Annotated in this window: 168 protein-coding genes and 1 tRNA gene; 94 read left to right on the top strand and 75 right to left on the bottom strand. The window is 67.3% G+C overall.

The window, feature by feature from the left end; all coding sequences use genetic code 11:
* Positions 1-313: 313 nt before the first annotated feature.
* Genes moaC through AC0CH8_RS14425 form a run of 4 tightly spaced genes read right to left on the bottom strand, consistent with a single transcriptional unit; the run spans position 314 to position 3,139 of the window.
* Positions 314-784 (bottom strand): cyclic pyranopterin monophosphate synthase MoaC, encoded by a 471-nt coding sequence (gene moaC, locus AC0CH8_RS14410; protein WP_465240500.1) that lies wholly within the window; start codon positions 782-784, stop codon positions 314-316.
* Positions 781-1,566, bottom strand: coding sequence for an indole-3-glycerol phosphate synthase TrpC (trpC, locus tag AC0CH8_RS14415; RefSeq protein WP_465240501.1), 786 nt, complete (start codon positions 1,564-1,566; stop codon positions 781-783). Before trpC ends, moaC begins: the two co-directional genes overlap by 4 nt.
* Positions 1,563-2,558, bottom strand: a complete 996-nt coding sequence (trpD, locus tag AC0CH8_RS14420; RefSeq protein ID WP_465240502.1) for an anthranilate phosphoribosyltransferase — start codon at positions 2,556-2,558, stop codon at positions 1,563-1,565. The genes trpC and trpD overlap by 4 nt, the downstream gene beginning before the upstream one ends.
* Entirely contained in the window at positions 2,555-3,139 is a 585-nt protein-coding gene (locus tag AC0CH8_RS14425) for an anthranilate synthase component II (protein ID WP_465240503.1), read from the bottom strand. Before AC0CH8_RS14425 ends, trpD begins: the two co-directional genes overlap by 4 nt.
* A gap of 143 nt (positions 3,140-3,282) precedes the next feature.
* Here AC0CH8_RS14425 and AC0CH8_RS14430 point away from each other — a divergent pair, with 143 nt between their 5' ends.
* Positions 3,283-3,690 (top strand): hypothetical protein, encoded by a 408-nt coding sequence (locus tag AC0CH8_RS14430; protein WP_465240504.1) that lies wholly within the window; start codon positions 3,283-3,285, stop codon positions 3,688-3,690.
* Between the two features lie 238 nt (positions 3,691-3,928).
* On the opposite strand, the gene AC0CH8_RS14435 is transcribed toward AC0CH8_RS14430, so the two are convergent.
* Together AC0CH8_RS14435 and AC0CH8_RS14440 are read right to left on the bottom strand one after the other, a co-directional pair.
* Positions 3,929-5,422 (bottom strand): anthranilate synthase component I family protein, encoded by a 1,494-nt coding sequence (locus AC0CH8_RS14435; RefSeq protein ID WP_465240505.1) that lies wholly within the window; start codon positions 5,420-5,422, stop codon positions 3,929-3,931.
* 7 nt (positions 5,423-5,429) lie between these two features.
* On the bottom strand, positions 5,430-7,361 hold the full coding sequence (locus AC0CH8_RS14440; protein WP_465240506.1) for a peptidylprolyl isomerase: 1,932 nt from the start codon (positions 7,359-7,361) through the stop codon (positions 5,430-5,432).
* A 116-nt stretch (positions 7,362-7,477) separates the two neighbouring features.
* Here AC0CH8_RS14440 and tpiA point away from each other — a divergent pair, with 116 nt between their 5' ends.
* The 3 genes from tpiA to AC0CH8_RS14455 all read left to right on the top strand — a co-directional run bounded on the left by tpiA (position 7,478) and on the right by AC0CH8_RS14455 (position 9,359).
* The gene (gene tpiA, locus AC0CH8_RS14445; RefSeq protein ID WP_465240507.1) at positions 7,478-8,227 is read left to right on the top strand and encodes a triose-phosphate isomerase; all 750 of its coding nucleotides are present in this window, start codon (positions 7,478-7,480) and stop codon (positions 8,225-8,227) included.
* Positions 8,220-8,786, top strand: coding sequence for a sugar O-acetyltransferase (locus AC0CH8_RS14450; RefSeq protein ID WP_465240508.1), 567 nt, complete (start codon positions 8,220-8,222; stop codon positions 8,784-8,786). The genes tpiA and AC0CH8_RS14450 overlap by 8 nt, the downstream gene beginning before the upstream one ends.
* Positions 8,787-8,891: 105 nt before the next feature.
* Positions 8,892-9,359: a hypothetical protein gene (locus tag AC0CH8_RS14455; protein ID WP_465240509.1), complete on the top strand. Its 468-nt coding sequence runs from the start codon at positions 8,892-8,894 to the stop codon at positions 9,357-9,359.
* Here the strand turns inward: AC0CH8_RS14455 and AC0CH8_RS14460 are convergent.
* Together AC0CH8_RS14460 and AC0CH8_RS14465 are read right to left on the bottom strand one after the other, a co-directional pair.
* Positions 9,314-10,717, bottom strand: coding sequence for a leucyl aminopeptidase family protein (locus AC0CH8_RS14460; protein ID WP_465240510.1), 1,404 nt, complete (start codon positions 10,715-10,717; stop codon positions 9,314-9,316). The two genes, AC0CH8_RS14455 and AC0CH8_RS14460, sit on opposite strands and share 46 nt — an antisense overlap.
* 1 nt (position 10,718) lies before the next feature.
* Positions 10,719-12,116, bottom strand: a complete 1,398-nt coding sequence (locus tag AC0CH8_RS14465; RefSeq protein WP_465240511.1) for a serine hydrolase domain-containing protein — start codon at positions 12,114-12,116, stop codon at positions 10,719-10,721.
* A gap of 148 nt (positions 12,117-12,264) precedes the next feature.
* Between AC0CH8_RS14465 and AC0CH8_RS14470 the strand changes: the two genes are divergently transcribed.
* Both AC0CH8_RS14470 and AC0CH8_RS14475 read left to right on the top strand, forming a co-directional pair.
* Positions 12,265-12,408, top strand: coding sequence for a lmo0937 family membrane protein (locus AC0CH8_RS14470; RefSeq protein ID WP_204193820.1), 144 nt, complete (start codon positions 12,265-12,267; stop codon positions 12,406-12,408).
* 53 nt (positions 12,409-12,461) lie between these two features.
* Positions 12,462-14,564, top strand: coding sequence for a prolyl oligopeptidase family serine peptidase (locus tag AC0CH8_RS14475; protein WP_465240512.1), 2,103 nt, complete (start codon positions 12,462-12,464; stop codon positions 14,562-14,564).
* 134 nt (positions 14,565-14,698) lie between these two features.
* Here AC0CH8_RS14475 and AC0CH8_RS14480 read toward each other — a convergent pair whose 3' ends face one another.
* Entirely contained in the window at positions 14,699-15,193 is a 495-nt protein-coding gene (locus AC0CH8_RS14480; RefSeq protein ID WP_465240513.1) for a hypothetical protein, read from the bottom strand.
* 140 nt (positions 15,194-15,333) lie between these two features.
* Here AC0CH8_RS14480 and AC0CH8_RS14485 point away from each other — a divergent pair, with 140 nt between their 5' ends.
* Entirely contained in the window at positions 15,334-15,675 is a 342-nt protein-coding gene (locus tag AC0CH8_RS14485; protein WP_465240514.1) for a hypothetical protein, read from the top strand.
* Between the two features lie 43 nt (positions 15,676-15,718).
* Here AC0CH8_RS14485 and AC0CH8_RS14490 read toward each other — a convergent pair whose 3' ends face one another.
* On the bottom strand, positions 15,719-16,249 hold the full coding sequence (locus AC0CH8_RS14490) for a glycine zipper 2TM domain-containing protein (RefSeq protein ID WP_465240515.1): 531 nt from the start codon (positions 16,247-16,249) through the stop codon (positions 15,719-15,721).
* A gap of 201 nt (positions 16,250-16,450) precedes the next feature.
* On the opposite strand from AC0CH8_RS14490, the gene AC0CH8_RS14495 reads away from it, so the two are divergent.
* Together AC0CH8_RS14495 and AC0CH8_RS14500 are read left to right on the top strand one after the other, a co-directional pair.
* On the top strand, positions 16,451-17,518 hold the full coding sequence (locus AC0CH8_RS14495) for a PAS domain-containing sensor histidine kinase (protein WP_465240516.1): 1,068 nt from the start codon (positions 16,451-16,453) through the stop codon (positions 17,516-17,518).
* 21 nt (positions 17,519-17,539) lie between these two features.
* The gene (locus AC0CH8_RS14500; RefSeq protein ID WP_465240517.1) at positions 17,540-17,905 is read left to right on the top strand and encodes a response regulator; all 366 of its coding nucleotides are present in this window, start codon (positions 17,540-17,542) and stop codon (positions 17,903-17,905) included.
* Positions 17,906-17,913: 8 nt separating this feature from the next.
* On the opposite strand, the gene AC0CH8_RS14505 is transcribed toward AC0CH8_RS14500, so the two are convergent.
* The gene (locus tag AC0CH8_RS14505; RefSeq protein WP_465240518.1) at positions 17,914-20,193 is read right to left on the bottom strand and encodes an ATP-dependent helicase; all 2,280 of its coding nucleotides are present in this window, start codon (positions 20,191-20,193) and stop codon (positions 17,914-17,916) included.
* A 129-nt stretch (positions 20,194-20,322) separates the two neighbouring features.
* On the opposite strand from AC0CH8_RS14505, the gene AC0CH8_RS14510 reads away from it, so the two are divergent.
* From AC0CH8_RS14510 to AC0CH8_RS14525, 4 genes are all read left to right on the top strand, one after another.
* The gene (locus AC0CH8_RS14510; RefSeq protein ID WP_465240519.1) at positions 20,323-21,501 is read left to right on the top strand and encodes a pepsin/retropepsin-like aspartic protease family protein; all 1,179 of its coding nucleotides are present in this window, start codon (positions 20,323-20,325) and stop codon (positions 21,499-21,501) included.
* A gap of 20 nt (positions 21,502-21,521) precedes the next feature.
* Positions 21,522-21,926 carry a GFA family protein gene (locus AC0CH8_RS14515; RefSeq protein ID WP_465240520.1) on the top strand — a complete coding sequence of 135 codons (405 nt, stop codon included), beginning with the start codon at positions 21,522-21,524 and terminating at the stop codon, positions 21,924-21,926.
* A 72-nt stretch (positions 21,927-21,998) separates the two neighbouring features.
* The gene (locus AC0CH8_RS14520; protein WP_465240521.1) at positions 21,999-23,633 is read left to right on the top strand and encodes an inorganic phosphate transporter; all 1,635 of its coding nucleotides are present in this window, start codon (positions 21,999-22,001) and stop codon (positions 23,631-23,633) included.
* A gap of 56 nt (positions 23,634-23,689) precedes the next feature.
* Complete coding sequence (locus AC0CH8_RS14525; RefSeq protein ID WP_465240522.1) at positions 23,690-24,952, top strand: MFS transporter; 1,263 nt, start codon at positions 23,690-23,692, stop codon at positions 24,950-24,952.
* Here the strand turns inward: AC0CH8_RS14525 and AC0CH8_RS14530 are convergent.
* The 5 genes from AC0CH8_RS14530 to AC0CH8_RS14550 all read right to left on the bottom strand — a co-directional run bounded on the left by AC0CH8_RS14530 (position 24,936) and on the right by AC0CH8_RS14550 (position 29,646).
* A complete protein-coding gene (locus tag AC0CH8_RS14530) occupies positions 24,936-26,291 on the bottom strand; it encodes a sensor histidine kinase (RefSeq protein WP_465240523.1) in 1,356 nt (451 codons plus the stop codon). The two genes, AC0CH8_RS14525 and AC0CH8_RS14530, sit on opposite strands and share 17 nt — an antisense overlap.
* The gene (locus AC0CH8_RS14535) at positions 26,288-27,007 is read right to left on the bottom strand and encodes a response regulator (protein WP_204196095.1); all 720 of its coding nucleotides are present in this window, start codon (positions 27,005-27,007) and stop codon (positions 26,288-26,290) included. The genes AC0CH8_RS14530 and AC0CH8_RS14535 overlap by 4 nt, the downstream gene beginning before the upstream one ends.
* A 44-nt stretch (positions 27,008-27,051) precedes the next feature.
* On the bottom strand, positions 27,052-27,552 hold the full coding sequence (locus tag AC0CH8_RS14540; RefSeq protein ID WP_465240524.1) for a hypothetical protein: 501 nt from the start codon (positions 27,550-27,552) through the stop codon (positions 27,052-27,054).
* A gap of 112 nt (positions 27,553-27,664) precedes the next feature.
* The gene (locus AC0CH8_RS14545; RefSeq protein WP_465240525.1) at positions 27,665-28,435 is read right to left on the bottom strand and encodes a thioesterase family protein; all 771 of its coding nucleotides are present in this window, start codon (positions 28,433-28,435) and stop codon (positions 27,665-27,667) included.
* Positions 28,432-29,646, bottom strand: a complete 1,215-nt coding sequence (locus AC0CH8_RS14550) for an MFS transporter (protein ID WP_465240526.1) — start codon at positions 29,644-29,646, stop codon at positions 28,432-28,434. Before AC0CH8_RS14550 ends, AC0CH8_RS14545 begins: the two co-directional genes overlap by 4 nt.
* A 211-nt stretch (positions 29,647-29,857) precedes the next feature.
* Here AC0CH8_RS14550 and AC0CH8_RS14555 point away from each other — a divergent pair, with 211 nt between their 5' ends.
* Entirely contained in the window at positions 29,858-30,550 is a 693-nt protein-coding gene (locus AC0CH8_RS14555; protein ID WP_465240527.1) for a PEPxxWA-CTERM sorting domain-containing protein, read from the top strand.
* 38 nt (positions 30,551-30,588) lie between these two features.
* Here AC0CH8_RS14555 and AC0CH8_RS14560 read toward each other — a convergent pair whose 3' ends face one another.
* The gene (locus AC0CH8_RS14560) at positions 30,589-31,377 is read right to left on the bottom strand and encodes a tryptophan 2,3-dioxygenase (protein WP_465240528.1); all 789 of its coding nucleotides are present in this window, start codon (positions 31,375-31,377) and stop codon (positions 30,589-30,591) included.
* Positions 31,378-31,386: 9 nt separating this feature from the next.
* Positions 31,387-32,628 (bottom strand): TetR/AcrR family transcriptional regulator, encoded by a 1,242-nt coding sequence (locus tag AC0CH8_RS14565; protein WP_465240529.1) that lies wholly within the window; start codon positions 32,626-32,628, stop codon positions 31,387-31,389.
* 147 nt (positions 32,629-32,775) lie between these two features.
* On the opposite strand from AC0CH8_RS14565, the gene AC0CH8_RS14570 reads away from it, so the two are divergent.
* The 6 genes from AC0CH8_RS14570 (at position 32,776) to AC0CH8_RS14595 (ending at position 39,028) form a co-directional block, all read left to right on the top strand.
* Complete coding sequence (locus tag AC0CH8_RS14570; protein ID WP_465240530.1) at positions 32,776-34,038, top strand: acyl-CoA dehydrogenase family protein; 1,263 nt, start codon at positions 32,776-32,778, stop codon at positions 34,036-34,038.
* A gap of 204 nt (positions 34,039-34,242) precedes the next feature.
* Complete coding sequence (locus AC0CH8_RS14575; RefSeq protein WP_465240531.1) at positions 34,243-35,325, top strand: Zn-dependent alcohol dehydrogenase; 1,083 nt, start codon at positions 34,243-34,245, stop codon at positions 35,323-35,325.
* A 5-nt stretch (positions 35,326-35,330) separates the two neighbouring features.
* Entirely contained in the window at positions 35,331-36,389 is a 1,059-nt protein-coding gene (locus AC0CH8_RS14580) for a phosphotransferase family protein (RefSeq protein WP_465240635.1), read from the top strand.
* Positions 36,386-37,153, top strand: coding sequence for an SDR family NAD(P)-dependent oxidoreductase (locus AC0CH8_RS14585; protein ID WP_204193780.1), 768 nt, complete (start codon positions 36,386-36,388; stop codon positions 37,151-37,153). The genes AC0CH8_RS14580 and AC0CH8_RS14585 overlap by 4 nt, the downstream gene beginning before the upstream one ends.
* On the top strand, positions 37,150-37,941 hold the full coding sequence (locus tag AC0CH8_RS14590) for an SDR family NAD(P)-dependent oxidoreductase (protein ID WP_465240532.1): 792 nt from the start codon (positions 37,150-37,152) through the stop codon (positions 37,939-37,941). The genes AC0CH8_RS14585 and AC0CH8_RS14590 overlap by 4 nt, the downstream gene beginning before the upstream one ends.
* A 40-nt stretch (positions 37,942-37,981) precedes the next feature.
* A complete protein-coding gene (locus AC0CH8_RS14595; RefSeq protein WP_465240533.1) occupies positions 37,982-39,028 on the top strand; it encodes a methyl-accepting chemotaxis protein in 1,047 nt (348 codons plus the stop codon).
* A gap of 27 nt (positions 39,029-39,055) precedes the next feature.
* On the opposite strand, the gene AC0CH8_RS14600 is transcribed toward AC0CH8_RS14595, so the two are convergent.
* The 4 genes from AC0CH8_RS14600 to AC0CH8_RS14615 form a co-directional block, all read right to left on the bottom strand.
* The gene (locus AC0CH8_RS14600) at positions 39,056-39,946 is read right to left on the bottom strand and encodes an acyl-CoA thioesterase (RefSeq protein ID WP_465240534.1); all 891 of its coding nucleotides are present in this window, start codon (positions 39,944-39,946) and stop codon (positions 39,056-39,058) included.
* Between the two features lie 31 nt (positions 39,947-39,977).
* Positions 39,978-41,105, bottom strand: coding sequence for an acyl-CoA dehydrogenase family protein (locus tag AC0CH8_RS14605; protein WP_465240535.1), 1,128 nt, complete (start codon positions 41,103-41,105; stop codon positions 39,978-39,980).
* A 132-nt stretch (positions 41,106-41,237) separates the two neighbouring features.
* Complete coding sequence (locus AC0CH8_RS14610; RefSeq protein ID WP_465240636.1) at positions 41,238-42,419, bottom strand: acyl-CoA dehydrogenase family protein; 1,182 nt, start codon at positions 42,417-42,419, stop codon at positions 41,238-41,240.
* Between the two features lie 135 nt (positions 42,420-42,554).
* The gene (locus AC0CH8_RS14615) at positions 42,555-44,582 is read right to left on the bottom strand and encodes a 3-hydroxyacyl-CoA dehydrogenase NAD-binding domain-containing protein (protein WP_465240536.1); all 2,028 of its coding nucleotides are present in this window, start codon (positions 44,580-44,582) and stop codon (positions 42,555-42,557) included.
* A gap of 147 nt (positions 44,583-44,729) precedes the next feature.
* Here AC0CH8_RS14615 and AC0CH8_RS14620 point away from each other — a divergent pair, with 147 nt between their 5' ends.
* The 4 genes from AC0CH8_RS14620 to AC0CH8_RS14635 all read left to right on the top strand — a co-directional run bounded on the left by AC0CH8_RS14620 (position 44,730) and on the right by AC0CH8_RS14635 (position 49,385).
* Positions 44,730-46,463 carry a class I adenylate-forming enzyme family protein gene (locus tag AC0CH8_RS14620; protein ID WP_465240537.1) on the top strand — a complete coding sequence of 578 codons (1,734 nt, stop codon included), beginning with the start codon at positions 44,730-44,732 and terminating at the stop codon, positions 46,461-46,463.
* Positions 46,464-46,597: 134 nt separating this feature from the next.
* Positions 46,598-48,010: a hypothetical protein gene (locus AC0CH8_RS14625; RefSeq protein WP_465240538.1), complete on the top strand. Its 1,413-nt coding sequence runs from the start codon at positions 46,598-46,600 to the stop codon at positions 48,008-48,010.
* 51 nt (positions 48,011-48,061) lie between these two features.
* Positions 48,062-49,240 (top strand): AI-2E family transporter, encoded by a 1,179-nt coding sequence (locus AC0CH8_RS14630; protein WP_465240637.1) that lies wholly within the window; start codon positions 48,062-48,064, stop codon positions 49,238-49,240.
* Between the two features lie 68 nt (positions 49,241-49,308).
* Positions 49,309-49,385: transfer RNA gene (locus tag AC0CH8_RS14635), tRNA-Asp, on the top strand.
* 150 nt (positions 49,386-49,535) lie between these two features.
* Here AC0CH8_RS14635 and AC0CH8_RS14640 read toward each other — a convergent pair.
* The 4 genes from AC0CH8_RS14640 to AC0CH8_RS14655 all read right to left on the bottom strand — a co-directional run bounded on the left by AC0CH8_RS14640 (position 49,536) and on the right by AC0CH8_RS14655 (position 51,224).
* Entirely contained in the window at positions 49,536-49,742 is a 207-nt protein-coding gene (locus AC0CH8_RS14640; RefSeq protein ID WP_465240539.1) for a DUF2842 domain-containing protein, read from the bottom strand.
* Positions 49,739-50,278: a 5-formyltetrahydrofolate cyclo-ligase gene (locus AC0CH8_RS14645; RefSeq protein WP_204193761.1), complete on the bottom strand. Its 540-nt coding sequence runs from the start codon at positions 50,276-50,278 to the stop codon at positions 49,739-49,741. Before AC0CH8_RS14645 ends, AC0CH8_RS14640 begins: the two co-directional genes overlap by 4 nt.
* A 450-nt stretch (positions 50,279-50,728) precedes the next feature.
* Positions 50,729-51,034 (bottom strand): cell division protein ZapA, encoded by a 306-nt coding sequence (locus tag AC0CH8_RS14650; RefSeq protein WP_204193760.1) that lies wholly within the window; start codon positions 51,032-51,034, stop codon positions 50,729-50,731.
* 1 nt (position 51,035) lies between these two features.
* Entirely contained in the window at positions 51,036-51,224 is a 189-nt protein-coding gene (locus AC0CH8_RS14655; protein ID WP_204193758.1) for a hypothetical protein, read from the bottom strand.
* Positions 51,225-51,447: 223 nt separating this feature from the next.
* On the opposite strand from AC0CH8_RS14655, the gene gap reads away from it, so the two are divergent.
* The 8 genes from gap to thiE all read left to right on the top strand — a co-directional run bounded on the left by gap (position 51,448) and on the right by thiE (position 56,851).
* Positions 51,448-52,458: a type I glyceraldehyde-3-phosphate dehydrogenase gene (gene gap / locus AC0CH8_RS14660; protein WP_204193756.1), complete on the top strand. Its 1,011-nt coding sequence runs from the start codon at positions 51,448-51,450 to the stop codon at positions 52,456-52,458.
* A gap of 52 nt (positions 52,459-52,510) precedes the next feature.
* Positions 52,511-52,921 (top strand): MOSC domain-containing protein, encoded by a 411-nt coding sequence (locus AC0CH8_RS14665; RefSeq protein WP_465240540.1) that lies wholly within the window; start codon positions 52,511-52,513, stop codon positions 52,919-52,921.
* Complete coding sequence (locus AC0CH8_RS14670; RefSeq protein WP_465240541.1) at positions 52,918-54,108, top strand: phosphoglycerate kinase; 1,191 nt, start codon at positions 52,918-52,920, stop codon at positions 54,106-54,108. Before AC0CH8_RS14665 ends, AC0CH8_RS14670 begins: the two co-directional genes overlap by 4 nt.
* Before the next feature lie 89 nt (positions 54,109-54,197).
* Positions 54,198-54,434 (top strand): type II toxin-antitoxin system RelB family antitoxin, encoded by a 237-nt coding sequence (relB, locus tag AC0CH8_RS14675; RefSeq protein ID WP_204193748.1) that lies wholly within the window; start codon positions 54,198-54,200, stop codon positions 54,432-54,434.
* Positions 54,425-54,754, top strand: coding sequence for a type II toxin-antitoxin system PemK/MazF family toxin (locus AC0CH8_RS14680; RefSeq protein WP_465240542.1), 330 nt, complete (start codon positions 54,425-54,427; stop codon positions 54,752-54,754). The genes relB and AC0CH8_RS14680 overlap by 10 nt, the downstream gene beginning before the upstream one ends.
* 23 nt (positions 54,755-54,777) lie before the next feature.
* On the top strand, positions 54,778-55,689 hold the full coding sequence (locus AC0CH8_RS14685; RefSeq protein ID WP_204193745.1) for a class I fructose-bisphosphate aldolase: 912 nt from the start codon (positions 54,778-54,780) through the stop codon (positions 55,687-55,689).
* A complete protein-coding gene (locus tag AC0CH8_RS14690) occupies positions 55,690-56,178 on the top strand; it encodes a hypothetical protein (RefSeq protein WP_465240543.1) in 489 nt (162 codons plus the stop codon).
* Complete coding sequence (gene thiE, locus AC0CH8_RS14695) at positions 56,171-56,851, top strand: thiamine phosphate synthase (protein WP_465240544.1); 681 nt, start codon at positions 56,171-56,173, stop codon at positions 56,849-56,851. The genes AC0CH8_RS14690 and thiE overlap by 8 nt, the downstream gene beginning before the upstream one ends.
* 111 nt (positions 56,852-56,962) lie before the next feature.
* Here the strand turns inward: thiE and AC0CH8_RS14700 are convergent, their stop codons facing one another.
* On the bottom strand, positions 56,963-57,559 hold the full coding sequence (locus AC0CH8_RS14700) for a PEPxxWA-CTERM sorting domain-containing protein (RefSeq protein ID WP_465240545.1): 597 nt from the start codon (positions 57,557-57,559) through the stop codon (positions 56,963-56,965).
* 262 nt (positions 57,560-57,821) lie between these two features.
* Here AC0CH8_RS14700 and AC0CH8_RS14705 point away from each other — a divergent pair, with 262 nt between their 5' ends.
* The 22 genes from AC0CH8_RS14705 to AC0CH8_RS14810 all read left to right on the top strand — a co-directional run bounded on the left by AC0CH8_RS14705 (position 57,822) and on the right by AC0CH8_RS14810 (position 79,470).
* On the top strand, positions 57,822-58,838 hold the full coding sequence (locus tag AC0CH8_RS14705) for a L,D-transpeptidase family protein (protein ID WP_465240638.1): 1,017 nt from the start codon (positions 57,822-57,824) through the stop codon (positions 58,836-58,838).
* Between the two features lie 6 nt (positions 58,839-58,844).
* A complete protein-coding gene (locus AC0CH8_RS14710) occupies positions 58,845-59,432 on the top strand; it encodes a M23 family metallopeptidase (protein ID WP_204193736.1) in 588 nt (195 codons plus the stop codon).
* Between the two features lie 52 nt (positions 59,433-59,484).
* The gene (gene efp / locus AC0CH8_RS14715; RefSeq protein WP_204193734.1) at positions 59,485-60,048 is read left to right on the top strand and encodes an elongation factor P; all 564 of its coding nucleotides are present in this window, start codon (positions 59,485-59,487) and stop codon (positions 60,046-60,048) included.
* 175 nt (positions 60,049-60,223) lie between these two features.
* Complete coding sequence (locus AC0CH8_RS14720; protein WP_055844002.1) at positions 60,224-61,036, top strand: inositol monophosphatase family protein; 813 nt, start codon at positions 60,224-60,226, stop codon at positions 61,034-61,036.
* A 177-nt stretch (positions 61,037-61,213) separates the two neighbouring features.
* On the top strand, positions 61,214-61,588 hold the full coding sequence (locus AC0CH8_RS14725) for an NADH-quinone oxidoreductase subunit A (protein WP_239473850.1): 375 nt from the start codon (positions 61,214-61,216) through the stop codon (positions 61,586-61,588).
* Positions 61,558-62,148 carry a NuoB/complex I 20 kDa subunit family protein gene (locus AC0CH8_RS14730; protein ID WP_204193730.1) on the top strand — a complete coding sequence of 197 codons (591 nt, stop codon included), beginning with the start codon at positions 61,558-61,560 and terminating at the stop codon, positions 62,146-62,148. The genes AC0CH8_RS14725 and AC0CH8_RS14730 overlap by 31 nt, the downstream gene beginning before the upstream one ends.
* Complete coding sequence (locus AC0CH8_RS14735; protein WP_465240546.1) at positions 62,145-63,005, top strand: NADH-quinone oxidoreductase subunit C; 861 nt, start codon at positions 62,145-62,147, stop codon at positions 63,003-63,005. The genes AC0CH8_RS14730 and AC0CH8_RS14735 overlap by 4 nt, the downstream gene beginning before the upstream one ends.
* On the top strand, positions 63,002-64,294 hold the full coding sequence (locus AC0CH8_RS14740) for an NADH-quinone oxidoreductase subunit D (RefSeq protein ID WP_465240547.1): 1,293 nt from the start codon (positions 63,002-63,004) through the stop codon (positions 64,292-64,294). The genes AC0CH8_RS14735 and AC0CH8_RS14740 overlap by 4 nt, the downstream gene beginning before the upstream one ends.
* A complete protein-coding gene (locus AC0CH8_RS14745) occupies positions 64,294-64,962 on the top strand; it encodes a complex I 24 kDa subunit family protein (protein WP_465240548.1) in 669 nt (222 codons plus the stop codon). Before AC0CH8_RS14740 ends, AC0CH8_RS14745 begins: the two co-directional genes overlap by 1 nt.
* On the top strand, positions 64,962-66,263 hold the full coding sequence (nuoF, locus tag AC0CH8_RS14750; RefSeq protein WP_465240549.1) for an NADH-quinone oxidoreductase subunit NuoF: 1,302 nt from the start codon (positions 64,962-64,964) through the stop codon (positions 66,261-66,263). The genes AC0CH8_RS14745 and nuoF overlap by 1 nt, the downstream gene beginning before the upstream one ends.
* Complete coding sequence (gene nuoG, locus AC0CH8_RS14755; RefSeq protein ID WP_465240550.1) at positions 66,263-68,257, top strand: NADH-quinone oxidoreductase subunit NuoG; 1,995 nt, start codon at positions 66,263-66,265, stop codon at positions 68,255-68,257. The genes nuoF and nuoG overlap by 1 nt, the downstream gene beginning before the upstream one ends.
* Before the next feature lie 26 nt (positions 68,258-68,283).
* Positions 68,284-69,306, top strand: a complete 1,023-nt coding sequence (nuoH, locus tag AC0CH8_RS14760) for an NADH-quinone oxidoreductase subunit NuoH (protein ID WP_204196086.1) — start codon at positions 68,284-68,286, stop codon at positions 69,304-69,306.
* Positions 69,307-69,308: 2 nt separating this feature from the next.
* Complete coding sequence (gene nuoI, locus AC0CH8_RS14765; protein ID WP_055843617.1) at positions 69,309-69,794, top strand: NADH-quinone oxidoreductase subunit NuoI; 486 nt, start codon at positions 69,309-69,311, stop codon at positions 69,792-69,794.
* A 43-nt stretch (positions 69,795-69,837) separates the two neighbouring features.
* Positions 69,838-70,449 (top strand): NADH-quinone oxidoreductase subunit J, encoded by a 612-nt coding sequence (locus AC0CH8_RS14770; RefSeq protein ID WP_465240551.1) that lies wholly within the window; start codon positions 69,838-69,840, stop codon positions 70,447-70,449.
* A 46-nt stretch (positions 70,450-70,495) separates the two neighbouring features.
* Positions 70,496-70,801: an NADH-quinone oxidoreductase subunit NuoK gene (gene nuoK / locus AC0CH8_RS14775; RefSeq protein WP_055843615.1), complete on the top strand. Its 306-nt coding sequence runs from the start codon at positions 70,496-70,498 to the stop codon at positions 70,799-70,801.
* 4 nt (positions 70,802-70,805) lie between these two features.
* Positions 70,806-72,938: an NADH-quinone oxidoreductase subunit L gene (gene nuoL / locus AC0CH8_RS14780; protein WP_465240552.1), complete on the top strand. Its 2,133-nt coding sequence runs from the start codon at positions 70,806-70,808 to the stop codon at positions 72,936-72,938.
* A gap of 7 nt (positions 72,939-72,945) precedes the next feature.
* On the top strand, positions 72,946-74,526 hold the full coding sequence (locus AC0CH8_RS14785; protein WP_465240553.1) for an NADH-quinone oxidoreductase subunit M: 1,581 nt from the start codon (positions 72,946-72,948) through the stop codon (positions 74,524-74,526).
* Positions 74,526-75,974: an NADH-quinone oxidoreductase subunit NuoN gene (gene nuoN / locus AC0CH8_RS14790; RefSeq protein ID WP_465240554.1), complete on the top strand. Its 1,449-nt coding sequence runs from the start codon at positions 74,526-74,528 to the stop codon at positions 75,972-75,974. Before AC0CH8_RS14785 ends, nuoN begins: the two co-directional genes overlap by 1 nt.
* Positions 75,971-76,702 (top strand): biotin--[acetyl-CoA-carboxylase] ligase, encoded by a 732-nt coding sequence (locus AC0CH8_RS14795; RefSeq protein WP_465240639.1) that lies wholly within the window; start codon positions 75,971-75,973, stop codon positions 76,700-76,702. Before nuoN ends, AC0CH8_RS14795 begins: the two co-directional genes overlap by 4 nt.
* Before the next feature lie 9 nt (positions 76,703-76,711).
* Positions 76,712-77,491: a type III pantothenate kinase gene (locus AC0CH8_RS14800; RefSeq protein ID WP_465240555.1), complete on the top strand. Its 780-nt coding sequence runs from the start codon at positions 76,712-76,714 to the stop codon at positions 77,489-77,491.
* 52 nt (positions 77,492-77,543) lie between these two features.
* Positions 77,544-79,181, top strand: a complete 1,638-nt coding sequence (locus AC0CH8_RS14805; RefSeq protein WP_465240556.1) for a ribonuclease J — start codon at positions 77,544-77,546, stop codon at positions 79,179-79,181.
* A 4-nt stretch (positions 79,182-79,185) separates the two neighbouring features.
* Positions 79,186-79,470, top strand: coding sequence for a DUF1467 family protein (locus AC0CH8_RS14810; RefSeq protein ID WP_204193705.1), 285 nt, complete (start codon positions 79,186-79,188; stop codon positions 79,468-79,470).
* Between the two features lie 107 nt (positions 79,471-79,577).
* Here the strand turns inward: AC0CH8_RS14810 and AC0CH8_RS14815 are convergent, their stop codons facing one another.
* On the bottom strand, positions 79,578-80,432 hold the full coding sequence (locus AC0CH8_RS14815) for a manganese catalase family protein (protein ID WP_204193703.1): 855 nt from the start codon (positions 80,430-80,432) through the stop codon (positions 79,578-79,580).
* 113 nt (positions 80,433-80,545) lie between these two features.
* Between AC0CH8_RS14815 and AC0CH8_RS14820 the strand changes: the two genes are divergently transcribed.
* The gene (locus AC0CH8_RS14820) at positions 80,546-80,785 is read left to right on the top strand and encodes a hypothetical protein (protein WP_465240557.1); all 240 of its coding nucleotides are present in this window, start codon (positions 80,546-80,548) and stop codon (positions 80,783-80,785) included.
* A complete protein-coding gene (locus AC0CH8_RS14825; protein WP_465240558.1) occupies positions 80,782-81,630 on the top strand; it encodes an MBL fold metallo-hydrolase in 849 nt (282 codons plus the stop codon). Before AC0CH8_RS14820 ends, AC0CH8_RS14825 begins: the two co-directional genes overlap by 4 nt.
* A 48-nt stretch (positions 81,631-81,678) precedes the next feature.
* Here AC0CH8_RS14825 and AC0CH8_RS14830 read toward each other — a convergent pair whose 3' ends face one another.
* Complete coding sequence (locus AC0CH8_RS14830; RefSeq protein WP_465240559.1) at positions 81,679-83,115, bottom strand: NAD-dependent succinate-semialdehyde dehydrogenase; 1,437 nt, start codon at positions 83,113-83,115, stop codon at positions 81,679-81,681.
* A gap of 128 nt (positions 83,116-83,243) precedes the next feature.
* Here AC0CH8_RS14830 and epsC point away from each other — a divergent pair, with 128 nt between their 5' ends.
* Positions 83,244-84,173, top strand: coding sequence for a serine O-acetyltransferase EpsC (gene epsC / locus AC0CH8_RS14835; RefSeq protein WP_465240560.1), 930 nt, complete (start codon positions 83,244-83,246; stop codon positions 84,171-84,173).
* On the opposite strand, the gene AC0CH8_RS14840 is transcribed toward epsC, so the two are convergent.
* From AC0CH8_RS14840 to AC0CH8_RS14860, 5 genes are all read right to left on the bottom strand, one after another.
* Positions 84,154-84,894, bottom strand: a complete 741-nt coding sequence (locus AC0CH8_RS14840; RefSeq protein ID WP_465240561.1) for an AcvB/VirJ family lysyl-phosphatidylglycerol hydrolase — start codon at positions 84,892-84,894, stop codon at positions 84,154-84,156. The genes epsC and AC0CH8_RS14840 overlap by 20 nt on opposite strands.
* A 76-nt stretch (positions 84,895-84,970) precedes the next feature.
* Positions 84,971-86,320 carry a sensor histidine kinase gene (locus AC0CH8_RS14845; protein WP_465240562.1) on the bottom strand — a complete coding sequence of 450 codons (1,350 nt, stop codon included), beginning with the start codon at positions 86,318-86,320 and terminating at the stop codon, positions 84,971-84,973.
* A 5-nt stretch (positions 86,321-86,325) separates the two neighbouring features.
* A complete protein-coding gene (locus AC0CH8_RS14850) occupies positions 86,326-87,012 on the bottom strand; it encodes a response regulator (RefSeq protein ID WP_465240563.1) in 687 nt (228 codons plus the stop codon).
* A complete protein-coding gene (locus AC0CH8_RS14855) occupies positions 87,009-87,383 on the bottom strand; it encodes a PDZ domain-containing protein (RefSeq protein ID WP_465240564.1) in 375 nt (124 codons plus the stop codon). Before AC0CH8_RS14855 ends, AC0CH8_RS14850 begins: the two co-directional genes overlap by 4 nt.
* A complete protein-coding gene (locus AC0CH8_RS14860) occupies positions 87,380-87,895 on the bottom strand; it encodes a DUF1003 domain-containing protein (protein WP_465240565.1) in 516 nt (171 codons plus the stop codon). The genes AC0CH8_RS14855 and AC0CH8_RS14860 overlap by 4 nt, the downstream gene beginning before the upstream one ends.
* 268 nt (positions 87,896-88,163) lie before the next feature.
* Between AC0CH8_RS14860 and AC0CH8_RS14865 the strand changes: the two genes are divergently transcribed.
* The 3 genes from AC0CH8_RS14865 (at position 88,164) to mprF (ending at position 92,113) form a co-directional block, all read left to right on the top strand.
* Positions 88,164-89,021, top strand: coding sequence for a MipA/OmpV family protein (locus tag AC0CH8_RS14865; protein ID WP_465240566.1), 858 nt, complete (start codon positions 88,164-88,166; stop codon positions 89,019-89,021).
* Between the two features lie 85 nt (positions 89,022-89,106).
* On the top strand, positions 89,107-89,529 hold the full coding sequence (locus AC0CH8_RS14870) for a DUF2147 domain-containing protein (protein WP_465240567.1): 423 nt from the start codon (positions 89,107-89,109) through the stop codon (positions 89,527-89,529).
* Entirely contained in the window at positions 89,522-92,113 is a 2,592-nt protein-coding gene (mprF, locus tag AC0CH8_RS14875) for a bifunctional lysylphosphatidylglycerol flippase/synthetase MprF (RefSeq protein ID WP_465240568.1), read from the top strand. Before AC0CH8_RS14870 ends, mprF begins: the two co-directional genes overlap by 8 nt.
* Here the strand turns inward: mprF and AC0CH8_RS14880 are convergent.
* Together AC0CH8_RS14880 and AC0CH8_RS14885 are read right to left on the bottom strand one after the other, a co-directional pair.
* Positions 92,082-92,795 carry a PP2C family protein-serine/threonine phosphatase gene (locus tag AC0CH8_RS14880; RefSeq protein ID WP_465240569.1) on the bottom strand — a complete coding sequence of 238 codons (714 nt, stop codon included), beginning with the start codon at positions 92,793-92,795 and terminating at the stop codon, positions 92,082-92,084. The two genes, mprF and AC0CH8_RS14880, sit on opposite strands and share 32 nt — an antisense overlap.
* A 10-nt stretch (positions 92,796-92,805) precedes the next feature.
* A complete protein-coding gene (locus AC0CH8_RS14885) occupies positions 92,806-93,099 on the bottom strand; it encodes a PAAR domain-containing protein (RefSeq protein ID WP_204193681.1) in 294 nt (97 codons plus the stop codon).
* 140 nt (positions 93,100-93,239) lie between these two features.
* On the opposite strand from AC0CH8_RS14885, the gene AC0CH8_RS14890 reads away from it, so the two are divergent.
* The 16 genes from AC0CH8_RS14890 (at position 93,240) to AC0CH8_RS14965 (ending at position 116,208) form a co-directional block, all read left to right on the top strand.
* Positions 93,240-94,382, top strand: a complete 1,143-nt coding sequence (locus AC0CH8_RS14890; RefSeq protein WP_465240570.1) for a type VI secretion system protein TssA — start codon at positions 93,240-93,242, stop codon at positions 94,380-94,382.
* A gap of 68 nt (positions 94,383-94,450) precedes the next feature.
* Positions 94,451-94,963 (top strand): type VI secretion system contractile sheath small subunit, encoded by a 513-nt coding sequence (tssB, locus tag AC0CH8_RS14895; RefSeq protein ID WP_204193677.1) that lies wholly within the window; start codon positions 94,451-94,453, stop codon positions 94,961-94,963.
* Positions 94,964-94,969: 6 nt separating this feature from the next.
* Positions 94,970-96,472, top strand: coding sequence for a type VI secretion system contractile sheath large subunit (tssC, locus tag AC0CH8_RS14900; RefSeq protein WP_465240571.1), 1,503 nt, complete (start codon positions 94,970-94,972; stop codon positions 96,470-96,472).
* Between the two features lie 23 nt (positions 96,473-96,495).
* Positions 96,496-97,956, top strand: a complete 1,461-nt coding sequence (gene tssC / locus AC0CH8_RS14905; RefSeq protein ID WP_465240572.1) for a type VI secretion system contractile sheath large subunit — start codon at positions 96,496-96,498, stop codon at positions 97,954-97,956.
* Positions 97,953-98,429: a type VI secretion system baseplate subunit TssE gene (gene tssE / locus AC0CH8_RS14910; RefSeq protein WP_465240573.1), complete on the top strand. Its 477-nt coding sequence runs from the start codon at positions 97,953-97,955 to the stop codon at positions 98,427-98,429. Before tssC (AC0CH8_RS14905) ends, tssE begins: the two co-directional genes overlap by 4 nt.
* 3 nt (positions 98,430-98,432) lie before the next feature.
* On the top strand, positions 98,433-100,244 hold the full coding sequence (gene tssF / locus AC0CH8_RS14915) for a type VI secretion system baseplate subunit TssF (protein WP_465240574.1): 1,812 nt from the start codon (positions 98,433-98,435) through the stop codon (positions 100,242-100,244).
* A complete protein-coding gene (tssG, locus tag AC0CH8_RS14920; RefSeq protein WP_465240575.1) occupies positions 100,241-101,314 on the top strand; it encodes a type VI secretion system baseplate subunit TssG in 1,074 nt (357 codons plus the stop codon). The genes tssF and tssG overlap by 4 nt, the downstream gene beginning before the upstream one ends.
* Before the next feature lie 230 nt (positions 101,315-101,544).
* Complete coding sequence (tssH, locus tag AC0CH8_RS14925) at positions 101,545-104,181, top strand: type VI secretion system ATPase TssH (protein WP_465240576.1); 2,637 nt, start codon at positions 101,545-101,547, stop codon at positions 104,179-104,181.
* Positions 104,182-104,260: 79 nt separating this feature from the next.
* Positions 104,261-104,731, top strand: coding sequence for an Hcp family type VI secretion system effector (locus tag AC0CH8_RS14930; protein WP_465240577.1), 471 nt, complete (start codon positions 104,261-104,263; stop codon positions 104,729-104,731).
* Between the two features lie 54 nt (positions 104,732-104,785).
* Positions 104,786-106,702, top strand: a complete 1,917-nt coding sequence (locus AC0CH8_RS14935; RefSeq protein ID WP_465240578.1) for a type VI secretion system Vgr family protein — start codon at positions 104,786-104,788, stop codon at positions 106,700-106,702.
* Entirely contained in the window at positions 106,702-107,334 is a 633-nt protein-coding gene (locus AC0CH8_RS14940; protein ID WP_465240579.1) for a DUF6931 family protein, read from the top strand. Before AC0CH8_RS14935 ends, AC0CH8_RS14940 begins: the two co-directional genes overlap by 1 nt.
* Positions 107,335-107,358: 24 nt before the next feature.
* On the top strand, positions 107,359-109,209 hold the full coding sequence (tagH, locus tag AC0CH8_RS14945; RefSeq protein ID WP_465240580.1) for a type VI secretion system-associated FHA domain protein TagH: 1,851 nt from the start codon (positions 107,359-107,361) through the stop codon (positions 109,207-109,209).
* Between the two features lie 37 nt (positions 109,210-109,246).
* Positions 109,247-110,590, top strand: a complete 1,344-nt coding sequence (tssK, locus tag AC0CH8_RS14950) for a type VI secretion system baseplate subunit TssK (RefSeq protein WP_465240581.1) — start codon at positions 109,247-109,249, stop codon at positions 110,588-110,590.
* Between the two features lie 40 nt (positions 110,591-110,630).
* Positions 110,631-112,145 (top strand): type IVB secretion system protein IcmH/DotU, encoded by a 1,515-nt coding sequence (gene icmH / locus AC0CH8_RS14955; RefSeq protein WP_465240582.1) that lies wholly within the window; start codon positions 110,631-110,633, stop codon positions 112,143-112,145.
* Positions 112,146-112,158: 13 nt separating this feature from the next.
* Positions 112,159-115,596 (top strand): type VI secretion system membrane subunit TssM, encoded by a 3,438-nt coding sequence (gene tssM / locus AC0CH8_RS14960; protein WP_465240583.1) that lies wholly within the window; start codon positions 112,159-112,161, stop codon positions 115,594-115,596.
* 126 nt (positions 115,597-115,722) lie between these two features.
* Entirely contained in the window at positions 115,723-116,208 is a 486-nt protein-coding gene (locus AC0CH8_RS14965) for a hypothetical protein (RefSeq protein ID WP_465240584.1), read from the top strand.
* A gap of 503 nt (positions 116,209-116,711) precedes the next feature.
* Here the strand turns inward: AC0CH8_RS14965 and AC0CH8_RS14970 are convergent.
* The 3 genes from AC0CH8_RS14970 to AC0CH8_RS14980 form a co-directional block, all read right to left on the bottom strand.
* On the bottom strand, positions 116,712-117,362 hold the full coding sequence (locus tag AC0CH8_RS14970) for an inner membrane-spanning protein YciB (RefSeq protein WP_465240640.1): 651 nt from the start codon (positions 117,360-117,362) through the stop codon (positions 116,712-116,714).
* A gap of 68 nt (positions 117,363-117,430) precedes the next feature.
* A complete protein-coding gene (gene ftsY, locus AC0CH8_RS14975) occupies positions 117,431-118,357 on the bottom strand; it encodes a signal recognition particle-docking protein FtsY (RefSeq protein ID WP_465240585.1) in 927 nt (308 codons plus the stop codon).
* Positions 118,354-119,547, bottom strand: coding sequence for a MiaB/RimO family radical SAM methylthiotransferase (locus AC0CH8_RS14980; protein ID WP_465240586.1), 1,194 nt, complete (start codon positions 119,545-119,547; stop codon positions 118,354-118,356). Before AC0CH8_RS14980 ends, ftsY begins: the two co-directional genes overlap by 4 nt.
* Between AC0CH8_RS14980 and AC0CH8_RS14985 the strand changes: the two genes are divergently transcribed.
* The 5 genes from AC0CH8_RS14985 to rimM all read left to right on the top strand — a co-directional run bounded on the left by AC0CH8_RS14985 (position 119,546) and on the right by rimM (position 123,046).
* Positions 119,546-120,121 carry a DUF924 family protein gene (locus AC0CH8_RS14985; RefSeq protein ID WP_465240587.1) on the top strand — a complete coding sequence of 192 codons (576 nt, stop codon included), beginning with the start codon at positions 119,546-119,548 and terminating at the stop codon, positions 120,119-120,121. The two genes, AC0CH8_RS14980 and AC0CH8_RS14985, sit on opposite strands and share 2 nt — an antisense overlap.
* 220 nt (positions 120,122-120,341) lie before the next feature.
* A complete protein-coding gene (ffh, locus tag AC0CH8_RS14990) occupies positions 120,342-121,847 on the top strand; it encodes a signal recognition particle protein (protein WP_204193610.1) in 1,506 nt (501 codons plus the stop codon).
* 91 nt (positions 121,848-121,938) lie between these two features.
* Positions 121,939-122,382 (top strand): 30S ribosomal protein S16, encoded by a 444-nt coding sequence (gene rpsP, locus AC0CH8_RS14995; RefSeq protein ID WP_465240588.1) that lies wholly within the window; start codon positions 121,939-121,941, stop codon positions 122,380-122,382.
* Positions 122,383-122,436: 54 nt separating this feature from the next.
* Complete coding sequence (locus AC0CH8_RS15000) at positions 122,437-122,580, top strand: hypothetical protein (protein WP_204193600.1); 144 nt, start codon at positions 122,437-122,439, stop codon at positions 122,578-122,580.
* Positions 122,558-123,046 (top strand): ribosome maturation factor RimM, encoded by a 489-nt coding sequence (gene rimM / locus AC0CH8_RS15005; RefSeq protein ID WP_465240589.1) that lies wholly within the window; start codon positions 122,558-122,560, stop codon positions 123,044-123,046. The genes AC0CH8_RS15000 and rimM overlap by 23 nt, the downstream gene beginning before the upstream one ends.
* 38 nt (positions 123,047-123,084) lie before the next feature.
* On the opposite strand, the gene AC0CH8_RS15010 is transcribed toward rimM, so the two are convergent.
* Together AC0CH8_RS15010 and gntA are read right to left on the bottom strand one after the other, a co-directional pair.
* Positions 123,085-123,666 carry a DUF1989 domain-containing protein gene (locus AC0CH8_RS15010; RefSeq protein ID WP_465240590.1) on the bottom strand — a complete coding sequence of 194 codons (582 nt, stop codon included), beginning with the start codon at positions 123,664-123,666 and terminating at the stop codon, positions 123,085-123,087.
* Positions 123,659-124,357 (bottom strand): guanitoxin biosynthesis heme-dependent pre-guanitoxin N-hydroxylase GntA, encoded by a 699-nt coding sequence (gene gntA / locus AC0CH8_RS15015; protein WP_465240591.1) that lies wholly within the window; start codon positions 124,355-124,357, stop codon positions 123,659-123,661. Before gntA ends, AC0CH8_RS15010 begins: the two co-directional genes overlap by 8 nt.
* An 86-nt stretch (positions 124,358-124,443) precedes the next feature.
* Between gntA and AC0CH8_RS15020 the strand changes: the two genes are divergently transcribed.
* From AC0CH8_RS15020 to AC0CH8_RS15040, 5 genes are all read left to right on the top strand, one after another.
* Complete coding sequence (locus AC0CH8_RS15020; RefSeq protein ID WP_465240592.1) at positions 124,444-125,190, top strand: Crp/Fnr family transcriptional regulator; 747 nt, start codon at positions 124,444-124,446, stop codon at positions 125,188-125,190.
* 3 nt (positions 125,191-125,193) lie between these two features.
* Entirely contained in the window at positions 125,194-125,379 is a 186-nt protein-coding gene (locus AC0CH8_RS15025; RefSeq protein WP_465240593.1) for a hypothetical protein, read from the top strand.
* 102 nt (positions 125,380-125,481) lie between these two features.
* Complete coding sequence (locus AC0CH8_RS15030) at positions 125,482-127,614, top strand: M3 family metallopeptidase (RefSeq protein WP_465240594.1); 2,133 nt, start codon at positions 125,482-125,484, stop codon at positions 127,612-127,614.
* Entirely contained in the window at positions 127,611-128,897 is a 1,287-nt protein-coding gene (locus AC0CH8_RS15035) for an MFS transporter (protein WP_465240595.1), read from the top strand. Before AC0CH8_RS15030 ends, AC0CH8_RS15035 begins: the two co-directional genes overlap by 4 nt.
* A gap of 45 nt (positions 128,898-128,942) precedes the next feature.
* A complete protein-coding gene (locus AC0CH8_RS15040) occupies positions 128,943-130,301 on the top strand; it encodes a chloride channel protein (protein WP_465240596.1) in 1,359 nt (452 codons plus the stop codon).
* On the opposite strand, the gene virB11 is transcribed toward AC0CH8_RS15040, so the two are convergent.
* From virB11 to AC0CH8_RS15105, 13 genes are all read right to left on the bottom strand, one after another.
* Positions 130,298-131,332, bottom strand: coding sequence for a P-type DNA transfer ATPase VirB11 (gene virB11 / locus AC0CH8_RS15045; RefSeq protein WP_465240597.1), 1,035 nt, complete (start codon positions 131,330-131,332; stop codon positions 130,298-130,300). The genes AC0CH8_RS15040 and virB11 overlap by 4 nt on opposite strands.
* A complete protein-coding gene (locus tag AC0CH8_RS15050) occupies positions 131,329-132,483 on the bottom strand; it encodes a TrbI/VirB10 family protein (protein ID WP_465240598.1) in 1,155 nt (384 codons plus the stop codon). Before AC0CH8_RS15050 ends, virB11 begins: the two co-directional genes overlap by 4 nt.
* Positions 132,480-133,145 (bottom strand): TrbG/VirB9 family P-type conjugative transfer protein, encoded by a 666-nt coding sequence (locus tag AC0CH8_RS15055; RefSeq protein WP_465240599.1) that lies wholly within the window; start codon positions 133,143-133,145, stop codon positions 132,480-132,482. The genes AC0CH8_RS15050 and AC0CH8_RS15055 overlap by 4 nt, the downstream gene beginning before the upstream one ends.
* Positions 133,142-133,834, bottom strand: coding sequence for a VirB8 family type IV secretion system protein (locus AC0CH8_RS15060; RefSeq protein WP_465240600.1), 693 nt, complete (start codon positions 133,832-133,834; stop codon positions 133,142-133,144). Before AC0CH8_RS15060 ends, AC0CH8_RS15055 begins: the two co-directional genes overlap by 4 nt.
* Complete coding sequence (locus AC0CH8_RS15065; RefSeq protein ID WP_465240601.1) at positions 133,831-135,036, bottom strand: type IV secretion system protein; 1,206 nt, start codon at positions 135,034-135,036, stop codon at positions 133,831-133,833. The genes AC0CH8_RS15060 and AC0CH8_RS15065 overlap by 4 nt, the downstream gene beginning before the upstream one ends.
* Positions 135,033-137,429: a VirB4 family type IV secretion/conjugal transfer ATPase gene (locus AC0CH8_RS15070; RefSeq protein ID WP_465240602.1), complete on the bottom strand. Its 2,397-nt coding sequence runs from the start codon at positions 137,427-137,429 to the stop codon at positions 135,033-135,035. The genes AC0CH8_RS15065 and AC0CH8_RS15070 overlap by 4 nt, the downstream gene beginning before the upstream one ends.
* On the bottom strand, positions 137,408-137,692 hold the full coding sequence (locus AC0CH8_RS15075) for a VirB3 family type IV secretion system protein (RefSeq protein ID WP_465240603.1): 285 nt from the start codon (positions 137,690-137,692) through the stop codon (positions 137,408-137,410). Before AC0CH8_RS15075 ends, AC0CH8_RS15070 begins: the two co-directional genes overlap by 22 nt.
* A 25-nt stretch (positions 137,693-137,717) precedes the next feature.
* Entirely contained in the window at positions 137,718-138,035 is a 318-nt protein-coding gene (locus tag AC0CH8_RS15080; RefSeq protein ID WP_204193567.1) for a TrbC/VirB2 family type IV secretion system protein, read from the bottom strand.
* 93 nt (positions 138,036-138,128) lie between these two features.
* Positions 138,129-138,758, bottom strand: a complete 630-nt coding sequence (locus AC0CH8_RS15085) for an SCO family protein (protein ID WP_465240604.1) — start codon at positions 138,756-138,758, stop codon at positions 138,129-138,131.
* A complete protein-coding gene (locus tag AC0CH8_RS15090; RefSeq protein ID WP_465240605.1) occupies positions 138,758-141,376 on the bottom strand; it encodes a galactose oxidase-like domain-containing protein in 2,619 nt (872 codons plus the stop codon). Before AC0CH8_RS15090 ends, AC0CH8_RS15085 begins: the two co-directional genes overlap by 1 nt.
* A 13-nt stretch (positions 141,377-141,389) precedes the next feature.
* Positions 141,390-142,010: a hypothetical protein gene (locus AC0CH8_RS15095; RefSeq protein ID WP_465240606.1), complete on the bottom strand. Its 621-nt coding sequence runs from the start codon at positions 142,008-142,010 to the stop codon at positions 141,390-141,392.
* 562 nt (positions 142,011-142,572) lie between these two features.
* Positions 142,573-144,369, bottom strand: coding sequence for an alpha-amylase family glycosyl hydrolase (locus tag AC0CH8_RS15100; RefSeq protein WP_465240607.1), 1,797 nt, complete (start codon positions 144,367-144,369; stop codon positions 142,573-142,575).
* A gap of 100 nt (positions 144,370-144,469) precedes the next feature.
* Positions 144,470-147,355: a TonB-dependent receptor gene (locus AC0CH8_RS15105; RefSeq protein ID WP_465240608.1), complete on the bottom strand. Its 2,886-nt coding sequence runs from the start codon at positions 147,353-147,355 to the stop codon at positions 144,470-144,472.
* Between the two features lie 287 nt (positions 147,356-147,642).
* On the opposite strand from AC0CH8_RS15105, the gene AC0CH8_RS15110 reads away from it, so the two are divergent.
* Positions 147,643-148,686 carry a LacI family DNA-binding transcriptional regulator gene (locus AC0CH8_RS15110; protein ID WP_465240609.1) on the top strand — a complete coding sequence of 348 codons (1,044 nt, stop codon included), beginning with the start codon at positions 147,643-147,645 and terminating at the stop codon, positions 148,684-148,686.
* Positions 148,683-150,176, top strand: a complete 1,494-nt coding sequence (locus AC0CH8_RS15115) for an MFS transporter (protein WP_465240610.1) — start codon at positions 148,683-148,685, stop codon at positions 150,174-150,176. The genes AC0CH8_RS15110 and AC0CH8_RS15115 overlap by 4 nt, the downstream gene beginning before the upstream one ends.
* 125 nt (positions 150,177-150,301) lie before the next feature.
* On the opposite strand, the gene rsmD is transcribed toward AC0CH8_RS15115, so the two are convergent.
* Entirely contained in the window at positions 150,302-150,841 is a 540-nt protein-coding gene (gene rsmD, locus AC0CH8_RS15120) for a 16S rRNA (guanine(966)-N(2))-methyltransferase RsmD (RefSeq protein ID WP_465240611.1), read from the bottom strand.
* Complete coding sequence (locus AC0CH8_RS15125) at positions 150,841-152,598, bottom strand: pseudouridine synthase (RefSeq protein WP_465240612.1); 1,758 nt, start codon at positions 152,596-152,598, stop codon at positions 150,841-150,843. The genes rsmD and AC0CH8_RS15125 overlap by 1 nt, the downstream gene beginning before the upstream one ends.
* 104 nt (positions 152,599-152,702) lie before the next feature.
* Between AC0CH8_RS15125 and AC0CH8_RS15130 the strand changes: the two genes are divergently transcribed.
* On the top strand, positions 152,703-153,146 hold the full coding sequence (locus AC0CH8_RS15130) for a response regulator (RefSeq protein WP_343283951.1): 444 nt from the start codon (positions 152,703-152,705) through the stop codon (positions 153,144-153,146).
* 52 nt (positions 153,147-153,198) lie between these two features.
* Positions 153,199-154,512, top strand: coding sequence for an AmpG family muropeptide MFS transporter (locus AC0CH8_RS15135; protein ID WP_465240613.1), 1,314 nt, complete (start codon positions 153,199-153,201; stop codon positions 154,510-154,512).
* A 4-nt stretch (positions 154,513-154,516) separates the two neighbouring features.
* Here the strand turns inward: AC0CH8_RS15135 and AC0CH8_RS15140 are convergent, their stop codons facing one another.
* The 11 genes from AC0CH8_RS15140 to AC0CH8_RS15190 all read right to left on the bottom strand — a co-directional run bounded on the left by AC0CH8_RS15140 (position 154,517) and on the right by AC0CH8_RS15190 (position 164,575).
* Positions 154,517-154,936 carry a DUF6628 family protein gene (locus AC0CH8_RS15140; RefSeq protein WP_465240614.1) on the bottom strand — a complete coding sequence of 140 codons (420 nt, stop codon included), beginning with the start codon at positions 154,934-154,936 and terminating at the stop codon, positions 154,517-154,519.
* A gap of 60 nt (positions 154,937-154,996) precedes the next feature.
* Complete coding sequence (locus AC0CH8_RS15145) at positions 154,997-156,304, bottom strand: bifunctional folylpolyglutamate synthase/dihydrofolate synthase (RefSeq protein WP_465240615.1); 1,308 nt, start codon at positions 156,302-156,304, stop codon at positions 154,997-154,999.
* Between the two features lie 134 nt (positions 156,305-156,438).
* Positions 156,439-157,299, bottom strand: coding sequence for an acetyl-CoA carboxylase, carboxyltransferase subunit beta (gene accD / locus AC0CH8_RS15150; RefSeq protein ID WP_465240616.1), 861 nt, complete (start codon positions 157,297-157,299; stop codon positions 156,439-156,441).
* Positions 157,296-158,102 (bottom strand): tryptophan synthase subunit alpha, encoded by an 807-nt coding sequence (gene trpA, locus AC0CH8_RS15155; protein WP_465240617.1) that lies wholly within the window; start codon positions 158,100-158,102, stop codon positions 157,296-157,298. The genes accD and trpA overlap by 4 nt, the downstream gene beginning before the upstream one ends.
* Positions 158,099-159,328, bottom strand: coding sequence for a tryptophan synthase subunit beta (trpB, locus tag AC0CH8_RS15160; protein WP_465240618.1), 1,230 nt, complete (start codon positions 159,326-159,328; stop codon positions 158,099-158,101). Before trpB ends, trpA begins: the two co-directional genes overlap by 4 nt.
* Positions 159,325-159,954 carry a phosphoribosylanthranilate isomerase gene (locus AC0CH8_RS15165; protein ID WP_465240619.1) on the bottom strand — a complete coding sequence of 210 codons (630 nt, stop codon included), beginning with the start codon at positions 159,952-159,954 and terminating at the stop codon, positions 159,325-159,327. Before AC0CH8_RS15165 ends, trpB begins: the two co-directional genes overlap by 4 nt.
* The gene (locus AC0CH8_RS15170; protein ID WP_465240620.1) at positions 159,930-160,394 is read right to left on the bottom strand and encodes a hypothetical protein; all 465 of its coding nucleotides are present in this window, start codon (positions 160,392-160,394) and stop codon (positions 159,930-159,932) included. The genes AC0CH8_RS15165 and AC0CH8_RS15170 overlap by 25 nt, the downstream gene beginning before the upstream one ends.
* A complete protein-coding gene (gene pyrF / locus AC0CH8_RS15175) occupies positions 160,391-161,065 on the bottom strand; it encodes an orotidine-5'-phosphate decarboxylase (protein ID WP_204193535.1) in 675 nt (224 codons plus the stop codon). Before pyrF ends, AC0CH8_RS15170 begins: the two co-directional genes overlap by 4 nt.
* On the bottom strand, positions 161,062-161,409 hold the full coding sequence (locus tag AC0CH8_RS15180; RefSeq protein ID WP_465240621.1) for a hypothetical protein: 348 nt from the start codon (positions 161,407-161,409) through the stop codon (positions 161,062-161,064). The genes pyrF and AC0CH8_RS15180 overlap by 4 nt, the downstream gene beginning before the upstream one ends.
* A gap of 200 nt (positions 161,410-161,609) precedes the next feature.
* Positions 161,610-163,877, bottom strand: coding sequence for a patatin-like protein (locus tag AC0CH8_RS15185; protein WP_465240622.1), 2,268 nt, complete (start codon positions 163,875-163,877; stop codon positions 161,610-161,612).
* A complete protein-coding gene (locus AC0CH8_RS15190; RefSeq protein WP_465240623.1) occupies positions 163,877-164,575 on the bottom strand; it encodes an endonuclease/exonuclease/phosphatase family protein in 699 nt (232 codons plus the stop codon). Before AC0CH8_RS15190 ends, AC0CH8_RS15185 begins: the two co-directional genes overlap by 1 nt.
* A gap of 89 nt (positions 164,576-164,664) precedes the next feature.
* Here AC0CH8_RS15190 and AC0CH8_RS15195 point away from each other — a divergent pair, with 89 nt between their 5' ends.
* Positions 164,665-165,036, top strand: coding sequence for a hypothetical protein (locus AC0CH8_RS15195; RefSeq protein ID WP_465240624.1), 372 nt, complete (start codon positions 164,665-164,667; stop codon positions 165,034-165,036).
* 59 nt (positions 165,037-165,095) lie between these two features.
* A complete protein-coding gene (locus AC0CH8_RS15200; protein ID WP_204193526.1) occupies positions 165,096-165,467 on the top strand; it encodes a hypothetical protein in 372 nt (123 codons plus the stop codon).
* A 34-nt stretch (positions 165,468-165,501) separates the two neighbouring features.
* Here the strand turns inward: AC0CH8_RS15200 and AC0CH8_RS15205 are convergent, their stop codons facing one another.
* From AC0CH8_RS15205 to AC0CH8_RS15215, 3 genes are all read right to left on the bottom strand, one after another.
* A complete protein-coding gene (locus tag AC0CH8_RS15205; RefSeq protein ID WP_465240625.1) occupies positions 165,502-166,305 on the bottom strand; it encodes an NIPSNAP family protein in 804 nt (267 codons plus the stop codon).
* Between the two features lie 59 nt (positions 166,306-166,364).
* Entirely contained in the window at positions 166,365-166,664 is a 300-nt protein-coding gene (locus tag AC0CH8_RS15210; RefSeq protein ID WP_465240626.1) for a putative quinol monooxygenase, read from the bottom strand.
* Between the two features lie 73 nt (positions 166,665-166,737).
* Positions 166,738-167,286, bottom strand: a complete 549-nt coding sequence (locus AC0CH8_RS15215) for a hypothetical protein (protein ID WP_465240627.1) — start codon at positions 167,284-167,286, stop codon at positions 166,738-166,740.
* 162 nt (positions 167,287-167,448) lie between these two features.
* Here AC0CH8_RS15215 and AC0CH8_RS15220 point away from each other — a divergent pair, with 162 nt between their 5' ends.
* Complete coding sequence (locus AC0CH8_RS15220; protein WP_465240628.1) at positions 167,449-168,192, top strand: dienelactone hydrolase family protein; 744 nt, start codon at positions 167,449-167,451, stop codon at positions 168,190-168,192.
* Between the two features lie 202 nt (positions 168,193-168,394).
* Here the strand turns inward: AC0CH8_RS15220 and AC0CH8_RS15225 are convergent, their stop codons facing one another.
* Positions 168,395-168,997, bottom strand: coding sequence for a PEPxxWA-CTERM sorting domain-containing protein (locus AC0CH8_RS15225; protein WP_465240629.1), 603 nt, complete (start codon positions 168,995-168,997; stop codon positions 168,395-168,397).
* Between the two features lie 383 nt (positions 168,998-169,380).
* Positions 169,381-170,169 carry a tyrosine-type recombinase/integrase gene (locus tag AC0CH8_RS15230; RefSeq protein ID WP_465240630.1) on the bottom strand — a complete coding sequence of 263 codons (789 nt, stop codon included), beginning with the start codon at positions 170,167-170,169 and terminating at the stop codon, positions 169,381-169,383.
* A gap of 284 nt (positions 170,170-170,453) precedes the next feature.
* Here AC0CH8_RS15230 and AC0CH8_RS15235 point away from each other — a divergent pair, with 284 nt between their 5' ends.
* Positions 170,454-170,600 (top strand): hypothetical protein, encoded by a 147-nt coding sequence (locus tag AC0CH8_RS15235; protein ID WP_465240631.1) that lies wholly within the window; start codon positions 170,454-170,456, stop codon positions 170,598-170,600.
* Positions 170,601-170,811: 211 nt separating this feature from the next.
* Here AC0CH8_RS15235 and AC0CH8_RS15240 read toward each other — a convergent pair whose 3' ends face one another.
* From AC0CH8_RS15240 to AC0CH8_RS15250, 3 genes are all read right to left on the bottom strand, one after another.
* Complete coding sequence (locus tag AC0CH8_RS15240; RefSeq protein ID WP_465240632.1) at positions 170,812-171,177, bottom strand: hypothetical protein; 366 nt, start codon at positions 171,175-171,177, stop codon at positions 170,812-170,814.
* Between the two features lie 101 nt (positions 171,178-171,278).
* On the bottom strand, positions 171,279-172,274 hold the full coding sequence (locus AC0CH8_RS15245) for a hypothetical protein (RefSeq protein ID WP_465240633.1): 996 nt from the start codon (positions 172,272-172,274) through the stop codon (positions 171,279-171,281).
* Positions 172,275-172,901: 627 nt separating this feature from the next.
* A complete protein-coding gene (locus AC0CH8_RS15250; protein ID WP_465240634.1) occupies positions 172,902-173,288 on the bottom strand; it encodes a hypothetical protein in 387 nt (128 codons plus the stop codon).
* Positions 173,289-173,318 lie beyond the last annotated feature (30 nt).

Raw genomic sequence — 173,318 nt, forward strand, 5'->3', positions numbered from 1 at the left:
GGGGCGGGGCAAGGGGTGGGTGCAAGAGGCTGGTGCGTGTCCCTTCCCGCCTTGTCGCTAACCTTTTTCGGCATCATCGCGAAATAGCTCCGCTACCGGCTACCAAGCCACCACCCCGGCGCCGGCCGGGGTCCAGTTGGGTGATGTTCGCAGGAGATTACCGCAGACATCGCAACTGGGCGCGGCCTTCCGGGGTGATAGAAGATGGTTCTGCGACGATCCCGTCCAGGGACTGCTGGGGGGAGGCCTTGGCCGTGCCGCTCGTGGAGAAACCCTCCGCCAGCCCCTCCCAAGGGGGGGGAGTCAGAAGGGCTTACTCCGCCGCCCAGTCGCCCGACTTGCCGCCCGTTTTCGTCAGCAGGCGGACACCGTCGATGGTCATGGCTTTGTCGACGGCCTTGACCATGTCGTAGACCGTCAGCAGCGCGACCGTCGCGGCGGTGAGGGCTTCCATCTCGACGCCGGTCTGGCCGGTCGTGGCGCAGGTGGCGGTAAGGGTGACGCCGGTGTCCGTCGCGTCGAGGTCGATCGTGACCTTCGACAACGGGAGTGGGTGGCAGAGCGGGATCAATTCCGCGGTGCGCTTGGCGGCCATGATCCCGGCGACGCGCGCGACGGCGAGGACATCGCCCTTGTTCGCGGACGCGTCCCGGACCAGTGCCAGCGCTTCGGCCGACATTGCGATGCGACCGGTCGCCACCGCCTGACGCTTCGTTCGCTCCTTGTCGCCGACATCGACCATGCGCGCCGCGCCGGTCTCGTCGAGATGGGTCAGGCCGGTCATCCGTTCAGCAGCGTCCGTGTCGCTGCCTCGACATCGGCGTGCCGCATCAGCGCCTCGCCGACGAGGAAGCAGCGGACGCCGTGCTCGGCGATCGCCTCCAGATCGGCATGCGTTGTCAGGCCGCTCTCGGCGACGAAGGTGCAGTCGGGCGGGGCGAGTGCCTTGAGCTTCCACGAGCGCGAGGTGTCGACCGAGAAGTCGCGCAGATCGCGGTTGTTGACGCCGATCAGGCGCGAGCGGAGCTTCAGCGCGCGGTCCAATTCGTGTTCGTCGTGGACCTCGACCAGCACGTCGAGACCGTGCTCGATCGCGGCGGCTTCGAGTTCGGCGAGCGTGACGTCATCGAGCGCGGCGACGATCAGCAGGATCGCGTCCGCGCCCAGGCTGCGCGCCTCGACCACCTGATAGGGGTCGACGGTGAAGTCCTTGCGCAGGACGGGCAGCGACACGGCGTCGCGGGCGGCGATCAGATACGCGTCGGAGCCTTGGAAATACTGCTCGTCGGTCAGCACCGACAGGCAGGCCGCGCCGCCGGCTTCGTAGGCGCGGGCGTGGGCGGGGGGATCGAAGTCGGGACGGATCAGGCCCTTGCTGGGACTTGCCTTCTTGACCTCGGCGATCAGCGCGTGGCCCGGTTTGGCGTCGAGCGCGGCGCGGAAGCCGCGGGGCGGGGCCGGGGTGCGCGCGGCGAGGTCGGCATAGGAGGCCGCGGCCTTGCGGATGGCGACTTCCTCTCGCTTGGTGGCGAGGATCCGGTCGAGCATGTTGGCGTAACTGGTCATGCGTAAGCGATCCAGCGATCGAGCAGCGCGTTGGCGTCGCCGCGATCGATCGTCTCGGCGGCGAGCATTGCGCCGTCCGTCAGGGTGGTCGCCTTGCCCGCCAGCAGCAGCGCGGCGGCGGCGTTGAGCAGCACGGCGTCGCGGTAGGCGCTGTGTTCGCCGGCGAGCAGGCGGCGGAGCGCGAGGGCGTTGTGCGCGGCGTCGCCACCGCGGATCGCCTCGACGGGAGAGCGGGGGAGGCCGGCGTCCTCGGGCACGACGCTGGAGGGGAGCGATGCGCTGCCGACCGAAACGACCACACTGGGGCCGGCGCCGGACAGCTCGTCCAGCCCCTCCTCGCCGGAGACGACGAAGGATGCTTCGGTGCCGAGCTGCTCCAGCACGTCGGCGTAGAGCGTGGCGTAGTCGGGGCGGGCGATGCCGATCAACTGGCGCGTCACGTGCGCCGGATTGGCGAGCGGTCCCATGAGGTTGAAGATCGTGCGCCGGCCGATCGCGCGGCGGATCGGAGTGATGCGGCGCATCGCCGGGTGGTGGTTCGCGGCGAACAGGAAGCAGATGCCGATGTCGCGCAGGCTCGCGTCCGCCGACGCTCCGGCCGCGGCCATGTCGAGGCCCAGCGCCTCCAGCGTGTCCGCCGCGCCCGCTTTTGACGAGGCGGCGCGGTTGCCGTTCTTGGCGACGGGCACGCCGGTGGCGGCGACGATCAGCGCGACGGCGGTGGAGACGTTGAGCGTGTGGTGGCCGTCGCCGCCGGTGCCGCAGACGTCGATCGCGCCCGCGGGGGCTTCGATCGGGATCAGGCGGGCACGCAGCGCGCGGGCGGCCTCGGCGATCTCGATCGAGGTTTCGCCGCGCTCGGTCAGGCCGATCAGGAAGGCGGCGATCGCCTCGTCCGACGCACGGCCGTCGAGCACGGCGGCGAAGGCGGCGGCGGCGCTCTCGCGCGAGAGCGGACTGTCGGTCGACGGCAGCAGCGCGAGCGTCGTCATGCGCGCTCCGTCACTTGGATGCCGGCGTCGCGCAGGAAGTTGGCGAGCATTGCGTGGCCGTGTTCGGTGGCGATGCTTTCGGGGTGGAACTGGACGCCGTGGATCGGCAGCATCGCGTGTCGGAAGCCCATGACGGTGCCGTCCTCCGCGCGGGCGTTGACGAGCAGCGTGTCGGGTACGTCGTTGACGATCAGCGAGTGATAGCGGGTGGCGGTGAACGGCGACGGCAGGCCGGCGAACATGCCGCTGCCGTCGTGCAGGACGGGCGAGGTCTTGCCATGCATCAGGCCGCCCCGTTCCACCTTGCCGCCGAAATGCTGGCCGATCGCCTGATGGCCGAGACAGACGCCGAGCAGAGGCCGGCCAGCATCGGCGGCGGCGGCAACGAGGTCGAGACTGACACCCGCCTGCGTCGGCGTGCAGGGACCGGGCGAGATCAGGAACGCCTCCGCCCCCGACGACAGCGCCTGTCCCGCCGAGATGGCGTCGTTGCGCACGACCTCCACTTCGGCACCCAATTCCATCAGATAGTGGACGAGGTTCCAGGTGAAGCTGTCGTAATTGTCGATTACGAGGATCATGCCCGCCGCCATAGCCGATGCGGACCCGCACGCAACATCGCTCTGGGCAGCGAAACATCGCGGCAACATGCCCGCGCCAGTCGGGCGTTCAGCGCGGAGCCATGCGGCGTCCGCGACGTTGTATCGTCCGAAGGAGTATGATCATGAAGTCCAGCCTGTTCGTCGCCGCGATGCTGTTGGCCATGCCGGGTGTCGGGTTCGCGCAGCAGGCCGAGACGGGTCAGCCGCCGCAGCGCATCCGCAGCGTGCAACTGGCCGATGGCCAGCAATGTCCGCAATCGACCGGCGACGAGGTGATCGTCTGCTCGCGGGCGGGTGAGCCGTATCGTATTCCGCCAGCGCTGCGGGATACGGGGCCGGTGTCGGTGCCGAATTCGAGCTGGGCGGCACGGGCCGCCGACGGGGAGCAGACCCAGCGGGTGGCATCTGGCTTGCCCAACACCTGTTCGCCGAACGGGGTTGCGGCGCAATCCGGATGTTCGCTGCAGGCGAACCGTCGCTGGGCGGCGGAGCAGCGGGCGAAGCAGGCGGCGGAGCGGGTGGTTCCGTGATCGGCGGAGCAGGGCTTTAGGCGGATGGCGCTTTGATCTTCTGCCCTCCCCTTGAGGGGGCATCGCGGTAGGGCTCCGCTCCTGTCACCAAGCCGCCGCCCCGGCGCAGGCCGGGGTCCAGTTAGGCAACGGTTCGAGTAGATTACCGCTGACATTCCAGACTGGGCCCCGGCCTTCGCCGGGGTGGCAGGAGGAAGTTCGCGACCCTGACCCCCTAAAAGGGCAGCGAGAGTTGAGGCTATTGTCCGAATCTGCCCTCACCGGCTCGCGACACCGCTTCCCGTGCGGCGGCAAGGATGGCGCCGGCCTTGGCTTCGCATTCGCGTTGCTCGTACTCGGGGATGGAGTCCGCGACGATGCCGGCTCCGGCCTGGACGTGGATCGTGCCGTCCTTGACGACGGCCGTTCGCAGGACGATGCAGCTGTCGAGCGAGCCGTCGGGCGAGAAATAACCGACGCCGCCGGCGTAGGCACCGCGGCGTTCGGGCTCCAGTTCGGCGATGATCTGGCAGGCGCGGACCTTGGGGGCGCCGCTGACGGTGCCGGCGGGGAAGCCGGCGAACATCGCACCCAGCGCGTCGCGATCGTCGGCCAATCTGGCGGTGACATTCGAGACGATGTGCATGACGTGGCTGTACAGCTCGACCGTGTAGCTGTCGGTGACGCGCACGCTGCCGGGCGATGCGGCGCGGCCGGCGTCGTTGCGGCCGAGATCGAGCAGCATCAGATGCTCCGCGCGCTCCTTCGGGTCGGCGAGCAGCGAGGTGCGGTTCGCCTCGTCTTCCGCCGCGGTCTTGCCGCGCGGGCGGGTGCCGGCGATCGGGCGGACGGTGATCTCCCCATCGCGGACGCGGACCAGGATTTCCGGGCTGGACCCGATCAGCGCGAAGCCGGGCAGGTCGAGATGGTAGAGAAACGGCGACGGGTTGATCCGGCGCAGCGAGCGGTACAGCTCAAACGGCGGCAACGCGAAGGGTGCGGAGAAACGCTGCGCCAGCACGACCTGAAAGATGTCGCCTGCCGCGATATATTCCTTCGCGGCGGCCACCATCTCACCGTAGCGGCCGGGCGCGAGGGCGGGCGTGTAGGACGGTTCCGGCGCGTCGGCGCGGACGGGGGCGGGCAGGTGCGTGGCGGCGAGGCGCGCGGCGACGGCATCGAGCCGCGCCTCCGCCTCGGCGACGATCGCCGAGGGATCGCGCGCGAGGTCGGGCCATGCGGGCGCGATCAGGTACAGCGTGTCGGCGAGACGGTCGAACACCAGCAGCACGGTGGGCCGTACGAACATCATGTCCGGCAGGCCGAGCGGGTCGGCGGAAGGCTGCGCCAAGTCTTCGACCAGCCCCACCGTCTCATATCCGAAATAGCCGACCAGACAGGTGAGCGCGCGCGGTAGCTCCGGATCGACCTCCGCGCGGCACGCGGCAACGAGCGCACGTAGCGCGGACAGTGTCGGTTGCGGGCAGGGTTCGAAGGCGTCGCGATCATGCGGCCAGCGGCGGTTGATCGCCGCGTGTTGCCCGTGCGCGCGGAAGACGAGATCGGGGGCGAGGCCGATGATGCTGTGGCGACCACGGATCGCGCCGCCCTCGACCGACTCCAGCAGGAAGTCGCCGCGCCCCGGCTCGATCAGCTTCAGCGCGGCGGCGACCGGGGTCTCGGTATCCGCCACCTGCCGCCGCCAGATCATCGCCGGCCGGCCGGCGGCCAGCGTGTCGAGTGCCGCCGTCATGACCCGGTCAGTTGCCGGTGCCGGACAGGTCCTTGCGGACGCGGGCGAGCGCGTTGCTGTCGGTCTTGACGCCGAGTTCACTGCGCGCGGCGCGGGCGAACTGCTCCGCCAGCTCGCGACCGATCAGGCGCGAGATGTCGCCGCGGGCCCCGGCGATGGCGGCCGGGTTGCGGCTGGCGTCGGCGCGCTCGACCTGGTTGAGCTTCACGATCAGCCAGCCGGCGCCCTGCGGCGCCTCCAGCAGCTTCGCCGAACCCTGCGCCATGCTGAACATCAGCGCGAGTGCGGGTTCGGCCCCGCCCTGCGCCTGCGCGAGTTGTGCGCGGGTCGCGCTGATCGGGCGGGCCGCCGGGGCACCGGCGGCGGCGAGCGCCTGCGGCAAGGCGGTGCCGCCATTGACCTTGGCGAGGACCTGACCGGCGAGGCGGCGCGCGGCCTGACGGCGGCGATCGGCGGTGAAGTCCGCGACGACGCGGTCCCGGATCTGCGCCAACGGACGCGGCGCGGCGGGGCTGATCGCGCCGACGGCGACGACGGCGAAGCTGCCGTCCGGGTTGGTCTGCACGAGCTGCGGCGGGTCGCCGTCGGCGGCGGTGAAGGCGGCGGTGACGACGGCGGTCAGCGCCGGGTCGATCTTCGCTCCGTTGAGCGGATCGACGCCCTGTGCCGTAACCGCGGGCGTGGTCTGCGGCTGGAGCGACTGATCCTTCACGACCTCGTCGAAGGTGGCGTCGGCGACCAGCGCATCGTCCATCTTGTCGTGGATGGTCGACAGCGCGTCCGCGCCCTTCTGCTTGGACAGGGTGGCGACGATGTCGTCGCGCGCCTGCGCCAGCGTGCGGCCGGGGACCTGCTGGATCGATTCGACGCGTGCGACGACGAAGCCCAGCGGGCCCTTGACCGGACCGACCACGGCGTTCGCGGCCGCGGCGAAGACCTGATCGGCGATCGCGGCGTCGGCCTGCTTCGCATAATCGGTCTTGGTCGTGCCCTCTATCAGTGCGGCCTCCAGCCCTGCCTGCGTCGCGGCGGCGGCGATCGGCGTGCCGGCACGGACCTTGGCGGCGAGTGCCGTGGCGCCCGCCTGATCGAGGACGATGACCTGGCGGATCGTGCGCTTCTCGGTCGGCTGATACTGCGCCTTGTTCTGGTTGTACGCCTGCGCGATCTCCGCGTCGGTCGGCTTGGCGCGGGCGGCGACCATCGCGGGCGTGACGACGGCGTAGCGTATCGTACGGCGCTCCGGCACCGAATAGCGGTTGAGGTTGCGGCCGTAGAAGGTCTGCAACTCGGCATCGGTCGGGGCTGGACCGGCGGGAACGATCGCGGCCGGTACGAAGCCGATCAGCCCTGCGCGCTTCTCCAGCAACAGGCTGGCATAGGGGATCGCGACCTGTTGCGGCACCTGCGCCGCGCCGATCGTCGGGCCGGTCAACTGCGCGACCAGCGTGTCGCGGACGATGTCGGCCCGCACCTGCTTGTCGGTCAGCTTACGCTCGGCGAGGATGCGCCGGTACAGCGTCTCGTCGAACTGGCCGTTGGGGCCTTGCAGCGCGGGGATACTGGCGATCTGGCCATCGACGGCGCGCTTGCTGACGACCATGCCCTGGTCGTGGCCGAACTGCTGCAACGCGGTCGTGGTGATAAGCCGCTGCAACGTGCCGTCGAGGCCCCCGGCCGCGACGAAGCCCGCCATGTCGAGCGTCGGCTGCTGCTGTCGCGCGACCTGAAGCTCGTCATTGGCGCGGGCGGTCAGGTCGGCGACGGTGATGTCCTTGCCGCCGACTTTCGCGACATCGTTGCCGGTCAATCCGCCCGAACCGGTCGACAGGTTCGTGACGTCGCCCGCCGCGAAAGCGAGGGCGATGACGCCGAGCACCACGAAGGTGACGATGAACCCCACCCTGGAATTGATGATGCGGCGAAAGAAGCTGAGCATGGACGACCGATCTGAAGGAATGTCGGCCGCTTTAGCAGGTGACGGGGCGGCTTCAAGCTTGTGCGCGGACGCCGGACCGTTAGGGCCGTCGGGAACTGAAACAGGGAGAGCGGTGGATGCGGCGCAAGCTGGTGGCGGGGAACTGGAAAATGAACGGGACGCGGGCGTCGCTGGCGGAGCTGGACGGCATTGCCGCCGCCGCTGCCGCCGCGCCGAACGTCGATGTCGCGGTCGCGGTGCCGTTCACGCTGATCGATGCCGCCGCCGCGCGCGTGCCGGCATTGGCGATCGGCGCGGAGGATGTGCACGAGGCCGATTCGGGCGCGCACACGGGCTGCGTCTCCGCCGCGATGGTCAGGGAAGCCGGCGCACGCTTCACGATCGCCGGCCATTCGGAACGTCGCGCCGACCAGCATGAAACGAGCCACGATGCCTGGGCCAAGGCGGCGGCGGCGCACCGCAACGGGCTGGACGTGATCCTGTGCTGCGGCGAGACGGAGGCCGAACGCGACGCGGGCCGCGCCGAGCGGGTGGTGCAGGCGCAGATCGAGAAATCCGTGCCCGACAATGCCACCGGCGACTGGTTCACGCTGGCCTATGAACCACGCTGGGCGATCGGCACGGGGCGGACGCCGACGCTGGACGAGATCGCGGCGATCCACGCGATCGCGCGGGCCAAGCTGCGGCATATGGTCGGCGATGCGGCGGACGGTATCCGCATCCTGTACGGCGGCTCCGTCGTCGGGAGCAACGCGGGCGCGATCCTGCGTTGCGAGAACGTCGATGGGGCGTTGGTCGGCGGCGCGAGCCTGACCGCGGCGAAGTTCGTGCCGATCATCGAGGCGGCAGCGGCGATCGATGACTGATCCGCGCAGCCAGAAGCAGCGGATGCTGACGGGCGACCTCTACATCGCCGACGATCCGGAATTGCAGGCGGATGCGCGCGCGGCGGCGGAGTGGATGGTGCGTTACAACGCAGCGTTGGCCGATCCGGCGGAGCGCGCAGCGTTGCTGCGGGCGATGTTCGCCAGCGTCGGGCGTGGCGTGACGATCCGGCCGCCGTTCCACTGCGACTATGGGTACAATATCGCGGTCGGTGACGGCGTATTCCTGAACTTCGGCTGCGTCATCCTCGACGTGGTGCGGGTCGCAATCGGTGCGATGACGCAGATCGGGCCGGGCGTGCAGATCCTGACGGCCGATCACCCGCGCGATCCGGAGCAGCGGCGGCAGATGCTGGAGCTGGGACGACCGGTGACGATCGGCGCGAACGTGTGGATCGGGGGCGGCGCGATCATCCTGCCGGGCGTCACGATCGGCGACGACGCGATCATCGGTGCGGGCAGCGTCGTGACGCGCGACGTGCCGGCCGGCACGACGGTGGTCGGCAATCCGGCACGGGTGCGGGCAACGGGAGCTATCTGACACGCATCAGGATCGAAGCCGCCGCTTGCGAGTTGGGCTGTCCGCGGGCAAGGGAAAGATGACAACAAGTTCATCTAGCACCGATGACAGGGAGCTCATCACACGATGCGGATTTTGGCTATGGTCGCCGTGCTGGCGGCGCTCGGCGCGTGCAATACGGCGGAAGCACCGGGCAACGAGCAGGATAACGGGACGGTGGTGCTGCGCAATCTGGTCGAAACCGACGTGGCGGGGCAGGCGCCGTCCGATCTGCGGGTGAAGGGGACTCGTATTCCGACACCGTCCGACACCGCCTCGCGCTACTTCCTGCTGCGCGAGCGCAAGACCGTGACGGGCACGATCATCGCCATCATCCGTCAGGAGCGCGGCGACCGCGTCGCCTACGCCCGGACCGAGGTGGATTGCGGCAAGCGGCTGTTCCACGTGCTGGGCGTTGGCGACCGGCGTGACCGGGTGGAGGTCGACCACGCGCATGACGGGCCGCTGCGCCCGGTCGCCAGCCTGCCGCTTCGCGAGGAGATGGCGCGTTATGTGTGCGAGCGTTCGGGTACGCCGCTCGCGCCGGCGGCGTAGCGCTTCTTCAGGACGGCGAAGGCGGCGCGCAGGGCGTAGGCGTCGCCGCCCTTGGGTCGGCCGGGCTTCGCGCCCGGTCGCCACGCGAATACGTCCAAGTGCGCCCAGGCGGCGTCAGCGGGTGCGAAGCGGCGGAGGAACAACGCCGCGGTGATCGCACCCGCGAAGCCGCCGTCGGGCGCGTTGACCATGTCGGCGACGTCCGACTTCAGCATCTCGTCATAGGCGTCCCACAGCGGCAGCCGCCAGACCGGGTCCGATTGAGCCGTGCCGGCGGCGATCAGGTCGGCGGCGAGCGCCTCGTCGTCGGTGAACAGTGGCGGCAGGTCGGGGCCGAGCGCGACGCGCGCCGCACCGGTCAGCGTCGCGAAGTCGAGGACGAGTTCGGGCTTCTCCTCGCCCGCGCGGGTCAGCGCGTCGCCGAGCACCAGCCGACCCTCCGCGTCCGTGTTGGTGTTCTCGACCGTCAGCCCGGCGCGCGTACGCAGAATGTCGCCTGGGCGGAAGGCATCGCCCGCAATCGCGTTCTCGACGGCCGGGATCAGCAGGTGGAGGCGGACGGGGAGGCGTGCGGCCATGACGAGGTCGGCGAGTGCCAGCGCATGCGCCGCGCCGCCCATGTCCTTCTTCATCAGGCGCATACCTGCGGACGGCTTGATGTCGAGGCCACCGGTGTCGAAGCACACGCCCTTGCCGACGAGGGCGATGCGGGGTGCCTGCGGATCGCCCCAGTGGAGCTCGATCAGGCGCGGAGCGCGGTCGCGGGCGGCGGCTTTGCCGACCGCGTGGATCATCGGATAGCCCTGTTCCAACTCGTCGCCGCGGCGGACGACGACGTGCGCATTGTGCCGCTTCGCGAGCGCCTCGGTAGCAGCTTCGAGGTCGGCGGGGCCGCAATCGGAAGCGGGCGTGTTGACGAGGTCGCGAACCCACGCCGTCGCCTCCGCCAGCCGCAGCGTTTCCGGCAGGCCCGCGGCGTCGGCAGTGACGAGGATACGGGGCTCCACGTCCTCCGCCTTGCGGTAGCGGTCGAAACGATACTGGCCGAGCAGCCATCCGAGCTCGCCGCCCCTGTCGGAGGCGCGGTACGTGCCGGCGGGGAGCGCGGCGGGCAGGGCGGCGAGGGACCAGGGGGCGCCGAGGTCGACGGTGACGGCGACGACGCTCCACGCCTCTCCCTCTCCGGGGACGATCGCGTGGGTGCCGGGCTTGCCGGTGAAACGATGCGCGGCGAGCATGGCGCGGGTGCGCGCCGGCTGTGCGCCGAGCCATGCGTCGAACTCGGCGGGTGCGATGAGCTCGATTGCGTGGGCGGGCTGGCCGCGGTCGGCGACGAGGTGCTGGTCGAAACGTGTCATGTCATTCGCCCGGCGTTACAAGGAATTGTTCGAAGCGACCGTCCGGACCGGGTTCGGCGAAGGTGCTGATCCACAGCGACTGTTTGGGATAGGTCACGCGGAAGCCGCGCTGCACGAAGCCGCCGCGCAGGCTGGGCTTGCCGGTCGCGACGAAGCCGGTGGGTTCCCCCAGCGGCGCGAGGCTGGTCCGGTAATCCGCCTGCGCCGCCGGTGTGAAGTAGAAGTTCGCGTCGGTCGTGAGCGCCGCGCGGTCGAGGCCGCCGCGACGCAACTGGTCGTAGACGCGACGTGCCTTGGTGACGGCGGCAGCGTCCTCCGACGTGGCGGCCGCCGCCTTGGGCAGGACGATCTCCGCCAGCCCACGCGTGATACGGCCATAGGCGTCGGAGAACCACGAGTTGGTCAGGACGACGATCGCCGCCTTCTCGTCCGGGAAGACGATGTTCTGCGACAGGAAGCCGACCGCTTCGCCGCTATGTTCCAGCGTGCGGTGATCGAGCCGCCGGCCGTTGCCGATGCCGAGACCATAGCCGTTGGTGGTGCCGTCGGTCAGCTTCACCGCCGTCTCCTGCTCCGCCCAGTCGTCTGCGGGCAGCAGCGTGCGGTTCATGCGTGCGATGTCCCATTTGGCGAGGTCGGCCGCGGACATCGACAGCTCGCCGGCGGCATACAGCCAGCCGCGCGCCGCCGGCGTTTCGACGCGCACGGGGCCGAGCGCGAACCGCTTGTAACCCTGCGGGTAGCGCGGTCCGGTTGCGAGGTCCTGATCCATCGCCGCCATGCCGAGCGGGCGGAACACGCGCGCTTGCAGGAAGTCGATCAGCGGCATTCCCGCGACCTTCTCCACGATCATGCCCGCGACGACATAGCCGGTGTTCGAATATTGCCACTTCGTGCCCGGTTCGAAGTCGAGCGGCTTCTTCGCCCAGCGGTCGACGATCTGCTGCGGCGTGACGGGCGTCGCCATTGCCGCGAAGCTGTAATCCTGCGGCCAGTAATCCTGAAGCCCGGAGGTGTGGCTGAGCAATTGGCGCAGCGTGATGCTATCGCCCCCGGTGATGCCGGGGATATAGGTGGCGACGGTGTCGTCCAGCTTCAGCTTGCCGTCATCCTCCAGCAACTGCATCGCCGTGGCGGTGAACTGCTTGGAGATCGATGCGATCTGGTACGGCAGGTCGGCGCGGGCGACCGGGATCGCCTCCGACGCCTTACCGTAAGCTTTGGCCAGGACAAGCCTGCCGCCGCGCACGACCGCGATCGAGGCGGATGGTACGCCGGTATCGGCCAGCGTGCTGCGGACCAGCGTGTCGATCTTTGCCGTTTCGGCGGGCGTGAGGTCCTGTGCGAGCAGGGGAGCGGGCGTCAGCAGCGCGGCGAACGCGATCAGGCGGAGGGTCATCGCGCTACAGAACCAGAAGCGCTCCGGTCGCGCAATGGCGGCGCAGCGGACGAAGCGTCAGCGCCTTGCGGCGGCGAGCAAACCTTCAGGGAACGCGCGCGGGGAACCATCGTTGACGGGGTTCGGGAGCAGTACAGGAGCCAAGCGCATGTTGTGGACCATCGTCGTCATCCTCGTGATCCTCTGGTTGCTGGGCTTCTCCCTCCACATCGGCGCGGGCCTAATTCACATCCTGCTGGTGATCGCGCTGATCGTCGGGCTCGTCCAGTTGTTCACCGGCCGCCGGGTGTAGCTTCCCCGTCGCGTCGCGCTACAAGGGCGCGACGCGACGACAAGGGAGCGACAATGCGGGCGATGTTGATGACGGCAGTGGCAATCATGGGATTTGTTGCCACGGATGGTGCGATTGCGCAGAGCGGCACGATGACCAACGACCCGTATATCTGGCTGGAAGACAAGGACGGCGCAAAGCCGTTGGCGTGGGTGGAGGCGGAGAACGCCCGCACCCTGCCGCGATTGCAGAACGATCCGCGCTACAAGGGCTTTTACGCCGACGCGCTGGCGATCGCATCGTCCAAGGATCGCATCCCGATGCCGGAGCAGACCGGCGGACGTATCCTGAACTTCTGGCGCGATGCAGAGCATCCGCGCGGCATCTGGCGCTGGACCACGCCCGCCAGCTACGCGACCGCGACCCCGCAATGGACGACGCTGATCGACATGGACGCGCTCGGCAAGGCGGAGGGGAAGGAGTGGGTCTGGAAGGGCTCGACCTGCCTTCAGCCGGACGAGCGCCTGTGCCTCGTCGCGCTGTCGGAGGGCGGCGAAGACGCGATTTCCTATCGCGAGTTCGATCTGGCCGCGGGGCAGTTCGTTGAAGGCGGCTTCGACCTACCCAAATCCAAACAGGGCGCGACGTGGGTCGACAAGGATACGTTGCTCGTCAGCCGCGACTGGGGTGCGGGCACGCTGACCGCGTCGAGCTATCCGTTCGTCGTCAAGCTGTTGAAGCGCGGGCAGCCGCTGGCGTCCGCGACCGAGGTGTTCCGCGGCGAGCCGGGCGACCAGCTCGGCACCTATGCACAGACGATCACCGATGCGGCCGGCCACCGGCTGGTGACGATCCAGCGGCGGACGACGTTCTTCGGTGGCGACACGCTGGTGTGGACGCCGAACGGCACGCGCAAGCTCGACATGCCGGCGCGGGCGCAGCCGACGGGCATGGTCGACGGACAGGTGATCTTCACCACCAGCGAGCCGTGGGGCGACATCCCCACCGGCGCGATCGCGTCTGCGCCGCTGGGCGAGGTCGAGCGTGGCGTGCTGAACCCGCGCGTGGTGTTCGCGCCGACGCCGCGGCAGGCGGTGAACGGGGTCACCACGACCAAGTCGCGGCTGATCGTGACGTATCTGGACAATGTCCGTGGCCGGGCGGCGGTCTACGCACCGGGCGCGTCGGGCTGGACCCGCACCGAGGTGCCGGTGCCCGACAACATGGCGATCAACCTGGCGAGCGCGGACGATCGCGGCGACCTGGCGTATCTGTCGGTGACCGGCTTCCTGACGCCGACCCAATTGGTGACGATCGACGCAGCGCACCCGGCCGCGCCAAAGACCGTCAAGACGCTGCCGGCGCAGTTCGATGCGACCGGGCTGGTCGTCGAGCAGTTCGAGGCACCGTCGAGCGACGGGACCGAAATCCCGTACTTCGTCGTGCATCGGAAGGATGTGCCGCTGGACGGAACGACGCCGACGCTGATGACGGCGTATGGCGGGTTCGAGTTGCCGCGCTTGCCGAGCTATGCCGGGGTGACGGGCAAGCTGTGGCTGGAGCGCGGCGGCAGCTTCGTGCTGGCGAACATCCGGGGTGGCGGCGAGTTCGGGCCGGCGTGGCACGATGCCGGACGCAAGACCAAGCGGCAGGTGATCTACGACGATTTCGCCGGCATCGCGAAGGACCTGTTCAAGCGGCGGCTGACCAGCGCGGAGAAGCTGGGCATCTATGGCGGTTCGAACGGCGGGCTGCTGATGGGCGTGGAGATGACGCAGCATCCGGAGTTGTGGAAGGCGGTGACGATCCAGGTGCCGCTGCTCGACATGGTCCGTTACGAACAGATCGCGGCAGGCGCGTCGTGGGTGGACGAATACGGGTCGGTGAAGAACCCGGACGAGGCGGCGTTCCTGGAGAAGATCTCGCCCTATGCGCAGTTGAGGAAGGGCGTGAAGTATCCGGAGCCGTATATCTGGACGACGACCAAGGACGACCGCGTCGGGCCGCAGCATGCGCGCAAGTTCGCCGCGCGGATGAAGGAATACGGGCTGCCGTACCTCTTCTACGAGGACACCGCGGGCGGCCATTCGGGCGATGCCGATATCGAGCAGGGTGCGCGACTGGCGGCGTTGCAGACGACGTATTTCGCGCAGGCGTTGATGGGGTCGGGGAAGTAGTTCCGGCGATATCCCTTCCTGCAAAGGGATCGTTGTAAAATCCTGTCCTGCCACCCCCGCGAGGGCCGGGGTGGCGACCGGTGGCAGGCAGCGGAGCTGTTTCGCAGCGGTCCCCTCGCAGGGGAGGAGCGGTTTCAGGTGGACAGCGCCTTGGCCAGGTCTTCCTTTGTCATCGTCGATCGGCCCGCGATGTTGCGCTTCTTCGCCTCCGCGTAGAGGTCCGCCTTCGTGCGGTGGTCGCGGTACGGGGCGGTCTTCTCAGCCACGTCGGCGGGTTGAGCGGAGTGCTGGTGGCCCTTCTTCGTGTCGGCGCGCTTCTTGGCGGTGGTGCGGCGGTATTCTTCGTCGCTGAGCGCGTCGCGCGCGGCTTTCGGCAGGTAGCGTTCGTGCGTGTCGCCGCTCTTCTTGCCCGACTTGGTGCCCCAATCCTCCTCGGACCATTCGTGCAGGCTGTTATGCGGGTCCTTGTCGCCGACATAGCCGCCGCCGCGCTTCTTGTATTCGGCGACCGCCATCTGCGCCTTGCGCGCGGACCATTCACCGGGCTCGCCGCCCTTCGCGCCGGCGGTGACCGCCCGCTTTACCTCATCCCATAAATCGGGGTCGCTGCGATCCGCGGTTTCGCTCATGCTGCTGCAACCGGCGAGGCCGCCACCCGTTCCCGAAAACGAGACGTGGTCGTACCGGCGTGGGACGATCGACTGCATACGAATGTACGCTCTTGCTGCGCTGCGGCAAAAAGCGCATCACGAGGGACGTGAGTACACAGATGACCATCGAGCGCCCCGCCGCCGACGCCGGTCCGCCGCCGTCGCCCGCCACCATCTTCGAGGCGATCGTGAAGCGCCAGTGCGTCGCCGCGATCTACAATCGCGGGGAGGTGACGCTGGCGCCGCATATGATCTATACGCGCCACGACGAGCTCTACGTCGACGCGACCACGCTGGAGCGCGACGGCAAGCCGCCGAAGGAAGAGAAGATGGGCACGTTCAAGCTCGCGGGCCTCGCCTCGCTTCGCCTGACGCCGCGTCGCTTCACGCCCAGCGCGTTGTTCGTCCCCGCCGATCCCAAATATCGCGACGTCGCGCTGATGGGGGTCGAGGTCGACTGAGCGCAGTTCGTGACCCCGGCGTCGGCCGGGGTCACGGATCGGATCAGCGGCAGCGGACCTGCTGCTGGTTCTGTTCGACCGCACGACCGGCCAGCGCACCCGCCGCCGCTCCGAGCAGGGTGCCGACGGTGCGCGAGCGACCGCCGTCGATGACGTTGCCGAGCACGCCGCCAGCCGCACCGCCGACGATCAGGCCGGTGGTGCCGTCCGAACGGCGGCAGTAGTAACGGCCGTCGTAACCGGCGTAGACACGGTCGTCGCTCGACAACACGCGCTCCCGGTAGTTCGGACCGGTGCGGTAATCGCGGGCGGGATCGTACGCGCCGTCATCGCCGTCGTCATCGCCGTACGTGTCCGGCGCACGCCGATATCCGTCATTTCCTTGCGGGTACGCAGGCTGGCGATAGCCGCCACGGCTGCGGGCGGCCTGATACACGTCCACCTCCTGCCGATAGAGCTGGTATTCGCGATCGAACCGCGACTGCGCCTGTGCGAAGCGCGCGTCGTCGGCACCGGACTGGGCGAGGACGGGGCTGGCAACGGCGAGCGTCATGCCGGCAAGGGCAACGCTCATGACACGGGAAAGCATGACACTGGACCTCCTGCCCGCGAATCGGGCTCGGCACGCTCTACGAGCCGCTACCCGGACGGTTCCTGAACCGCGCAAGCAAGAGATCGCGGAACGTTGATCTGGTTTATCGAGCGGAGAACAAGTTTACGCCATAAACAATGGCAAGTGTTTGCAAGGAAACGACATTTGCAGGGTCATGGGTCTTTGTCGTTCCTGATCGAGGGAGATCGCACCTGCGGTCCCGCCGTCGCGGCCGTTATCGACCACGACTGGTCCGGCACGCCGCTGGGTCCGATCGCGGCGTGGTCGCCGCACCTGAAATGCGCCGCGACCTGGGTGCTGGAGGCGAAGCTGCCGGCCGCGCTGATCTGGGGCGCGGAGCAGATCGCAATCGTCAACGATGCGCTGCGTCCGATCCTTCGCTGCGACCGCCAAGGCGTGCGCCTGTCGGAGGCGTTCGCGCATGCCGAATGCGATGTGGGCCAGTTCGCGAAGAAAGCGATGCAGGGCCGCGCTACGCTGGTGCACGATTGCCAGCTGGCGGTGACGCGCGCAGGGTTTCGCGACGAGGCGTGGATGACCTTCTCGTGCAGTCCTGTTCGTGCGGCGGACGGCACGGTCGAGGGCGCGATCCTGACCGGCACCGAAACCACCGCAGGCGTGGAGGCGAAGCGCCGGGCCGACGTGGTTGCGTCCGAGCTGAGCCACAGGCTGAAGAACAGCATGGCAATGGTGCAGGCGATCGCGACGCAATCGCTGCGCAACGTAAAGGAACGACCGCTGGTGCGGGCGTTCACCGACCGCATCGTCGCGCTGGGCCGCGCACAGGATGTGCTGCTGCGCGACAACTGGGATCATTCTTCGATGGAGACGATCGTCCGCGAAACGCTGTCTGTGCACGCCAAATTCGCGGAAGGCGATGGCGACGGCGAGCGGATCGACACCAGCGGGCCGGAGCTGATGCTGGCACCGCGCGCGGTGCTGTCGATCGCGATGCTGATGCACGAGCTGGCGACGAATGCGATGAAATATGGGTCGCTGTCGGTGGAGGGCGGCCGTATCGCGGTGGACTGGCGGGTCGAGGGCGAGGAACTGGTGCTGCACTGGCGGGAGTCAGGCGGACCGCCGGCACGGCCACCGACACGCGAGGGGTTTGGTTCACGCCTTATCAACATGGGTCTGGTAGGAACGGGCCATGTCGAGAAACTCTATACGGCAGAAGGGTTTGCGGCGGACTTTCGGGCTCCGCTCCACCAGTTGCTGGATCCCTGACCTGGCCGGCGGGCGGCGGTCGTGAGTGCGGGACATGTGGCGACCGTGCTGGTCGTCGAGGATCAGCCGCTGCTGTTGCTGGACGCCATCGATCGGGTCGAGGCGGCAGGTCTCGGCGTGATCGGCGTCGGCGAGGCCGAAGCGGCCGTCGCGATCCTGAGCGAAAACGCGAACATTCGGGTCGTGCTGACGGGGATCGACATGGCGGGATCGGTCGACGGGCTGGCGCTGGCAGCGATCGTGCGGGACCGCTGGCCGGCGGTGAACGTGATCGTGACGTCGGGGCACTTGCCGCCGGTGCTCGACGGATTGCCGGGCACGCGGTTCCTGTCCCGTCCCTTCGGCGAGACGGAGTTGCGCGAGGCGCTGGGTGAACTTGTCTCCTGACGCGGCGCTCAGCCGATCGTGACGAAGCTGTCCATCACCCGCTTGCGGCCGGCGGCTTCGAAGTCGATCTCCAGCTTGTTGCCTTCGATCTCGGCGATCGCGCCGTAACCGAATTTCTGGTGGAAGACGCGCAGGCCGATCGACAGATCGTCGCGGCCCTTGTTGCCGAGGCTGACCGCGCTCGACCGCGCCTCGACGATGCGCTTCGGGGCGGTGGTGAAGCTGGACGTGCCCATCTGGCCCGCCGCGCGCTGCCAGCCGGGACCACGACCCGCGCCGCGCGCCACGTCCGCGAACGGATCGGCATGTTCCGACCAGTTGGCGCGCCATAGCGATTCGCCGCCCGACATGCTGGTTTCCGCATCGACATGCTCGGGCGGCAGTTCGCCGACGAAGCGGCTGGGGATCGACGAGGTCCACTGGCCGTAGATGCGGCGGTTGGCGGCGTGGAGGATGAAGGCGCGGCGGCGCGCGCGGGTGATCGCCACGTAGGCGAGGCGGCGTTCCTCCTCCAGCGACTTGGTGCCTCCCTCGTCGATCGCGCGCTGCGACGGGAACAACCCCTCCTCCCAGCCGGCGAGGAAAACCGTGTCGAACTCCAAGCCCTTGGCGGCGTGGATGGTCATGATCGTGACCTTCGGGTCGTCGCGGCTGCCCTCGTTATCCATGACCAGCGACACGTGTTCGAGGAATGCGCCGAGCGAGTCGTATTCCTCCATTGCGCGGACGAGTTCGGTCAGGTTCTCCAGCCGACCCGCGGCTTCGGCCGACTTCTCGGCCTGGAGCATCGCGGTGTAGCCGCTCTCGTCCAGCAATTGGCGCGCGAGTTCGGGGTGGGGCAGGGTGGTCGCCATCTCCCGCCAGCGGGCGATGTCGCCGACCAGACGCCCCAGCGACTTGCGCGCCTGCGCGGTCAGTTCGTCGCTGTCGAGAATACGGGCGGCGGCGGTGGTCAGCGGCACGTTCAGCGCGCGCGCGAGCTGGTGGACCTTCGCCACCGCCTTGTCGCCGAGCCCGCGCTTGGGCACGTTGACGATACGTTCGAAGGCGAGGTCGTCGGCGGGCTGATTGACGACGCGCAGATAGGCGAGCGCATCGCGGATCTCGGCGCGTTCGTAGAAGCGGAAGCCGCCGACGATCTTGTACGGCATACCGATCGCGATGAAGCGATCCTCGAACTCGCGGGTCTGGTGCGATGCGCGGACGAGGATGGCGATGTCGTCCAGCGAGGTCCCGCCGCGCTGCGCCGACTCGATCTCGTCCCCCACGCGGCGCGCCTCCTCCGGGCCGTCCCAGATGCCCAACACGCGGACCTTCTCGCCCGCGTCGAGTTCGGTCCACAGCGTCTTGCCGAGCCGTCCGCTATTATTGGCGATAACGCCGCCCGCCGCGCCGAGGATGTGCGGTGTCGAGCGGTAATTCTGTTCGAGGCGGATGACCTTCGCGCCGGGAAAGTCCTTTTCGAAGCGCAAAATGTTTTCGACCTGCGCGCCCCGCCACGAATAGATCGACTGGTCGTCGTCGCCGACGCAGGCGATGTTCTTGCGTTCCTGCGCGAGCAGGCGAAGCCACAGATACTGGACGCTGTTGGTGTCCTGATACTCGTCGACCATGATGTAGCGGAAGCGGGTCTGATACTGCTCCAGCACGTCGCGATGCGTCTTCAGCACGACGAGCATGTGCAGCAGCAGGTCGCCGAAATCGCAGGCGTTCACCGCCTTCAGCCGGTCCTGATATTGCTGGTAGAGTTCACCGCCGCGACCGTTGGCGTAGCGTTCGGACTCGCCCGCATCGATCTCGCGCGGGGTCAGCCCCTTGTTCTTCCACTCGTCGATCAGTCCCGCAAGGCTGCGGGCCGGAAAGCGCTTCTCGTCGATGTCGGCGGCGAGGATGAGCTGCTTCAGCAGGCGCAGCTGATCGTCGGTGTCGAGGATCGTGAAGTTGGATTGCAGCCCGACCAGCTCGGCGTGCCGACGCAGCATCTTCGCGCCGATCGCGTGAAAGGTGCCGAGCCACGGCATGCCCTCGACCGCTTCGCCGACCAGCCGACCGACGCGCTCGCGCATCTCGCGCGCGGCACGATTGGTGAAGGTCACCGCGAGGATCTCGGATGGCCACGCCTTGCGCGTATACAGCAGGTGCGCGAGCCGGGCAGTCAGCGCCGCAGTCTTGCCCGTACCGGCACCGGCCAGCATCAGCACCGGTCCGTCGGTGGTCAGCACCGCCTCCCGCTGGGGCGGGTTCAAGCCCTTGAGATATGGCGGGTCGGCGAGATTGCTGTCGGTCACGATCGAACAGGTAGGGAACGCGCGCGTCAGGAGCAAGCGCAACGGAGGCGAAGCCGGCCACGCGGGCTTTGCGCGCGCCGCGACCCGCCGTATAATCCGGATTGCGTCGGCATGGCGCGGGAGAAGGCCGTGGACAGACGGGATTTCCTTTCGACGGCGCTGTTCGGGATGAGCGGTATGGCTGTCGGTTCGCGGGCCGGAGCGGCCGAGCCGCGCGTGATCGTCAGCAAGGTGCAACTGCGGGGTTCTCGCGTCGTCATGGCGCTGACCATCGGCGATCAGGGGCCGTTCGACTTCTTGCTGGATACGGGCGGCGTCCTCAGTTTCATCAACGCCGACTTCGCCGAGCAGTTGAAGATGCAGATCACGGGGCAGACCGCGGCGCGTGGAATCGGCGGGCGCACGTACCTGCCGGTCTATCTGGCGAGGGACGTGGTGTTCGGTGGCGGCGCGCGGCAGACGTCGGTGGCTTTCGCCGGGTTGAATGGTGCTTTCCGGTTCGGCGGCGACGTGCACGGCGCGGTGGCGGCGGGCTTCCTGACCGCGATCGATAGCGACCTGGATTTCGAGGCGGGCGAGTGGCGCGCCTATCCGGACGGGCGACCGCCGCGCGACGGCTATGTGCAGATGAAGAATGCGCTCGTCGCCGAGGGGACCGGGCCGCGCGCCGGGTCCCGGCGGCTGTTCGGAGATGCCGCGATCGACGGTCGTGACGGCCGTTTCCTGCTGGACACCGGCGCACCGGGTGGTGTGACGGTCGACAACGCCTTCGCCAAGCGCGTCGGCCTATGGAACGACGCGCGGCCTTGGGCACCGACTCGCCCGTCCGGGATCGCCGGTGCCGCCGGCATCGCCCGCGTGGTGCGCGCCGGTTCGCTCGACTTCGCGGGGACGCGGATGGAGCGCCCGCTGGTGACGCTGCGCGCGGCCAGCGACGGCATCGGGTCTAACCAGAACGGCATCATCGGCCTGGGGGTGCTGCGCCATTTCAACTTGTCCACCGTCACCAGCACCCGCGACCTGTGGCTGAAGGAGCATCGCGTCGAGCCGCCGGTGCAGGAGCGGTACGGCATGTCCGGTCTGTGGCTGGATCGCGGCGGCGACGATCGCTGGAAGGTCGCGGCGGTCGGTACGGGCAGCCCGGCCGCGGCGGCGGGTATCGCGGTCGGTGACATCGTGGCGGCGGCGGACGGCAGCGACGTACTCCGCCAGATCGGCGGACGGACGGGTGCGATAGCACAACTGACCGTCAGCCGGGGCTCCGCACCGGCGCGACCGGTGGCGCTGACGCTCACGCCGTATCTTTGACGAATATGGGAGACAAGGAGATGGACACGAGCACGACCAGCGGCCGCTGTCATTGCGGGGCGATCCGCTATGTCGCCAGCGGGGAGCCGGCGCATCACGCGCTGTGCCACTGCGAGGATTGCCGGCGAAGCGCGGGAGCACCGATGGTCGGCTGGATCGCGTGGCCGGAGGAGCAGGTGACGGTCACCGGAACGCCGATGGTCTATGCCTCTTCGGAGCATGGCCGCCGGTCGTTTTGCGGCACGTGCGGTAGCGGGCTGTTCTATCGCAACGCCGCGATGCTGCCGGGGATCGTCGACGTACAGTCGGCGACGCTGGACGATCCGGCCGCCTTCGCCCCCTCCGCCCACATCCAGACCGCGGAACGCCTCGAGTGGACCCGCCGGCTGGAGGCGTTGCCGGAGTTCGCGCACTATCCCGGCTAGGGACGATCGCCGCCCGACATTGATTTGTGTGTCATCAAAGTGTCACCCAAGTCGAGCAGGGATCGTTGCATCATGGCAAGCACCGTTCTGACGGGCGGCGAGTCCGTCTCGCACGCCCGTGGCCCCCGGCTCGACGACCGATTCCCGTTCGCCGGCAAGTGGCTGTTCGCCGCCTTGCTGGTCGGCGGGCTCGGCTATGCCGGGATCAGTATCCTCACGGACACGCAGCAGGTCGGCGAGCAGATCGCGGGCGGAGTGTTCCTCTTCCTCGGGCTGGCGCTGGTGATCGCGCTGGGGTTCGAGTTCGTGAACGGGTTCCACGACACCGCCAACGCCGTTGCGACCGTCATCTACACCAACGCGATGCCCGCGCATCTGGCGGTGGTATGGTCGGGCGCGTGGAATTTCCTCGGCGTCATGGCATCGTCGGGGGCGGTCGCCTATTCGATCGTGACGCTGTTGCCGGTCGATCTGGTGCTGAACCTCGGTTCGGCTGGCGGCTTCGCGATGATCTTCGCGTTGCTGCTGGCGGCGGTGCTGTGGAATCTGGCGACCTGGTATGTCGGGTTGCCGAATTCATCGAGCCACGCGTTGATCGGCTCGATCCTGGGCGTCGGCCTGTCATACCAGCTGCTGTCGGACGGCGGCGGATCGGGCGTCGACATGGCGCAGGTGACGAAGGTGCTGTCGGCGCTGCTCATCAGCCCGCTGATCGGCTTCGCGGGCGCGTTCGTGCTACTGCTGGTGATGAAGCGCCTGTTCCGCAAGCCGGAACTGTACCGGGAGCCGGCGGCCGATGCGCCGCCCCCGGTCGGCATCCGCGCGCTGCTGATCGGTACGTGCACGGCGGTCAGCTTCGCGCATGGCGGCAATGACGGGCAGAAGGGAATGGGCCTGATCATGCTGATCCTGATCGGCTGCGCCCCGACCGCCTATGCGCTCAACCGTACCGTGCCGGAAAGCGCGACGCCGGCGTTCGTGCAGGCGGCGACCTCCGCCTCCGCCGCCTATGCCGCGCACGGGCAGCCGCTGACGTCGGTGGAAGCGGCGCGTGCGCGCGTCACCGCGGCGCTGCGGACGAAGAAGGTGGCGGACACCGCCGTCTATGGTGGGCTGGCGACGTTGTCGGACGATGTGGCGGAGCGGATCGGCGGCTATGGCTCGCTGGGCAAGGTTCCCGCTGCGGCGGTGCCGAACCTGCGCAACGACATGTATCTGGTGCTGGACACGACCAAGCTGGTGACCGCCGACAAGGGCGCGCAGGCGACGTTTACGGACGCGCAGGTCAAGACGTTGAAGGCGTACAACACCGAGCTGGAGCGCGGCACGCGCTACATCCCGCTCTGGGTGAAGATCACCGTCGCGCTGGCGCTGGGGCTGGGGACGATGGTCGGCTGGCGGCGGATCGTCGTGACGGTCGGCGAGCGAATCGGCAAGACCCACCTGACCTACGGCATGGGCGCGTCGGCGGAGCTGATGGCGGCCTCCACGATCCTGCTGGCGGAGCGGTTCGGCATGCCGGTGTCGACGACGCACATCCTGTCGTCCGGCGTGGCGGGTGCCTCGGTGGCGAACGGTGCTGGCCTGCAGGGGCGCACGGTGCGCAACATGGCGCTGGCGTGGATCATGACGTTGCCGGTGGCGATGCTGCTGTCGGGCACGCTGTACTGGCTGTTGCTGAACCTGACCAAGGCGCTGGGCTACTGATCGTCGATGCTCGCATAGCGTTGGCGGCGTAGGTTGCCCGCGCTACGGTCGGACGCATGACACCCGCCTCCACCCGCCGCATCCTGCTCGCCAGCCTGACGGGCACGGCGGTCGAGTTCTACGATTTCTACATCTACGCGACGGCGGCGGCGTTGGTGTTCGGGCCGCTGTTCTTTCCGGAGACGAGCGGCGCGGCGCAGGCGATGCTGTCCTATGCCACATTCGGGCTGGCGTTCATCGCGCGCCCGGTCGGGGCGGTGGCGTTCGGCCATTTCGGCGACCGCGTCGGCCGCAAGTCGACGCTGGTCGCCAGCCTGTTGCTGATGGGCGGCAGTACCGTCGCGATCGCGTTCCTGCCGACCTATGCGCAGGCGGGCTGGATCGCGCCGCTGCTGCTGTGCATCGCGCGGCTGGGGCAGGGGCTGGGTCTGGGCGGCGAATGGGGCGGGGCGGCGTTGCTCGCCGTGGAGAATGCGCCGCCGCACCGGCGATATACTTGGGGCATGTTCCCGCCGCTGGGGGCGCCCGTGGGGTTCATCGCCGCGAACGGTTTCTTCCTGGTGCTCGGCGTATTCCTGACCGATCAGCAGTTCCGCGAATGGGGCTGGCGCGTGCCGTTTCTCGCGAGTTCGGTGCTGGTGGCGCTGGGTTTGTGGGTGCGGCTTCGCCTGACGGAGACGCCGGCGTTTCAGGAAGCGGCGGCGGCGGAGGCGCTGCCGAAGGTACCGATCGCGACGTTGCTGAGCGGGCATTTGCGCGCGACCGTCGCGGGCACGGCGGCGGTGGTCGCATGCTTCGCGATCTTCTATCTCGCGACGGCCTTCGCGCTCGGATACGGAACGCGCACCCTCGGCTACTCGCGACAGGTGTTTCTGGGCGTCGAACTGGCCGCGATCCTGTTTCTCGCCGCCGGGGTGATCGTTGCCAGCGTCATGGCCGACCGTCGCCGGCCGGAACGCGTGCTGGCTTTGGGTTTCGCGGGCTGCGTACTCGTTGGGCTGGCGATGGGGCCGATGCTGGGGGCGGGATCGCTGGTGGTGATCTTCCTGTGGCTGGCGCTGGCGCTGTTCGTGATGGGCTTCGCCTATGGGCCGCTCGGCGGATGGCTGCCGGGACTGTTTCCGGCGGGCGTGCGCTACACGGGCGTGTCGATGACGTTCAATCTGGGCGGCATCATCGGTGGGGCGAGCGCGCCGATCGCGGCGGAATGGCTGGTCGCGCGGGGCGGGCTGGGGCTGGTCGGTATGTACCTCGTCGCGGCGGGCGTGCTGAGCCTTGGTGGGCTGGCGCTGCTGAGAGGACTCAAGCCGGCAGGGTGATCGTCGCGGCGAGGCCGCCTTCGGGGCGGTTCGTGAGAACGATGTCGCCACCCGCCTCGCGGACGATCGCGCGGGCGAGGGCCAGGCCGAGGCCGATGCCGCCCGTCTCCCGATTACGGGATGTCTCCAGCCGGGTGAACGGGTCGAAGACATGCTCCAGCCGGTCGGCGGGGATGCCGGGGCCGCTGTCCGCGACGACGATCGCGACAGCCGCGGGCAGCTGGTCGATCCGGACGACGGCGGTGCGTCCGTATTTCACCGCATTCTCGATCAGATTGCGAACGGCGCGGCGCATGAGCGAGGGGCGGAGCCGCATCTTCAATCGTTCGGCCTCGACGAATTCCACGTCGTCGCCAAGGTCGCGAAAGTCCTCCACGACTGCGTCCACGAGCGCGGACAGATCGACCTCGGTCGGCGGTTCGCTGGGACGGCCGAGTCGGGCAAGCGACAGGATGTCGTCCAGCGTCCGGTTCATCTCGGCGATCGTGTCGGCCATCTTGTTGCGGTCGGCATCGTCATCGACGGACTCGATGCGGACGCGCAGGGCGGCGAGCGGCGTACGCAGATCGTGACCGATCGCACCCAGCATGCGGTCCTTCTCGTCGAGCATCGCGGTGACGCGATAGCGGAGATCATTGAATGCGGTCACCAGCGCCGCGACGTCCTGTGGGCCGCGGACGGGCACCGGATCGGCCACGTCGCCCGGCCCGAACTGCTCCGCCGCCAGCGTCAGGTCGCGCAAGGGGCGGGCGATGCGGCGAATGGCGAGCAGGACCGGAATCAGGACGACGACGAACAGGATGGCGGTCTGGCCGACGAGCCGCCAGATCAGGTCGCTGTCGGTGTGGCCCCACGGCATGCGCTGGATCAGCCAGCGACCATCGAGGCGCTGAACGGCGATGACGAGTTCGTCGGCGTCGCGCAGGATGCGCTCGACCCGCTGCGGCGGCATGCGGCGAAGCATCGGATCGTTGCGGCGCAAGGGGCGGAGCGCGGTGTCGATCCGTTCGACGCGCAGACCGGCATCGTTCAACGCACCCCGCAGTGCGCGGGCCACCTCCGGCTCCGCCATGATTCCGCGCCTGATCGGGCTGACGGCCATCAGCCGGACGCGGCCGCGGTCGGCCGTGATCGGTTTGCCCGCCGCGAGCCGCTCGCTGGCATCGATGAAGCGCGTGGCGGCGGGGCCGGTGATCTGTTCGAGCGCGAACTGACGCCGCTCGCGCAGGAGCAGCGTGAAGTTGATCGCCTGCGCCACGAACAAGGCTAGCACGATCAGCAGGCCGAGTTGCGTGGCGAGACGGCGCGGCCAGAGGCGGGTGAGCACCCCCATCCTCATAGCCGCGTTACCTCGGCCGCAAGGGTGTAGCCGCCGCCCCACACGGTCTTGATGATGTCGGGGTTCTTGGCGTCCACCTCGATCTTCTTGCGGAGGCGGCTCACCTGATTGTCGATCGCGCGGTCGAAGGCGGCGGCTTCGCGACCCTGCGTCAGGTCGAGCAACTGGTCGCGGGTCAGCACCTGACGCGGCCGCGTGACCAGCGCGAGCAACAGGTTGAACTCGCCGGTGGACAGCGGCACCGACACGCCCTCGCGATCGACGAGCGCGCGTTCGCCCGATTTCAGGACCCAGCCGGCAAAGGCGTAGGAGCCGCTTTCCGGCGCGTGGTGCCGGGTCGCGCCCGCCTGTGTCCGACGCAGCACGACCTTGACCCGAGTCGCCAGCTCGCGCGGGGAGAAGGGCTTCACGACATAATCGTCCGCGCCCATCTCCAGCCCGACGATGCGATCTGTTTCTTCCGCCTTGGCGGTTAGTAGGATGACGGGTACGTCGCTGGTCGCGGCGATGTGGCGACAGAGCGACAGCCCGTCCTCCCCCGGCATCATAATGTCGATGATCGCGAGGTCGATCGCATAGGCGGTCAGCCGAGTTCGAGCGGCCTCCGCGTCGCCGGCCTGCGTGACGCGGAAGCCCTGCTTGGTCAGGTACACCGCCAGCGGTTCGCGGATCGAGCGCTCGTCGTCGACGAGCAGCAAATGCGGCTGATCTCCCATGATGTCGGGCTGTAGCATGGCCGTAGCCTCCGGAAAGCCTGTGCCTATTCGTCGGCAGGCGGCTGCGGGCGATCACCGCCGCGCATTGCGGAACGGGCAGCGGTCATTTCGGCGCGAGAGACGGTGCCGTCGTGATCCGCGTCGAGCCGGTCGAAACGCTGGGCAGCGCGGTCGCGGAAAGCGGCTTGGGTCATGTCGCCGCCGCCCATGTAGCCGCCGCCGCGGGGACTGCCATCGCGAGGGCCGCCATCCCGAGGACCATCACCGCGGGGCGGGCGGGGCGTGTCGCCGCCGGTGCGGGCAGCACGCATCGCGGCCATGCCGGCGCGGCGTTCCTCTCCAGTGAGCTTGCCGTTGTGGTCGGTGTCCATCGCCGCAAACTGCGCATCGGCCTGCGCCAGTGCTTCGTCGCGAGTGACGATGCCGTCGCTATTCGCATCCGCCTGCATCATCGCGCGGGCAGGCGGTGGCGGCGGAGCCGGCGGCATCGAGTCGGCAGAGGTCTGCGCCAGCAGCGCGGCGAGGATCAGGGTGAAGGGTTCCATGAAGCGGCTCCGGTCGACGGGGCGGGCTGCCCGTCCGTCGTCACCGTATCGCGGATCCGTGTCGCGGGCATATGTCCACTACGCAGTGTGAGTGTCGCAAGATGTCGCAGCGTCAGCCGAAGATCGCGACGCTCTGCATCTGTTCGGCGATGGGCTGTCCCGCGGCGTTCCAGATCGCCATCGCCTGACTGGAATTGCCCGCCGCGGCATGATCCGTCCGCGCCCGCAACAGCCACCACCCATCGGTCGTGGCGGGAACGGGATCGAGGAGGTTGAGCAGCCACGTCATCGAACTCACCGGGGCTGGCCCGCCGAGCAGCTTCAACGCCGCAGGGGGCAGCGCATCGGCGACGGCGAGCAACTCGATCGTGGGATCGAGCCCGGTTCGATCGGCAAGGCGAATCCAGCGCAGCCACTCTGCGGGGCCTGCTTCCACAGGCGGGTCGAACATCTCGAACTGCTGCGTGAACGGGATCGCCGGAATGCCGCGAAGCAGCGCCGCATCCGCGGGAGGTGGCGGGCACGGTGCCGCTCCGCGACGATGATCAACGCGGGATTCGATCGGCCGCATGAACACGAATGTCGCACGCAGGCCGAGCCCTGCGTCGGCGGTGACGTCGGCCTGTACGAAGGTAGCATTGCGTCCGCGTCGAAGCAGCGTGGCCGCGACCGTGACGTCGCCCGCCAACGGGCTGACGAACGCCACCTGCGTGGAGCGAAGCGGGGGCATGTCGGGAGCGCATCGCTGCGCGACATGGAGTGCGAGCGCGCTCGATAGTCCGCCATACGCCGTGCGCCCTTGCAGCCACGCATCCGGGATCGTGGCGCGCCAACCGTCCGCTGTCGGCGTCATGGCGGCGATGATATCGGCGAGGCTGTTCATACGGCGGCTTCCCTGGGCAGCCGGCGGGCGGCGACCAGTACGATCAGGCCCGATCCGGCAATCAGTGCAGCGGAGACGAGGAACGCCGCGCCGTCGAACCCCGCCAAGGCGCCGGTCGCGAGCGCCTGTGCCGCGATCAACGGGCCGATGATCTCCGCCACGCTGGTGATGCTCGACAACCCACCTTGCAATGCGCCCTGCCGGTCTGGACCGACCATGCGGCTGACGAGACCGGACAGGGCGGGGTAGGCGAACGCTCCGAACGCGCCGACGAGGAAGAATGCGTAGACCTGCCACCCCGCGGTGGCGAAGGCGAGCGCCAGCATGGCGGCAGCGGAGCAGGCCATCGCGATCGCCGCCGCACCAAGTTCGCCGAAGCGCTTCACGGCCGGTCCGGTCATCGTCGCCTGCACCAATACCGTCAGCAGCCCGACCCAGGCGAGCGACCAGCCGATCGCTCCGGGGCTCCAGCCGAAGCGGATCGCCGCCCAGAACGACCAGGTCGCAGGATAGACCATGCTGCCAAGCTGCCACAGGAACCATGCGATCAGGATCGGAGTGGCGTTGCCCGCCGCGAAAAGGGGGCGGAATGCGCCCACGACGTTGGCGTCGCGCAGGTGGAAAGGGCGGCGGTTCTCGGGAGCGAGCGTTTCCGGCAGAAACGCGATCATCGCTGCGGCGTTGGCGAAGGCGAGCATCGCGGCGAGCAGGAACGGGGCGCGCGGACCGAACCCGGCGACGAGGCCGCCGAGCGCCGGGCCGATCATGAAGCCGATCCCGAACGCCGCGCCGAGTAGGCCGAACGAGGCCGCGCGCTTGTCCTCCGGCGTGACGTCGGCGATCACCGCGCCCGCGGGACCGTAGGTTGCGCCCGCTATGCCGGCGACGATGCGGCCGACAAGCAGCCAGCCGAGCGACGGCGCAACCGCCATCAGCAGATAGTCGAGCCCGAACGCCAGCATCGACAGCACCAAAACCGGCCTGCGCCCGAATCGGTCACCGAGTTGCCCGAGCACGGGGCCGGCGAAGAACTGTGCGACGGCGAAGGCCGCGAGCAGCCAGCCGCCGATCCGTGTCGCCTCCGCCAGCCCGACATGGCCGAGTTCGGTTACGAGAGCGGGCAGGACCGGCATGACGATGCCGAAGCCGATTACGTCGATCACCGCCGCAGCAAGCACGATCGGAACGGCGCGGTGGCTGAATTGCGGCATGGACGATGCTTAACCGCCGACATCGCGTCGGAACAGGTCGCCCGATAAAAAGCGGACGAAGGGCCGGACCTTCGAAATACCCTTAACGTCCCAATGGGATACGGTCGTTTATTCACCATCTTCATCGCTATCCGGCCGCCGTCGAACCGGTCTAGCGACAGTGTCAGGGCGGAGTTTACCGCACCAACGAACGGTTCAAGGGGGATTTGACATGATGAAGCGTGGAGCAATTCTGGCGGCGATGACGCTGGCGACCGTGGCGGCTCCTGCCCTGGCGGGAACGGTCACGGTCGGCAATTACGACAGCGGCAATTGCTATCCCGTCAGCTGCTTCGCTGGCGAAAGCTATGGCGGCGGCGGCTCGCTGTATCAGCAGGTCTATACGGCATCGGCATTCACGTCGCCGACGACGATCGGCTCCGTCAGTTTCTTCAAGTCGTCAGGTGGCCTGATGGACAGCGCGACCTATGACATCGCCTTCTATCTTTCGCCGAACGCGCCGCGATCGCTGTCGACAAACGCCGCCAGCAATCGCGGCGCGCTGTTGTCGAATTTCGGCAGCTTCTCGGTTTCCGGCGCGATGCCGGACACGCTGACCTTCGACGGCAGTCGCTTCACGTACGATCCCTCGCTCGGCAATCTGCTGATGCAGGTGTCGGTCACCGGCCTGACGACCTCCGTCAGCTACTCGTCGTTCTTCCAGGCGGACGGTTCCAGGCTCCAGACCGAGCGGCTGTACCAATACGCCAACGGCGAAACCTACACGGGCGGCAATGCGCTCGTCACCAGCTTCGGTGCCGGCGCCGTGCCGGAGCCAGCGACCTGGGCGATGATGATCGGCGGCTTCGGCATGGTCGGTGGTGCGATGCGCCGCCGCAAGACCGTCGGCGTGCGGTTCGCCTGATCCCGAGCGGCCATCGGCGAACTGCCGATGGCCGTCGGTTACAGCGCCGTCCGGACGGTCAGCAGTTCCGGGAAGAAGGGCGTTTCCAGAACCTTGGCGAGATAAGCGACGCCGGCGGTGCCGCCGGTGCCGGTCTTGAAGCCGATGACGCGTTCGACGGTCTTCAAATGGCCGAAGCGCCAGAGCTGGACGCGGTAGTCAAGATCGACGAGCTTTTCGGCGAGCTCGTACAGGTCCCAGTGTCGCGCCGTATCCGCGTATACGGCGGCCCACGCACGTTCGACGTCGGGATGCGGCGTATAGGGGTTCGTCCAGTCGCGTTCGCAATGGTCTTCGGCGATTGCGAACCCACGGCGGGCGAGTAGCCGGATCGCCTCGTCATACAGGCTGGGGGCGGCGAGGTCGGCAGCAAGCACCGCGTGGACGGCGGGTTCGGCCGCGTGTGGCCCGAGCATCCCGGCATTCTTGTTGCCGAGCAGAAATTCGATGCGGCGGTACTGGTCCGACTGGAAGCCGGAACTCGTGCCGAGCTTGCCGCGCATCATCGCGTAATCGGCGGGCGTCATCGTCGCCAGCACCTCCCACGACTGGATGAGCTGCGCCATGATCCGGCCGACCCGCGCCATCATCTTGAACGCCGGGCTGAGTTCGTCGCGCGCAATGTGGTCGCGCGCGGCGTGCAGTTCGTGCAGGCACAGCTTCAGCCACAGTTCCGACGCCTGATGGATCGTGATGAACAGCAGTTCGTCATGCGCGTCCGACAAGGGCAACTGGCAGTCGAGCAGGTCGGGCAGGCGCAGATAGCTGCGATAGGTGATGCGGGTCATGACCCGACGCTATCGCGCGAGACGATCGTCGAACAGTCCGAACAACAGGGTCGATGCGTAGAGCGCGATCGCGGTCGGGCGCGGCATCGTGGTCGCCCATTTGCGCATGTCGAACGCCGCGTTCTGGAGCGCCATCAGCGCCTGCGCCGCCACCAGTGCGTCGACCGGGCGGCAGGATCCTTCCGCGATGCCGTCCATGATGATGCCCGCGAAACGGCGTGCGATCCGATCCGACCGATCGACCATCGCGCGCCGCTCCCCCGGCGGCAGGCCGCTGAGCGCTGTCGTGCGCAGCAACGGTGCGCGTTGCGAGAACTGCACGTCGAGCAACGTCGCGATCGTGCTCGACAGGCGGTGCCAGTGGGTACCCCCGACCGCGTCCGCCTGCGCCTGCGCGGCGGCTATCGTGTCGAAGCTGCGGCGATAGCAGGCGACGACCAGCTCATCCTTGGCATCGAGATGGTGGTAGAAGCTGCCCTTGGTGACGTTCAGTTCCGACGCGATCCGCTGGACCGACGCGCCGCGATAGCCGAGTTCGTTGATCAGCCGCGTCGCCGCCAGCAGGAACGCGGCGCGGCCGGGTTCGCGCTCGTCATGGTCGAGGTCGAGGATTTCAGGGTGCCAGTCCGCATCCTTGCCGGCGATACCGTGCGCGAACACGTCCATCAGCCGCGCCTCGATCCGGCCATACTGGTCGAGATCGTAGCGTTGCAGCCAGAGCGACAGCCAGAAGGTGTTTTCAAGCAGGACGTGCGCGCGTGCGCCCGCGAGGTCCTTGTGTACCCGGTCCTTCGGTTCGCCCCACAGCGCTCGCGTCTCGCGAAACACCCGCTGCCATCCCGCGAGCAGGCGCGACTTGATCGGATCCTCGGTGGCGCGCAGGTCCGACAGGACCGCAAACGCGGTTTCCTCGCCGCGCTGGATCGCGGCGAGGCGCGCCATGTTCAGGGACAGGAAGCGGGCGACGCGCGCCTGCGGCGTTGCCTCTTGCATCGCGTCCGCCAACATCTCCGACAGACGTTCGAGCGTGTTCTCGAATGCGGCGGCGGCAAGGTCTTCCTTGCGCTTGAAGTAATAGGTGACGCTGGTGGTGTTCAGACCGACGCGGCGGGCGACATCCGCGAAGGTCATGCCTTTTGCGGATTGCTCGTTGATCGCATCGGCGGCGGCGGCGAGGATCGCGTCGCGCTTGGCGCGGAACCGACGAGTTCCTGCCTCCACCTCGTCGTTCGGCTGTTCGCTGGCCCCCATCGCATCGCTTCTATCAGCATCGTTTGGAAGAAACAGTCCCTTTCGTGATGATCCATGTACGAGAGGAAATGCTTGGCCGCGACCGCTTTACCGAAGATGCGGTATGGCCTAAGTCGAAGCGCAACACGACCTTAGGAGAGGCATGCGATGGACTTCACGCTAACCGAGCGCGAGACCTGGTTCCGGGATCGGGTGAAGGCGTTCATCGACGCCGAGATCCGCCCCCGCCACGCCGAATATCAGCAGCAAGCCCATGAGGGTGAGCGCTGGAAAGTGCTGCCGGTGATCGAGGAGGTCAAGGCGAAGGCGAAGGCGGCGGGGTTGTGGAATTTCTTCATGCCACCGCGTTCCGGGCGGGCGCATGTCGATGACAGCTTCGACTTCCAGGGCACGCAGCTGTCGAACCTGGAGTATGCCCTGTGTGCCGAGGAGATGGGCAAGATCGGCTGGGCCAGCGAGTGCTTCAACTGCTCCGCGCCGGACACGGGCAATATGGAGGTGTTCGAGCGGTACGGCACGGCCGATCAGAAGGATCGCTGGCTCCGGCCGCTGATGAACGGCGAGATCCGCTCCGCCTTCCTGATGACGGAGCCGCAGGTCGCATCGTCCGACGCGACGAACATCCAGACGGCGATGGTGCGCGACGGCGACCATTATGTCGTGAACGGGCGCAAATGGTGGTCGTCCGGCGTGGGCGACCCGCGCTGCAAGGTCGCGATCCTGATGGGCAAGACCAGCTTCGAAGGGTCGCGCCACCAGCAGCAATCGATGCTGATCCTCGACATGGACACGCCGGGCGTGTCCATCGAGCGGATGCTGTCGGTCTATGGCTATGACCACGCACCGCACGGGCATGGCGAGGTGTCGCTGGTCGATGTGCGCGTGCCGGTGGAGAACGTGCTGCTGGGCGAGGGGCGCGGCTTCGAGATCGCACAGGGGCGGCTGGGGCCGGGACGCATCCATCACTGCATGCGGACGATCGGCGTCGCCGAAACCGCGATCGAAGCCATGGCGAAGCGGCTGCTGAGCCGCGTCGCGTTCGGCAAGCGCATCGCCGACCACTCGGTGTGGGAGCAGCGGATCGCCAAGGCGCGGATCGATATCGAGATGACGCGCCTGCTATGCCTGAAGGCGGCCGACATGATGGACAAGGCGGGCAACAAGGCGGCGCAACTGGAGATCGCGATGATCAAGGTCGCGGCGCCGACGATGGCGTTGCAGATCCTGGACGATGCGATCCAGGCGCACGGCGGCGGCGGCGTCAGCGGCGATTTCGATCTTGCGCACGACTGGGCCGCGATGCGGACGCTGCGCTTTGCGGATGGGCCGGACGAAGTCCACAACCGGTCGATCGCCCGCGCTGAGTTCGGGAAGCATGCCGACTGGAAGGCCGAGGTTGCGCCGCGGTGAGGTTGGCGGCGCGAGGTATCTGCTCGGCCAGAAACCGTGACATCAAGCCGCTTCGATCCGCTAGCCGTCACCCCAGCGAAAGCTGGGGTCTCCTTGAGGAGCGGTCAGCCTTCCCCGCAAGAAGACCCCAGCTTTCGCTGGGGTGACGGATCGGCGGATGATGGATCTGCATGACACACGTCCAGTGAACCGGAGTAACACAGCATGAAAGCCGCGGTCCTGTTCGAGGCGAAGACGCCGCTGGTCATCGAGGACGTCACGGTCGCGAAGCCGCTTGCGCACGAGGTGCTGATCCGCACGCATGCGGTGGGCGTATGTCGATCCGATCTGCACTTCGTCGATGGCCTCTACCCGCATCGCTTCCCCACCATTCCGGGGCACGAGGCTGCGGGCGTGGTCGAGGCGGTGGGGGACGAGGTACGATCGGTGAGGGTCGGCGACCACGTCGTCACCTGCCTGTCCGCCTTCTGTGGCCAGTGCGAGTTTTGCGTCACGGGCCGCCTGTCGCTGTGCATCGACGCGTCCGTGAAGCGGCCGAAAGGTGCGGAGGCCCGGCTGATGCTGGGCGATCGGCCGATCGCGCAGATGCTGAACCTGTCGGCTTATGCCGAACAGATGCTGGTGCACGAACATGCCTGTGTCGCGATCGATCGCGATATGCCGCTGGACCGCGCGGCGTTGCTGGGGTGTGCAGTGACGACGGGGGCAGGGGCGGTATTCAATTGCGCAGACGTGACGCCGGGAGAGACGGTGTGCGTGGTCGGATGCGGCGGGATCGGGCTGGCGGCGGTCAATGCGGCGCGGATCGCGGGCGCTGGCAAGATCATCGCGCTCGACCCGGTTGCGGAGAAGCGGTCGCTCGCGGAGAGACTGGGGGCGACGCATACGCTGGACGCGCTGTCGGCAACAGTGGCGGACGAGGTGGTGGAGATCAGCCGCGGCGGCGTCCACCACGCGATCGAGGCGGTCGGGCGACCGCAATCGGCGGCGACGGCGGTCAAGGTCCTGCGGCGCGGAGGAACGGCCACCGTGCTGGGCATGTTGCCGCCGGAGGAGAGCGTGGGCCTGTCGGCGATAGACTTGTTGTCGGGCAAGCGGTTGCAGGGCGGGTTCATGGGCGGCAACCGGTTCCCGGTGGACATTCCGCGACTGGTGGATTTCTACCTGCGCGGGCTGCTCGATCTGGACTCGATCATCGCCGAGCGGTTGCCGCTGGAGCGGATCAACGACGCGTTCGACGAACTGCGGCGGGGTGAAGCGACGCGCAGCGTGGTGGTGTTCGCGTGACCGGGATGGAGGGAACGGTCGACGTCGCGGCGAAGGATCGGATCGATCTCGACCGGCTGGCGGATTGGATGACGGCCAATGTCGAAGGTTTTACCGGGCCGTTGAGCTATGCGAAGTTCGCCGGGGGACAGTCGAACCCGACCTATCGCCTCGACACCCCGCATCGCGCCTATGTGTTGCGGCGTAAGCCGTTTGGGCCGATCCTGCCGTCGGCTCATGCCGTCGAGCGGGAGTACCGGGTGATCGCCGGTCTGCACCCCACCGGCTTTCCCGTGCCGAAGCCGCATGGCCTGTGTGAGGACTCGACGGTCATCGGCTCCGCTTTCTACGTGATGGAGATGGTGGAGGGGCGGACAATCTGGGACGGTGCGATGCCGCTCCTGTCTCCCTCCGAGCGCTGCGCGCATTACGATGCGATGGTCGACACGCTGGCGGCTCTGCATGCGACCGACTTCGCGGCGGCGGGGCTCGGCGACTATGGCAAGCCGGGCAATTATTTTGAGCGGCAGGTCGCGCGCTGGACCAAGCAGTATCGTGCTGCCGAGACCGAGCACATGCCAAGCGTCGAGAAGCTGATCGAGTGGCTGCCGCAGACGCTGCCGGAGCAGACGCGAACCTCCATCGTCCACGGCGATTACCGCGTCGACAACATGATTTTCGCAGACCAACAGCCGCTCGTTATCTCGGTGCTGGATTGGGAGTTGTCGACGCTGGGCGATCCGCTGGCGGACTTCTCGTACTTCCTGATGAATTGGGTGACGGAGCCGGAGGGGCGTTCGGGCGTCAAGGGACTTGCCGGCGCGGAGACTGGTATCCCGACGATCGAGGAGGTGGTGGCCCGCTATTGCGCCGCCACCGGCCGTGACGGGGTGCCGCAACTCGACTGGTATTTCGCCTACAACCTCTTCCGGCTGACCGGCATCGTTCAGGGCATCAAGCGGCGGATCATCGACGGCAACGCGTCGAGCGCGAAGGCGGAGGAGACGGCGGCGCGCGTCTACGGGCTGGCGGATGCGGCGTGGGGCTTTGCCGAGAACGCCATGGGACAGGGAGTAAGGGCATGAGCGCGTTGTTCGACATGGCCGGGCGGGTGGCGATCGTCACCGGCTCGTCGCGGGGGATCGGCAAGGCCGCCGCGCTGGAACTGGTACGGGCCGGCGCGTGCGTCGTGATCTCCAGCCGCAAGCAGGACGCGTGCGACGCCGTGGTCGCCGAAATCGAGGCCGAACATGGCCCCGGTCGCGCCATCGCCGTCGCGGCAAGCATCGCGGACAAGGCGGGATTGCAGGCGCTGGTCGATGCGACGATCGCCGCGTTCGGGCAGGTCGACGTGCTGGTCTGCAACGCGGCGTCCAACCCCTATTACGGGCCGCAGGAGGGGATCAGCGACGAGCAGTTCCGCAAGGTGCTCGACAACAACATCGTCTCCAACCACTGGCTGATCCAGATGGTCGCCCCGGCGATGCGGGCGCGGGGCGAGGGATCGATCGTCATCGTGTCGTCGATCGGTGGGCTGAAAGGATCGGCGACGATCGGAGCCTATTGCATCAGCAAGGCGGCGGACATGCAGCTTGCGCGCAATCTGGCGCTGGAATTCGGGCCGGACGGCGTGCGCGTCAACTGCGTCGCACCGGGGCTGGTGAAGACCGACTTCGCGCGGGCGTTGTGGGAGGACCCGGCGCGGCTGAAGGCGGTGAACGACACGGTACCGCTGCGCCGGATCGGCGAGCCGGAGGATATCGCCGGCGCGATCGTTTACCTCGCCGGGCCGGCTAGCCGGTTCATGACCGGTCAGACGATCGTAGTCGACGGCGGAGCGGTGGCATGATGCGGTTCGAGGGCAAGTCGGTGATCGTCACGGGTGGCGGATCGGGCATCGGCCGCGCCGCTGCGATCGCCTTTGCCGAAGAGGGGGCAAGCGTGATCGTCGCGGACCGGACGGAGGGGGCGGACGAGACCGCGGCGATGATCGGCGGGGCGGCGCGTGCGGTCCGTATGGATGCTGGGTCGGAAGAAGACGTGATCCGCACGGTCGCGCTGGCGTGCGAAACGCATGGTGGCCTGGACGTGATGTTCGCCAATGCAGGCATTTCCGGCGGGATGGCGAACATCTTCGATACCAGTGCGGAGCTGATCGCGGAGGTGCTGCGTGTGAACCTGATCGGGCCGTTCCTGGCGATCAAGCATGCCGCACCGCGCATCGTCGAGCGGGGCGGCGGGGCGATCGTGCTGACCGCCAGCGTCGCCGGCCTGCGTTCCGGCGCGGGATCGCCGGCCTATTCCGCGTCGAAAGCGGGGGTCATCAATCTGGCGCAGGTGGCGGCGCAGCAGTTGTCGGGATCGAACGTGCGCGTCAACGCGATCTGCCCGGGTCTGACCGAAACCGGCATGACCAAGCCAGTGTTCGATTTTGCGCGCGATGCCGGCAAGATCGAACGGGTCGGTCGCCTCAACCCGCTGCATCGCGGCGCGCAGCCGGAAGAGCTGGCGCGGGCGGCGCTGTTTCTGGCGTCCGACGAGGCCAGCTACGTCAACGGGCAGGCGCTGGCGGTGGATGGCGGCCTGTCGTCCAGCCACCCCGTCACGCGACAAGATTATGGAAAGACAGCCGCTTAGGGTTACCCGACTTTAACCGAATCGCGATTAGCTACGGAGAATGCAACCGCTGCCGATCGATATCAGCCAAGCCACCCGGGAGGCGAGTCACTGGAAGGCGATGAACCGGTCGCAATTGTTGATCGAGTTCGCATTGGACGGCCACATCCGCTGGGCGAACCAGGGCTTCCTGAATACGGTCGGCTACAGTCTGGAAGCGCTGGTGGGGCAGCATCACCGCATTTTGTGCGATCCCGATTATGGACGCTCGTCGGCGTATGCGGCGTTCTGGCAACGACTGGGCAGCGGGCGCAACGATATCGGCGAGTATCGACGCATCGCCGCCGATGGCAGCCCGGTGTGGTTGCAGGCGTCCTACACACCGATGCTGGACGCACGGGGAGCCGCGACCGGCGTCCTGAAGGTGGCGAGCGACGTCACGGCGCGACACGTGGCGGATGCCGAGGCGAATGCACGCTGTGCGGCGATCGACCGATCGCAGGCAGTGATCGAGTTCGACATGGACCGACAAATTCTCGCCGCCAACGATATATTCCTGGCGCTGTTCCGCTATCGTCGGGACGCCGTGATCGGCGGTTCGCACCGTATGTTCTGCGATGCGGACCATATCGCTTCTGCCGAATATGCTGCGCTATGGGCGCGACTGCGCGCGGGCGAGTTCGCGGCAGGACGGTTCCATCGCATTGCCTCGGACGGGACATCGCGCTGGGTACAGGCGATCTACACGCCGATCCTCGATGCAGGCGGCAAGCCGTACAAGGTCGTGAAGTTCGCCTCCGACATCACGGCGCAGGTGCGGATGGAAGAGCAGATTGGTGGCCGTCTCGATGAAAGCCAGCGTTTCCGTCGCGACGCGGAGGATCGCCGGAGCGAGATGGAGTCGGTTCTCGACCGGCTGGGCGACGTGGTCGACGTCATTGCGGGGATTGCCGCGCAGACCAACCTGCTGGCGCTGAACGCGACGATCGAGGCGGCACGGGCGGGGGATGCCGGGCGGGGCTTTTCGGTGGTGGCGAGCGAGGTCAAGACGCTGGCCGCGCGGACGCGTGACGCGACACGAACAGCCCGGGCGATGCTGGGCACCTAATGGACGACGGCAGGCCTGGCGCGAACGTCATCCTCGTTGCCGCATCAGCCCTTCCTGCGCGGTGCTGGCGACGAGGCGACCGTCGCGCGTGAAGATCCGACCACGGTTGAGGCCACGGGCGTGGCCGGCCCACGGACTATCCATCGTGTACAACAGCCAGTCATCGGCGCGGAATGGCTCGTGCAGCCAGATCGCATGATCGAGGCTGGCGACCTGCATGCCCGGCGTCAGCCAAGCGACGCCGTGCGGTACCATCGCGGTGCCGAGCAGCCGCATATCGGAGGCATAGGCCAGCACCGCGCGGTGCATGGCGGGATCGTCACCGATCGGCGCGGCGAGGCGGAACCAGACGTGCTGGATCGGCGGGCCGGGCACGGGCCGGACGCTGCTGCGTTCCGATACCGGCCGCATCTCGATCGGGCGCGGGCGCAGCAGGACGCGGTGGTATTTCTCCGGCACCTCGGCGGCGAGCGCGTGGCGCAGGTCGTGCTCGCTGGCGAGCCCCTCCGGCGGCGGCACGTCGGGCATCGGGTCCTGATGCGTAAAGCCGTCCTCGGGTAACTGGAACGAGCAGGCCATGTTGAGGATCGGCTGCCCGCGCTGCATCGCGATCACGCGGCGGGTGGCGAAGCTGCGGCCTTCGAAGTCGCGGACGATGCGGAAGACGATCGGGAAGTTCTCGTCGCCTGGGCGCATGAAATAGGCGTGGAGCGAATGCGCCACTTTCTCGCCGTCGGTCGACCTTTGCGCTGCCTGAAGCGCCTGCGCGATCACCTGACCGCCGAAGACGCGCCCCTCGCCGCCAGGCTGGCGTGCGCCGCGGAACAGGTCAACGTCGATCTGTTCGACGTCGAGGAGCTGGACGAGCGCGGCGGCGAGTTCGTCCGGCGTGGCGTCGTGAGGGGTGTTCAGGTCCATGTGCCTCCCTTCGCCGCCCCGCCGCGCCGGATCAATAGCCCGCGGCGAGCGCCAGCCGGTCGGCGTGGAAGTTGGCGTCGCCCCACAACTCCGCCAGAACGCGGGCGCGCTTCATGAAGAAGCCGATATCGTATTCATCGGTCATGCCGATGCCACCGTGCATCTGCACGCCTTCGTTGACGCTGAGTGTCGTGGCCATCGCCGTCATCGCCTTGGCGACGGAGACGGCTTCGTCGGCCCGGTCGCTGCCGGCGTCGAGCAGCTGCTGCGCGCGGAGCACGGCGGCGCGGGCGACCTCCATTTCGCTGTAGAGATGCGCGGCGCGGTGCTGGAGCGCCTGGAAGCTGCCGATCGTGACGCCGAATTGCTTGCGCTGCTTGAGGTAGCCGACGGTCATGTCCATCGCACCGCCGCCGACGCCGAGCAGTTCGGCGGAGGCGCCGGTGCGGCCGGCACGCAGCAGGTGATCGAGCGGCGCGCGGCCGGCGTCGACCTCTCCGATCACGGCGTCGGCATCGACCTCCACGCCGTCGAAGTGGAGGTGCGCGGCGATGCTGGAGTCGGCGAGGCGTTCGGGCCGGATGTCGAGCTTCGCGGCGTCGCGCGGGACGGCGAACAGCGTGAGGCCGTCGCGGTCGCTCGCACTCCCGGCAGTGCGGGCGGCGACGATCAGCAGGTCGGCGACGTGCGCGTGCGTCACGAACTGCTTGCGGCCGGTCAGCCGGAAGCCGTTACCCGCGCGCTCGGCCTTGAGGTCGATGCGGTCGCGGTGCTTGGCGGCTTCGTCGGTCGCCAGCGCGGCGACGGTCTCGCCCGCAACGATGCCGGGAAACCAGCGGTCGGCCTGCGCCGTGCCGCGCAGCGCCTCGACCGCGGCGACGGCGGTGGTGAGGAAGGGGGAGGGTGACAGGTTGCGGCCGATCTCCTCCAGCACGACGCCCGCCTCGACATGGCCCATGCCGAGGCCGCCCTGATCTTCGCCGATCAGGATGCCGGTGAAGCCCATCTCCGCGAACTGCCTCCACAGGTCGCGGGAGAAGCCGATGGGATCGTCGGCATCGCGGAGCGCACGCAGGTGCGAGACGGGCGCGGCGTCGGCGACGAATTCGCGGATCGTATCCTGAAGCGTCGTCTGGTCTTCGGTGAGGTAGAGGGGCATCGATATCTCCTTCTCCCTCTCCCATCGGGAGAGGGTCGGGGTGAGGGCAGGGCGCGAACGCTGTCGGTGACCCTCACCCTTCCACCGCGCTGCGCGGCTCCTTCCCTCTCCCAAAGGGAGAGAGATTCTCGGTTAGGACGGTAGATCCAGGATCCGCTTGGCGATGATGTTGAGCTGGATCTCCGACGTGCCGCCTTCGATCGAGTTCGCCTTGGTGCGGAGCCATGCGCGGGGCAGGGCACCGGTGCGGCCGGCGTCGCTCTCCCACTCCAGCGCGTCGGAGCCGCCGCCCGCCATCTGCAATTCGTGGCGATCCTTGTTCAGCTCGGTCCCGTAATATTTCATCATCGACGGCTGGGCGGGGTGGGCGCGGCCGGCCTTGAGTTCGTCGATGAAGCGCTCCGACATCGCCGCGAAAGCCTTCGCGCGGACCTGGAACTGCGCGATCTGGGCGCGGAGCAGCGGGTCCGCGAGCCGGCCCTGTTCGTCGGTGCCGATCGTCGCGAGCGCGCCCGCGACCAGCAGGTCCTTGCCCTCGCCGAGACCCATGCCGGATATCATCTCACGCTCGTGGCCGAGCAGGTATTTGGCGACGTCCCAGCCCTTGTTCTCGTCGTGGATGCGATTGGCCTTGGGTACCTTCACATCATCGAAGAACGTCTCGCAGAAGGGCGAATAGCCGCTGATGAGCAAGATCGGCCTGGTGGAGACGCCGGGCGACTCCATGTCGAACAGCACGAAGCTGATGCCGCCCTGCTTCGACGTTTTGTCGGTGCGGACGAGGCAGAATATCCAGTCGGCCTTGTCGGCATAGCTGGTCCAGACCTTTTGCCCGTTGACGATATAATGGTCGCCGCCATCCTCCGCACTGGTCGCGAGGCTGGCGAGGTCGGAGCCGGCGTTGGGTTCGGAATAGCCCTGGCACCAGCGGATCTCGCCGCGGGCGATCTTCGACAGATGATCAAGCTTCTGCTCCTCCGTGCCGTATTTCAGAAGCGCCGGCCCGAGCATCGAGATGCCGAAGCTGTTGAGCGGCGACCGGGCGCCGATCGCTTTCATCTCCTCGCGCAGGACCTTGGTTTCGGCCGGAGAAAGCCCGCCGCCGCCGTATTCCTTCGGCCAGTCGGGCACGGTCCAGCCGCGCGCGGCCATCGTGTCGAGCCACTGTTTCTGCTCGGGGCAGGAGGGTTCGAAGCGGCGACCGCCCCAGCACACGTCCGCTTCCGAGCGCACGGGCTTGCGCATCTCTGGCGGGCAGTTCGCCTCCAGCCAGGCGCGGGTGTCGGTGCGGAAGGTGTCGAGGTCGGTCATGATGTCCTCTTTCTTGAGCCTCCCCTGCAAGGGGAGGGGACCAGCGAAGCTGGTGGAGGGGTTGAGCGCTCTCGTTGGCGCATCACCCCTCCGTCAGGCCTGCGGCCCGCCACCTCCCCTTGCAGTGGAGGATTGCAGTTACTTCAGCCGTCCACCCGATGACGCCGCGTCCTTCAGCGACCGGGCGACGGGGAAGCCGTATTGCTCCAGCCCGGCGACGACCTTTGCCAAGCCTTCGGACTGCGCCCAGAACATCGGACCGCCGCGGTATACGGGCCAGCCATAGCCGTAGATCCAGACGACATCGATGTCGGATGCCCGCTGCGCCTTGCCTTCCTCCAGGATCAGCGCGCCTTCGTTGACCATCGTGTAGAGGGTGCGGGCGACGATCTCGTCCTCAGTGATCTCACGCGGGGTGACGCCCTCGCGCTTGCGGAAGTCGTCGATGATCTCGGCGACGCGGGCGCTGTTCGAGGGGGTGCGCTTCTCGTCATAGTCGTAGAAGCCCGCCTTGGTCTTTTGACCCCAGCGGTTCTCGGCGGCGAGCGCGTCGCGGATGTTCTCGATCCGGGTCGGGTCGCGGTGCCAGCCGATGTCGACGCCGGCGAGGTCGGCCATCTGGAACGGCCCCATCGGCATGCCGAACGCGACGTGGACGCGGTCGATCTGCTCGGGCGTCGCGCCTTCGAGCAGCAGCTTGGTCGCCTCCACCTGACGCGGCATCAGCATGCGATTGCCGATGAAACCATAGGTGACGCCGGCGACGACCGCGACCTTCCGAATTTTCTTGGCGAGCGCCATGACGGTCGCGAGGACATCGCCCGCAGTCTTTTCGCCGCGCACGACCTCGAGCAGTTTCATGACGTTGGCGGGGGAGAAGAAGTGCATCCCGACCACGTCCTGCGGACGCGAGGTGACGGCGGCAATTTCGTCGATATCGAGATAGGAGGTGTTCGACGCGAGGATCGCGCCGGGCTTGGCGATGCCGTCCAGCTTCGTGAAGATCTCCTTCTTCACGTCCATATTCTCGTAGACCGCCTCGATGATGAGGTCGCATTCGGCCAGATCGGCGAAGTCGAGCGTCGGCTTCAGCGCGGCCATCGCAGCTTCGACCTGTTCGGGCTTCATGCGGCCCTTGGCGGCGGTCGCCTCGTAATTCCTGCGCATCGTGCCGGTGCCGCGGTCGAGCGCCTCGGCCTGCATCTCGACGATCGTTACCGGGATGCCGGCGGACAGGAAGTTCATCGAAATGCCGCCGCCCATCGTGCCGGCCCCGATCACGCCGACGCGGGCGATCGGCCGCAGCGGGATGTCGGCCGGCACGTCGTCGATCTTCGACGCCTGACGCTCGGCAAAGAAGATGTGGCGTTGCGCGGCCGACTGGACGCCCATCATCAGGCGCATGAATTCCTGCCGTTCGAAGGCGATGCCGTCGGCGAAGGAGGAGGTCGTCGCCTTCTCGACGCAGGCGATATTGGCGGCGGGCGCCTCGAAGCCGCGGAAGCGGCGGGCATTGTCCTTCCTGAAGGTGGCGACGGCGTCGGCGTCGGCGGCGACCTCGCGCTCCGACGCGCGGGGGATCGGGCGCTTCGCCTTGACCTCGTTGGCGAAGGCGATCGCATCCGCCTCCAGCGAGTCCTCGCCCGCGAGCCGGTCGATCAGGCCGGCGTCGAGTGCCTTCTTCGCCGGGATCGGATCGCCCTTGGCGGTCAGTTCCAGCGCCAGTGCGACGCCGGCGAGGCGCGGCAGCCGCTGCGTGCCGCCCGCACCGGGGAGCAGGCCCAGCTTCACCTCGGGCGTGCCGAGCTTCGCGGAGGGAACGGCGATCCGGTAGTGACAGCCGATCGCGACCTCGCACCCGCCGCCGAGCGCGGTGCCGTGGATCGCGGCGACGACGGGCTTGGACGACGCCTCGATCATGTCGACCAGCGTCGGCAACAGCGGTTCGACCGGGGGCTTGCCGAATTCGGTGATGTCGGCGCCCGCGAAGAAGGTGCGGCCGTCGCAGCGTATGACCATCGCGGCGATCGAGGCATCGGCGACGCCCTGCTTGATCGCGCCCTCCAGACCCGTCCGTACCGCCGCACCCAGCGCGTTCACGGGCGGATTGTCCGAGATGATGACGAGGATGTCGTCGTGGCGCTCGGTACGAATGGGCGAGGTCATGCACGTCTCCTGTGGATGGGCCGGCGTGTCATCGTTTCGCCATACCCTGAATTCTAATCGTTCCCCGCTCTATCGCCTTGAGCGACGCGTGAATCAATCCTAAACCGCCGGACCCGATATTCGAGTCAGTGATGAAGGACGTGTTGCATGGCCAGTCAGCCGACCATTTCCGTCGACCCGAACTGGCCCGCCATGCCCTTGGCGCAGGCGAAGGCGCTGCTGACCGCGCCGGGTGCGCCGTTCGAGATGGACGAAGTGGCGATCCGCGGTGTGCCGACGCGCATCTGGAAGAATGCGCCGCCGTCGCTGCCGTGGTTCATCGGCGCGTCGCGCGCGGCGGGCGATCAGCTGTTCGTGATTCACGAGGACGAGCGGGTGACGTACGAGGCCAACCACCGGGCGGTGGCGGCGCTGGCCGCGCATCTGGCGGGACTGGGTGTCGGGCGCGGCGACCGCGTCGCGCTGGCGATGCGGAACCTGCCGGAATGGCCGGTGGCGTTCTTCGCGATCACCGCACTGGGCGCGATCGCGGTCCCGCTCAACGCGTGGTGGACGGGGGCGGAGCTGGAATACGGGCTGACCGATTCCGGCGTGAGGGTGATGATCGTCGACGACGAACGGCATGCGCGGCTGGCGGAGCGTTATTCGGCGGCTCCGGCGATGGAGCATGTGCTGGTCTCGCGCGCCTCGACGCCGCTGGACGGCATTGCGGATCGGCTGGAGGATGCGATCGGGACGCCGCATGACTGGGCGCGGTTGCCGGATGCGCCGCTGCCCGATGTCGCAGTGGTACCGGAGGACGACGCGGCGATCTTCTACACCAGCGGTACGACGGGCGCGCCAAAGGGGGCGCTGGTCACGCATCGCAACCTGATGAGCAACGTGCTGTCGAACGGTTATTCCTCGGCACGCAGCGCGCTGCGGCGGGGGGAAACGCCGGCGCCGCCGAGCCCCCGAGTGCTGCTGACGGTGATCCCGCTATTCCACGTCACCGCCTGTTCGGCGGCGCTGATGCCGGCGATCGCGACGGGGAGCACGATGATCTTCATGCGCAAATGGGACACCATCCGCGCGTTCGAGATCATCGAGCGCGAACGCGTGAACATCACCGGCGGGGTGCCGACGATCGCGTGGCAGTTGCTGGAGCATCCCGACCGGGGCCGGTACGATCTGTCGTCCCTCGAATCGATCGCCTATGGCGGCGCGCCGTCCGCGCCCGAACTCGTCAAGCGCATCCACGAGGAACTCGGCGCGCTGCCCGGCAATGGATGGGGCATGACGGAGACGTGCGCGACGCTGACGCATCATAGCGGCGAGGACTATCTGATGCGGCCGGACAGCGCCGGGCCGCCCGTCGCCGTCGCGGATTTGAAGATCGTCGCGGAGGACGGGGTCACCGAGCTGCCGGTCGGCACGATCGGGGAGCTATGGGCGCGCGGGCCGATGATCGCGCGCGGCTACTGGAACCGGCCGGAGGACAGCGCCGCGACCTTCGTCGACGGGTGGGTGCGAACGGGCGATCTGGCGCGGGTGGACGAGGAGGGTTTCCTGTTCATCGTCGACCGCGCCAAGGACATGGTCATCCGCGGCGGCGAGAACATCTATTCGATCGAGGTCGAGAACGTCCTGTACGCGCATCCCGCCGTCACCGACTGCGCGCTGGTCGGTATCCCCCACCGGACGCTGGGGGAGGAGCCGGCGGCGGTGGTCCACCTCTGCCCCGGGTGCGAAGCGAGCGAGGCGGAGTTGCAGGAGTGGGTGCGGGCGCGACTCGCCGGGTTCAAGGTGCCGGTGGCAATCCGCTTCGTCGCCGACACGCTGCCCCGCAACGCCAATGGCAAGATCATGAAGTCCGAGCTGAAGGCGCTGTTCGCCGTCTGACCGGCGCTTTCGTCCCGGCGGGGGACATGGTGAGCAACGGTTAACCGTGTTGCCCGAGCAATCGGCGGATGCGGTGGGCGTTAACCGCCTTCGTGGGTGGCGCAGCGTTAAAGGCCGTGGCTGGGTCGCGGTCGATGACGATGATCGCTGCACGACTGGAACGGCTGTTGATGGCGCGCTGGGTCGTGCCGGCGCTGTTGTTGCTGGCCGTCGGGCTCAGGCTCGCGTTCGTGCTGGCGTTTCCGCAGGTGCCGTCGTCGGACGGCGAATGGTATCTGGTTCGCGCCGCCGAGATGGCGCGCGGGATGGGGTATCAGGAGGCAGGGCATCCGACCGCGTTCTGGCCCGTCGGCTACCCGGCGCTGCTCGCGGCGAGCCTGTGGCTGTGCGGGCCGTCGCTGGCGGGGCCGATCGCGCTGAACCTGATCGCGGCGGCGGCGATCCTGGCGCTGGTGCTGCGGTGTGTACGGCTGGTCGGGGCGGACGAGGCGGGTGCCCGCGTCGCGGGGCTGCTCTACGCGATCTATCCCGCGGCGATCGTCTATACCGGCACGACCACGTCGGAGGCGACGTCGACGGCGGTGACGATGGCGGCGTTCGCGCTGCTGGTCGGAGGACGACGGCGCGGCCTCGCGCTGGTCGCGGCTGGGCTGTTGTTCGGCGTCGCCACGCTGATGCGGGCGCAGATGCTGATGTTTCCGGCCGGGCTGCTGATCGCGATGACGATCGTCTGGCGCGACTATCGCTGGCGCGACGCGCTGAAGGCGGCGGTGATCGTGCATGTGGCGATGGCGGTGGTGGTGCTGCCGTGGACGGTCCGCAACTACCGTGCGTTGGGAGCGGTCGTGCCGGTGTCCGCCAATGGCGGCGTGTCGCTCTATTATGGCGCGAACCCGCATGCGACCGGGGGCTGGTATGCGTGGGAGCGGACGCCGGAATGGGACCGCGTCGTCGGCATTCCCTACGGTGAGCGCGTCGCCCGACAGGTGGAACTGGACCGGCGGTTCAAGAGGGCGGCGAAGGAGTGGATCGTCGCGCATCCCGCCGCTTGGGTGGCGCTCGGCCCGACCAAGATCGCGCTGTTATGGGCCAAGGACGGCGATGCGTTCTGGAACCTCGACGCCAGCTACCCGCAAGCTGGCCGCACGTTGACGCTGGTGCGGGCGGCCGATCAGGCGCTGTACATGGCGATGCTCGCGTTGGCGGTGATAGCTTTCGTGGTGGCACTGCGGGCGCGGTGGCGGGCGCGGGATGCGCCGATGCTGCTGATGGGGGCGATGCCGGCCTTCGCGACGCTGACCGCGTTCGGCTTCACGGGGCAGACGCGCTATCACTATCCGGCGATGCCGTTCGTCATCGTTGCGGCGGGGTGGATGCTGGCGATGCTGATGCGGAGCGCCGCCCGAGCCCCGGAACCCCAAGCCTCTGAACCCAAAGCCTCTGGACCCAAAGCCTCTGGACCCAAAGCCTCTGGACCCAAAGCCTCTGGACCCAAAGCCTCTGGACCTAGTCATATCGTCGATGGCGGAGGCCTGGAAACCGCGTAGAGTGGCGGGATGGCCGATCGCGAAGACCTCCCTGACCTCGACCCTTCCGACATGGTGCCCGACGACATGATGGGCATCCCCGCCGGGGTGGGCGCTGACGATGCGCTGCGCATCGCGATGCGGCGCGACCGGCTGCTCGCCGCGTTGACGCTGACGGCGGGAGCGGGACTGGCCTTCGCGCTGCCCTTCGCCCTGAAGGAAGGGGCGGAGTTCTTCCTACCGCTGACCACCGCGCTCGTGATCGCCGTGGCGCTGGTGCCGCTGCTGGAGTGGCTGGAGCGGAGAAGGGTGCCGTCGCCGATCGCGGCGATCATCTGCCTGCTGCTGTTCCTGATCGCCGCCAACGTCGCGATCGCGGCGATCGTGGTGCCGGCGACCGACTTTTTCCGGCTGCTGCCGACACGGCTTGACCGGATCCAGGACAATTTGCAGCCGTTGTTCGACCTCTATTCGAACCTCGAATCCTATGTGAACAAGACGCTGAGGCAGATCGCGTCGACGCCGGTGAAGCGGTCCCCAACCGCCGCCGTCGCGCCGCCCAGCTCTATTCTGGAGCTGGCGGCGACATCCGCCCCCGCGGTCATCGTCCAGTTCCTGTTCGCGGTCCTGATCATCTTCTTCTTCCTGTCCGGCTGGACGCGGATGCGGCAGAAGACGATCACCGGGCGGACCAGCTTCGACGGGGCGATGGCGACCGCGCGGGTCATTCAGGACGTGGTCGACGACGTGTCCGCCTATCTGGGCACGATCACCGCGATCAACGTGGTGCTGGGGATCGTCACCGGGCTGGCGCTGTACTTCATCGGCATGCCCTATCCGGCGATGTGGGGCGGGATCGTCGCACTGCTGAACTACATCCCCTATTTCGGGCCGGTAATCGGCGCGTTCCTGCTGGCGCTGGGCGGGCTGATGACCTTCTCCGACATCTGGATGGCACTGCTGCCGCCCGCCCTGATGTACGGGCTGCATCTGGTGGAGGCGAACGCGATCACGCCGTTCGTCGTCGGTCACCGCCTGACGATCAGCCCGCTGCTGATCCTGATCTCCCTGAGCTTCTGGGGGTGGGTGTGGGGCACGCTGGGCGCGCTGCTGGCGGTGCCGCTGCTCATCATCATCCAGACCGTGCTGCAGGCCGCGGGCAAGCCCGATATCGCCGGTTTCCTGTTCGAACACGGCACGCTGGTGCAGCAGCGTCGCGGGCGCCGAAAAGGCGCCGATCGGGAGGCGTGACGCGAATTCGTCAAAAAGGTCGTTGACAGGGTGGGGCCCCCCGCCTAGTTGGCCGGCCTCGCTTCCAAGCGGGTGTAGCTCAGTTGGTTAGAGCGCCGGCCTGTCACGCCGGAGGTCGCGGGTTCGAGCCCCGTCACTCGCGCCATTCCCCTTGTGTGGATGGCGTAAAAATGAAGCGGTTTCCGCTGGATAGCCTATCAGGGCGACTGGAAGGTTAGGCCAATGCGGCGTTTCGTCGCGATCGCTTTTCCTCCGATGCTTCCCTATGCCACGGCCCGTCGGCTGTAGGACAGCGTCATCGCCAGCGGCCGGTTTCCATCCACAGCAGCAGCGGCTTCATCGGTGCGATCCAGACGATGCCGGTGAAGACGTAGAACGCCAGTTGCAGCGTCCAGTGCCACGCGCCGACCGTCTGCGAGAAGCTGGCCACGACGATCGCCCAGACCGCGATCAGGGCGAGGATGGCGAAGATGCCTGCGGGTTTGCGCCAGCTTGGGGTCATGGGGCGGTCACGATCCATTCGGTGTCGGTGGCGATGGCGTGGAGCGGAACGTCCCACGGGTCGGGCACCAGCCTATCCACCTCCTGCACGGCCAGCGCCAGCCCCACGCGCCACGCGTTCGGATAGGCGGCGAAGGCGCGGTCGTAATGGCCGGCACCCTGACCGATGCGATTGCCGTGGCGATCGAAGCCGACCAGCGGCGTCAGGATGATGTCGGGGGCCAGGTCGCGCGCGTGTGAGGGCGGCTGCGAAAGGCCGAACGGACCGTCGGCCAAAGCAGCCTCCACATCCCATGCCAGGAACCGGAGCGGCGTGGCGCGATCGACGACATGCGGCAATGCGAGCACGCATCCGATTTGCGTGGCGGCCGTGGCGAAGGGCGCGGGGTCGACCTCGCTGCCGACGGGCACATAGCTCGCGACGATCAGGCCGGGTTGCAGCCGCTCGCGAAAGGCGGCGGGGACGGGGAGCGGCGTGCGCGGCGCAGCGGCGCGACGGGCGCGCAGGTCGGCGCGGATCGCGCGCTTGTCGCTCATTCAGAACGGGGCGGGGTGGCGGGACCGCCGTGGCCGTGTGCCGGTTTATCCACTGACGCACGGTACGTCAGGTGGGAACCATATACGTCGGACCAGGGTCCGGGCAGGGACAGTTCCCTATGGATGATGAATAGCCTCAGGGATAATATGAGCTCGTACCGGGCAGAACCCGCCGCGCACTATTTAGGGTGTGGGTCGGGTGGCGGCAATGGGGTCTGCGTGGGTCGATTGTTTCCGAACCCGCGCGCCATCCCGGCGAAGGCCGGGGTCCAGTTGCTGCTCAGCGCCTGAGACTCACTGCGTTGGCCGGACCTGGACCCCGGCCTTCGCCGGGGTGGTATGAGAGGCGGGGCGTCGGATGCAGCAGGAAGGCGCTGGCCCCCGCCTTCGCGGGGGAGCGGGTGTGGCTTGCCTTGCGAGTTGAATTAGCAGTCTGGCCCTAGAACCCGGTTACCCGATCTTCGGCGACTGTTCCAGCGCGTCGGCCAGGTCTTCGAGTCGGTCGGCGATCCGCAGCAGGGCGGGTTCGCTGACCGCGGCGCCGGCGGGGGGGCGGTTCTGCGACTCGTCGAGCGCGTCGGCGAGCATCAGCGATACGAGCAGGAACGCGCGTTCGGCGCTGCCGCCGGAAGCGCGGTCGGCAGCGGCCCAGCGTTCGTCGATCATGCGGCCGAGCATCTGGACGCGCGCCTCGCCGCCGTCGCGGGTGGCGATCTGGTGCGGACGACCGCCGATGTTGAGCGTTACGTTCGCCATGTCAGCGCACCGCCCCGCGCGCGATCACGTCGTCGAGCGCGGCGACCGCCTCCGCCATCCGCGCCTTCAGGGCGGCGTGGCGGCGGGACAGGGCATCGCCGCTGGCGGCGCGCGCGGCGACCGCCGCTTCGATACGGGCGATCGCACGATCGATCCGCTCTGCGGCCGTATCGGAAGGATTGTCACTCATATCCGGTCGATTAGGCTTACCCCGTGGGCGCGGCAAGGCGGTTCACCGGAGCTCGCGGGCGGACCGGCGCAGCGAGGAGAAGCACCGTGGCGGTTGACGCCGCTGGCCTGCACCCGCAAAGGCTCGCCGCAAGTTCTCCAGCCGCGTTTCAGGCTATTACGTCAGGCCCCGGTCTGCCCGTTCATGGTCGGGCTGCGCGGCCACCATCCAAGGAGCAGGTGCGATGACGGTGAAGGTTGCGATCAACGGGTTCGGGCGTATCGGTCGCCTCGTCGCGCGGGCGATCATGGAGCGCGGCGCGGGCGATCTGGAGCTGGTGGCGATCAACGATCTGGCGGACGCGAAGTCGAACGCCTGGCTGTTCAGCCGCGACAGCGTCCACGGCCGCTATCCGGGCGAGGTTTCGGCGGACGGCGACGACATCGTCATCGACGGCAAGCGCATCCGCGTGACCGCCGAGCGCGATCCCGCGAACCTGCCGCATGCCGAGCTGGGCGTCGATCTGGTGCTGGAGTGCACCGGCTTCTTCACCGACAAGGCGTCGTGCCAGAAGCATATCGATGCGGGCGCGAAGAAGGTGCTGATCTCCGCCCCGGGCAAGGGCGTCGACCTGACCGTCGTGTTCGGCGTCAACGACGACAAGCTGACCGCCGAGCACACGATCGTGTCGAACGCCAGCTGCACGACCAACTGCCTCGCCCCCGTCGCCAAGGTGCTGAACGATGCGATCGGGATCGAGCGCGGGCTGATGACCACGGTCCACGCCTATACCAACGATCAGAAGATCCTCGACCAGATCCACCCGGACCTGCGCCGGGCACGCGCCGCGGCGATGAGCATGATCCCGACCACGACCGGCGCGGCGCGCGCGGTGGGCGAGGTGCTGCCCGAACTGAAGGGCAAGCTGGACGGCTCCGCGATCCGCGTGCCGGTGCCGGACGTCAGCCTGGTCGACCTGACCTTCACCCCCGCCCGCGACACGACGCGCGACGAGGTGAACGCGATCCTGAAGGCGGCATCGGAATCGGGCCCGCTAAAGGGTGTGCTGGTCTATTCGGACGAGCCGCTGGTTTCGATCGACCTGATGCACACGCCGCAGTCGTCGACGGTCGACAGCCTGGAGACGGCGGTCATCGACGGCAAGCTGGTGCGTGTCGTCAGCTGGTACGACAACGAATGGGGCTTCTCCAACCGCATGGTCGACACCGCGACGGCGATGGCGCGGTTCATCTGAGGTGAGTGGCCGGATCGCCGGCATCGCGCGGCACGGGCGACCCAAGGGGCCGATGGAAAGCATCGACCATGCCGAGGTCTCGCTCGACGGGGGTATTGCTGGCGATTTCCGGGGTGCGCGCAAGCCCGGCGGGCTGGGCCGGCGTCAGGTGACGTTGATGGAGGCGGGCGACTGGGATCGCGCGATGACGGAAGTCGGTCGCACGATCCCGTGGTTCGAACGGCGCGCGAACCTGCTGGTCGAGGGGCTGGACCTGCCGCAGACGCCGGGGATCCGGCTGGCGATCGGCGCGGACGTGGTGCTGGAAATCACGCGTGAGACGGACCCGTGCGAGCGGATGGAAGTGCTGGCCCCCGGGCTTCGCGCCGCACTGACGCCGGACTGGCGCGGGGGTGCGTGTACGCGTGTTCTGGCCGGCGGCAGGATTGCCGTCGGTGATCTCATCAGGATCGAGGAATCATGAGCAAGCCATTCAAAACGCTGGACGATTTGGGCGATGTTCAGGGCCGGCGCGTGCTGGTGCGCGAAGACCTGAACGTACCGATGGCGAACGGTCAGGTGACCGACGACACGCGGTTGCGCGCAACGCTGGCGACCGTGACCGAACTGGCCGATCGCGGGGCCATCGTGCTGGTGCTGGCGCATTTCGGGCGGCCCAAGGGCGTGCCGAGCGCAGACATGTCGCTAGCGATGGTCGTGCGGCCCTATTCGGCGGTTCTGGGCCGCGATGTCCGCTACATCGACTGGGAGGGTGCGGACGAAGCGGTCGCGACGCTGCGGGCCGGCGATATCGCCGTGCTGGAGAATACGCGCTTTTTCGGTGGCGAAGAGAAGAACGATCCGGCGGTGGTCGAGCGGTTCGGCCGGCTCGGTGATGTCTACGTCAACGACGCCTTCTCCGCCGCGCACCGCGCGCATGCGTCGACCGAGGGTCTTGCGAAGGTCCTGCCGGCCTATGCCGGGCGGGCGATGGAAGCGGAACTCGACGCGCTGGAGAAGGCGCTGGGTAACCCCGACCACCCGGTCGCAGCCGTCGTCGGCGGTGCGAAGGTATCGAGCAAGCTCGACGTGCTGAAGCATCTCGTCACGCGCGTCGATCACCTCATCATCGGCGGCGGCATGGCGAACACCTTCCTCGCGGCGCGCGGCGTCGATGTCGGCAAGTCGCTGTGCGAGCATGAACTGGCGGCGACGTGCGAGGAGATCATGACGGCGGCGGACAAGGCGAACTGCACCGTGCACCTGCCGTACGACGTCGTCGTCGCCAAGGAATTCCGCGCGAATCCCGAAACTCGCACGGTCAATGTGCACGAGGTGGCGGCGGACGAGATGATCCTCGACGTGGGGCCGGCGGCGGTCGAGGCGCTGGGCGACGTGCTGAAGAATTGCAGGACTCTGGTGTGGAACGGGCCGCTCGGTGCGTTCGAGACGCCGCCGTTCGATACCGCGACGGTCGCGCTGGCGAAGACCGCGGCGGCGCTGACCAAGGATGGGTCGCTGGTATCGGTCGCGGGTGGCGGCGATACGGTGGCGGCGCTGAATCATGCGGGTGTGGCCGACGATTTCACCTTCGTGTCAACGGCGGGCGGTGCGTTTCTGGAGTGGATGGAGGGGAAGACCCTGCCGGGAGTCGCGGCGTTGTACCGCTGATCGGGATGGTCTGCCGGAGCGGTTGCGCGCGGCCCTTGAACGGAATGGCTCGCCGAGCTATCGTTTAACGCGTTAAACGGAGGCTCGTGGTGCTCGGCGTCAGGCTCGACTCGGAACTGGAGGAACGGCTGGCGGCGGTGGCGCGCACGCAGGGGCGCAGCAAGAGCGACATCGCGCGGGAAGCGGTGCGCCGCTATGTCGACCTGCACGACGAAGCCTATCGGCGCGAGGCGCGGCGCCAGTCGCTGCGCGCATCGAAGCGCGATGTGGCGGGCGACTATGCGTTCTGGGACGGCATCGCGCGCGAGGATGCGGCGTGGAGCTGATCCGGGGCGCCATCGTGCTGGTCGCCGGGCCGGATGGCGGCAGGGCCGCGCGGCCGAGCGTCGTCGTGCAGGCGGAACTGTTCAACGACTCGCACGCGACGATCACGCTGTGTCCGCTGACCGATATCGTCGGCGGCGAGGCGCTGTTCCGCGTCGCGATCTCCCCGCAGGAGCATACCGGCCTGCCGGTCGAGTGCGAGGTGCAGGTCGATCGCATCACCTCCGTCCAGCGTCATCGCATCGTCACCGTCATCGGTCATGCCTCCGCAACGCGGATGGAACAAATAGATCAGGCGTTGCGTCGCTGGCTTACTCTTTAAAATACGTAGCTTAGGACACGATCATGACACCAGCAGTGAAGACGATCCTCGACAAATACGAGGGCACGAGCCCGGCGGTGAAGGCGAACCTGTCGCGCATCCTGATGCAGGGCGCGCTGGGCGGCACGGGCAAGCTGGTGATCCTGCCGGTCGATCAGGGTTTCGAGCATGGCCCGGCGCGGTCGTTCGCGATCAATCCGCCGGCGTACGATCCGCACTACCACTACCAGATGGCCATCGACGCCGGGCTGTCGGCATTCGCCGCGCCGCTGGGAATGCTGGAGGCGGGCGCGGATACGTTTGCGGGACGCATCCCGACGATCCTGAAGCTCAACAGCTCGAACAGCTGGGCGACCTCGATCTCGCAGGCGCAGACCGGCAGTGTCGAGGATGCGCTGCGGCTGGGCTGCGCGGCGATCGGCTTCACCATCTATCCCGGGTCCGACGGCATCTTCGACGCGATGGAGCAGATCCGCGAGCTTCGCGAGGAGGCGTCCGCGGCCGGGCTGGCGACGGTGATCTGGAGCTATCCGCGCGGCGGCGACCTGTCCAAGGCGGGCGAGCTGGCGCTGGATGTCGGCGCCTATGCGGCGCACATGGCGGCGCTGCTCGGCGCGCATATCATCAAGGTGAAGCTACCGACCGACCATATCGAGCAGAAGGATGCGGTGAAGAGCTACGAGGGAACCGACTGGTCGAAGCAGGCGGACCGGGTGAAGCACGTCGTGCAGTCGAGCTTCGCGGGGCGGCGGATCGTGGTGTTCTCCGGCGGCGCGGCGAAGGGATCGGACGCGGTGTATCAGGACGCGCGCGACATCCTGGCGGGCGGCGGCAACGGCTCGATCATCGGCCGCAACACGTTCCAGCGGCCGCGCGACGAGGCGCTCGCGATGCTCCAGAAGATCATCGCCATCTATAAGGGCGAGGACGCCTGATTGGACGACGGCGTCGCCTTCACCTGTCATCGCGCGATCGCGCCGATGATGTGGGTGGCGGTGACGCTGTCGCTGGTGGAGCTGGTCGTCGTCCATGCTTTGCTGGCGGTGTGGTGGCCGCGGGTGGCGATCGTGCTGTCGCTGGCGAGCGTGACGGCGATCGGATGGCTGGTTTGGGCGATCGGCACGCTGCGATCGCGGCCGAGCGTGGTCGCGCACGACGTTGCGCTATTGCGCGCGGGCGCGATCAAGCGCGTGACGGTGCCGATCGCTGCCATCGACAGCTTACATCCCGGCGGCTGGACCGATGCCGAGGTAAAGGCGCGCGCTACGCTGAACCTCGCGCTGATCGCGTGGCCGAACGTCGTGGTGCGGCTTCGCGAGCCGATCATGCTCGGACGGCGGCGGATCGATGCAATCGCGCACCGGCTCGACGATCCCGATGGTTTCGCTGCGGCGCTGGAGCGGGTACGGGCAGCGGATGACTGACGATCCTCTCGGCCCGCTCGACCCCGATTTCGCCGTGTCCTTCACGCGCGACCAGCGCCGGCCGCCGTGCCAGCTCTATCTCGTGTCGCCGCTGGAGGTGGGAGGCGACTTCCCGGACCGGCTGGCGCGGGCGCTGGATGCGGGGCCGGTGGCGGCGTTCCAGTTCCGGGTGAAGAACGTGGACCAGCATATCGCCGCGAAGCTGGCGGAGCCGTTGCAGCGGCTGTGCAGCGACCGCGAGGTGGCGTTCATCGTCAACGACTCGATCGCGCTCGCCAAGCGGCTGGGCGCCGACGGGGTGCATCTGGGACAGGATGACGGCGACCCGCGTGAGGCCCGCGATGCGCTGGGCCCGAATGCGCAGATCGGTGTGACCTGCCACGACAGCCGGCATCTGGCGATGGAAGCGGGGGAGGCGGGGGCCGACTATGTCGCGTTCGGCGCCTTCTATCCGACGACGACCAAGGAGGTTCAGCATCGGCCCGAGCCGGTGATCCTGTCGTGGTGGTCGGCGGTATTCGAACTGCCTTCGGTCGCGATCGGCGGGATCACGCCCGCCAATGCCGCGCCGTTGGTGGCCGCGGGCGCGGATTTCCTCGCGGTGTCCGGATCGGTGTGGGGTGGAGACGAGGCTGCGGCGGTCCGAGCGTTCGGCGAGGTGCTCGCCAGATAATAGGGCTTCGGCGCCGGTCGTCGCGACGTGGAATCAGGAAAGGGGCGTTTCGGTCGTGACCGAAACGCCCCTTTCTTCAAACGGCCGGCGGCGAGCCGCCGGCGCGCTCGATCAGGCTGCGACCAGCTTGCTGGTGCGACGGCGCATCGCGCCACCGACCATGCCGAAGCCGCCGATCATCATCGCCCACGTGGCGGGCTCAGGCACCGCGCCGCCGATGGCGATGTTGTCGATCTCGAACGAGTTCTGGTCCGACGAGAACGTCACGCCGGCGATGCGCTCTGCGCCGTCGGCGGTGAAGATCGCGCGGAACGTCTGGCCGACAACGCCCGAGCCGTCGAACGTCTGCGACGTGCCGCCGAGATAGTTGATGGTCAGGAAGTTGTAGGCGTCGAGCGAACCGGCGTCGAAGCTGAAGGACGAAACCGGCTGCGCGAAGGTGTAGGTGGTGAAGCCGCCGCCGAGAACAGCGTAGAAGTTGCTGGGCATGTTGCCGTCGATCGGAGCAGCCTGGCCGGACATGCCGGTCGGGCCGAACACCGAGCTGTTCGAGAACGCGGAGGGGGCGGGGGTCAGCGTGTCGTAGTCAGCGAACAGCGTACGGCCGGTTTCGACCTGGCCGAGCGTGCCACGCGTCAAGGTCGCCGCCGAAGCCGAGCCAGCAACGGTCATCAGAGCGCCGGCCAGCAGGATAGCTACAGTCTTCATCGTGGATAAATCCCTTTAGTAACAATGGTGTCGATCCCGCCGATGTACGCCGCATTAATCCTTCGTCAATCAATCAAAAACGAATTCTGTTCTTTGTGTCGCAATTTGGGACACCGGGTAATTCGACCCGCGGCGGGAACTTGGAAAGTATCGGTGGCCGGGGCGCAGTTGCCGTAGGGTCAACCCGGCGATTTGCAGGATGCAACCCCGGAGGGCGCTAGCGAGTTGATCTGCCAGCGTAACGGTAAAAAGGGACCTGATGATGCATCCGATTCGGCGACTCGCTCTGGCGGCAACGATGTTCGGGGGGGTCGTAGCGGTCCAGGCCGGCGCCCAGGCGCCCTCCGGCGCGGCGAAACCGGCCGTCGATCTGGACATCCTGCGGGTGCAGGTGATCCTCGATCATCTCGGCTTCGGGCCGGGCGTGCTGGACGGGCGCGGCGGGATCGCGCTGGTCAACGCACTGAAGGGCTTTCAGGAATCGCGCGGACTGCCGGTGACGGGCAAAACCGATGCCGCGACGGCGCAGGCGCTGTCCGCGTATCGCAACGTCAAGCCGACGGTGACGCTGGCGCTCAGCAAGGCGGCGCTGACCGGGCCGTTCATCGATCCGCTCCCCAAGGATTACGCGCTTCAGGCGAAGCTGCCGACGCTCGGCTATCGATCGCCGATGGAGAAGCTGGCGGAAATGTTCCACACCACGCCCGCCGTCATCATGGCGCTGAACTCGCCGCAGACGATGCTGACGGTGGGCACGAAAGTGGTGTTTCCGAACGCACTGCCGTCCAGCCGCGCCTATGACGCGAAGTTGACGAACGAATGGCGCGCGACGCTGAACATGCTGAACGTCGACGCGAACCAGCCGAAGGCGGACCATATCGTCGTCGACAAGTCGGACGGGGTGCTGCGCGTCATGGACGAGAACGACAAGCTCATCGCGCAATTCACCGCGACGATGGGGTCGGAGCATGATCCGCTGCCGTTGGGCAACTGGACGATCAAGGGCGCGGATTACAACCCGAAGTTCCATTACAATCCGGCGCTGTTCTGGGATGCCAAGAAGGGCGACGACAAGGAATTGCTGCCGGCCGGGCCGAACGGGCCGGTGGGCGTCGTGTGGCTGGACCTGTCCAAGGACCATTACGGCATTCACGGTACGCCCAATCCGGAGACGATCGGCCGGGCCGAAAGTCATGGCTGCATTCGCCTGACCAATTGGGATGCGGCGCGACTGTCGGTGATGGTCAAGCCCGGGACCAAGGCGGTATTCCGGGCGTAACGGCGGATGTCGCGGGTCGGTTGGGTCATTCTCGCGCTGATCGTGATCGGCGCGCTGGCGTTCGGGTCGATGCTGTCGTTCGGGTCCGGCGGCGGCCGGACCGTTCGGGAGCGGGTCGAGCAGGTGCTGCCGTTCGGTCGCAAGCCGCCGGGCAAGCTGGTGGTGCCGGTCGCGGGCGTTCCGCGAACGGCGATCGCCGACAGCTTCGGTGACGCGCGGGGCGGCGGCACGCGCGGTCATCATGGCACCGACATCATGGCACCGGGCGGCACGCCCGTGCTGGCGGCGGCGGACGGTACGGTCGAGAAGCTGTTCGAGAGCAAACTCGGCGGCACGACGCTCTACGTCCGCTCGCCCGACCAACGCTGGGTGTATTATTATGCCCACCTGTCGGGCTACGCTCCGGACATCGCGGAGGGTCGCCGGGTCAGGGCCGGGGAGCGGATCGCCTTCGTGGGCGATACGGGCGACGCCGGCGCGGGCAATTACCACCTCCATTTCGGTGTCCAGCGCATGGCGGCAGGCGAGCGCTGGTGGCAGGGGGAGGACGTCAATCCCTACCCCCTGCTTGCCGGATCGGGCGCGTCTCGCTAGATCGCAGGGTACGGAGGCACGGCTTCCAGGCTCTTTCCAGTAGGTCTATCCCATGAAGATCAGCGGCGTGGACATTCGTCCCGGCAACATCATCGAGTATGAAGGCGGCATCTGGCGCGCCGTGAAGATTCAGCACACCCAGCCCGGCAAGGGCGGCGCGTATATGCAGGTCGAGTTGAAGAACCTGATCGACGGGCGCAAGAACAACGTTCGTTTCCGTTCGGCCGAGACGGTCGAGCGCGTTCGGCTGGATACGAAGGACTTCCAGTTCCTGTTCAAGGACGGCGAGGCGCTGACCTTCATGGACAAGGACAATTACGAGCAGATCACGCTCGACGCGGGCATCCTGGGCGACGCCGCGGCGTTCCTTCAGGACGGGATGGACGTGGTTCTCGAACTGTATGACGAGCGGCCGATCTCCGTCGAGCTGCCGTCGACGATCGAGGCGACCATCGTCGAGGCGGACGCGGTGGTGAAGGGGCAGACCGCCTCGTCCAGCTACAAGCCCGCGATCCTCGACAACGGCGTCCGCATCATGGTGCCGCCGCACATCGCCGCGGGGACGAAGATCGTGGTCGACGTGTACGAGCAGACCTACGTGCGGCGCGCGGAGTGAGACGGACAGCGGAGCTGTTCGCACACTCCGCCGCCCGGCTGGCGCGCACGGCGCGACCGACGACGCGGGCTTTGCCCGCGGCCTGATGCCGAGGACCTTGCTGTCCTCACCCTCCCATCGCTGAAGAGCGATGGGCCCCTCCCTCTCCCAAAGGGAGAGGGGCGAAGGAAGTATGATGCCCTCCCATTCCGGTCTCTTCACCGTCATCGAGCGTGCCGCCCGCAAGGCCGGGCCGCGGCTGCGGCGCGACTTCAACGAGGTCCAGCATCTGCAGGTCAGCCGCAAGGGGCCGGCCGACTTCGTGTCGATGGCCGATCAGCGCGCCGAGCAGACGCTGTACGAGGAATTGAGCCATGCCCGGCCCGACTGGGGCTTCCTGATGGAGGAGCGCGGCGAGGTGGCGGGCGACCCGTCGAAGCCGCGCTTCATCGTCGATCCGCTGGATGGCACCTCCAACTTCCTGCACGGCATCCCGCACTTCTGCATCTCGATCGCGGTCGAGGAGCCGATGCCGAACGGCAAGCGCGAGATCACGACCGCGCTGGTCTATCAGCCGCTGACCGACGAGAGCTTCTGGGCCGAGAAGGGCCGGGGCGCTTGGCACACCGACCAACGGCTGCGCGTGTCGGCGAGGCGCGACCTGTCGGAGGCGCTGATCGCGACGGGCATCCCGTTCCTGGGGCATGGCGACTTCGCGCAATGGAGCCGCATCTTCGGCGCGGTGGCTCCGGAAGTCGCGGGCATCCGGCGCTTCGGCGCGGCGGCGCTCGACCTCGCATGGGTCGCGGCGGGGCGGTATGACGGGTTCTGGGAATCCGGGCTGAAGCCGTGGGACGTCGCGGCGGGCCTGTTGCTGGTGAAGGAAGCGGGCGGCTTCGTCACCGACTTCCGCGGTGGCGACCGGCCGATGGAGCGCAACGAGTTCCTCGCGGCGAACGACGGGCTGCACTCCAAGCTGCACAAGCTGGTGGCGGGGGCCTTGCGCTGAGGGGCCGACCCTCGTCGAAGCAGGGCTAAAGCTCCTCCATCCGCGGGGTGGGCAACACAGGTGTGCTTCCGAGCATCGCATGCCTCTTGCGAGTTATTCTCACACCCTCCCAGCCTTGCCCGTCCCGGCCGGCGGGCCTAAAGCGGACGCCATCCGTTCGCACTTGCGAGAAGCCCCTTGGTCGACCTGTCGCAATATCTTCCTATCCTGCTGTTCCTGGGCGTCGCGATCGCGCTGTCGAGTGCGTTCGTGTTCCTGCCGATGTTGGTCGGTCGCCTGACCGGCACGCACCAGCCCAACGAACAGAAGCTGTCCGAGTATGAGTGCGGCTTCCCCGCGTTCGAGGACCCGCGCAGCCAGTTCGACGTGCGTTTTTATCTGATCGCCATCCTGTTCATCATCTTCGATCTTGAGGCGGCGTTCCTATATCCTTGGGCAGTAAGCGTTTTTTCGCTCGGCTGGACCGCCTGGATCTCGATGATGATCTTCATCGGCGAATTGGCGCTCGGCCTTGCCTATGCATGGAAGAAGGGAGCACTCGAGTGGGAGTGACCGCACATTCCGGGCCGATCGGCCTCGTCAACAATCCGGAACCCGGTACGTCGATCATCCAGCCCGATCAGGGCTTTTTCGACGGACTGAACGGGGAGCTGACCGACAAGGGTTTCCTCGTCACCTCGACGGAGGAACTGTTCCAGTGGGCGCGGACGGGCTCGCTGTGGTGGATGACGTTCGGATTGGCGTGCTGCGCGGTGGAGATGATCCACGTCAACATGCCGCGCTACGATCTGGAGCGCTTCGGTGCCGCCCCGCGCGCGTCGCCGCGTCAGTCGGACGTGATGATCGTCGCGGGCACGCTGTGCAACAAGATGGCACCGGCACTGCGCAAGGTCTACGACCAGATGTCGGAGCCGAAATACGTCATCTCGATGGGTAGCTGCGCCAATGGCGGCGGCTATTATCACTACAGCTATTCGGTCGTGCGCGGCTGCGACCGGATCGTGCCGGTCGACATCTACGTGCCGGGCTGCCCGCCGACCGCGGAAGCCCTGCTGTACGGCATCATGCAGTTGCAGCGTAAGATCCGTCGCAGCGGGAGCATCGAGCGTTGAGGGCTCCCGCTCCCGCCTATGCCGTCGCGCTGAACGACGAAACGATCGAATTGGCGACGCAGGCGATCGGCAGCGCGCTGGTGCATGCCGTCGAACTGGTCGGCGAGGTGCAGTTGCACGTTCATCGCGACGGGCTCGTGCCCGCGCTGACCGCGCTGCGCGACACGCCGGGGCTGGAGTACCAGCAACTGATGGAGATCGCCGGCGTCGACTATCCCAGCCGCGCCGAGCGGTTTGACGTCGTCTACAACCTGTTGTCGCTGACCCGGAACCACCGCGTGCAGGTGCATGTCGCCACCGACGAGGATCATGCGATCCCGTCCGTGACCGGCATCTGGCCCGTCGCGGGCTGGCTGGAGCGCGAGGTGTACGATCTGTACGGCGTGCTGTTCGAGGGTAATCAGGACCTTCGTCGCATCCTGACCGACTACGGCTTTCGCGGCCATCCGCTGCGCAAGGACTTTCCGATGACGGGCTATACCGAGCTGCGCTACTCCGAGGAGGAGAAGCGGGTGGTGTACGAGCCGGTGTCGCTGGCGCAGGATTTCCGCAATTTCGACTTCCTGAGCCCCTGGGAAGGCGCGGCGTACGTGCTGCCCGGCGACGAGAAGGCTGCCCAGCCACAGGCGAAGGGTGCGCAGACGCCGGTGACTGCCGACGCCCTGCAGAAGGCGGACGCCAAGGCGGGGGGTGCGAAGCCTGGTGGTGAGCCCGCCAAGGCGTCGAGCGAACCCTATGCGAAGACGACGGCGGATTCGACGGCCGATACCGGCAAGGGCGCTCCCGAAGCGGACGCCGTGCCGAAGCCGAAGGACCCGGATGTGATCCCCTCGAAGCCGGGAGGGCAGAACGAATGAGTGCCGATCCAGGGCTGGCGCCCGCGACCACGACGGTCGACCCCTATATCGACGACGTGCTGGACACGACCGCGATCGAACGGTCGGGCGGCGACGGGTTCAGCAAGGGTGGCGACGTCACCATCAGCAACTACACGATCAACTTCGGGCCTCAGCACCCGGCCGCGCACGGCGTGCTGCGGCTGGTGATGGAGCTGGACGGCGAGATCGTGACGCGGATCGATCCGCATGTCGGGCTGCTCCACCGCGGCACCGAGAAGCTGATCGAGTACAAGACCTACGCGCAGGCGATCCCGTATTTCGATCGGCTCGATTACTGCTCGCCGATGTGCATGGAGCACACGTTCGTGCTGGCGATCGAGAAGCTGCTCGATCTGGAAGTGCCGATCCGCGCCCAGTATCTGCGCGTGTTCTTCGCGGAGCTGACGCGCATCTCCAACCACATGCTGAACCTGGGTTCGCACGTGATGGACGTGGGTGCGATGACGCCGAACCTGTGGCTCTTCGAAATCCGCGAGGACTGCTACAATTTCTTCGAGCGTGCGTCGGGCGCGCGGATGCATCACAACTATATCCGCCCGGGCGGCGTCCATCAGGACGTGCCGCTGAAGCTGCTGGCGGATATCGGCGACTGGCTGGACACGCGCCTGCCGCGCCTGTTCGAGGATGCGATCTCGCTCGTCGCGGACAACCGCATCTTCAAGCAGCGCAACGTCGACATCGCCACGGTCAGTCGCGACGACGCGATCGCGTGGGGCTTTTCCGGGCCGATGATCCGGGCGGCGGGCATTCCCTGGGACCTGCGCAAGTCGCAGCCGTACGAAGTCTACGACCGCATGGATTTCGACATTCCCGTCGGCACGCGCGGCGATTGCTACGACCGGTTCATGGTGCGCGTCGAGGAGGTCCGCCAGTCGGCCCGCATCATGCGGCAGTGCCTGCGCGACATGCCCGAGGGGCCGATCGCCAGCGACGATCGCAAGGTGGTGCCGCCGAAGCGCAGCGAGATGAAGCGTTCGATGGAGGCGCTGATCCACCACTTCAAGCTCTACACCGAGGGCTATCACGTGCCCGCGGGCGAAGTGTACGTCGCGACCGAAAGCCCGAAGGGCGAGTTCGGCGTGTATCTGGTGTCGGACGGCACGAACAAGCCGTATCGCTGCAAGATCCGCCCGACGGCGTTCAGCCATTTGCAGGCGATGGACTTCATGAGCCGCGGCCACATGCTGGCGGACACGACCGCCATTCTGGGCGCGATGGATATCGTTTTTGGTGAGTGTGACCGCTGATGGCCGACGCCGTTCATATCCCTGACGAGGCCGAGACCCGCGCGCGCTGGGGCGCGTTCGCGTGGAATGACGAGAATGCCGAGAAGGCGAAGATCGTGCTCGGCCGCTATCCGGCCGGACGCGAACAGTCGGCGTCGATCCCGCTGCTCGATCTGGCGCAGCGTCAGGTCGGGGCGGAGACGCACACGCAGGGCTGGTTGCCGGTGCCGGTAATCGAGTTCGTCGCGCGCCAGATCCGCGTGCCGTACATGCGCGTGTACGAGGTCGCGACCTTCTACACGATGTTCAACCTCGCGCCGGTTGGCCGCTATCACGTGCAGGTGTGCGGCACGACGCCGTGCATGTTGGCGGGTAGCGACGACGTGCTGGCGGCGTGCAAGAACCGCGGGCTCGTAAAGGGCGGGACGACGCCGGACGGCCTGTTCACGCTGACCGAGGTCGAGTGTCTGGGCACCTGCGCCAACGCGCCGATGGTCCAGATCAACGACGATAACTACGAAGACCTCGATTACGATCGCACCGTCGCGGTGTTGGAAGCGCTGGCCAAGGGCGACACGCCCGCGCCGGGGTCGACGACCGGCCGTCGTGCGAGCTGCCCGGCGGGCGGGCCGACCACCCTGAAGGAGATGGTCGACGCGAACCACGATTACCGGGGGGAGTGGGCCTGATGCTCGCCGACAAGGACCGCATCTTCACGAACGTCTACGGGTTCCAGCCGTGGACGTTGCAGGCGGCGCGCGCGCGTGGCGACTGGGACAATACCAAGGCGCTGCTGGAGCTTGGCCAAGACAAGATCATCGACGTCGTCAAGGCGTCGGGCCTGCGCGGACGCGGTGGCGCGGGCTTCCCGACCGGTACCAAATGGTCGTTCATGCCGAAGGAGCCGAAGGCGGACCGCCCGAACTTCCTCGTCATCAACGCCGATGAATCCGAACCCGGTTCGTGCAAGGACCGCGAGATCATCCGCCACGATCCGCACAAGCTGATCGAGGGGGCGCTGGTCGCCGGCTTCGCGATGCGTGCGCGGGCGGCGTACATTTACATCCGCGGCGAATATATCCGCGAGGCCGAGACGCTGTTCGCCGCCGTCGCCGAGGCATACGAAGCCGGGCTGGTCGGCAAGAACGCGTGCGGCTCGGGCTACGACTTCGATGTGTTCGTTCACCGGGGCGCGGGCGCGTATATCTGCGGCGAAGAGACGGCGATGCTCGAATCGCTGGAGGGCAAGAAGGGCCAGCCGCGCTTGAAGCCGCCTTTTCCGGCGGGGGCGGGTCTCTATGGTTGCCCGACGACGGTCAACAACGTCGAATCGATCGCGGTCGCGCCGACGATCCTGCGCCGCGGGGCCGAGTGGTTCTCCAGCTTCGGCGCGGAGAATAACCGTGGCACCAAGCTGTTCCAGATCAGCGGCCATGTGAACACGCCATGCGTGGTCGAGGAGGCGATGAGCATCCCCTTCCGGCAGTTGATCGAGGAACATTGCGGCGGCATTCGCGGCGGCTGGGACAATCTCCTCGCGGTGATTCCCGGCGGGTCGTCGGTGCCGCTGGTGCCCGCGGCGCAGATCATGGACGCGCCGATGGACTTCGACGGCCTGAAGGCGGTCGGATCGGGGCTCGGCACCGCGGCGATCATCGTCATGGACAAGTCCACCGACATCGTCCGCGCGATCAGCCGTATCTCGTACTTCTACAAGCACGAGAGCTGCGGCCAGTGTACGCCGTGCCGCGAAGGCACCGGCTGGATGTGGCGGATGATGGAGCGGCTGCGCACCGGCGACGCCGACATCGGCGAGATCGACATGCTGCAACAGGTCACGAAACAGGTCGAGGGCCACTCGATCTGTGCGCTCGGCGACGCCGCGGCATGGCCGATCCAGGGCCTGATCAAGCATTTCCGTCCCGAACTGGAGCGGCGGATCAACGAACGCGGGGGCGACCTCGCACCGATGCAGGAAGCGGCAGAATAATGCCAAAGCTGAAGGTCGACGGGATCGAAGTCGAGGTGCCGCAGGGCGCCACGGTGTTGCAGGCGTGCGAGGCGGCCGGGAAGGAAATCCCGCGCTTCTGCTATCACGAACGGCTATCGATCGCCGGCAATTGCCGCATGTGCCTCGTCGAGGTGAAGCCGGGGCCGCCCAAGCCCCAGGCGTCGTGCGCCCTTCCGGCCGCGGACAATCAGGAGGTCTTCACCACGACGCCGATGGTGAAGCATGCCCGTGAGGGCATCATGGAATTCCTGCTCATCAATCACCCGCTGGATTGTCCGATCTGCGATCAGGGCGGCGAGTGCGATCTTCAGGACCAGTCGGTCGCGTACGGACGCGGCCAGAGCCGGTTCCAGGAGAACAAGCGCGCGGTCACCGAGAAATATATGGGGCCGATCGTCAAGACGATCATGACCCGCTGCATCCAGTGCACGCGCTGCATCCGCTTCGCCGAAGAGGTTGCCGGCGTGGAGGAGATCGGCGCGATCTATCGCGGCGAGAACATGCAGATCACGTCCTACCTCGAAGAGGCGGTGACGAGCGAGCTGAGCGGCAACGTCGTCGATCTGTGCCCGGTCGGGGCGCTGACCTCGAAGCCCTATGCGTATGAGGCGCGCCCTTGGGAGCTGCGGCGGACGCTGACGATCGACGTGATGGACGCGGTCGGCACCAACATCCGGCTCGACAGCCGCGGTCGTCAGGTTTTGCGCTGCGTGCCGCGGATCAACGAGGACGTGAACGAGGAGTGGGCGTCGGACAAGACACGCCACGCCGTCGACGGGCTGGTCCGCCGGCGTCTGGACCGGCCGTTCGTCCGCAAAGGCGGCAAGCTGGTCGAGGCGACGTGGGACGAGGCGTTCGCGGCGATCGCGGCGGTGGACGCCGGGTCGAGCGTCGCGGCGGTCGCGGGCGATCTGGTCGATTGCGAGACGATGTACGCGGCGAAGGCGCTGCTCGCCTCGATGGGCTCGACGCTGCTCGAAGGGCGGCAGACTGGCATGGACTATGACACGTCCAGCCTGGCGGCGGTGAACTTCAACACGACGATCGCGGGCACCGAGGAGGCGGACGCGATCCTGCTGGTCGGCACCAATCTGCGCTGGGAAGCGCCGCTGGTGAACACGCGCATCCGCAAGGCGATCAAGCGCGGCGCGAAGGTGTTCGCGGTCGGGCCGGAGACGGACCTGACCTACAAGGTGCAGTGGCTGGGGGCCGACCTGTCGGTGCTCGGCGACTTGCCGGACGCGGTGACGACGGCGTTCGGCGAGGCGAAGAAGCCGATGGTGATCGTCGGCGGTGGCGCGCTGAAGGGCGGCCAGGGTGCGGCGCTGAAGCTGGCCGAGACGCTCAACCTGGTGCGGGACGGCTGGAACGGCTTCAACGTCGTTCACATGGCGGCGTCGCGGATGGGCGGGCTGATGCTCGGCTACGCGCAGAAGGGCGGTATCGCCGATCTGGCGGATGCGAAGCTGACCTTCTTCCTCGGTGCGGACGAAGTCGACTTCTCGCGGTTCGGCGGGTTCAAGGTCTATGTCGGCCATCACGGCGACAAGGGTGCGGCGGCCGCGGACGTGGTCCTGCCGGGTGCGACCTATGCCGAGAAGTCTGGCACATGGGTCAACCTCGAAGGGCGCGTGCAGCGCGGCGAGCGCGCGGTGTTCCCGCCGGGCGACGCGCGAGAGGACTGGACGATCCTGCGCGCGCTGTCCGAAGTCGTCGGCACGAAACTGCCGTTCGACAGCCTCGCCGGCTTGCGCGAAGAGATGTACACGGCCGTACCGGCGTTGCGGCATGAGGGGCTGGCGCGCTTCGAATGGAACGCGCCTGCGCTGGACGCGACGGCGTCGGGCGTGATGGACGGCTATCCGATCAAGGATTTCTACCTGACGAATGCGATCTGCCGCGCGTCGCCGACGATGCAGCGCTGCTCGGCCGAACTGATCCACGGACAGGATTTCGCGGAGGCGGCGGAGTGACGGGTTTCTTCAATACGACCGTCGGCATGAGCTACGAATGGTCGTGGTTCCTGGCGACGATCATCGGCATCCTCGTCATCGCGTTGCCGCTGATGCTGGCGGTGGCGATGATCATCTACGCCGATCGCAAGATCTGGGCGGCGATGGCGCTGCGGCGCGGGCCGAACGTGGTCGGGCCGTTCGGTTTGCTCCAGTCGTTCGCGGACGGCCTGAAGGTTTTCCTGCAGGAGACGATCGTCCCCGCCGCGGCCAATCGCGGGCTGTTCCTGCTGGCCCCGATCATCACCTTCACGGTCGCGCTGATCGTATGGGCGGTGGTGCCGTTCCAGGCGGGCGTGGTGCTGGCCGACATTAATGTCGGGTTGCTGTACGTGCTCGCGGCGTCGTCGCTGGGCGTGTACGGGATCATCCTGTCGGGCTGGGCGTCGAACTCCAAATATCCGTTCTACTCCGCGCTGCGTGCCGCGGCGCAGATGGTCAGTTACGAAGTCGCGATCGGGTTCGTGCTGATCTCCGTCGTGCTGTGGGCGGGCAGCTTCAACCTGTCGACGATCGTGCTGGCGCAGCGCGCGGTGTGGCCGATCATCCCGGTCAACGGTTTCGCGTTCAATCCGCTGCTGTTCCCGATGGCGGTGGTGTTCCTGATCTCCGCACTGGCCGAGACGCAGCGTGCGCCGTTCGACCTGACCGAGGCGGAGTCGGAGCTGGTTGCGGGGTACCAGACCGAATATTCGTCGATGAGCTTCGCGCTGTTCTGGCTCGGTGAATATGCCAACGTGCTGCTGATGTGCGCGCTGAACGCGACGCTGTTCTGGGGCGGGTGGCTGCCGCCGATCGACTGGGCGCCGCTGTATGTGGTGCCGGGCATCATCTGGCTGTTCGCCAAGATCCTGTTCTTCTTCTTCGTGTTCAGCTGGATCAAGGCGACGGTGCCCCGGTACCGCTATGACCAGCTGATGCGGCTGGGCTGGAAGATATTCCTGCCGCTGTCGCTGTTCTGGGTGTTCCTCGTGTCCGGCGTGCTGATGTTCATGCGGGTGGGAATCTGATTATGTCTATCGCGCAGACCATCAAGGCGTTCACGCTGTGGGAGTTCGTCAAGGCGCACGCCCTGACCCTGAAGTATTTCTTCAAGGCCAAGGCGACGATCAACTACCCGTACGAGCGCAACCCGGTCAGCCCGCGGTTCCGCGGCGAGCATGTGCTGCGTCGCTATCCGAACGGCGAGGAGCGGTGCATCGCGTGCAAGCTGTGCGAGGCGGTGTGCCCGGCGCAGGCGATCACGATCGAGGCAGAGCCGCGCGACGACGGTTCGCGCCGTACGACGCGCTACGACATCGACATGACGAAGTGCATCTATTGCGGGCTGTGCCAAGAGGCATGCCCCGTCGACGCGATCGTCGAGGGTCCGAACTACGAATTCTCGACCGAGACGCGCGAGGAGCTGATCTACGACAAGGCCAAGCTGCTCGATAATGGCGACCGCTGGGAAAGTGCGATCGCGGCGAACCTTGCCGCCGATGCGCCGTACCGTTAATGCGCCGCCTCATCCTTAACAGCGCGGGCAAGGGGGCCGTCGCGTGATCCAGGCCATCGCCTTCTACCTGTTCGCCGCCGTCGTGATCCTGTCGGGTGCGATGACGATCTCGTCGCGCAACCCGGTGCATTCGGTCATGTGGCTGATCCTGGCGTTCTTCAACGCCGCCGGGCTGATGGTGCTCGTCGGTGCCGAGTTCATCGCGATGCTGCTGGTCATCGTGTATGTCGGCGCGGTCGCGGTGCTGTTCCTGTTCGTCGTGATGATGCTCGACATCGACTTTGCCGAACTGCGGGCTGGCGTGATGCGCTATGCCGGCATCGGTCTGGCCGTCGCGGTTGCGCTGGCGGCGGAGGTCATCATCGCGGTCGGGGCTTGGAGCGCGGGGACGCTGGACCTGACGCGTCGTGTCGCGCCGATCGATCCGGTCGTGCCGAACATCCAGGCGATCGGTAACCTGCTGTATTCGCGCTACGTCTTCATCTTCGAGGCGGCCGGCTTCGTGCTGCTCGTCGCGATGATCGGTGCGATCGTATTGACCCACCGCGAGCGGTCGGGCGTGCGTGGGCAGAACATTGCACGTCAGGTGAACCGTCGCCCGCAGGACTCCACGCGCAACACGCAGCCGCCGGTGGGGCAGGGGGTGTCGCTGTGATCCTTCGGCAGGCTCAGGACGAGCGGAACAGCGGAGTGCCGCGCACGTGATCGGGTTGGTCCATTACCTCGTCGTATCGGCGATCCTGTTCACGATGGGGGTGCTCGGCATCTTCGTGAACCGGAAGAACCTGATCGTCATCCTCATGGCGATCGAGCTGATCCTGCTCGCGGTGAACCTGAACCTCGTCGCCTTCTCCGCCTATCTGCACGATCTGGTCGGGCAGGTGTTCGCCATGTTCGTGCTGACCGTGGCGGCGGGCGAGGCGGCGATCGGTCTGGCGATCCTCGTCATCTATTTCCGTGGCCGGGGCACGATCTCGGTCGACGACGTCAACCGGATGAAGGGGTAAACGGTTGATCCTCGCTATCGTATTCCTGCCGCTGCTCGCGGCGATCGTCGCAGGTCTTGGCAACAAGGTGCTGGGGGCGTTCCCGGCCAAGGTGCTGACCACGGCCGCGCTGTTCGCGTCGTGCGCGCTGTCGTGGCCGATCTTTCTGGGCTTCATCGCCGGATCGAACGTCGCGACGGTCACGCCGGTGCTGACGTGGATCGTGTCGGGCGGCGTCGACGTCGCCTGGGGCTTCCGAGTCGATGCTCTGACCGCAGTGATGCTGGTCGTCATCACGTCGGTGTCCGCGCTCGTCCATCTGTATAGCTGGGGCTATATGGAGGAAGACCCGGACCAGCCCCGCTTCTTCGCGTATCTGTCGCTGTTCACCTTCGCGATGCTGATGCTGGTGACCGCGGACAACCTGATTCAGATGTTCTTCGGTTGGGAGGGCGTCGGACTGGCGTCGTACCTGCTGATCGGCTTCTGGTTCCGGAAACCCTCGGCCAATGCGGCTGCGATCAAGGCGTTCGTGGTCAACCGCGTCGGCGATCTCGGCTTCATGCTCGGTATCTTCGGCACGTTTCTCGTCTTCGGCACGGTGTCGATCCCGGCGATTCTCGCCGCGGCGCCCGGCATGGCCGGATCGACGATCGGCTTCCTGGGGTATCGCTTCGACACGATGACGGTGCTGTGCCTGCTGCTGTTCGTGGGCGCGATGGGCAAGTCGGCGCAGCTCGGCTTGCACACTTGGCTGCCCGACGCGATGGAAGGTCCGACCCCGGTGTCGGCGCTGATCCACGCGGCGACGATGGTCACGGCGGGCGTGTTCATGGTGTGCCGCCTGTCGCCGATGTTCGAGGTGTCTCCGGTCGCGCTCCATGTCGTGACGTTCGTGGGTGCGGCGACGTGTCTGTTCGCGGCGACGTGCGGCGTGGTGCAGACCGACATCAAGCGCGTCATCGCCTATTCGACCTGTTCGCAGCTCGGCTACATGTTCTTCGCCGCGGGCGTCGGCGCGTACGGCGCGGCGATGTTCCACCTGTTCACGCACGCCTTCTTTAAGGCTCTGTTGTTCCTGGGCGCCGGTTCGGTGATCCACGCGATGCACCACGAACAGGATATGCGCTATTATGGTGGCCTTCGGAAAAGCATCCCGCTGACCTTCTGGGCGATGATGATGGGCACCCTGGCGATCACCGGCGTCGGCATCCCGGGCATTGTCGGCCTGCCGCAGATCGGCTTTGCGGGCTTCCACTCGAAGGACGCGATCATCGAGGCGGGTTGGGCGTCGGGGAATGCCGGCGTGTGGTTCGTCGGCGTCCTCGTCGCGGCGATCACCAGCTTCTATTCGTGGCGGCTGATGTTCCTGACCTTCTGGGGTCAGCCGCGCTGGGCGGCGTCGGAGCATATCCAGCACGCGCTGCACGACGCGCACGGACATCATGACGAACATGCTCGCGATCCCGGGCACGATCACGCTCATGACGCGCACCACGCCGATGAAGCGCATGGCAATCCGGCGCAGGCCGAGGACGGTGGCCATCGTCCTTCCGTGCACGGTGCCTCGCAGCAGGACCTGCCGGTCGGCACCGGTGGCTATCACCCGCACGAGAGCCCGGTTCCGATCCTCATCCCGCTCGGCGTCCTGTCGCTCGGCGCGATCGCCGCGGGCTTCGCGTTCCACGGCGCGTTCATCGAGCCGGAGGCGGGCGAGACCTTCTGGAAGGGCGCGCTGGCGTTCCGCGAGCATCTGATGCACGCGATGCACGAGGTGCCGACGATCATCAAATTGTCGGCGTCGATCGCGATGCTGCTCGGGCTGTTCACCGCGTGGTTCGCCTATATCCGCAAGCCGGAATTTCCGGCGATCGTCGCGGACCAGTTCAGCGTCCTCTACCGCTTCCTGCTCCACAAATGGTATTTCGACGAGTTGTACAACCTGCTGTTCGTCCGTCCCGCCTTCGCCATCGGCCGCCTGTTGTGGCACCGCGGCGACGAGAAGACGATCGATCGTTTCGGCCCGAACGGGTCGGCATGGCTGGTGCAACTGGGATCGCGCGGGGCGGCCAAGCTACAATCGGGGTATGTCTATTCCTATGCCTTCGTCATGTTGATCGGGCTGACCGCCGCGGTCACCTGGGCCATCGCGGGTTGATCGGGTGATGGAAGGCTTTCCCATCCTGTCGCTGATGCTCGCGGTTCCGGCGATCGCCGCCGTCGCGTGCCTGTTTCTGCCGGCGCAGACCGCGCGTGTCGTGGCGCTCATCGCGACGCTGATCGACTTCGCGCTCGGCATCGTCCTGTGGACCAGCTTCGACATCGGCGGCGCTCAGTGGCAGTTCGTGGAGCAGGGGCCGCGCCTCGGCTTCTTCGCCTGGGACCTCGGCATCGATGGGTTCGCGCTGCTGCTGATCATGCTCAGCGTGTTCCTGATGCCGATCTGCATCGGCGCGAGCTGGCGTTCGGTGACGAACCGCGTGCCGGAATACATGGCGGCGTTCCTGCTGACCGAGGTGCTGATGATCGGCACGTTCGCGGCGCAGGACCTGTTCCTGTTCTACCTGTTCTTCGAAGCCGGCCTGATCCCGATGTACCTCATCATCGGCATCTGGGGCGGGGCGAACCGCATCTATGCGTCGTACAAGTTCTTCCTGTACACGCTGCTCGGGTCGCTGCTGATGCTGATCGCGATGCTGTACATGGTGCAGACCGCAGGCACGTCGAGCATTCCCCGGCTTCAGGCGTTCGACTTTCCGGCGCATGTGCAGACATGGCTGTGGCTGGCGTTCTTCGCATCGTTCGCGGTGAAGATGCCGATGTGGCCGGTCCATACCTGGCTGCCGGACGCGCACGTGCAGGCGCCGACCGCGGGGTCGGTGATCCTGGCGGGCGTGCTGCTGAAGCTGGGTGGCTACGGCTTCCTGCGCTTCAGCCTGCCGATGTTCCCGGAGGCGTCGGGCCAGCTGACATGGCTGATCTTCGCCTTGTCGAGCATCGCCGTCATCTACACCTCGCTCGTCGCGCTGGTGCAGGCGGACATGAAGAAGCTGATCGCCTATTCGTCGGTCGCGCACATGGCGATCGTGACGATCGGCCTGTTCGCCTTCAACCGGCAGGGCATCGAGGGCGCGATGATCATGATGCTCAGCCACGGGCTGGTATCGGGTGCGCTGTTCCTGTGCGTGGGCGTGATCTACGACCGGCTGCATACGCGTGAGATTTCTCGCTACGGCGGGCTCAGCATCAACATGCCGCGCTATGCGATCCTGTTCCTGTTCTTCACAATGGCGTCGATCGGCCTTCCCGGCACCAGCGGCTTCGTCGCCGAGTTCCTGTCGCTGATGGGTACCTATCAGGTGTCGACCTGGACTGCGCTGCTGTGCACGACCGGCATCATCCTCGGTGCGGCGTACATGCTCTACCTCTATCGTCGGGTCGCCTATGGCGAGATCCCGTCGGAAGAGGTGCGGGCGATGCCGGACCTGAGCAGCCGCGAATTGTGGCTGCTGGCACCGATCGCGGCGGTCGTGCTGTGGATGGGCGTCTATCCCGAGAGCTTCATGGCGCCGATGCGGACCGACGTCGCGACGCTGCTGGCACGGATCGATCGCGCCGCACCGCCGGGCGACTCCAAACCTACCGCCGGCAATCCGGCTGCCGCCGCCAAGGCCGCGGCGGAGCATGGCGGCGAGCACGGGGCTGCGGCCGCCGGGCATGAAACGACGCCCGGGGAGGCGCACTGATGAGTTACGCCGCCAACCTCGCAATGACGCTGCCCGAACTGGTACTGGGTGTCGGCGCGATCGTCCTGATGCTGGTATCCGCCTGGGGCGGGCCGGGTTCGACACGCCTCGTTTCGTGGGCCTCGGTCGCGATACTCGCGGGTGCGGGCATCGCCCTGACGGGTCCGGCTGGCAACGGCGGGCCTGCGTTCGACGGACTGTACCGCGCCGACGCGTTCGCCGCCTTCTCCAAGGTGCTGATCTATATTGCCACGGCCATCGCCATCCTGATGGCGCCGGGCTTTTTCCAGCGCACCAGCGGCGACGATCTGCGTCCCGAATACCCGGTGCTGATGCTGCTGTCGGCGGCGGGCATGGGGATGATGGTATCCGCGACGGACATGCTGACGCTGTATGTCGGTCTGGAGTTGCAGAGCCTTGCCGCCTACGTGCTGGCCAGCTTCATGCGGCGCGACGCGCGTTCGGCGGAGGCGGGGCTCAAGTATTTCGTGCTCGGTGCGCTTGCCAGCGGCATCCTGTTGTACGGCATCAGCCTCGTCTACGGCTTCTCGGGCACGACATTGTTCGACGGCATCGCCGCGGCCTATGCGGGGCAGCGCTCGATGGGCCTGTTGTTCGGGCTGGTGTTCGTGTTCGCGGGCATCGCGTTCAAGATCTCGGCGGTGCCGTTCCACATGTGGACGCCCGACGTGTACGAGGGCGCGCCGACACCAGTGACGGCATTCTTCGCCTCCGCGCCGAAGGTTGCGGCGATGGGTCTCGCGGTGCGCGTCGCGATCGAGGCGATGGGGCCGGCGACGGACCAGTGGCGCCAGATCGTGATCTTCGCGGCGCTGGCGTCGATCGTGCTCGGCGCGGTCGCCGCGATCGGGCAGACCAACATCAAGCGGCTGCTGGCCTATTCCTCGATCAACAATGTCGGCTTCGCGCTGATCGGCCTTGCCGCGGGTACGCCCGCAGGCGTGGCCGGCGTGATGACGTACATGACGATCTATATCGCGATGACGCTGGGGTCGTTTCTCGTCGTGTTGCAGATGCGCGACGAGGACGGGCAGCCGGTCGAGACGATCGCCAGCCTGTCGGGCATGTCGCGGACGCGGCCAGCGCTGGCAGCGGCGATGGCGATGTTCATGTTTTCGCTGGCCGGTATCCCGCCGCTGTTCGGCTTCTACGCCAAGTTCGCGGTGTTCGATGCGGCGGTCGCGGCGGGGCTGTTCCCGCTGGCGGCGGTCGGCATCGCGGCGTCGACGATCGGCGCCTATTACTACCTCCGCGTCGTCAAGACGATGTACTTCGACGAACCCGTGACGGCGTTCCCGCGCTTCGAGGGCGAGGTGCTACAGGGCGGTCTGATCGCGGTGGCGGCGGTGTTCATCTCGCCGCTCGGCTATTTCGCGATCCCGCTGCTGGGTAGCTGGACGATGGCTGCGGCGCGGGCGCTGTTCTGACGCAGCACCGGACGGTCGCGGAGACGGGGTCGACCAACGCCGATCTCGTCCTGCTGGCGAGGGCGGGCGCGGCGGAGGGGTTCTGGCTCCGGGCCGAGCGCCAGACGGCGGGACGCGGGCGGCAGGGTCGGACGTGGGTGTCGCCTCCGGGGAACTTCTATGCGTCGACGCTGGTGCGGTTGCGCGGGAGCGATCCCCAGGCGGCAACGCTTGCGCTCGTGGCGGCGGTGGCGCTGGAGGAGGCGGTTGGAGTCTTCCTCGGTGCTTCGCCCATCTTCTCCCAAGGGGGGAAGGACCTGAGACTCAAATGGCCGAATGATCTGCTGCTGGATGGGGCCAAGCTGTCCGGCATCCTGCTCGACCGGGTGGACGAAGCAGTGATCGTCGGGATCGGCGTCAATCTAGCGCATCATCCCGATCTGCCGGATCGCGCCACGACCAGTCTGGCGGCGCATGGCGTCGATGTCGATCCGGCCGCGTTGCTCGACGTGCTGGCGGAGGCGTTCGCACGCTGGGTCGAGCGGTGGCGGGGTGAGGGCATTGCCGCAGTGCGCGCGCGGTGGCTGGAGCGGGCGCATCCGGTCGGCACGGCGCTGACGGCGCGGCTGGCGGACGGCACGGTGATCGACGGGCTGTTCGACGGCCTCGATCCCGACGGCGCATTGACGCTGCGCTTGGCGTCGGGCGAGCGGCGTGTCATCCACGCCGCCGACGTTTTCCTGCTCTGAAGGACAGGCATGCTACTCGCGATCGATGCCGGCAACACGAACGTGGTCTTCGCGCTGGTCGAGGACGGTACCGTCCGTGCCCGCTGGCGGATTGCGACCGATCCGCGCCGCACCGCGGATGAATATGCGGTGTGGCTCAGCCAGTTGCTGGCGCTGGAGGGATATGACCGCAGCGTCGTGGAGGGGGTGATCGTCGCCACCGTCGTGCCGCGCGCGCTCCACAACCTCCAGGTGCTGAGTTCGAAGTATTTCAGGACGGAGGCGCTGATCGCCGGCCGTGCGCCGGTCGAATGGGGCATCGCGATCGACGTCGACGAACCCGCGTCGCTGGGGGCGGATCGCGCCGTCAACACGATCGCCGCACATGCGCTGCATGCGGGCGACCTGATCGTGATCGACTTCGGCACCGCGACGACGTTCGACGTCAGCGATTATACCGGCGCGTACAAGGGCGGGATCATCGCGCCCGGCATCAACCTGTCGCTCGATGGGCTGGTCACCGCCGCCGCCAAGCTGCCGCGCATTGCGATCGAGGCGCCGGCGACGGCCAGCGTGATCGGCCGCAACACCGTCGACCAGATGCATATCGGCATCTATTGGGGCTATATCGCGATGATCGAGGGCCTCGTCGCGCGGCTGAAGGCGGAGGTCGGACGCCCCGTGAAGGTCATCGCGACCGGTGGTCTGGCCGACCTTTTCAAGCAACATACGACCGTGTTCGATGCGATCGAGCCCGATCTGACCATTCAGGGGCTGGCGATGATGTGGGATAAGGCCCATATCCGCTGAACCACGCCCGCGCCGGGCGACCATCCGGCGCTCCCTTTTTTGAAAGTATTGAATGACTCCGAAGAACGAACTGCTTTTCTGTGCGCTCGGCGGCTCCGGCGAGATCGGCATGAACGTCAACCTGTACGGTTGTCGCGGCAAATGGCTGATGGTCGACTGCGGCATCACCTTCGCGGACCCCGCATATCCCGGCATCGACGTGATCCTGCCGGACCTGCAATTCATCGAGGACCGGATCGACGATCTCGTCGGCATCGTCCTGACCCACGGGCATGAGGACCATATCGGCGCGCTGCCGTATCTGGCCGAGGACCTCGGCGTGCCGCTGTACGCGACGCAGTTCACCGCGGGCCTGATCCGCGGCAAGCTGGACGAGGAAGGCATCGCCGACCGCGTCAAGCTGAAGATCATGGAGCCGAGCCGGCGGTTCGACGTGGGCGGTTTCGGCGTGACGTTCGTGCCGCTGTCGCACTCGATCCCGGAATCCTCGGCGCTGCTGATCGAGACGCCCGAGGGCACCGTGTTCCACACGGGCGACTGGAAGCTGGACGCCACGCCCGTCATCGGCACGCCGTTCGACCCCAAGCAGCTCGCCGCGATCGGCGACAAAGGCGTCGACGTACTGGTGTGCGATTCGACCAACGTCTTCAATTTCGAGGCTTCGGGGTCGGAAGCGAGCGTGCGTCAGGGCATCGCGGAAACCGCCGCCAAGGCGCGCGGGCGTATCCTGGTCACGACCTTCGCATCGAACGCGGCGCGGCTGGTGACGCTGGGCGAGGTCGCGCGCGAGACCGGACGCAAGCTGTGCGTCACCGGCCGCTCGCTCGACCGCATCCTGAAGGTCGGTCGCGCGTGCGGCTACTTCAAGGATTTCCCGGAGACGGTCGATCCCGAGACGGCGATGAAGCTGCCGCGCAACAAGGTGCTGATCGTCGCGACCGGTGGTCAGGGCGAGCCGCGCGCGGCGCTGGCACGGGTGGCGAACAACGACCACACGATCAAGCTGGACGCGGGCGACACCGTGATCTTCTCGTCCAAGCAGATCCCGGGCAACGAGGTGGCGATCGGCCGCATCCAGAACCAGCTCGCCGCCAAGGGCGTGGAGATGGTGACGGAGCGTCAGGCGCACGTTCACGTCTCCGGCCACCCCGGTCGGCCCGAGCTGAAGCGGATGTACGACTGGATTCGTCCCGACGTGCTGATCCCGGTCCACGGCGAGATGCGCCACATGATGGAGCATGCCCGCTTCGGTATCTCCGAAGGCGTGCCGCAGGCGATCGTTCAGGCGGACGGCGATATCGTGCGGCTGCGGCCGGGCGCCGCCAAGAAGGTCGGGCATGCGACGGTCGGCCGGCTGGTGCTGGACGGCGACGTGATCCTGCCGTCGGACGGGTCGACGATCAACGAGCGCCGCCGGATCGCGCTGCACGGCCAGATCTCCGTCGCGGTCGCGGTGGGGCAGGGCGGGCGCCTGCTCGGCGTGCCGCAGGTCAAGCTGCAGGGCGTGCCGGTCGAGGACGAGCGCGAGGCGTTCATCGCCGACGCGGTCGAGGCGGCGGGGGATGCCGCCAAGGGCAACCGTCGCGGCATGGACCGGATGCGCGAGGACGTGCGCCTCGCCGTACGCCGCGTCGCGACGCGCTGGACGGGCAAGAAGCCGATCGTCGACGTGCTGGTGATCGAGGCCTGATCTGATGCGCTGGACGTCCGCCCTGGCGATCTACATCCTGTTCTGGGCGTTCAGCGTATTTCTCGTGCTGCCATTCGGCGTGCGGACCACGCACGAGGCCGGGGGTGACTACGTCCCCGGCCAAGCCGAGAGCGCGCCTCACGAGTTCCGGCTCGGCCGCGTCGTGCTGTGGGTGACGGTGGTCGCGACGACGCTCTTCGTGCTGTTCCAGCTGAATTATTACTATGGGTGGATCACGCCGCAGACGATGGATATCGCCGGGCGGATCGAGGCCGAGCGGGCGCGGTAGAACCGGACTTTCGCGCCTGCGAAAGTCCGGTCCCTTCTCTGTCCGCCTGATCCCTACGTACCAGGGGTCATCGCCTGCCTTGAAACGCAGCGAGCAGGTCGCGTCGATCAGCCGATCTGCTGTGCCTGCGCGCCGCTGTCGGGGCGGGCGGGGCCGAGGATCGGTTCCTCGCCCAGCGGTTCGTTGCGGAAGACGGTGAACTCGCCCTTGCCATCCGGCGTCGGACCCTGCGTCCAGCGGCCTTCCGGATAGGTGCCGTCGAGCGACGTCACATAGAAGTTATAGTTGTTCTGTTGATCCTCCATGTCCTGCGGGAAGCTGTTGGGGATCGGCAGGTTGTTCGGCTCCGCGCCGAGTTCCTCGATCACCGCCAGCCATTGCTGCTGGTGCATCGTATCGCGTGCGATCATGTAGTGGAGCATCTTCTTCATGCCCTCGTCATGCGCGGCGTTGAACAGGCGCACCGCCAGCACGCGCCCGGTACTCTCCGCCGCGACGTTACAGTACATGTCGGCGGCGACATTGCCGCTGGCGTAGATGTGGCTCATGTTGAACGGCACGCCGTCCGAATCCATCGGCATCGCCGCCAGACCGCCCGACAGCAGGTTCTTGTGGATCAGCCCCTCGATCTTGTGACGTGGGTTCTCGCCGCCCATCACCGCCCCGACGATGCCGTCCTTGACGCCTTCTTCCTGAAGTTTCGCCGGTGCCTTCTCCAGGTTCAGCGCGACGGCGGTCGCGAGCATCTCGATGTGGCCGATTTCTTCGGTCGCCGTGTTCAGCAGCATGTCGCGATATTTCGTCGTCGGCGCGCGGTTGCCCCACGCCTGGAAGAAATACTGCATGCACACGCGGATTTCGCCTTCCACGCCGCCGATGGCCTGTTGCAGCATTCGCGCGAAGGCGGGGTCGGGCTCGGTCACCTGAACGGGATACTGGAGCCGTTTGTCATGATAATACATCGTCTGCCTCGCTATCGGTTATGGCGATCGCGCCGCTGACGTAACGGTTAACGACCGTCGGGGTTTGTTGCCCTCGCAGAACAATCGCCAAATTTCTCAATAACCTACGTCAAATGACGTGTGCCGCGGAGGGATCGGCGTACCGCATCATCGCGTTCGGCCGGGATGATCGAGACAGGTCGGAGGACAAGATGACGAGCGTTGCGAATGTCCGCGGCGGAAGGGCGACGACGCCATTGGTGCTGGGTGCGATCGTTGCCGGCGGGGCGATCGGCTGGGCCTATTGGGCCCGTCGCGAGCCGGCGCTGGCGGAACGTACCCGGCGACGGCTTGCCGAGGGAGGCCCGGCATGAAGATCCATCATCTGAATTGCGGCACGTGCTGCCCGCCGGGCGGGCGGCTGTTCGACGGGCGGAACGACGGCGGGGCGGGGCATCTGGTCTGCCATTGCCTGCTGATCGAAAGCGACGCCGGGCTGGTGCTGGTCGATACCGGGTTCGGGACGAAGGACGTGGCGCGACCGCACGACCGGCTGTCCGACTTCTTCCTGGCGCTGAACCGGCCGCAGCTGAAGGTGGAGGAGACGGCGGTCGCGCAGGTGCGGGCGCTGGGGTTCGATCCCGGCGATGTGCGGCATATCGTCGTCAGCCATCTCGACTTCGACCATGCCGGTGGGATCGAGGATTTCGCCAATGCGCGCATCCACGTCACCGCACGCGAGAAGGAAGTTGCCGATGCGCAACGGGGCGGCGCGTTCGTGTCGCGCAAACGCTATCGGCCGCAGCAGTGGGACGAGGCGACGAACTGGTCGCTCTATCCGTTCGGCGGCGGCGAGCGGTGGTTCGGGTTCGAAGCGGTGCGCGATCTGGAGGGGCTGCCGCCGGAGATCCTGCTGGTGCCGCTGTCGGGGCACACCTGGGGCCATGCCGGCGTCGCGATCCGGCAGCAAGGCGGACGCTGGCTGTTCTATGCCGCCGACGCCTATTTCTACCACGGCGAGGTCGGGTCGGAGCGGCGATCCTGCCCGCCGGGGTTGCGCGGCTATCAACGGCTGATGCAGGTCGACGCGGCGGCGCGGGTGGCCAATCAGGCGCGGCTGCGGGCGTTGTCGGTCGAACACGGCGCCGAGGTGCGGATGTTCTGCGCGCACGACACGACGGAGTTCGCGGCGCTGGCGGAGCCACCAACGCCGCGCTGATTCCCTTTCCGCTCCGTCCCGACGGGGAGGGAGCGGAAAGCTGCACCGTCACATCATGTGCACGGTCTTCGTGACGAGGTGCGCCATCACGCCCTCGGGGCCGTCCTCCGATCCGTGGCCGGAATCCTTCACGCCGCCGAACGGGCTGTCCGGCCAGCTGAGGCGGACGTTGTTGATCGCGACCATGCCGGCCTCGATCGCGTCTCCGAGCAGGTTCTGGCGCCGGCCATTCTCGGTGAAGCAATACGCCGCGAGGCCGAAGGGCAGGCGATTGGCCTGTTCGATCGCGTCGTCGACCGTGGCGAAGGGGCGCAGCAGGGCGATCGGGCCGAACGGCTCGTCGTTCATCGCACGCGCGTCGAGCGGCACGTCGGCCAGCACGGTCGGCTGGAAGAAGAACCCGCCTTCTCCACCGCGCTCGCCACCCGCGAGCAGCTTCGCGCCGTGCCGCTGTGCGTCCTCGACAAGTTCGCCGATCGCCTCCGGACGGCGCGGATTGGCCATCGGCCCCATCTGCGTGCCGGCATCGAGCCCGTCGCCGATCTTCAAGGCGCGCGTGCGCTCCGCGAAGCCGGCGGCGAAGGCGTCGTAGATACCTTCCTGTACGTGGAAGCGGGTCGGCGCGATGCAGACCTGTCCGGCGTTCCTGAACTTGTGCGCCACCAGCGTGTCGAGCGTCTTGTCGAGATCGCAGTCGTCGAACACCAGCACGGGGCCGTGGCCGCCGAGTTCCATCGTCGTCTTCATCATCGTGTCGGCGGCTAGCTTCATCAGATGCTTGCCGACCGGGACCGAGCCGGTGAAGCTCAGCTTGCGCGTGATCGGCGAGGCGAGAAGCTGGCGCGACACCATGTCGGGCACGCCGAACACGCACTGCGCGACATCGCCGGGCAGCCCCGCGTCCTGGAAGCAGCGCAGCACTTCGACCGCGCTGCCCGCCGTCTCCTCGCTGGGCTTGATGATGATCGAACAGCCTGCGGCGATTGCGGGCGCGATCTTGCGGACGACGTTCATGATCGGGAAGTTCCACGCGCAGAACGCGGCGACGGGGCCGACCGGCTGGTGCAGCACCAGACTGCGCGTGCCCGCCGGACGCGGCAGGACGCGGCCATAGATGCGCAGCGCCTCGCCCGCATGGAAATCGAGCAGGGCGGCGGCGAACAGCGCCTCGCCCTTCGCTTCGGCGAGGATCTTGCCCTGTTCCAGCGTGGCGATGCGCGCGAGGTGGTCGGCGCGCTCGCGGATCAGTTGCGCGGTCTTCTGCAGCACGGCGGCGCGTTTCTCGGACGGGGTGCCACGCCACAGCACGAAGCCGCGCTGCGTCGCCTCCAGCGCCGCGTCGAGATCGGCGGCGGTCGCCAGCGGCAGCGCCGCGTGGCCCGCACCCGTGGCGGGGTTGAGGACGTCGTGCGTCTCGCGTCCCTCGGTGCCGAGCCACTCGCCGCCGATATAGAGGCCGAGTTTCGCGTCGTAGGTCGTCGCCATTCTACTCTCCTTGGATCGTCCCCAACTAGGGATCGCCCGCGTCGGTGTCATCACTTGCCGGGGACGAAGCATTTGTTTCAAATCTCCATGCATCTACTTAGGTATCGTGTCTGCCGAGGAGGAACGGCATGACAGGTACGGCGATCGGCGAAGCGGCAGGCGGGTTGCGATCGGCCCGTGAGGCATGGCGCGCGCGGCAGCCCGAGGGGCGTGACGTCGCGAGCTTTCCGTCGCGCGCGGTCGTCGAGGATGTCGTCGCGCTGCTGGCCGCGGCGCTCTATCCGCGGCGTTTGGGCCAGTTCCGCGGCAAGCCGGTCGACGAGGACAATTTCGTCGTCGCCAAGCTGCTGGCGGCGTTCACCGCGCTGGAGCGGGAGATCGGCAACGAACTCGGCTATTGGCAGGCGGAGGCGCGCGGCGCGTTCGAGAAGGACTTGCCGGCAACGATCGTGCGGCTGTTCGGCGCGACACTGGGCGACATCCGCCGCCTGATCGACAGCGACGTGGAGGCGGCGTTCCTCGGCGATCCGGCGGCGCGCAGCGTCGACGAGATCCTCGTCAGTTATCCCGGCGCGATCGCCAGCCTGCACCACCGGATCGCGCATCAGCTCGATGCGCTGGGTGCGCCGATCGTCGCGCGGCTGATCTCGGAAATCGGCAACGAGCGGACCGGGATCGACATCCACCCCGGCGCAACGATCGGCGAGGAGTTCTTCATCGATCACGGCACCGGCGTCGTCATCGGCGAGACCGCGATCATCGGCGCACGCGTCCGCCTCTACCAGCACGTCACGCTCGGCGCCCGCAGCGCGCTGGGTGCGGCTCGGCGCAAGGGCGAGGGGGGCAGCCGCTACGCCCGCCACCCGATCGTCGGCGACGATGTCGTCGTCTACGCCGGCGCGACGATCCTGGGGCGGGTGACGATCGGCGCGCGGTCGACGATCGGCGGCAATGTCTGGCTGTTGAGCGACGTGCCGCCCGACAGCGTCGTCGTCCAGCCGGAGGCGCGATTGCTCGACCGCTCCTCGGCGGGGCAGCTCAGGGACGAACTGGCGTAATCGACCGAGCAACGGCGCGCAGCACGTGCGCGCCCAGCGCGTCGGCGTCGCGGTTGAGAAAATGGCCGCCCGGCATGCCGATCACGTGCGCGCCACGGACGTGCAGCAGCGGGCAGAGGCTGTCCGTCTCTTCGACCCCGTAGATGCAGGTGAGCGGCGCCCAGTCGAGCGTCCGCGCGGTCGTCACGGCCATGCTGTCGGGTGTGCCGCGATAGACGAAGCCGGACGGGTCGGCGCGCAGGAACACGGTATTGCCGGGCACGACGAGGATGATGCCGGCCACCCGCGCCCGCAGGTCGGCCGACAGTCCCGCGAGCCCGGTTTGAAGCACGTCGGCGCCGTAGGACTGGCCGATCAGCACGATCCGCGGGCTACCGGTGCGGGCCAGTGCCTGCCGCACGGCTTCCGCGATCAGCATGTTCGTCTGGGTCAGCGTCTGTCGGGTCCGGAACATCGTCGACGAGTTGAACCCGACCGTTTCGATCCCGTGCGCCGCCAGCAGCTTCGTCGTCGCCGCGCCCATGCCGAAGCGCAGCCCCGTGTCGCCGGAGAAGTAGAGCGCCGCCACCGGCGCGCGCGGGCCCTGCGCATCGAACATATGCACCGGATCGCGGTCGAAGATGCCAGCGCTGTAGAGATAGCCGAGCAGCGCCGCGAGCACGACGCCCGCGACGATCAGGACGGAGCGGAGCCGGTTGCGGCGGCGGGGTAGAGTGGACATGCGGCGTGGCTCCTCGATTGCCGCCGCTGTGCCGTGCGCTGCCCGTCCGCCGGGCATCCGGCGCATGAACGATCGGTCACGCGCGGCGTAGCGTGAAGGTGACCGCCAGCCCCGGTCGGGCATCCGACAGCGTCAGCGTACCACCGTGCAGATGCGCGACCGCCGCGACCAGCGACAGGCCGAGCCCCGCGCCGCTCTCCCCCCGGGCCGTATCGAGCCGACCGAACCGCTTCAGCGCATCGTCGCGGCGATCAGGGGGGATGCCCGGCCCGCGATCCGTGACGGTGATCGCGATCAGGTCGCCGGCGACCGCCGCGCTCAGCGCGATCTGCCCGCGCCCGTATTTCAGCGCGTTGTCGACGATGTTGGCGAGCGCCTGACCCAGCATCTCGCGATTGGCGGGAGCGCGCAGATCGGCTGGGGCCCCGACACTCATCGTCATGTCGCGATCCTCCGCCAGCGGTTCGAACATCTCCGCCAGTCCGTGGAGCAGCGCGGCGATATCGGTCTCCGCGAACGCCTCCCGCCCCAAGCCTGCCTCGGCGCGGGTGATGCGGAGCGCGGTGTCGAGCATCGACAGCAACCGGTCGCCTTCGTCCATCGCCCGCACGATCGCGGTGCGCGAGGCCTCCGTGTCGGCGGCGGCGAGCGCGCGCTCCAGCGTCGCGCGCAGGCGGGTGAGGGGCGAGCGGAGATCGTGCGCCAGCCCGTCCGTCGCGACCTTCAACTCGCCGACCAGCAACGCAATGCGGTCGAGCATGGCATTGACCGCGCGGCCCAGCGCCTCGAACGCGTCGTCGCCGCCGTCGCTTTCCACGCGGCGGCCGAGATCGCCCGCCGCCACCGCCTGCGCCGTGGTGACGGTGCGCCCGACCCGTGCGTCGATGATCCGCGCCGCGATCCACCCCGCGAGGCCCGCCAGCACCAGCGCGACCGCCATCGCCACCGCCATCGCTTCCTCCATCGCGCGCGCGAACCTGAGTTCGCTCTCGATCACATGCCCGGTCAGCAGGCGTTCGCCGCCGGGGAGGGTGGTGGTCAGCACCCGCATCCGCTCCGGCACCTCGCGGTCGATCCGGAACAGCTCGATCGTCGTCGCGCCGCTATCTACGGCGGCCGTGGGCGGCCAGTCGGCGATATTGCCGGCCAGATAGCGCCCCGCCGCGTTGGTCAGGATCAGCACGGTCTGCGGCGGCTGGCGACGCTGCACCCGCTGAGTCACCGCCGCGCGCAGGGCATCGGTCCCGCCCGCGTGATAGGCGGTCAGCAGGTCGCCGCGCACGCCGCGCGCCATGTCCTCCGCTGCGGCGGTGATCTGGCTGCGGGTGATCTGGCGCACGGTGACGAGGGTCGTCGCCGCGCCCGCGAGTTGCAGCGCGAACACCAGCGCGGCGATTCGGACGGTCGCCGACCGGGGCAGGCGCAACCCGGCTATCGCTCGACGCCGAGCTTGTAGCCGGACCCGCGCACGGTGTGCAGCAACGGCCGTGCAAACCCCTCGTCGACCTTTTTACGCAGGCGGCTGATATGCACGTCGGTGACGTTGGTGCCCGGATCGAAATGGTAATCCCACACGCCCTCCAGCAACATCGTGCGGGTGACGACCTGTTCGGCGTGGCGCAGCATGAATTCGAGGAGGCGGTATTCGCGCGGCTGGAGGTCGATCGGCTTGCCCGCGCGCTTCACGCGGTGACCGAGCAGGTCCATTTCCAGATCGTCGCACACCAGCTTCGTTTCCGGCGCGGTACCGCCGTTCTGACCGCGCCGCACGAGCAGCCGCACGCGGGCGAGCAGTTCGGCGAACACGAACGGCTTGGTCAGGTAATCGTCGCTGCCCGAGGTCAGGCCGGCGACGCGATCTTCCGGCGTGCTCATTGCCGACAGGATCAGCACGGGTGTCTCCACGCCCGCCGCGCGCATCGCCGCCAGCGCGGCCATGCCGTCCATCCCCGGCATCATCCGGTCGAGGACGATGCAGTCGTAGCCGCCGTCGGTCGCGTGGAACAGGCCGTCGCGGCCGTTCGCGGCGCGATCGACGACGAAACCCTGTTCCTTCAAACCGTTGGCGACATAGTCTGCGGTGGCGTCGTCATCCTCGACGAGCAGGATCTTGGTCATAGTCGCCCTCCCTGATCCGGATGTAGCAGCGTCAGCGTCAACGGGGCACCCCGGCGGTCGACGACCAGACTTACGGGGCCCCGTTGCGCTTCCTCGCGCCGAAGCGTGCGCAGCGACGGGGCGGATGTTCCGTTGACCGCCGTGACGACGTCCCCAACCCGAAGGCCCGCCGCGGCCTCCGGCCCACCGGTACGCAGGCTGGTGACGACCAGCCGCCCCTGCCGGTCGCCAACCAGCGTCGCGAAGGTCGCGCCGCCGACCGCCCCCCGCAACGGTGGCGCGGACAGCCAGCCGGGGATCAGCGCGATGCCGGCGCTTCCCGCGACGGCGCTGCCGATCGCCGCCCAGGCGACCGCGACCAAGCCCCTCATCGCGCCTCTTCCCGCGCACCGATCCGATCCCGATCCGCGATCAGGCGATCGAGTTTCTCGTGCAGGCGCAGGATCTCCAGTTCGGCCCGCAGGTTGACCTCGTAGTCGAGGCTGGCGGCGACGCGGTCCTTCGCGGCCTGCCTATTCTGGCTCATCATGATGACGGGGGCCTGCACCGCCGCCAGCGTCGACAGCATCAGGTTCAGGAAGATGTAGGGGTAGGGGTCGAACGCATCACCCCAATGCGCCAGCACGTCGGTGTTGAGCAGCATCCACCCGAACAGCACCGCCGCAAAGGCGATGATGAAGCTCCACGAACCGCCCACCGCCGCCACCCGGTCGGCCAGCCGATCGCCGAACGAAGACCGTTCGTCGGCGACATCGGCGGCATCGCGCGAGACGGTCAGCGCCAGCTCCATATGATCGAGGACGCGGCGCTCCTCCGGCTCCAGCGCGCGGCTCTGTTCGCCGAAGATGTGCCGGAACAGGCGGTGCTGGGGCGGTGTCGTCATGATCGCACTCCTGCCATCGCCCGGTTTGGCACGCGGTGGGCGAGAGGTGACGATTTCGTCATGCGGGCGGGCAGCCAGGGGCGTCGCGCCAACTCGCCCTCCCTTCAGGAGAATGCCCGGGGGGGCTTGGTGACAGGTAGTTGAGCGAGTGCGCAGCCATTCCCTGACGGGGCGGGGACAGTAGGTCCTTCGCAATCCGCAGCCGAAATGAGCGCTTCGTCATCCCGCGGACAGCTTCCGCACCGGTCACCGCGCGTACCCGGACGTCATGATCCGACCTCTTGCCTTTATCGCCGTGCTGGCGCTGCTCTCCGCGAGTGCGCAGGCGCAGGACGCCAGCCCCGCCACGCCGCCACCCGCGGTCGATCCGGGTGCCGATCGGCTGACGATCGGCGTCGGCCCGGCGGTGGTGCCCAGCTATACCGGGTCCGACCAGTACGGCATCGTCCCCGGCATCGCGATACAGGGTCAGGTGCATGGCCTGGCGTTCGCATCGCAGGGAACGGCATTGTGGCTGGACGCGATCCGCGGCAGCGGCGGCGTCGGGTGGAAGGCGCAGGCGGGACCGATCGCGGCACTGCGACTGGACCGGACGAGCCGCATTCGGGACTCGCGGGTATCCGGCCTCGGCGAATTGCGGTCGGCGTGGGAGGTCGGGGCATGGGCCGGCATCCAGCGCACCGGCGTCGTCACCAGCCCCTACGACAATGTCAGCGCCAGCGTGTCGTATCAGGCGGATGTGCACGACGCCCATCGCAGCTATGTCGTCAGCCCCAGCGTCAGCTATTCGACGCCGCTGTCGCGCAAGGATTATGTCAGTCTGTCGGCGGGCTCCGACTGGGTCGGGCGCGGCTTCGGCGACTATTATTACGACATCTCCGCCGCCGGCGCCGCCGCCAGCGGGCTGGACGCCTATGATGGGGCCGATCGTGCAGGGTGGAAGGACTGGAACGCCAGCCTGCTGGTGGCGCACGCGATCACCGGCAACCTGACGCACGGGTTGGGGCTGTTCGCGACCGGCGGGTACCAGCGCCTGCTCGGCCGCTACGCGCGGTCACCGATCGTCGCCGATGCGGGCAGCCCCGACCAGTGGAACGGTGCGGCCGGTATCGAGTGGACGTTCTGACATGACCAAAAGTTCAGGACGCCCACAGCCTGCGGCCACCCCGCCGGGTCCAATGGCGGCCGGAAGCGGAGCGGGAGCGATGGGGATGTGGTGGAAGACAGCGGTCGCGTCGGCGGCGCTTGCGATTGCGGGACCGGCCGTCGCGCAGCGGCCCGCGGATGCGGTGGCCGGCCTGTGGATGAACCCGCACGGCAGCGTCGTGGTGCGCGCGGGCGATTGCGGCAGCAAGCTGTGCGGCTGGATCGGCTGGGCCAATGGTCAGGCGAAGCAGGACGCCCGCGAAGAGGGAGTCGACCCGTTGATCGGCGTCGCGCTGCTCCAGGATTACGAACCTGACAAGGCCGGCACGTGGTCGGGCACGATCTACGTCCCCGACATGGGCCGGCGCTTCTCGTCCACGATCGCGCTGGTCGATCGCAACCAGTTGAAGGTGAAGGGGTGCCTGATCGGCGGCTTCATCTGCCGGTCGCAGCTTTGGCACCGGGTCGAGCATCTGCCCGATGCGTGACCGGCTCACCCGGATCGTTGCGGTTGCGAAGGCGCGACGCGCGTGGCTGGCGTCGGCGCTGGTCGTCATGCTCGTGGGACTCGGACTGGTCGCGCTGCACCATCTGACGCGCGAGATCCGGCTCGCGGATGTCGCCGTCGCGTTCGACCGGATCGGGCGAGGGCAGGTGGTGACGGCGCTGATGCTGACCGTCCTGAGCTATCTGGCGTTGACGCTCTACGACGTACTGGCGCTGCGTATCGTCGGGCGACCGCTGCCGTGGCGCATGGCGGCGCTGGGGTCGTTCACCAGCTATACGCTCAGCCACAATCTGGGGCTGGCGCTGATCACCGGCGGGTCGGCCCGCTACCGCGTGTACACCGCGGCGGGACTGGACGGCCCGGACGTGGCGCGCGTCGTTGCGATCGCGGGTGCGACCTTCTGGATGGGCGTGCTGGCCGTGGCGGGCGGGGCGTTGCTGGTGCACGCCGGTCCGCTGTCGATCGCGTCGCTGGTCGTGCCGGAATGGGCGACGCGGCTGATCGGCGCGGGTATCGCAATGTCCGCGGCGGCGTTCGTGGCGCTGTGCGCTGCGGGGCCGCGACAGCTCGGGTGGCGCGGGTGGAGCGTACCCCTGCCGACCGCCCGCCAAGCGCTGGCGCAGATCGGCATCGCCACACTCGACCTGTCGGCGGCGGCGGCGGCGCTGTTCGTTCTGATCCCCGGCGCGGCCCCCGATCTGCTTCCCTCCTTCGTCCTCGCCTACGCACTGGCCATCATCGTCGCGCTCATCAGCCATGTGCCGGGTGGCGTCGGCGTGTTCGAGGCGGTGGTGCTGGCGGCGGTGCCGGTGGACCGCACCGCCTTGTTCGCGGCGCTGATCGCCTACCGCGTCCTGTATTACCTGTTGCCGCTGGCGCTCGGCATCGTCGCGCTGGTGTGGCACGAGGGGCGACGACGCCTGCCTGCGAAAGCGATGGCGGGCGCGCGGATGCTGGCGGACGGGATCGCGCCGCCGCTGCTGAGTGCGGCCTGTTTCGGCGGTGGTACGGTGCTGCTGCTGTCGGGATCGCTGCCCGCGGTGCCGGGCCGGCTGCACGACCTGACCGAATGGGTGCCGTTGCCGTTCGTCGAAGGATCGCATCTTGCCGCCAGTCTGGTCGGCACCGGCCTGCTGCTGATTGCGCCCGGGCTGTACCGGCGGCTCGACGGTGCCTTCCACGCGGCGCGTGCGCTGCTGGTGGCGGGTGCGGCGTTCAGCCTGTTCAAGGGCATCGATTACGAGGAGGCGGTTGTCTGTTTGACGATCGCGGCGCTGCTGCAATGGACGCGCGGGGCATTCTACCGCCGCACCGCGCTGGTTGCGCGTCCGCTGTCGCCGGCGTTCGTGGCGAGTGTCGCGATCGTGATCGGCGGTGCGATCTGGGTGGGGTTCTTCGCGTACAAGCATGTCGATTACAGCCAGCGCCTGTGGTGGCAGTTCGCGGTGGGCGACGACGCGTCGCGGTTCCTGCGCGCCAGTCTGGGCATGGGCGTGGTGCTGGGCGGGGCGGCGTTCCTGCGGCTGTTCCTGCCCGCCCCCGTGCGCGACGGCGAGACGGCATCCGACGAGGAAGTCGCCGCCGTGCTCGCAATCGCCGAGCGCACCGACGCGATGCTGGCGCTGACCGGCGACAAGCGCTTCCTGTTCTCGAGCGCCGGCGACGCGTTCGTGATGTATCAGGTGCGCGGGCGAAGCTGGATCGCGATGGCCGATCCGGTCGGTGCGCGGGCGGCTTGGCCCGACCTGCTGTGGCGGCTGCGCGCGATGGCGGACGCCGCTCAGGGTCGGATGCTGCTCTACCAGATCGGTGCCGGAACGCTGGAGATTGCGATCGAGATGGGTCTGGAGATCGTCAAATACGGGGAGGAGGCGATCGTCGACCTCGCGGCCTTCACGCTCGAAGGCAGCGCGATGCGCTCGCTCCGCCAGACGCACCGGCGGCTGGTGCGGGACGGCGTGACGTTCGACATCGTCCCGGCGGCGGAGGTTACTACGCTGCTGCCGCAGCTCGGGCCGGTATCGGATCACTGGTTGATGGCGAAGAGCCAGCGCGAAAAGGGGTTCAGCCTCGGCCGGTTCGATCCCGCCTATATGGTGCAGTTCGACTGTGCCGTGGCACGCATGAACGGCCGGATCGTCGCGTTCGCCAACGTCTGGGCGACGGCCGACCGCAGCGAACTGTCGGTGGACCTGATGCGGCACGACGATGCCGCCCCGTCCGGCGTCATGGACTTCCTGTTCGTCAGCCTGATGCTGTGGGGGCAGGCGAATGGCTATCGCCGCTTCGCGCTGGGTCTCGCACCCCTGTCGGGGATCGATGGCCGAAGGAGCGCGCCTGCCTGGGGGCGGATCGCCGGATTGCTGTTCCGGCATGGCGAGAAGCTCTACGGCTTTCGCGGGTTGCGGGCGTACAAGGAGAAGTTCCAGCCGCTCTGGGCCCCGCGCTATATCGCCGGACCGCGCGGATTGGCGCTGGTACAGGGCCTGCGCGATCTCAACGCGCTGATCGCCGACCCGCCCGTGCGCCGGCTCAGCCCGGCAGGCGGACCACCACCACGCTGACATTATCCGGCGCACCGCGTGCCAGCACCGCGCGGACCAACGCGTCGCAGGCGGCTGCCGGCGCAGCGTCGAGCAGCGCTGCTATCTCGGCATCCGACAGGCATTTGTTCAACCCGTCGGAGCACAACAGGAACACGTCGCCCGCCACCGCCACGTCCTCGACCACGTCGAGCGCCAGGTCGGGTTCCCCGCCGATCGCACGCGTGACGACATTGGCCAGCGGGTGGTCCGCTGCCTCCTCCGGGCGGATGATGCCCGCCGCGACGAGTTGATCGACCTGGCTGTGATCGCGCGTCATCTGCCGCAACATGCCGCCGCGCAGGCGGTAGACGCGACTGTCACCGACCCAGAGGCAGGCGCAGCGTCCCTCCGCCAGCAATAGCGCGGCGACCGTGGTGCCGATCGTCCGTCCGGCGACGCGGCCGGCCTCCACTACCTCCGCATTGGCGGCGGCGAGCGCGTCGGCGATCGCCTCGCAATCATGGTCCAGACCGCCCGTGAGCGACACGGCGTGGAGGCGCGCCGCGACGGTCTGTGATGCCCAGTCCCCGCGCGCATGTCCGCCCATGCCGTCCGCCACGGCCCAGAAAATGCCGCCGGGATGCGTCATCACGCTGTCTTCGTTGGCGGTCCTGACGCAGCCGACATGGCTGAGCGCGGCGGCCTCTGCGTGATCGTTCATGAGTGAGGAGTCATCCGCCGACCAGAACGGTCGGCAGCCCGAGGATGATCGCCCCGCCGTGCGCGCAGGAGTCGCCGATTCGGACCTGCGGCTTCTTGCCGGTCAGCACCGTGGCGCTCCCCTTGATGATCGAGTCCGGTGGACCGACGCAGGTGCAGAGATCGCCCATGACCGCAGCCGGAAGCTTGCCGATCAACACGGTAGGGACGCAGGGTCCGGTGATCGGTCCGCCGACATGGGGCACGGGCCCCGTCGCGGCGGGGCAGACATGCATATCCGTCTGGCGCGACGCCGGCATCCCCATCGGTCCAACCCTCCCTGGCTATTCGTTCGAGCTAGCACGAACGATGCTTGCGAGAAAGTTGCTGTCGAGGCAAAAAAGGCGCGTGCAACGGCGCAGGCGGGGGCCTATCGAGTCGTCATCGGGGCGGGAGGAAATATTCAGTGATCATCGGCGATGGCATCGACGCTGATATTCTTGCGCCCATCGCTGATGGTCCGGGTATCGACGGTCGCGCCGATGAGGGCGAAGTTGGTGATCTCTTTCGAGAAATCCGATTTCAACGCAAGGCGATCTTCCGCATCGAGCAAAAGGCGGCGATGGGCGAAGATGTCGGAGATGGCGACAATTGGAGCTGGGACCAGATCGCAGAAACCGCCGTCGATTACCTGAAAGAACACGGCAAAGACCTTGAGATCATGGCAATCCTGGTCGAGTCCTGCGCGCGGAGGGACGGCCTGGCTGGGTTCGACCGGGCCGTGATGGTCATGTCCGAACTGGTCGAAACATGGTGGGACCAGGGGCTTTACCCGGCGGAGGACGAGGAAGACGGCGTAGAAGCTCGATTCCAGCCGCTTTCCGGCCTCTCGGGCGGTGGTAGCGACAAGGATGGGACGCTGATCGGTCCCCTGCGCAACCTCGTGCTCGCGGGCGGCGGCGACGAGTCCTTGCGGTACATGGACCGGGTGGTGGCCGAGGGGATGCTGGCGTCCGCCCAGACGGTGAAGCCGGAACAGCGCGCATCGCTGCAGGCGCAGGCCGAAGAAGCGATGGCCGCATCCGAGGCGCTGGCGAGGCGGGTCGGCGGCAAGCCGCTGCGCATCGCGGTCGTACACCTGTCGTCGGCGGAGGCGGCGTGGCGGCGGACGGTGAGTTTCATCTCGGAACGGACCAAGCCCCGGTTCCCAGCGGCATCGCGCGTCAGCGACGAATTGCGGTCGATCCGCGAGTGGTTGGAGGGGCTGTTGCGGCTCCTGCCGGACGACAGCGCCAACGATGTCGAGGATCCGCCCGAGCACGTCGCGGGCGCCGCCGGGGACGATGCGGTCGTCGTAGCCGGGGGTGCGGCCAATGCGCCATTCTCGATCGGCAAGATCACGCGACGGGAGGACGCGCTGCGGGCGGTCAACGCCGCCGCCGACTATTTCGAGAAGTACGAACCTATTTCGCCGATCGGCTCCGCGTTGCGCGATGTCGATCGTCGGGCGCGGATGAGTTTCGACGACCTGCTCGTCGAACTGATCCCCGACGGATCGAGCCGCGAACTGTTTTACTGGCGTTCGGGCATCCGCCCGCCGCCGGAGTGAGCGTAATCGCCGGGGCATGTCGCCCCGGATCGTAATACGGCGCGACGGCGCGCCTTGGAGGGTGGGATATGGCTGACTCGGTACATGACAAGCTGAAGCGGGTGCGCAAACCGCGCGTGCACATCACCTACGATGTCGAAACCGAAGGTGCGCAGGAACTGAAGGAGCTGCCCTTCGTGGTCGGCGTCCTGGGCGATTTCTCGGGGGACTCGGCGATCGCCAAGAAGGCGCTCAAGGAGCGCAAGTTCGTCGACCTGAAGAAGGACAAGTTCGACCAGGTCATGGCCCGCATCGAACCGGCCGTGAAGCTGAAGGTGGACAACACCGTCGAGAAGAACGGCAAGGAATTCGAGGTCAACCTCAAGTTCCGCTCGATGGAGGACTTCGAGCCCGAGCAGATCGTCCAGCAGGTCGAACCGCTCCGCAAGCTGATGGAGACGCGCAACGCGCTGCGCGACCTGATGGCGAAGGCCGACGGCTCCGAGCAGCTCGAAGGTCTGCTCGAGAAGATCCTTCAGGACAACGGCTCGCTGGCCGAATTGCAGCAGCAGCTCGGCGTGTCCGACGCGCCCAAGGAGTAAGTGACGATGGCCGATACCGATACCCAGACACAGGGTGGCGCGCAGACGATCACGACCGAGGAGACGGGCCTGAGCCTGCTCGATCAGGCGATCAGCGTCACCAAGCAGACCGAGCCGAGCCGCGTCGAGGAACTGATGCGGACGCTGGCCAACGAAGCGATGAGCGGCACCGTCCAGTTCCAGAAGAACATGACGGTCACGCTGCGCGAGGCCATCGCGAAGATCGATGCCCAGATCTCCGAGCAGCTCGCCGCGATCATGCACGCCGAGAAGTTCAAGACGCTGGAGGGGAGCTGGCGCGGGCTCAACTACCTCGTCAAGAACAGCGAGATCGGCGAGGGCCTGAAGGTCCAGTTGCTGAACGTGACGAAGAAGGAACTGGCCGCAGACCTCGAAAAGGCGACGGATTTCGACCAGAGCAATTTCTACAAGAAGGTGTACGAGGAGCAGTTCGGCACGGCGGGCGGTGCGCCGTTCTCCACGCTGATCGGCGATTTCTACTTCAACAAGTCGTCGTCGGACGTCGAGTTGCTGACCAACATCTCGTCGGTCGCGGCGGCGGGTTTCTGCCCGTTCATCTCGGCGGCGGATGCCAACGTGTTCGGCATGGACAGCTTTACCGAGCTGGCCAATCCGATGGACATGAAGCAGCTGTTCGAGACGGCCGACTACATCAAGTGGAACAGCTTCCGGAACACCGAGGACGCGCGCTTCGTCACGCTGACGATGCCGAAGGTCCTGTCGCGCGTGCCCTATGGCAAGGACACCAAGGCGGTCGACGCGTTCGATTACGAGGAAGCGCCGCGCGATGCGAACGGCAACGCCAAGCCGATGCAGCATGACGATTATGCGTGGATGAACGCAGCCTACGCACTCGCCGCACGCCTGACCGACGCGCATGCCCAATATGGCTGGTGCACGGCGATTCGCGGTGCAGAGGGCGGCGGCAAGGTGACGAACCTGCCGACGCACGTCTTCCATTCGGACGACGGCGACCTCGATGCGAAGTGCCCGACGGAAATCGGCATCACCGATCGCCGCGAAAAGGAACTGTCCGACCTCGGCTTCCTGCCGCTCTGCCACTACAAGAACACCGATTTTTCCGTGTTCTTCGGTGCGCAGACGATGCAGAAGCCCAAGAAGTACGATCGGCCGGAGGCGACGGCGAACGCCGCCATTTCCGCGCGGCTGCCGTACATCATGGCGACCAGCCGTTTCGCCCATTATCTGAAGGTGATGGCGCGGGACAAGATCGGCTCCTTCATGGAGGCGAGCGATACCGAGCAGTGGCTGAACCGCTGGATCGGCCAATATGTCAACGCCTCGGAAGGGGCCGGTCAGGAGTCGCGGGCCAGGTATCCGCTGCGCGAGGCCAAGGTCGAGGTGAAGGAAGTGCCGGGCGCTCCGGGCAGCTACACCGCGGTCGCGCATCTGCGCCCGTGGTTGCAGTTCGAGGAGCTGACGACGTCGATGCGGCTCGTCGCCCGCATTCCGGGCAAGGCCGGCTGATCCGACCGGATCGGATCGGATCGATGGAACTGGACGGCCCTGGAGCCGAAGCCCTGCTCGACAGCATTGTCGAGCAGGGCGAGGTCGCGGATCGTCCGGTTCCACGGTCGCCCGATACCGACCGGGCGGAGCGATCCCGGCTAGATGTCGTACGCCGCCGTCAGGTCGGCCGGGCCGGTGCGGCGATCGCGGCCGTCGATCGGCTCCTGGGCGAGCAACTCGATGCGATCCTGCACCACCCGCGATTTCAGAAAATCGAAGCGCTTTGGCGCGGCACGCACTGGCTGGTCGAGGGAATGGCCGGCGACAGCGGCCTGAAGCTGCGCATCCTGGATGCTCGCTGGGCGGAAATCGCCCGCGACATGGAACGGGCGGTGGCGTTCGACCAGACCAGCCTGTTCGAGAAGATCTACAGCGGCGAATTCGGGACGCCGGGCGGCGAGCCGTTCGGCATGCTCGTCGTCGATCACGCGCTCTGGCATCGGCCATCGGGACGGGAGCGCGTCGACGATCTCGCCGCCGTGTCGAGTCTGGCCGAGGTAGCGGCGGCGGCGTTCTGTCCGATCATCCTGGGCGTCGATCCGCGTATGGTCGGGCTCGATGGATATGACGAGATCGACCTTCGGCAGGATCTCGCCGCCAGCCTGAACGGACCGGAACTGGCGCGATACGAGCGTCTGCGAGGAGAGAATGACTGCCGCTTCATCGGTGCGGTGGTGCCCCGCCTGCTGATGCGCCAACCTTATCGCGGGCGGTCGATGCCGCGGCTGGGCTTCGTCTATGACGAGGCGGTCGCCGGTCCCGCCGACCTGTTGTGGATCGGCGGCGGCTTCGGTCTGGCTCGCGTGGCGGCGCGCGCGATGCGCCAGCATCGCTGGCCGGCGGACGTACGCGGCGCGATCGCGGCGGACGAGGGCGGCGTCGTCGATGGCCCGGTCAAGCTGATGCTGCGGCCAGACCGGCCGGGCACCGTCGCCCGGTTCGCGACCGAGAACGCGATTTCGGAAGAACAGGAGGTCGCACTGAATGCCGCCGGGTTCATCTGTCTGCGCCAGTTGCACCTGACCGGATCGGTGGCGTTCCTCAATCTGCCGACGCTGCATCGTCCGCCGGAATACGACAACGAGGCGGCCCGGATGAACGCGAAGATGAGCGCGATGTTGAATTACATCATGTGCGTGTGTCGGTTCGCGCATTACGTGAAGGTGATCGCCCGCGACTGGGTCGGGAAATACGCGGATGCGCGCGAGTGTCAGCGGCTGCTGCAGACGTGGCTGTCCGCCTATGTCACGGGTAACGACGATGCGAGTCCGGAGATGCGGGTCCGCTATCCGCTGCGTCAGGCGAACGTCGTCGTGACCGAGGTGGTCGGCAAGCCCGGCACCTATGCCTGCGAGATCGCGATCCAGCCCCATTACCAACTCGATCAGATCGCGTCGGAGTTCCGGCTGGCGACGCAGATCGGGCGGGAGGTCGGGGCGTGACCGACACGACGCGGCCGCTGCTGTCGCTGTTCGATCGCCTGATGGACGATGCGCCCGACGAGACGATCGAGGAGCAGGACGACGACGATGCCGCCTTCCGCCGGGTGAAGCTGGGGATGCGACGCGATCTGGAGGGCTTGCTCAACGGCAAACGTCCCTATTCCAAATGGCTGGGCTCGCGACCGGGACTGGGGGACACGGTGCTGGGCTTCGGGCTCGCCGATCTCAGCACCGAAGACTTCAGCAGCGAAGCGGTGCGGGAGCGGCTGCGACGGATGATCGCGCAGGGCATCCGGACGCACGAGCCACGCCTGCGGCGCGTCGAAGTGGAGGTGGACGGTGCGCCGACATCGGCCGGGGTCCGCTTCAGGATCAGCGCGGTCATGGTCCTGGACATGATCGAAGAGGCGGTGGTCTACGATGCGCGACTACGGCCATCGGATCGCGCGATCGACGTCAATCTGGCACGATAGCGAATGATCGACGATCTCATCCCCTATTATCAGCGCGAACTGAACTTCCTGCGGAGTTCGGCGGGTGCTTTTGCGGATGCGTATCCCAAGATCGCGTCGCGACTGCGGCTGACGCGCGATGCGACCGAAGACCCCCATATCGGCCGGCTGATCGAGTCCGTGGCGTTCATGAACGCGCGACTGCGGCACAAGATCGACGACGAGTTTCCGGAACTGTCCGATGCCCTGCTGCTGACGCTGTATCCCCATCTAATCCAGCCGGTGCCGTCATTCTTCGTGTCGCGCCTGATGCCGGCACCGGCGCTGGACAAGCCGGTGGTCGTACCGGCGGGCACCGTGCTGACGACCGAACCCGTGACGGGCGAGCCCTGCCGCTATCGCACGTGTTGGGACACGACCTTGCTGCCGCTCAGGATCGAGGAGGCGGCGCTGGGCGGGTTGCCGCTGGACGCGCCGGCGCTGGGCGTGGCCCAGGCGAAGGGCGTCCTCCGGATCGCGCTGACGACCACGGTAGTCGACCTCGAAATGGCATCGCTCGGCCTCGATCGCGTCCGGCTGTTCATCAAGAGCGATGCGCGGCGGGCGCAGATCCTGATCGAGCAACTTGGGGTCAACCTGTTGGGCATCGGCGTCGGTACGGGCCCGACGGACCCGCGCGCGGTGCTGCTGCCGCCAGAGCGCCTGCGGATCATGGGCCTCGAGCGGGACGAACTGCTTCTGCCGCAGACGGAGGTCGCGGCGACCGCGTACGCCGTGGTGCAGGAGCATTTCGCGTTCCCGCAAAAGCATCTGTTCGTCGAGATCACCGGGCTGGCGGCTCGGACGCTCGACATCTCGGGTGGCCGGCTGGAGCTGTTCTTCTACCTCGACAAACCGGCGGCCGAGTTGGAGCGCGTGGTCAGGGCGGAGGATTTCGAGCTGTTCGCCGTGCCCGTGCTGAACCTGTTCGAGATGGAGTCGGAGCCGATCCAGATCGATCAGACGGAGATCGAATACCGGATCGTGCCCGATGCCAGGCGCGACGACGCGCTGGAGGTGCATTCGGTTCGCGAGGTGCGGTTGCAGGATGCGCAGGGCGAACAGGTCGATGCGCCGATGTTGCATTCGATTCACGGCGGCGGTGAGCGTGGACGTTTCTTCCACGCGACGGCGCGACGCGGAAGCTTCGCTCCCGGGGGCGGCGACGACGTCTTCCTGTCGATCGCCGACCTGGACGGGCGGATGATCGGCGACGACTCGACGGTCGCGCTGACGCGGGTGAGGGTGACCAACCGCGATCTGCCGATGCGCCTGCCGTTCGGTGGCGGCCGGCCGGGACTGGAGGTCGACGAGCAGGTTCCCGGACTCGTCGGCGCCACCGCCCTGACCAAGCCGACACCGACCCGACGACCCGCCCGGCGCCGCGCCGCGGTGTGGAAACTGGTCGGTCAAATGGCCCTCAACCATCTCAGCCTGTCCGGCGGCACGAAGGGCGCTCAGGCGCTGCGAGAGGTGCTGGCGCTATACGACATCGTCGATACGGCGGAGAGCGTACACCTTCGCGACCGACTGGTCGGCGTGACGTCGGAGCCGGGTGTCGCGCGGATGCGGTTGCGAGGACATAGCGCCGTCGCGGCGGGCGTGGATGTGACGCTGGAGATCGATGACGAGCGGTTGTCCGGGTCCGGCGCCTTCCTGCTCTGCGTCGTGATCGAGCACTTTCTGGCGACCGCCTGCGCACTCAACAGCTTTACGCGGACGTCCGCCAAGTTGCGGCGGGAGCCGGGGCTGTGGAAGACGTGGCGCGCGCGCGTCGGTACGCGCGACCTGACATGACCGCGTTGGCGCGTTTGCGATCGCGGGCAACGCGAACGTCGCTGGTTCAGGCGGCGCGTCTGATCGAGCAGGCAGCGCGGCGCGAAGGTCGTGGCGCGCCGCTCGGCGAGGACGCCGCGATCGAGGAGGAGCCGCTGCATTTCGTCGCGTCGGACCGCATGGGCCTCGTCGCGACGGAGTTGGCGGCGATCGACGACGATGGGCGGCAGCCGCGCGTAACGACAAACATCCTGGGTCTGGTCGGCGCGACGGCGGCGATGCCGCCGTTCTACAGCGAGATACAGCTTCAGCGACGGAGATTGCGCGATCGATCGGTGGCGGCGTTCCTGAACCTTTTCGACCACCGAGCCCTGTCGTTCTTCTACCGGATTGCGCGCAAGTACAACTGGTTGCTGGATCACGAGCGGGCGGGGCGCGGCGGCAGCGACGCGGCGACGGGTGCGATGCTGGCATTCGCCGGCCTCGCGACGCCGGCGATGCGCGATCGCCTGGCTCTCGACGATGTGGCGCTTGCGCCGCTTGCGCATCATCTGGGCGATCAACGCCGAAGCGCCGCATCGGTGGAGACGGTTTTGCGGCACCTGTTGAAACGCCCATTGCGCGTGATCCAGGCGGAGCCGGTCTGGATGGCGCTGCCCAAGGAAGAACAGTCACGGATCGGTGGGCCAGCGTTCGGCCGATTTACCCGGCTGGGCGGCGAACGGCTGGAAATTCCCGGTCATGACGGTGCCGACGATCACGTGCCGGATGCTGCGATGATCGGGGCCGCGGTCCTCGACGTGCAGCATCATTACGTCATCGAGGTCGGACCCGTCGGCCATGCCGAACTGATCGCGCTTTGCACGGACGACGCGACGATCACGCGCGTGCGCGAAGTGTGTCGATTGGCCGCGGGTATCGAGTACCGCCCGATCCTGCGGCTCGCCATCACCGCCAGCGAGGTGCCACCGCTACAACTGGGTGTGGCGCATGCCCCGGCGATCCTAGGTCGAACGGCATGGATGGCGTTGGATCCGTCCTCGACGGACATCCTCGTCGATTGCAACGTCCCGCTCGCGATCCGTGGTTGACTGCAATATCTCTGTTGTCGGCGCAAGGGCGCTGGAGTATTGATCGGCGATCGAGCATGCGGGGCCGGGCCGGGGGGAAATAGGCCGGGGATGATTCGAAAAGGTTAAGACCTGGGTATTCTTTCGATCGAGACGATCGAAGCGTAATGATTTCATGGGGAAAGCCGCAGGCGTAGAATCGCGCTTGCCGGGGGGGATGATCTACATTGGCTCAAGTCAATCTGAAAAGCTTGGTAGGCAAGCTCGATGAGGTTTGCCGCACGACGTTGGAAGGTGCCGCCGGCCTCGCGCTGTCGCGGACCAACTACAATGTCGAGGTGGAGCATTGGCTGCTTCGCCTCATCGATCGTCAGACATCCGATATCGCCGTCATCCTCAGCCACTTCGAAGTCGATGCAGGTCGGCTGACGCAGGATATCAATCGCCAGATCGACCGGTTCAAGACGGGTAACGGCCGCGCCCCGGCGCTGGCGCCGAACATCGTGACGCTGATTCGCGAGGCGTGGCTGATCGCGTCGCTGGAGCATGGCGCGGGGATCGTGCGGTCTGGCCATCTGCTGCTGGCGTTGCTGACATCGGACGATCTGTCGGCGATCCCGCGCGAGGCGAGCGGCCAGTTCGCGCGCATCCCGACCGAGACGTTGCGGACGACGATGGTGCAGATCGCTGCGTCCTCCGAAGAAGCGGCCAAGGCGGAAGCGGCGCAAACGGCGGCTGGCGGCGGCGGCGGTGCTCCGGCGGCGTCGGGCGGAGTCGCGCGCGGCCAGGAAGCGCTGAACAAATACACGATCGACCTGACGCAGCAGGCGCGCGACGGGAAGATCGATCCGATCTTCGGTCGCGATCCGGAGATCCGGCAGATCGTCGATATTCTGACACGGCGTCGCCAGAACAACCCGATCCTGACCGGCGAGGCCGGGGTCGGTAAGACTGCAGTCGTCGAGGGGTTCGCGTTGCGGATCATCCAGGGCGACGTACCTGAAGCGCTGAAGAACGTGCGGTTGCTGTCGCTCGACCTCGGGCTGTTGCAGGCGGGGGCGGGAATCAAGGGCGAGTTCGAGAACCGGCTGAAGTCGGTGATTGACGAGGTGAAGTCCTCGCAGACGCCGATCATCGTCTTCATCGACGAAGCGCACACGCTGATCGGTGCAGGCGGTGCGGAGGGGCAGAACGATGCGGCGAACCTGCTGAAGCCGGCGCTGGCACGCGGCGAGATGCGGACGATCGCGGCAACGACCTGGGCCGAGTACAAAAAGTATTTCGAGAAGGATCCGGCGCTGACCCGCCGTTTCCAGGTGGTGAAGGTCGAGGAACCGGCGGAGGCACTGGCGGTCGCGATGCTGCGCGGCCTCGTGCCGGTGCTGGAGAAGCATCACAAGGTTCGCATCCTCGGCGAGGCGCTGGAGGCGGCGTCGGGTCTGTCGCACCGCTACATCACCGGACGGCAGTTGCCGGACAAGGCGATCTCGCTGCTGGATACGGCGTGCGCGCGCGTCGGTATCAGCCAGGCGGCGACACCGCCGGCCGTCGAGGATCTGGAGCGGCAACTGGGGTTGCTCGCGTCCGAAGTGTCGATGCTGGAGCGCGAGGGGCGGTCGGGCGTCGATGTCGCCACGAAGCTGGCCGAGCGTGCCGAGAAGAAGGCGGCGCTAGAGGTTGAGCGCGACGAAACCGCCGCGCGCTGGATCGCAGAGCGCGATGCGGTGAAGGCGGTAGGCGACGCGCGCGTGGCGATCGACGGGCTGGCGGCGGATGCGCCGGACTATGCCGACAAGATCCAGCTGCTGCGCGATGCGCAGGCGAAGGTGCTGGAGGTGCAGGGCAAGGTGCCGATGGTGTACGACGTGGTCGACCGCGCCGTCGTCGCCGAAGTACTGGCCGGATGGACCGGTATTCCGGTCGGCAGCATGGTGGCGGACGAGATCAAGTCGCTGCTGACCGTGCCCGAGCAGTTGAAGAAGCGGATCAAGGGGCAGGATTACGCGCTGGAGATTATCGGCCAGACGGTGAAGACCGCGCGCGCCGGTCTGGCCGATCCGCGCAAGCCGCTGGGCGTATTCCTGTTCTGCGGGACGTCGGGCGTCGGCAAGACGGAGACGGCGCTGGCGCTGGCAGAACTGCTGTACGGCGGCGAGCAGAACGTCACGACGATCAACATGACCGAGTTCAAGGAGGAGCATAAAGTCTCCACGCTGGTCGGTGCCGCGCCCGGCTATGTCGGTTACGGCGAGGGCGGCGTGCTGACCGAGGCGGTCCGGCGCAAGCCCTATTCCGTGATCCTGCTGGACGAGATGGAGAAGGCGCATCCAGGCGTGCAGGACATCTTCTATCAGGTGTTCGACAAGGGCATGCTGCGCGATGGTCAGGGTCGTGACATCGACTTCAAGAACACGCTCATCATCATGACTTCGAACCTCGGCACCGAGACGATCGAGCGGCTGTGCCGCAATGCCGAGACGATGCCCGAGCCGGAAGCGCTGGCGGCGGAACTGCGGCCCGACCTGACGTCGTATTTCAAGCTGGCGTTCCTCGGCCGGACGACGGTGGTGCCCTACTTCCCGTTGCAGCCGAACATCCTGCGCGAAATCGTGGTCATCAGCCTGGAGCGGATCCGCAAGCGGGTGGTCGCAAACTACGGCGCTACGTTCGACTGGGACGACGCGTTCCTCGACAAGGTGGTGGCTCGCTGCACCGAGGTGGAGAGCGGCGCCCGTAATATCGAGAATATCCTGAAGCGCGGGCTGCTCGCCGATCTTGCCGATCGCGTGCTGACGCTGCGCGCAGACGGTGGCGAGGTCAACGCGATCCATATCGGCGCGAGTGCCGGTGGTGTTGGCGAACAGGATTATGTGATCGATCTCACCTGATCGGGTGAGCGCGAGACGGTGTGCGTGAAACGACCGGCGGCATGTCGCCGACCGGCAATCTCGAACCAAGGAGGATCAAATGGCGATCTATCTCGAACTGGAAGGCATCAAGGGCAGCGCGACGGACGCGGCATTCAAGGAGCAGATTGAATGCAACTCGTTTCAGTGGGGCGCTGGCCTCGCTGTGGACCGCGCCGGTAACGGCAACCGGACGGCTACGAAGGCGTCGATCTCCGAAATTTCGCTCTCCAAGGTGACCGACAAGTCGTCGGAACTGCTGTTCAAGAGCCTGCTCAAAGGTACGGTCGTGCAGAAGGGGCAGATCTCTTTCGCGGCGACCTCGGAAGGCGAGAGCGTTGCGTATCTGACCATCAAGCTGGAAGACGTCATCGTCTCCGGTTTCTCGGTGTCCAGTGGTGGGGACATGCCGCATGAGTCGCTGACGCTGAACATCGGCAAGTTCGATCAGTCGTTCAGCGATCGGGACGAGGACAACAAGGGTACGGCGACGCACCTGATCTACGATCTCGTCGCAGCCAAGTTGGGCTAAGCCCGTTGGAGCGGTGCGCCCCGGTGGCGCACCGCTTCTTTTCGCGGACTCACTATGGCAGATCATCTGCTCAATCTGCACGCGATGGCGGGCGTTGACCTCGCGTCGCTTTCGCTTTTGCGGTTCGAGGGTCGCGAGGCTTTCTCGGAGCCGTTCGACTATCGGCTGGAGTTGGTCTGTCGGGAGACGCCTGGGGACATCCGCCGTTGGATCGGTCAGTTGGCGGAGTGGGACATCACCACCGAGGACGATGCCGAACGCCGGTTCGCCGGACGCATCTTCGAAACGGATATCAGCAGTACCGACCACGGTCAGTTCCGGATCCACGTTCGCGTGCGTCCTGCCTATCATGCGACCGCCTATGCGCGCGCGACGCATTTCATTCAGGACAAGAGCGCACTCGAGATTTTCGACGCGATGGTGGCCGACGTTCCCGGTCTGGCAACCGACATCAGTCTTAGTCCGGCACCACCGAAGCAGACCTACGCTGTTCGTTACGACGAAACGGAGTTCGAGTTTCTCCAGCGCTTGCTGGCGCAGGACGGCATCTTCTACTTTTTTACCTATGCGGAAGCCGCCGGAGCGTACCATCACACGATGCATGTCGGTAACGCGGCGCGATCGTACCTGGACGTGCCCGACGGCGACGACATCCGGCTGACACCGGGTTCGGAGAGCAGCAAGCTGACATCCCTGGCTCACACTCACCGCGCCCGGCCGTCCAAGCACGACTTTCACGGCCTGGATGTACGCAAGGTCGATGCGCCGTTCGCCCATAGCGCGAGCGCGGTCGGCGACTGGGGCAGGGTGTATCCGCACAGTTACGAGGACCTGATCGGCGAGGCTGTCGCCGCGGGCGACGTCAACGGTCGCGGCGCGCGGCATGGGGAGGGCTACGCACAGGCAGCGGAGACGATCGTGGGCAGCGGGCGTGACCATTTGTTCTTCGCAGGTGGTCGGATCAAGGCAGAATGGCCCGACCGGCCATTGCCGGCCCGGATCGTACTGACCTCCGTCAGTCACAGCGCCTTCGATCCTTGGATGCTGGTGGGCGGTGGCGACGCGATCTACTCCAACAGCTTTACGGCCATGGACGCCAGCAAACCGTTCCGTCCGGCGCTGCCGCATGGACGTCGTCGCGCCGCCGGACCTGTGCTCGGTGTCGTCTCGAAGAAGGGTTCCGTCGAAGGGCAGGCGGTGGTCGACGATCTCAATCGCATTCCCGTCGCGGTGACGCATGGCCGCGAGTACGCCACGTTGTCCGACATCGTCTGGCTACCGGTTCAGCAGGCTTGGGCGAGCGGAACGCATGGCGCGCAATTCTTCCCGCGCATCGGTGCCCGCGTGGTGATCGATTTCCTGTACGGCGACCCCGATATGCCGTTCGTTTCAGGCACGCTCTACACGCCGTCCGCGAAATACCCGTTCGACCCGCAGAGCAAGGTCACGCAGACCGGCTGGCGATCGGTCACCGACAAGAACGGCGGCGTCACGCAGGAGTTGATGTTCGAGGATAAGCCGGGTGGCGAGGAGGTGTATCTGTACACCGGTCGCGATTACCGGCGGCTGGTCGACAACGATGAAACCGGAACGGTCAAGCGGGATCAGACCCTGACCGTCGAACGCGATCAGAAGGAAACGATTCAGCGCGACCAGACGATGAAGATCGAGAATGATCGCAAGATCGACGTCACCGGTATTCAGCAGACGACGGTCCAGAAGACCCAAACCGTCACCGTCACCCAGAAGAGCCTGCATGAGTCGCTGAAGGAGATCGAACTCGTCGTCGGTACCAGCAGCATCAAGCTGGCACCGGATGGCATCACCATCAAGGCGGCTAAGATCACCGTCGAGGCGGAGGGTGTGCTGACGGCATCGGCTGGCGGACAGGCTACGCTGAAGGCGGCGATCACCGAACTGTCCGCGTCGGGAATGATGACCGTGAAGGGCAGCATCGTGATGATCAACTGATGGGCGACGGCGACATTGGCCGGTCGGCCGTCCCGACGACGTTGCCGCTGCGGTTCCAGCGCATGGAATTGCAGGAACATGGCGGCCTGTCCGATCGTGGGCTCGACGCACTGGCGACGACGACGGGACCGGAAGCGTTGCTCGCGACGTTGACGGCGCTGCCGGATCAGGCCAATGCCGCAGCCGCACTGGCGCTGATGCTGCCGCGTCGGCAATCCGTCTGGTGGGCATGCCTGGCAGTCCGCCTGATCCCCGGTATGGCAGATCGGGCTGCCGAGCGGGTCGCGCTCGAAACCGCCGAAGCCTGGGTGCAGACGACGGCCGATGAGGCGGCGGAGCGTGCCTTCACCGCAGCGGAGTTCTGCGCGGTGGCGGCGCCCGCGCGGTGGGCGGCGATGGCGGCACACTGGTCCGGGCCGTCGATCGCACCACGCGGACAGCAGCCGGTGCCGCCGGCCGCACACCTGACGGGGATCGCGACGCGTACGGCGTTGCTGTTCACGGTGCACGACCCGGCGCTACGCGGTAGGGTGAGCTATGCCGATCTGGTTGCCATCGGGGTCGCGCTGATGCACGGCGATGTCGGCCGCAAGGCGCAGGCGGCGGTGCTCGACCGCCTCGCCGGCAGCTAACTACGGGACGAACCGCGCGACCTCATGTGGACCTTGCTGCTCTCCCGCCAGGCGGACCCACCCGGCACCTTCATCGACCGACGCCAGCTCGATAGCGGCGAAATCCGGATCGGCCGCGACGCGCTGAAGTGTGATTGGGTGCTGGCCGACCAGTCGGGCCACATCTCGCGCGCGCACTGCACCGTCTCCGTGATCGGCCTCGACCTGTTCGTGGTGGACACCAGCACCAATGGCGTGAACCTGAATCGCCTCGGCCAGCGGATCGCGCCGCAGATGCCGGTGGCCGTGCGCGTCAACGATCGGCTGTTGCTGGGCGATTACGCGATCGAGATCACGACCGAGGCCGCTGGACTGGCCGCGAACCTCCAGCAACAGTTCGCGGCGGCCGCGCCGCCGCCGCCCCCGGCATTCAGTCAGCCCGACAGCTGGTTCGATGGCGGCGGCACCGATCCATGGGGGGCGGGAGCGCCGGCTGCCGAGGTGCACGAGTTCCTGGGCAGCGCGATGCACGACTTCCTCGCGCCGCCACGGGGGTCGCAAGCGGTGGCAGCGGCGGACCCCTGGGGCGGGCCGCTATCCGATGCGTTCAGCCGGCCGATGTTGGCGTCAGCACCCGTACCCGCGGCCAGCGACTTCGCGATCCCGGAGGATTGGGCTGCGCCACTCGCTGCTGCGCCCGCGCGCGCGGACGATCCGTTCGCCGGTATGGAGGCTTTTGCGCCGGTCAGAGGCGACCCCTTCGCCGCAGCGGACCCGTTTGCGGCTTCACCCCCTTCGCATTCGGCCGGTCGCCCGCCGAGCGCGGATGTTTTTGCGCCGTCACCTTTACCTGCGGCCGATCCGTTAGCGATGCCCCCGATGCAAACGTCGCCGGGCAACCGTATTGCAGACCCCTTTGCGCCCCGCGCCAACAGCGATCCGTTCGCCGGGTTCGATTCACAGGTCGATCCGGTCGCCCGCACGCCGGACCCGTTCGCGATCCCGGAGCGAGCGGCAGGCGATCCGTTCGGCGATTCCGGCGCAACGGCCGATCCGTTTGCCAGCACACCGGGCAAGCTAGCGGCGCCCGCAGCAGCAGCCATCGATCCGTTCCACGGCTTTGGGGCAGACGTCGATCCGTTCGCGAGCGCGTCGGGTGAGCCAGCAGCGATCGAACCGGCAGCCGCCGACCTGTTCGCCTTGCCGCCGGCTCGCGCGCCGTCCACGACATCGGACCCCTTCGCTTCCGCGTCGCCGGCAGTAACGTCGGCAGGGTCGGCACAGATCGACTCCTCCACGAGGTCTCCGGCGGCTGCACCGGACGGCGAGGGCTGGGCAGCGTTCTGCGCTGGCGCGGGGCTCGATCCGGCCGAACTGCGGACGACGCCCGATGCGATGCATCGTCTGGGCGTACTCTACAAACAGGTGGTGCTCGGCTTGTCCGATCTGATTCAGGATCGTGCGGCGTTCAAGAACGAGTTCCGGGTCGAGCGCACGCAGCTTGGGCTAGGCCGTAACAATCCGCTCAAACATCTGCCAGCACTCGATTCCGCCAAGTTGCTGCTGGGTGATCCGCTGCCCGGCTTCATGGGTGCCGAAGAGTCGGTGCGGTCGGCGTTCGAGGATGTAAAGAAGCACCAACTGGCGATGCTGGCCGGTGTACAACACGCATTGCGTGCTGTTTTCGAACGACTTTCGCCTGACGAGATCCAGCGCGTGATGGAAAAGGCGGTCGGAGAGAAGAAGGGCCTGCGGATCGGTCGTGGCGTTAATCCGTGGACGGTGTATCAGGCAGTCTTCGACGCGTTGCGCAAAGATGCCACTTCCAACGTCAACAGCATCATGAGCGTCGCGTTTCGCGAGGGGTACGAGGCGTTTCTGAACGGCGCCGGGTAAGAATACGACGAAGCGAAAACCTGTGGGGGGTGGTGGAGTGAGCTGGGAGAACAAGCCGGTCTGGTCGGAAGGCATGTTCCTGCGTCCGCAGCATTTCCAGCAATTCGAGCGATTTACATCGGCACAGCTGGAGGCGAGGGTCGCGCCGCTCGTGTCACACGCATGGGGGCTGGCCTCGCTGCGGATCGACGACGGCCTGCTGAAGACGGGCAAGATCGCGCTGGCACGCGCGACGGGTGTCTTCGATGACGGCACGCCGTTCCATGTTCCGGACGGCGCGGCGGCACCGATGCCGCTGGAGGTGTCCCGGGACCTGCGCGACACCAACGTTCACCTCTGTATCCCGCTGTCGCGGCCCGGCACCGCCGATGTCGCGCTCGACCCTTCCGCCCGTGCGGAGACGCGCTTCATGGCCGAGGAGTTCGAGGCTGCCGATGCCGTCTATGGTGCGCCGACGCGTGTGGCGCTGAACGTTGGCCGGCTGCAACTGACGTTGCGGCATGAAGGGGAGGGATTGGGCGGTTATGCCACGATCCCGATCGCGCGCATCGTCGAGCGGCGATCGGACGACTCTGTGGTGCTCGACGATGGGTTCATCCCGACGGTGCTCGCGACCGGTGCCAGCCCGACGCTGAGCGGCTTCCTGTCCGAGCTGGAGGGAATGCTCCACCAGCGCGGCGAGGCGATCGCGGGGCGACTGGGGACGCCGGGGTCGAAGGGCGTCGCCGACATCACCGATTTCATGATGCTGATCGCGGTCAATCGCGGCGAGGCGATGGTAAAGCATCTGGCGGCGCTGCCCAGCGTACACCCGGCCGATTTCTACGGCGCGCTGTGCGTCTTGGCGGCGGAGATCGCGACGATGACGGCGGCTGGCAACCGGCCTAATTTCATGCCGCTCTACCAGCATCGCGATTTGCGCGTGTGCTTCGATGCGGTGATGGCCGACCTCCGCCGCTCGCTGTCAGCGGTGTTCGAGCAGAGCGCGGTCGCGATCCCGCTGGAACTGCGCCAGTACGGCATCCGCGTCGGCCAGATCACCGACCGCTCGCTATTTTCGGGGGCCAGCTTCATTCTGGCGGCGAGGGGTGCGGTCGACACGGAGACGCTGCGTGCGAACCTGCCACGCCGCGCCAAGCTGGGGTCGGTGGAGCATATCCGCGATCTGGTGATGCGGCAGCTGCCGGGGGCGGACATCCACCCGATGCCGGCCGAGCCGCGCCAGATCCCGTTCCGCGCGAACACCGTCTATTTCGCGATCAATACCCGCCACGAGCAATGGCAGTCGGTCGCCACATCGGGCGCGGTGGCGCTGCACGTCGCGGGCGAGATCCCCGATCTCGATCTGGAAATGTGGGCGATCCGGGGAAGCCAGTCATGATCCAGACTGCCGCTAGTCAAGTCCAGACCGGGAGGCCGCGATGAGCGACAAGCGCAACGATCCGCCGCCGACGGAGCGGACGATCATCCGGCCGGCGGGTGGTGGCACCGCCCCGAACCCGGCGTCGCCCTATCCAGGCCAGCCTGCTGCGGCTCAGCCCTTTCCGGGGGCCTCGGCCGCACCGCCGTCGGGCGGAGGGCCGCCGCAGGACCGCACGGTCATGATGCCGGCGGGCGCGGTGCCGCCGCCATCGCAAGCCACGCCCCCGTCCGCCTACGCGCCACCTCCCTACACACCGTCATCATCGTCGTCGTCGCCTGCGTCGCCCTCTTCCGTCGGCGCCCCGGCACGGCTGGACTTCGCGGAAGCCGAGCCGGACCTGTATGGACCCGAACCGCTGGTCGCGGCGGCCGGTCGCCTGATCCACCTCGCCAGCCAGTTGCGGCAGATGCCGGTCGGCCCCGATTTGGGCGCGCTCCGCCAATTGGTGATCCGCGAACTGGACGCGTTCGGAAAACGTGCGCAGGCGCTGGGCCTCGATCCCAAGACCGCGCAGCTGGCGCATTACATCCTGTGCGCGTTCATGGACGATGCGGTGATGTCGACCCCGTGGGGCGCAAACAGCCCCTGGTCGCAACACAGCCTGCTGGCCGCCTATCACAACGACGTGCAGGGCGGCGATCGGCTGTTCCAGTTCGCCGAGCGCATGGAAGCGGACCCGCGGCGCGAACCGCGGCTGATGGAATTGCTGTACCAGTGCCTGTCGCTGGGATTCGAGGGGCGCGCGGCGCTCGATCCGCGGGGGCAGTCGCTGTTGCAGCAACGTCGCCAACGGCTGGCGGCGGCGATCGGCGGTATGCGCGACCGGCCACCGGCCGACCTGTCGCCGCAATGGCGCGGGGCGACGGCCGCAACCGGCGCCTATCACCAGCGGGTTCCGCTCTGGGCGATCGCGGCCGGGATTGGCGTCGTGGCGCTGCTGATCTTCTCGGCGCTGCTGTTCCGCCTGTCGAGCGAGAGCGCAGCGGCGGTGACCGCACTGGATCAGGCGGTCGGCTCCGCGCAGATCGTCGCGCCGGCCGCTCCACCGCCCGAAACGGCCACACCGACGTTCGAAAAGATCCAGTCGATCCTGCGTCCCGATGTGGAGGCCGATCGCCTGGCGGTGCTGCGCGAGGGCAACGACATCGTGCTGCGCCTCAACAATCAGGGGTTGTTCGAAAGCGCACAGGCAGAGCCGTCGGGCGCGTGGAGCGATACGTTCGGTCGGCTGGCACAGGCGGCAAACCTGACCAAGGGGCCGTTGAAGATCGCCGGCCATACCGACGATCAGCAGATCCGGTCGCTGGCGTTCCCGTCCAACCTCGAACTGTCGGAGGCGCGGGCGCGGGCGGTGGGTCAGGCGATCGCACGCGCCGGGCTGGGCGATGCCAGCCGGATCGCCAGCACGGGTCTTGCCGATGCGCAGCCGCTGGCGAGCAACACGACGCCCGATGGGCGGCGGCAGAACCGGCGCGTGGAAATCCGCGTCGCCAACGACGTAGCGTGGAACTAGAGGGGTGGGGGGCGTGAAGTCACTGTTCGCGAACCGCTGGTTCTGGCGCGCCGTCGGGGCGATCTTCGCCGGGCTGCTGCTGTTCTTCGTGGGGCCGCTGGTCGCAATCGGTGGCTGGCGCCCGCTCGGTCATACGTGGGTGGCGCTGGTCGTTGCGCTGCTGCCGATCGTCGGCGTCGGACTCTACTGGTGGTGGCAGAGGCGCAAGGCGGCAAAGGCGAACGCCGCGCTGGTCGACGCGCTGGCCGCCCCGAAAGCGGATCGTGCCGCGCTCGACGCGAAGCTGGGCGAGGCGCTGACGATGCTGCGCAGCACCAAGGTCGGGCGGCGCGGATCGTATGTCTATCAACTGCCGTGGTACGCGATCATCGGTCCGTCCGGCGCGGGCAAGACGACGGCGTTGCTCAATTCCGGGCTCGGTTTTCCGACGGCGGTCGCGGGCGAGTACCGGGCGCTGCGGGGACAGCCGAACACGCCCGATTGCGATTGGTGGTTCACCGACGAGGCGGTGTTGATCGATACCGCCGGCCGCTACGTGACGCAGGACATCGATGCGGCGCGCGATGCGGAGGGGTGGAAGGGTTTCCTCGACCTGCTGAAGACTCATCGCCCGCTCCAGCCGCTGAACGGTGTGCTGGTGGCGATCCCCGCGCCCGATTTCGCCGACGCGCGCAAGATGGCGGATCACGCGCAGCATGTCCGCGCGCGGCTGGCCGAAATCCAGCAGACGCTGGGCCAGACGCTGCCGATCTATCTGCTGGTCACCAAGGCCGATCTGCTTGCCGGGTTTCGTGAGTATTTCGCCCGCGCAACCGATGCGGAGTCGGATCAGGTGTTCGGGTCGACCGCGCCGGGCGACGGTAGCGACAGTGCCGCCGTGCTCGCCGGTTTCGACGCGCTGGTCGCCAGCGTTTCGGAGCGGGTGGTCGATCGCATGCAGAACGAGGGGCAATTGCCCCTGCGCGGCCAGATCGCGACTTTTCCGTCGCAGCTTGCGTCGCTCCGCAAGCCGATTGCCGATCTGCTCGCGGCCCTCTGCCAGACCTCGCGGTTCGATACGGCGGCGCGAATACGCGGCGTGTATCTGACCTCCGGCAACCAGACCGGGAATCCGGTCGACCGCATCCTGTTGAACATGGGCGTCGCGGCGATGGCGCCGGCGCACGGCGTCGGCAGCGGGCGCAGCTACTTTCTCAAGCGGCTGTTCTCCGACCTCGTCTTCCCGGAAGCGGGGCTCGCCAATCGCAACGCGGGCGCGGAGAAGCGGCAGCGGCAGGTGTATGTCGGCGGCGCGGTCGCGACGGCGGTGGCGCTGGTGCTGGCGATCGGGTTTTGGACATGGGGCTATGTTCGCAACAAGGCGCTGATCGGCACGGTCTATGCCACCGCCGCGGCGTATTCGAATTCCGCCGGCACGTCGCGCGGGGGCACCTCGACGCCCGATCAGGACCTTGCCGCACTGGGCGTGCTGGCAAAGGCGCGGGGCGAGATGGACGCCGCCAGCGACTTCGGTCTGGGGCTGGGGCAGGGCGGTCGGCTGGAGGGCGAGATCGGCGCGATCTACGGCCGCGACCTGCAACGGCGTATGACGCCGATGCTCGCGCGGCTGGCGGAGGACCGGATCGATGCCGATCGGGCTGCGCCAGCGGCGCTCTACGACGATCTGAAATCCTACCTCGTGCTGGGTGGGCGCGGTCCGAAGGCTGAGGAAGCGCTGCTGGCGTGGGTGCAGCCGGCCTGGGCGGCGCGGTCGCAGGACCCCGATGCGCAGGTGCAGGCGGGCGAGGTCGCGCGCCACACGCGCGCGCTGCTCGACGGGGCGTTCGTGCCCGTGTCGCTGGACACGGCACGGGTGGACGCGGCGCGGTCGATCCTGCGCTCGCAACCCGCGTCCGTGCGCGTCTATGGCCGACTGAAGAGCGTCGCGCTGGCGGACGGGGAGACATGGACCGCGCGCGAGAATGCCGGTCCGCAGCCGGAGGTGTTCTTCGCCCCCGCCGGTGCGTTCGCGCCGGGGGCGGGCATCCCGCAACTGTTCACGCGCACCGGATACGACAAGGTGTTCGTGCCGATGCTGTCGAGCGGACCTAAGCTACTCGACGAGGAGCGCTGGGTGGTCGGCGATACCGGCGCGCGGGCGGGGATGACTCCGGAGGAGATGAGCACGCTGAAGCAGGATTTGCAGCGGCTGTATTTCGACGAGTTCCTGACCCGGTGGCGCGACTATATGGCGGGTATGCAGCCACGGCCGGTGTCTTCGCTGGCGGAGAACATCCAGCGGCTGCGCGATGCCGCCGGGCCGCTGTCACCGATCGCGCCGCTCATGCGGGCGATCGTTGTGGCGACCGACCTCACCACCGGCAAGGGTGCGGCGGTGCCGAAGATGAAGATGCCGAAGCTGCCCGGCGGCCAGTTCGGCAAGATGGCTGGCACGGCGGCGAGCAACGCGCTGGCCGGCGGTGGCGCGAGCGACGATCCACGCGATGCAGTGGTGCGCGCGTTCGAGCCCTTGCGCCTGTTCGTCGGCAAGCCCGGCGCGCCGGGTCCGCTGGATGCGACACTGGCGAGCATGGGACAGCTGGCGGACAAGCTGAACATGGTCGCGGTGTTGCCCGGTGGCGGCGGCGAGACCGGGTCGGCCGCCAGCCTGGAGGTGAAGGCACTGGTCGCGCAGCTCGACCAAAGCGGCGCGAACATGCCCGCACCCGCCGGTTTGCTGGTGAAGGCGGTGGCGGGCGACGCCAACGTCGCGCTGGGCGGTGCGCGCAAGAGCCAGATGGGCGCGGCGCTGAGCGGCAACTTCGGGGAGGATTGCCGCAACGTGCTCGGCCGCTCGTTTCCGCTGCTCGCGGCATCGGCCAACGACATCTCGCTGAAGCAGTTCGGCCATTTCTTCGCGCCGCAGGGTGCGTTCGCCAAGTTCGTGACGCAGGAACTGGCGGGTTATGTCGACATGACGAAGCCCGAATGGGTGTTGCTGCCCAATGCCAGCGAGATCGGCATGACGGAGACCGGGCTGCAATCCTTCCAGGCGGCGCAGAAGGTCACGCGCGCGTTCTTCGCCGCGGACCCGAACGCGCCACGGCTCGTGTACCAGATCGAACCGGTGGCGCTATCGGGCGCGAAATCGGTGACGTTGAAGGCGGACGGGCAGTCGCTGACCTATGACGGCAAGTCCGGCGTACCGGCGACATTCGACTGGCCGGGCGCGGGTGGTGCCTCCGTCGAGTTCGCAATCGACGGCGCGGCGCCGGCGGTGAAAAGCTGGGTCGGTGTCTGGGGTGCGTTCCGCATGATGAAGGAGGCTGCTGTCAAAGCCGCCGGCTCGCCGCTGGCGGGCGCGGGCAGCCTGACCCAGGGCGGTGCGCGCTTCGACTTCCGAGTGCGGACGTTCGGGGGGAGCAATCCGTTCGTGGTGGACCCGTTCGTCAAGGTGTCCTGCCCGGTCTGACCACGCGCGTCCGGGCGATGGGCCCGGCCTTTCTGGAGAGGTTTTATGATCGACGTCATTTCGGCAATGCCGCCGACCGAGGTCATCGCGAGCAAGCTGGTCGCGTGCGGGCTCGATCGCGCTGCGGTGTCGGTGACGTGGGAAGCTGAGTCGGAGAGTGCGCTGATCGTCATTCGGCGTGACGCTCCGGTGTCGGCCGGGCAGTTTTCCTGCATTCACGACGCCGCTGGCGTCGAGTTCGTGGCCTTCGATGACAAGGCTGTGGGTTCGGCTTACGACGCCTATGTCGATGATCTCGCGCGACCACGCATGCTTGCCGAAGCGACGGCCGCCGTCACGAAGCTGGGATTGATCGAGGCATTTCCGAAGCGTGCGGATTACCGGGATCTGCGCGACTATGGCCGAGAGCTGGAGCGGCATTGTGGCCTCAAGCCGGGCAGCGCGCTGCGGGTCGCGGGCCAGACACTGGCGTTCGATCCTTCGCGTAAGTCCGACGGTATGGCTTTCGCGACGCGGTACGAGAAGCTTTTCGCAGCGATCATGTATGCCACCGCGACCGGCGATCTTATCGGCATCGATCTTATCGGCAACGACATCGCTGGGCCGCGGTAGCCCGGACTGCCGTTCACAGGCGGCGCGCGTCTCCGACTTTGCGTCGCATCCCTGAGCCCCGTCAATCGGGACGTGTTTCAAGGTATACAATAGGCGCGCTTCGCCCGTGGGTTCTCTTATTGTCAAGGCAGGCGCCCAGGCATGCATCTGCTCCGGCGAAGGCGAGAGCCCGATACTGGGTTCCCGCCTCCGCAGGGACACACGACAGGCAAAGGTCTGAAGCGAGTTAGGCACGAACAGGTGCGGGTGACGGATGCGTCCGGGACGATGGTGCTGCTCCGCCCCGACTGTCGTGGCAAGTATTTGCGGAGCAAATGGGCGCGACGTTGCGCGCCGGAGAAGGTATCGAGTGCGTCGGGCGTTCGGCTGATTGCTTAGTCGCGCTCGCAACAACGGGTGATGTAAAAATTCCTTGGGCCAGCGGGTGTAGAGCCTGTTCGTCCGCTGGCGGTATGGAGTTGCCGTTCTGCGCTAGCTGGACGCCAAGGGTTGCCTGTGGAGCCTTATTCCGGCGGCAGTTCCTTGGCCGCGGTGCCGCCGTCGGTCTGTAAACCGTGGCGCAGCAGCATGGGGATGTTCGCGAGGGCGAAGGCCAGCGTCAGCGGGATCGCGCCCCAGAGTTTGAAACCCACCCAGAAGTCCCAGCTGGTCGTCCGCCAGACCGTCTCGTTCAGGCAGGCTATGCCCGCGAAGAAGCAGGCCCAGTTGCGCGTCAGTTTGCGCCAGCCCAGCGCCGACAGTCCGGGGTAGGCGGACCCGAGCAGCCCCTCCAGCAGGGGGCGTCCGGTCGCCAGCCCGAACACCAGCACGCCCGCGAAGGTCGCGTAGACGATCGTCGGCTTCATTTGTATGAAGCGCGGGTCGTGAAAGTATATGGTCAGGCCGCCGAAGATCACGACCAGCCCGCCCGAAATCCACAGCATCGGCGACACGCGGCCGAGCTTGACGCGGGAGACGATCATCGCCGCGATCGTCGCGACGATGAACGCCGCGGTCGCGCAGATCACCCGCGCGATGACCAGCGCACCGACGCGGTCCATGTCGTTCAGGAACCCGGTCGTCGCGCCGACCAGCCGCATCATCGGGTTGGCGGGGGCGAAGAAGTTGATCGCGAAGAACACCAGCAGGGGGGCGTAGTCAACGGCGACGCGGATGCCCGGTTTGCCCTCGCGCACCTCCGCGGTGCCCGCAGCGGCGTTATCGTAGATGTCCTGACCGATCGTCACTTCCGCGCTCCTTCGACACCGGCGATGATGCGGCTGACCTCGTTCGCGTCGAAGGGGCGGAGGTCGGTCATGCCCTCGCCGACGCCGATCGCGTGGATCGGCAGGTCGTATTTTTCCGCCGCCGCGACCAGCACGCCGCCGCGCGCGGTGCCGTCGAGCTTGGTCATGACGAGGCCGGTGACGCCGGCGACATCCTTGAACACCTCGATCTGGTTGAGGGCGTTCTGTCCCGTCGTCGCGTCCAGCACCAGCACCACGTCATGCGGGGAGGCGGGGTTGAGCCGGCCCAGCACGCGCCGGATCTTGGCAAGTTCGTCCATCAGCTCGCGCTTGTTCTGGAGGCGACCGGCGGTGTCGACGATCAGTACGTCGATGCCGGTCGCGGTCGCCTGCTTCACCGCTTCGAACACGATGCCCGCCGCGTCGCCGCCTTCCTTGCCGGTGACGATCGGCACGCCGACGCGGTCCGCCCAGGTCCGCAACTGGCCGATCGCGGCCGCGCGGAACGTGTCGCCGGCGGCAAGCATGACGCCGTAGTCCTGCTCCATCAGCAGATGCGCCAGCTTGGCGATCGTGGTGGTCTTGCCCGATCCGTTGACGCCGATCACCAGCATCACCTGCGGACGCGGGAAGGCGGTGACCTCCAGCGGGATGGCGACCTTCGCCAGCGTCTTCTCGACCTCCTCGGCGACCACCAGCCGGATGCCGAGTTCCTCCATGTTGCGCTCGAAACTGCCCTCTGCGAGACGTTCGCGGATCTGGCCGGCGGTCTGCGGGCCGAGATCGGACGCGATCAGCGCCTCCTCGATATCGTCCAGCGTAGCATCGTCGAGCCGTGCGCCGCCGAGGCCAGCGAGATTGCCGACCAGCCGGTCCGATGTCCGCTTGAAGCCGCCCAACAGCTTCTCGTGCCAAGTGCTCATTCTGCCGTTCCGATGAGATGGGTGTCGGTAGCGCCGGTAATCGCGACTCGCCGGATGCTGCCGGGTTCCGAGGGGGTAGGGAGGCGGACCTCCGCGAAATGGGCGGTGTGGCCGCGGTCCCCCGGACGCTCGATAAGGACGTCCTGCATGGTGCCGACCGCGTTCGCGAGCCACGCCGCCTTGCGGGTCGCCGCCGCAGCGCGCAGCCGCGCCGCCCGGTCGCGGCGGACCTCCGGCGCGACCTGCGGCATGCGCGCTGCGGGGGTGCCGGTGCGTGGCGAATAGGGAAAGATGTGGCCGTAGACGATGTCGCAATCCGCGATCAGTGCCAGCGTATCCGCGAACATCGCGTCGTCTTCGGTCGGGAAGCCGGCGATCAGGTCGGCGCCGATCGCGATGTCGGGACGGCCGACTTTCAGGCGCTCGACCATCGCAACCGACTGTGCCCGTGAATGGCGGCGCTTCATGCGTTTCAGGATCAGGTCGTTGCCCGCCTGTAGCGAGAGGTGCAGATGCGGCATCAGACGCGGCTCGCCTGTCACGATCTCGAACAGCCGCGCGTCGATCTCGATGGAGTCCAGCGACGACAGGCGCAGACGCTGGAGCATCGGCACATGGCGCAGGATACGCTCGACCAGCATCCCCAGCGTCGGCGTGCCGGGCAGGTCGGGGCCGTAGCTGGTCAGGTCGACGCCGGTCAGCACCACTTCCCGATGACCCGCGTCGACCAGCATCGCGATACGATCCACGACGGCGCCGGCCGGGATCGACCGGCTGGCGCCGCGCCCCTGCGGGATGATGCAGAAGGTGCAGCTATGGTCGCAGCCGTTCTGAACCTCCACGAAGGCGCGGGCGTGGCCGGCGAAGACGGTCGGCGCGGCGGCCGTTCCACCCCAGCTCTCCGGGCGCAACTTCACATCGTTGGCGACGACGCGCGTGACCTCCGGCATCGCGGCGAAGCTCGCGGGATCGATCGTTGCGGCGCAACCGGTCACGACGATCTGCGCACCGGGACGGTCGCGGCGGACGCGACGAATCGTGGCACGGGTTTGCTTCACCGCCTCGTTGGTCACCGCGCAGCTGTTCACGACCACTGTGTCGCGGTGGGCGACCAATGTTCGGATCGTTTCGCTCTCGGCTATGTTGAGGCGGCAGCCGAGGCTGACGACCTCCGGCTCTGGGAGAGACATGATGGGCGATCTAGTGGCCGGCGCGACGCAAGTCCATGAGCAGGCGCAGGCCGTGCTCGACTATTGGTTCGGCCTTTCGCAGGAGCAGCAGTTCGCCAAGGACGCAGAGCGCGATCGCGACATCGCCGAGCGGTTCGGCGGTTGGCGCGATACGGTGTTGGCCGGGCATGCGGGCGGGTGGCGCGACGAGCCGGAGACGATGCTGGCGGCGATTGTCCTGCTCGACCAGTTTTCGCGCAACATCCATCGTGGCAACGCGGAGGCGTTTGCGGCCGACGATCTGGCGGCGGAGCTGACGCTGGAGGCGATCGATCGCGGCTACGACCGGCGGCTGTCGGCGGAGCAGCGGGTGTTCCTGTACATGCCGCTGATGCACGCGGAGGACGGATCGCTCCAGCGGCTGTGCGTGGAGAAGTTCGAGGCGTTGGGGATCGAGACGAATCTGGCGTTCGCGCGCGATCATCGGGAGGTGTTCGAGCGGTTCGGACGGTTTCCGGGGCGGAATGCGGCGTTGGGGCGGGATACGAAGCCTGAGGAGCGGGTCTGGCTGGAGGAGACGGGCGGGGGGTGGTAGGTCGTCGGCCGTCGAAGCGTGGGCGGGGGTCGCGTAACCAACCTTCGTCATCAGCGTGGGTATCCTCCACCCTTGCCTTTCGGTCGCTATCCCGCTAGGTCCCGCCAACGTCCGATCCGTCGGACACCGAAATACACGCATCCACCCGATGCGCGCTGGCCGGCGAGGTTTCGCCCGCCGGCGCTTTTTGCTTGGGGTGGCATGAGGAGGCTGGGTACGCATGTTTGAAAGTCTGAGCGACCGGCTTGGTGGCGTCTTCGATCGCCTGCGCGGTCGCGGTGCGCTGACCGAGGCGGACGTGCGGGCGGCCATGCGAGAGGTGCGCGTCGCGCTCCTCGAAGCCGACGTGGCGCTGCCCGTCGCGCGCCAGTTCGTCGACGGCGTCACCGAACAGGCGATCGGCCAGAACGTACTGCGCTCGGTCACGCCGGGTCAGCAGGTCGTCAAGATCGTCAACGACGCGCTGGTTGCGATGCTTGGTGCGGACGAGAGCGAGTTGCTGCTCGACGTGACCCCGCCGGCGGTCGTGATGATGGTCGGGCTTCAGGGCTCGGGCAAGACGACCACGACCGCGAAGATCGCCAAGCGTCTCACCGGCCGCGAGCGCAAGAAGGTGCTGATGGCGTCGCTCGACGTCAATCGCCCGAATGCGCAGGAGCAGCTGGCGACGCTCGGCACGCAGGTTGAAGTCGCAACGCTGCCGATCGTGCCGGGTCAGCAGCCGGTGGAGATCGCCCGGCGCGCGATGCAGGCGGCGAAGCTGCAGGGTTACGATGTCCTGATGCTCGACACCGCCGGGCGTCTGCATGTCGATCAGGCGCTGATGGACGAGATGAAGGCGGTCGCCGACATCGCCCGTCCGCAGGAAATCCTGCTCGTCGTCGACGCGCTGACCGGGCAGGACGCGGTGAACGTCGCACAGAACTTCTCCGATCAGGTGCCGCTGACCGGCGTAGTGCTGACCCGTATGGACGGCGATGCGCGTGGCGGCGCGGCGCTGTCAATGCGGGCGGTCACCGGCAAGCCGATCAAGTTCGCGGGTACCGGCGAGAAACTGGATGCGCTGGAGGCGTTCCATCCCGAGCGCGTCGCCGGCCGCATCCTCGGCATGGGCGATGTCGTGTCGCTGGTCGAGCGCGCCGCGGAGTCGATCCAGGCCGAAGACGCCGAGCGTATGGCCATGAAGATGGCCAAGGGTCAGTTCGACATGAACGACCTGCGTGCCCAGCTGGCGCAAATGGCGCGGATGGGTGGCCTTGGCGCACTGGCGGGCATGATGCCCGGCATGAAGAAGGCGCAGGCGGCGATGGCCGCGACGCCGGGCAGCGACAAGGTGCTCGTGCGGATGGACGCGATGATCGGGTCTATGACGCCCAAGGAGCGGACGAAGCCTGAACTCATCAACGCCAAACGCAAGATCCGTATCGCCAAGGGTTCCGGCACCACGGTGCAGGAGGTCAACAAGCTCCTGAAGATGCATCAGGAAATGGCCACCGCCATGAAGAAGATCAAGAAGATGGGCGGCCTGAAGGGGATGATGGCGATGCTCGGCAAGGGCGGTCTCGGCGGGCTCGGCAACGCACTGGGCGGGGCCGACATGGGCGAGATGATGGCCAAGGCGGGCGGACCGGGCGGCGGTCTGCCGGGCGGACTGCCCGGTCTGGGTGGCCCCGGCGAGATGCCGAAGCTGCCGCCCGGTTTCGAGAATTTTCTGAAGAAGAAATAACCTGCCTAAGCCGTCAGCGGCGAAGGCGCTCCACCAACCATAATGCCCCGATGTCGATCGCGGCGAAGATCAAAAGCAAGGAAGACTTACAATGGCACTTAGCATCCGTCTGTCGCGTGGCGGCTCCAAGAAGCGCCCGTACTACCGCATCGTCGTTGCGGACGCACGCAGCCCGCGGGACGGCAAGTTCATCGAGAAGATCGGCAACTACAACCCGTTGCTCGCGAAGGATTCGGAGCAGCGCATCGTGCTCGACGCGGATCGTGCGAAGCATTGGCTGTCCGTCGGTGCGCAGCCGACCGATCGCGTCGCCCGCTTCCTGAACGCCGCCGGCGTTCGTGAGCGCGCCGCCCGCACCAACCCGAACAAGGGCAAGCCGGGCGAGAAGGCGACGGAGCGCGCCGAGGAGCGTGCCGAGAAGCTGAAGGCGCAGGAAGAGGCCGCTGCGGCCGCCGCCGCCGCTCCTGCCGCCGAGGAGCCGGCCGCGGACGCGCCAGCCGGTGACGACGCTGCGACCGAAGAGACCGCCGCCTGAGCAGCGGATCGGGGTCGTCGTGCGTTTCCCAAGGGCTAACCGTTCAAGGAGTGCATGATGACCCCGGATCTGAACCCAGACCCGCGCACCGCGCCGGACGACGCCGAAGACGCGACCAACCAGGGCGTGTCGACGACCGATCCGGCGGAGGGCGCCGATGCCGACCCCGCGGAGGATGATGGCTCACCCCAAGGATGACGCTGGTGTCGTGCTCGCCGCGGTCGTCGGCGCGCACGGCATTGCGGGCGAAGTGCGGTTGAAGGTGTTTGCGGAGGATTTGTCCCCGCACAACAGCTTCAACGGCGGCGCGCTAACGCTGACATCGCTCCGCACCGGCAGCAACGGTGCGATCGCGCGCTTTTCGGAAGTGCGCGACCGTACCGCCGCAGAGGCATTGCGCGGCACTACGCTCTCCGTTCCCCGGTCGGCGCTGCCGCCGCTGGGGGAGGGTGAATATTACCACGCCGACCTGTTGGGTCTGCCCGCGGTCACGACCGCAGGTGAGCCGCTCGGCACGGTCGTCGCGATCGATAATTTCGGAGCCGGCGACGTCATCGAGATCGAGCGTCCGAACGGCAAGCGCTTCATGGTGCCGATGCGGCCGGAGGCGGTGCCGGAATGGTCCGCCGCCGGGCTGGTGATCGATCCGGTGTTCGTAGAGTAAGACAGGTGTTCCTCGCCGGAGCGAGGAACAGGCCATTGTCAATCGATCCGGTACTGGATCGGCTTGAACGCGCCGCCATTGGATTGCAGTGCGGAGCACGCGGTGAGTCCGATAATCAGGTCCATTTCCGCGGTGAAGCGGATGTGGTCGCCGGGGCCGCTGAGCGGTGGTTCCACGGTGAAGGTGCCGGTGACGCCGTCGATCGGCACGTTCATGAAGCAGTTGAACGCGACCGGAATGTCGTCCTCCGTGACACCGTAGGGCGCAAGCGCCGCGGCGAGGTTGCCGAAGCAGCCGCGGTGCGGGTCGGTGTCGCCGTAGATGATCCGGAACGTATCCTTCGAACAGGGTGTCAGCAGAAAATCGTGGCGGCCGACCGGGTCCTCGACGATCCGCAGCATGACGTTGCTACGGTTGGAATAGAGTGGATCGCCCGTCGTCAGATACAGGCGGCTGGCGTAATCCAGCGTGCGGCCGGACGAGATGACTTCCCGCAGGTCATTGCGCGAGAACGCCAGCAGGTCCGCGACCTGCTTTCCCTCTGGGTCGATCACCGTCAGAGTCTGTCCGCGATCGAGCGTGAACGCCGTGCCCGAGCGTGGCGGGATCGTCTCAACCATGTGCGTCGACACCCGACGAGGTGCGGCTGAACGGACATTTCCATTCTGGACCGACTACGCGACCGCTATACTGCCGCGCTTCGCTGATCTCGCCGTGGCGGGCGAGCATCGGGTTCGGCGACCCGGCAACGGCGACGTCCCGCGCGACGATCGCCGCCCGCAGTTTCTCGTAGCGCTGTTGGGCGCGCAACACCTCGAACTGGTCATGCAGGTTGAAGACCATCGCCGGCGTCTGGAAACGGCGGGCAGGGCGGCTCGCGTTCGGATGCAGGCCGACGACGAAGAACGCTTCCCCGGCGAAACTCAGCGAGAAATGCGGATCGTCGGGGTCCGACGACACCTCGGGCGCGGGACGATAGCCGAGCCATTCGTCCTTATCCGACAGCGACTGGGCGCGAGCCCAAAGGTGCCGCTCGAAAACTTCCTCGGACAGGTCTTCCGGCCCCTCGAACAGCACCACCAGCGTCCGAAACAAAGCGCGGTCCGCGTGATATTTGCCCACGGTCTTGGCGAGAGCAGGCAGGATGCGGAGGTCGTCCCAAGCGGAGGTGAGATTGCGGGCGACCAGAATGTCCATCTGTCCGCGGCTCAGCGCGGATTTTGCTCCGACGCAGGGGAAGGACGCGTGTTCGACGGTGTCGACAAAAGCACGCGCAAGCGCGTGATGGTTGTCATAGGCGATATGATGCATGTCGCCGGGAACACCCGAACCTCTTGCAATGTTGCATCAAAGTCGGTCACGTTGATCCCAATCAACATGAATGCACGGAGTGACGCATGGCGGAGATGACAGGGACCGAGACCATTACGGGCCGGTTCCTGATGGGAAGGCGGCGGTCCCAATTGACGGCCGACGACATCGCGGCGCTGGAAGGATCGGCTCAGACCGTGCGGAGCCTGCCGGCGCGCACGCTGATGATCACGGCGGGGGAGCGCGTGACGGTCAGCACGATGCTGCTGGAAGGATTCATCTGTCGGTACATGGACGACCGCGAAGGGCTAAGGCAGCTTGTCGCCATCCATGTTCCGGGCGATTTCGTGGACTTGCACGGGTTTCCGATGGAAATGCTCGACCACGACATCGCGACGCTGGGGCCGGTGAAGGTCGCATCGTGGCCGCATACCGCGCTCGCTAAGGTCATGGAGGGCCGGCCGAACCTGACGCGGATGCTCTGGTTCTCCACCCTGCTCGACGCGGCGATGCATCGCGAATGGATCTTCCGGCTGGGGCGGCTCGGCGCAGAGGGAAGGGTCGCGCATTTGATGTGCGAGCTGAACGTCCGGCTGGAGATGGTCGGGCTGGCATCGGACGGACGCTTCCCGCTGCCGCTCAAGCAAGCCGATCTGGCGGAAGCGTGCGGATTGACCGGTGTACACGTCAATCGCGTCCTGCGGTCGTTGCGGGAACGTGGTATGCTGGTGTTCCGCAACGGCATCGTGGAGATCCTCGATCGCCGCGCGCTTGCCACCTTGGGCGAGTTCGACCCCGCCTATCTTTTCCCAGACGACCTCCGGAAGGACTGACCCATGGCTTCGCTGACCCCCCTGTCCGAACCCGGCGTCGCAAGCGCGGAATATGGGGTGGTCCTGCTGGATGGCCCCGACGCCATTGCCGTGGCGATGACGCCAGCGTGTGCGGAGGAAACCGGACGACGGCTGATTGCGGCGGCCGCGATCGCCGCGGCCCAGGATCCGGCACCGCCCGGCGAGTGAGCGGGGCGGAGCAGGGGCGCTTTGCTGCCGGCGAAACCGAATTGAACGGGTGACGGATCGTTCATCCCGGCTATGATGTCCGGGAATGAACGGGAGTCTCCATTGCGTAATTTGCTGCTCGCCGCGTCGCTTACGGCGCTCGTGACCATTCTCGCTGCCGACCCGCTTGCCGCTCAGGGCAGCGTGGTGCGACCGGCGGAGAGCAATCCACTGCTCGCCGACTGGACCGGGCCTTACGGCGGAGTGCCGCCATGGAATAAGGTCAAGCCGGATCTGTTCCCGGCCGCGTTCGCCGCCGCGCTGGACGAGCGCGCCGCCGAGTATCGCCGGATCGCAGACAATCCCGAGCCACCGACCTTCGCCAACACGTTCCTGCCCATGCAGTTGGCCGGTGTGCGATTGCAGCGGGTCGGCACGCTGTTCGGGGTGATGACCAGCAACATGAACACGCCGGCGTATCAGGCGCTGGAGAAGACATGGTCGCCGAAGCTGTCGGCAGCGCAGGATGCGATCACGTTCGATCCGAAGCTGTTCGCGCGGATCGAGGCGATCTACGCGGGTCGATCGAAGCTGGATGCGCAGCAGCAGCGGCTGGTGACGCGCACCTATGACAGCTTCGTCCGCCAAGGTGCGAAGCTGAACGCGACGCAGAAGGGGCAGCTGTCCGAGTACAACCAGCAACTTGCGGGGGCGTTCAGCGACTTCTCCAACAAACTGCTCGCGGACGAGGGCACCGCGATCACCGTGACGGACAAAGCGCAGCTCGCCGGACTGCCGGACAGCGTCAAGGCGGTGGCCAAGGCCGCGGCGGCGGAGCGCCAGCAGCCGGGCTGGGCGATCGTCAACACGCGCTCTGCGGTCGATCCGGTGCTGACCTTCGCCAGCGACCGTGCCCTGCGCGAGACGGTATGGCGCGCGTTCATGATGCGCGGTGACAATGGCGACGCGAACGATACGAACACGACGATCGCCCGCATCCTGAAACTGCGCGCGGATCGGGCGCACCTGCTCGGGTTCAAGACGCATGCCGACTGGCGGATGCAGGACACGATGGCGAAAACGCCTGCCGCGGCGATGGCGCTGATGATGCGGGTATGGCCGTTCGCAAAGGCGCGCGTCGCGGAAGAGGTCCGCGACATGCAGGCGATCGCCGATCGAGAGGGTGCCGATCGGGAAGGTCAGAAGCTGACGATCGAGCCGTGGGATTACGCCTATTATCAGGAGAAGGTCCGCAAGGCGCGCTACGACCTCGATCAGGCGCAGCTGAAGCCGTATTTCGAGCTGAACAACATCATCCAGGGTTCGCTCTACGCCGCCAACCGGCTGTATGGGCTGGAGTTCAAGGAGATCACGGGCACGGTGCCGGTGTTCGAGCCGAACATGCGCGTGTGGCATGTGACGCGCGCCGGCAAGGAGGTCGGCCTGTTCTACCGCGACGATTTCGCGCGCACGGGCAAGCGGTCGGGTGCGTGGGCGAACACGTATCGCGGGCAGCGCAACCTGCCGCCGGCGCAAACCGTGCTGTCGTCGAACAACAACAATTTCGCCAAGCCCGCACCGGGTGAGCCGGTGCTCATCAGCCTGGACGATGCGCAGACGCTGTTCCACGAATTCGGCCACGCGATCCACGCGATGTTGCAGAACGTGACCTATCCCGGACTGGCGGGGACGCCACGCGATTTCGTAGAGTTCCCCAGCCAGGTGAACGAGCATTGGCTGCTGACGCGCGACGTGCTCGACAAATATGCGCGGCACTACCTGACCAAGGCGGCGATGCCGCAGGCGCTGCTCGACAAGATCGAGGCGTCCAAGACGTTCAACCAGGGCTATGCGACGACCAGCTACCTGTCGTCGGCGATCGTCGACATGAAGCTGCATACGGTCGCGAACGGCGTGATCGACCCCGACCGGTTCGAGCGCGAGACACTGGCGGAATTGGGCATGCCGAAGCAGATGGTGATGCGGCACCGCCTGCCGCAGTTCAATCATCTATTCTCGTCCGACGCCTATTCCGCGGGCTATTACAGCTATCTGTGGTCGGAGACGATGGACGCGGATACGTTCGCGGCGTTCGAGGAGGCGGGCAGCCCGTGGGACAAGGCGACCGCCGACAAGTTCGCGACGATCCTGCTGTCGACGGGTAACGAGACGGATCGCGCGGAGGCGTATCGTCAGTTCCGCGGTCGTGACCCGGACATCAAGGCGCTGCTGGTCAAACGCGGCTTCGCGAAGTGAGCGCGGCCGGAGACAGCGACAAGGGCGGCCGGCTGAAATCGATCCTGGGCGGATCGGCGGGCAATCTGGTCGAGTGGTTCGACTGGTACGTGTATTCGGCATTCGGCCTGTATTTCGCGCCGGTGTTCTTCCCGAAGGGCGATCCGACCGCGCAGCTGCTGAACACCGCGGCGGTGTTCGCGGTCGGGTTCGTGATGCGGCCGATCGGCGCGTGGATCATGGGCATCTATGCCGACCGGCACGGGCGCAAGGCAGGGCTGACGCTGTCGGTGACGTTGATGTGTGCGGGCGCGTTCCTGATCGCGGTGTGCCCTGGCTATGCGACGATCGGCTGGGGAGCACCGGCGCTGCTGGTGCTGGCGCGGCTGATGCAGGGCCTGTCGGTCGGCGGCGAATATGGCGCGAGCGCGGTGTACCTGTCCGAAATGGCGGGCAAGTCGCGGCGGGGGTTCTTCTCGTCGTTCCAGTATGTGACGCTGATCGCGGGGCAGTTGCTGGCGCTCGGTACGCTGTTGCTGTTGCAGGGCGTGCTGTCCGAGGCGGAGCTGGAGGCGTGGGGATGGCGCATCCCGTTCGCGATCGGTGGCCTGCTGGCGATCGTGGTATTTCGCATCCGTCGCGGTCTGGCCGAGACGCAGTCGTTCGAAAATGCGCGCGACAAGCCCAAGTCCAGGGGCTGGCTGTTGTTCAGGGAGCATCCGCGCGAGGCGGCGACGGTGCTGCTGCTGACCGCGGGCGGGACGCTCGCCTTCTATGCGTACACGACGTACATGCAGAAGTTCCTCGTCAACACCTCGGGCTTCAGCCGCGAGACGGCGACGGGGATCATGACGGCGGCGCTGGCGCTGTATGCGCTGTTGCAGCCGGCGGCGGGAGCGCTGTCCGACCGGATCGGGCGCAAGCCGCTGATGATCGGGTTCGGGATCGCCGGGCTGATCGCGACGGTGCCGCTGTTCACCGCGCTGGAAACGGTGCGCAGTCCGCTGGCGGCGTGGGCGCTGGTGATGACGGCGCTGGTGATCGTCAGCGGCTATACGTCGATCAACGCGGTGGTGAAGGCGGAGCTGTTTCCGGCGCATGTCCGCGCGCTGGGCGTGGCGCTGCCCTATGCGTTGGCGAACACGATCTTCGGCGGCACCGCGGAATATGTCGCACTGTGGCTGAAGGGGGAGGGGGCGGAGCGCGCCTTCTACTGGTATGTCGCGGGGATGATCGGGGTGTCGCTGATCGTGTACTGGCGGATGAAGGACACCAGCAAACACAGCCAGATCATCGAGGATTGATCCGCGGGGGGTGACGCGCGGCGACGTGGACGCCTAAATGGGGGCGTGCCCGACCCGTCTCCTATCAGCCCCTCAGCGAAACGCTGGACGCCGTCGCGCTTTCGGGCGCTGCTGCGGTCGCAGGGGCCGACGTCGGTGCGCTTCCGGCGCAGGATCGCGGTCATCGCCGGCGCGGTGGCGATCGGGATCGCGGCGGTGCTGTTCGCGCAGGCGTCGGACGCCGCGGGCGAAATGTTCGGCAGATTTGCAAAGCGATATCGTTGGGTGCCGCTGCTGACGACCCCTCTCGGGTTCATGGCGCTCGTCTGGATCACGCGGCGCTGGGTGCCGCTGGCGCGCGGGTCGGGCATCCCGCAGGTAATGGCGGCGCGCAGCGACCCGGTGGCGGCGACTGGCGGGCTGATCGCCGTCCGTACCGTCGTCGGCAAGGCGCTGCTGACGCTGGGCGCGGTGCTGTGCGGCGCGAGCGTGGGACGCGAGGGACCCACGGTGCAGATCGCGGCGGCGGTGATGGGTTTGAGCCACCGGCTGATGCGGGTGACGCTGAAAAGCTCGGTGGTGATCGCCAGCGGTGCGGCGGGCGTCGCCGCCGCGTTCAACACGCCGCTGGCGGGGGTGCTGTTCGCGATCGAGGAACTCGCCGCCGCGTACGAGCAGCGGATGACGCTGATGGTGCTGTCGTCGATCGTCATCGCCGGCATGGTCGCGCAGAGCCTGGCGGGCGATTACGTGTACTTCGGCGCGATCGGCGCGCATCTGCCGACCGCGGGAGCGTTGATCGTGGTGCCGGTGGCGGGGATCGTCGGCGGACTGGCGGGGGGTGGCTTCTCGCGCGCGGTGCTGACGCTGGCGACGGGGCGGCACGGCATCACGCGGTGGAGCAAGGCGCGGCCGGTGCTGTTCGCGGGAGGCTGCGGCGGCGTCGTGGCTGTGCTGGGCGTGTTCACCGGGCTGACCTGGGGCACCGGATATGGCGCGGCGCGGGCGATGATCGTCGGGGCGGATGCGCCCCTGTGGTTCGGGCCGGCCAAGCTGCTCGCGACCCTCGCGACGGCGGTCGCCGGGCTGCCAGGCGGTATCTTCGCGCCGAGTCTGGCGGTCGGGGCAGGCGTCGCCAACCTGCTGCGCGCCGCGTTTCCGGGCGAGCCGGCGGCGGCGGTCGTGATCCTGGGGATGGTCGCCTATTTCACCGGGGTCGTTCGCGCGCCGCTGACCGCGGTCATCATCCTGTCCGAGACGACCGCCAGCCGTGGCCTGATGCTGCCGATGTTCGCCACGGCCTTCATCGCCGACTGGGCAAGCATGGGCGTCTGCCGCGAGAAGCTGTATCACGGGCTGTCCGCCACCTTCGCGACCAAACCGTCAGCGGCGGCTCCAGCCACTGCCAGCACCGGCCGCGTTTAACGACCGGCCCCAGCCGGCCATTCAACCGACCGTACGCTGTGGACGCCCCCGCTGCGATCGAGCTGGACGAAGACGTCGACGACCTTGCGGACATAGGCGGCGACATCGGCCCGATCGAGCTTGATCCCCGCTTCGAGGACCAGCAGCGCGAGTTGCTCGACCGCGAGGTCTGCGCTGTCGGCGTGGATGGTCGTGATCGAACCGGGATGGCCCGTGTTGACGGCCCGCAGGAAGGTGAACGCCTCCGCGCCGCGCAATTCTCCCAGCAGGATGCGGCTGGGGCGCATCCGGAGCGAGGCTTGCAGCAACGCCTCTGCACCGGCCGCGCTTTCGCCTTGGGTGCCGCGAACGCCGATCAGGCCGACCATGTTGGGATGATCGAACACGAGTTCGGGCGTGTCTTCGATCGCGATCAGGCGTTCGTCCGACGGGATTTCCCGGATCAGGGCGTTGGCGAACGTGGTCTTGCCCGTTGCCGTGCCGCCGGCGATCAGGATCGTCTTGCGCGCCTTGACCGCCGCGCCGAGAAAACTCGCGAAATCGCCCGCCGCGTACAAGCCTCGCAAGGCCGCATCGGCGGGGGCACTGCTGTGGCGGGTGGCGGCGAACGCGCTCGATCGTTGATAATCCGCCAGCGTCATCGCGGCGCAGGCCTGTTTGCGAATCGCGATCGCCATGCCGCCGCGGGTTGCGGGCGGTGCGACGACCTGCATGCGTTCGCCGGCCGGCAGGGTGGCGGACAGGATCGGGTGTGCGCGGCTGATCCCCTGATGGGAAACGCGAGCGACCTGGCGGGCAAGATACCACAGGGCATCGTCGGTCAGGTCGGGCACGACGAAACGGCTGGTGGGCCGACCGAGCTGGTCGATCCAGACCTCTCCCGGCTGATTGACGTACAGGTCGGTGACATCGGGCAGGTCGAGCAATGGTCGCAACGGTGCCAGGAACGCGTCGAGGTAATCGGGAGCCGGCGGCGGCATTGGTGACGCCAGCGGCAACGGGGGTATGGCGATCGGGACGTGAAGCGTCATCGCCAGCCCGGTACGTCGGAGAAGTCGAGATCGCGGGCGACGAACACGGCAACGGGTTTTCCGGCCGCGATAGTGATGCTGCGGCGGGCTTCCGGCGTGGGCAGGACCTGCCCCATGTTGCCGCCGATCGGCCCGACGATCACCGTGCTGCCGTTGGTGCGTGATGCCAGATTGACGCCGACGTTGAGCGCCGACTGAAGCACGGCGGACGCGAAGCGTTGCAGGAAGTTGCTCTGGACGCGGCCGGGGATGCCGGCACCCCCCATCGCGTCCGCGGCGGGAGCGGCGATCAGGACGGCGACACCGTCCGGCCGGATCAGCCGCGTCCAGGTGGCAAGGACGCGACGCTGGCCGCTTTGCACGTCGGCGCGATACTCGCCGATCAGTCGCGCGCCACGCGGGATCAGAATGCGGCGGCCGTCGAAGCCGCGGACGTCTTCCGCCACCGTCGCACGGATCGCGCCGGGGCGCGTCGAGTCGATCGCGGTTTCCAATGTCGCGGTGATGATCGTGCCCTCGATCACGAGGCTGGAACGGTTCGCGATCAACGTCGCCCGGATCGCGCGCGTGGTGCCGGCGGGGCCGTCGAGCGTCCCCGGTGCGCCGGCGGTCGCGCCACGGGGCGCTGCGGCATCACGATCGATGTCGATGACGAGCGGAGTTGTTGCCGCGGGTTCGGTGTTGCCCGGCCCCGACGCGGCAGCGGGTCCGAACGGCTGTCCGGGGACATAGGGCGGGGGCGGCGTGTAGGGGGCTGGCGAGGCGCCGGCAGCAGGCGGATAGCCGCCAGCGGTCGACAGCGACGACCCCGTGCGCCCGTACCCGCCGCGATCGTCGCCGACGAAGGGATAGCGGGACCGGGGTATCGCCATCGGATCACGCGTAGCCGCTTCGTCCACGGCGTCCCACCCGGGTGATGTCGCCGATCGTTCGGCGCGGCGCGGCGGCACGCCGAAGTTCGATGTCCCGCTGGTGGCCAGCAATGGCTGATCGAGCGTGGGACGGTCGATGTTGAGCATCACGAGCAGCAGCATCGTCGCGCAGGCGGCACCTGCGCCGATCGCCGTCGTCGACATCCCGCTGCGTGGCAGGCCGACGACGGGACGCGCATCGACCTCCGGCGGAGCAGGGCGATCTGCGGTATCTCTCATGGCTTCGGTATCTGCCGCTGCGCCGCCGCCTGTGCGTCGCCGGCCACGAAGCGGTAGCGGGCGGCAATGCTTTGGATCACGGAGCAGCCGTCCTCCATGCGGCTGTCGGCGAGCCGTTCCCGTCCTGCATCGTCGCGCGAGAAGATCGCCGGAATCGCAGTTTTGGCGGGCCAGCAGATGCGCGTCGTCCGTCCGTCGTCTCCGATCGCCGCGGGGCGGATCGCGCGGGCACCGGACACCGTGTAGCGGCCCGGCGGCAGCGGTGCAGCCGGGGTGCCCGAGCGGTCCGGCACATGGTCGAACCGCAGGACGAACGCCGTGGTGGGATCGCCCGCGCTGCTGGTAGACAGCAGGAAACTGTAGTGGCGGCGATCGGTGACGACCTCCAGATTGGTCAATCCGCCGTCCTGAAGGGCGCGGACGAACAGATGGTCGCCGCGCTTGTTCGGCGTCACCTGCCATCCGCCGGGATTGCCGATGGCGACGTTCTCGATCCGCTCGTCATCGGCAAAGACGACGGTGGCGACGAAACCCGGCGCGATGCGGAGTGGCACGATGCGACCCTCGTCATAGGTCACGGTCTGAAGATGCGGATCGGCAGCCGGTGTCGGCACCGCCATCGCCACCGCCTGCATCAAGGCGATCGGCAGCAGCCCCGTCACATCACGTCTCCCTGTGCGGGGAGTTCGGGTGCCTCGGCATCACGGCGATAGGAGGTCACCTGGAAGCCGAGAGGGTTCAGGTACTGATCCTCGACCGCCATCGCGCCTTCGGCGAAGCGGAAGCCGATGACGCTGACCCAGGACCGCGAACCGGTGCCGATCCCGTCGCGGCCACGGGTCGTCGCCTCGAACCGGACCAGCGCGTTGCGGGGGGACAGCAGCGATACGCTCTTGATCCGGATGTCGACGATTTGTCCGGGGCCGGGGCGGGCCGCCACCACGTCGGTGTTGCGGCTGTCCGTCGCGCGCAGATAACTCGCCCGGGCCGGGCCGAACGACCAGAGGGCGACCTTGCGATAGGCGTCGTTGGTGGTGGCGCGGTCATATCCTTCGCGCGCGGCGACGTATTGCGCGAGCAGGCTGTTGAGCAGCGCGCGGTCCGCACGGACGCGGCGCGGCGCGGCGGGATCGATAACCTGCGTATACCCGGTGGTGCGATCGACCAGCATCGCCACCGTTTCGGTGTGCTTGAGCGGCAGCAGCATCGTCAGCGCCAACGCTTCGAGGCCGGCGATCACCGCAATTCCACCGGCGGCGATCCAGGCGACCCGGCGAGAGCGGAGCAGGTCGCGCTGACGGTCCTGCGCCCAGGCGGTCGCCGTCTCGTAATATTCGGCCCGGTCGGTCATCGGCGCGGACTCCTGTTGGATGGCGAGCGTAGCGTCGGCATGCCTCGATGTGCGGAAGCGGCCCCGGTACCGGCCAGGGCGAGCGCCGGCAGCGGAGCGCGGGACGGCACGCTGATCCGGCGCGAGGCGGTCCCCGTGTGGCCCTGTTCGATCGTGACGACGGCCGGGCTGCTGCGCCGCGCCGCCGCAGCGAGCGCGTTGGTGACGGACGCGGCATGCGAGCGCTGGAGCGAAGGAGGCGCGGTCGCATGCTGTGTCGGAGCGGCGATCACCGTCGTGGGCGGTGGTCCGAACGGCATGACGGCAGCCACTGGCGCACGGTCATCGCCCGCCGTCGCCGGCGAGCGGCGCGGCGCGAGCGGTACGACGGAGGTCACGCGAGCCGCCGCGAACAGGATGCCACCGGACAGGAGCGCGAAGACGCCCAGCACCGCGGCGATGGCGATATAATCCGGCGTGCCGACGCCGGCTCGCGCGACGATGGGTTCCAGCGCCTCCAGCTCCAGCGGGATCGCGACGGCCAGTCCGGTCAGCGACAGCGCACCGCCGGCAACGGCGCGCAGCCAGTTGCGAAACAGGCCCAGCGTCGCATCGAACAGCAGCAGCGTCGCCGCCAACGGGCCGAGCGCCAGCAGGAACGCCACCGTCAGGCGGACCGCGATCCACGGCCCGGCGGACACGACGACGAGCGCGGTCGCCGCCGTGCGCTGCGCCGCATCGCCCGTCATTGCGGGCGTCCGCATCGCCACCGCGTTACCGCCGCTTGCCAGACGTCCGCGGGTTTCCGGGTCGAGGCGGATCGCCGTGTAGAGGCGGTCGAGGCGGCCGGGCAGATCGGCGGTGGCGAGGCCCGCCGCCCCGGTCAGACGGGCCGAAACTTCGAACGGCCCCTCGGTCGCGACTCGGTAGACGAGCGTGCCATAGGCCGCCGTGCTGCTTGCGAGCGCGATCGCCATGCCGATCCGCACGATCATCGACAGCCCAGCATTGAGGTCGGGGACACGACCGACCAACAGGCGATAGCCTTGCAAGGCTATGGCGACGGTCAGAAGCCCGGTCAGCACCGCGGCGAACCAGCCGCCGTCACCGATCGCCTGATACCCGCCCGCACCGAGCGCGGCCGCGCGGCAGTCCGTCAGCGCGAGCAGGTCGCCGATCGGGGATTCCCCGCCCGAACCGGGCAGGCAGGCTGCGACGCTCATGCGAACGCCTCCGCCATGTCGATCTTCAGCAGACGCGGCATCCAGTCGACGGGATCGTCACCGACCTGCGCGCGCAAGGCGTCGAGCCGGCGTACGGTTGTTTCGCGGCCCGACAGGATCGTCAGCATCTCCGGCTCGTCGCCCAGATCGAGGCGGGCGACGACGCTATGGCGTCCATGCCGGATCAGGAAGGCGTGCGCCGATGGGGGCATCGACCGGACCAGTTCATGCTCGTGCCGGCTGAGGCCGAAGCCGTCGCAATAATCCTCCACCCGCGCCTTGGGATTGGGCATGAAGATCTGCGTAGCGGCCTGTTCCACGATCGCGGAGGCGATGCGGCTGGACAACGCGTCTTCGGCGCTCTGCGTGGCGAAGCCGACGATGCCGTTGCGTTTGCGGATCGTCTTTTCCCAATCGCGGATCTGCGCCACGAAGGCATCGTCATCCAGCGCCTTCCAACCCTCGTCGACGACGATGATCGTGGGGGTGCCGTCCAGCCGCTCCTCGATCCGGTGGAACAGGTACATCATCGCCGGCGTCCGCGTGATCGGATCGTCGAGGATGTGGGTCATGTCGAAGCCGACGACCTCCGCGTCGATCGACACCGCATCGTCCGCATTGTCGAACAGCCATGCGTGCTGACCGCGTCCCCACCACGGTTGCAGACGCGTGTAGAGATCGTCGGCATCGGGTCGCCTCGATCCGCGCAGCAACTGGGCGAAGGCGCTCATCCGCCGATATTCGGGTGCCGCGGCCATGTTGATCTCGATCGCTTCGCGCAGCGTCGCGCTCTCCTCGGCCGACAGCGCCCGGTCGGGCGCGAGCAGGCGCGTCAGCCAGCCGAGCAGGAACCGGCGATTGCCGGCGCTGTCGGGTAAGGCCAGCGGGTTCAGGCCGGCGGGCTGCCCCGGCCGCAGGACGTCGTAATGGCCGCCGATCGACCGCAGGAATAGCTCCGACCCGCGATCCTTGTCGAAATACGCGATGCGCGGGCGGTGCCGTCGTGCCTGCGCCAGCAGGAAGTTCAGCACCACCGTCTTGCCCGATCCCGAGGGACCGATGATCGTGAAGTTGCCGAGATCGCCGTCGTGAAAGTTGAAGTGATAGGGTCCCGCCGCCGTCGTCTCCAGGATTGCGACGGCATCGCCCCAGTGGTTGTTGGTGGCGCGGCCGACCGGGAAATTATGCCAGCTCGCCAGGCTGGCGAAGTTGCGGCTTGACACCAGGCCGCGCCGCGCGATGTACGCGAAGTTGCCGGGCATCTGTGCCCAGAATGCCGCCTCCAGCCCGATATCTTCGCGCACGGCGATGATGCCGAGATCGGACAGCGCCGCCTGCACTTCCGCGCAGCCGGCGTCGACCTCGTGCGGGGACTCGCCGTTGACGGCGATCGTCAGGTGATGTTCGCCGAACGCCGCACGCCCCGAGGCCACCGCATCGCGCGCCTGTTCCAGTTCGGCGCGCAGTCCGATCGCCTCGTCGTCGGCGGCGCGCATCCGGCGTACCGACAGGTTGATGCGGCTGAGCGCACTGCCGCGCTCGGCGAAGGCGAAGCTTTGCGAGACGGTCATGTCGAACGGCAGCCGCATCAGGTCGTCGAGCATGCCGGGCGCGGTGCGGCCCGGATATTCCTTGATCGATACGATGCCGACGAACCGGCGCGGCATGCCGGCGGCGTCCGACAGCTCCGCCGTCCGGGCGCCGAAGCTGATCCGGCGATACGGTAGATATTCACCGACATCGCCCTCCGGCAGGCGGACCGGGCGGGCAATGCCGTTGTAGAGCGCGGCGAGATATTCCAGCGGTTCCGAATACGACACGCCGTCGCGATCGTAGCTGGTGAGCAGATGCGGCCCGTACGCCCCCAGCGCCGCGATCAGGGCGTCACGCGCCGCGTTCAGGGCCTGCATCTCCGCCGCACGGTTCGCCCGCTGGCGATCCCGCCACCCGCCGAGCAGCGGCAGGCCGGCTCCTCCCAGCGGTCCGGCGGCGGCGGGACGGCAGACGATTGCGACGTAGAGTTCGTTGCCGAACAGCCGCCGCGATGCCAGCCTTTCCCGCCACCGATCGTCGACGAATTCGCTGAACACGTTGTCGAAGCGCCCGCCGAGCGACGACGGTGCGGGACGGCGGAGGATGTGGTGATAGAGAGCGAAGCGCGACGATCCGATCGCCTGCAGCATCGCGTCGCGCAGATCCTTGCGGTGATCGAGTTCGGCGCTGTCCGCCGTTTCGAACAGGAATCCGTCCAGCCGGACGACCTGCATCAAGCGGCCGTCGCGCAGCAATATCGTGTGATCGTCGATTTGCGCGACGTAGGGCAGGCGACTGCCCGCCGATGTCTCGCGATCGGCCGCATCCTTGCGGCGGCTCAGGGGCGGTAAGAGTTGCAACGCCAGATCGCGAAATTGCGGTTGCGCGGGGTCCGGCGGATGCGGACCAGCCAGATGTCGATCAGGCGCGGCTCGCGCAGGCAGGCCAGCCACCCGGCACAATGCGCGGCGATACCGATTGCGAGGACCCAGAAGGACTTGGTCAGCAGGAACAGCTCGGCAACGACGATGACATTGCCGATGATGAAACCGTAAGGCACGCCGAGCACCATCTGCGGCCGCGTCAGCGCCTTGAACAGCACGTCGCTGCCGACCCCTTCCATCGCCTGTCGCTCCCCGCCCGGCCGCTCAGAGGCCGCTTTGCGCGGCGGTCTGGATGCCGCCGACGATGCTGGCGGCGCCGAACAGGATGAAGCAGCCGACGACGACGGTGACGCCGTAGCGCCAGTTCAGCCGTCCGGTGAGCATCAACAGGCCGACGACGGCGACCGCGATGATCGAAACCGTCGTGGCGACCGTGCCCAGCAGCGTCCCCTGCAACCACCGCACCGCACCGACGATCGCTCCCGATCCCTGCGGATCGGCGTCGTAATCCTGCGCCGCCACCGCCGTGGCTTGGACCAGCGCGGCGAGCGCGGTCGCGAGGTGAATGGGACGGAACGGCATCGGCTGACTTCCTTGCGACTGGCAGCCGGTTCCTAATCCAGGTTGCTGACGATATCGTTAACCGCGCGAGCGAAAATGGCGGAATCCCGCGGTTTATCGCCGTTGCAGGGACGGGAACTGCGTCAGCATTTCAAGGTCTTGGATCACCCGGGCCTTGTCGAGCGGCAGCGCACGATAACGGCGGATCGTGCGACCGGCGCCGTTCAGCAGCACGACGTCCGTACTGTGCATCGACTCGGCGACCCTGCTGTTCACCGTACCCACCGCATTGTAGATTTGCGTCAGCCGCATCATGCCGGCGGGATTCCCCGTCAGGAACGCCCACTCACCACCCCGGATACCGCGCGCCTCCGCATAGCGTCGCAGCGCCACGGGCGTGTCGTTCGCCGGATCGACGGTGATCGACACGATCCGGACCGATCGGCGTATCGAGGGCGGCATCGCCTTCAGTGTCGCCGCCAGTTCCGCCGTCTGCACGGGACACGTCGTGCCGCAGCCGGCGAAGATGAAGTTCAGCAGCACGGCCTTGCCAGCCAGTCGTGCCGGGGCGAACGCCCGGCCCGACTGGTCGACGAAACCGCCGAAGCGCGCCGCGGACGCAGCCGTGTCGGCAGGCATGCTCCAGCCCGGAGCCGCTGCGGCCAGCATCGTCCCCGTCAGCACGACGAGCATGCAAGCCCCGATGGCAAGGCCGAGCTTGCCGCGATATCGTGCGACCGACATCAGTTGGCGGCGATCAGGCGCTGGCATGCCTTCACGGTGCCGGGCACCGGATCGCCGAATACGACATTCGTGCAGGCGGTCACACCCTTCGCCACCAGCGTCGCCCAGCGCGTGCCGGCGCCGTAGCGAACCATCGCCCCGGCAGGCAGGTCGCATTGACCGCCCTCATTCCCGCAGGCGGACCAGACGGCGGCGGGTGCGACGTCACACCGCTTCACCGTCCCCTTGACGGGATCGCCGAAGACGCCGTTGGCGCACGCCACCGTGCCGGTGTTCGTCAGGACCGCGTAGAGGCCGTTGGCACCGAACCGGATCGTCGCACCGGCCGGGGCGACGCAGCGTTCGCCCTCACCGGCACACATCGTCCATGCACCGGCGAGCAGCGGCGTACCGCCACCCGGCGTGGGCGTCGGCGTCGCTTCCGGCACAAACCGGTCGCAGCCCTTCACCACGCCGACGAGCGGATCGCCGAACACTTCGTTCGTGCAGGCCGTTGCGCCTGTGACCGTCCGGACGACATAGGTGCCGTTGGCACCGTAGCGCAGCGTCGTGCCCGTCGGCACCGTGCAGGTCTGGCCTTCCCGCGCACACGCGCTCCACGACCCCGCCGGCAGGGGAGGGGTCGGACCAGGGCCCGGCGCCGGGGGCGGGTTCGGCACCTGGGCGGCGGGCGCGCGGGTCACGCCGGGGTTGAGCGGCACCATGATCTGGCAGGTCTTGCCCCGGTTCGGTGCCGGGTCGCCGAACGCGTCGACCGAGCAGAGGATCGACGTGCTGTTCGCGCGCAGCGACCAGAGATCGCCGACTCCGTAGCGCATCGTCGATCCTGCTGGACCGTTGCAGGTCCCGCCTTCGCCCGTGCAGTTGCGCCATTCGTAGCTGGGCCCGTTGACCGTCGTGCCGCCGCCGGTCAGCGCAGCATTGGCGGCATTGGAGATCGACCCGACGGGGGCGCGGGGAACGCCCGGCGGTGCGGTGATCGCTCCGCCGATCGCAACGATGACACCCGGCGAGGGGACGCCGTCGGCATCGACCGCGACGAGCATGTAGTAGCCGGGCGGGGCGACGGAGGTCGAGGCCGGCGCCTGCACCGTCAGGACTGCGCCGGTTTGAAAATAGGTCGCGGGAATGTAGCGCTGCCCGCTGTCGAAGCTGTGCGTGTCCTGACCGAGGCGAACGAGCGATACGGATCGGATCGGGTTGGCGTTCGCCATTTCCACCTGCGCCGACTGTCCGTGGTTCAGCTTGGTGGTCTGGAGGCTGACGATCTGCGGACGCGGGGCGAGCTGCATGCGGCCGTTCACGCGCTGGAACAGATAGGGTGGATAGTAGATTTCCGAGTTGAGGTTGACGACCGGGCCGGGCACCCCGCCGCCGCTGGTCAGCACCGTGCCGTTGGTCAGCAACAACGACGACGAGTGATAGCCGCGATAGACGCCCGCCGGCGCGCCCAGTGTCCACGCGTTGGTGTTCTTGTCCCACAGTTCCACCGGTCGTGCGTCGCTCCAGCCGGCTTCGTCCCCCCAGAGCGAGCCGCCATTGACCATGACGGTGCCGGTCGGCAGCACGATCGCGTTCGCCCATTGGCGACCGTGGATCATCGGCGCCGCTTCACGCTGGACCGGTGCGGCTCCGTTGATGTCGATCACCGTTGCGGCGCTGCTGGAGTAGGTGGCGTCGCCGTTCTGTTGTCCGTTGCCGCCAAGCTGCAGCACGCGGCCGACGTCGAACATCACGGCGGTGGAGGTCGGACCGACGTTCGGCAACTGGTTTGCGGGGATGCGATCGTAGGTATGCGCCCGCTTCAGCACGCCGGCGCGCGCGATGCTGCCGTTACCCTGTGGGTCCAGCCACCATAATTGCTCGGTGGAAATGCCGAACACGCGACCGTTCGGTGCCTGCCAGACGTGCGGGTACCAGAAGCGTCCCTCCGCGCGGGAGAAGACCAGCGTGTCGGCAGCGCCGAACAGGCTGGCCCAGCCATTGGGGTTGTACACTTCGGGGACGAAGTTGTTCACGTCCTGATACGGATAGGAGCCACCGACGATCAACGGGCGGCCATCGTTCAACGTGACCATCGTCGCATAGTAGCGGTCGTAGGCCATGTTGCGGCCGAGCCCGCGCAGCGACGATCCGGTCTGGTCGACGAGGACGCTGCCGCGGTCATTGCCCTCCGAGAAGATGCCGCCGGCGATCAGCAACGATCCGTCGTCGAGAAAGGTGGCTGCCGAGCAGAAGCTGTCCACGTCCGCCACCCCGGTCAGGGTCAGATGGCTTTCGCGGTCGAAGCCGCGCGTGGGGTCCCAGATGTCGTACACCCGTCCGCTCTGTGCCGCGGTGCCGTTGGGCGAGCCATAGGTCACGACCTTGCCGTTGGGCAGCAGCGCGGAATGGATGCCGATCAGCGGCCAATCCTTGACGCCCGACCACATGCCGTGGACGTCCGCGCCGTCCGGAATGGCGAGGTTCTGCATCGCCGGGTCTTGGACCTGCGCGACGACGACCGGAAATTGTTGTGCCGATGCGATCGCGGGCACGAGCATGGCCGATGCGGCGGTGGCGAACAGGAACCCGCGGCGGGCGGCGCCGCACCGGGGCGGGGTCGTGATGGGGAGCATGGACGAACGTTCCTTAGAGATTGGGCGCGAGGCAGGTCGAAGACGGGATCGGGGCGGCTCGCGACACCGGCACGAGCGAGTCGACGATGGCGATTTCCCGGATCAGTCGCTCACGATCGACGGGGTTGCCGGCGTAGCGCTGGCGCAGGGTGCCGGCGGCATCGAACAACAAGACGACGTGAGATGGCTCCGTCGCGCCGTCGGGCGCGATGTCGATACGTCGCATGATCGTCCGGGTGGCGAGCGGCGATGCGCCCACCATCGTCCACCGCGCATGGTCGAGCTTCCATGTCGCCATCGTCCTGCGGAGGGCGGCCCGATCGCCGGCTCCGGCCGTCGCCACCGCGACGAACGCGACCGGATGGGTGAGCCCGGCGTCGCGTTGGCGTGCGATCTTGTCGAGGTCGATCATCCGCATCGCGCACGTCACGTCGCAGGATGGCGGGACCATCGTCATCACGACGGTCTTGCCGCCAAACCGGTCAGGAGAGACGACACGGCCGTTCTGGTCGGTCGGCCGGTCCGCCCCGCTTAGGGAAAATGCCGTCGGCAGACACGTATTTGGTTCCGGCGTATGGAGTTGCGACCATGCGGAGGTCGCGGGGAACAGCAAAGCCGTCGCAAGTACCAGCAACCGACGATCGCGATACAAACCTGCTATCTGCGTATTCATTCGCCAGCTTGCCCACATCCAATCCAAGTCAGGATGCAATGGCGATCTTAGCTATTTCGGGGAAGAGACATTCATGGTTAAGATGTCCCGTTCTGAAATCCATTACTGACGCATATTGATAAGGTGCTGAACGCTAGGAGTGCCTGAATTAGGGTTGGTCGTTAGAATTCAAGGCAGTAAGTTAGCTCCATATGTTCGTTGATCGGGCCGAACCTTCGTCGACGATCAGCGCCGGTCCTTTGCAGCTTCGCCAAGCGGCTTACCCTGTGCCGAAATGGGTCGACATTGATTACGTTCGGGAGTGGAACACCAACCTAGCGGGTTGTCGGTCGGAAGCACGGAACAGGTCTGGCCGTCAGTGATACCGGACGACCGAGACGCAGTAGGCGAGTGTTCGCGCGGATGCATCCGCCGGGCCCAGCATAAGCTATCCTGACTCTGCTGGAGAGCGGCATTGCATTGCGTTTCAATCGGGAGCCTGTTCAGGACCCCCGATCGCAGAGAGCGGGTATCCGGGGGCCGGTTACTTCCCCGTCGCGGAGCACACCGCGTAGGCGAAGGCGGGTAGCGTCAGGACGAGGCTGCCCGGCGCGCTGGCCCTGGCGGTGCAGGATCCCGCGAGCGTCGTGAAGGCGGAGGAGCCGACCTCCACCTGCACCGCCTGCGTGAGCGGCTGGGGGGAGGTGTTGAAGGCCACCACCACTTCGCGGCCGGTGTCGGGATCGAAGCGCGACACGGCGAAGAGACCGGGGCCATCGCCACCCGCACGTGTCACCTGTCGCCCGCGGGTGAGGGCGGGGGTGGCGACGCGCAGCTTCGCCAGTTCGGCGATCTGGCGATAGAGCGGCTGGCGCTGGTCGAAATTGGCGGTCGCGGTGGTCGCCTTCGACCCGATCAGCGTGTTGTCGTTGTAGGTGGCGACCTTGCTGGCGAACATATCCTCGCGCGCGTCCTGATCATTGCCGTCGCCGGCGAACCCCTGTTCGTCGCCATAATAGATCGTCGGCACTCCGCGCAGCGTCAGCAGCATCGCATTGCCCAGCATCGTGCGCTTCAGCACCTCGTCGTCGGATGCCTGCGGATTGCCAAGCCGGACCCAGCGACCGAACCGCCCCTGATCGTGGTTGCCGAGGAAGGTCGGCAGGATGTCCGCGGTCGCCTGTTCCTTCGCGTACAGCACGTCGCCCTCGAACAGGGTTGCGAGCACGCTGGTCGGCTTGTTCTCCGCCACCGTCTGCATCACCGCATTCTGGAACGCGAAGTCGAGGACGGCCGGATAGTCGGCGATCTTCGTCCAGCGCGCGAGATAGCCCGGCTCCATCCCGGCGGTGACTTCGCCGAAGATGTGGAAGTTGGGGATGCCGTTCGCCTTTGCGCGCGCCTGCATCGCGGGGACGAAGCTCCGCCAGAAGGCGGGGTTCACGTGCTTGGCGGTGTCGATACGGAAACCGTCGACGCCGAACCGGTCGATCCAGCCGCCGAAGATGTCGATCATGCCGGCGATCACCTTCGGGTTCTCCGTCATCAGGTCGTCGAGGCCCGAGAAGTCGCCCGTGTCCGAACTCTCGTTGCGGAACAGCGTGTTGCCGCGGTTGTGATAAAGGGTGACGTCGTTCAGCCACGCCGGCACCTTCACCGCCCGCTCGGCGGCGGGAACATAGGGGGTGTAGGCGTAGGTGGGATCGGTGAGCCGGGCGAAGTTCTCCGGCGTCTGTACCGCATCACCGGCGAAGCCGGCGTTGATGGCGGGTCCGCCGACCCCGCCGCGCCGCTGATAGGGATAGGTTGCGCGGTCGCGATAGGGGCATTCGCTGCCCTCGCCGCATTCGCGATACTGGATCACGTCGGCGGTGTGGTTGGCGATGATGTCCATATAGACCTTCATCCCGCGAGCGTGGGCGGCATCGACCAGCGTCTTGAAGTCGGCGTTGGTGCCGAGGTGCGGATCGACCTGTGTGAAGTCGGTGATCCAATAGCCGTGGTAGCCGGCGGACTCCTGCCCCTTGGGACCCTGCACCGGCTTGTTCTTGAAAATCGGGCCGACCCAGAGCGCCGTCGCACCCAGCGACTGGATGTAGCCGAGCCGCTTCGTCAGCCCCTTCAGATCGCCGCCGTGGTAGAAGCCCTTGGCCGCCGGATCGAAGCCGGTCTTGAGCCGGTCGCCGGTCAGGCCGCCGCGATCGTTGGCGGGATCGGCATTCTCGAACCGGTCGGGCAGCACGAAATAAATGACCTCGTCCTGCGGCAGGCGCTGGCGATAATCCTGCGCGGCGAGGGGGGCGGCCAGCAGCGTGGCGGCGAAAAGTGCGAGAGCCTTCATGAGAGGACCTTAACCAAAAAAGACCCGGCGCGCGGTTGCGCCGCTCGCCGGGTCCGGAGGTGCATCGGGGGTTGGACCCGATCCGCGGAGCTATAGTGACTCAGAACTTGTAACTGAAGCCCGCAAGATAGCGGCGACCGTACTTTTGATAATCGATGACTTGATTACGAACGCCGCCATTGAGCGTGACGAACGGCTCGTCAGTCAAATTCTGGCCCTGAACATAGACGGATAGCCCGTTGAACATGCCGCCGCTGAAGTCGTAGCCGATCTGGGCGTCGACGATCAGCTCGTCCAGCGCGCGACGGCGCACACGGTTGGCGGCGAAGCCCGACAACTCGCCGACGAAGGTCGAGCGGTACCGCACGCTGCCGCGCATGTTCAGGCCCCACTTCTCGAAATAGGCGGTGCCGTTAGCGACCCAGCGCGAATAGCCCGGAATATCTTCGGAGTTACCGCCCGGCGTCGGGACGATCTTGGTCTTGGTGTAGGACCCGCCGCCCGTCACGCCGAAGCCGTCGAGGAACTTGACGATTTCACCTAGCGGCAAGGTGCCGGCCAGTTCCGCGCCGTAGATGCTGCCGCCCTCTCCGTTGATCGGGATCGTGGCGAGACCGATCAGCGGGGTGTTGGCGGGTGCCGTCGTCGGCAAGGTGTAGCCGCTGTAGTTGAACGCGGTTTCCTGATTGTAGACGAAGCTTTTCAGGTCCTTGTAGAAGCCCTGGGCCGCCAGATAGCCGCGGTTACCGAAATACTTCTCGATCGTCACATCGTACGAGTTGGAGCGGATCGGGCGGAGGTACGGATTGCCGCCGCTGCCGTTCAGGATCTGCTGGTTGGCGTCGAAGCCATAACCGAGCGCCACGCGCATGTCGTCCATCCGCGGCCGCTGCATCTGGCGGGCCGCGGCGGCGCGGATGACGATGTCGTTGGCGAGGCGCAGCGACAGGTTGATGCTGGGCAGCACGTCGAAATAGTCGTCACCCCGCGTCACGTTGTTGAAGCCGACGCCGTTCGAGACGAGGCCCGACGACTTCTGCTCGGTATGCACGACCTGCACACCGACATTGCCGGTCAGTTCCGCGGTGCCGACGGGCACGCGCAGGTCAGACTGGACATAGGCGGTCATCAGGTCCTCACGAACGCGGAACGCTTTGGTCGCGACATCCTGATTGAAGTTGGGTGTGGAGCCAAAGATGCCGTCCGCGAGCAACTCGCGCGGATCGTAGGACAGCATCGGCCCAAGACCCAGATACGACTGGTCGGTCGACTCCTTGATGTATTTGTCCGGAATCCGCTGCTGCAACGCACCGTTGGCGAGGCGCAGGATGAACTCGTTCGGGACCAGCGACTTCGAGTGGCGCGTGTAGTTCAGGCCGAAGCGCATCGCGCTAATCGGCGAGTCGATCTCCTTCTCGATCTCGGTCCGGTACTGGCGGATCGAATCGGTGACCTCACGATCATTGAGATACGCCGCCTGCGCGTTCGCGCCGCCCCAGCCGAGGGGGTCGGTCAGGAGGATCAGGTTGGGGTCGGAATAGTCGAGCGTGGGATCGAAGAACGTGCCCGAATTGCCACTGGTGAAGCCGATATTGTCGGTTGCGCCGAGCGCCTGACCATAGCCGGTGCCGCTATAGCTTTCGAAGCTCAGCTCGCGGCGGTTGGTCCGCGAATAGCTGACGTCGATCTGCGCGTTCCAGCCATCGTCGCCGGTGTATTTGGCGTTGTAGCCGAACGAGTACAGCTTCGCCTTGCGCTCGAACGCATCGTTGCGGACCACGCCCTGCACGTTCTCGAACGTGCCCGAGGTGATGAGGCCGTTCGACACGGTCGAATTGGTCTGTGTGGGGTTGAAGATCGTGCCCGACCCGCCGCCGAACGCCAGCGGCAGCTCGATGCCGCGCTTGATCTGGTCGTCCTTGAAGTCGGAGAAGAAGCCGTCGAACGTGGTGACCAGCTCGGGGATCGGCTTCCACTGCAACGTGCCCGAGATACCGAGACGCTTCAACGTGGTGGAGGTGACGTAGGACTTGGACCCGCCGATCACCGACGTCTGCGCCGTGTCGCCGACGCGTGTACCGGTGGCATAGCCCCAGGCGTTGAATTCCTGGATCTGGTACGGCTCGTCGAGATACGATGCCGACAGCGCGACGCCGACCGTGTCGTTCGCGAACTGGTCGACGTATGTTGCCGTCGCGCGGTAGCCGAGGTCCTTGGAGCCCGCGTTGAGCTTGCCGGCGTCGGCATAGGTGCCGCGCGCGCCGACCGAGAAGACCCGGCGACCATATTCCAGCGGCCGGATCGTGCGCAGATCGACGGTGCCCGACAGGCCCTGACCGATCAGGCCGGCATTGGCCGTCTTGTAGATCAATACTTGATTGACGACTTCGGCGGGATATTGGTCATACTCGACCGCGCGATTGTCACCCGTCGAGGTCTGCTCGCGGCCGTTGAGCAGCGTGGTGGAGAAATCGGGGGCGAAGCCGCGGATCGAGATGGAGTTCGAACGGCCGGCGATCCGCTGCGACGTGACGCCGGGCAAGCGGGCGATCGATTCGGCGATCGAAGCGTCGGGCAGCTTGCCGATGTCTTCGGCCGACACCGACTCGATCACCTGATCGCGCGTCTTCTTTTCGGCGACGGCGTTCTCGAGGCTACGGCGGAAGCCCGTGACGACGATCTCCGCATCCTCCTGAGTCCCGCCCGCGTCCTGCACCGTCTGCGCCGCGGCCTGTGCGACGGCTTCGTTCTGGGCCGGCGTTACGTCACCGGTGACGGCGGCGTTGGCGGCCTGCTGATCCGGCGCGCTGGCGGCTTCATTCGGATTGGCGGCGGTGCTGGAACTGGATGCCGGGTCCGGCACCGTCGTGGTCTGCTGCGCCTGGGCGTTGCCGGTGCCGATCAGCAACAGTGCGGCACCGAGTGCGCCGGCACTGGCGGTCAGGTTCAGCGTCGCGCCGAACGAGAACGAGCGTGTAGAAGCCATCGTCGAAATCCTCCCCCTTGGTACCCGTGGCGTCTCTCGCGCCGTGGGAATGCATGGCGCCGCAATGGATTGCGCGTCGGCTTTGCGAAAGGCTGCGGCATACGTATTCAACTTTTATGCAACCCGTTGTTGCGGTGCGGCCACAACCCACGTCATGCTGCGATCAATTATGTGATAATTGAGGTGCGCACCGGTCGAGGACGTTGACCTCCAGGCCATTCTGCGCTGTTCTTTTCCGTGCGCGGTCGCCATCGAGAGAGCGGACGTGGGGAGAGGGTGCCCTGAGTTTGTCCGGTCAACGCAAAGCCACTTCGTTCGATATCGCGCACCTGGCCGGGGTGTCGCAGCCGACCGTTTCGCGCGCGCTGCGGGGCAGTCCGACTGTCAGTTCCTCGACCCGCCAGCGGATCGAGGCGATCGCCAAGCAACTGAACTACACCGTCGACCGCGCGGCATCGAACCTGCGCTCCGGCACGACGCGGACGATCGCGTTGCTGCTGTTCCGCGACCCGTCGCCGGACGATACGCTGATCAATCCGTTCTTTCTCGCGATGCTGGGATCGATCATGAGCGCATGCGCGGAGCATGGCTACGATCTGCTCGTGTCGTTCCAGCAACTGTCGAGCGACTGGCACACCGATTACGAGGACAGCCACCGCGCCGACGGACTGATCCTGCTGGGGTATGGCGACTATGCGCAATATCATCAGCGCCTGGTGACGCTGGTCGGCCACGGCACGCACTTCGTGCGCTGGGGATCGGTGCAGCCGGGGCAGCCAGGGCTGACGCTGGGGTGCGACAATATCGCAGGCGGGCTGGCGGCGTCGCGGCACCTGCTGGAACAGGGACGGCGCCGGATCGGCTTTCTGGGCGACGCGACCGACCATTATCCGGAATTCCACGACCGGCATGCCGGTTATGCGCAGGCGCTGGCCGAGGCGGGCCTGAGCCCCGATCCGCGGCTTCAGGTCGCGTCGATCTCCACCGAGGATGACGGGACCCGAGCGGCGCGGGAACTGCTGGCGCGGGGCTTGCCATTCGACGGCATCGTCGCAGCGAGCGACCTGATCGCGCTCGCCGCGATGCGCGTGCTGGCGGAGGCCGGGCTGGCGGTGCCGCACGACATCGCCGTCGTCGGGTTCGACGATATCCCGGCGGCCAGCTTCGCCAATCCCCCGCTGACCACGGTGGTGCAAGACGCCGCCGCGGCGGGCCGGCGCTTGGTCGAACTGCTGCTCGCGCGGATCCGTGGGGAAGCGGCGGCGAGCATGATCCTGCCGACGCGGCTCGTCGTCCGCGGTTCCTCCGTAACCCGCAAGGATCGTGCATGACGACCGAAAAGCCGCGCCAGGGTTTCGCGGGACTGTGGAACATCTCGTTCGGCTTCTTCGGCATCCAGATCGGCTTCGCGCTCCAGAACGCGAACATGAGCCGCATCTTCCAGTCGCTGGGCGAGAGCCTGGACAATCTCGCGGTGCTGTGGATCGCCGCGCCGCTGACCGGGCTGCTGGTGCAGCCGATCATCGGCCATTATTCCGACCGGACGTGGGGGCGGTTCGGGCGGCGGCGACCGTATTTCTTCGCGGGCGCAGTGCTGGCGGCGCTGGCGCTGATCGGGATGCCGAACGCACCGGGCCTGCTGGCGGCGGCGATGCTGCTGTGGATGCTCGACGCGTCGCTCAACATCGCGATGGAACCGTTCCGTGCCTTCGTCGGCGACATGCTGCGCAAGGATCAGCATACCGCCGGCTACGCGCTCCAGACCGCGTTCATCGGCGCGGGAGCGGTGATCGGGTCGGCGACGCCGTATATCCTTGACCGGTTCGGCGTGCGCAATTCTCAGGCGGGCGGCGGTATTCCGGATACGGTATTGTGGTCGTTCTACCTGGGTGGTGCGGCGCTGCTGGCGTCGGTGTTGTGGACCGTGCTGACCACGCGCGAATACAGTCCCGCCGAACTCGCGGCGTTCGAGGGGCATGAACTCGGCGCGCATGACATGCCGCCGGTACCGCCTGCCTCCACGATCGGCGGCGTGGTCTGGATCGCCGCCGGGCTGGTGCTGGCGTCGGTCGTCGCGGTGCTGGGGCTGGAGAAGGAGTTGTACCTGCTCGGCGGGCTGGTCGCGTTCTACGGGCTCGCGCGGCTCGCAGCGGGGGCGCTCTATGCGAGGGGCAGCCGCGACAATCTGTTGACCAACATCGTCGGCGATTTCTCCGGCATGCCACCGATCATGAAGCGGCTGGCGCTGACGCAGTTCTTCACCTGGTCGGCGTTGTTCATCATGTGGATCTACACGACGCCCGTCGTTGCCCAATATGTCTACGGATCGGCCGATCCCGCCAGCGAGGCGTATAATCAGGGCGGCAACTGGGTCGGGATCATGTTCGCCGCGTACAATTTCGTTGCGGCGATCGTGGCGGCGTTCCTGTTGCAGCCGGTCGCGCGACGGTTCGGCAAGGTTCGGACACATGCCGCTGCGCTGGCGATCGGCGCGGCGTCATTCCTGTCGTTCTTCGTGATCCGCACGCCGGCGATGCTGCTGCTGGCGGAGGTGGGGATCGGCATCGCCTGGGCGTCGATCCTGGCGATGCCCTACGCGATCCTGGCGTCGAGTCTGCCGCAGCGGAAGCTGGGCATCTATATGGGGTTGTTCAACGTGTTCGTGGTCGTGCCGCAACTACTGGTGGCGACGATCATGGGTACGATCATGAAGCATTTCTTCCCGACCGAGCCGATCTGGACGATGGCCTTCGCCGCTGCGGTGATGGCGCTGGCGGCGGTGTCGATGCTGCGCGTTCGCGAGGATGCGGTGGAGGGGTAGGGGCCGTCTCCGCGCCCTACCCTGCCAGGAGAGGGCCGGGGTGAAGCCTTGACCGTGTCGCTGGTGGAGAGCTCTCCCCAGCCGATCCCGAAGGGAGAGGAGCTAGAGAGTGTAAGGGGAAGCGGTCACCCGTCGCGGCGCAGCAGCGTAACCCTCGCCTTGCCGTGAACGCGGGAAGCGTCGACGGTGAAGCCGGGTACGTCCAGTTCGTCCTGCTTGGCGGTTTCGACGCTGATCCACGTCGCGGGGCCGAACCAGCCGAGGCGGCCGAGCTTGTCGAGCGCCACCTGCGCCGCCCCGGTGCCGTACGGTGGGTCCATCATCACGAGATCGAGCGGGGCGGGCGCGGGTCCGAGCGCGAGGACGGAGGTCGCCCGCACGTCGGCGCGCACCCCGAGCTTTTCCAGATTGGACTTGAGCGCGTCGATCGCCGGCCGGTCCTGCTCCACGAACAGGCACGACCCCGCGCCGCGCGACAGCGCCTCGATCCCGAGCGCGCCGGAGCCGGCGAACAGGTCTGCCACCGCCAGCCCTTCGAAGCTGCCGAGCCGGCTGGTGAGCATCGAGAACAGCGCCTCCCGCGTGCGATCGGCGGTCGGGCGGGTCGCGTCACCCTTGGGCGCGACGAGCGGACGCCCACGCCACTGTCCGGAAATCACCCGCATCAGCGCTTCCCTCCGCGTGGTGCGCCGCCCTTGGGGGCGCCGCCCTTCGGACCTCGGGGCGGGTGTCCGCGACCGCCAGCCGGACCCTTGCCTCCGCCGCCACTGCGCGCCGGCGGCTTACCGCTGTCCGGGCGGCCGCGCGCTTCGCCGTCCTGACTGGCGCGGGGCGGATGACCGCGGCCACCGGCCGGGCCTTTCGAGGGACCGCGGGACCGCGACTGGTCGTCCGCGCGGGCACCGAACGAGCGGTTGCCGGGCGCAGGCCCGCGAGCGCGCGATTGATCGTCGGAACGGGTGGCGAACGGCCGGCTTCCGGATGCTGCACGCGGCCGATCGTCCGACCGGTCGCGAGAGGCGCGGGGATCGCTGTCGGTGCGGGACCGCGCCGGCCGCTGGTCACCGTCGCCGCGCGAGCCGAACGGACGATTGCCGCTGCCGCCACGCGACCGGTCGCCGGACCGCTCCTTGTCGGCGCGGGGATCGCCGTCCGATCGCGGTCGTGTCGGGCGTTGTGCGCCGTCCGAACGGGAAGCGAACGGACGGCTGCCCGTCGCGCTGCGTGGCCGTTCGTCGGATCGATCACGGCCGGCGCGCGGATCGCTGTCGGCGCGCGAGCGGGGTGGGCGTGCTTCGTCGCCGCGGTAGCCGCCGCCGCTGTGTGGCGTAGTGGCGTCGCCGCGGTCGCGCACGAAGCGGCCACTGCGCTCGCCGTCCGAAGCAGGACGCGGCGCGCGCGCCTCGACGCCGTCACGTAGCGGCGGACGGCCGCGGGTGCGTGGGGCATCAGGCTCGACGGCGGGGCGGCTGGGGCGCGTGCGGCTGCCCCACCCGGCGGCCGGCTTTGCGCCACGATCGACGCGCACCGGCTCCGACCGCGGACGCTCCGTTTCGACGGAGCGGCTGGTCGCAGGCATGGGGGGAGGGGGCGGTGGCGCCACGACGCGCGCGGCGACCTCGACGATCGCCTGATCCTGACCCTTACCGCGCTTCGAACCCTCCAGCGAGCGGCGGAAGGTGGCGATATCGGCCCCGCGCGCCTCGCCGATCTCGTTCGGCTGCAACTCGCCGAGCACGAACGGGCCGTAGCGGGTGCGGATCAGGCGCGAAACCTGAAGCCCGAGATACTCCAGCACGCGACGGACCTCGCGGTTCTTGCCCTCGGTCAGCGTCAGTTCGATCCAGACGTTTGCGCCCGTTCGCCGCTCCAGATTGGCGTCGATCGAGCCGTAGCGCATACCCTCGATCTCGACCCCGTCGATCAGCTCCTCCAGCCGCGCCTGCGTGATCTCTCCGTAAGCGCGGGCACGGTAAGTGCGCTCGACGCCCGTCGCGGGCAGCTCCAGCGTGCGCTTCAGCCCACCGTCCGTGGTCAGCAGCAACAGCCCCTCCGTCGCCAGATCGAGCCGGCCGACGGGCACCAGCCGTGGCAGGTCGGCGGGCAATCGGTCGTAGATCGTCAGGCGGCCGGCGGGATCCCACTCGGTGACGAGCAGCCCCGGTGGCTTGTGATACAGGAACAGCCGCGCCGGCTCCGGCGCTGCGACCGGCTTGCCGTCGACCGTGACGCCGGACAGATCGGTCAGCACGGTGGCGGGTGTGTCGAGCACCTTGCCGTCCACCGCGACGCGGCCCTCCTCGATCATCCGTTCCACCTCCCGCCGCGAAGCGATGCCGGCGCGGGCGAGCAGCTTGGCGATCCGGTCGCCTTCGGGACGATCGCTCTCGGGAGCAGCGTCTTGGGTCTTGTCGGTGGTCATCCGGCGGCGAATACTGCGGATTGCGCGTCTAGGCGAAAAATCTTTGCGTCCGTTACGAATGAAGTGCGTTATGCGTCATGGGCGTAACGATCGGGCGGACGGGCGTGTTGTTCGGCAAGAAAAAACGGCGGATCGTCCGGCTCCTCGTCGTGGAGGATGAGCCCCTCGTTGCGTTCGACGCCGAGCATGTGCTGACCGATGCCGATTTCGAAATCGTCGCGACGGTGGACCGCGTCGCGGATGCCGTTGCGGTGCTGTCCGGCGGCGACGCTATCGATCTGGTGTTGGTCGACGTCAATCTGGCCGACGGCTCCGGCGTAGAGGTCGCGCGTGCCGCGCGTGCGCGCGGTGTGGCAGTGATGTTCGTCACCGGTGCTTGCCCGCCCGAGGCGGTCGAACTGGCTGCCGGGTGTCTGTCCAAACCCTATGGGCAACGCGATCTGATCGCGGCGATCGGCGCAATCGAGGCGGGGATGGCGGGTAAGCCGCCGAAGCGCCTGCCGCCCGGCTTCACGCTGTTCGCAACGGGATCGCCCGAAGCGGCGTGACGCTCGCGCGGGCCGCGGCTATGCTGTTGCCCAAACGAGCGAAGGGGCGGGAATGACGGAACGGACGGGCTGGCGGGACGGGGTGGCGCCGTATCTGGAGCGGCAGCCGCTGGCCGCGCTGGCACTCGGCATCTCGTCCGGCTTTCCGTACGCGATGATCGGCGCGACGCTGACCACGCGGCTGGCGCAGGAAGGCATCGACAAGAAGACCGTTACCGCGTTCAGCCTCGCCTTCCTCGTCTACAATCTCAAATGGCTGTGGGCGTGGGTGGTCGACGGCGTCCGGCTGCCGATATTGGGCCGATTGGGTCAACGCGTGTCGTGGCTGATCCTGGCGGGCGTGCTGGTGATCGCGGCGGTCGTCAATCTGGCGCTGGTCAATCCGGCGGCCAGCATCGGCGCCGCGGCGACCGCGGCCATTCTGGTGGGCGCGGCCGGCGCGACATTCGACATCGTCATCGACGCGTATCGGATCGAAGTGCTGGAGCCGCGCCAGCTCGGCGTCGGATCCGGCATGAGCCAGTATGGCTGGCGGATCGGATCGGCGGGTGCGGGTGCGCTGGCGCTGGTCGTGGCGGAGCGGGCCGGGTGGAGCGCGGGCTATCTGGCCTGCGCCATCTTCGCCTTGCCGGCGATGCTGGCGGGGCTGCTGCTCGGTGAGCCGCCGCGGCGGCGCGAGCCGGTCGAGCCGCGCGGCTTCGCCGAGGGGCTGAAGGCGATCTGGGGCCCGTTTGTGCAGTTCTTCGCGCGCAAGGGGGCCGTGCTCGTGCTGCTCTTCATCCTGATCCACAAGGTGGGCGACACGCTGGCGAACCTGACGCTGCGGCTACTGTTCGACGAGCTTGGCTTCACCGGCGACGAGATCGCGTTCTACGACGTGGGCGTCGGGTTCATCGCCTATCTGGTCGGGATATTCGTCGGCGGCGTGCTGTATGCGAAGATGGGCATGAAGCGCTCGGTGCTGCTCGCGCTCGTGCTGATGGCGGTGTCCAACCTGTCGTTCGCGGCGCTGGCGGCGGCAGGACACAGCAATTGGGGCATGGCGGGCGCGATCGGGTTCGAGAATGCGGCGAGTGGGTTCGGCGGAGTCGTCGTGATCGCGTATTTCTCCGCGCTGTGCGACCTGCGCTTTACGGCTGCGCAATTCGCGTTGATCTCGGCGGCGGCAAGCATCGTCGGGCGGATTGTGACCGGCACCACCGCCGGCGCGCTGATCGAGCGGCTCGGCTATGTCGATTTCTATCTGCTGACGACGGCGCTCGCGCTGCCGGGCGTCGCGCTGTTCTGGTGGATGAGCCGCAACGGTCTGGTCGATCGGTCGATCGGCAGCGCGGGCGTCGCCGGTGAGGGCGCGCGGGCGGATTGACGGGTCAGGCCACGATCGGGCGGCCGGCATCGGCGAAGGCGGCGGTGACTGCTGCGGCCGCCATCAGCGGACCCTCGACCCGGCGGATGCCGAGCAGGTCGCTCATCAGGAACTGCGCCTGGATCGGCTCCACCTCGATCCGGTGCAGGATCGACAGCAATGCCGCCTCTGCGGAGGTCATGCGCGCGCAACAGCAGGGCGCGATCGCGATCGTGCCGCCGGCATGGGCAGCGAGGTCCGCCATCAGCGCCCGCAAGAGCATCAACGGACGACGGAAATCCTGCCCGAAGGACGTGAAGATGCCGTGCGCCGCGCACGCATCGTGCAGGCCGTGTGCCCCCATCCTGCGGATCGCGAACAGCGCGAGCCGCGCATTCTGGCAGTGTGGCAGGGTGTGGGGCAGGAGGGCGAGGGTGTCGGTCATGGCGTTGCTCCGCGGCTATGCCGGCAACGTCTTCGATCCGTTATTGCAAGTCAATAGCAACTAGGCGGGTGGTTCGTCGTTGGCGGCGAGCGCCTCTCCGGCAAGGTAGAGCGAGCCCGCGATCAGGACCGGGGCGGGGTCGCGGACAAGGTCCAGCGCTTGCTCCAGCGAGTGCGCAGTCGTGGCGGCGGGGCCGAACTGCCCGGTGATATCAGCCAATGATTCGGGGGCATGATGCGCGTGGCCGGAAATCGGCACCGCAATGACGCGCGCAATAGAGGACGACAGGAGGCGCAGCACGCCCGCAGCATCCTTGTTCGCGAGCATGCCCAGCACCAGCGTCACCGGCCGACCCTGCGCGATGGTTCGCAGCGCGCGGGCGACCGGCGCGGCGGCAGAGGGGTTGTGGGCGCCGTCGATCCACAATTCCGATGCGGTCGGCAGGCGATCGGTGAGCGGCCCCGGCGACAGGCGCTGCATCCGTGCCGGCCACTGCGCCCAGTCCGCGGCAGCGCGATAGGCGGCTTCCGGGATGTGCAGCGCGCCTTGATGCCGCAGCATGGCGATCGCCAGTGCAAGGTTGCGCGACTGGTGGGCACCGACCAGCCGCGGCCGGTTGGTGACGACGGAGAAGCCGTCGTCGCTGTAGCGCATCGTCGAGCGGGCGGTGTCGCTGTTCCACTCACGTCCGCGTGCAATCACGGGTGCGCCGGCCTGCGCCGCCACCGCCGCGATGCGGTCACGCAGGGGGCGAGCGTAATCCATCGTCACGAGTGGCACGCCGGGCTTGGCGATGCCGGCTTTCTCGGCCGCGATTCCGGTGGCGGAGGTGCCGAGGAACGCCTCGTGATCCATGCCCAGTGCGGCGATGCCGGTGACCGCGGGTGCGGCGACGACGTTGGTCGCGTCCAGCCGGCCGCCCAACCCGACCTCAACGATCGTCGCGGCCGCGGGGGTGCGGGCGAAGGCGAGGAACGCGGCGGCCGTCGTGACCTCGAAGAAGCTCGGGCGGATGCCGTCCGCGACGTCCAGCACTTCCGCCAGCAATGCCGCAAGGTGATCGTCCGCGATCAGGTGGCCGGCGAGACGGATACGTTCGTTGAAGCGCACGAGGTGCGGGCTGCTGAAGACGTGAACCGAATGCCCGGCCGCCTCGATCGCGGCGCGCAGGAAGGCGCAGGTCGATCCCTTGCCGTTGGTGCCGGCGACGTGGAACACCGGCGGTAGCGACAGGTGCGGATCGCCGAGCCGTGACAGCAGCGCCGCAACACGCTCCAGGCCGAGGATGTCGGCACCCGGCGAGAGCGTCGCGAGGCGATCGAGTTGCGCCTGCACGGCGGCGTGGGTGGAGGTGGCGTGATCGGGCATGATTTCAGCCTCCAGCATCCACCCCGGTGAGCGCCGGGGTCCTGTAGCGATCGAGCGATGATGCGCGGCATGGCTTCATCAGGACGAACTCGGCAACTGGGCTCCGGCCTTTGCCGGGATGGACGTGTTGTGCCTTACGCCGCCGCCGCGCGCTGGCCGCAGAGGTAGCCGATCACCTGCGCCAGCCGCTCGCGCAGGTCCTTGCGGTGGACGACCATGTCCAGCATGCCGTGGTCGAGCAGATATTCCGCGCGCTGGAACCCCTCGGGCAGCTTTTCGCGGATCGTGCTTTCGATCACGCGCTGGCCGGCGAAGCCGATCAGGGCATTGGGCTCGGCGATCTGGATGTCGCCCAGCATGGCGTAGCTGGCGGTGACGCCGCCCGTCGTGGGGTCGGTCAGCACCACGATGTACGGCAGCCCGGCATCGTGCAGCATCTGGATCGCGACGGTGCTGCGCGGCATCTGCATCAGCGACAGGATGCCCTCCTGCATCCGCGCGCCGCCGGCCGCCGTGAAGATCAGATAGGGCGACCTGTCGGCGATCGCCGCCTCGACGCCGCGTACGAACGCCTCACCCACGGCGAGGCCCATCGACCCGCCCATGAACGCGAAATCCTGCACGCCCATGACGACGCGGTGGCCGAGGATCGTGCCGCGCGCATTCAACAGCGCGTCCGGCTCCGCCGTAGCGGTGCGGGCGGCGCGGATGCGATCGGTGTACTTCTTCGAATCGCGGAACTTCAGCGGGTCCTCAGGCACCTTCGGCGCGGGCAGTTCGGCGTAGCTGCCCTCGTCCAGGATATGCTCGAAGCGGATCTTCGGGCCGATCCGCTCGTGATGCTCGCACCGCGGGCAGACGTAGAGGTTCTCCTCCAGCTCCTTGGTGAAGACCATCTGGCCGCACCCCTTGCACTTGTGCCAGAGATTCTCCTCGGCCTGCTCCTTGCGGGGACCGAAGGCGAGGGCGTTGCGGACGCTGTTGAGCCAACTCATGCTGCGACTACCTTGCGGGCCGACGCGACGGCATCGGCGAGCGAACGGACATAGGTGGTGACGGGGCCGGGCGCATCGGCCCCGTGGGCGGCGACGATCTCGACGATTGCGGAGCCGACGACGACGCCGTCCGCCACGCGGGCGATGGCGGCGGCCTGATCGGGGGTGCGGACGCCGAAGCCGACCGCGACGGGCAGGTCGGTGGCGTCCATCAGCCGCGCGACGGCGTCCTCGATCGAGGATTGCTGCGCCTGCTGAAGCCCGGTGATGCCGGCGACGGACACGTAATAGAGGAACCCGCCCGCGCCATCGAGGACGGCGGGCAGGCGTGCGGCGTCGGTGGTCGGCGTCGCCAGCCGGATCGGGGCGATCCCGGCCGCGCGCAATGCCGGTCCGAGCGCGTCGTCCTCCTCGGGCGGGATGTCGACGCAGATCACCCCGTCGACGCCCGCATCCGCGGCGGCACGCGCGAAGGCGGCGCTGCCGTGGCGGAGCATCGGGTTGGCATAGCCCATCAGCACCAGCGGCACGCCCGGGTGGCGCGCGCGGAAGCCCGCCGCGATCGACAGGATGTCGGTCGTGCGCGTGCCGGCTGCGAGGCTGCGGATATTGGCGTTCTGGATCGCCGGGCCGTCGGCCATCGGATCGGTGAAGGGCATGCCCAACTCGATCACGTCGGCACCGCCCGCGACCAGCGCGTCGAGGATCGCGGGCGTCGCGGCGGGTGTCGGGTCGCCCGCGGTGACGAAGCAGACGAGCGCGGCGTGATCCTGCGCGAAGGCGGCGGCGAGGCGGGTGGTCATATCGACACACCCAGCGCTGAGGCGACGGTGAAGATGTCCTTGTCGCCGCGCCCGCACAGATTGGCGAGGATCACCTGATCGTCGCGCATCGTCTTGGCGCGGCGGGTGACCGCGGCGATGGCGTGGGCCGGCTCCAGCGCGGGGATGATCCCCTCCGTCCGGCACAACAGCTGGAACGCATCGAGCGCGTCCCGGTCGGTCGCGCTGTCATACTCGACGCGTCCGATGTCACGCAGCCACGCATGTTCCGGCCCGATGCCGGGATAGTCGAGGCCCGCGGAGATCGAGTGACCCTCCGCAATCTGGCCGTCCTCGTCCTGCAACAGATAGGTCTTGTTGCCGTGGAGCACGCCGGGAAAGCCGCCAGCCAGCGAGGCCGCGTGCTCGCGGCCGAGACCGTGGCCCGCCGCCTCCACGCCGAGCATCGCGACCTCGGCATCGTCGAGGAACGGGTGGAACAGGCCGATCGCGTTCGATCCGCCGCCGATCGCTGCGACGAGCGCGTCGGGCAGGCGACCGGTACGGGCCAGCATCTGCGCGCGCGCCTCGCGACCGATCACGCTTTGGAAGTCACGGACCATTTCCGGATAGGGATGCGGGCCGGCGGCGGTGCCGATGATATAGAAGGTGTCGTGGACGTTCGCGACCCAGTCGCGCAGGCCCTCGTTCATCGCGTCCGACAGCGTTTTCGCGCCGCTTTCGACCGGGCGGACCTCCGCACCGAGCAGCTTCATGCGGAACACATTGGGCTGCTGCCGCTCGATATCCCGCGCGCCCATGTAGATGACGCAGGGCAGGCCGAAGCGCGCGCAGACCGCGGCGGTGGCGACGCCGTGCTGGCCCGCTCCCGTCTCCGCGATGATCCGCGTCTTGCCCATGCGGATTGCCAGCAAGATTTGACCGATGCAGTTGTTGATCTTGTGCGCGCCGGTGTGGTTCAGCTCGTCCCGCTTGAACCAGACCTGCGCGCCCATGCCGGGCTCCGCGCCCTCGCGCAGCGCCGCCGACAGGCGTTCGGCGTGATAGAGCGGGCTGGGGCGACCGACATAATGTTCGAGCAAATCCTCGAACTCGGCCTTGAACGCCGGATCGGCCTTGGCTGCGCGGTATTCGCGGTCGAGGTCGAGGATCAGCGGCATCAGCGTTTCGGCGACGAACCGGCCGCCGAACTGACCGAAATGGCCGCGCTCGTCGGGCTGGGTGCGGAAGGAATTGGGGGCGTTCATGATCGCGCCGCTTTAAGGAAGGCGGCGATCTTGTCCACATCCTTGACCCCTGGCGCGGTTTCCACGCCTGATGAGACGTCGACCAGCGGCGCACCGGTGCGGGCGACCGCCTCCGCGACATTGCCCGCGTCGAGCCCGCCGGACAGCGCCCAAGGCAGCGGGTGGGCGAACCCGTCGAGCAGGCTCCAGTCGAAGCGCAGCCCCATCCCGCCGGGCAATGCCGCGCCGGGCGGCGTCTTGGCGTCGTAAAGGATCCGGTCGGCGGCACCCGTGAAGGTCCGTGCGACATCGAGGTCGCCGCGCGCCTTCACCGCCACCGCGGCCCAGGTCTCCAGCCCGAAGCGCGCGCGGATCGCAGCGGCGCGGGCGGGGGCGACCTTGTGCAGTTGCAGGACGGTCAGCGCCGCGACGGCGACCGCCTGTTCCAGCAGTCCGTCATCGGGGTCGACGAAGACGCCGACCTTCGCAACGTGATCCGGCACGCGCGCCGCCAGCGCGGGTGCGGCATCGAAGTCGAGATTGCGGGGTGAGGGGGCGAAGAACACGAAGCCGACATGGCTCGCGCCGCCGCCGAGCGCGGCATCGAGCGTCGCGGCCGTGGTCAGGCCGCAGATCTTGGCGGGCATGGCGTCGTGTCTCCGATCTGGTTCGCGCGCCACGCCCGGACGATGCTGCGACCACCCCAAAGCAGCGCGGCGAGCGCTGCCGTCAGAGCGATGAGCGAACTCAGGAACAGGGCGGCGTCGGCGCTCGTATAGCAGCGATCGACGCGATTGTAATGGACCAGCGGGAACGGGCGGACAGTGAGTTCCAGATCACCGGTTGCGAGCGACCGAACGAAGCCGTCGCGCTGCAGGTGGTCGATGACAACGGCGCTGGTCCGGGTGAACGGCAGACAGTCGGACAGGGTGGGATTTGCCGCCGACCAGCCGTCCGTGAGCAGGAACGACGGGCTCTCGGCCGATCGACCCGGCGGAAACACCAGAAAGCCGGCGACGAACAGCCACACCACGCTGAGCAGCACGGATCGGCGCGGCCACCGGCCGAGCCACACCGGTCGCGTCACAACGTGCCGGCGATGGCCCGTGCGGCGGCGTCGGGGTCCTCGGCCTGCGTGATCGGGCGACCGACGACGATGATCGACGCGCCGCCGTCCACGGCGGCGCGTGGCGTGACGACGCGCTTCTGGTCGCCAACGGGTCCGTCCGCGAGACGGACGCCGGGAACGACGAAATAGCCCTTCGGCCATGCCGCCTTCGCCGCCGCGACCTCCGCGCCCGAACAGACGATGCCGTCGACCCCGGCCTCGGCGGCCAGCGCGGCGAGGCGGACGACCTGATCGTGGGCGCTGCCGGAGACGCCGGTCGCCGCAAGGTCGCTGGCATCGAGGCTGGTCAGCATCGTCACCGCGACGACCTTCGTACCGAGCGGCGCGGCGGCCTTCGCATCCTCCAGCATCGCGCGACCGCCGCTGGCGTGGACGGTCAGGATCGCGGGTTCGAGCGGGGACAGCGCCTGCACCGCCTTGGCGACGGTATTGGGGATGTCGTGGAGCTTCAGGTCGAGGAAGATCGGCAGCCCGATCGTCGCCATTTCGCGCACGCCAGGCTGGCCGTGGGCGGCGAAGAATTCGAGGCCCAGCTTCAGGCCGCCGACATGGTTGCGGACCTTGGTGGCGATGGCTTTGGCGCGGGCGAGGTCGGGCGTATCGATCGCGACGTAGATGCGGTTGCTCACTTCAGGTTCGGCTCCGGTGCGATCGGCGTGTAGCTGGCGTCGGGAACGAGTGGCTGGACCGCCATCGTCGGGGCCACCGGCACGGACATCTGGGCGGCGCGCGTTTCGGCAAGCAACCGCTCGCACGTGGTCAGCCGCTGCTTCAACCGCCAGCGCCGCGCCGCTTGCCAGCCGAAGGTCGGCAGCAGGCCGATCAGGAACGTGACAAGCAGCAGGAACGGCAGGTTTACCTCCGCGACGAGGTCACCGGGCAGATGGATCGGAACCGACGTCCAGTTCCCGATCGTGAACAGCGCAGCCAGAAAGGCGAGGAGGCACCAGAAGAGGATCTTCAGGAACTGCATTCTCGTCTCCGTTCGCCCATGCGGGTAGCAAGGCTACAGGCGAAGGCACGGCTTGACCAGCCTTCGTGCCGGTTCGTCGCACGGCGGCGACGATGGTCGCTGGCTTCCCCTGCTCACCTCCTTCCGTTCGGCCTGAGCGCAGTCGAAGGCCATGCCCCAGCGGCCCGGCCTTAACCATGCTCAGCACCGATGGAGAAGAATCACCCCACCTCCCGCCGCAACGAGGCGATCAGCGCGCTCACCGCCAACAAGCGTGGCTCTTCCTCGTCGAGGATCGCCACGAATGCGGCGCACTTGATCGCGGCGATGCGTCCGGCGCGGAGGCGGACGGAGCGGGGGAGGGTGGAGACGACGATGTCGATCATCCGCTCCGCGCCGTGCAATCGGCCCCAGAGATAGTCGTTCTCGCGGTATGCGCGGCTGAAGAATGCGCCGAAGCTGTTGAACTGAATACCCTTCAACGTCGCCTCCGCGCCGCCGGTGCGGATCGACGGCGCATCCTCCGGCGCGATGCGGTCGACGCGGATCGTATCGAACTCGTCGAGACCCTCGCCCTGCAACAGCGGCAGCGTGGCGGTGTCGTAGAAGGGGAAGCCGAGATAGGCGAGCAGCATGGTCCGGCGCGCATCGCGGTCGAGCGGCGTCAGCGCCTCGGCGAGCCGCGCGTCGGTGTCCGCGTCCAGCGCAGGCAGATCGAGCGTGGTGGCGAGCGCATCGAGCAGCGGCCCGGCGTCGCCGCGCAACCCGCGCGCCATACCGCGCAAGCCGGCGAAGGCGTCGGCGCGTTGCCGGTCGAGATAGGCCGATAGCGACAGGTAAATGGCTTTGCGGAGGTCGCCGAGATGCTCGACGTCGCGCTCCTCCAATTCACCCAGTCGCCGGGCGAGGAGGCGCAGGCGGCGAATGCGGAAGCCGGTGTCGAATATGCGCAGGAAGGTGATCGCCTGTGGGTCCGACGGATCGCCACCGGCACGCAACGCTGCCTCCCCCGCGATCGTCTGGCGAATGCGGCGGCGGCGCTCGGGCGCCTGTTCGCCCGCGATGCTGTGGGTCAGCACCGCCAGCGCGTCGATCACCGCCGCCTGCTTGGCGTGGCCGTAGGCGGCATAGGCGAAGCCCGCCTGCGCCGCCGCCGCAGCCTGTGACCGCGCGCGCCATGCCGCCAATCGTCGCGCGCTCGGCCGGTTGAGGAACAGGGTGCGGCCGAACAGCGCCTCCACTTCCGCCTCCACGCGCGGTCGGATCGCCGCGACGAGGCCGAGCATCTGTTCGATGCGCGCCGACCTTTCCGCCAGCGCTTCGAGATTGTCGCGGATCGGCTGCTGCCGCGGCAGTTCGCTCGACGCGCCGATGATCGTCTGGAAGAAGCCGGGCGTGCCGTCGCGTCCTCCGAGCCGGAATTTGGGTCCGGGCGAAGGGTCGATATAGACGAAGCGGCGGTCGACCTGCCGTCGCGCCGGACGTTGTCGAAGGGCGGCGATTGCCGGCTGGAACGGCGCATTGGCGAGCACCGAGCCGTCGATGAGCACCGCCTTGTCCGCGGCGTTGGCGGCGGCCTGTCGCGGCAACACGCGGCGCAGGAAGGCGCGGCGGCCCGGCCACATCGCCGACCGCGCCTTCAGCACACGGTCGAGCTCGCCGACCTGAAACGGCGGGAACGCGCCGGGGAAGCTGGACGTGGCGCGCGCGGCAAACGCCAGTTCGGGGATCGCGGCCAGTGTGTCGCTCGCATGCCCTTCGTCGGAAAACGACACGACGAGGCGGTGCTCCGTCTCCACCACTTCGGGCGGCGAGTTCAGGCGTAAACGCTCGGGATGACCGGCAAAGTCGGTGACCGTGACGAACAGGTCGAGCGGCTGACCGTCGGGCAACAATCGCGGCCCGCGTTCCGATGCTGCCATCGCGTCGAACGCGTCGAGCAGCAATCCGGTGAACGTCTCGCCCCCGAACGGCGGTTCGAACCAGCGCGAGCGGACGAAGTGCGACAGCTTCGCGCGCACCTCGTCGCGTGTGGCGGCATCGGCATGCTCCTCTAGCGCCTCCGTGCTGCGCCCCGCCGCCATCCACGCGAGCGGCAAGGCCCACAGCTTCGACAGGCGATGCGCGGGCGCGGCGGCGGGATCGATCAAGGCCTCTACATCGGCGGAGGTCAGCCACAGGTCGGTCAGCGGGTCGAGCGACTGGCCGGTGGCGATCGCCTGACCCAGGAAGATGCCGTTGATTCCGCCCGCGCTCGCCCCCGCGACGATGTCCGCCAGCACCCGCAGCTTCATGCCGCCGCGCGTCTCGATCTCTTCCAGCAGCGCGTGATACACCGCGTCGGTGCCCGGCGGCGGCGCCATGCCGTCATGCCAGGCGCGGCTGGCGCGGGCGAGCCGCCACACCTCCTTGGTGATGCCGTGCATGTACACCGCCAAGCTGATCCCGCCGTAGCAGACGAGGGCGAGGCGGAGTTCCTTTTCCCGCATCAGTTGCGCTCGATCACCGCCCAGATCGGCAGGTGATCGGACGCCTTGCGGGCCGCCGCGCTGGCGTGGACGCCGCAGTCTTGGATGGTGAGGTCTCGCGACACCATGATGCGGTCGAGCCGGGCGATGGGCGCGCGGGCGTGAAAGGACGGACCGGTATCCGCCATCGCGAAGTCGCGGCCGAAGTCGCGCAGGCACCCCGACGCTGCCGACCAGTCGTTCAGGTCGCCCATCATCACCGTCGGGCGACGTTCAGGCCGATGCGCAACATGCGCCAGGATCGCCGCCGCCTGCTTGCGCCGCCACAGCCCGGACAGGTCGAGATGCATGCCGACGACGCACACCGAGCCGCCGTCGACATCGACCTCCGCCGATACCGCGCCGCGTGGCTCCAGCGCCGGCAGGTGGATCGCGTCGCACCCCACGATCGTCGCCGATTTCCGCACCAGCAGCGCGTTGCCATGCCAGCCCATGCTCGCGGCACGCTTGCCGACCGCGACCGGTTGCCAGTCGCTATGCTCGGCCAGCAGGTGAAGCGGAATGACGCCGTCGCGCGTGCCGAAGCGTCGGTCGGCTTCCTGCAACGCGATCACGTCCGCATCGATCTCGCGCAGCACGTCGAGAATGCGTTCGGGGCTGAGCCGCCTATCGGTCCCCACCCCCTTGTGCATGTTGTAGCTGGCGACTTTCAGGATCATTCCGCCACCGCAACGCAGCAGCATGGCGGACGGTTGCAGCCCTCGGCGCGGCCATGCGTTGAAGCGCGGTACAGATTCTGGAGGATAGCATGCCCGACCGCCACGACCACGCCGCCGATCGCTCCCCTGCCAAGGAGGACATCGCCCGCCCCGCCACCGACGACACGATCGAAATCCGTGACAATCGTGCGGGCGACGAGGGTCATTATTCTGGCCAGGAAGCCGGTACCTATCGCGAGAACCTGCCGGATCGGATCGCGGTCGGCGCGGATGATGGCGGGACGGCAGCGAATTCGGTCGCGCGCAATGCCGGCGCAGGAATCCCGCCGGAAGACGGCCGTCGGGCCTATGTCGATCGAGCGACGGGCGAAGTCCACGGCAGCGGTTCCGGCGCAGGGGGCGGACAGGATGGCGAGGACTACGACTCCGACTCCGCAAACGGGAGTGGAACCGAGGCGTAAGCTTGGAACGCCTGCGCGCGAATGCCGTTGATCCAACAGGAGCGATGTGGAGTTAAGTCATGAACTTCAAAGCGTTAGGACTTGGATTAGGGATCTTCTCCGTCGCCCTGGGGGTGGCGGAAATGTTCGGTGCGAAGCGGATCGCCCAGACGCTGGAGGCGGAGGGTTCGGAGCCGTTGATCCGCGCCTTTGGTGCCCGCGAGCTGGTGGCCGGCGCCGGCCTGCTTGCGGCGCCAGCGCTGTCTACCAACGTCTGGGGCCGCGTCGCCGGTGATGCGCTGGATCTCACGGCGCTGGGGGCGGCGGCGAAGGCCCACCCCCGCAATAGGGCCGTCTGGGGAGCGATCCTGTTCGTACTGGGCGCGACCGCGCTGGACATCTACACTGCACGCGGGCTCGATCGCACCACCGGCCGGATGTTGCCGACGTAGGCCGGGCACGTCTGTCGCGTGACCGGTATTCCCGTCAGATCTGCGAATAGGGCGCTGGGTTGAGGATCTGGTTGCCGATGCCCGTGGTGATGTCGGGATCGGTGAGCCCCGGTGTCGCGATGAGCTGGCGCCACGCGGGATCGGACCCGAACGCGCGCCAGTTTCGCTCCCGCGTCGCGAGGTCGGGGAACGTCAGCATATAGGTCAGGCTCGGCAGACGAGGCCCGGTGAGGTCCTGAGCGAAGAAAACCGGCGTCAGTCCGTTGCGCCGGAATATCTCGATCTCGCCGCCGGTGTCGAACATCCCGATCTTCGTAGCTCCTGCCCTATCGTTATGACTGAAGTACGTTCTCAATTCGAATAGGCGCGACGCGGTGTCGCGTGAGGCGGCAGACCGCTCGACGCGGGTAAAGTGCGGGAAGGCGCGCATCAGCTTCACCTCCAGCGAGGCATAGGGCGGACGTTCCGGCGTCGCGCTGAAGAACGGTTCGGCAAGCGTTGCGTAGCCTCGATCGGCACTCAGCCGATCGGGCAGCGCCACGAAGTCCGCGATCGACGGATGCGGGACGAGAACCTGGACGGTCGGGCTTTCGGCACCGATCGCCACCGTGAAGACGCCCACCGGTCCACAACCGGCGCGGCGCGCGGCCGGAATGAAGGCGTTCTTCAGATAAGCGTCGAGCCGCTCCCGCATCGGGCCGTGGACCAGTCGATAGGTCCGAAGCTCGTAGATCTCGGAGATTGCCCCCGGCTGCGCGCGGGAACCGGTGGCACCAAGAGCCACACCCCCAACAGCCGCACCCGCGAGCAGCGATCGTCGGTCAATCGAACGGGTCATCGAATCCTCACAATTTCGGTCGTCATGGTCGTGTCGGCGCCGGCACACGCGGCATCTTGTCAGTCGGCCACGTCGACAGCGTGCGTCACGGTGATGCTTGGCCGAGCCGAAGCGAGGTCGCGCGCTGCGATGCCGAACGCCTTGAAATGGTCGGATGCCATGTGGGCCTGCACCGCCGCATCGTCGACATAGAGTTCGTTGAAGACGAAGCGCCGCTCGCCATCGACCTCCCGCCAGAGGTCGTAGTACAGAACGCCCGGTTCCGCGCGCGACGCGGCGATGCAGGGGCGCGCCGCGGCCACGAACCCATCCTCTTGGCCGGGCTTGACGCTGACGAACGCGATGACCTTGACCGACATAAACCTCTCCTGATGGCTGCATCGACCAATAGCTGTCCCAACCCCGGTCTGCATCAGCTTTCGGGGCGAGCGGTCAGGGTACGCTGGTGACCTCGTCCGAGACAGCAGGATAGCGGCGTAGCGCCGCTTCGCTCAGCGCAGACGCGACGCCATCGGCGCTTGCGTTCAGCGCCCCCTCCGAACGAACGGTCATCGCCGCACCGTGCCAGAGGATCGCTACACCGCCTCGCTTGCGGATGGTGATCGTCAATTCCGTCCGCTGTAGCGGGACGATCCGTGATCCGCCACTGCCGATGGGAACACTGAGCCCTGCGCCGACAACGGCGGCTTTTCCGCTGCGCACGCGAACCGGCGCGGCACCGACATCTGTCCTCGTCACGACGACTTCGGCGACATAGGCGGCGTGGCCGGGGTCGTTGAGGATCGTAAAGCCCTTCTCACCGAGCGCGGCGGCGGCGGCATCCACATCGGGCGATGGGTCGTCAGCGTTCGAAGCGCCGCGTCCGGCGCCGACCGAGATCGTGCCCAACGAAACCTGAGGAGCAGCCGAGGCTGAATTGACCGGGGCAAACGCCAGTACGATACCACCCATTCCGACCATCAACCCCGGTATGTCCATCATCACTCCGTTCGGCATCAGGTGTCATTCCAAGGGTAGACGTTCGGCGAGGCGATAGGTTCTCGATACGCCAGAAGACGAGCCGCGGCGCAGAGTGACTTACCGCTGCGAGCGCGGGTGCTATGACGGCAGTGCCCTTCATCAGGTCGGCTTGAGGATATTCGCATGATCTTGCGCAGCGACGAGACACTGGATGTCGACGTGCCAGGCAGCGGTCCGATGCGGATGCATCTGTTCCGGCCTGCTATCGCAGGCCGCTTTCCGGGCGTGCTCCTGTTCTCGGAAATCTATCAGGTCACGGCCCCGATCCGCCGGTTGGCGGCGATGATCGCGGGGAACGGGTATGTCGTCGCCGTACCCGAAGTCTACCACGAGTACGAGCCCGCGGGTACGGTTCTGAAGTATGATCAGGCCGGCACCGACCGGGGTAACGCGCTGAAGTTCGCGAAGCCTGTTCCTGCGTTCGATGCCGACGCGGAGGCCGCCACGACCACCATGCTCGCGCATGCCGCCTGCAACGGCCGGCTGGGAACGTTCGGCGTGTGTCTAGGCGGCCATCTCGCCTACCGGGCCGCGCTCGATCCGCGCGTGGCTGCCGCCGCTTGCTTCTACCCGACGGACATCCATTCGGGTACGTTGGGCGAGGGTCGATCCGACGACAGCCTCGCACGTATGGCCGACCTGAAAGCGGAGGTGATGTTCGTGTGGGGACGGCAGGACCCGCATGTCCCCTTTGCGGGGCGGGAGGCGATCCGCACCCGGCTGGAGGCGGTCGGCGCGACCTACGAGTGGCATGAGATGAATGCGCAGCACGCCTTCCTGCGGGACGAGGGGCCGCGGTACGATCCCGCGCTGTTCCTTCAGGCGATGGCGCTCACGCTGCAATTCTACCGACGTACCTTGACGTAGGGCGGCTTTCGCCGGCTGCGCGGCGGTTACTTGCCTCGTCGGGCCGTCATGTCCGGACATATACTGCCGGGTCGCTGGTAACCAAGGTCATGAAGTTTGAGCGTCAGCGGCGAGCGCACGAACCCGACCAAATGCGAAGAAGCCGCCGACCTGCGTATGCGGTCGGCGGCTTCCTTGGACCTGATCGGAAAGGGTTAGAGGATCAGGCGAACGAAACCTTCGTGCTGATACGACGACGGCGCATCGCACCACCGACCATGCCGAAGCCGCCGATCATCATGGCCCAGGTCGCAGGCTCAGGAACCGCACCGGCCACCGATGCGGCGAACGTGCCGTTGACCGCGCTGGTGATCGTCACCGAACCGCGATCGGTGTCGAACGTGGCGTCGATACCGCTGAAATAGCTGATCGGCGTCGTGGCGACGTTGGACGCCCCGTCATAGTTGATCAGGAGGGCGTTATCCCCCGAGAAGTACGACGAGTTGTCCAGGGCGTTGAACTGGATGCCGACGTAGCCGAAGTTGTTCTTGAAGAAGAACGCCGGGCTGGTCACGTTGAAGGTGCCGGCGGTCGGCGATACCGCCTGAAGCGATGCGAGCGGAGTGACGAAGGTGCCCGGACCGAACGCCTGAACATCGGCGGTGTCGGCCGTGCCGGTGAACGTCGCGTCGACGTTGGTGAACGGTCCGCCGTTCACACCCGAGAAGGTGCCGGTGAAGGTGTAGGTGATCGTGGCGGCCATCGCAGGCGCCGTGATCGCCATCGTCGCGGCGGCGGCAAGCGCCAGCATCTTGATCGTCTTCATGATTGTTTCCCCATGACACCGAGCCAAGGGGCGGGTGCTGAGCGATCGTTTATCTGAGGTTCATGTGATCTCAACATGAATTTTCACTCATGATTAACCAATTAAATCTCTTTTCAGGACAAGCGAGCACGTTGCCGCACGGCAGCCTTGATGCTGAAGGGACAACACCATCGCTGACCGGGCGAGCCGGCCGGTGGAAAAACGGAACATTCGTTGTCGCGGCGAGGGTTCATCGAACCTTGGAACCGTGCTGCCATACCGCGGAAAATGACAGGACGGCTGGTGCCGGTTGCAGGAAACTCAACATGGCGCCAAAAACGGCAGATTTCCGCCACTTCTGAGAAGCTGAAGGGCTGCAATATGTACCTCTTTTTGTACCCTCTTCAGGTGGATGGCAAGGGTGCCGGCTCCCGGTGGTTGCCCCGCGCGACGGCTCTGCGGAGGTCATGAAGCCGCAAGTCCTTGATGTCGGCTTTGCGGCAGGCCGCCTCCCATGCCCATCGAAGGGCCGGCACCGACATGTGGAAGATGCGATAGTAAGGATCGTCCAGGCCGCGCAGCACCTTCACGGCAGCTTCGTTCAGCTCGACCGTACGTCCCGTTGAGGCCCTTGATGGGCGAAGATGGGCTACAGCCTCGTCTAGGTTCACGTCGGTCCATTCGAGCCTGAGAAGCTCCGCACGGTCCATGCCAGTCTCGATCGTCAGCTCCACCAGAGCCCTCACGAGGGGCTTAGACGCTAGGGCAGCGTAGAGCGCGTCAAGTTCCTCAGGGGTGACGACCCGAGCTCGCGGCCGCTTCGAAGCCGGAGGAAGCGCGACCATGACCCCAGGGTTGTGCCGTAGCTTCAGGCCCCACGCACACCTTGCGTACTCATAGCCGCACCGCACGATCCGAGCTTCAGCACGCACGGTCGCCGGCCTGACGCTGAGGAGCCGCTCGTCGCAGTACGTCTGAATGGCTTTCTGCGTCACCACCTCCAGACGCAACTCAGCCAAGGAGGACTTCAGTATAGGTCCGGCCTTGTACGTCTCATTCCTCTCGTAAGGCCCGCCACCCCATCTAGCCGCGATGTATTGCTCGATAGCCTCGCCAAGCCTGATCGGCCGACGTTCGGGATCGCCGGTCCCGTGCACGCTGCTCCAGAACGCTTTGTTAGCCGTGGTCACCATGTTTCCCCCTTCAGTCGATAGATGCCACTAGACAACATTGCGGCGCGGGCAAGCACTGGCTGCAATATGGTAAGGCCCCAAAGCGGGACATGTCGAGGATGAGCTGAGTAGAAGAACTGCAACGGTAGTAACGACACCACCGCATCGACCTTTCGATTGTGGTAACGCTACGATCGTAATGTTTGAAGAAGTGCCGTCACTTCTTGACAGCGAACATCAACTAGAAATAAAAGGCGTGACCGGCGGAACTTTCTGCGCCGATGCAAAATGGTTGGGGGGATTGAATGTCTGAGTTCTCGGTCGCGCTGATTGACGGCGAAGCGCGGATGATGGGGGAAGGTATCTGTGTCGTGATCCAGGAAGGCCCCGAGGGCATGATGGACGTTGTTCTGCAACGTGCAGACCTGGAGGCACTCCTCGCGGCTATGTGACGCGGAGGGGACATGGGAACAGCATCGGGCGGTGAGTTGCACCTAGGCCACCTATGCTGAAGGCGAGCGGAAGGACCACGCATCGCTAACGAGAGGGCTCCGGGATATCCGGGGCCCTTTTTGTTTGCCGGCCGAGGACGAAAAAAGACCCCCCGCGATCCCGAAGGAGCACGAGGGGCAGGCATGGCAACAAGGTAGAGGCGGGTGCCGGCTAGACGTCCAGCACGGCGTCATCACACAGGCACGGACTATCGTCGTCTTCCAGCGCCGCGATCACTGCCACGCCATCCACGACCCGGATGTTCAACGGCTGCGGAAGGAAGCCGTCACGAACGGACAGGGACACGCTGCCATCGTCCATGAGGTCAACGCGCCAGCGCTCAGCGTCCTCGGGGATCCGGAAGGCTACGCGGGCCTGAGGTGTGGGCTCGTGCATTAATCCCGAGCCCTCAGGGGCCTCAAGAGCGGTGGGTGCCTGGCGGCGCTGACAGTACTCGTCGGCCGCTGCTAGGGCCTCGGCGGCGCTACAGTTCAGGACGTCCACCTCAGTGTCGTCGGCAAAGATGATGATCTTCATATCGTTGGTTCCATTCAATCGATGATGTTGGGGCGGCCGACCGATCGGCGGCGCGAAAGGCCATCCCGGACAGTCCGAAGTCGACGGGGAAGGCGAGAACGTTAAAACCCGAACTTGGGGGCCTTGAGCCCGGTGTATACGCTGGCACCGGCCGACGCCGCGCCCATGATCTGGCCGAGGATGGACCCCGCCTGCTTGGACTTCGTGGTCCCCGAGCTCGTGCCCGACTGGCCCCACTGTCCACCCGCCACAATCTTGGCGTAGCGGTCGAGAAGGTCCGTCGCGCGGCTGTCCTCACCCTGCCACTTCGAGAAGTCGGCGGTGAGGCCTCCCTGGCGGTCGGCCTGTTCGGCTGAGTTGGCGCCGTTGATGGCGTCGAAGGCCCCATAGGCCGCTGAGCTCGACTTCCCGAGCGCATCGACGCCAAAGGACGCAAGGTTCCCGTAGGAGCTGGCGGCCTGGCCGAGCGCGGACAGGTTCGTGGAGCGGTCGTTCTGGGCCAGCGTGAGGCCCCGGTCGTACGCATCGCCCCTGATCTGGGCCGAGATGTCGCCGATACGGTCCGCCGTGCCACGCTGGGCGATGCCGGACGCCACACCAGCTCGCGAGGAGTTGATGTTGCCCGTGGCGGATGCGGCCCGATCGATGCTCGGGAGGACGCTCTCGGACAGGTTGCGGGTGATGTCGCGGGAGTTAGCGTCGATCATCCCGGCGATGGCCGGATTGTTGGCGTACGCGGTCGCGGCGGTGATGTTCGCCTGCGTCGGGTCCTGTCCGGCCATAGCGGCGAACTGATCGGTCGCCGAAGCGGCCTTGGAGCCGTAGCCGGCCATCTGGGTCCCGAGGGAGCTGAGGGTCGACGCTGTGTCCAGGCCGGTGCCCGAGGCGTAGCCCTTGAGCTTAGCCAGGGCGTCCTTGGCCTCCTGGCTCATGCCGGCGTAGGTGGCCCCTTGGTAGTACGGGGAGGACTTGGAGCCGGCGTAAATGTCCTTGGCGGAGTTGAAGGCGTCGGTGAGGTAAGGAGCCTGAAAGGCGCTAGGGCCCGTGTCAGTCTTCTCGTTGGTCTTGGTGGTGCTGGAGCCTGTGAAGAGGCCCATGTGATTATCCTGGTTGTAGGTGTTGGTCGCGCTGGCCGATGAGGCTGCAACGCCACGCGGCGAGCGCTACAGGTTCTGAAGGGGGGACCGGCGGCCGTCCGGCGCCTCGCGGCACGGAGACTGCTTCGGCGACACGGTGTGATTGGATCGGCACTGTCGCCTCGGGCTTGCCGTACCGTCTCCGGAACTCGGCATCCCAGTGCTTCCATTCGTCGTAGATCGGTCCCGCATAAAAGGTTCGGTCAGGCTTGGGGCCTTCTGCTCGGACCTCGAAGAGGGTCCAAGCCTCATTCGGAAAGGCGGTCCGGAGCTCAGCATCACGCTTTCGGAGCCATCCCGCGACCATCTTGCTCGCTTTGCGATCCGGCTGACGGCCGGCAATCTCCAGCGCCGCCATTGTTGATATGACGTGGGACAGATCGTCGTCGTCGAAAGGAAAACGGTGGGCGCCGACATGTCGCGCGGTGAACACATCGCACTCTCGGGGGCGGAAGGATCGTCCGAGGAAGTGTTGAACGTGTGAGGTCGACCACCACGGTATGCCGTCCAAGACAGCGACTGGGAATGGAACGCGAGCGAACGTTAGTTCGGGGTAGATCGCTTCTTCGAAGGGTATCCTGTCGATCGTCACGCCGTATGCATTCCGAGGAGGGCCCAGTGGTGCGTCAGGAACGATCGGACCTGGCGATCGATGGGCCGCTTGCGCTGGCGCGTCAGGGCAATCGCCGCCGCCGGGGTGATGACGATGGAGCGCTGCGGGCCCTGCGCGGACGTGATGGTCCGGAAGGACTTGTCGGCCTCGGAGAGCCTAGTTAGCCATCGGCCAGGATTGCGGGAGATGTCGAGGCCGAGGATGTTGAGGACGTCTCGGGCTACCAGGTGGACCGCCCCGGTGGGGTCGATCAGGTAGCGGACGCTATGGGCGCCAAAGGGCAGGAGTCCTGCACCGGGCGGTGAGGGCGTGGGGTGTTGATTTCCACTGAGAGCTGACCCGGCGAAGGCATAAATTTCCACCGAGAAGTGACCCGTGTCTCAACCTCACCC

Source organism: Sphingomonas sp. AC435 (assembly GCF_979253005.1).

Excerpts from the sequence above, each read along its gene's own strand:
- moaC (WP_465240500.1), bottom strand. The coding sequence starts at position 784 with ATGACCGGCCTGACCCATCTCGACGAGACCGGCGCGGCGCGCATGGTC.
- trpC (WP_465240501.1), bottom strand. The coding sequence starts at position 1,566 with ATGACCAGTTACGCCAACATGCTCGACCGGATCCTCGCCACCAAGCGA.
- trpD (WP_465240502.1), bottom strand. The coding sequence starts at position 2,558 with ATGACGACGCTCGCGCTGCTGCCGTCGACCGACAGTCCGCTCTCGCGC.
- AC0CH8_RS14425 (WP_465240503.1), bottom strand. The coding sequence starts at position 3,139 with ATGATCCTCGTAATCGACAATTACGACAGCTTCACCTGGAACCTCGTC.
- AC0CH8_RS14430 (WP_465240504.1), top strand. The coding sequence starts at position 3,283 with ATGAAGTCCAGCCTGTTCGTCGCCGCGATGCTGTTGGCCATGCCGGGT.
- AC0CH8_RS14435 (WP_465240505.1), bottom strand. The coding sequence starts at position 5,422 with ATGACGGCGGCACTCGACACGCTGGCCGCCGGCCGGCCGGCGATGATC.
- AC0CH8_RS14440 (WP_465240506.1), bottom strand. The coding sequence starts at position 7,361 with ATGCTCAGCTTCTTTCGCCGCATCATCAATTCCAGGGTGGGGTTCATC.
- tpiA (WP_465240507.1), top strand. The coding sequence starts at position 7,478 with ATGCGGCGCAAGCTGGTGGCGGGGAACTGGAAAATGAACGGGACGCGG.
- AC0CH8_RS14450 (WP_465240508.1), top strand. The coding sequence starts at position 8,220 with ATGACTGATCCGCGCAGCCAGAAGCAGCGGATGCTGACGGGCGACCTC.
- AC0CH8_RS14455 (WP_465240509.1), top strand. The coding sequence starts at position 8,892 with ATGCGGATTTTGGCTATGGTCGCCGTGCTGGCGGCGCTCGGCGCGTGC.
- AC0CH8_RS14460 (WP_465240510.1), bottom strand. The coding sequence starts at position 10,717 with ATGACACGTTTCGACCAGCACCTCGTCGCCGACCGCGGCCAGCCCGCC.
- AC0CH8_RS14465 (WP_465240511.1), bottom strand. The coding sequence starts at position 12,116 with ATGACCCTCCGCCTGATCGCGTTCGCCGCGCTGCTGACGCCCGCTCCC.
- AC0CH8_RS14470 (WP_204193820.1), top strand. The coding sequence starts at position 12,265 with ATGTTGTGGACCATCGTCGTCATCCTCGTGATCCTCTGGTTGCTGGGC.
- AC0CH8_RS14475 (WP_465240512.1), top strand. The coding sequence starts at position 12,462 with ATGCGGGCGATGTTGATGACGGCAGTGGCAATCATGGGATTTGTTGCC.
- AC0CH8_RS14480 (WP_465240513.1), bottom strand. The coding sequence starts at position 15,193 with ATGAGCGAAACCGCGGATCGCAGCGACCCCGATTTATGGGATGAGGTA.
- AC0CH8_RS14485 (WP_465240514.1), top strand. The coding sequence starts at position 15,334 with ATGACCATCGAGCGCCCCGCCGCCGACGCCGGTCCGCCGCCGTCGCCC.
- AC0CH8_RS14490 (WP_465240515.1), bottom strand. The coding sequence starts at position 16,249 with ATGAGCGTTGCCCTTGCCGGCATGACGCTCGCCGTTGCCAGCCCCGTC.
- AC0CH8_RS14515 (WP_465240520.1), top strand. The coding sequence starts at position 21,522 with ATGGACACGAGCACGACCAGCGGCCGCTGTCATTGCGGGGCGATCCGC.
- AC0CH8_RS14520 (WP_465240521.1), top strand. The coding sequence starts at position 21,999 with ATGGCAAGCACCGTTCTGACGGGCGGCGAGTCCGTCTCGCACGCCCGT.
- AC0CH8_RS14525 (WP_465240522.1), top strand. The coding sequence starts at position 23,690 with ATGACACCCGCCTCCACCCGCCGCATCCTGCTCGCCAGCCTGACGGGC.
- AC0CH8_RS14530 (WP_465240523.1), bottom strand. The coding sequence starts at position 26,291 with ATGAGGATGGGGGTGCTCACCCGCCTCTGGCCGCGCCGTCTCGCCACG.
- AC0CH8_RS14535 (WP_204196095.1), bottom strand. The coding sequence starts at position 27,007 with ATGGGAGATCAGCCGCATTTGCTGCTCGTCGACGACGAGCGCTCGATC.
- AC0CH8_RS14540 (WP_465240524.1), bottom strand. The coding sequence starts at position 27,552 with ATGGAACCCTTCACCCTGATCCTCGCCGCGCTGCTGGCGCAGACCTCT.
- AC0CH8_RS14545 (WP_465240525.1), bottom strand. The coding sequence starts at position 28,435 with ATGAACAGCCTCGCCGATATCATCGCCGCCATGACGCCGACAGCGGAC.
- AC0CH8_RS14550 (WP_465240526.1), bottom strand. The coding sequence starts at position 29,646 with ATGCCGCAATTCAGCCACCGCGCCGTTCCGATCGTGCTTGCTGCGGCG.
- AC0CH8_RS14555 (WP_465240527.1), top strand. The coding sequence starts at position 29,858 with ATGATGAAGCGTGGAGCAATTCTGGCGGCGATGACGCTGGCGACCGTG.
- AC0CH8_RS14560 (WP_465240528.1), bottom strand. The coding sequence starts at position 31,377 with ATGACCCGCATCACCTATCGCAGCTATCTGCGCCTGCCCGACCTGCTC.
- AC0CH8_RS14565 (WP_465240529.1), bottom strand. The coding sequence starts at position 32,628 with ATGGGGGCCAGCGAACAGCCGAACGACGAGGTGGAGGCAGGAACTCGT.
- AC0CH8_RS14570 (WP_465240530.1), top strand. The coding sequence starts at position 32,776 with ATGGACTTCACGCTAACCGAGCGCGAGACCTGGTTCCGGGATCGGGTG.
- AC0CH8_RS14575 (WP_465240531.1), top strand. The coding sequence starts at position 34,243 with ATGAAAGCCGCGGTCCTGTTCGAGGCGAAGACGCCGCTGGTCATCGAG.
- AC0CH8_RS14580 (WP_465240635.1), top strand. The coding sequence starts at position 35,331 with ATGGAGGGAACGGTCGACGTCGCGGCGAAGGATCGGATCGATCTCGAC.
- AC0CH8_RS14585 (WP_204193780.1), top strand. The coding sequence starts at position 36,386 with ATGAGCGCGTTGTTCGACATGGCCGGGCGGGTGGCGATCGTCACCGGC.
- AC0CH8_RS14590 (WP_465240532.1), top strand. The coding sequence starts at position 37,150 with ATGATGCGGTTCGAGGGCAAGTCGGTGATCGTCACGGGTGGCGGATCG.
- AC0CH8_RS14595 (WP_465240533.1), top strand. The coding sequence starts at position 37,982 with ATGCAACCGCTGCCGATCGATATCAGCCAAGCCACCCGGGAGGCGAGT.
- AC0CH8_RS14600 (WP_465240534.1), bottom strand. The coding sequence starts at position 39,946 with ATGGACCTGAACACCCCTCACGACGCCACGCCGGACGAACTCGCCGCC.
- AC0CH8_RS14605 (WP_465240535.1), bottom strand. The coding sequence starts at position 41,105 with ATGCCCCTCTACCTCACCGAAGACCAGACGACGCTTCAGGATACGATC.
- AC0CH8_RS14615 (WP_465240536.1), bottom strand. The coding sequence starts at position 44,582 with ATGACCTCGCCCATTCGTACCGAGCGCCACGACGACATCCTCGTCATC.
- AC0CH8_RS14620 (WP_465240537.1), top strand. The coding sequence starts at position 44,730 with ATGGCCAGTCAGCCGACCATTTCCGTCGACCCGAACTGGCCCGCCATG.
- AC0CH8_RS14625 (WP_465240538.1), top strand. The coding sequence starts at position 46,598 with ATGACGATGATCGCTGCACGACTGGAACGGCTGTTGATGGCGCGCTGG.
- AC0CH8_RS14630 (WP_465240637.1), top strand. The coding sequence starts at position 48,062 with ATGGTGCCCGACGACATGATGGGCATCCCCGCCGGGGTGGGCGCTGAC.
- AC0CH8_RS14640 (WP_465240539.1), bottom strand. The coding sequence starts at position 49,742 with ATGACCCCAAGCTGGCGCAAACCCGCAGGCATCTTCGCCATCCTCGCC.
- AC0CH8_RS14645 (WP_204193761.1), bottom strand. The coding sequence starts at position 50,278 with ATGAGCGACAAGCGCGCGATCCGCGCCGACCTGCGCGCCCGTCGCGCC.
- AC0CH8_RS14650 (WP_204193760.1), bottom strand. The coding sequence starts at position 51,034 with ATGGCGAACGTAACGCTCAACATCGGCGGTCGTCCGCACCAGATCGCC.
- AC0CH8_RS14655 (WP_204193758.1), bottom strand. The coding sequence starts at position 51,224 with ATGAGTGACAATCCTTCCGATACGGCCGCAGAGCGGATCGATCGTGCG.
- gap (WP_204193756.1), top strand. The coding sequence starts at position 51,448 with ATGACGGTGAAGGTTGCGATCAACGGGTTCGGGCGTATCGGTCGCCTC.
- AC0CH8_RS14665 (WP_465240540.1), top strand. The coding sequence starts at position 52,511 with ATGGAAAGCATCGACCATGCCGAGGTCTCGCTCGACGGGGGTATTGCT.
- AC0CH8_RS14670 (WP_465240541.1), top strand. The coding sequence starts at position 52,918 with ATGAGCAAGCCATTCAAAACGCTGGACGATTTGGGCGATGTTCAGGGC.
- AC0CH8_RS14685 (WP_204193745.1), top strand. The coding sequence starts at position 54,778 with ATGACACCAGCAGTGAAGACGATCCTCGACAAATACGAGGGCACGAGC.
- thiE (WP_465240544.1), top strand. The coding sequence starts at position 56,171 with ATGACTGACGATCCTCTCGGCCCGCTCGACCCCGATTTCGCCGTGTCC.
- AC0CH8_RS14700 (WP_465240545.1), bottom strand. The coding sequence starts at position 57,559 with ATGAAGACTGTAGCTATCCTGCTGGCCGGCGCTCTGATGACCGTTGCT.
- AC0CH8_RS14705 (WP_465240638.1), top strand. The coding sequence starts at position 57,822 with ATGCATCCGATTCGGCGACTCGCTCTGGCGGCAACGATGTTCGGGGGG.
- AC0CH8_RS14710 (WP_204193736.1), top strand. The coding sequence starts at position 58,845 with ATGTCGCGGGTCGGTTGGGTCATTCTCGCGCTGATCGTGATCGGCGCG.
- efp (WP_204193734.1), top strand. The coding sequence starts at position 59,485 with ATGAAGATCAGCGGCGTGGACATTCGTCCCGGCAACATCATCGAGTAT.
- AC0CH8_RS14720 (WP_055844002.1), top strand. The coding sequence starts at position 60,224 with ATGCCCTCCCATTCCGGTCTCTTCACCGTCATCGAGCGTGCCGCCCGC.
- AC0CH8_RS14730 (WP_204193730.1), top strand. The coding sequence starts at position 61,558 with ATGGAAGAAGGGAGCACTCGAGTGGGAGTGACCGCACATTCCGGGCCG.
- AC0CH8_RS14740 (WP_465240547.1), top strand. The coding sequence starts at position 63,002 with ATGAGTGCCGATCCAGGGCTGGCGCCCGCGACCACGACGGTCGACCCC.
- AC0CH8_RS14745 (WP_465240548.1), top strand. The coding sequence starts at position 64,294 with ATGGCCGACGCCGTTCATATCCCTGACGAGGCCGAGACCCGCGCGCGC.
- nuoF (WP_465240549.1), top strand. The coding sequence starts at position 64,962 with ATGCTCGCCGACAAGGACCGCATCTTCACGAACGTCTACGGGTTCCAG.
- nuoG (WP_465240550.1), top strand. The coding sequence starts at position 66,263 with ATGCCAAAGCTGAAGGTCGACGGGATCGAAGTCGAGGTGCCGCAGGGC.
- nuoH (WP_204196086.1), top strand. The coding sequence starts at position 68,284 with ATGAGCTACGAATGGTCGTGGTTCCTGGCGACGATCATCGGCATCCTC.
- nuoI (WP_055843617.1), top strand. The coding sequence starts at position 69,309 with ATGTCTATCGCGCAGACCATCAAGGCGTTCACGCTGTGGGAGTTCGTC.
- AC0CH8_RS14785 (WP_465240553.1), top strand. The coding sequence starts at position 72,946 with ATGGAAGGCTTTCCCATCCTGTCGCTGATGCTCGCGGTTCCGGCGATC.
- nuoN (WP_465240554.1), top strand. The coding sequence starts at position 74,526 with ATGAGTTACGCCGCCAACCTCGCAATGACGCTGCCCGAACTGGTACTG.
- AC0CH8_RS14800 (WP_465240555.1), top strand. The coding sequence starts at position 76,712 with ATGCTACTCGCGATCGATGCCGGCAACACGAACGTGGTCTTCGCGCTG.
- AC0CH8_RS14805 (WP_465240556.1), top strand. The coding sequence starts at position 77,544 with ATGACTCCGAAGAACGAACTGCTTTTCTGTGCGCTCGGCGGCTCCGGC.
- AC0CH8_RS14810 (WP_204193705.1), top strand. The coding sequence starts at position 79,186 with ATGCGCTGGACGTCCGCCCTGGCGATCTACATCCTGTTCTGGGCGTTC.
- AC0CH8_RS14815 (WP_204193703.1), bottom strand. The coding sequence starts at position 80,432 with ATGTATTATCATGACAAACGGCTCCAGTATCCCGTTCAGGTGACCGAG.
- AC0CH8_RS14820 (WP_465240557.1), top strand. The coding sequence starts at position 80,546 with ATGACGTGTGCCGCGGAGGGATCGGCGTACCGCATCATCGCGTTCGGC.
- AC0CH8_RS14825 (WP_465240558.1), top strand. The coding sequence starts at position 80,782 with ATGAAGATCCATCATCTGAATTGCGGCACGTGCTGCCCGCCGGGCGGG.
- AC0CH8_RS14830 (WP_465240559.1), bottom strand. The coding sequence starts at position 83,115 with ATGGCGACGACCTACGACGCGAAACTCGGCCTCTATATCGGCGGCGAG.
- epsC (WP_465240560.1), top strand. The coding sequence starts at position 83,244 with ATGACAGGTACGGCGATCGGCGAAGCGGCAGGCGGGTTGCGATCGGCC.
- AC0CH8_RS14840 (WP_465240561.1), bottom strand. The coding sequence starts at position 84,894 with ATGTCCACTCTACCCCGCCGCCGCAACCGGCTCCGCTCCGTCCTGATC.
- AC0CH8_RS14850 (WP_465240563.1), bottom strand. The coding sequence starts at position 87,012 with ATGACCAAGATCCTGCTCGTCGAGGATGACGACGCCACCGCAGACTAT.
- AC0CH8_RS14855 (WP_465240564.1), bottom strand. The coding sequence starts at position 87,383 with ATGAGGGGCTTGGTCGCGGTCGCCTGGGCGGCGATCGGCAGCGCCGTC.
- AC0CH8_RS14860 (WP_465240565.1), bottom strand. The coding sequence starts at position 87,895 with ATGACGACACCGCCCCAGCACCGCCTGTTCCGGCACATCTTCGGCGAA.
- AC0CH8_RS14865 (WP_465240566.1), top strand. The coding sequence starts at position 88,164 with ATGATCCGACCTCTTGCCTTTATCGCCGTGCTGGCGCTGCTCTCCGCG.
- AC0CH8_RS14870 (WP_465240567.1), top strand. The coding sequence starts at position 89,107 with ATGTGGTGGAAGACAGCGGTCGCGTCGGCGGCGCTTGCGATTGCGGGA.
- mprF (WP_465240568.1), top strand. The coding sequence starts at position 89,522 with ATGCGTGACCGGCTCACCCGGATCGTTGCGGTTGCGAAGGCGCGACGC.
- AC0CH8_RS14880 (WP_465240569.1), bottom strand. The coding sequence starts at position 92,795 with ATGAACGATCACGCAGAGGCCGCCGCGCTCAGCCATGTCGGCTGCGTC.
- AC0CH8_RS14885 (WP_204193681.1), bottom strand. The coding sequence starts at position 93,099 with ATGGGGATGCCGGCGTCGCGCCAGACGGATATGCATGTCTGCCCCGCC.
- tssB (WP_204193677.1), top strand. The coding sequence starts at position 94,451 with ATGGCTGACTCGGTACATGACAAGCTGAAGCGGGTGCGCAAACCGCGC.
- tssC (WP_465240571.1), top strand. The coding sequence starts at position 94,970 with ATGGCCGATACCGATACCCAGACACAGGGTGGCGCGCAGACGATCACG.
- tssC (WP_465240572.1), top strand. The coding sequence starts at position 96,496 with ATGGAACTGGACGGCCCTGGAGCCGAAGCCCTGCTCGACAGCATTGTC.
- tssF (WP_465240574.1), top strand. The coding sequence starts at position 98,433 with ATGATCGACGATCTCATCCCCTATTATCAGCGCGAACTGAACTTCCTG.
- tssG (WP_465240575.1), top strand. The coding sequence starts at position 100,241 with ATGACCGCGTTGGCGCGTTTGCGATCGCGGGCAACGCGAACGTCGCTG.
- AC0CH8_RS14930 (WP_465240577.1), top strand. The coding sequence starts at position 104,261 with ATGGCGATCTATCTCGAACTGGAAGGCATCAAGGGCAGCGCGACGGAC.
- AC0CH8_RS14935 (WP_465240578.1), top strand. The coding sequence starts at position 104,786 with ATGGCAGATCATCTGCTCAATCTGCACGCGATGGCGGGCGTTGACCTC.
- AC0CH8_RS14940 (WP_465240579.1), top strand. The coding sequence starts at position 106,702 with ATGGGCGACGGCGACATTGGCCGGTCGGCCGTCCCGACGACGTTGCCG.
- tagH (WP_465240580.1), top strand. The coding sequence starts at position 107,359 with ATGTGGACCTTGCTGCTCTCCCGCCAGGCGGACCCACCCGGCACCTTC.
- icmH (WP_465240582.1), top strand. The coding sequence starts at position 110,631 with ATGAGCGACAAGCGCAACGATCCGCCGCCGACGGAGCGGACGATCATC.
- ftsY (WP_465240585.1), bottom strand. The coding sequence starts at position 118,357 with ATGAGCACTTGGCACGAGAAGCTGTTGGGCGGCTTCAAGCGGACATCG.
- AC0CH8_RS14985 (WP_465240587.1), top strand. The coding sequence starts at position 119,546 with ATGATGGGCGATCTAGTGGCCGGCGCGACGCAAGTCCATGAGCAGGCG.
- AC0CH8_RS14980 (WP_465240586.1), bottom strand. The coding sequence starts at position 119,547 with ATGTCTCTCCCAGAGCCGGAGGTCGTCAGCCTCGGCTGCCGCCTCAAC.
- ffh (WP_204193610.1), top strand. The coding sequence starts at position 120,342 with ATGTTTGAAAGTCTGAGCGACCGGCTTGGTGGCGTCTTCGATCGCCTG.
- rpsP (WP_465240588.1), top strand. The coding sequence starts at position 121,939 with ATGGCACTTAGCATCCGTCTGTCGCGTGGCGGCTCCAAGAAGCGCCCG.
- AC0CH8_RS15000 (WP_204193600.1), top strand. The coding sequence starts at position 122,437 with ATGATGACCCCGGATCTGAACCCAGACCCGCGCACCGCGCCGGACGAC.
- rimM (WP_465240589.1), top strand. The coding sequence starts at position 122,558 with ATGATGGCTCACCCCAAGGATGACGCTGGTGTCGTGCTCGCCGCGGTC.
- AC0CH8_RS15010 (WP_465240590.1), bottom strand. The coding sequence starts at position 123,666 with ATGGTTGAGACGATCCCGCCACGCTCGGGCACGGCGTTCACGCTCGAT.
- gntA (WP_465240591.1), bottom strand. The coding sequence starts at position 124,357 with ATGCATCATATCGCCTATGACAACCATCACGCGCTTGCGCGTGCTTTT.
- AC0CH8_RS15020 (WP_465240592.1), top strand. The coding sequence starts at position 124,444 with ATGGCGGAGATGACAGGGACCGAGACCATTACGGGCCGGTTCCTGATG.
- AC0CH8_RS15025 (WP_465240593.1), top strand. The coding sequence starts at position 125,194 with ATGGCTTCGCTGACCCCCCTGTCCGAACCCGGCGTCGCAAGCGCGGAA.
- virB11 (WP_465240597.1), bottom strand. The coding sequence starts at position 131,332 with ATGACGCTTCACGTCCCGATCGCCATACCCCCGTTGCCGCTGGCGTCA.
- AC0CH8_RS15050 (WP_465240598.1), bottom strand. The coding sequence starts at position 132,483 with ATGAGAGATACCGCAGATCGCCCTGCTCCGCCGGAGGTCGATGCGCGT.
- AC0CH8_RS15060 (WP_465240600.1), bottom strand. The coding sequence starts at position 133,834 with ATGACCGACCGGGCCGAATATTACGAGACGGCGACCGCCTGGGCGCAG.
- AC0CH8_RS15065 (WP_465240601.1), bottom strand. The coding sequence starts at position 135,036 with ATGAGCGTCGCAGCCTGCCTGCCCGGTTCGGGCGGGGAATCCCCGATC.
- AC0CH8_RS15075 (WP_465240603.1), bottom strand. The coding sequence starts at position 137,692 with ATGGAAGGGGTCGGCAGCGACGTGCTGTTCAAGGCGCTGACGCGGCCG.
- AC0CH8_RS15080 (WP_204193567.1), bottom strand. The coding sequence starts at position 138,035 with ATGCCGTTCCGTCCCATTCACCTCGCGACCGCGCTCGCCGCGCTGGTC.
- AC0CH8_RS15085 (WP_465240604.1), bottom strand. The coding sequence starts at position 138,758 with ATGTCGGTCGCACGATATCGCGGCAAGCTCGGCCTTGCCATCGGGGCT.
- AC0CH8_RS15090 (WP_465240605.1), bottom strand. The coding sequence starts at position 141,376 with ATGCTCCCCATCACGACCCCGCCCCGGTGCGGCGCCGCCCGCCGCGGG.
- AC0CH8_RS15100 (WP_465240607.1), bottom strand. The coding sequence starts at position 144,369 with ATGAAGGCTCTCGCACTTTTCGCCGCCACGCTGCTGGCCGCCCCCCTC.
- AC0CH8_RS15105 (WP_465240608.1), bottom strand. The coding sequence starts at position 147,355 with ATGGCTTCTACACGCTCGTTCTCGTTCGGCGCGACGCTGAACCTGACC.
- AC0CH8_RS15115 (WP_465240610.1), top strand. The coding sequence starts at position 148,683 with ATGACGACCGAAAAGCCGCGCCAGGGTTTCGCGGGACTGTGGAACATC.
- rsmD (WP_465240611.1), bottom strand. The coding sequence starts at position 150,841 with ATGCGGGTGATTTCCGGACAGTGGCGTGGGCGTCCGCTCGTCGCGCCC.
- AC0CH8_RS15125 (WP_465240612.1), bottom strand. The coding sequence starts at position 152,598 with ATGACCACCGACAAGACCCAAGACGCTGCTCCCGAGAGCGATCGTCCC.
- AC0CH8_RS15135 (WP_465240613.1), top strand. The coding sequence starts at position 153,199 with ATGACGGAACGGACGGGCTGGCGGGACGGGGTGGCGCCGTATCTGGAG.
- AC0CH8_RS15140 (WP_465240614.1), bottom strand. The coding sequence starts at position 154,936 with ATGACCGACACCCTCGCCCTCCTGCCCCACACCCTGCCACACTGCCAG.
- AC0CH8_RS15145 (WP_465240615.1), bottom strand. The coding sequence starts at position 156,304 with ATGCCCGATCACGCCACCTCCACCCACGCCGCCGTGCAGGCGCAACTC.
- accD (WP_465240616.1), bottom strand. The coding sequence starts at position 157,299 with ATGAGTTGGCTCAACAGCGTCCGCAACGCCCTCGCCTTCGGTCCCCGC.
- trpA (WP_465240617.1), bottom strand. The coding sequence starts at position 158,102 with ATGACCACCCGCCTCGCCGCCGCCTTCGCGCAGGATCACGCCGCGCTC.
- trpB (WP_465240618.1), bottom strand. The coding sequence starts at position 159,328 with ATGAACGCCCCCAATTCCTTCCGCACCCAGCCCGACGAGCGCGGCCAT.
- AC0CH8_RS15165 (WP_465240619.1), bottom strand. The coding sequence starts at position 159,954 with ATGCCCGCCAAGATCTGCGGCCTGACCACGGCCGCGACGCTCGATGCC.
- AC0CH8_RS15180 (WP_465240621.1), bottom strand. The coding sequence starts at position 161,409 with ATGCAGTTCCTGAAGATCCTCTTCTGGTGCCTCCTCGCCTTTCTGGCT.
- AC0CH8_RS15185 (WP_465240622.1), bottom strand. The coding sequence starts at position 163,877 with ATGCGGGAAAAGGAACTCCGCCTCGCCCTCGTCTGCTACGGCGGGATC.
- AC0CH8_RS15190 (WP_465240623.1), bottom strand. The coding sequence starts at position 164,575 with ATGATCCTGAAAGTCGCCAGCTACAACATGCACAAGGGGGTGGGGACC.
- AC0CH8_RS15195 (WP_465240624.1), top strand. The coding sequence starts at position 164,665 with ATGCCCGACCGCCACGACCACGCCGCCGATCGCTCCCCTGCCAAGGAG.
- AC0CH8_RS15200 (WP_204193526.1), top strand. The coding sequence starts at position 165,096 with ATGAACTTCAAAGCGTTAGGACTTGGATTAGGGATCTTCTCCGTCGCC.
- AC0CH8_RS15205 (WP_465240625.1), bottom strand. The coding sequence starts at position 166,305 with ATGACCCGTTCGATTGACCGACGATCGCTGCTCGCGGGTGCGGCTGTT.
- AC0CH8_RS15210 (WP_465240626.1), bottom strand. The coding sequence starts at position 166,664 with ATGTCGGTCAAGGTCATCGCGTTCGTCAGCGTCAAGCCCGGCCAAGAG.
- AC0CH8_RS15215 (WP_465240627.1), bottom strand. The coding sequence starts at position 167,286 with ATGATGGACATACCGGGGTTGATGGTCGGAATGGGTGGTATCGTACTG.
- AC0CH8_RS15220 (WP_465240628.1), top strand. The coding sequence starts at position 167,449 with ATGATCTTGCGCAGCGACGAGACACTGGATGTCGACGTGCCAGGCAGC.
- AC0CH8_RS15225 (WP_465240629.1), bottom strand. The coding sequence starts at position 168,997 with ATGAAGACGATCAAGATGCTGGCGCTTGCCGCCGCCGCGACGATGGCG.
- AC0CH8_RS15230 (WP_465240630.1), bottom strand. The coding sequence starts at position 170,169 with ATGGTGACCACGGCTAACAAAGCGTTCTGGAGCAGCGTGCACGGGACC.
- AC0CH8_RS15235 (WP_465240631.1), top strand. The coding sequence starts at position 170,454 with ATGTCTGAGTTCTCGGTCGCGCTGATTGACGGCGAAGCGCGGATGATG.
- AC0CH8_RS15240 (WP_465240632.1), bottom strand. The coding sequence starts at position 171,177 with ATGAAGATCATCATCTTTGCCGACGACACTGAGGTGGACGTCCTGAAC.
- AC0CH8_RS15245 (WP_465240633.1), bottom strand. The coding sequence starts at position 172,274 with ATGGGCCTCTTCACAGGCTCCAGCACCACCAAGACCAACGAGAAGACT.